The sequence below is a fragment of the Delftia acidovorans SPH-1 genome (assembly GCF_000018665.1).
Taxonomy (GTDB): Bacteria; Pseudomonadota; Gammaproteobacteria; order Burkholderiales; family Burkholderiaceae_C; genus Comamonas; species Comamonas acidovorans.
The window spans coordinates 2424837-2655522 of record NC_010002.1 but is presented as its reverse complement, the minus strand read 5'-3'; the positions used below and the strand labels follow the sequence as shown (position 1 = coordinate 2655522).

Annotated in this window: 195 protein-coding genes, 1 tRNA gene, 3 pseudogenes and 1 riboswitch (1 of these 200 running past the window's edge); of the genes and pseudogenes, 96 read left to right on the top strand and 103 right to left on the bottom strand. The window is 66.8% G+C overall.

Annotated elements, in window-relative coordinates; genetic code table 11:
* A protein-coding gene (locus DACI_RS12020; RefSeq protein WP_012204325.1) for a mandelate racemase/muconate lactonizing enzyme family protein crosses the window boundary here: on the bottom strand, positions 1-630 show its 5' portion. 495 nt of this gene lie to the left of the window's left edge; the window shows 630 of its 1125 coding nt (coding positions 1-630); it begins with the start codon at positions 628-630; its stop codon lies beyond the left edge, outside the window.
* A gap of 106 nt (positions 631-736) precedes the next feature.
* Between DACI_RS12020 and DACI_RS12015 the strand changes: the two genes are divergently transcribed.
* Entirely contained in the window at positions 737-1603 is an 867-nt protein-coding gene (locus tag DACI_RS12015; RefSeq protein ID WP_043781293.1) for a LysR family transcriptional regulator, read from the top strand.
* A 37-nt stretch (positions 1604-1640) separates the two neighbouring features.
* Here DACI_RS12015 and DACI_RS12010 read toward each other — a convergent pair whose 3' ends face one another.
* Positions 1641-2783, bottom strand: a complete 1143-nt coding sequence (locus tag DACI_RS12010) for a PA0069 family radical SAM protein (protein ID WP_050771834.1) — start codon at positions 2781-2783, stop codon at positions 1641-1643.
* Positions 2784-3077: 294 nt separating this feature from the next.
* Here DACI_RS12010 and rnk point away from each other — a divergent pair, with 294 nt between their 5' ends.
* Positions 3078-3482, top strand: a complete 405-nt coding sequence (gene rnk, locus DACI_RS12005) for a nucleoside diphosphate kinase regulator (RefSeq protein ID WP_012204322.1) — start codon at positions 3078-3080, stop codon at positions 3480-3482.
* Between the two features lie 73 nt (positions 3483-3555).
* Here rnk and DACI_RS12000 read toward each other — a convergent pair whose 3' ends face one another.
* Positions 3556-4713 carry an acyltransferase family protein gene (locus DACI_RS12000; protein ID WP_012204321.1) on the bottom strand — a complete coding sequence of 386 codons (1158 nt, stop codon included), beginning with the start codon at positions 4711-4713 and terminating at the stop codon, positions 3556-3558.
* A gap of 161 nt (positions 4714-4874) precedes the next feature.
* Between DACI_RS12000 and DACI_RS11995 the strand changes: the two genes are divergently transcribed.
* Positions 4875-5471 carry a GbsR/MarR family transcriptional regulator gene (locus tag DACI_RS11995; RefSeq protein WP_012204320.1) on the top strand — a complete coding sequence of 199 codons (597 nt, stop codon included), beginning with the start codon at positions 4875-4877 and terminating at the stop codon, positions 5469-5471.
* 199 nt (positions 5472-5670) lie between these two features.
* Here the strand turns inward: DACI_RS11995 and cydX are convergent, their stop codons facing one another.
* The 13 genes from cydX to DACI_RS11930 all read right to left on the bottom strand — a co-directional run bounded on the left by cydX (position 5671) and on the right by DACI_RS11930 (position 21484).
* Positions 5671-5796, bottom strand: a complete 126-nt coding sequence (gene cydX / locus DACI_RS11990) for a cytochrome bd-I oxidase subunit CydX (RefSeq protein WP_012204319.1) — start codon at positions 5794-5796, stop codon at positions 5671-5673.
* Positions 5797-5845: 49 nt separating this feature from the next.
* The gene (cydB, locus tag DACI_RS11985; protein WP_012204318.1) at positions 5846-6997 is read right to left on the bottom strand and encodes a cytochrome d ubiquinol oxidase subunit II; all 1152 of its coding nucleotides are present in this window, start codon (positions 6995-6997) and stop codon (positions 5846-5848) included.
* 18 nt (positions 6998-7015) lie between these two features.
* The gene (locus DACI_RS11980) at positions 7016-8602 is read right to left on the bottom strand and encodes a cytochrome ubiquinol oxidase subunit I (protein WP_012204317.1); all 1587 of its coding nucleotides are present in this window, start codon (positions 8600-8602) and stop codon (positions 7016-7018) included.
* 42 nt (positions 8603-8644) lie between these two features.
* Positions 8645-10330 (bottom strand): amino acid ABC transporter ATP-binding/permease protein, encoded by a 1686-nt coding sequence (locus DACI_RS11975; protein WP_012204316.1) that lies wholly within the window; start codon positions 10328-10330, stop codon positions 8645-8647.
* On the bottom strand, positions 10327-11967 hold the full coding sequence (gene cydD / locus DACI_RS11970; RefSeq protein WP_043781285.1) for a thiol reductant ABC exporter subunit CydD: 1641 nt from the start codon (positions 11965-11967) through the stop codon (positions 10327-10329). The genes DACI_RS11975 and cydD overlap by 4 nt, the downstream gene beginning before the upstream one ends.
* A gap of 292 nt (positions 11968-12259) precedes the next feature.
* On the bottom strand, positions 12260-13219 hold the full coding sequence (locus DACI_RS11965) for an NAD(P)H-dependent flavin oxidoreductase (protein WP_012204314.1): 960 nt from the start codon (positions 13217-13219) through the stop codon (positions 12260-12262).
* A 60-nt stretch (positions 13220-13279) separates the two neighbouring features.
* A complete protein-coding gene (locus DACI_RS11960) occupies positions 13280-15070 on the bottom strand; it encodes an acyl-CoA dehydrogenase (protein ID WP_012204313.1) in 1791 nt (596 codons plus the stop codon).
* 97 nt (positions 15071-15167) lie between these two features.
* Positions 15168-16310: an ABC transporter substrate-binding protein gene (locus DACI_RS11955; protein WP_012204312.1), complete on the bottom strand. Its 1143-nt coding sequence runs from the start codon at positions 16308-16310 to the stop codon at positions 15168-15170.
* Between the two features lie 154 nt (positions 16311-16464).
* Positions 16465-17397 carry an electron transfer flavoprotein subunit alpha/FixB family protein gene (locus tag DACI_RS11950; RefSeq protein WP_012204311.1) on the bottom strand — a complete coding sequence of 311 codons (933 nt, stop codon included), beginning with the start codon at positions 17395-17397 and terminating at the stop codon, positions 16465-16467.
* Positions 17398-17410: 13 nt separating this feature from the next.
* Positions 17411-18160 (bottom strand): electron transfer flavoprotein subunit beta/FixA family protein, encoded by a 750-nt coding sequence (locus DACI_RS11945; RefSeq protein ID WP_012204310.1) that lies wholly within the window; start codon positions 18158-18160, stop codon positions 17411-17413.
* Between the two features lie 209 nt (positions 18161-18369).
* A complete protein-coding gene (locus tag DACI_RS11940) occupies positions 18370-19659 on the bottom strand; it encodes a mechanosensitive ion channel family protein (RefSeq protein ID WP_012204309.1) in 1290 nt (429 codons plus the stop codon).
* Between the two features lie 92 nt (positions 19660-19751).
* Positions 19752-20561 (bottom strand): enoyl-CoA hydratase, encoded by an 810-nt coding sequence (locus tag DACI_RS11935; RefSeq protein WP_012204308.1) that lies wholly within the window; start codon positions 20559-20561, stop codon positions 19752-19754.
* Between the two features lie 17 nt (positions 20562-20578).
* A complete protein-coding gene (locus tag DACI_RS11930; RefSeq protein WP_049801441.1) occupies positions 20579-21484 on the bottom strand; it encodes a histone deacetylase family protein in 906 nt (301 codons plus the stop codon).
* A 90-nt stretch (positions 21485-21574) separates the two neighbouring features.
* Between DACI_RS11930 and DACI_RS11925 the strand changes: the two genes are divergently transcribed.
* Genes DACI_RS11925 through mltB form a run of 4 tightly spaced genes read left to right on the top strand, consistent with a single transcriptional unit; the run spans position 21575 to position 26881 of the window.
* The gene (locus DACI_RS11925) at positions 21575-22495 is read left to right on the top strand and encodes an AAA family ATPase (protein WP_012204306.1); all 921 of its coding nucleotides are present in this window, start codon (positions 21575-21577) and stop codon (positions 22493-22495) included.
* Positions 22495-23529, top strand: a complete 1035-nt coding sequence (locus tag DACI_RS11920; protein ID WP_012204305.1) for a DUF58 domain-containing protein — start codon at positions 22495-22497, stop codon at positions 23527-23529. The genes DACI_RS11925 and DACI_RS11920 overlap by 1 nt, the downstream gene beginning before the upstream one ends.
* Positions 23526-25706, top strand: coding sequence for a transglutaminase family protein (locus DACI_RS11915; protein WP_012204304.1), 2181 nt, complete (start codon positions 23526-23528; stop codon positions 25704-25706). The genes DACI_RS11920 and DACI_RS11915 overlap by 4 nt, the downstream gene beginning before the upstream one ends.
* Complete coding sequence (mltB, locus tag DACI_RS11910; RefSeq protein ID WP_012204303.1) at positions 25703-26881, top strand: lytic murein transglycosylase B; 1179 nt, start codon at positions 25703-25705, stop codon at positions 26879-26881. The genes DACI_RS11915 and mltB overlap by 4 nt, the downstream gene beginning before the upstream one ends.
* Before the next feature lie 27 nt (positions 26882-26908).
* On the opposite strand, the gene DACI_RS11905 is transcribed toward mltB, so the two are convergent.
* Positions 26909-28219, bottom strand: coding sequence for a branched-chain amino acid ABC transporter substrate-binding protein (locus tag DACI_RS11905; protein ID WP_012204302.1), 1311 nt, complete (start codon positions 28217-28219; stop codon positions 26909-26911).
* Positions 28220-28317: 98 nt separating this feature from the next.
* Between DACI_RS11905 and DACI_RS11900 the strand changes: the two genes are divergently transcribed.
* A complete protein-coding gene (locus DACI_RS11900) occupies positions 28318-28698 on the top strand; it encodes an Hsp20/alpha crystallin family protein (protein WP_012204301.1) in 381 nt (126 codons plus the stop codon).
* Between the two features lie 180 nt (positions 28699-28878).
* Here the strand turns inward: DACI_RS11900 and tsaD are convergent, their stop codons facing one another.
* Together tsaD and DACI_RS11890 are read right to left on the bottom strand one after the other, a co-directional pair.
* Positions 28879-29919 (bottom strand): tRNA (adenosine(37)-N6)-threonylcarbamoyltransferase complex transferase subunit TsaD, encoded by a 1041-nt coding sequence (tsaD, locus tag DACI_RS11895; RefSeq protein WP_012204300.1) that lies wholly within the window; start codon positions 29917-29919, stop codon positions 28879-28881.
* A gap of 90 nt (positions 29920-30009) precedes the next feature.
* The gene (locus DACI_RS11890) at positions 30010-31608 is read right to left on the bottom strand and encodes a putative bifunctional diguanylate cyclase/phosphodiesterase (RefSeq protein WP_225971079.1); all 1599 of its coding nucleotides are present in this window, start codon (positions 31606-31608) and stop codon (positions 30010-30012) included.
* A 455-nt stretch (positions 31609-32063) separates the two neighbouring features.
* Here DACI_RS11890 and DACI_RS11885 point away from each other — a divergent pair, with 455 nt between their 5' ends.
* The 4 genes from DACI_RS11885 to DACI_RS11870 all read left to right on the top strand — a co-directional run bounded on the left by DACI_RS11885 (position 32064) and on the right by DACI_RS11870 (position 36704).
* Entirely contained in the window at positions 32064-33329 is a 1266-nt protein-coding gene (locus DACI_RS11885) for a nitrate regulatory protein (RefSeq protein ID WP_012204298.1), read from the top strand.
* Positions 33330-33638: 309 nt separating this feature from the next.
* Positions 33639-34919 carry a CmpA/NrtA family ABC transporter substrate-binding protein gene (locus DACI_RS11880; protein ID WP_012204297.1) on the top strand — a complete coding sequence of 427 codons (1281 nt, stop codon included), beginning with the start codon at positions 33639-33641 and terminating at the stop codon, positions 34917-34919.
* 40 nt (positions 34920-34959) lie between these two features.
* Entirely contained in the window at positions 34960-35901 is a 942-nt protein-coding gene (gene ntrB / locus DACI_RS11875) for a nitrate ABC transporter permease (RefSeq protein ID WP_012204296.1), read from the top strand.
* Entirely contained in the window at positions 35898-36704 is an 807-nt protein-coding gene (locus tag DACI_RS11870) for an ABC transporter ATP-binding protein (RefSeq protein ID WP_012204295.1), read from the top strand. The genes ntrB and DACI_RS11870 overlap by 4 nt, the downstream gene beginning before the upstream one ends.
* A 60-nt stretch (positions 36705-36764) precedes the next feature.
* On the opposite strand, the gene DACI_RS11865 is transcribed toward DACI_RS11870, so the two are convergent.
* The 3 genes from DACI_RS11865 to DACI_RS11855 all read right to left on the bottom strand — a co-directional run bounded on the left by DACI_RS11865 (position 36765) and on the right by DACI_RS11855 (position 39851).
* On the bottom strand, positions 36765-37205 hold the full coding sequence (locus tag DACI_RS11865) for a CBS domain-containing protein (protein WP_012204294.1): 441 nt from the start codon (positions 37203-37205) through the stop codon (positions 36765-36767).
* A 122-nt stretch (positions 37206-37327) separates the two neighbouring features.
* Entirely contained in the window at positions 37328-37981 is a 654-nt protein-coding gene (locus DACI_RS11860) for a DUF937 domain-containing protein (protein ID WP_012204293.1), read from the bottom strand.
* A 130-nt stretch (positions 37982-38111) separates the two neighbouring features.
* Positions 38112-39851, bottom strand: coding sequence for a methyl-accepting chemotaxis protein (locus DACI_RS11855; protein ID WP_012204292.1), 1740 nt, complete (start codon positions 39849-39851; stop codon positions 38112-38114).
* A gap of 415 nt (positions 39852-40266) precedes the next feature.
* Here DACI_RS11855 and DACI_RS11850 point away from each other — a divergent pair, with 415 nt between their 5' ends.
* The 6 genes from DACI_RS11850 to DACI_RS11830 all read left to right on the top strand — a co-directional run bounded on the left by DACI_RS11850 (position 40267) and on the right by DACI_RS11830 (position 49493).
* On the top strand, positions 40267-41547 hold the full coding sequence (locus DACI_RS11850; RefSeq protein ID WP_012204291.1) for an NAD(P)/FAD-dependent oxidoreductase: 1281 nt from the start codon (positions 40267-40269) through the stop codon (positions 41545-41547).
* Positions 41548-41597: 50 nt separating this feature from the next.
* A complete protein-coding gene (locus tag DACI_RS11845) occupies positions 41598-44462 on the top strand; it encodes a nitrate reductase (protein WP_012204290.1) in 2865 nt (954 codons plus the stop codon).
* Between the two features lie 85 nt (positions 44463-44547).
* Positions 44548-45462: a DNA-binding protein YbiB gene (ybiB, locus tag DACI_RS11840; protein ID WP_043783336.1), complete on the top strand. Its 915-nt coding sequence runs from the start codon at positions 44548-44550 to the stop codon at positions 45460-45462.
* Positions 45463-45489: 27 nt separating this feature from the next.
* Positions 45490-46302: a uroporphyrinogen-III C-methyltransferase gene (gene cobA, locus DACI_RS11835; RefSeq protein WP_012204288.1), complete on the top strand. Its 813-nt coding sequence runs from the start codon at positions 45490-45492 to the stop codon at positions 46300-46302.
* A gap of 149 nt (positions 46303-46451) precedes the next feature.
* Positions 46452-47375 (top strand): transporter substrate-binding domain-containing protein, encoded by a 924-nt coding sequence (locus DACI_RS32510; protein ID WP_012204287.1) that lies wholly within the window; start codon positions 46452-46454, stop codon positions 47373-47375.
* A 27-nt stretch (positions 47376-47402) separates the two neighbouring features.
* Entirely contained in the window at positions 47403-49493 is a 2091-nt protein-coding gene (locus DACI_RS11830; RefSeq protein WP_225971078.1) for an ATP-binding protein, read from the top strand.
* Here DACI_RS11830 and DACI_RS11825 read toward each other — a convergent pair.
* Positions 49480-49983, bottom strand: coding sequence for an acyl-CoA thioesterase (locus DACI_RS11825; protein ID WP_013803479.1), 504 nt, complete (start codon positions 49981-49983; stop codon positions 49480-49482). The genes DACI_RS11830 and DACI_RS11825 overlap by 14 nt on opposite strands.
* Before the next feature lie 69 nt (positions 49984-50052).
* Between DACI_RS11825 and DACI_RS11820 the strand changes: the two genes are divergently transcribed.
* The 3 genes from DACI_RS11820 to DACI_RS11810 all read left to right on the top strand — a co-directional run bounded on the left by DACI_RS11820 (position 50053) and on the right by DACI_RS11810 (position 52220).
* Positions 50053-51273 carry a BaiN/RdsA family NAD(P)/FAD-dependent oxidoreductase gene (locus DACI_RS11820; protein ID WP_012204284.1) on the top strand — a complete coding sequence of 407 codons (1221 nt, stop codon included), beginning with the start codon at positions 50053-50055 and terminating at the stop codon, positions 51271-51273.
* 165 nt (positions 51274-51438) lie between these two features.
* Positions 51439-51651 (top strand): 30S ribosomal protein S21, encoded by a 213-nt coding sequence (rpsU, locus tag DACI_RS11815; protein ID WP_012204283.1) that lies wholly within the window; start codon positions 51439-51441, stop codon positions 51649-51651.
* Positions 51652-51773: 122 nt separating this feature from the next.
* On the top strand, positions 51774-52220 hold the full coding sequence (locus DACI_RS11810; protein WP_012204282.1) for a GatB/YqeY domain-containing protein: 447 nt from the start codon (positions 51774-51776) through the stop codon (positions 52218-52220).
* Between the two features lie 25 nt (positions 52221-52245).
* Here the strand turns inward: DACI_RS11810 and DACI_RS11805 are convergent, their stop codons facing one another.
* Entirely contained in the window at positions 52246-53160 is a 915-nt protein-coding gene (locus tag DACI_RS11805) for a LysR substrate-binding domain-containing protein (protein ID WP_170962064.1), read from the bottom strand.
* A gap of 130 nt (positions 53161-53290) precedes the next feature.
* Here DACI_RS11805 and DACI_RS11800 point away from each other — a divergent pair, with 130 nt between their 5' ends.
* A complete protein-coding gene (locus tag DACI_RS11800; protein WP_012204280.1) occupies positions 53291-54379 on the top strand; it encodes a tartrate dehydrogenase in 1089 nt (362 codons plus the stop codon).
* 3 nt (positions 54380-54382) lie between these two features.
* Here DACI_RS11800 and DACI_RS11795 read toward each other — a convergent pair whose 3' ends face one another.
* Positions 54383-55039: a Vgb family protein gene (locus DACI_RS11795; protein WP_012204279.1), complete on the bottom strand. Its 657-nt coding sequence runs from the start codon at positions 55037-55039 to the stop codon at positions 54383-54385.
* Between the two features lie 32 nt (positions 55040-55071).
* A complete protein-coding gene (locus tag DACI_RS11790; RefSeq protein WP_012204278.1) occupies positions 55072-56316 on the bottom strand; it encodes a hypothetical protein in 1245 nt (414 codons plus the stop codon).
* A 131-nt stretch (positions 56317-56447) separates the two neighbouring features.
* On the opposite strand from DACI_RS11790, the gene DACI_RS11785 reads away from it, so the two are divergent.
* The 5 genes from DACI_RS11785 to DACI_RS11765 all read left to right on the top strand — a co-directional run bounded on the left by DACI_RS11785 (position 56448) and on the right by DACI_RS11765 (position 63129).
* Complete coding sequence (locus DACI_RS11785) at positions 56448-58034, top strand: alkaline phosphatase D family protein (protein WP_012204277.1); 1587 nt, start codon at positions 56448-56450, stop codon at positions 58032-58034.
* Between the two features lie 112 nt (positions 58035-58146).
* Positions 58147-59496: a glutathione-disulfide reductase gene (gene gorA, locus DACI_RS11780; RefSeq protein ID WP_043781279.1), complete on the top strand. Its 1350-nt coding sequence runs from the start codon at positions 58147-58149 to the stop codon at positions 59494-59496.
* Between the two features lie 1031 nt (positions 59497-60527).
* Positions 60528-61580 carry a hypothetical protein gene (locus DACI_RS11775; protein WP_012204274.1) on the top strand — a complete coding sequence of 351 codons (1053 nt, stop codon included), beginning with the start codon at positions 60528-60530 and terminating at the stop codon, positions 61578-61580.
* On the top strand, positions 61577-62812 hold the full coding sequence (locus DACI_RS11770; RefSeq protein ID WP_012204273.1) for an NAD(P)/FAD-dependent oxidoreductase: 1236 nt from the start codon (positions 61577-61579) through the stop codon (positions 62810-62812). Before DACI_RS11775 ends, DACI_RS11770 begins: the two co-directional genes overlap by 4 nt.
* The gene (locus DACI_RS11765; RefSeq protein WP_012204272.1) at positions 62809-63129 is read left to right on the top strand and encodes a 2Fe-2S iron-sulfur cluster-binding protein; all 321 of its coding nucleotides are present in this window, start codon (positions 62809-62811) and stop codon (positions 63127-63129) included. Before DACI_RS11770 ends, DACI_RS11765 begins: the two co-directional genes overlap by 4 nt.
* A gap of 176 nt (positions 63130-63305) precedes the next feature.
* Here the strand turns inward: DACI_RS11765 and DACI_RS31960 are convergent, their stop codons facing one another.
* The 5 genes from DACI_RS31960 to DACI_RS11745 are packed head-to-tail and all read right to left on the bottom strand — an operon-like array spanning position 63306 to position 65909.
* Positions 63306-63773 (bottom strand): hypothetical protein, encoded by a 468-nt coding sequence (locus DACI_RS31960; RefSeq protein ID WP_157059648.1) that lies wholly within the window; start codon positions 63771-63773, stop codon positions 63306-63308.
* A 4-nt stretch (positions 63774-63777) separates the two neighbouring features.
* On the bottom strand, positions 63778-64185 hold the full coding sequence (locus DACI_RS11760) for a hypothetical protein (RefSeq protein WP_012204270.1): 408 nt from the start codon (positions 64183-64185) through the stop codon (positions 63778-63780).
* An 18-nt stretch (positions 64186-64203) separates the two neighbouring features.
* A complete protein-coding gene (locus DACI_RS11755) occupies positions 64204-64602 on the bottom strand; it encodes a hypothetical protein (RefSeq protein WP_157059647.1) in 399 nt (132 codons plus the stop codon).
* 8 nt (positions 64603-64610) lie between these two features.
* Complete coding sequence (locus DACI_RS11750; RefSeq protein WP_043781272.1) at positions 64611-64925, bottom strand: hypothetical protein; 315 nt, start codon at positions 64923-64925, stop codon at positions 64611-64613.
* A gap of 12 nt (positions 64926-64937) precedes the next feature.
* Positions 64938-65909: a LysR substrate-binding domain-containing protein gene (locus tag DACI_RS11745; RefSeq protein ID WP_012204269.1), complete on the bottom strand. Its 972-nt coding sequence runs from the start codon at positions 65907-65909 to the stop codon at positions 64938-64940.
* 137 nt (positions 65910-66046) lie between these two features.
* Here DACI_RS11745 and DACI_RS11740 point away from each other — a divergent pair, with 137 nt between their 5' ends.
* The 4 genes from DACI_RS11740 to hpaI are packed head-to-tail and all read left to right on the top strand — an operon-like array spanning position 66047 to position 70964.
* Positions 66047-67042, top strand: coding sequence for a Bug family tripartite tricarboxylate transporter substrate binding protein (locus tag DACI_RS11740; RefSeq protein WP_012204268.1), 996 nt, complete (start codon positions 66047-66049; stop codon positions 67040-67042).
* A 33-nt stretch (positions 67043-67075) separates the two neighbouring features.
* Positions 67076-68605, top strand: coding sequence for a UxaA family hydrolase (locus tag DACI_RS11735; RefSeq protein ID WP_012204267.1), 1530 nt, complete (start codon positions 67076-67078; stop codon positions 68603-68605).
* Positions 68606-68639: 34 nt separating this feature from the next.
* Positions 68640-70127, top strand: coding sequence for an NAD-dependent succinate-semialdehyde dehydrogenase (locus tag DACI_RS11730; protein WP_012204266.1), 1488 nt, complete (start codon positions 68640-68642; stop codon positions 70125-70127).
* A gap of 30 nt (positions 70128-70157) precedes the next feature.
* Entirely contained in the window at positions 70158-70964 is an 807-nt protein-coding gene (hpaI, locus tag DACI_RS11725) for a 4-hydroxy-2-oxoheptanedioate aldolase (protein WP_012204265.1), read from the top strand.
* Positions 70965-70989: 25 nt separating this feature from the next.
* Here the strand turns inward: hpaI and DACI_RS11720 are convergent, their stop codons facing one another.
* The 10 genes from DACI_RS11720 to DACI_RS11675 all read right to left on the bottom strand — a co-directional run bounded on the left by DACI_RS11720 (position 70990) and on the right by DACI_RS11675 (position 79881).
* A complete protein-coding gene (locus DACI_RS11720; protein WP_157059646.1) occupies positions 70990-71316 on the bottom strand; it encodes an EF-hand domain-containing protein in 327 nt (108 codons plus the stop codon).
* Between the two features lie 43 nt (positions 71317-71359).
* Positions 71360-72274: an HAF repeat-containing protein gene (locus DACI_RS11715; RefSeq protein WP_225971077.1), complete on the bottom strand. Its 915-nt coding sequence runs from the start codon at positions 72272-72274 to the stop codon at positions 71360-71362.
* A 562-nt stretch (positions 72275-72836) separates the two neighbouring features.
* Positions 72837-73169 carry a DUF3325 family protein gene (locus tag DACI_RS11710; RefSeq protein WP_012204263.1) on the bottom strand — a complete coding sequence of 111 codons (333 nt, stop codon included), beginning with the start codon at positions 73167-73169 and terminating at the stop codon, positions 72837-72839.
* Complete coding sequence (locus tag DACI_RS11705; RefSeq protein WP_012204262.1) at positions 73166-74818, bottom strand: PepSY-associated TM helix domain-containing protein; 1653 nt, start codon at positions 74816-74818, stop codon at positions 73166-73168. Before DACI_RS11705 ends, DACI_RS11710 begins: the two co-directional genes overlap by 4 nt.
* Positions 74815-75141, bottom strand: coding sequence for a DUF3649 domain-containing protein (locus DACI_RS11700; RefSeq protein ID WP_012204261.1), 327 nt, complete (start codon positions 75139-75141; stop codon positions 74815-74817). The genes DACI_RS11705 and DACI_RS11700 overlap by 4 nt, the downstream gene beginning before the upstream one ends.
* A 244-nt stretch (positions 75142-75385) precedes the next feature.
* Entirely contained in the window at positions 75386-76297 is a 912-nt protein-coding gene (locus DACI_RS11695) for an O-acetylserine/cysteine exporter (RefSeq protein WP_012204260.1), read from the bottom strand.
* 184 nt (positions 76298-76481) lie between these two features.
* On the bottom strand, positions 76482-76910 hold the full coding sequence (locus DACI_RS11690) for a DUF1641 domain-containing protein (protein WP_012204259.1): 429 nt from the start codon (positions 76908-76910) through the stop codon (positions 76482-76484).
* 51 nt (positions 76911-76961) lie between these two features.
* Positions 76962-78152 carry an NAD(P)/FAD-dependent oxidoreductase gene (locus tag DACI_RS11685; RefSeq protein ID WP_012204258.1) on the bottom strand — a complete coding sequence of 397 codons (1191 nt, stop codon included), beginning with the start codon at positions 78150-78152 and terminating at the stop codon, positions 76962-76964.
* Between the two features lie 78 nt (positions 78153-78230).
* Complete coding sequence (locus tag DACI_RS11680) at positions 78231-78830, bottom strand: TetR/AcrR family transcriptional regulator (protein ID WP_012204257.1); 600 nt, start codon at positions 78828-78830, stop codon at positions 78231-78233.
* 82 nt (positions 78831-78912) lie between these two features.
* Positions 78913-79881, bottom strand: coding sequence for a helix-turn-helix transcriptional regulator (locus DACI_RS11675; protein ID WP_012204256.1), 969 nt, complete (start codon positions 79879-79881; stop codon positions 78913-78915).
* A gap of 176 nt (positions 79882-80057) precedes the next feature.
* Between DACI_RS11675 and DACI_RS11670 the strand changes: the two genes are divergently transcribed.
* From DACI_RS11670 to DACI_RS11660, 3 genes are all read left to right on the top strand, one after another.
* Positions 80058-81722, top strand: coding sequence for a hypothetical protein (locus tag DACI_RS11670; RefSeq protein WP_012204255.1), 1665 nt, complete (start codon positions 80058-80060; stop codon positions 81720-81722).
* Positions 81723-81923: 201 nt separating this feature from the next.
* Positions 81924-82727: a PhzF family phenazine biosynthesis protein gene (locus DACI_RS11665; RefSeq protein WP_043781260.1), complete on the top strand. Its 804-nt coding sequence runs from the start codon at positions 81924-81926 to the stop codon at positions 82725-82727.
* Positions 82728-82796: 69 nt separating this feature from the next.
* Positions 82797-83537, top strand: a complete 741-nt coding sequence (locus tag DACI_RS11660; protein ID WP_012204253.1) for an SOS response-associated peptidase — start codon at positions 82797-82799, stop codon at positions 83535-83537.
* Between the two features lie 54 nt (positions 83538-83591).
* Here the strand turns inward: DACI_RS11660 and blaOXA are convergent, their stop codons facing one another.
* Positions 83592-84392, bottom strand: coding sequence for a class D beta-lactamase (gene blaOXA, locus DACI_RS11655; protein WP_012204252.1), 801 nt, complete (start codon positions 84390-84392; stop codon positions 83592-83594).
* A 229-nt stretch (positions 84393-84621) separates the two neighbouring features.
* Between blaOXA and DACI_RS11650 the strand changes: the two genes are divergently transcribed.
* On the top strand, positions 84622-85962 hold the full coding sequence (locus DACI_RS11650) for an ammonium transporter (protein ID WP_012204251.1): 1341 nt from the start codon (positions 84622-84624) through the stop codon (positions 85960-85962).
* 62 nt (positions 85963-86024) lie between these two features.
* Positions 86025-86333 (top strand): hypothetical protein, encoded by a 309-nt coding sequence (locus DACI_RS11645; protein WP_012204250.1) that lies wholly within the window; start codon positions 86025-86027, stop codon positions 86331-86333.
* A 12-nt stretch (positions 86334-86345) separates the two neighbouring features.
* Here the strand turns inward: DACI_RS11645 and DACI_RS11640 are convergent, their stop codons facing one another.
* Genes DACI_RS11640 through DACI_RS11630 form a run of 3 tightly spaced genes read right to left on the bottom strand, consistent with a single transcriptional unit; the run spans position 86346 to position 91208 of the window.
* Complete coding sequence (locus tag DACI_RS11640) at positions 86346-87974, bottom strand: SpoVR family protein (protein WP_012204249.1); 1629 nt, start codon at positions 87972-87974, stop codon at positions 86346-86348.
* Complete coding sequence (locus tag DACI_RS11635; protein ID WP_012204248.1) at positions 87971-89239, bottom strand: YeaH/YhbH family protein; 1269 nt, start codon at positions 89237-89239, stop codon at positions 87971-87973. The genes DACI_RS11640 and DACI_RS11635 overlap by 4 nt, the downstream gene beginning before the upstream one ends.
* Positions 89240-89285: 46 nt before the next feature.
* Positions 89286-91208: a PrkA family serine protein kinase gene (locus tag DACI_RS11630; protein ID WP_012204247.1), complete on the bottom strand. Its 1923-nt coding sequence runs from the start codon at positions 91206-91208 to the stop codon at positions 89286-89288.
* Positions 91209-91580: 372 nt separating this feature from the next.
* Here DACI_RS11630 and DACI_RS11625 point away from each other — a divergent pair, with 372 nt between their 5' ends.
* Entirely contained in the window at positions 91581-94964 is a 3384-nt protein-coding gene (locus tag DACI_RS11625) for a mechanosensitive ion channel domain-containing protein (protein WP_012204246.1), read from the top strand.
* 54 nt (positions 94965-95018) lie between these two features.
* Here DACI_RS11625 and DACI_RS11620 read toward each other — a convergent pair whose 3' ends face one another.
* Positions 95019-96746 (bottom strand): methyl-accepting chemotaxis protein, encoded by a 1728-nt coding sequence (locus DACI_RS11620; RefSeq protein ID WP_012204245.1) that lies wholly within the window; start codon positions 96744-96746, stop codon positions 95019-95021.
* A 358-nt stretch (positions 96747-97104) separates the two neighbouring features.
* Here DACI_RS11620 and DACI_RS11615 point away from each other — a divergent pair, with 358 nt between their 5' ends.
* The gene (locus DACI_RS11615; protein ID WP_012204244.1) at positions 97105-97944 is read left to right on the top strand and encodes a fumarylacetoacetate hydrolase family protein; all 840 of its coding nucleotides are present in this window, start codon (positions 97105-97107) and stop codon (positions 97942-97944) included.
* Positions 97945-97998: 54 nt separating this feature from the next.
* Here the strand turns inward: DACI_RS11615 and pmbA are convergent, their stop codons facing one another.
* Positions 97999-99408, bottom strand: coding sequence for a metalloprotease PmbA (gene pmbA, locus DACI_RS11610; RefSeq protein ID WP_012204243.1), 1410 nt, complete (start codon positions 99406-99408; stop codon positions 97999-98001).
* A 66-nt stretch (positions 99409-99474) separates the two neighbouring features.
* Between pmbA and yjgA the strand changes: the two genes are divergently transcribed.
* Positions 99475-100152: a ribosome biogenesis factor YjgA gene (yjgA, locus tag DACI_RS11605; RefSeq protein ID WP_012204242.1), complete on the top strand. Its 678-nt coding sequence runs from the start codon at positions 99475-99477 to the stop codon at positions 100150-100152.
* Positions 100145-100750 (top strand): molybdopterin adenylyltransferase, encoded by a 606-nt coding sequence (gene mog / locus DACI_RS11600; protein ID WP_012204241.1) that lies wholly within the window; start codon positions 100145-100147, stop codon positions 100748-100750. Before yjgA ends, mog begins: the two co-directional genes overlap by 8 nt.
* A gap of 43 nt (positions 100751-100793) precedes the next feature.
* On the opposite strand, the gene DACI_RS11595 is transcribed toward mog, so the two are convergent.
* Complete coding sequence (locus DACI_RS11595; protein WP_012204240.1) at positions 100794-101330, bottom strand: DUF6036 family nucleotidyltransferase; 537 nt, start codon at positions 101328-101330, stop codon at positions 100794-100796.
* Positions 101311-101997: a helix-turn-helix transcriptional regulator gene (locus tag DACI_RS11590; protein WP_012204239.1), complete on the bottom strand. Its 687-nt coding sequence runs from the start codon at positions 101995-101997 to the stop codon at positions 101311-101313. Before DACI_RS11590 ends, DACI_RS11595 begins: the two co-directional genes overlap by 20 nt.
* 322 nt (positions 101998-102319) lie before the next feature.
* Between DACI_RS11590 and DACI_RS11585 the strand changes: the two genes are divergently transcribed.
* From DACI_RS11585 to DACI_RS11570, 4 genes are all read left to right on the top strand, one after another.
* Positions 102320-103531 carry an ABC transporter substrate-binding protein gene (locus tag DACI_RS11585; protein WP_012204238.1) on the top strand — a complete coding sequence of 404 codons (1212 nt, stop codon included), beginning with the start codon at positions 102320-102322 and terminating at the stop codon, positions 103529-103531.
* Positions 103532-103720: 189 nt separating this feature from the next.
* Positions 103721-104902 (top strand): efflux RND transporter periplasmic adaptor subunit, encoded by a 1182-nt coding sequence (locus DACI_RS11580; RefSeq protein ID WP_012204237.1) that lies wholly within the window; start codon positions 103721-103723, stop codon positions 104900-104902.
* A gap of 2 nt (positions 104903-104904) precedes the next feature.
* The gene (locus tag DACI_RS11575; protein ID WP_012204236.1) at positions 104905-106851 is read left to right on the top strand and encodes a MacB family efflux pump subunit; all 1947 of its coding nucleotides are present in this window, start codon (positions 104905-104907) and stop codon (positions 106849-106851) included.
* A gap of 1 nt (position 106852) precedes the next feature.
* Positions 106853-108238 (top strand): efflux transporter outer membrane subunit, encoded by a 1386-nt coding sequence (locus DACI_RS11570; RefSeq protein ID WP_012204235.1) that lies wholly within the window; start codon positions 106853-106855, stop codon positions 108236-108238.
* A gap of 23 nt (positions 108239-108261) precedes the next feature.
* Here the strand turns inward: DACI_RS11570 and DACI_RS11565 are convergent, their stop codons facing one another.
* From DACI_RS11565 to DACI_RS11545, 5 genes are all read right to left on the bottom strand, one after another.
* A complete protein-coding gene (locus tag DACI_RS11565) occupies positions 108262-109314 on the bottom strand; it encodes a porin (protein ID WP_012204234.1) in 1053 nt (350 codons plus the stop codon).
* A gap of 335 nt (positions 109315-109649) precedes the next feature.
* Positions 109650-111593 carry a phosphomethylpyrimidine synthase ThiC gene (gene thiC, locus DACI_RS11560; protein WP_012204233.1) on the bottom strand — a complete coding sequence of 648 codons (1944 nt, stop codon included), beginning with the start codon at positions 111591-111593 and terminating at the stop codon, positions 109650-109652.
* 265 nt (positions 111594-111858) lie between these two features.
* Positions 111859-111984, bottom strand: a riboswitch (TPP riboswitch).
* A gap of 63 nt (positions 111985-112047) precedes the next feature.
* Positions 112048-112710 (bottom strand): nitroreductase, encoded by a 663-nt coding sequence (locus DACI_RS11555; RefSeq protein WP_012204232.1) that lies wholly within the window; start codon positions 112708-112710, stop codon positions 112048-112050.
* Between the two features lie 62 nt (positions 112711-112772).
* A complete protein-coding gene (gene cysE / locus DACI_RS11550) occupies positions 112773-113597 on the bottom strand; it encodes a serine O-acetyltransferase (protein ID WP_012204231.1) in 825 nt (274 codons plus the stop codon).
* Between the two features lie 35 nt (positions 113598-113632).
* Positions 113633-114460, bottom strand: coding sequence for an RNA methyltransferase (locus DACI_RS11545; protein WP_012204230.1), 828 nt, complete (start codon positions 114458-114460; stop codon positions 113633-113635).
* Positions 114461-114676: 216 nt separating this feature from the next.
* Here DACI_RS11545 and DACI_RS11540 point away from each other — a divergent pair, with 216 nt between their 5' ends.
* Positions 114677-115591 (top strand): inositol monophosphatase family protein, encoded by a 915-nt coding sequence (locus DACI_RS11540; protein WP_012204229.1) that lies wholly within the window; start codon positions 114677-114679, stop codon positions 115589-115591.
* Positions 115592-115868: 277 nt separating this feature from the next.
* Positions 115869-117056, top strand: a complete 1188-nt coding sequence (locus tag DACI_RS11535) for an IS481 family transposase (protein ID WP_012202886.1) — start codon at positions 115869-115871, stop codon at positions 117054-117056.
* 287 nt (positions 117057-117343) lie between these two features.
* Here DACI_RS11535 and fusA read toward each other — a convergent pair whose 3' ends face one another.
* A complete protein-coding gene (gene fusA / locus DACI_RS11530; protein WP_012204228.1) occupies positions 117344-119446 on the bottom strand; it encodes an elongation factor G in 2103 nt (700 codons plus the stop codon).
* 260 nt (positions 119447-119706) lie between these two features.
* Between fusA and DACI_RS11525 the strand changes: the two genes are divergently transcribed.
* Complete coding sequence (locus tag DACI_RS11525; RefSeq protein ID WP_012204227.1) at positions 119707-120057, top strand: ArsR/SmtB family transcription factor; 351 nt, start codon at positions 119707-119709, stop codon at positions 120055-120057.
* 32 nt (positions 120058-120089) lie between these two features.
* Here the strand turns inward: DACI_RS11525 and DACI_RS11520 are convergent, their stop codons facing one another.
* Positions 120090-120473 carry a hypothetical protein gene (locus DACI_RS11520; protein ID WP_012204226.1) on the bottom strand — a complete coding sequence of 128 codons (384 nt, stop codon included), beginning with the start codon at positions 120471-120473 and terminating at the stop codon, positions 120090-120092.
* Positions 120474-120614: 141 nt separating this feature from the next.
* On the opposite strand from DACI_RS11520, the gene DACI_RS11515 reads away from it, so the two are divergent.
* Positions 120615-120926, top strand: coding sequence for a helix-turn-helix domain-containing protein (locus DACI_RS11515; protein ID WP_043781242.1), 312 nt, complete (start codon positions 120615-120617; stop codon positions 120924-120926).
* A 413-nt stretch (positions 120927-121339) separates the two neighbouring features.
* On the opposite strand, the gene DACI_RS11510 is transcribed toward DACI_RS11515, so the two are convergent.
* The 4 genes from DACI_RS11510 to DACI_RS11495 all read right to left on the bottom strand — a co-directional run bounded on the left by DACI_RS11510 (position 121340) and on the right by DACI_RS11495 (position 125490).
* Entirely contained in the window at positions 121340-122128 is a 789-nt protein-coding gene (locus tag DACI_RS11510) for a hypothetical protein (RefSeq protein WP_157059644.1), read from the bottom strand.
* Between the two features lie 99 nt (positions 122129-122227).
* Positions 122228-123913, bottom strand: coding sequence for a serine/threonine protein kinase (locus tag DACI_RS11505; protein ID WP_012204223.1), 1686 nt, complete (start codon positions 123911-123913; stop codon positions 122228-122230).
* Positions 123894-124649 (bottom strand): hypothetical protein, encoded by a 756-nt coding sequence (locus tag DACI_RS11500; RefSeq protein WP_012204222.1) that lies wholly within the window; start codon positions 124647-124649, stop codon positions 123894-123896. Before DACI_RS11500 ends, DACI_RS11505 begins: the two co-directional genes overlap by 20 nt.
* Before the next feature lie 7 nt (positions 124650-124656).
* Complete coding sequence (locus DACI_RS11495; RefSeq protein ID WP_012204221.1) at positions 124657-125490, bottom strand: vWA domain-containing protein; 834 nt, start codon at positions 125488-125490, stop codon at positions 124657-124659.
* A 220-nt stretch (positions 125491-125710) separates the two neighbouring features.
* On the opposite strand from DACI_RS11495, the pseudogene DACI_RS11490 reads away from it, so the two are divergent.
* The 4 genes and pseudogenes from DACI_RS11490 to DACI_RS11475 form a co-directional block, all read left to right on the top strand.
* Positions 125711-126231 (top strand): annotated as a pseudogene (locus DACI_RS11490) (transposase); the annotation flags it as partial.
* Between the two features lie 326 nt (positions 126232-126557).
* The gene (locus DACI_RS11485; protein WP_043781238.1) at positions 126558-127670 is read left to right on the top strand and encodes an AAA family ATPase; all 1113 of its coding nucleotides are present in this window, start codon (positions 126558-126560) and stop codon (positions 127668-127670) included.
* On the top strand, positions 127663-129849 hold the full coding sequence (locus DACI_RS31160; protein WP_080518185.1) for a S8 family peptidase: 2187 nt from the start codon (positions 127663-127665) through the stop codon (positions 129847-129849). Before DACI_RS11485 ends, DACI_RS31160 begins: the two co-directional genes overlap by 8 nt.
* 323 nt (positions 129850-130172) lie before the next feature.
* Positions 130173-131297, top strand: a complete 1125-nt coding sequence (locus DACI_RS11475) for a sterol desaturase family protein (RefSeq protein ID WP_012204218.1) — start codon at positions 130173-130175, stop codon at positions 131295-131297.
* Here the strand turns inward: DACI_RS11475 and DACI_RS11470 are convergent.
* The 3 genes from DACI_RS11470 to DACI_RS11460 form a co-directional block, all read right to left on the bottom strand.
* Positions 131251-132183 (bottom strand): LysR family transcriptional regulator, encoded by a 933-nt coding sequence (locus tag DACI_RS11470; protein WP_043783328.1) that lies wholly within the window; start codon positions 132181-132183, stop codon positions 131251-131253. The genes DACI_RS11475 and DACI_RS11470 overlap by 47 nt on opposite strands.
* Before the next feature lie 57 nt (positions 132184-132240).
* Positions 132241-133014 carry an SDR family oxidoreductase gene (locus tag DACI_RS11465; protein WP_012204216.1) on the bottom strand — a complete coding sequence of 258 codons (774 nt, stop codon included), beginning with the start codon at positions 133012-133014 and terminating at the stop codon, positions 132241-132243.
* 487 nt (positions 133015-133501) lie between these two features.
* A complete protein-coding gene (locus DACI_RS11460; RefSeq protein WP_012204215.1) occupies positions 133502-134746 on the bottom strand; it encodes an SAM-dependent methyltransferase in 1245 nt (414 codons plus the stop codon).
* Between the two features lie 226 nt (positions 134747-134972).
* Here DACI_RS11460 and DACI_RS32715 point away from each other — a divergent pair, with 226 nt between their 5' ends.
* The 7 genes from DACI_RS32715 (at position 134973) to arsH (ending at position 139676) form a co-directional block, all read left to right on the top strand.
* Entirely contained in the window at positions 134973-135101 is a 129-nt protein-coding gene (locus DACI_RS32715) for a hypothetical protein (RefSeq protein ID WP_264080305.1), read from the top strand.
* Positions 135102-135105: 4 nt separating this feature from the next.
* Positions 135106-135933 carry a hypothetical protein gene (locus DACI_RS11455; protein WP_012204214.1) on the top strand — a complete coding sequence of 276 codons (828 nt, stop codon included), beginning with the start codon at positions 135106-135108 and terminating at the stop codon, positions 135931-135933.
* Positions 135934-135991: 58 nt separating this feature from the next.
* On the top strand, positions 135992-136924 hold the full coding sequence (locus DACI_RS11450) for a DUF4349 domain-containing protein (protein WP_012204213.1): 933 nt from the start codon (positions 135992-135994) through the stop codon (positions 136922-136924).
* A gap of 79 nt (positions 136925-137003) precedes the next feature.
* Positions 137004-138101, top strand: coding sequence for a DNA glycosylase AlkZ-like family protein (locus DACI_RS11445; protein WP_012204212.1), 1098 nt, complete (start codon positions 137004-137006; stop codon positions 138099-138101).
* An 85-nt stretch (positions 138102-138186) separates the two neighbouring features.
* Positions 138187-138516: an ArsR/SmtB family transcription factor gene (locus tag DACI_RS11440; protein WP_012204211.1), complete on the top strand. Its 330-nt coding sequence runs from the start codon at positions 138187-138189 to the stop codon at positions 138514-138516.
* A 25-nt stretch (positions 138517-138541) separates the two neighbouring features.
* Positions 138542-138973, top strand: a complete 432-nt coding sequence (gene arsC / locus DACI_RS11435) for an arsenate reductase (glutaredoxin) (RefSeq protein ID WP_012204210.1) — start codon at positions 138542-138544, stop codon at positions 138971-138973.
* Entirely contained in the window at positions 138960-139676 is a 717-nt protein-coding gene (gene arsH, locus DACI_RS11430) for an arsenical resistance protein ArsH (protein WP_012204209.1), read from the top strand. Before arsC ends, arsH begins: the two co-directional genes overlap by 14 nt.
* Before the next feature lie 131 nt (positions 139677-139807).
* On the opposite strand, the gene DACI_RS11425 is transcribed toward arsH, so the two are convergent.
* The 5 genes from DACI_RS11425 to DACI_RS11405 all read right to left on the bottom strand — a co-directional run bounded on the left by DACI_RS11425 (position 139808) and on the right by DACI_RS11405 (position 145540).
* A complete protein-coding gene (locus tag DACI_RS11425) occupies positions 139808-140800 on the bottom strand; it encodes a tripartite tricarboxylate transporter substrate binding protein (protein ID WP_012204208.1) in 993 nt (330 codons plus the stop codon).
* 199 nt (positions 140801-140999) lie between these two features.
* The gene (locus DACI_RS11420) at positions 141000-141767 is read right to left on the bottom strand and encodes an SDR family oxidoreductase (RefSeq protein WP_012204207.1); all 768 of its coding nucleotides are present in this window, start codon (positions 141765-141767) and stop codon (positions 141000-141002) included.
* The gene (locus tag DACI_RS11415; protein WP_012204206.1) at positions 141767-143494 is read right to left on the bottom strand and encodes an acetolactate synthase catalytic subunit; all 1728 of its coding nucleotides are present in this window, start codon (positions 143492-143494) and stop codon (positions 141767-141769) included. Before DACI_RS11415 ends, DACI_RS11420 begins: the two co-directional genes overlap by 1 nt.
* A gap of 90 nt (positions 143495-143584) precedes the next feature.
* Positions 143585-144538 (bottom strand): SMP-30/gluconolactonase/LRE family protein, encoded by a 954-nt coding sequence (locus tag DACI_RS11410; RefSeq protein WP_012204205.1) that lies wholly within the window; start codon positions 144536-144538, stop codon positions 143585-143587.
* Positions 144539-144553: 15 nt separating this feature from the next.
* Positions 144554-145540, bottom strand: a complete 987-nt coding sequence (locus DACI_RS11405; RefSeq protein WP_012204204.1) for a Bug family tripartite tricarboxylate transporter substrate binding protein — start codon at positions 145538-145540, stop codon at positions 144554-144556.
* Between the two features lie 147 nt (positions 145541-145687).
* Here DACI_RS11405 and DACI_RS11400 point away from each other — a divergent pair, with 147 nt between their 5' ends.
* Both DACI_RS11400 and DACI_RS31155 read left to right on the top strand, forming a co-directional pair.
* Positions 145688-146398 (top strand): GntR family transcriptional regulator, encoded by a 711-nt coding sequence (locus DACI_RS11400; RefSeq protein WP_012204203.1) that lies wholly within the window; start codon positions 145688-145690, stop codon positions 146396-146398.
* A gap of 181 nt (positions 146399-146579) precedes the next feature.
* Positions 146580-147389: pseudogene (locus DACI_RS31155) on the top strand (IS5 family transposase).
* Between the two features lie 6 nt (positions 147390-147395).
* Here the strand turns inward: DACI_RS31155 and DACI_RS31955 are convergent.
* From DACI_RS31955 to DACI_RS32505, 3 genes are all read right to left on the bottom strand, one after another.
* On the bottom strand, positions 147396-148274 hold the full coding sequence (locus DACI_RS31955; RefSeq protein ID WP_012204201.1) for a hypothetical protein: 879 nt from the start codon (positions 148272-148274) through the stop codon (positions 147396-147398).
* Positions 148271-149113 carry a hypothetical protein gene (locus tag DACI_RS31950; protein WP_012204200.1) on the bottom strand — a complete coding sequence of 281 codons (843 nt, stop codon included), beginning with the start codon at positions 149111-149113 and terminating at the stop codon, positions 148271-148273. The genes DACI_RS31955 and DACI_RS31950 overlap by 4 nt, the downstream gene beginning before the upstream one ends.
* 154 nt (positions 149114-149267) lie before the next feature.
* Positions 149268-150194, bottom strand: a complete 927-nt coding sequence (locus DACI_RS32505) for a helix-turn-helix domain-containing protein (protein ID WP_225971076.1) — start codon at positions 150192-150194, stop codon at positions 149268-149270.
* Between the two features lie 24 nt (positions 150195-150218).
* Here DACI_RS32505 and DACI_RS11385 point away from each other — a divergent pair, with 24 nt between their 5' ends.
* The 4 genes from DACI_RS11385 (at position 150219) to DACI_RS11370 (ending at position 155808) form a co-directional block, all read left to right on the top strand.
* Positions 150219-150929 carry a hypothetical protein gene (locus tag DACI_RS11385; protein ID WP_225971075.1) on the top strand — a complete coding sequence of 237 codons (711 nt, stop codon included), beginning with the start codon at positions 150219-150221 and terminating at the stop codon, positions 150927-150929.
* A gap of 319 nt (positions 150930-151248) precedes the next feature.
* The gene (mutS, locus tag DACI_RS11380; RefSeq protein ID WP_043783327.1) at positions 151249-153837 is read left to right on the top strand and encodes a DNA mismatch repair protein MutS; all 2589 of its coding nucleotides are present in this window, start codon (positions 151249-151251) and stop codon (positions 153835-153837) included.
* A 55-nt stretch (positions 153838-153892) separates the two neighbouring features.
* Positions 153893-154951: a proteasome-type protease gene (locus DACI_RS11375; RefSeq protein ID WP_012204196.1), complete on the top strand. Its 1059-nt coding sequence runs from the start codon at positions 153893-153895 to the stop codon at positions 154949-154951.
* The gene (locus tag DACI_RS11370; RefSeq protein ID WP_012204195.1) at positions 154948-155808 is read left to right on the top strand and encodes an alpha/beta fold hydrolase; all 861 of its coding nucleotides are present in this window, start codon (positions 154948-154950) and stop codon (positions 155806-155808) included. Before DACI_RS11375 ends, DACI_RS11370 begins: the two co-directional genes overlap by 4 nt.
* 139 nt (positions 155809-155947) lie before the next feature.
* Here DACI_RS11370 and DACI_RS11365 read toward each other — a convergent pair whose 3' ends face one another.
* The 3 genes from DACI_RS11365 to DACI_RS11355 form a co-directional block, all read right to left on the bottom strand.
* Positions 155948-156388, bottom strand: a complete 441-nt coding sequence (locus DACI_RS11365) for a MarR family winged helix-turn-helix transcriptional regulator (protein ID WP_012204194.1) — start codon at positions 156386-156388, stop codon at positions 155948-155950.
* Positions 156389-156516: 128 nt separating this feature from the next.
* A complete protein-coding gene (locus DACI_RS11360; protein ID WP_043781214.1) occupies positions 156517-158505 on the bottom strand; it encodes an acetoacetate--CoA ligase in 1989 nt (662 codons plus the stop codon).
* A gap of 184 nt (positions 158506-158689) precedes the next feature.
* Positions 158690-159517 (bottom strand): undecaprenyl-diphosphate phosphatase, encoded by an 828-nt coding sequence (locus DACI_RS11355; RefSeq protein ID WP_012204192.1) that lies wholly within the window; start codon positions 159515-159517, stop codon positions 158690-158692.
* 193 nt (positions 159518-159710) lie between these two features.
* Here DACI_RS11355 and DACI_RS11350 point away from each other — a divergent pair, with 193 nt between their 5' ends.
* A complete protein-coding gene (locus DACI_RS11350) occupies positions 159711-159989 on the top strand; it encodes a PsiF family protein (RefSeq protein ID WP_043781210.1) in 279 nt (92 codons plus the stop codon).
* Between the two features lie 349 nt (positions 159990-160338).
* Here the strand turns inward: DACI_RS11350 and DACI_RS11345 are convergent, their stop codons facing one another.
* Both DACI_RS11345 and DACI_RS11340 read right to left on the bottom strand, forming a co-directional pair.
* Positions 160339-161568: a PepSY-associated TM helix domain-containing protein gene (locus DACI_RS11345; protein WP_012204190.1), complete on the bottom strand. Its 1230-nt coding sequence runs from the start codon at positions 161566-161568 to the stop codon at positions 160339-160341.
* A gap of 18 nt (positions 161569-161586) precedes the next feature.
* Complete coding sequence (locus DACI_RS11340; protein ID WP_043783325.1) at positions 161587-163752, bottom strand: TonB-dependent receptor; 2166 nt, start codon at positions 163750-163752, stop codon at positions 161587-161589.
* A 322-nt stretch (positions 163753-164074) separates the two neighbouring features.
* Between DACI_RS11340 and DACI_RS11335 the strand changes: the two genes are divergently transcribed.
* The 4 genes from DACI_RS11335 to DACI_RS11320 all read left to right on the top strand — a co-directional run bounded on the left by DACI_RS11335 (position 164075) and on the right by DACI_RS11320 (position 166942).
* On the top strand, positions 164075-164485 hold the full coding sequence (locus DACI_RS11335; protein ID WP_043781207.1) for a DUF2306 domain-containing protein: 411 nt from the start codon (positions 164075-164077) through the stop codon (positions 164483-164485).
* 34 nt (positions 164486-164519) lie between these two features.
* Positions 164520-164855, top strand: a complete 336-nt coding sequence (locus DACI_RS11330) for a 2TM domain-containing protein (protein WP_012204187.1) — start codon at positions 164520-164522, stop codon at positions 164853-164855.
* Between the two features lie 29 nt (positions 164856-164884).
* Positions 164885-165973 carry a sensor histidine kinase gene (locus DACI_RS11325; protein WP_043781203.1) on the top strand — a complete coding sequence of 363 codons (1089 nt, stop codon included), beginning with the start codon at positions 164885-164887 and terminating at the stop codon, positions 165971-165973.
* A 159-nt stretch (positions 165974-166132) separates the two neighbouring features.
* A complete protein-coding gene (locus DACI_RS11320; protein WP_012204185.1) occupies positions 166133-166942 on the top strand; it encodes a LytR/AlgR family response regulator transcription factor in 810 nt (269 codons plus the stop codon).
* A gap of 37 nt (positions 166943-166979) precedes the next feature.
* Here DACI_RS11320 and DACI_RS11315 read toward each other — a convergent pair whose 3' ends face one another.
* The gene (locus tag DACI_RS11315; RefSeq protein ID WP_225971074.1) at positions 166980-167666 is read right to left on the bottom strand and encodes an ABC transporter ATP-binding protein; all 687 of its coding nucleotides are present in this window, start codon (positions 167664-167666) and stop codon (positions 166980-166982) included.
* Between the two features lie 99 nt (positions 167667-167765).
* Between DACI_RS11315 and DACI_RS11310 the strand changes: the two genes are divergently transcribed.
* Positions 167766-168131: a hypothetical protein gene (locus DACI_RS11310; RefSeq protein WP_012204183.1), complete on the top strand. Its 366-nt coding sequence runs from the start codon at positions 167766-167768 to the stop codon at positions 168129-168131.
* A 3-nt stretch (positions 168132-168134) separates the two neighbouring features.
* Here the strand turns inward: DACI_RS11310 and DACI_RS11305 are convergent, their stop codons facing one another.
* The 4 genes from DACI_RS11305 to DACI_RS11290 form a co-directional block, all read right to left on the bottom strand.
* Positions 168135-169634 carry an efflux transporter outer membrane subunit gene (locus tag DACI_RS11305; RefSeq protein WP_043781200.1) on the bottom strand — a complete coding sequence of 500 codons (1500 nt, stop codon included), beginning with the start codon at positions 169632-169634 and terminating at the stop codon, positions 168135-168137.
* A 23-nt stretch (positions 169635-169657) separates the two neighbouring features.
* Entirely contained in the window at positions 169658-172819 is a 3162-nt protein-coding gene (locus tag DACI_RS11300; RefSeq protein WP_012204181.1) for a multidrug efflux RND transporter permease subunit, read from the bottom strand.
* 348 nt (positions 172820-173167) lie between these two features.
* Complete coding sequence (locus DACI_RS11295) at positions 173168-176299, bottom strand: MdtB/MuxB family multidrug efflux RND transporter permease subunit (RefSeq protein ID WP_012204180.1); 3132 nt, start codon at positions 176297-176299, stop codon at positions 173168-173170.
* A gap of 46 nt (positions 176300-176345) precedes the next feature.
* Positions 176346-177962 carry an efflux RND transporter periplasmic adaptor subunit gene (locus DACI_RS11290; RefSeq protein ID WP_012204179.1) on the bottom strand — a complete coding sequence of 539 codons (1617 nt, stop codon included), beginning with the start codon at positions 177960-177962 and terminating at the stop codon, positions 176346-176348.
* Between the two features lie 421 nt (positions 177963-178383).
* Here DACI_RS11290 and DACI_RS11285 point away from each other — a divergent pair, with 421 nt between their 5' ends.
* On the top strand, positions 178384-178770 hold the full coding sequence (locus DACI_RS11285; RefSeq protein ID WP_012204178.1) for a nuclear transport factor 2 family protein: 387 nt from the start codon (positions 178384-178386) through the stop codon (positions 178768-178770).
* On the opposite strand, the gene DACI_RS11280 is transcribed toward DACI_RS11285, so the two are convergent.
* From DACI_RS11280 to DACI_RS11250, 7 genes are all read right to left on the bottom strand, one after another.
* Positions 178767-179837 (bottom strand): XdhC family protein, encoded by a 1071-nt coding sequence (locus DACI_RS11280; protein ID WP_012204177.1) that lies wholly within the window; start codon positions 179835-179837, stop codon positions 178767-178769. The two genes, DACI_RS11285 and DACI_RS11280, sit on opposite strands and share 4 nt — an antisense overlap.
* 284 nt (positions 179838-180121) lie before the next feature.
* Positions 180122-180853 carry a CoxG family protein gene (locus tag DACI_RS11275; protein WP_012204176.1) on the bottom strand — a complete coding sequence of 244 codons (732 nt, stop codon included), beginning with the start codon at positions 180851-180853 and terminating at the stop codon, positions 180122-180124.
* A 38-nt stretch (positions 180854-180891) separates the two neighbouring features.
* Positions 180892-182166, bottom strand: a complete 1275-nt coding sequence (locus DACI_RS11270; RefSeq protein ID WP_012204175.1) for a vWA domain-containing protein — start codon at positions 182164-182166, stop codon at positions 180892-180894.
* Complete coding sequence (locus DACI_RS11265) at positions 182163-183101, bottom strand: AAA family ATPase (protein ID WP_012204174.1); 939 nt, start codon at positions 183099-183101, stop codon at positions 182163-182165. Before DACI_RS11265 ends, DACI_RS11270 begins: the two co-directional genes overlap by 4 nt.
* Before the next feature lie 8 nt (positions 183102-183109).
* Positions 183110-183901, bottom strand: coding sequence for an FAD binding domain-containing protein (locus DACI_RS11260; RefSeq protein WP_012204173.1), 792 nt, complete (start codon positions 183899-183901; stop codon positions 183110-183112).
* Between the two features lie 10 nt (positions 183902-183911).
* Entirely contained in the window at positions 183912-186302 is a 2391-nt protein-coding gene (locus DACI_RS11255; protein ID WP_012204172.1) for a xanthine dehydrogenase family protein molybdopterin-binding subunit, read from the bottom strand.
* Between the two features lie 29 nt (positions 186303-186331).
* Positions 186332-186808, bottom strand: a complete 477-nt coding sequence (locus tag DACI_RS11250; protein ID WP_012204171.1) for a (2Fe-2S)-binding protein — start codon at positions 186806-186808, stop codon at positions 186332-186334.
* 268 nt (positions 186809-187076) lie between these two features.
* Here DACI_RS11250 and DACI_RS11245 point away from each other — a divergent pair, with 268 nt between their 5' ends.
* The 3 genes from DACI_RS11245 (at position 187077) to DACI_RS11235 (ending at position 190875) form a co-directional block, all read left to right on the top strand.
* A complete protein-coding gene (locus tag DACI_RS11245; protein WP_012204170.1) occupies positions 187077-188243 on the top strand; it encodes a helix-turn-helix domain-containing protein in 1167 nt (388 codons plus the stop codon).
* 176 nt (positions 188244-188419) lie between these two features.
* Complete coding sequence (locus DACI_RS11240) at positions 188420-189028, top strand: TRAP transporter small permease subunit (protein ID WP_012204169.1); 609 nt, start codon at positions 188420-188422, stop codon at positions 189026-189028.
* 17 nt (positions 189029-189045) lie between these two features.
* Positions 189046-190875 (top strand): TRAP transporter large permease, encoded by a 1830-nt coding sequence (locus DACI_RS11235; RefSeq protein ID WP_012204168.1) that lies wholly within the window; start codon positions 189046-189048, stop codon positions 190873-190875.
* 146 nt (positions 190876-191021) lie between these two features.
* On the opposite strand, the gene DACI_RS11230 is transcribed toward DACI_RS11235, so the two are convergent.
* The 5 genes from DACI_RS11230 to xseB form a co-directional block, all read right to left on the bottom strand.
* On the bottom strand, positions 191022-192101 hold the full coding sequence (locus tag DACI_RS11230) for a TRAP transporter substrate-binding protein (RefSeq protein ID WP_012204167.1): 1080 nt from the start codon (positions 192099-192101) through the stop codon (positions 191022-191024).
* 282 nt (positions 192102-192383) lie between these two features.
* Entirely contained in the window at positions 192384-193466 is a 1083-nt protein-coding gene (locus tag DACI_RS11225; protein WP_012204166.1) for a TRAP transporter substrate-binding protein, read from the bottom strand.
* A gap of 248 nt (positions 193467-193714) precedes the next feature.
* Complete coding sequence (dxs, locus tag DACI_RS11220; RefSeq protein WP_043783320.1) at positions 193715-195595, bottom strand: 1-deoxy-D-xylulose-5-phosphate synthase; 1881 nt, start codon at positions 195593-195595, stop codon at positions 193715-193717.
* Positions 195596-195798: 203 nt separating this feature from the next.
* Complete coding sequence (locus DACI_RS11215; RefSeq protein ID WP_012204164.1) at positions 195799-196749, bottom strand: polyprenyl synthetase family protein; 951 nt, start codon at positions 196747-196749, stop codon at positions 195799-195801.
* A gap of 8 nt (positions 196750-196757) precedes the next feature.
* On the bottom strand, positions 196758-196994 hold the full coding sequence (xseB, locus tag DACI_RS11210) for an exodeoxyribonuclease VII small subunit (RefSeq protein ID WP_012204163.1): 237 nt from the start codon (positions 196992-196994) through the stop codon (positions 196758-196760).
* 340 nt (positions 196995-197334) lie between these two features.
* Here xseB and DACI_RS11205 point away from each other — a divergent pair, with 340 nt between their 5' ends.
* From DACI_RS11205 to flhC, 5 genes are all read left to right on the top strand, one after another.
* The gene (locus tag DACI_RS11205; protein WP_012204162.1) at positions 197335-198474 is read left to right on the top strand and encodes an aromatic ring-hydroxylating oxygenase subunit alpha; all 1140 of its coding nucleotides are present in this window, start codon (positions 197335-197337) and stop codon (positions 198472-198474) included.
* Positions 198475-198797: 323 nt separating this feature from the next.
* Positions 198798-199703, top strand: a complete 906-nt coding sequence (locus tag DACI_RS11200) for a DMT family transporter (protein WP_012204161.1) — start codon at positions 198798-198800, stop codon at positions 199701-199703.
* Positions 199704-199796: 93 nt separating this feature from the next.
* Positions 199797-200711, top strand: a complete 915-nt coding sequence (locus DACI_RS11195) for a sulfurtransferase (RefSeq protein ID WP_012204160.1) — start codon at positions 199797-199799, stop codon at positions 200709-200711.
* A gap of 320 nt (positions 200712-201031) precedes the next feature.
* Complete coding sequence (flhD, locus tag DACI_RS11190) at positions 201032-201358, top strand: flagellar transcriptional regulator FlhD (RefSeq protein WP_012204159.1); 327 nt, start codon at positions 201032-201034, stop codon at positions 201356-201358.
* Positions 201359-201385: 27 nt separating this feature from the next.
* On the top strand, positions 201386-201928 hold the full coding sequence (gene flhC / locus DACI_RS11185; protein WP_012204158.1) for a flagellar transcriptional regulator FlhC: 543 nt from the start codon (positions 201386-201388) through the stop codon (positions 201926-201928).
* A gap of 51 nt (positions 201929-201979) precedes the next feature.
* On the opposite strand, the gene DACI_RS11180 is transcribed toward flhC, so the two are convergent.
* Together DACI_RS11180 and ppc are read right to left on the bottom strand one after the other, a co-directional pair.
* The gene (locus DACI_RS11180) at positions 201980-204088 is read right to left on the bottom strand and encodes a PTS sugar transporter subunit IIC/EAL domain-containing protein (protein ID WP_012204157.1); all 2109 of its coding nucleotides are present in this window, start codon (positions 204086-204088) and stop codon (positions 201980-201982) included.
* Between the two features lie 102 nt (positions 204089-204190).
* Positions 204191-207040 (bottom strand): phosphoenolpyruvate carboxylase, encoded by a 2850-nt coding sequence (gene ppc / locus DACI_RS11175; protein WP_012204156.1) that lies wholly within the window; start codon positions 207038-207040, stop codon positions 204191-204193.
* 112 nt (positions 207041-207152) lie between these two features.
* Here ppc and hemC point away from each other — a divergent pair, with 112 nt between their 5' ends.
* The 9 genes and pseudogenes from hemC (at position 207153) to DACI_RS11135 (ending at position 217999) form a co-directional block, all read left to right on the top strand.
* A complete protein-coding gene (gene hemC, locus DACI_RS11170) occupies positions 207153-208091 on the top strand; it encodes a hydroxymethylbilane synthase (protein ID WP_012204155.1) in 939 nt (312 codons plus the stop codon).
* A gap of 13 nt (positions 208092-208104) precedes the next feature.
* A complete protein-coding gene (locus DACI_RS11165; protein WP_012204154.1) occupies positions 208105-208914 on the top strand; it encodes a uroporphyrinogen-III synthase in 810 nt (269 codons plus the stop codon).
* Complete coding sequence (locus DACI_RS11160; protein WP_012204153.1) at positions 208911-210053, top strand: uroporphyrinogen-III C-methyltransferase; 1143 nt, start codon at positions 208911-208913, stop codon at positions 210051-210053. The genes DACI_RS11165 and DACI_RS11160 overlap by 4 nt, the downstream gene beginning before the upstream one ends.
* 19 nt (positions 210054-210072) lie before the next feature.
* Positions 210073-211380 (top strand): heme biosynthesis HemY N-terminal domain-containing protein, encoded by a 1308-nt coding sequence (locus DACI_RS11155; protein ID WP_012204152.1) that lies wholly within the window; start codon positions 210073-210075, stop codon positions 211378-211380.
* 210 nt (positions 211381-211590) lie between these two features.
* Positions 211591-212184, top strand: a complete 594-nt coding sequence (locus DACI_RS11150) for a cytochrome b (protein WP_012204151.1) — start codon at positions 211591-211593, stop codon at positions 212182-212184.
* Between the two features lie 92 nt (positions 212185-212276).
* Entirely contained in the window at positions 212277-212849 is a 573-nt protein-coding gene (locus tag DACI_RS11145; protein ID WP_012204150.1) for a YceI family protein, read from the top strand.
* Positions 212850-212918: 69 nt separating this feature from the next.
* Complete coding sequence (locus DACI_RS11140; RefSeq protein ID WP_012204149.1) at positions 212919-213497, top strand: YceI family protein; 579 nt, start codon at positions 212919-212921, stop codon at positions 213495-213497.
* 311 nt (positions 213498-213808) lie between these two features.
* Positions 213809-214312 (top strand): annotated as a pseudogene (locus tag DACI_RS32790) (midcut-by-XrtH protein); the annotation flags it as partial.
* Positions 214313-214369: 57 nt separating this feature from the next.
* Complete coding sequence (locus DACI_RS11135; RefSeq protein WP_232244044.1) at positions 214370-217999, top strand: beta strand repeat-containing protein; 3630 nt, start codon at positions 214370-214372, stop codon at positions 217997-217999.
* Between the two features lie 30 nt (positions 218000-218029).
* Here DACI_RS11135 and pdxR read toward each other — a convergent pair whose 3' ends face one another.
* Positions 218030-219550: a MocR-like pyridoxine biosynthesis transcription factor PdxR gene (gene pdxR, locus DACI_RS11130; RefSeq protein ID WP_043781193.1), complete on the bottom strand. Its 1521-nt coding sequence runs from the start codon at positions 219548-219550 to the stop codon at positions 218030-218032.
* 101 nt (positions 219551-219651) lie between these two features.
* On the opposite strand from pdxR, the gene DACI_RS11125 reads away from it, so the two are divergent.
* From DACI_RS11125 to DACI_RS11115, 3 genes are read left to right on the top strand one after another with little or no spacing between them, the layout of a single operon-like run.
* Positions 219652-220281, top strand: a complete 630-nt coding sequence (locus tag DACI_RS11125) for an FMN-binding negative transcriptional regulator (protein ID WP_043781191.1) — start codon at positions 219652-219654, stop codon at positions 220279-220281.
* A gap of 34 nt (positions 220282-220315) precedes the next feature.
* Positions 220316-220663 carry an antibiotic biosynthesis monooxygenase family protein gene (locus DACI_RS11120; RefSeq protein ID WP_012204145.1) on the top strand — a complete coding sequence of 116 codons (348 nt, stop codon included), beginning with the start codon at positions 220316-220318 and terminating at the stop codon, positions 220661-220663.
* 20 nt (positions 220664-220683) lie between these two features.
* Positions 220684-221091, top strand: coding sequence for a ribosomal maturation YjgA family protein (locus DACI_RS11115; RefSeq protein WP_012204144.1), 408 nt, complete (start codon positions 220684-220686; stop codon positions 221089-221091).
* Positions 221092-221106: 15 nt separating this feature from the next.
* Here DACI_RS11115 and DACI_RS11110 read toward each other — a convergent pair whose 3' ends face one another.
* From DACI_RS11110 to DACI_RS11105, 3 genes are read right to left on the bottom strand one after another with little or no spacing between them, the layout of a single operon-like run.
* A complete protein-coding gene (locus DACI_RS11110) occupies positions 221107-221460 on the bottom strand; it encodes a hypothetical protein (RefSeq protein WP_012204143.1) in 354 nt (117 codons plus the stop codon).
* A gap of 19 nt (positions 221461-221479) precedes the next feature.
* Positions 221480-221728 carry a DUF1272 domain-containing protein gene (locus DACI_RS31150; RefSeq protein WP_012204142.1) on the bottom strand — a complete coding sequence of 83 codons (249 nt, stop codon included), beginning with the start codon at positions 221726-221728 and terminating at the stop codon, positions 221480-221482.
* Between the two features lie 38 nt (positions 221729-221766).
* A complete protein-coding gene (locus DACI_RS11105) occupies positions 221767-222660 on the bottom strand; it encodes a cation diffusion facilitator family transporter (RefSeq protein WP_012204141.1) in 894 nt (297 codons plus the stop codon).
* A gap of 246 nt (positions 222661-222906) precedes the next feature.
* Here DACI_RS11105 and DACI_RS11100 point away from each other — a divergent pair, with 246 nt between their 5' ends.
* The 3 genes from DACI_RS11100 to galU all read left to right on the top strand — a co-directional run bounded on the left by DACI_RS11100 (position 222907) and on the right by galU (position 227721).
* A complete protein-coding gene (locus tag DACI_RS11100; protein ID WP_012204140.1) occupies positions 222907-223536 on the top strand; it encodes a VOC family protein in 630 nt (209 codons plus the stop codon).
* Between the two features lie 146 nt (positions 223537-223682).
* Positions 223683-226595: a valine--tRNA ligase gene (locus DACI_RS11095; protein WP_012204139.1), complete on the top strand. Its 2913-nt coding sequence runs from the start codon at positions 223683-223685 to the stop codon at positions 226593-226595.
* 238 nt (positions 226596-226833) lie between these two features.
* Positions 226834-227721: a UTP--glucose-1-phosphate uridylyltransferase GalU gene (galU, locus tag DACI_RS11090; protein ID WP_012204138.1), complete on the top strand. Its 888-nt coding sequence runs from the start codon at positions 226834-226836 to the stop codon at positions 227719-227721.
* Between the two features lie 85 nt (positions 227722-227806).
* Here galU and DACI_RS11085 read toward each other — a convergent pair whose 3' ends face one another.
* From DACI_RS11085 to cysM, 3 genes are all read right to left on the bottom strand, one after another.
* Positions 227807-228034, bottom strand: a complete 228-nt coding sequence (locus tag DACI_RS11085; protein WP_012204137.1) for a sulfurtransferase TusA family protein — start codon at positions 228032-228034, stop codon at positions 227807-227809.
* A 26-nt stretch (positions 228035-228060) separates the two neighbouring features.
* The gene (locus DACI_RS11080; protein ID WP_012204136.1) at positions 228061-228663 is read right to left on the bottom strand and encodes an NUDIX hydrolase; all 603 of its coding nucleotides are present in this window, start codon (positions 228661-228663) and stop codon (positions 228061-228063) included.
* A 77-nt stretch (positions 228664-228740) separates the two neighbouring features.
* On the bottom strand, positions 228741-229646 hold the full coding sequence (cysM, locus tag DACI_RS11075) for a cysteine synthase CysM (protein ID WP_017407070.1): 906 nt from the start codon (positions 229644-229646) through the stop codon (positions 228741-228743).
* A gap of 39 nt (positions 229647-229685) precedes the next feature.
* Here cysM and DACI_RS11070 point away from each other — a divergent pair.
* Positions 229686-229770: transfer RNA gene (locus DACI_RS11070), tRNA-Leu, on the top strand.
* 644 nt (positions 229771-230414) lie between these two features.
* Here the strand turns inward: DACI_RS11070 and DACI_RS11065 are convergent.
* Positions 230415-230636 carry a hypothetical protein gene (locus tag DACI_RS11065; RefSeq protein WP_012204134.1) on the bottom strand — a complete coding sequence of 74 codons (222 nt, stop codon included), beginning with the start codon at positions 230634-230636 and terminating at the stop codon, positions 230415-230417.
* Positions 230637-230686: the final 50 nt, after the last annotated feature.

Below are 230686 nucleotides of genomic sequence, written 5' to 3'. Positions count from 1 at the left end.
GGCCTGCACGGTGTCCACCCAGCCGTTGTTGCAGTCCAGCATGAGCTCCACGTCCGGGCCGATGGCCTCGCGCGCCGCCTTCACGCGCGACTCCTCGCCCTGGGGCGACCAGCGGCCGGTCTTCATCTTGACCGCCTTGAAACCCAGTTCGACATAGCCGGCCATCTCCTCGCCGACATGGCCGGCGGTCTTGCCGTCCACGTAGTAGCCGCCGCTGGCATAGGCCGGCACCGTGTCCAGCTCCACCGCGCCCAGGTACTTGTGCAACGGCAGCTGGGCGGTGCGGGCATTGAGATCCCACAGCGCGATGTCGAGTGCGCTCAGTGCGCGCATCACGGTGCCCATGCGGCCTTGCAGCAGCGCCTCCTGGTACATCTCCTTCCACAGCCCTTCGACGGCCAGGCAATCGCGGCCCAGCAGCACAGGACCGAGCAGTTGCTCGACCGCTACGCGGAACAGCTCGCCCGCCGCATTGCCGACATAGCAAAAGCCGATGCCTTCGACGCCGTCGCTGCTGCGGACCTTGACCAGCCCGTAGTGGCGGTCGACCACGGTGCGGTTCGACAGGTAGGTGACCTTGTCCAGCGGCACGCGGGCAACGCAGACTTCAATGGATTCGATGAGGGGCATGTGCTCTCCTGACATGGTTTGGAAGCGGGAACGAGCGAACTTTGCGCTTCAGGAGATCTGCAACAAAGATGGTGTCCCATGGTTCAGATGACGCAAAATGCGTCGCATGGATTCGCGCTTTCTCCAGAGCTTCATTGCCGTCGTGGACTGCGGCTCGATGGCCGACGCCGCGCGCAGGCTGGACCTGCCGCCCACCACCGTGGCCCAGCAGATGCGTGCGCTGGAGGCCGACGTGGGCTGCGCACTGCTCACGCGGGTGGGCCGGACGGTGCGGCCCACCGTCGTGGGCGCCCGGATCGTGGAGCATGCGCGGGAGGTGCTCAAATCCGTGGAGAACCTGAGGTCGGCCGCCTCGGCCACCGAGCTTCCCGCAGGCCCATTGAGGCTGGGGGCAACGCCCACGGCGCTGATGGGCCTCGTGCCCCCGCTGCTGCGCCGGTGGATGAGCGCCCATCCGGCCGTGCGCGTCTACATCGAACCCGGCACCTCCTCACTGCTGCTGGACCAGGTGCAGGCCGGCCATCTGGATGCGGCCATCCTTGTGCACCCGGCCTTCGCCATGCCCAAGACCTGCGAATGGCGGCTGATGCGCAGCGAGGCGCTGATTCTTCTCGCGCCCCGGGACATGAAGGTGCGCGATCCGGTGCTCACGGCCGCACGCGAGCCCTTCATCCAGTACGACCGCAAGGTGGTGGCAGGAAAAATGGCGGATGAATACCTGCGGGGCCACGGCATCAAGCCAAAGGTCCGCTTCGAGCTGGACGGCATCGAGCAGATCGCACAGCTGGTTGCGGAAGGCTTCGGTGTCTCCATCCTGCCGGACTGGCCCGTGCTGGGACCGCCGGATGCCAGGACGCGCCGATGGCCGCTGCCCCCTCCGAGCCCGTCCCGCGAAGTGGGCATCGTGTGGCTGCGATCGTCGGTGCGCTCCCCGCTGGCGGCCGCCTTGTCCGAGCTGATCGATTCCCGCTAGCGGACCATGCCCTGGCCTGTGCCTGGCACGCAGGCTCTCAGAAAAGGCTGCGTTGCGGCAGCAAAAGCGACGGGTGGTAGAGGCTGCAATCGAGCCGCAGCGGCTCGCGGTTGAAGCCGTGGCGGCGGCAGGCCAGGGCGAAGCGCTGGCGCAGCAGCTCGGCCCAGTGGCCCGTGCCTTTCATGCGCTGGCCGAACTCGGCGTTGTAGACGCGGCCGGCCTCGCGTTGCTCGCCCTGGATGCCGTGCAGGTCGCGCACGCGCTCCATCACGCGGCGGGCGCGGTCGGGGTAGTGCACCTGCAGCCATTGCTCGAACAGCGGTGCCACTTCCCAGGGCAGGCGCAGCACGGCATAGAAGGCGTGGCGCGCACCTGCGTCGGCGGCCGCCTCCAGCACCTTCTCCAGGTCTTCGTTGATGAAGGGAATCTGCGGTGCCAGGCTCACGCCCACGGGCACGCCCGCCTCGGTCAGCGCGCGGATGCTGCGCAGCCGGCGGTGCGGCGCGGCGGCGCGCGGCTCCAGGTGGCGTGCCAGGTCGGCGTCCAGCGTGGTCAGCGTGATGTGCACCGAGGCCAGGCCCTGGCGCGCCAGCGGGGCCAGCAGGTCCAGGTCACGCTCCACCCCGCTGCCCTTGGTGACGATGGAAAACGGGTGGCGCGCCTCGGCCAGCACTTCGATCAGGCGGCGCGTCAGCCCCAGCTCGCGCTCTATGGGCTGGTAGCAGTCGGTGACCGAGCCCAGCATCACGGGCGCGGCCACATGGCTGGCGCGCGACAGCTCGGCGCGCAGCAGCTCGGGCAGGTTCTGCTTGGCGATGAGCCGGGTCTCGAAGTCCAGCCCTGGCGACCAGCCCAGGTAGCTGTGCGTGGGCCGGGCATAGCAATAGATGCAGCCATGCTCGCACCCCCGGTAGGGATTGAGCCCCATGTGAAACGGCAGGTCGGGCGACTGGTGGCGGCTCAGCGCCGAGCGGGCCTGCTCCCAGCGCAGTTCGGTGCGCAGCGGCGCGGCTTCCTCGCCTTCGGCAGGCGCCTCAAGGCTGCCCCAGCCGTCGTCAAAGGCCTCGCGCGGATCGGTGGTGAAGCGGTGGGCCAGTTGGCTGGCTGCGCCCCGGCCCTTGATGGCGTGCAGGGGCACCCGGGCCGTGTCGTGATGAGGCGTGGGAGGACTGGGAAGCATGGAGTAACTGTATAAAAATACAGTCATACCGCCAAGCACTCCCCGCATGCCTGCAGTTGCGAAGTGGGTTTTGCCGGCTTGGCAAGTGCCCACGCCAATCCGCACCACACCGTGCGGGTTCGCTTGGCAGAACCCACACGGGCCTGCACAATGGGCCTATCGCACCAACTTGGTGCTTTTCTCTTTTCTGAAGATGCCTTGGCCCGGACAACCGCGTTGCCCGGGCTTTTGTCCGTTTGGGCGCCGCTGCCCTTCACTGCAGCCACGGCGCAAGCACACAAGGGAGCCAACACCATGGAGCGCAAGCCCCACATCATTCTTTCGTCCCTGGACCTGGAGCGCATCGAGGCCCTGCTGGACAAGCAACCCGCCTTCCCCGGCCGCGAGGCGCTGGAGGCCGAGCTGGACCGCGCCGACGTGCTCGAACCCAAGGAAATGCCGCCCAACGTGGTGACCATGAACTCCACCGTGCGCTTCACGCTGCTGGAGTCGGGCAAGTCCAATACGCTGACCCTGGTCTATCCCAAGGAGATGGATGGCAGCTCCGACAAGGTGTCGGTCTTCGCGCCCGTGGGCATTGCCCTGCTGGGCCTGAGCGTGGGCGACCAGTCGCGCATGGCCGGTCCCTCGGGCCAGGTCACCGTGCGCGTGGATGCCATCGAGTTCCAGCCGGAAAGCGCAGGCGAGCTGCACCGTTGAACGCCGACCGGCGTGAAGCGAAAAAGGCAGCCAACCGGCTGCCTTTGTTGTTTGTGGACTGAGGCACCGCGCCTCAGCGCAGGCCCGCCACAAATGCCGCGATCAGGCCGGTGCCCACCAGGCCCGCCTGCCAGCGCAGCGCCATGTGCCAGCTGGGAACGTGGCGCTCCACGCGCTCGTACAGCAGATGGCCGGCCGCAATCGACAGCACGAAGGCCGTGCACATGCCCAGCAGGGCAGCGGGAATGGACTGCGGCCAGAAATGGCTTTCCACGGCATTGACCAGCAGGCAGACCGAGAAGTGCACGAGAAACACCGAGTACGAAATCTTGCCCAGCCGACGCAGCGGCGCCCAGCCTTGTGCCTGCGCAAACGCGGGGCTGCGCATGGCCACGACCAGGGCCAGCGCCGTGGCACCGGCCAGCGCGATGCGGTCGCGCCACTCCAGTGCCAATGCCGCCACGACCAGGGCCACGATCAGCAAGGACCAGTTCCAGGCCGTCGAGGACTTGTCCGCATGCGCGGCCCAGTAGGCCAGCATGCCCAGGCCGTAGGCGCCAAAGAAGTACGGCGCCCACACATCCCATTGCGCATCCAGATTGAAGCCCAGCAGCGAAGCGGTCACGCCGATCACCACCAGCGCCTGCGCCACGCTCAGCGCCCAGGGCCAGCAGCGTGACAGGGCGTCGCCGCCAAAGCGGCGGCGCAGCAAGGCACCGCCCCAGCGCGTGCCGGCCAGCAGCAGCGCAGTCAGCGCGAACAGCTGAAAGTCGATGGACACATACCAGACGCCGGCGGACAGCGACTCCTCGCCCACGATGTTCTGCAGCAGCAGCGCATGCGCCACCAGTTGCCAGAGATCGGGCTCGCCCGACACCGAGGCATGGTCGAACCAGGGCCGCACGGCCGCCGAGACCACGATGGCCACGACCAGGGCCACCGCATAGGGCACGACCAGGCGCACGAAGCGGCGCCCGATGCGCGACCACGGATCGCTGTGCTGGCCGTGGCCTTGCGGCGCCATGCTGGCTGCAGCCAGGTAGCCGCCCAGCACCAGGAAGATCTGCACGGCCATGCGCGCATATTCATAGAGCCAGTCGATGAGGTCCGGCGCGGCCGGATGGGCGATATCGGACATGGGGCCGTAGAAGGCCAGGTGGTGCCAGATGATAGCGGCACAGGCCAGGCCCTTGGTGCAGTCGATCAGCGCACTGCGGCTAGCGTGGGACATGGGGCAATCTGTAGTCGGTACGGGGCGGGAAGGCGCAGGGCCCGGGCCGCCTGGCCGCAAGCCCGCAAAGGCGCCATTGTGCGCCTTTTGGGCGCGACTTGCAGAAAGCTGACACATCGCTTCCCAAGCCGCCCGGAGCGTGCCGCGCACGCGCAGGCACAATGCATGCCATGACGCAATCCAAACCTCTTCCGGCGTTGAACCGGCAGTTCGTCTCGCACTTCGGCGAGATGGGCAGCCGCTGGGGCATCAACCGCACGGTAGGCCAGATCTACGCACTGCTGTTTCTTTCGCCCGAGCCGCTCAATGCCGACCAGATCGCCGAGACGCTGGAGTTCTCGCGCTCCAACGTGAGCATGGGGCTCAAGGAATTGCAGGCCTGGCGCCTGGTGCAATTGCGCCACCAGCCCGGCGACCGGCGCGAGTATTTCGAGGCGCCGCAGGATGTCTGGGAAATCTTCCGCCGCCTGGCCGAGGAACGCCGCCGCCGCGAGATCGAGCCCACCCAGTCCATGCTGCGCGCCGCCATGCTGGAGGAAGTCACCACCGAAGAGGAACGCTACGCCCAGCAGCGCATGCGCGACATGTACGAGCTGATCGACCGGCTCATGAACTGGTTCGACGACGTGCAGCGCCTGTCACCCGAGACCGCCATGCAGCTCATGGGCATGGGCACGGCCGTGACGCGGCTGCTGGATCTGAAGGACCGCATCACGGGCGGCAAGGGCCGCGCCAAGGCGGATGACACCGACGATTGAACCTGGCAAGCCTGCGTACAAAAATGAGCTCCCCAGGGAGCTCATTGTGTTTACAGCAATGCTTCATTAGCGGTAAGCGCGTGCAAAAACTGGCGTAGCCCAAAGCGAGGGACACCGAGCAAGGGCCGCCCCCGCAGCGAGGGTGTCGTCCCCCTCCCGACGAGAGAGGGGGAAGGCGCGAAGCGCCTCAGGGGGAGCTTTATTTCTCCCGGGCCAGGAGTTCGCGGCGCGTGGCCTCGTCGTCCATCAGTTCGTACCACATCGCGTTGAGCACCGCGAAGGCGGCCGCCAGCGGCAGGCCGAGCAACCAGGCGAAGTACCACATGGTGTTGTGTCCTTTCTTGACGTTGACTGTCGTTTCTTGATTCGGTGGATCAGTACGAGTGGCCACGGCCCTCGATGATGGCCATCGGGTCGACCTTGCCGCGCAGCACGCTGTAGACCCAGCTGGTGTAGGCCACGATGAGGGGCACGAAGATAAGCGCGCACACCAGCATGATGAACAGCGTCACATGGCTGGACGAAGAGTCCCAGACCGTGAGGCTGTGCTGCGGGTTCAGCGACGAGGGCAGGATGAACGGGAACATGGACGCCCCCACGCTGGCGATGATGCCGGCAATGCCCAGGCCGCTGGACAGCAGGGCCAGCCACTCGCGGCGCAGCCACAGGCCCAGCGCCGCCAGCAGCGGCATCAGCAGCCCGATGGCCGGCACGGCCCAGAGCACGGGCCGGGCCTGGTAGTTGGCGAACCAGGCGCCCGCCTGCAGCGCAGCCGTCTTGAACAGCGGGTTGGACGGTCCGGTGGTGTTGATCTCGCTGGTGATGCGGTAGCCATTGAGCGCGGCCAGCCACACGCCAGCCGCCGCGAACAGCACCGTGGTGGCGACGGCCGCCACCATGCCGAAGCGGCGCGCGCGCGCGGCCACATCGCCCTCGGTCTTGAACACCAGCCAGGACGCACCATGCATAAGCAGCATGCACAACGAGACCAGGCCGGCCAACAGCGCAAACGGGTTGAGCAGGCCGAAGAACGTGCCCTCGTAGTAGATGCGCATGTCGGGCGCCAGGCGGAAGGGCACGCCCTGCAGCACATTGCCAAGGGCCACGCCGAAGATCAGCGCAGGCACCACGCCGGCCATGCACAGCACGGCATCCCAGCGCGCGCGCCAGGCCGGCTCCTCGCGCTTGCTGCGGAACTTGAAGGCCACGGGCCGCAGGATCAGCGCCACCAGGGCCGCGAACATGGCCAGGTAAAAGCCCGAGAACGACACGGCATACAGCTGCGGCCAGGCCGCAAAGATGGCACCGCCGCCCAGGATGAGCCAGACCTGGTTGCCTTCCCAGACCGGACCCAGAGAGTTGATGACGACGCGGCGCTCCACGTCGGTCCTGGCCGCCAGCGGCAGCAGCGCGGCAGCGCCCAGGTCAAAGCCATCGGTGACGGCAAAGGCGATGAGCAGCACGCCCAGCAGGCCCCACCACAGCAGGCGCAGGATGTCGTAGCTGATCAGTTCGTGAAGAATCATGGTGACAATCTCCCTTGGTCATTGCCCGCGGGCGAGTTTTTGCATCAGAGGGAAGTAGGTGGTCAGGTGCGGTGCGCTTTCCTCCTGCGGTCCCTTGCGGATGGCCTTCACCATGAGCTTCATCTCGATGACGAAGAGCACGGAGTAGATGGCGATGAAGCCTGCAATAGTCAGCAGCAGCGTGCCCGCGCCCAGGTTGGAGACGGCCAGCGCCGTGGGCAGCACGCCTTCGATGATCCAGGGCTGGCGGCCCACCTCGGCCACGATCCAGCCGCACTCGGCCGCGATCCAGGGCATGGGAATGGCGATCACGGCCAGCTTGAGCATCCACGGATGGGCGTCCAGCCTGCGCCGCACCGACAGCCAGAAGAACGCGGCCGTGAGCGCGATGAAGAACATGCCCAGCCCCACCATGATGCGGAAGGCCCAGAACAGCGGCCCCACGGCCGGCACGGTGTCCCAGGCGGCCTGGGCGATCTGCGCGTCCGTGGCCTGGCGCGGGTCGTCCACGTAGCGCTTGAGCAGCAGCGCGTAGCCCAGTTGCCCGCCCTTGTCCTCGAAGACGGCCTTGGCCTCGGCCGGCACCTGGCCCGTGGGGCCGGCGGCGCGGATGGCCTCCAGCGCGCCATAGGCCTCGATGCCGTTGCGGATGTACTGCTCGGTGCGCTGGACCAGGTCGTTGATGCCGGGGATCTCGCTGGTCAGCGAGCGCGTGCCGATCAGGCCCATGACCCAGGGAATGTGCACGGCGTAGTGCGTCTCGCGTGCGGCCTTGTCGGGGAAGCCGAAGGCCGTGAAGGCGGCCGGTGCGGGCTCGGTGTCCCACATGGCCTCGATGGCGGCCAGCTTCATCTTCTGGTGCTCCGAGGACAGGTAGCCGCTTTCATCGCCCAGCACCACCACCGACAGCGCGGCGGCCAGGCCGAACGAGGTGGCCACCGTCATGGAGCGGCGCGCCAGCTGGATGTGCCGGCCCTTGAGCAGATACCAGGCCGAGACGCCCAGCACGAAGATGGCCGCCGTCACGTAGCCGGCCGATACCGTGTGCACGAACTTGGCCTGGGCCACGGGGTTGGTCAGCACCGCGAAGAAGTCGGTGACCTCCATGCGCATGGTCTGCGGGTTGAACGCCGCGCCCACGGGGTTCTGCATCCAGCCATTGGCGATCAGGATCCACAGCGCCGAGAAGTTCGAGCCCAGGGCCACGCACCAGGTGGTCACCAGATGGCCGACCTTGCTCAGGCGGTCCCAGCCGAAGAAGAACAGGCCCACGAAGGTGGCTTCCAGGAAGAAGGCCATCAGCCCTTCGATGGCCAGCGGCGCGCCGAAGATGTCGCCCACGTAGTGGCTGTAGTAGCTCCAGTTCATGCCGAACTGGAACTCCATCACGATGCCCGTGGCCACGCCCATGGCGAAGTTGATGCCGAACAACGTGCCCCAGAACTTCGTCATGTCGCGCCAGATGGTGCGGCCCGTCATCACGTAGACGGTCTCCATGATGGCGATGATCACGGCCAGGCCGATGGTCAGCGGCACGAACAGGAAGTGGTAGAGCGCCGTTACCGCGAACTGCAGCCGCGATAGATCGACGATGTCGAGGTCCATGGTGAGATCCTTTCTCTCGGGGGTACTTGGTGAAATCCTTGATCAGCCGTCCTGCCGCAGGCGCGCCAGGGCCGCCTCGAACGGCGGTGTGCCGCGCAGCGCCTCGGACACCACGCGGCCCTGCTCCACCCACAGCAGCCGGTCGGCCAGTTGCGCCTCCCGCAGCTTGTGGGTGGCCAGCACCAGGGTGCGGCCCCGGGCTGCACTGTCCAGCCGCACCAGCAGGTCGGCGGCCGTGCGTGCATCCAGGCCTTCGGTCACTTCGTCCAGCAGCCAGCAGCGCGCGGGGCTCAGCAGCAGCCGTGCCAGCGCCAGGCGCCGTGCCTGGCCGCCGGACAGGCCCAGCCCGCCCTCGCCCAGCCGCGTGTCCAGACCCTGCGCCATGGCGCGCACATCGCCGGCCAGCCCGGCGACTTCGAGCGCCGCCCACAGCGTGTCCCCGGCGGCCTCGGGGCAAGCCAGCAAAAGGTTGTCGCGCAGGCTGTCCTCGAACAGTTCGGTGCGCTGCGTCATCCAGGTGCAGCGCCGGGCACGCACGGCGCCGGCCAGCGGCGGGAGCTCGCCGGCCATCAGGGACAGCAGCGTGGTCTTGCCCGCGCCGCTGGCGCCCAGCAGGGCGACACGCTCGCCTTCGGCGATACGGATGTCCTGGGCCAGCACGGCGGCACGGGGTGCCACGACCTGCTCCAGCTCAACCGCCAAGCCTTGCCTGGGCGCAGCCGGTTCGCAGGCGACTTGCGCAGCGCCATCGCGCAGGGCAGGCGCCAGCCGGCGCGCGGCCAGCCAGCTGCGGCCGGCCTCCAGCGCGCCACGGCGCAATGCGGCAAAGGGCTCCATGGCCGTCAGCGCCAGCAGCAGGGCCAGCGCGGCCACGGGGGCGCCCAGCAGGCCGGCCTCGGCCAGCCAGCCTACGCCCAGCAGCACACCGGCCAGGGCCAGGGCGCCACACAGGCCCTGCACGAAGGAGGTTCGGGCCTCCAGGCCGTGGAGCTCGGCGTCGGCCTCGGCCACGCGTGCGTCCAGGGCGGCAATGCGTTCGCAATGCGCGGCCAGGGTGCCGGCCATGGCCAGCTCCGCCTGCCCGGCCACCAGGTCGGCCGTGCGGGCGCGCAGGGACTCCAGCGCCAGCGCACGGCGCACGGCGGGCCGGCGCGCACTGCGCGCCAGCCACAGGGCGCTGCCCAGGCCCGTGGCCAGCAGCCACGCAGCCAAGGCCAGGCCCAGCCACCAGCGCATCAGGCCCAGTGCCAGGGCGGCCATCAGCGTGGCACCCGTGGCGGCCAGCAAGGGCACGAACAGGCGCAGGTACAGGCTGTCCAGCGCATCCACGTCGGCCGTCAGCCGCTGCAGCAGGCGTGCGGGCCGCAGGCGCAGGCTCAGGGCGGCGGCGGGCGTGGCCCAGCTGCGCAGCAGCCGCTCGCGCAGGGCGGCCAGCACGGCCAGGGTGGCGTCATGGGTGACCAGCCGTTCGGCATAGCGCGTGCCCGTGCGGCCCAGGGCCAGCAGGCGTATGCCGGCCGAGGGCATGAAGACGTCGAAAACGATGGCCGTGGCCGGCAGCAGCCCGGCCAGTGCCGTGGCCGTGATGAACCAGCCCGACAGACCCAGCAGCGCCATGCCCATGAGCACCGTGAGCAGGGCCAGCAGCGCGCCGCCCAGCCACAGGCGCCGGGGCGCCATGCGCGCCAGGGCGGCAAGCACGGGCCAGAGGGTGGAGCGGGGCTTCATGCGGCCAGCTCCTGTGGGGCGGCATGGCCCGCCAGATCCACCACGCGGTGCATGGCGGCGGCCAGTTCGGCATCGTGGGTGGCGACGATCAGCGTGCGACCGCGCGCCAGCTGCAGCAGGGCATCGGTGACCTGGGCGGCCGTGGCCGGGTCCAGGTGGGCCGTGGGTTCATCGACCAGCAGCAGGCCTGCATCGCGCGACAAGGCCAGGCGCGCCAGGGCCAGGCGCACGATTTCGCCGCCCGACAGGCCGGCTCCGCCCTCGCCCAGCGTGGCGCCGGGCCGGGTCTCGGCCAGCTTGCCCAGCCCGGCCAGCCGCAGGGCCTGGCGCAGTTCGCCGAAGGTGAATCCCGGGCGGCCCAGCCGGAGGTTTTCGGCCACCGAGCCGGCGAACACATGGGGGCTCTGTCCCATCCAGGCCATGCGCGCGCGCAGCCGGCCGGCCGATTCGCCGTCGAGCAGCTGGCCGTCGATATGGATGCGCCCAGGCTCGGCCACCGGCAGCAGGCCTGCAATCTGCGCCAGCAGCAGCGACTTGCCGCTGCCGCTGGGGCTCCACAGCGCCACATGCTCGCCAGGCCGCACGTCCACCGTGAGCGCCGGCAGCGTGACCGCGCCGCCTGGCGCCTGGGGCCGCACCTGCTCCAGGTGCAGGGCGCAGGCCTGGCCGGCCGCCCTGCCGGGCGCAGCCAGTGCGCCGGGCAGCGGCTGCGCATCGCGGCCCAGCTCGCCCAGGGCCTGCAGTGCGGCCTCGCCGCTGGCGCGGTCATGCCAGACGGCAGACAGCTCACGCAGGGGATCGAAGAAGCTGGGCGCCAGCAGCAGCACGAACAGCGCCTGGCCCAGGCTCAGTGTCTGGCCCCAGCTGCCAAAGGGCAGATGGCCCAGCAGGTGAAAGCCCACGTAGACGGCCACCATGGCCACGCCCAGGGCCGAGAACAGCTCCAGCACCGCAGAGGACAGAAAGGCGATGCGCAGCACGCGCATGCTGCGTTCGCGCAGGGATTCGGCATTGGCGCGCAGCCGCTGCGCCGTGGCATCCACCGCGCCCAGGGCGCGCAGGGTGGACAGGCCGCGCAAGCGGTCGAGCAGGAAGGCGTTCATGCCGCCCAGCTCCACCATCTGCGCCTGGCTGGCCGCCTTGGCGCGCCAGCCGACGATGGCCATGAACAGCGGGATCAGCGGCGCGGCCACCACCAGGATCAGCGCCACCACCCAGCTCTGGCTGGCCACGGCCAGCGCAATCACCAGCGGCACGGTGCGCACGCGCCACATGGCGGTCTGGTAGCGCGACAGCCAGGGCACGATGGCCTCGGCCTGCTCGGCCATGGCGCTGGCCGCCTGGCCCGAGGCCGCGCGCTGGCGGTCCAGCGGCGAGGTGCCCGCCAGCGTGCGCAGCACCTGCATTCGCAGCGCACTCACCAGGCTGCGCGCCTGCAGATTGGCGCGGCGCGTGCCGCTGGCATCGCACCAGGCGCGCAACCCGCCCAGCAGCGCAACGCCGGCCGCAAGCTGCCACAGTGGCCACAGCGGCTCCACGCCTGCGCCATCGGCCATGGACTGCACGGCCAGCGCCAGCAGCGCCGCCTGGGGCAGCCACAGCAGCGAGGCCAGCACCAGGCGCCCCGTACCCGCCATCGGACGACGCGCCAGCTGGTGGAACTCAGGCAATGACGGGGTACAAGGTTTGTTCATTTATTCTGTAATTTCAGTATTTACTGAAATTACGCAAAGAATTCTAAACAAACTTGCTCCAGGCAAGTCGCTCGTAGGGGGAAGCCGAGTGAAGCAGTCAAGCGTGCGCAAGGGGTTTTGCGCAAACAACTTCGAGAACCGGACCCGCACAGCGTGGGTAATACCCAAAGAAAACGGCGCCCGAAGGCGCCGTCTGGCGGGGTAGGAGAAGAGCCCGTCCTGGGCTCCCCGAGCCTTACGGGGTGGACAGCAGGCGGTCGCGCGCCTGGTTGTATTCGCGCTTGAGACGCTCGACCAGCTCGCCCGCACCCGTGACTTCGCGGATGGCGCCAATGCCCTGGCCGCAGCCCCAGATGTCCTTCCAGGCCTTCTTGGCGTCGCCGCCGAAGTTCATCTTGCTGGGGTCCGACTCGGGCAGGTTGTCGGGGTCCAGGCCAGCCGCGCGGATCGACGGCGCCAGGTAGTTGCCGTGCACGCCCGTGAACAGGTTGCTGTAGACGATGTCGTCGGAGGTGCCGTCCACGATGGCCTGCTTGTAGGCATCGTGCGCACGCGCCTCATGCGTGGCAATGAAGGCCGAGCCGATATAGGCGAAGTCCGCACCCATGGCCTGGGCCGCGAGGATGGCACCGCCCGAGGCGATGGAGCCCGACAGCGCCACGGGGCCGTCGAACCATTCGCGGATTTCCTGGATCAGCGCGAACGGGCTCTTGACGCCCGCATGGCCGCCCGCGCCCGCCGCCACGGCGATCAGGCCGTCGGCCCCCTTTTCGATGGCCTTGTGCGCGAACTTGTTGTTGATGATGTCGTGCAGCACCACGCCGCCCCAGCTGTGCACGGCCTGGTTCACGTCCTCGCGCGCACCCAGGCTGGTGATGACGATGGGCACCTTGTACTTGGCGCACATCTGCATGTCGTGCTCGAGCCGGTCATTGCTCTTGTGCACGATCTGGTTGATGGCGAACGGCGCCGAGGGCCGGTCCGGATGGGCCTTGTCCCAGGCGGCCAGGGTCTCGGTGATCTCGGCCAGCCAGTCTTCGAGCTGCTCGGCCGGGCGCGCGTTGAGCGCGGGCATGGAACCCACGATGCCGGCCTGGCACTGGGCGATCACGAGCTTGGGGTTGCTGATGATGAACAGCGGCGAGCCGATCACTGGCAGGGCCAGTTTCTTCAGCGCCGGGGGAAGCTTGGACATGCGTTGTCTCCGTTGGTTCTCGGTATCTCTGTCTGCGTTGTGCCGTGCGCAAGCGCCGGGTCAGAAGGCGTCCATGGGCAGTGCCATCACGCTGTCGCCGCCGTGCACGATGGCATCGCGCAGGCCCGCCGCCTTGACGAGGATGTGCTCGGCATAAAAGCGTGCCGTCGCAATCTTCGCGCGCATGAAGGCCGCGTCCTGTCCCTTGTGCAACAGCTGCTCGGCCGCCAGCAGGGCGCGGCCCATCTGCCAGCCTGCGACGAGGTTGCCCGCCAGCATCAGGTAGGGAACGCTGCCGGCGTACACGGCATTGGGCTCGGCCTTGGCCTGGCCCGAGACGAAGTGCACCGCCTCCACGAAGGCCTGGCGCGCAGCGGCCAGCTGGCGGGCCACGGCCAGTGCCTCGGGCGTGCCGCTGGCGGCCAGCTCGGCTTCGGTCTTCTCGATCTGGCCCGCAATGGCCAGCGCGGTCTGGCCGCCATCGCGCGCCGTCTTGCGGCCCACCAGGTCATTGGCCTGGATGGCGGTCGTGCCTTCGTAGATGGTCAGGATCTTGGCGTCGCGGTAGTACTGGGCGGCGCCCGTCTCCTCGATGAAGCCCATGCCGCCGTGCACCTGCACGCCCAGGCTGGTGACTTCCAGGCTCATCTCGGTGCTGTAGCCCTTGACCAGGGGCACCATGAATTCATAGAAGGCCGCATTGGCCTCGCGCACCTGGGCATCGGCATGGTGGTGGGACGCATCGTAGGCCGCGGCGGCCGTGGCCGCCATGGCGCGGCAGCCCTCGGTGTAGGCGCGCATGGTCATGAGCATGCGGCGCACATCGGGGTGGTGGATGATGGTGGCGCTGGCCTTCACGCTGCCGTCCACGGGGCGGCTTTGCACGCGCTCGCGGGCATAGGCCACGGCGTGCTGGTAGGAGCGCTCGGCCACGGCAATGCCCTGCACGCCCACGGCGTAGCGGGCCGCGTTCATCATGATGAACATGTATTCCAGGCCGCGGTTTTCCTCGCCAACCAGATAGCCGATGGCCCCGCCGTTGTCGCCGTACTGCAGCACGGCCGTGGGCGAGGCCTTGATCCCCATCTTGTGCTCGATGCTCACGCAGTGCACATCGTTGCGCGCGCCCAGCGATCCATCCTTGTTGACCAGGAACTTGGGCACCACGAACAGGCTGATGCCCTTGACGCCCTCGGGCGCCCCGGCCACGCGGGCCAGCACCAGATGGACGATGTTCTCGGCCATGTCGTGCTCGCCATAGGTGATGAAGATCTTGGTGCCGAAGACCTTGTAGCTGCCATCGGGCTGCGGATCGGCCTTGGTGCGCACCAGGGCCAGGTCGGAGCCGGCCTGGGGCTCGGTCAGGTTCATGGTGCCGGTCCACTCGCCGGTCACCAGCTTCTCGAGATAGGTGGCCTTGAGCTCATCGCTGCCCGCCGTCAGCAGGGCCTCGATGGCGCCGTCGGTCAGCAGCGGGCACAGCGCAAAGCTCAGGTTGGCGCTGTTGAGCATTTCCACACAGGCCGCGCCAATCGTCTTGGGCAGGCCCTGGCCGCCAAAATCCTGCGGATGCTGCAGGCCCTGCCAGCCGCCTTCGGCGTACTGGCGAAAGGCCTGCTTGAAGCCCGCCGTGGTGGTGACCACGCCGTCCTTGAGGCTGGAAGGCGCCACGTCGCCCGGCAGGTTCAGCGGTGCCACCACGCCTTCGCACAGCTTGGCGCATTCCTCCAGCACGGCCTGGGCCGTCTCCAGGCCAGCCTCCTCGAAACCGGGCAACTGCGCCACCTGGTCGATCTGCGCCAGATGCTCCATGGCGAACAGCATGTCTTTGAGGGGAGCCGAGTAAGTCATTGTTGAACCTTCCTGAACAGAGCCTGGACCGCCGGCGCGCAGCGCGCGGCGACCTGGGACAGCGGGCACGCCGCCACGGCACTACTGCATTGCTGCGTTATTGCGTGACGCGGCCCGATGCGTTGACGATGGACAAATCCACGAATTTCGAGCCCGCCTGCGAGCCCGGACGATAGGTAACCCAGTAGCCGCCCAGATCGAAGGCGTCCAGGCCGCGCAGCGAAGCGGCCAGCTTGTCGCGCGTCAGCGGCTGGGTGCGGCGCATGGCCTCCACGATGACGCGGGCGTTCACATAGCCTTCCATCATGGCGTAGCTGACCGGCACGGTCAGCGACTTGCCTGCAGCGGTGGCCGCGTCCCTGAACTCCTTGTTCAGGCGCATGGTCACCTTGTAGGGACTGGGCACGACCTGGGCAATGGACAGGCCGCTCATGAACTCCACGGGCAGGCGCTTGGCCAGTTGCTCGATATCGGCTTCGGACGTCGCGTAGATCTGGGCCGTGCCACCCGCCATGCGGTACGCTTCGACAAAGGCCGAGGTCACGGGGCTGGAGGCCACCACCATCACGGCCTGCGCCGAAGGCTGGGCCTTTTGCAACTGGGAAACGGCCTTGTCCATGGCGCCCTTGCCCGTGCTCAGCGAGGCGCTGACCACCAGCTTGGCCTTGGAGGGCGCAATCGCCTTGTTCACCAGCTCGGCCACGGCCTTGGCGTCGGGACGCTCGTCATGCAGCAGGGCCAGGCGCGTGATGCCCACGGTGGACAGGTGCGAGGCGATCTTGGCCATTTCCTCGGGCAGGTTGGCGCGCGTGCTGAAGATCTGGGGATGGCTCAGCACCCGCGTGTCCGTGCTCTGGTAACCCACCAGGGAGATCTGGGACTGGTCGAGCAGCTTGCTGTCCAGCAGCGCCGCCATGTTGCGGTTGCCGAAGTAGCCGGCCAGCACCACAGGCTTGGACTCGTCCAGCAGCTTGCGGGTCTTGTCCACGGTTTCCTCGGGATGGCCCACATCGTCCACGGTGACCAGTTGCACGGGCTGGCCCTGCACGCCGCCGGCCTTGTTGATCTGGTCGAAGTACAGGCGCATGCCCTGGGCATAGGCACGGCCCTGCGTCGCACCGGCTCCCGACATGGGTGCCACCTGCCCCACCACCCAGGCATTGGCCTCGGCGGCCAGCGCCATGGCGCCACAGACAAAGGCCACGGCCGTGCGGGCCAGGCGCAAGCGCATCATCTTCATTTCAATCTCCCTCTCGGTTCATGCCATCGCCAGCACCGGCTGGCGGCCAAGTCCGTTGTTGTAGTCGGTGGTGCGCGCCGTGACCAGCGGACCATCCCGGAATCCATGACGGAAAAAGAGGGGCCTGTGCCCCTCATTTTTCAGCTTCAGCCGCTTACAGCGCCTGCACCAGTTCCGGCACGGCCTGGAACAGGTCGGCCTCCAGGCCGTAGTCGGCCACCGAGAAGATCGGTGCCTCGGGGTCCTTGTTGATCGCCACGATCACCTTGGAGTCCTTCATGCCGGCCAAGTGCTGGATGGCGCCCGAGATGCCCAGGGCGATGTACAGCTGCGGCGCCACGATCTTGCCGGTCTGGCCAACCTGCAGGTCGTTGGGCGCATAGCCCGCATCCACCGCGGCGCGCGAAGCACCGATGGCGGCACCCAGCTTGTCGGCCAGGGGGGTGATGACTTCCTGGAACTTCTCGCTGCTGCCCAGCGCGCGGCCACCGGAGACGATGATCTTGGCGGCCGTCAGTTCCGGGCGGTCGTTCTTGGTGACCTCGCGGCCCACGAAGCTGCTCTTGCCGTTGTCGCCAGCGGCGGCCAGTTGCTCCACCTGGGCGCTGCCGCCCGTGGTGGCCGCTGCGTCAAAGCCCGTGCCGCGCACGGTGATGACCTTGATCTTGTCGCCGCTTTGCACCGTGGCAATGGCGTTGCCGGCGTAGATGGGGCGCTCGAAGGTGTCGGCGCTGTCCACCTTGGTGATGTCGCTGATCTGGGCCACGTCCAGCTTGGCTGCCACGCGCGGCGCGGCGTTCTTGCCGCTGGCGGTGGCGGGGAACAGGATGTGGCTGTAGTTCGAAGCAATCGCCAGCACTTGCGCCGCAATGTTCTCGGCCAGGCCGTCCTTCAGGCTGGCGCCGTCGGCGTGGATGACCTTGGACACGCCAGCGATCTGGGCCGCGGCCTGCGCAGCGGCGCCGGCATTCTCGCCCGCCACCAGCACATGCACGTCGCCGCCGCAGGCCAGGGCCGCAGTGACGGTGTTGAGCGTGGCGCTCTTGATGGAAGCGTTGTCGTGTTCTGCAATAACGAGGGATGTCATGTCGCTGTCTTCCTTAGATCACTTTGGCTTCGTTCTTGAGCTTGGACACCAGCGTGGCAACGTCCGGCACCTTGACACCGGCGCCGCGCTTGGCGGGCTCGGCCACCTTGAGCGTCTTCAGGCGCGGGGCGACATCGACGCCCAGCTCTTCAGGCTTGACGGTGTCCAGCTGCTTTTTCTTGGCCTTCATGATGTTGGGCAGCGTGACGTAGCGCGGCTCGTTCAGGCGCAGATCGGTGGTGATGACGGCCGGCAGGCTCAGGGCCAGGGTTTCCAGGCCGCCGTCCACTTCGCGGGTCACGTTGACCTTGTCGCCAGCGACTTCGACCTTGGAGGCGAAGGTGGCCTGCGGCAGGTCGGCCAGGGCCGCCAGCATCTGGCCGGTCTGGTTGGCGTCGTCGTCGATGGCCTGCTTGCCCAGGATGATCAGGCCGGGCTGCTCCTTGTCCACCAGGGCCTTGAGCAGCTTGGCGACGGCCAGGGGCTGCAGCTCCTCGGTGGTCTCCACCAGGATGCCGCGGTCGGCACCGATGGCCATGGCCGTGCGCAGGGTTTCCTGGCACTGGGCCACGCCGCAGGAGACGGCGATGACTTCGGTGGCCACGCCCTTTTCCTTGAGGCGAACGGCTTCTTCGACGGCGATTTCGTCAAAGGGGTTCATGCTCATCTTGACGTTGGCGATGTCCACGCCCGTGCCGTCCGACTTCACGCGGACCTTCACGTTGTAGTCCACCACGCGCTTGACCGGGACCAAAACCTTCATTGCAGCGGCTCCTGATTGATTGATAGATTGACGTTTACGTAAACCGAAATCATTGTATGCGGCGCTGCAGCAGCTGCGGCAGGTTTCCCTGACGGCCGAGGGCCGCATGCGCGCTCACAAAAAAGAACGATCGTGCCATTTTAAGCACGACCCTTGGGATTTCCTGCGGGGGAACAGCCTGAACTCAGGGTATGCACCTAGGAATAATCCTAGCTGCTTTTCTCTGCTGCCTGAGCCACCACGCCCCCGCGTTCGGTGATCTGTACCACCTGCTTGGGGACTGGCAGGCTCACGCCCGCAGCACGCAGGCCGCGCAGCACGGCGAGGTTCACCTCGGAGCGCACATTGCCCTGGCCATTTTGCGGGTCGTTGATGTAGTAGCTGAGACTGAACTGCAGACCCTGCTCGACGAAGTCGACCAGAGCCACCGAAGGCGCGGGCGTCTTGAGCACGCGCGGCTGGGCGGCTGCGGCTTCGAGCAGGATGCCGCGCACCTGCTCCACATCGCTGTCCATGCCCACGACGATGTTGGTGGACAGGCCGAACTTGACGTCGAATCCGGTGAGGTTTTCGACACGCTGGGTGATCAGCGTCTCGTTGGGTACGATGGATTCGCGGCCGTTGAGCGCGCGGATGATGGTGTAGCGCGTGCGGATGTCGGTGATGCGGCCCTCGAAGCCATCCACGCGCACGTTGTCGCCGATGCGCAGCGCGCGCTCGATCAGCACCAGAAAGCCGCTCACATAGTTGGAGGCGATCTTCTGCATGCCGAAACCCAGGCCCACGCCGATGGCGCCGCCCATGACGGACAGCGCCGTCAGGTCCACGCCCACCATGGACAGCGAGACCAGCAGGCCCACCAGGATCAGCACGCTGCGCGTGATGTTCATGGCCACCTTGCGCATGGACAGGTCGCTGACCCACTGGTTGATGACCTTCTGCTCGAACAGCGTGGACAGCCAGAGCACGGCCACCATCATCAGCCCCGCCGACAGCGTGCCCTCGATCAGGTTGAGCAGGCTGACCGGCGTCTTGCCGATGTTGAACTGCAAGGCCTCGAGCTCCTCCATGACCTGCGGCAGCAGGCCGATGCTGTGCAGCACGGCCGCGCCCCAGGCCAGCCAGGAGAAGATGCGTTCGATCAGGCGCACCACGGTGGAGTGGGGGAAGGTCCGGCTGAGCACCCGCGCCACGAAGCGGATCACCGACAGGGACACCAGCAGCGACACGGCCACGCGCAACCAGAACACCGTGGAAAACCGCGCCAGGATCTCCTGGCTGGTGAAGACCAGCACCAGCGCCAGCAGCGGGAACAGGGCGCCATCGAGCGCATGGCGGCCAATCCATACGGAGGGCTTTCCATCGTTCAGATGGCCGTAGCGCGCATGCAGGCCGCGCATGGCGCCGTAGGCCAGCAGCAGGCAGGCGATGAGCACGGAGAACTCCAGCCAGGCGCTGGAGCTTTGGAAGTCGTTGATGAGCTTGTCGAAGATGTCCATGGGTCAGGGCCGTTCCGCCGCAAGGGCGCAGGCCGCCATCATCGCGCAGATCCAGGACAGGCCGACCGGACCGGGGCCTACATGCAGGTCGGTCAGCGGCCCGTCTTCCAGGCCGGTTCGCGCTTGGCGGCGAAGGCCTGGGCGCCCTCCTGGGCGTCGGCATCCATCATGTTGGCGGCCATGGTCTGGCCGGCCAGTTGGTAGGCCGCCTCGATGCCCATCTCGCGCTGCCGGTAGACCAGCGCCTTGCCCATGGCCACGGCCGCACGGGGCTTGCTGACGATGGACTGCACGAAGTGCTCCACTGCATCGTCCAGCGCCTCCTCGGCCACCACGCGGTTGACCAGGCCCTGCTCCAGCGCCTGCTGGGCGTCGATGAAGTCGCCCGTGAGCAGCATCTCCATGGCCTGCTTGGCCGGCACGTTGCGCACCAGCGGCACGCTGGGGGTGGCGCAGAACAGGCCGTAGTGGATGCCGCTGGTGGCAAAGCGTGCCGCCTGCGCAGCAACGGCCAGATCGCACTGGGCCACGAGCTGGCAGCCTGCCGCCGTGGCAATGCCGTGCACGCGCGCGATCACGGGAACGGGCAGCCGGTGGATGGACAGCATCATGCGGCTGCACTGGGCGAACAGCTTCTGGTAGTAGTCCAGCTGCGGATGGGCCGCCATGTCCTTGAGGTTGTGCCCCGCGCAAAAGGCCTTGCCGGCCGCAGACAGCACGACCACGCGCACGGACTCGTCGCGCGCCACGTCGTCCAGCGCCTGCTGCAGCTGCGTGAGCATCTGCTCGCCCAGGGCATTGAAGCGCTGCGGGTCGTTGAGCGTGAGCCGCACGACGCCGCGCGCGTCGCGCTGCACGTCGAGCAGGGGGCTGGCTTCAGAAGGAGGGGTGCTCGCGTTCATGGTGCTCCAGATCCGGTTCAGAGGTCGGCCAGCACGCGCACGTGCGCTTCCACGCTGCGCGCAAGCGGCCCCATCACATAGCCGCCTTCCAGGCAGGAGACGATGCGCCCCTTGGAAAAGCGCCGCGCGATGTCCTTGATGCGCGAGGTGATCCAGGTGAAGTCCTGCTCGGTCATGCCCAGCTGGCCCATGTCGTCCTCGCGGTGGGCGTCGAAGCCGGCGCTGATGAAGATCAACTCGGGCTTGAAGGCCTCCAGGCGCGGAATCCACATCATCTCGACGATTTCGCGGATGTCCATGCCCTTGGTATAGGCGGCCACCGGCACGTTGACCATGTTGGCGGCCGGATGCTGGTCGCCGCTGAAGGGGTAGAACGGGTGCTGGAAGATGCCGCACATGAGCACGCGGTCGTCGCCGGAGAGGATGTCCTCCGTGCCGTTGCCGTGGTGCACGTCGAAATCGATCACGGCCACGCGCTTGAGGTGGTGGCGGCTGAGCGCGTACTTCACGCCCACAGCCACGTTGTTGAAGAAGCAAAAGCCCATGGCCTGGTGGCGCGTGGCATGGTGGCCCGGCGGGCGCACGGCGCAAAAGGCGTTCTCCAGCTCGCCGGCCATCACCGCATCGGTGGCCGCCAGCGCGGCGCCAGCCGCATGCAGGGCGGCCGAGAAGGTGTGGCTGTTGATGGAGGTGTCGGTGTCGATCTGGGAGTACTCGGGGCCGCCGGCCTGCTGCTCCTCAACCAGGCGCTGGGTCAGGCCCTGCAGCGCAGCCACATGCATGCGGTCATGGGCCAGTTCGATGTCGGCCAGCGAGGCCTGGGGAGCCTCGTGCCGCTCCAGCGCATCGGCCACGCCGGTCACCAGCAGCCGGTCCTCGATGGCGTCGAGCCGGGCCGGGCATTCCGGGTGCCCCGGCCCCATCTCATGCCGCCAGCACTCCCTATGGGTGAAATAACCCGTCTTGCCCACAGTGATGTCTCCGCGATGTTTTTTTTAGGATAACGTCGCGCCATGCAAGCAACACACAAGATCAAGGCGCTTCTGGATCAGCTTAACACGGTGGTTGTAGGGAAACCGGCTCAGGTCCGCGACAGTGTGGCCTGCCTGCTGGCCGGGGGACACCTGCTGCTGGAAGACGTTCCCGGCGTGGGCAAGACCACGCTGGCGCATGCGCTGGCACACAGCTTCGGGCTGCAGTTCTCACGCGTGCAGTTCACGGCCGACCTCATGCCCAGCGACCTCACCGGCGTGTCCATCTACGAGCGCGCCAGCGAGACCTTTGTCTTCCACCCGGGCCCCGTTTTCGCCCAGGTGCTGCTGGCCGACGAGATCAACCGCGCCAGCCCCAAGACGCAGAGCGCCCTGCTCGAAGCCATGGAGGAGCGACAGGTCTCGGCCGAGGGCCGCACGCACCGCCTGCCCGAACCCTTCTTCGTGATCGCCACCCAGAACCCGCAGGAACAGCTGGGCACCTTCCCGCTGCCCGAAAGCCAGCTGGACCGCTTCCTGATGCGCATCAGCCTGGGCTATCCCGACCGCGCGGCCGAGCGATCCCTGCTGTCCGGCAATGGCCGGCGCGCCCAGGCCGACGCGCTGGCACCGCTGCTGACCACGCAGGAGCTGCAGGACCTGCGGGCAGCCGTGCTGCAGGTGCATGCCAGCGATGCCCTGCTCGACTATGTGCAGGACCTGCTGGAAGCCACGCGCTCGGGCCAGTGGTTCGTGCAGGGCCTGTCGCCTCGCGCGGGCATTGCGCTGCTGCGCGCGGCACGGGCCGTGGCCCTGATGGAAGGGCGCGACTACGTGGCGCCCGACGATGTGCAGGCCATCCTGCCGCAGACGGCGGCCCACCGCCTGGTGCCCATAGGCTCCTCAGGCCGGGGCGCCGTGGAGCAGGTGCGCGCCATGCTGGACGCCGTGGCGCTGCGCTGATGCCGGCCGCTCCCGCGTCTTCGCCCGGCGCCGCCCGGCCGGGGGCATCGCTGCGCCAGCGCTGGTCTCCCGCGCGGCGCGTGCGCCAGTGGTGGCATGCCCGCCTGCCCCGCACGGACAGCCTGAAGCTGACCCAGCGCAATGTCTACATCATGCCGTCGCGTGCCGGCTGGGCCCTGGCGCTGACGCTGTGCGTGCTGCTGGTGGCCGCCATCAACTACCAGCTCAACCTGGGCTATCTGCTGACGTTCCTGCTGGCCGGCAGCGCGGCAGCGGGCATGGTGGTCGGCCACGGCAATCTGCGCGGCCTGGCGCTGCACCTGCTGCCGCCGGCCGGCAGCTTTGCCGGCCAGCCCTGCCGCTTCGACGTGGTGCTGCACAACACGCGCCGCAGCACGCGTTGGGGCATAGGCCTGGCCGTGCAGGGCGATACGGCGGCCATCGACTGGACCTGGATCGATGTCCCGGCACAGGGCAGCACCACGGCGCAACTGGCTTTCACGCCACTGCGCCGGGGCCTGCAATCGCTGCCCACGATCACGGCGGCCACACGCTACCCGCTGGGCACCTTCCGCGTCTGGGCGCTGTGGCGCGCGCAGACCCAGGCCTGGATCTACCCGGCGCCCGAACACAATCCTCCGCCCCTGCCTGCGGCCAGTGCCGATGCCGGCGGCCGCAGCGCGGCCTCCACGCGCCACGGCGACGAGTTCGATGGCGTGCGTGCCTACCGGCGCGGTGATGCGCTCAAGCTGGTGGTCTGGAAAAAGGCCGCCCAGGCCTTTGCCACGGGCAGCGACCAGCTGGTGAGCCGCGACCGCCCGCTGTCCCAGCAGCACCGCCTGTGGCTGGACGCCAAGGCCACCGGCCTGGCCGACCCCGAGGCCCGCCTCAGCCGCCTGACCGCCTGGGTTCTGGTCGCGCGCCAACAGGACCTGACCTGGGGCCTGCGCCTGCCCGACGGCCGCGAGATCGCCCCCGACCAGGGCGCGGCCCACGCCACGCTCTGCCTGGAAGCCCTGGCGGCCTGCCCATGAATCGCACGTCCATGCCCTCCTCCTTCCAAGCCATTGCGCAGCCCGCGGCCACCTGGCGCCAGCGCCTGGCCGCCCTGCCGCGCGATGCGCGCGACACCCTGTTCCTGCTGGCCGTGGTCGCCTGGGTGCTGATGCCCCAGGCCGCCCACACGCCCTGGTGGACCATGGTCTTCGTGGCCGGCCTGCTGCTGTGGCGCGGCCTGCTGGCCTGGCGCGGCCAGCCCCTGCCCGGCCGCTGGGTGCTGGGTGGATTGCTGCTGCTGGCCGTGGGCGCCACCTGGGTCTCGCACGGCACCTTTGTCGGGCGCGATGCGGGCGTGACCCTGATCGTGCTGCTGCTGGCGCTCAAGACGCTGGAGCTGCGCGCCCGGCGCGATGCCATGGTGGTGTTCTTCCTGGGCTTCTTCGCGCTGCTTGCCAACTTCTTCTACTCGCAGTCCCTGCTGCTGGCCCTGGCCATGGTGCTGGGCCTGCTGGGCCTGCTCACGGCCCTGGTCAATGCCCATATGACCGCAGGCCGCCCGCCGCTGACACAGGCGCTGCGCACGGCAGCCCTGCTGGCGCTATGGGGTACGCCGGTGATGGTGGCGCTGTTCCTGTTCTTCCCGCGCATGGCGCCGCTGTGGGGCGTGCCTGGCAACGACCTGGCCGGCCGCAGCGGCCTGTCGGAAAACATGCGCGTGGGCTCCATGGCCTCGCTGGTGCTGGACGAAAACGTGGCCCTGCGCCTGCGTTTCGATACGCCCGATGGTGCGCCTCCGCCTGCCAACACCCTGTATTTCCGGGGGCCCGTTCTGTCGCGCTTTGACGGACAGGAATGGCAGATGGACACGGAGGCCGTTCTGGAGGACGCGCAGTTGCGCGTCTCCGGCGAGGGCGTGAGCTACCAGATGACCATCGAGCCCAGCCGCCGCCCCTGGCTGCCCCTGCTGGACGCCGCGGCCAGGGCTCCCGAGCTGCCCCCGGGCATGGGCAGCGCCCGCATGACGCCGCAGCTGCAATGGCTGACCTGGCGCCCCATCACCGACGTGGTGCGCATCAGCGCCCAAAGCCATGTGCAGTTCAGCTACGGGCCGCTGCAGCCTACGCGCGCCCTGCGCCGCTACACCCAGCTGCCCGAAGGCAGCAACCCGCGCACGCTGGCGCTGGCCCGGCAGATGCGCGCCGACCCGCAACTGGCCGACGCCCCGCCCCGCGCCTGGGTACAGGCCGCGCTGGCGCGCCTGCGCACGGGCGGCTACACCTACACGCTGGAGCCCGGCGTGGTGGACAGCGTGCACACGGCCGATGATTTCTGGTTCGACAGCAAAGAGGGATTCTGCGAGCACATCGCCTCCGCCTTCGCCGTGCTGATGCGCGGCATGGGCGTGCCTGCCCGCATCGTTACCGGCTACCAGGGCGGCGAGCGCAACCCTGTCGATGGCTACTGGACCGTGCGCAACGCCGACGCCCACGCCTGGACCGAGGTCTGGCTGGCGGACGAGGGCTGGGTGCGCATCGACCCCACCGGCGCCGTGGCCCCGTCGCGCGTGGGCGAGTTCCAGCGCCTGCGCGCGCCCCAGGGTGCCATTGCGGGCGCCGTGGGCAACTTCGTGGGCGTGGGCATGCTGCAGCAGATGCGCGCCGTGTGGGAGGCCGTCAACAACGGCTGGAACCAGTGGGTGCTGAACTACACGCAAAGCCGCCAGCTGGACCTGCTCAAGAACCTGGGCGTGCAGTCGCCATCGTGGGTGGACATGCTGCGCCTGCTGGGCGCGCTGGCCGGCGTGGCCGCTCTGGCCTGGCTGGCCTGGATGGCCCGCGCCCAGCGCAGCAGCCGCGATGAATGGCTGCGCCTGATGGACAGGACCCGCGCCCGACTGCGCCGCATCGGCCTGGATGCCGATGCCAGCCTGCCCCCGCGCGCGCTGGCAGCCCAGGTCATGGACCGCTGGGGCCAGGACGACGCCACGGCCGCCAAGGCCCTGCACGACTGGCTTTTGGACATGGAGCGCCAGCGCTACGCACGCGCCCCCCAATCCGTCCCCCTATACGCACCCCAGTCCGCACCCAAATCCGCACCCGATACCCCCGGCCTGCCCGCCCTGCGACGCCAATGGCGGGCGCTGGACTGGCCACGCACTCCGCAGCCACGGCCACAAGCCGCCGCTGCCGGCCCCACGACAAGCACACCATGACCAAGCAACGACTGATCCCCTCCGCCCTGCTGCTGCTTGCGGCCGCCGCCCTGCCCTGCGGCGCGCTGGCCAGCAAGCCGGCGCCCGCCCAGACCGGCGCAGCCAAGACTGCCGCCAAGTCCACGGCCAAACCTTCCACGAAAAAGCGCACGACCGCTGCTGCCGCCGCCACGGCGGCAGGCGGCGCCGCCGTGGCCAGGACCGTGCAGGGCAGCACGCCCTACGGCGAACGGCCTGATGCCATGCAGATGGCCGCCGACATTGCGATGCGCCACGACCTGCCGGTGGACTGGGTGCGCGACACCATCGCCCAGGCGCGCTTTCTGCCCCAGGTTCCCCGCCTGATGACGCCGGCTGCCCAGGGCACGGCCAAGAACTGGGGCGTCTACCGCAGCCGCTTTGTCGAGCCCGTGCGCATACGCGCCGGAACCCGTTTCTGGCAGGACAATGCCGCCGCGCTGGCGCGTGCCGAAAAGCAGTACGGCGTGCCGGCCGAAATCATCGTCGGCATCATCGGCGTGGAGACCATCTACGGCCAGCAGATGGGCAACTTCCGCGTGATCGACGCCCTGGCCACGCTGAGCTTCGACTTCCCCGCAGCCCACCCCCGCGCGCAGGCACGCACCGAGTACTTCCGCGGTGAGCTGGAGCAGTTCCTGCGCTTCACGTACCGTGCGGGCACGGACCCGTTCTCGCTGCGCGGCAGCTACGCGGGCGCCATGGGCATGGGCCAGTTCATGCCCAGCAGCTGGGTGAAGTGGGCGGTGGACTTCGACGGCGACGACCGCATCGACCTGTTCGGCAGCGCGGCCGACGCCATCGGCTCGGTGGCCAACTACTTTGTCGCGCATGGCTGGAAAAGCGGCATGCCCACCCACTACCCTGTGATCATGCAGGCCCAGGGCGCCGACCTGGCCGCCCTGCTGGCGCCCGACATCCTGCCCCAGTTCACGGCCGACGAGATGGCTGCGCGCGGCGTGCAGCTGCCGGGCAGCGGCGCGGCGCATCAAGGGCCGCTGGCCCTGGTCAAGCTGGAAAACGGCGCGCAGGGCCAGCCGCTGTACATCGCGGGCACGGAGAACTTCTATGCCATCACGCGCTACAACTGGTCCAGCTACTACGCGCTGTCCGTGATCGAACTGGGCCAGGAAGTCGCTACGGCCATGGGCCGCTGATCCGGGCCATCCAAACCGTCGAGGCCGTCAGGGCCGGCGCATGCGGCACATCGCAGGCTGCTCGGCACGCGCCGCCTCGATCTCTCGCACCACGCGGAAGCCGTAGCCCGAGCCCTCCACATCGAAGGGCACGCCGGGCGCGCCCTGCCTGTCCATGACGCCGACCACCAGCGCCTGCTGGAACTGGTGGTCGGCCGCGCGCATGCGGCCCTTGCGCCCGGCCAGCGCCACCTCGGCGCCTTCCAGCGCCTGCGCCACGGCCACCGTGTCGGTGCTGCCCGCACGCGCCATGGACTGGGCCAGGGCCTCGATCATCAGTTGCATGCGCATGTGCACATAGTCATCGGCAGGCCTGGGAAAGCGCTCGCGGAATGACTTGTAGAAGGCCTGGCTGTCGGGGCCCGGCACGTTGGGCAGCCAGTCGGCCACGGCCAGCACCTTGCCCACCCCGGCCTCGCCCAGGGCGGCGGGTGCACCCAGCGCATTGCCGTAGAAGGTGTAGAAGCGGCCATCGAAGCCCGACTCCCGCGCGGCCTTGACCAGCAGCATCAGATCGTTGCCCCAGTTGCCCGTGATCACGGCCTGGGCGCCGCTGGCCTTGATCTTGGCGGCATAGGGCGCAAAGTCCTTGACGCGGCCCACGGGGTGCAGCTCGTCGCCCACGATGGCCACATCGGGCCGCTGCGCGGCCAGCTGGCGCCGTGCCTCGCGCAGCACGGCCTGGCCAAAGCTGTAGTCCTGCCCGATCAGGTAGGCGCTGCGCACGGCCGCGTCCTCGCGCAGCACCTGCATCAGCGCGGCCATGCGCATGTCGGCATGGGCGTCGAAGCGAAAGTGCCAGAAGCTGCAGCGCTCGTTGGTGAGCGCAGGATCGACGGCCGAGTAGTTCAGGTACAGCACGCGCCGGGCCGGATCGCGCTCGTTGTGCTTGGCAATGGCATCGACCAGCACGGCCGCCACGGCCGATGAATTGCCCTGCATGACCACGCGCGCACCGCCGTCGATGGCTGCGCGCAGCGCGGACAGCGCCTCCTCGTTCTGGCCCTTGCTGTCATGGCGTTCGATGGCCAGGGGCCGGGCGCCGCCCTGCGCGGCCGGCAGTGGCACACCGCCGCGCGCATTCACGCGCTCGGTGGCCCACAGCAGGTTGCGGAACACGGCCTCGCCCGTGTTGGCAAAGGGGCCGGACAGGCTTTCGATCAGCGCCAGCCGTATGGGCTCGCCGCGCGGCGGGGGCACGGGCTGTCCGCGTTCGTTTGCGGCCAGGGCCGCCAGCGCGGGCGCAGCAAATAGCGCCATGGCACCGCTTTTCAAGACCTTGCGGCGCAATTTATTCATGGCTTTTTCCCTCTTGAAATGCGTTCAACGCCGCTCAACTACGCTCCATGCGGCGACAACTTCGATGAAGCCGCGCAGTTTATAGGAGCCACTTCACCATGATCTTCTCGCCTGTTCTCCGCCGCAACGCCTTCAACCCCCAAGCCGCCGATCTGGCCCTGCAGCGCTTCCTGCAAGGCACCCTGGGCAACGCCGCCCCCTCCCCCTCGTCGGTGCAGGTGCAGCGCGATGAAAAGGCCACGACGCTGCAGCTGGATGTGCCCGGCCTGTCTCGCGAGCAGCTGCAGCTGAGCATCGAAGGCGCCGTGGTCCGTCTGTCCAGCGTCGAGGGTGCGCCCCGCCAGGTGCAGCGCGCCTGGGAGCTGGACCATGAGATCGACACTGCCGCCAGCAGCGCAAAGCTGGAAAACGGCGTGCTCACGCTGTCCCTGGCCCGCCTGGAGCCTCAGAGCAAGGCCACCACGCTGAGCATCCAGTAAATCCGGTCAGCGAGTTTGTGCACCCGGGCTGTCAACCAATCCTTTCTTCCCTCCTCTTAGCAAGGTGACAGCCCGTTTTCAAAGCCCGGCATATGCCGGGCTTTTTTTGTGCGCAGGCTGCGCATCACAGGTGGCCCGCCGCACAGCGCGGCGATGGGGAAGGCAGAGGCGGCCGAAGAATCAGGCCAGCGAATCGAGCGGCCAGCGCGGCTTGACGTCGAAGGCGTAGTGCCTGTTGGCCACTTCCCGGCCCGCCTGCAGGCGCATGGCGGCGGCCATGGCGATCATGGCGCCGTTGTCGGTGCACAGGTGCAGCTCGGGGTAGTGCACGCGCAGCTTGCGCTTGGCGCAGGCCGCATCCAGCTGCGAGCGCAGCAGCCGGTTGGCACCCACGCCGCCGGCCACGACCACGCGCTTCATGCCGGTCTGCTGCAGCGCGGCCAGGGTCTTCTTGACCAGCACCTCGACGATGGCCGCCTGCGTGCTGGCGGCCAGGTCGGCCTTGCGCGCCTCCAGGTCATCGCCCAGCTTCTTCGCCTGGGTCAGCACGGCCGTCTTCAGGCCGGCGAAGGAGAAGTCCAGGTCGCCCGAATGCAGCAGCGGCCGGGGCAGCTTGAAGGCCTGGGCATCGCCGCCTTCGGCCAGGCGCGAGAGCACGGGACCGCCCGGATAGGGCAGGCCCATGAGCTTGGCCGATTTGTCGAAGGCCTCGCCGGCAGCGTCATCGATGGTCTCGCCCAGGATGGCGTAGCTGCCCACGCCGTCCACGCGCATCAGCTGCGTGTGGCCGCCCGAGACCAGCAGGGCCACGAAGGGGAATTCGGGGGGATCGGCGCTCAGGAAGGGCGACAGCAGATGGCCTTCCAGGTGGTGCACGCCCAGCACGGGCTTGTTCAATGCCGCAGCCATGGCGCAGGCCACGCCCGCGCCCACCAACAGCGCGCCGGCCAGGCCGGGGCCGCGCGTGAAGGCGATCACATCGACCTGGTCCAGCGAGCGGCCGGACTCGCCCAGCACGTTTTCGGTCAGCGGCAGCACGCGGCGGATGTGGTCGCGGCTGGCCAGCTCGGGCACCACGCCGCCGTAGGCGCGGTGCATGTCGATCTGGCTGTGCAGCGCATGGGACAGCAGCGTGGGCACGCCCGTGCCATCGGGGGCCTCGACCAGGGCCACGCCGGTTTCATCGCAGGAGGATTCGATCCCCAGAATCAGCAAACTCATGGGGCTGAAGTGTAGAACCTGCGGGCGCGGCGCACGGCCACAGGCATCAATGGCCCCTGGCAGGCGGGCAGTTGCACGGCCGGCGCTCCGCTACAGGTTGTCTATGTAGGAAGAGCGCGAGAACCGCACGGGCTCGAAGCCGTCGGAGGTCCAGATTTCGCTGGCGATCAGCGCCTGGGCATCCATGGGGCGGGCGAAGTAAAAGCCCTGCAGCTCGTCGCAGCCCAGCGCCTGCAGCACTTCGCGCTGCTGCTGGTTGGTCACGCCTTCGGCCACCACGCGCAGCTCCAGCGCATGGGCCAGGCGCACGATGGCATCGACCACCGCCCGCGCATCGCTCTTGAGGGCCACGTCGCGCACAAAGCTGCGGTCGATCTTCACCTCGTCGGCGCACAGCTGGCGCAGCAGGGCCAGGCTGGAGTAGCCGGTGCCGAAGTCGTCGATGGAGATCTGCACGCCCATGCCCGTGAGTTCGGCAATCACGGCCATGGTGGTCTTGTCGTCCTCCATGGCCACGGACTCGGTGATCTCGAAGACCAGTTGCTCGGGCCGGATGTGGTGCCTTGCGATCGCCTCGGCGATGAACTGCGCCAGCCGCGTCTGAAAGAGCTGGTAGCCCGAGATATTGATGGACACCCGCATGAAGCGCCGCTCGCGCGCCCATTGCGCGGTCTGGCGGCAGGCCTCGTCGATGACCCAGTCGCCGATCTCGCTGATCAGGCCGAAGCGCTCGGCCAGCGGGATGAACACGCGGGGACTGATCAGGCCGAACTGCGGGTGGTTCCAGCGCGCCAGCGCCTCCACGCTGCGGATGCGGCCCGTGCGGGTATCGATCTTGGGCTGATAGAACAGCACCAGCTGCTGGCTGGCCACGGCGCGGCGCAGGGCCTGCTGCAGGTCGAACTGCGCGGCCACGCCCTGGCGCATGCTTTCCTTGAAGATGGCGTAGGTGTTCCCGCCGGCACGCTTGGCCGTGTACATGGCGGCATCGGCCGCCGCCATGAGCTTTTCCTTCTTGCCATGGTCGGGATAGATGGCCACGCCGATGGAGCTGCTGATGGAGACCGCTTTTCCTGGCAGGTCGAACGGCTGGCTCAAGGCCTTCTGCACGCGGCCTGCCATGGCCACGGCGTCGTCCACCGAAGCCAGGCAGCCCAGCAGCAGCACGAACTCGTCGCCACCCACGCGCGCCAGCGTGTCCGATTTGCGCGTCATATGGCCCAGGCGCACGGCCACCTGACACAGCAGCGCGTCGCCTGCGGCATGGCCTTCCACATCGTTGATGGGCTTGAATCCATCCAGGTCGATGTACAGCAGGCCCACGCGCACCGGCCCGCAGGGCCCCGGCTGCTCCACCGAGCTGTCGGCGCGCGCAATCGTGCGGCCCAGCCGGTACTCGAACAACGCCCGGTTGGCCGTACCGGTCAACGGGTCTCGGAAGGCGATGCGCTTGAGCTTCACATTGGCGCGCAGCAATTTCTCATTGCTCTGCTTGAGCGACTGCGTCAGGCGCTGCGCCTTGCAGCGCATGCGGATGTAGAGCACCGAGCACACCAGCAGGAACACCACGAACGCACCGGCACCCCACGGGCCGAGGGCATCCCATCCAGCGAACCAGACGCCCTCATCGGCCAATTGCGCCGACGCGACGCCATCCGGGGCAGCCGCAGGCACCTGACCCTGCGCCATGCAGGGCAGCAGCGAAGCCAGCCAGCACGCAAATGTCGGGCCGCGCCAGCACACAAATGTCGAGCCGCGCCAGTGCGCAGGTATCCACCGGGACACCCCCTCGGTCAGGAACAGCCAATGCATGGGGAAAAACCGATCTTCTCGTGATATTTCAAACTCATGCCGATTCAGCCTCACTGCCGCATTGCGCAGCCCAATGCCGTGGTCTGCGTTGCCATGTGCGCCGGATGAACGGGGCTTTTCTTGAAAAACCGCCCCATTCGCTTTGCAAACATTCGACACGCTTACACGTCAGTTTGTGTATCGAAAATTTCAAATCATTAAAAAAATTCTATCAAATCATCGATACCGTGCCCATGCAAGCACCGCGCGACGCCCCCGGCATGGGAATTGCATCCAGGTCCCTTGCACCAAGGCAAACTGCATCAAGGCAGGCAGACAGGACCAAGCCCCCCATGAAAACCGCTCTCAACTTTCTTGTGGCCGCGCGGCAGTGCGAAATCGGCGAGCTGGAGCAACTGCAGCGCACCAGCGCCCTGGTGGATCTGCTCAGCCGCCTCATCCATGCGCTGCAAAAGGAGCGCGGCCTGTCCAACGTGTTTCTGGCCAGCGCAGGCGCGCGCGGCGGCCCGGCCAGGCTGGCCCAGATGGCCGAGTGCGACCGCATGGCCGCTGCGGCGCGCGACGGCTTCGAGCGGGTGGACATGCAGCCCGGCGGTGCGGGACTCACCGGCCACCCCGGCCATGGCGCGCGGCTGTTCAGCCGCATCGCCCATGTGCTGCAGTGCCTGGACGCCCTGCCCGCGCTGCGCGAGCGCGTTGCCAGCCGCGCGCTGTCGCCGGAGGCGGCCACGGCCCTCTATATCGATCTGGTGGCCGGCCTGCTGGCCGTGGTCTTCGAGGCGGCGGACAGCGCGCCCGAGCCCGGCATCTCGCGCCTGCTGGTGGCCTTGTTCAACTTCATGCAGGGCAAGGAGTTCGCGGGCCAGGAGCGCGCCACGGGCGTGGCCGCCTTTGGTGCGGGCGTCAGCGATGCGCCGCGCCAGCAGCACTGGCTGCACCTGATCGCCTCGCAGGAGCGCTGCTTTCAGGTCTTTGCGGAGTTCGCGCCGCCCCATTCCCTGGCCCTGTGGCAAGAAAGCAGCGCGGCCGACGCCACGCTGGCCGTGATCGAGCGGCTGCGCCGCGTGGGCTGCACGGCCGCAGCGGGCGCGCCTTTGTCCGTGGAGATGGCCGAGCCCTGGTTCGACAACTGCTCGCAGCGCATGGACGCGCTGCAGACCGTCGAGGCCCGCCTGACCGCCGAGCTGCAGCAGCAATGCCAGCACCGCATTGCCGATGCCCGCGCCGCCCTGCAGACGCTGCTGCAGGCGCCGCAGGCATTGGCGACCACGCCGGTCTCGGCCACGCTGGCGCCGGGCGAGCTGCAGCCCCCGGCCGCACGGCTGGGGCCGCAGTTGGACCGTTCCGTGATGGACCTGGTGCAGGACCAGTCGCAGCGCCTGCAGGCCATGCAGGCCGAGCTGGAGACCGTGCGCGCCACGCTCACGGAGCGCAAGCTGCTGGAACGCGCCAAGGGCCTGCTGATGGCGCGGCGCCAGCTCAGCGAAGGGGAGGCCCACAAGCTGCTGCGCCAGACCGCCATGAACCAGAACCGCCGCCTGGCCGATGTGGCGCAGGCCGTGCTTTCCATGGCCGATCTCCTGCCGCCTGCGCCTTGAACGCCGGGCCGGTGCGAGCCATGCTGCAGTGCAGCACCGACTTGGTGCCATGGAACGCACCAGAAGGTGGCCCGGCGAGGCTGGCAAGGCCGATGGACGGCATGGTCCCCTGTGAACACGGCCTGGCACGCTTTCTGCATTGACTTTGGCAACTCCCGGCCAAAGGCGGCCGGGACCCCGGTCTTGATTCAAGGCCCCAGGACAACGGCGTCACTCTCCCCGCGCAGCGCGGCTGGAGAGGACGCCGTTTTGCTTGGAGCAGGGCCCGTTTGCAAGTGTTCCATTCCCGACGATCGAAGGAGTTCCGCCATGGCGTCAAGCCCCAAGCCCACCACAGGCCCTCTCACCGCCGGCCCGGCCCTGCCCCGGCGCGACTTTCTGCGCCAGGCCGGCACGCTGGCAGGCGGTGCGGCGCTCTACACCCAGCTGGGCCACCATGGCGCCTGGGCGGCCGGCTCGGATGCGCCAGAGAAGAAAGAGGTGCGCATCGGCTTCATCCCGCTGACCGACTGCGCCAGCGTGGTCATGGCCTCGGTGCTGGGGATCGATCAGAAGTACGGCGTCAAGATCATTCCTTCCAAGGAAGCGAGCTGGGCCAGCGTGCGCGACAAGCTGGTCAACGGCGAGCTGGACTTTGCCCACGTGCTCTACGGCCTGGTCTACGGCGTGCACCTGGGCGTGGGCGGCGCCAAGAAGGACATGGCCGTGCTGATGACGCTCAACCACAACGGCCAAGCCATATCGCTGTCGAAGAAGCTGGCCGACAAGGGTGCCGTCAATGGTGCGGGCCTGGCCAAGCTGATGGCCAGCGAAAAGCGCGAATACACCTTTGCCCAGACCTTTCCCACGGGCACGCATGCCATGTGGCTGTACTACTGGCTGGCGGCCAACGGCATCCACCCGCTCAAGGATGCCAAGGTCATCACCGTGCCGCCGCCGCAGATGGTGGCCAATATGCGCGTGGGCAACATGGACGGCTTTTGCGTGGGCGAGCCCTGGAACCACCGCGCCATCATGGACGGCATCGGCGTCACGGCCGCCACCACCCAGTCCATCTGGCAGGACCACCCCGAAAAGGTGCTGGGCACCACGGCCGAGTTCGCACGCCAGAACCCCAACACGGCACGCGCCGTGACGGCGGCCATCATCGAGGCCAGCCGCTGGATCGACGAGAGCCTGGCCAACAAGACCCGCATGGCCGAGACCATCGCCGGCAAGGCCTATGTGAACACCGGCGTGGACGCCATCAACCAGCGCATCCTGGGCCGCTACCAGGACGGCATGGGCAAGACCTGGGACGACCCCAACCACATGAAGTTCTACGGCGACGGCAGCGTGGGCTACCCCTACCTGTCCGACGGCATGTGGTTCCTGACCCAGCACAAGCGCTGGGGCCTGCTCAAGGACCACCCCGACTACCTGGGCGTGGCCCGCTCCATCAACCGCCTGGACATCTACCAGCAGGCCGCCACCGCCGCCAAGGCCCCGCTGCCCAAGGCGGAGATGCGCAGCAGCAAGCTCATGGATGGCACGGTCTGGGACGGCAAGGATCCGCGCAAGTACGCAGACAGCTTTGCCATCAAGGCCTGAGAGATCCCCTTTGAAGCCCCACCCCACAGAGGAACACACCATGGTCAGCGCCGTCTTCCACTTCCCGGCCGAATCCGCTGCCGCGCCGGCAGCCGCCTCCACACCGATCTCCGCGCAGGCTTCAGGGCCCGCCGCTCCAGCCGCGCCGGCCGCCCAGGCCCAGGCCCGGGCACCCGCCGCCCCGCGCGACTGGGCAGCGCTGTCGCGGGCCTTCTGGCTGGCCGTGCTGCCGCCGCTGTGCGGCTTGGGCTTGCTGGTGGGCGTGTGGTCCCTGGTGGCTGCAGGCTCGGGCCAGAGCATTCCGGGGCCACTGGCGACCTGGCACCAGGCGGTGGAGATTTTCAGCGACCCGTTCTACCGCAACGGCCCCAATGACCAGGGCGTGGGCTGGAATGTGCTGGCCTCGCTGCAGCGCGTGGCCGTGGGCTTTGGCCTGGCGGCGCTGGTCGGCATTCCGGCCGGCTTCGTGATCGGGCGCTTCAACTTCCTGTCGCGCATGTTCAACCCGCTGATCAGCCTGCTGCGCCCGGTGTCGCCGCTGGCCTGGCTGCCCATCGGCCTGCTGGTCTTCAAGGGCGCCAACCCGGCGGCCATCTGGACCATCTTCATCTGCTCGATCTGGCCCATGCTCATCAACACCGCCGTGGGCGTGCAGCGCGTGCCCCAGGACTACATGAACGTGGCGCGCGTGCTCAACCTCAGCGAATGGAAGATCGCCACCACCATCCTGTTCCCCGCCGTGCTGCCCTACATGCTGACCGGCGTGCGTCTGGCCGTGGGCACGGCCTGGCTGGTCATCGTCGCGGCCGAGATGCTCACCGGCGGCGTGGGCATCGGCTTCTGGGTCTGGGACGAGTGGAACAACCTCAACGTCAAGAACATCATCATCGCGATCTTCGTGATCGGCATCGTGGGCCTGCTGCTGGAGATGGCCCTGGTCAAGCTGGCAACGGCATTTACGTTCGAAGAGGTGAAGGCATGAATGCATCGTCCAAGTTCATCGAGGTCCAGGGCGTGGAGCAGAGCTTCAAGACCGCCAAGGGCCTGTTTCCGGCGCTGCGCAATATCGACCTGACCATTGCGCGGGGCGAGTTCGTCTCGCTGATCGGCCACTCGGGCTGCGGCAAGTCCACCCTGCTGAACCTGATCGCGGGCCTGACCACGCCCACCACGGGCGTGCTGCTGTGCGCCAACAAGGAGATCAAGGGCCCCGGGCCCGAGCGCGCCGTGGTCTTCCAGAACCACTCGCTGCTGCCCTGGCTGACCTGCGAGGGCAACATCCACCTGGCCGTGGAGCGCGTCTATGGCCGCACGGAAAGCCGCGCCCAGCTCAAGGCACGCACCCTGGCCGCGCTGGAGCTGGTGGGCCTGGCCCATGCCGCGCACAAGCGGCCCGGCGAAATCTCGGGCGGCATGAAGCAGCGCGTGGGCATTGCGCGCGCGCTGTCGATGGAGCCGCAGGTGCTGCTGATGGACGAGCCCTTCGGCGCGCTCGATGCACTCACGCGCGCAAAGCTCCAGGACGAGCTGCTGGAGATCGTGGCGCGCACGCAAAGCACCGTGGTCATGGTCACCCACGACGTGGACGAGGCCGTGCTGCTGTCCGACAAGATCGTGATGATGACCAACGGCCCGGCAGCCACCATCGGCGAGGTGCTGGAAGTCGGCATCGCCCGGCCGCGCAACCGCGTGGCACTGGCCGAGGACAACCGCTACCGCGAGTGCCGCAAGGCGGTGATCGACTTCCTGTACACGCGCCAGGGGCATGTGGAAAAGGCGGCCTGAACCTTCGCCGGTCCTGCCGCCTTCGAGACCCTGCCCATGGCGGGCAGGCCGCGCCCCGGCTCAGTGCCGGCCCGAGATGTAGTGCTCCAGCTGCTCGATGATGAACTTCTGCTCGGAGATGATGTCCTTGACCAGGTCTCCGATGGAGATCAGGCCCAGCAGCTTGCCGCCCTCGTCCACCACGGGCAGGTGGCGCAGCCGGTTCTCCGTCATCACCGCCATGCATTCCTGCGTGGTCTGGGTGGGGCCGACGAAGAGCACGTCGCGCGTCATCACGTCGCGCACCAGGGTGGCGCCCGAGGTGCGCCCCAGCAGCGCGATCTTGCGCGCGTAGTCGCGCTCGGTGACGATGCCTGCGATCTCGCTACCCTCCATCACCAGCAGGGCGCCAATGCCCTTGTCGGCCATGAGCCGCAGCGCGTCGAGCACGGAATCGGTAGGCGCGATGCTGTACACCGCGCCGCTGGCCTTGGACTTGAGAATGTCTGCAACTGCTGTCATGGGTGCCTTTCAGTCGTTCGCCAATTCGGTTCTAGTGTCATCCGAACTGCGCCCAAAAAGCAACAGGGCCAGCGCGTGTATGCACACGCACCGGCCCTGCCCGATTCAGTGAATGCGGCCCTTCAGCGGCGGCCGCCCAGCAGGCTGCCACCAATCTTCATCAGATCGCTGAGACCTACCTGGCCGTCGCCATCCTGATCGAGCAGGCTGCCCAGCAAACCACCACCCAGACCGCCCTGCTGCTGGGCCTGCGCATGCTCGCGGCCCAGCACCTGGCCCAGGCCGCCGGCGTCCATGCCGCCTGCGCTCACGCGCTGCGCAAGAAAGGACATGACGATGGGGGCCAGCAGCTGCAGCAGCTGGGCCGCGCCGCCGCTGCCCAGGCCCGTGGCCTGGCCCAGTCCGTCCTGCGCGCGCTGCTGGTTGCCGCCCAGGATGTGGCCCAGGATGGCCGCGCCATCGAGCCCGCCCCCTGCATTGCCGCCCGCGCCTGCGCCGCCGCCCAGCAGCGAGCCCAGCAGGCCGCCGAGGTCCAGGCCACCGGCACCGCCGCCGCTGGCCGCGCCATGGTCGCGCTGCAGCGCGCCGAAGAGATTGGCCGCGCCCTGCGGATCGGCCGCATTGCGGCCCAGCGAGGCCAGCAGCACGGGCAGGGCCGCGCCCACGGCGCTTTCGGTCTGAGCGGGGCTGGCGCCGATCTGGTCCGCCATCTGCTGCATGGGCGCGCCCTGCAGTTGGGCCATCAGTTCGGCGGCCAGGGAAGAGCTGGAGTTCATGGTCGTTCCTTCATCCGGTCGCCCGGTCAACACAAAACCACATGGTATGCGCAAGCCTGCGCAGCGCACATGACGGTGCCACGTCCAAGTGTCAACGATGTTTTCCAGCGGCCGCAGGAACCCGCAGGGGTCAGGTCGTGGTCAGCACCCTCTGCGGCTGCGCGCGCGCCTGCCGCATCTGTGGCGGGCTCTGCACCTGGTTGCGTGCCTGGCTGCGTGCCTGGCCGCCTGCCTGGCTCTGTGCCTGGGCCTTCATGGACCGGCGCAGGGCCACGGCATCGCCCACTGCGGCAGGCGAGCGGCCCGTGGCGTCCAGCCGGAACACCTGCACGGTTTCCGACACGGTCTGCGCCTGGGCCTGCAGGGCCATGGCCGATGCCGCGTTCTGCTCGACCAAGGCCGCGTTCTGCTGCGTGATGCTGTCCAGATGCGCCACGGCCGCGTTGACCTGCGAGATGCCGCTGAGCTGCTCGCTGGAGGCGCTGTGGATCTCGCCGATCAGCAGGCTCACGCGCCGCACCAGATCCAGCGATTCGATCATGGTCTTCTGCGCCACCTCGGTCCTCTGGTTGCCGTCCAGCACCTTGGCGGCGGAGTCGTCGATGAGCTCGCGGATCTCCTTGGCCGCCGCCAGCGTGCGCTGCGAGAGGCTGCGCACCTCGGCCGCCACGACCGCAAAGCCCCGGCCCTGGTCGCCTGCGCGCGCGGCCTCCACGGCAGCGTTCAGCGCCAGGATATTGGTCTGGAAGGCGATGGAGTCGATGAGCTGCGTGATCTCGCCGATGCGCCCCGACGCGGCCTGGATCTGCTTCATGGTGGCGGCCACGCCATCGACGGCGCCGCTGCTGCGTTCGGCCACCTCGCTGGCCTGGGCGGCCAGGTCCGTGGCCTGGCGGGCCGAGTCGGCCGTGTGCTTGACGGTGCCCGTGATCTCCTCCATGGAGGCCGCCGTCTGCTGCAGGTTGCCCGCCTGGGTTTCGGTGCGCGCGGACAGGTCATGGTTGCCCTGCGCGATTTCCCGGCTGGAGATCTGCATCTTGTCGCTTTCCTCGCGCGCATCGCGCACGATGGACAGCAGGTTCACGTTGAGCTGGCTCAGCGCCTTCTGCAGATCGCCCACCACGTCCTTGCGCGTGATGCGTATGGTCTGCGTCAGGTCGCCGGCCGCCAGGCGGTTGGCCAGCAGCACCATCTGCGCCAGCGGCGCCACGGTCAGCCGGTAGGCCCAGGCCCCGGCCAGGCCCGTGAAGATGCAGACCGCCAGCCAGGCCAGCGCAGACCATGCGTCCAGCGTATGCCCACCGGCCAGCGCCGCGCCAAAGGCCGCCGCCACCACCATGAAGAAGATCAGCACCAGCTTGCCGGCCAGGCCCAGGCTCAATGCGCTGGCCAGGCGGCCGCGCAGGTTGTTGCGCAACAGGTGGCCTGCACGCAGCACGTGGACCCGGCGCCCGGCGTCCTTCTCGGCGCGCATGGTGGCGTAGAGGCGCTCGGCCGCATCGGTCTGCTCGCGCGTAGCCTCGGTGCGCACCGACATGTAGCCCGAGGGCCGGTCGCCATCCATCAGCGGGGTGACATTGGCCATGACCCAGTAGAAGTCGCCGTTCTTGCGCCGGTTCTTCACGGGGGCGGACCAGGGCAGGCCCGCCGAGATGGTCTCCCACATGTCGCGGAAGGCTTCCTCGGGCATGTCGGGGTGGCGGATCATGTTGTGGGGCTGGCCCAGCAGGTCTTCGCGCTCGTAGCCGCTGACCTCGATGAACATCGGGTTGCAGTAGAGGATGCGGCCCTTCAGGTCCGTGGTGGAGACCAGGGTCTGGCCCTTGGGAAACGAGTACTCGCGCGTACTGACCGGCAGATTCACTCTCATAGGCATCCCTCCCTTGAAGAAGAAAAATCCTGCGTGCCCCATCCGGCCCAGCGAGCCGCTGGCCGGAGTTCAAAGTTTTTACCCCGAACCGCCACATTTGAAACAAATAAAAACAAAACCTCCATTGGATTCAGACATCTGATAGGACCGTATCGATAGCACGCGCACCGCTTTGATGCATGCGGCGCACCAGCCTGGCACGGCCGCGCGGGCTCGCGTCCCCCGCGCAATCAGTCGCCACAGGGCAGCAGGCCTGGCACGCAGCTTGCTAAATCCCGGGCGTGGCCATGGAGGGCCGCAGGGCCAGGCGCAACGACGTGCCACGGCCCGGGACAAAGGCGTCACCCCGCGCGCAGCCATCGGCCGCGCAGCGGGGGGACGCCTTTTTTGTTTTCCGAAACGCAACGGGGGCACGATGAAAAAATCCAGGCTGGTGATGGTGGGCAACGGCATGGCCGGCGTGCGCACGCTGGAGGAGCTGCTCAAGATCGCGCCCGACCTCTACGAGATCACGGTATTCGGGGCCGAGCCCCACCCCAACTACAACCGCATCATGCTGTCGCCCGTGCTGGCGGGCGAGCAGCAGCTGGACGAGATCATCCTCAACGACTGGTCCTGGTATGCGCAGCACGGCATCACCCTGCATGCGGGCTGCCGCGTGCACGCAGTCGACCGCGCGCGCCGCGTGGTGCACGCCGTGGACGCGGCCGGACAGCCGGTGAGCGCCGAGTACGACCGGCTGATCCTGGCCACGGGCTCGCGCCCCTTCATGCTGCCCGTGCCCGGGCGCGAGCTGGAAGGCGTGCTGGGCTACCGCGACATTGCCGACACCCAGGCCATGATCGCGGCGGCCGCCACCCACCGCCATGCCGTGGTCATCGGCGGCGGCCTGCTGGGCCTGGAGGCCGCCAACGGACTCATGAAGCGCGGCATGGACGTTACCGTGGTGCATGCGGGCGAGCGCCTGCTGGACCGCCAGCTGGACGAGACCGCAGCCGCCATGCTGCAGGCCTCGCTGGCCGAGCGCGGCATGCGCTTTCTGATGCAGGCCCAGACCCGGGCGCTGACGGGCGACGGCCAGGGCCGCGTGGCCTGCGTGCACCTGCAGGACGGGCGCGAGGCACCGGCCTCGCTGGTGGTCATGGCCGTGGGCATCCGGCCCGAGACCACGCTGGCCGAGCAGATGCACCTTCACGTGCAGCGCGGCATCGTGGTCAGCGACACGCTGCAGACCGTGACCGACCCGCGCATCTACGCCGTGGGCGAGTGCGCGGCGCACCGGGGCGTGGCCTACGGGCTGGTGGCGCCGCTGTTCGAGCAGGGCAAGGTGCTGGCCAACCACCTGGCGGAGATGGGCATCGGCCGCTATCCGGGCTCGCAGACCTCGGCCAAGCTCAAGGTCACGGGCATCCATCTGTTCAGCGCGGGCGACTTCCGCGGCGACGAGGGCACGGAGGAAATCGTGCTCAGCGACCCCGGCGCGGGCGTATACCGCAAGCTTGTGCTGCGCGGTGACAGGCTGGTCGGCGCCTGCCTGTATGGCGACACCGAGGACAGCGGCTGGTACTTCCGCCTGCTCCGCGATGGCGTGGCAGTGCAGGAACTGCGCGACCGCCTCATGTTCGGCGAAAGTCAAGCCAGCCTAGCCAGCCTAGCCAGCAAGGCCAGCCCGGCCGACCCGGCCAGCGGCCCGTGACGGCGCCCGCCCCCGTGCCCTGCCCTTCCCTCATCCACCCCAGGCCCACCATGCAAGAAACCCGATCCACCTGCCCCTATTGCGGCGTAGGCTGCGGCGTCCTCATCGAAAGCGATGGTGCGCGCATCACGGGCGTGCGCGGCGATCCGGCGCACCCCGCCAACCACGGCCGCCTGTGCACCAAGGGCAGCACCCTGCACCTGACGGCCTCGCCCGCCCTGGCACAGCAGACGCGGCGGCTGCAGCCCGCGCTGCGTGCCACGCGCGGCGCGGCGCCCCAGGATGTGGGCTGGGATGCCGCACTGGACCTGGCCGCCGGCAGGCTGGCCTCCATCGTGCAGGAGCACGGCCCCGACGCCGTGGGCCTGTATGTGAGCGGCCAGTTGCTGACCGAGGACTACTACGTCTTCAACAAGCTGGCCAAGGGCCTGATCGGCACCAACAACATCGACACCAATTCGCGCCTGTGCATGAGCAGCGCCGTGGCCGGCTACAAGCTCACGCTGGGCGCCGACGCGCCACCGGCCTGCTACGAGGATGTGGACCATGCGGACTGCCTTTTCATCGCGGGCAGCAACGCGGCCTGGGCGCATCCCGTGCTCACGCGGCGCATCGAGCAGGCGCGTGCCGCGCGGCCGCAGATGAAGATCATCGTGGCCGACCCGCGCCGCACCGACACGGCCGGCATGGCCGACCTCTTCCTGCCGCTGCGCCCGGGCAGCGACACCCTGCTGTTCCACGGCATGCTGCACATCATGGAACTGGAAGGCTGGCTGGACCAGGCCTACATCGCACGCCACACCAGCGGCTTTGCCGACCTGCAGGCCCTGGTGCGGGAGGCCACGCCCGAGCGCGTGGGCGAGCTCTGCGGCCTGCCCCGGCACGATCTGTTCCAGGCCGCGCAATGGTTTGCGCTGGGCGGGGATGCACGCGGCGGCGCCGCCCGTGGCGCCACGCTGAGCCTGTACTGCCAGGGCCTGAACCAGAGCAGCAACGGCACGGCCAAGAACGCCGCGCTGATCGGCCTGCACCTGGCCACGGGCCAGATCGGGCGCGCGGGCGCGGGGCCGTTCTCGCTCACGGGCCAGCCCAATGCCATGGGCGGGCGCGAGGTGGGCGGGCTGGCCAATCTGCTGTCGGCCCACCGCGACCTGGCCAACCCCGTCCACCGCGCCGAAGTGGCCGCACTGTGGGGCGTGGACGCCGTGCCGCACCGCCCCGGCAAGACCGCCGTGGAGATGTTCGAGGCCGCCGCCGAGGGCGAGATCCGCGCGCTTTGGATAGCCTGCACCAACCCTGCGCAAAGCATGCCCGACCAGGCCCTGGTGCGGCGCGCGCTGCAGCGGGCCGAATTCGTCATCGTGCAGGAGGCCTTTGCCACCACCGCCACCTGCGCCTACGCCGACCTGCTGCTGCCCGCCACCACCTGGGGCGAGAAGCTCGGCACGGTGACCAACAGCGAAAGGCGCATCTCGCGCGTGCGCCCCGCCGTGGCCGCACCCGGCGCCGCGCGCCATGACTGGCGCATTGCCGTGGACTGCGCGCGGCGCATGGAGGCACGGCTGCGCCCGGGCCGGCCCAGCCTCTTTCCCTACGACACCGAAGACGCCGCTGCCGGCGCCCAGGCCATCTGGAACGAGCACCGCGAGAGCACGCGCGGGCGTGACCTGGACATCACCGGCCTGTCCTGGGATCTGCTGGACGCGCAAGGCCCCCAGCAATGGCCGCTGCCCGAAGGCGCAGCCCAGGGCCGCGCACGGCTCTACGAAGACGGCCGCTTTCCCACGCCCGATGGCCGCGCACGCTTTGCCCTGCTGCCCTGGCAGCCGCTGGCCGAGCCGCCCGATGCGCACTATCCCTTCAGCCTGACCACAGGCCGGCTGCGCGACCAGTGGCACGGCATGAGCCGCACGGGCCAGCTGGGCCGCTTGTTCGGCCATGCGGCCGAGCCCTGCCTGCAAATGCACCCGCGGGACATGGCCGAGCGCGGCCTGCGCGCGGGCGACCTGGTGCAGATGAGCAGCCGGCGCGGCGCCCTGCTGGTGCCGGTGCAGCCCGATGACACGCTGACGCCCTCCCAGCTCTTCATGGCCATGCACTGGGGAGGCGAGTACCTGGGCGGCACCTCAATGGGCGGCACTTCAATGGGCGGCGTCAATGCCCTGACCACACCGGCCTTGTGCCCCGGCTCCAAGCAGCCCGAACTCAAGCACACGGCCGTGAAGCTGCAAAAGGCCGAACTGCCCTGGACCCTGCTGGCCATGGCCTGGCTGCCCGAGGACCGGGTGCTGGCCGTGCGCGAGCAGTTGTCCGCCCTCATGCCGCACTTCGGCTTTGCCAGCTGCGTGCCCTTCGGCAATGCCGTCCCGCTGCAGGACGCCGCCCGGGCCCGGCACGGCGTGCTGCTGCGCGCCGCCGCGCATGAGGCGCCGGGCGAGGCCGTCCTCGCACGGATCGAATCCCTGCTGGGCCTGGATGCCGCCGACACCCTGCGCTACACCGACCGCCGCCGCCAGCACAGCCGCGCGCTGCGGCTGGACCGCCACAGCCTGTCCACCACGGTCGAGGCCCTGCTGCTGGCGGGCGACACGCGCGCGGGCAGCTGGCTGTCCACCCTGCTGCAGGACCAGATGCCGGCACAGGACTATGGCCGCCTGCTGCTCATGCCCTCGGGTTCGGCGCCGCTGGCCATCCAGCCGCGTGCGCGCCAGGTCTGTACCTGCTTCGATGTGGACGAGACCGCCATCGCAGGCGCGCTTGCGCGCTGCGAGGGCAGCGACGACGCGCGCCTGGCCGCGCTGCAGGGCCGGTTGCGCTGCGGCACCAATTGCGGCTCCTGCCTGCCCGAGCTCAAGCGTCTGGTGCGCCACATCCCCCTGGCGAAGAGCCAGGAGACCGCTGAAAGAGGCGATTGAACAACGGGTTTGCATATATAGCGAAAAGTAATGAAACCTGCGGGAAAATATGCCCCCACAGGATTCCACCCACGATTGCAACGCCATGGGCATCAGCCAATACATCAAGGAAATAGGCCGCGGCGCACGCGGAGCCAAGGCGCTGGATCGCCCGCAGGCGGCCGACCTGTTCGGCCAGGTGCTGGACGGCGGCGTCAGCGACCTGGAGATCGGGGCCTTTTGCATCGCCATGCGCATCAAGGGCGAGACCGTCGAGGAGATGAGCGGCTTCCTGGACGCCGTGCATGCGCGCGTCGCCCGTTTTCCCGCCTCGGCCGATGGCCGCCCCGTGATCGTGCTGCCCAGCTACAACGGCGCGCGCCGCCTGCCCGTGCTCACCCCCCTGCTGGCCCTGCTGCTGGCACGCGAAGGCCTGCCCGTGCTGCTGCACGGCATGCGCACCGAGGCGCGCCGCATCCTGGCCAGCGATGTACTGCAGGCCCTGGGCATTGCGCCGCTGCCATCTCCCCAGGCCCTGGCCGGCGGCCAGGTGGCCCATATCCATACCGAGCATCTGCACCTGGCCCTGGCGCGCCTGCTGTCCGTGCGCGAGGTCATCGGCCTGCGCAACCCGGGCCACAGCGTGGTCAAGCTGCTGGCGCCCTGCGACGGCCCCTGCCTGCTGGTGACGGCCTACACCCATCCCGAGTACCTGCCCATGCTGCACGGCACCTTCGGGACACTGGGCATGAATGTCCTGCTCTCGCGCGGGCTGGAAGGCGAGGTCGCGGCCGACCCGCGCCGGCTGCCGCGCTACGACGGCTTTGTGGCAGGCGCCCACCAGCTGCTGGCCGAGCAGCAAAGCGGCACCGCCTCCGACGTGCCGGGCCTGCCCGCCGAGATCGACATGGACACCACGGCGCGCTACACCGAAGACGTGCTCGCGGGCCGGCTGCCCGTGCCGCCCGCGCTCACACGCCAGGTGGAACACATCGTCCACCTTGCCGATCAGATTCGCTGAATACCCCAGAAAAAACGGAGCCCCGCCATGACGTCCCCGTCCCACACCCCCGCGAACACCGCCCGGCGCGGCACCTGCACCCTGGTCGGCGCCGGCCCCGGCGACCCGGAGCTGCTGACCATCAAGGCCCTCAAGGCCATACAGGCTGCCACCGTGCTGCTGGTCGATGACCTGGTCAGCGACGCCATCGTGGCCCATGCCGCGCCCACGGCGCGCATCGTCTACGTGGGCAAGCGCGGCGGCTGCAAGAGCACGCCCCAGGCCTTCATCGAAAAGCTCATGCTGAGCGCCGTGCAGGAGGGCGAGACCGTGGTGCGCCTGAAGGGCGGCGACCCCTTCATCTTCGGGCGCGGCGGCGAAGAGGTGGAGCACATGCGCGAAGCGGGCGTCGAGGTCCAGGTCATCAACGGCATCACCGCCGGCCTGGCCGGGCTCACCAGCCTGGGCGCCCCGCTCACGCACCGCGACCGCGCGCACGGCGTGGTCTTCATCACGGGCCACGCCAAGCCCGGCGACAGCGGCACCGACTGGCGCCAGCTGGCCGCCACCGCGCGCGATGCGCGGCTCACCCTGGTGATCTACATGGGCGTGAGCAGCGTGGAGCACATCCGCGCCGAACTGCTCAATGGCCTGCCCGCAGCCACGCCCGTGGCCGTGATCCAGCACGCCAGCCTGCCACAACAGCGCCACGCGCTGACCACGCTGGGCGCGCTGGTGGAGTGCATTGCCGACACGGGCCTGGGCAGCCCCAGCGTCATCGTCGTTGGCGATGTGGTCCATGGCGTACGGGCAATGGCCGAACCTCAGACGCAGCTTACCGCTGCGGTTGCAGCCGCCTGAGTGCGAGATTGCTGCAATCAAAAATCTATCGATTCATAAAAATCATTAGTTTTCATTAAAAATCCCCTGTTGGCTGCCGAAACGGCGTTTAGACCGTTTTGGCAGACCGTCAGCTCCGCCAGGCGGCGGTAGCGCCATCGGGGGATTCCATGAAAACACCAGGCCTTACTTTCACTTCCACAGCTGCGCAGATACGGCTGTCCGCATGGCGGCGCAAGTGGTCGCCGCTGCTGGCCGGCTGCGCGCTTGGCATGGCCCTGCTCATGCCCGGCCTGGCTGCAGGCGCCGACATGGTGCTGGCCACGCGCGTCACGGCCGGTGCAAAACCCTGGCTCACGCCCGCGCACCGACAGTGGCTGCAGGCGCGCGGGCCGCTGACCGTGGGCATTTCCCTGCCCGACCATCCTCCCCTGGAGATGATCGATGGCGAGCGCTTCCAGGGCATCACGGCCGACCACCTGGGACTGCTGTTTCCCGCCCCGGTGCGCTTCAAGACCTATGGATCGCGCGTGGCCGTGCTCGATGCGCTGCGGCGCGGCGAGATCGACCTGGCCTGCGAGGGCACCGAGCTGGAGGCCGAACGCGCCGACCTGGCCCTGAGCGTGCCCTACCTGCCCAGCCAGCCAGTGCTGGTGTCGCTCTCGCATGCGCCCTTCGACGCGGAGCGCCGGGGCGCGCGGCTGGCCATGACGCCCGACCAGCTGCTGCGCTCCCAGGTTGCGGCCGCCTATCCTCTCAGCGAGCTGCTGACCTATGAAACACCCCGCCGCGCGCTGGAGGCGCTGAGCCTGGGCGAGATCGACGGCTTCGTCGGCGACACGGTCACGGTGCACTACCTGATCCACGCCAACTACCTGCTCAACCTGCGCGTGCAGGGCTTTGCCCCCATAGAAAGCCGGGGCTTCGGCATGCTGGTGCGGCATGACGATACGCAGCTGAAGGCCTATCTGGACCAGGCCCTGCCCGCCATCACCTTGCAGCATGGCGACGACATTCTGCACAGCTGGAGCGGCAGCCGCCGTCCGCTGCTGGGAAGCGACCGCGTGGCCCTGACACCCTCGGAAAAGCAGTAGCTGGATGCCCACCCCCGCATTCCCGTGGTGCTCAACAGCTCGCTGGGATCGCTGGGACAGCTGGATGCCGACCGCCAGGCCGAGGGCATAGGACCCGACTACCTGGACCTGATCAGCCACCGCGCCGGCCTGCAGTTCGACTACATGACCGCACGCAACTACACCGAACTCGAGGCCATTCTGGGCTCGGGCAAGGCCCTGCTCACGCCCGTCTACACCTCGCCGCCGATTGCATCGCCCAATATCAAGCTGCTGCCGCCCTACCTGCGCAGCGCGGTGGTGGTGATGGCCCGGCCCGAGGCGAATGCGGGCACACAGCGTGACAAGGGCATACACCACCTGCAGGGACTGGAGGGCAAGCGCGTGGCCATGGTGGCTGGCTTCTTCCTGGAAGACACGGTGCGCCGCGAGCATCCGCGCATACGGCTGCAGCTGTATCCCGACCTGGCCCAGGCCCTGGCCAGCGTGGCAGCCGATGACAGCGATGCCTTCGTCGGCAATGACTACGCAGCGCGCTATGCCAACGCCCAGCAATTGGGCAACCAGTTGCAGCTCACCGGCATCCTGGAGGACTACACCCGCCCCGTGAGCCTGGCCGTGCATGCCGCCGAGCCCGAGCTTCTGAGCATTCTGGAGAAGGCCCAGCTGTCCATCTCACCCGAAGAAATGGCCGAAATCGTGCGCCTGTGGGCGCCGCGCGATAGCGGCAGCGGCACGCGCTTTTGGCGCGAGCACCGCCAGCGCCTGCTGCTGCTGCTGGCAGCGCTGGCGCTGGCCACGGCCACCTCCCTGGTCTGGGGCTTTTACCTGAGCCGCCAGATGCGCCGGACGCGCCGTGCCGAGCGGCGCGCCGAGGCCGCCAACCGGGCCAAAAGCCTGTTCCTGTCCACCACCAGCCACGAGATACGCACGCCGCTGAGCGCCATCATCGGCCTGCTGGAGCTGGCGCAGGACCGCGAGAAACTCGGCCTGCCCCACCGCGATACGCTGGCCGCGGCCCACAAGGCCTCCCAGGGCATGCTGCTGCTGCTGGGCAATGTGCTGGACCTGCACCGCATCGAGTCGGGCCACATCGACTCCACGCCCCAGCCCGTGGCGCTGCGGCCGCTGATCGAAGACATGGCCCCGCTGCTGCAGGGCCTGGCGCACGGCAAGCGGCTGTCGCTGCGCACCCAGGTTGGCAAGGGCGTGAACCACAGCGTGACGGCCGACCCGCTGCACCTCAAACAGGTGCTGTTCAACCTGCTGAGCAATGCCATCAAATTCACCGAACGCGGCAGCGTCACCCTGCGCGCGCAAGGCACCCGCCGCCATGACCGCCTGCTGCTGCAGATGGAGGTGGAGGACACCGGCATCGGCATTGCCCCGCAGGACCAGGCCCGGCTGTTCAAGCCCTTTTCGCAGGTGCCGGGGGCCCATCAGGACCAGGCCTTCGGCAGCGGCCTGGGCCTGAGCATCACGCGCCGCCTGCTGGAGCACATGGGTGGGACCATCACCCTGGAGAGCGTGCCGGGCCGGGGCTCACGCTTCACGGTCAGGTTGAGCCTGCCACTGGTGGAGCCGGACGACAGGCCGTCGGCCGAAGAAGTATTGCCCCGGCTCATGCCCGCACCCCTGGAGCTGCGTGCAAAGGCCGATACAGGCACCGAGCCCCTGCCCGAAGTCCCGGCCGAGCCTGAACTCAGAATCCTGGCCGTGGAAGACTATATGTTCAATCGCGAGCTGCTCAAGAGCCAGCTCACCGCGCTGGGCCACGGCATCTCGCTGGCCGGCGATGGGCAGGAGGCCTGGGCGCGTTGCCTGGCCGAGTCCTTTGATCTCATCATCACCGACGGCCGCATGCCGATCATGGACGGCTTCGAGTTCATCCGGCGCCTGCGCCGGCGGGAAGCCGAAAACCAGCTGCGCCGCTGCCGCGTGATTGCGCTGACCGCCAGTCCCGAGGCCTCCGAGGCCCTGCGCTACCTGCAGGCCGGTGCCGACGAGGTTCTGTCCAAGCCGGCCTCCATGGAAGACCTCAGGCGCGTCATCGAACAGGTTCGGGACGAGTTGCAGGGCAGCGCGCCCGGCACCTGGCATCGGCCACCGGCTGCACCCTCCACGCTCAGCCCGGCTTGACCGAGCTGCTGGCCGTCACGCGGCTTTGCTCGAAGCGCTGGGCCAGCTCGCGGCGCAGGTCCTTGCGGATCAGCGCGGCCTGCCAGCGGCGCTTTTCCTCGTCGGTGGCCGGCACCAGCGTGGGCACGGGCGCAGGCTGCTTGTTCTCGTCCACCGCCACCATGGTGAAAAAGCAGCTGTTGACATGGCGCACCACCTGGGTGCGGATGTCCTCGGCCACCACCTTGATGCCGATCTCCATCGACGACTTGCCCGTGTGGTTGACGCTGGCCAGGAAGGTCACCAGCTCGCCCACGTGGATGGGCTGCAGGAACATCACCTGGTCCACGCTCAGCGTGACCACATAGCGGCCCGCGTAGCGGCTGGCGCAGGCATAGGCCACCTGGTCGAGCTGCTTGAGAACGGCGCCGCCATGGACGTTGCCCGAAAAGTTCGCCATGTCGGGCGACATGAGCACGGTCATGCTCAGCTGGTGCGATGGGAAATTCATCATTGGATTTTAGGAAAAAGCGCCATTGCGCGAGAATGGGCGCCCTTTTGCCCCCCGAGTGACGTTTTTGTGACCTCTTCCCTCTCTTTCGACGCCATCGTCATCGGCGCCGGCGCGGCCGGTCTGTTCTGTGCGGCCCAGGCCGGACAGCGGGGCCTGTCGGTGCTGCTCCTGGACCACGCGGAGAAGGTGGCCGAGAAGATCCGTATCTCGGGCGGCGGCCGTTGCAACTTCACCAACCGCGACCTGGACGTGCGTGCGCCGCACAAGCACTTCGTGGGCGGCAACCCGCAGTTCTGCCGCTCGGCCCTGTCGCGTTACACGCCGGCCGACTTCATCGCGCTGATGGACAGGCACGGCATTGCCCACCATGAAAAGCACAAGGGCCAGCTGTTCGCCGACCGCTCGGCCGAGGACATCATCGCCATGCTGCTGGCCGAATGCCAGGCCGGCGGCGTGCAGCGCTGGCAGCCCTGCAAGGTCGATTCCGTCGCGCATGCGGATGGCCAGTACCGCCTGCAGACCAGCCGTGGCGCCGTGCAGGCGCCCAGCCTGGTCATCGCCACGGGCGGCCTGTCCATTCCCAAGATCGGCGCCACCGACTTCGGCTACCGCCTGGCCCAGCAATTCGACCTGCCCCTGGTCGAGCGCACGCCGGGCCTGGTGCCGCTGACCTTCGACGGCGAGGCCTGGACACCCTACGCCCAGCTCGCCGGCCTGGCCCTTCCGGTCGAGATCAGCACCGGCAGCAAGAAGGAACGCATGGCCTTCATGGAAGACCTGCTGTTCACGCACCGCGGCCTGTCCGGCCCCGCCGTGCTGCAGATCTCTAGCTACTGGAAGCCCGGCACGCCCCTGTGCATCAACCTCGCCCCCGAGGTGGACCTGCAGGACGAATTGCTCAAGGCCAAGTCGCGCTCGCGCAAGCTCATCGCCAACGAACTGGCGCAGTGGCTGCCCTCGCGCCTGGCCGATGCCTGGGTGCAGCAGGACGCGGCCTGGCAGCGCCCCATTGCCGAAGCCTCGGACAAGGCCCTGAACCAGCTGGCCGAGCGCCTGTCGCGCTGGGAGATCGTGCCCACCGGCACCGAAGGCTACAAGAAGGCCGAAGTGACACTGGGCGGCGTGGACACGCGTGCGCTTTCGCAACAGACCATGGAATGCAAGACCCAGCCCGGCCTGTACTGCATCGGCGAAGTGGTGGACATCACCGGCTGGCTGGGCGGATACAACTTCCAATGGGCCTGGGCCAGCGGGTATGCCTGCGCGCAGGCCTTGCCTTGTGCGTGATTTGTCAGATCGCTTTCGTCTCGCGTATAATCGCCCGCTTTGCTGGCAATTGCCCCGTCGGCCAATACTAGTTAACTATTGACGGGGACCAACCGCTGAACATGGCTCTCAGGCCCGATCTTCCCGAGAACCCGCTGTCAGCACAGATATCTGGAAATCTAGCTAATGACCACCATCCGCGTAAAAGAAAACGAGCCCTATGAAGTTGCCCTGCGCCGCTTCAAGCGCACCATCGAAAAGCTCGGCCTGCTGACCGACCTGCGCGCTCGCGAGTTCTACGAGAAGCCCACATCCGAACGCAAGCGCAAGAAGGCTGCCGCCGTCAAGCGTCACTACAAGCGCGTTCGCAGCATGCAGCTGCCCAAGAAGCTGTACTGATCAGCCCTTGACCAGCCGGCTCTCGTCAGCCGCAAAACCCGCGCTCGGGACGCCAGGCGCGGGTTTTTTGTTTTTGTTTTTTGGTTTTTGTTTTCCGACGCCACTACCTCAGGAGAAATGCCATGAGCCTCAAGGCCCAGATCACCGAAGACATGAAGACCGCCATGCGCGCCAAGGACAGCGAACGCCTGGGCACCATCCGCCTGCTGCTGGCCGCGATGAAGCAAAAGGAAGTCGATGAGCGCGTCGAGCTCGACGACGCCGCCGTCATCGCCATCGTGGACAAGCTGATCAAGCAGCGCAAGGACAGCATTGCCGCCTTCGAGGGCGCGGGCCGCCAGGACCTGGCCGACAAGGAAAAGGCCGAAATGGCCGTGCTGACCGCCTACCTGCCCGCACGCATGTCGGCCGAGGAAGTGGCCACCGCCGTGAAGGCCATCGTGGCCGAGCTGGGCGCCTCCGGCCCCGGCGACATGGGCAAGGTCATGGGCGCGGTCAAGGCGCAACTGGCTGGCAAGGCCGACATGGGCCAGGTGTCCGCTGCCGTCAAGGCCGCCCTGGCAGGTTGAGCCTGCTGCGGCAGCCGCGCCCTTTTCAGGACGCTGCTGCCGCCCATTCCTGCTGAAAGTGCTCCTGCAGGAATTCGACACACACCCGCACCTTGGCCGACAGCTGCAGCCGCGTCGGATAGACCGCCCAGACATTGGCCTCCTGCCGCCATTCGGGCAGCAGCTGCACCAGGCGCCCGGCCTGCAGATGGGCGCCCACATCCCATAGCGAGCGCAGCGCGATGCCGCGCCCGTCCACGGCCCACTGCACCACCATCTCCCCGTTGTTGGCCGACAGCGGCCCCGTGACCTTCACCGATTGCTCGGCGGCGCCCGCGCGCAGCCGCCACACGCCAAAGGCCTGGTCGCGCTCCTTGATGGCCAGGCAGTCGTGGGCCGACAGCTCGGCCGGCGTGCGCGGCGTGCCACGGCGCGCCAGGTAGGCAGGCGCCGCGCACAGCACGCGGTGGTTGTCGGCCAGCCGCCGCGCAATCAGGTGGGGAGCGATCTCGTCGCCCACGCGCACATCCAGATCGAAGCCCTCCCCCGCCACATCCACCAGCCGGTCGAACACATCCAGCCGCACCTGCAGCCCCGGATGGCGCTCCACCAGCCGGGACAGCGCCGGCGCGATCACATGCCGCCCGAAGCCGAAGCTGCTGCTCACGCGCAGCAGGCCGCGCGGCTCGCTGCGCGTGATGGCCACCTCCTGCATCAGCTGGTCCATGTCGTCGAGGATGCGCTGCGCCCAGTGGAATACGCGCTCGCCTTCCTCGGTCACGGCCACGCGGCGCGTGGTGCGGTGCAGCAGCTTCACGCCCAACTCCTGCTCCAGCAGGCGGATGCGCTTGCTCACATAGGCGGGCGATGCACCCAATTCCTCGGCCGCAGCGGCAAAGCCGGATTTGCGGGCCACCACGGTGAAGACACGCAGGTCTTCGGGAGCCGGTTGTTTATTCACGATCTGTAAACAATGGAACCACAGTTGGCCGATTGTATTTAACCCTGGCGCAGCCAACAATGCCATGCATGCGGCCAGGCTGTCAGCGGCGCCGCTTCATATCCATCCATTCGATCCAAGGACAGACACCATGCAAGACACATTCAAGATCGCCGTCATCGCCGGTGACGGCATTGGCAAGGAAGTCATGCCCGAAGGCCTGCGCACGCTGGAGGCCGCCGCCAGCCGCTTTGCGATCAAGCTCGAATTCCACCATTTCGACTGGGCCCACTGCGACTACTACCTGGCCCACGGAAAAATGATGCCCGACGACTGGAAGGCGCAGCTCTGCGGCATGGACGCCATCTTCTTCGGCGCCGTGGGCTGGCCCGCCACCGTGCCCGACCATGTCTCGCTGTGGGGCTCGCTGCTCAAGTTCCGCCGCGAGTTCGACCAGTACATCAACCTGCGCCCCGTGCGCCTGTTCGAGGGCGTGCCCTGCCCGCTGGCCGGCCGCAAGCCCGGCGACATCGACTACTACGTGGTGCGCGAGAACACCGAAGGCGAATACACCTCGCTGGGCGGCATCATGTACGAGGGCACGGACCGCGAGATCGTGATCCAGGAATCGGTCTACTCGCGCAAGGGTGCCGAGCGCCTGCTCAAGTACGCCTTCGACCTGGCCCAAAGCCGCGAGCGCAAGCACGTCACCCTGGCCACCAAGAGCAACGGCATCGCCATCAGCATGCCCTGGTGGGACCGGCGCGCCGAGGACGTGGCCAAGGCCTACCCGGACGTCACGCTGGACAAGCAGCACATCGACATCCTGACCGCGCGCTTCGTGCTGCAGCCGGGCCGCTTCGACGTGGTGGCCGCCACCAACCTGTTCGGCGACATCCTCAGCGACCTGGGACCGGCCACCACGGGCACCATCGGCCTGGCCCCCTCGGCCAACCTCAATCCCGACCGCAGCTTCCCCAGCCTGTTCGAGCCCGTGCACGGCTCGGCGCCCGACATCTACGGCAAGAACATCGCCAACCCCATCGCCATGGTCTGGTCGGCAGCGCTGATGCTGGACTTCCTGACCCACGGCCAGGGCGCAGGCCGCGCGGCGCACGACGCCATCGTCTCGGCCATCGAGGAAGTCATCAAGAACGGCCCCCGCACGCCCGACCTGGGCGGCACGGCCAGCACCACCGAAGTGGGCCAGGCCATCGCGGCGCAGATCGCGGGCAAGTAGGCCTCAGGGCTGCTGCGTCTGCCGGGGCCGGCGCACGGCCCTGATGCGGCCGCTTTCTCCGCCGCCGCAGAAGAAGCGGTCGCCGCCGTCGGACTCCAGCCCCGACACGCCGGTGCCCGCCGGCATCTCCAGCCGCTGCAGCACGGCACCGCTGTCCGGGTCCAGGCGCCGCAGATCGCTCTGGCCCTCTTCCCAGGTGCCGTGCCACAACTGGCCGTCCACCCAGGTGACGCCGGTGACGAAGCGGTTGGACTGCAGGGTGCGCAGCACCGCCCCGGTGTCGGGATCGATCTGATGGATCTTGCGGCCGTGGTACTGCCCCACCCACAGCGAGCCCTCGGCCCAGGCCATTCCCGAATCGCCGGCATCACCACCGCCCCCGGGTGCAGGAATGGTGGCCAGCACATGGCCGGTGGACAGGTCGATCTTCTGGATACGGTCATTGGCGATCTGGAACAGATGCCGGCCATCGAAGGCCGTGCCGGCATCGCCCGGCACAGGGATGCTGCGCACGATCCGGCCGCTGTCGGGGTCCAGCGCCTGCAATTGGGTGCCGGTGGCGAACCATACCTGGCTGCCGTCGTAGGACACCCCGTGCACGCACGCTATGCCGGGAAAGGGACCGTACTCGCGGATGATTTCTGCAGCTTCTGTCTTCATGCGGAACTCCTGGTTGCGTTGGTCGGCCCATGCTAGCCAGCCGGCAGCACAGCGGGGAGTAACAAAGTCGTCGTGAATCCTGGTGCAGGCCGGGCCACCCAGCGGCGGGCGCGCCCCCGGCCCACGGGCTGCGCCAGCGCGTCGCGCTCCAGCGCCTCCAGGGTCCTCTGGACGCTGCGCTGGCTCGCGCCCAGTGCCAGGGCCAGCGCCGAACTGGCCCAGGCCTCGCCATCGGAGAGCAGCGCCAGCACCGGGCCGCACAGCACGCCCGGCGCACCTTCCACGGGCCGTGCCAGCACGGCCACCCGGGCCTGCCGGGGCGCCAGCACAAATCCCAGGGGCGTGGCGTGAACTTCGGCCAGCGGCCGCAGCAGGCGGCGCAGGCGGCCGATCTCGACACGCAGACGCGCACGGTACGAATCATCGGCCTGCCGGGCGCGAAATACCTGTGCCACCAGCGCCTCGCGTGAGACATCGCCGGGCCAGGCCTCGCCCAGCGCGCGCGCCAGCGCAAACAGCACCGGGCGCCCCGCCAGCGAGACCGCCACCGCTCCGGCGCGCACCGCATGGCGGCAGGCATCCACCACCAGCGCGCCCGAGGCCAGCAGGGTCCCGGCCTCATCCAGCGACAGCAGCTTCTGAGCCTGCGATCCGGCCGGCTCCCGCTCCAGCAGCACCGCAGCAGGCGCGTGCAGGGCCTGGGCGGCCTGCCCCACCTCGGCGGCCAGGGCTGCAATGCCGGCGGCGCCGGCCGCCTGCGCGGCATCGGCCAGCGCACTGTGCGCCGCACGGATGTCCAATCGGCGCATGGCGATACCCGCCAGGGCCAGGGCATGGAACGCCTGCAAGGCGGCAGGCAGCAGCGCGGGCCGCAGTCCGCCCAGCAGACCCTCGGCCTCGCCCAGGCGGCCCAGCAGCAGGCACCGGCGTACTTCCAGATAGCCCGCATGCGCGGCGTTCACGGGATCGCCATGCGCCTGCAGCACCGCCCGCGCCGCAACCAACCTGCGGGCCGGCCATGCCAGCTCGCGCAAGGCCAGTGCAATCTCGGCCTCGGCCACTACGCAGCGGGCGCGGGCCACAGCCTCATGGGAGCCGAAGGCGCGCGCAGCGCTGCGCAGCAAGGCCCGGGCCCGCACCAGATCGCCCAGTTGCGCCATGGCGATGCCACGCAGTGCCAGCGCGGGTGCATCGTCGCGCAGCGCCACCCGGTTCAGCGCGCCAAGGGGGTCGCCAACCGCGAGCGCACGGGCCGCCGCCGTGATCAGAGAATCCATGCCCATCCCATCCATCGTGTGCGGCACGGCTGTGCCTGCAATTCATCCCGGGCCAACGCACGGTCACGGCCCGGTCATCGGTGGGCGCTAGGCTGGGTCGCCAAACGCTTTGCCACACCCACTCCCCCGCCATGATGCTCCGCCGCCATCTTCTGCTGTCCGCCGCTGGCGGCTCGCTGCTGCCCTCCATCCTCCGGGCCCAGTCCGCACCCGCCGCCATCACGCGCGACGCGGCGCGGCCGCTGCTGCCCTCTGGCTTGCAAAGCGGCGATGTGCTGGCTGACCGCGCCATCGTCTGGGCGCGCGCCAGCCGCGATGCGCGCATGTGGATCGAATGGTCCACCACCTCCGGCTTTGCCAACCCCACGCGCGTGCGCGGGCCTGACCTGCTGATGGACAGCAGCGACGGCACGGGCCGCATCGACCTGCAGGGCCTGCCTGCGGGCCAGGACATCTTCTACCGCGTGGTGCTGGAGGACTTTGCCAGCGCCAATGTGCGCTCGCCCGCCGTGCAGGGGCACTTTCGCACGCCGCTGGCGGCGGGCATGCCCGCCACGCGGCCGCTGCGCCTGGTGTGGAGCGGAGACACCGCGGGCCAGGGCTTCGGCATCAACGAGGCCTTTGGCGGCATGCGCATCTACGAGGCCATGCGCAGGACCGACCCCGACGTGTTCCTGCACAGCGGCGACACCATCTATGCCGACGGCCCCATCGCCGCGCAGATGAAGCTGCGCGACGGCACGCTGTGGAAGAACCTGGTCACGCCCGAGGTCGCCAAGGTGGCCGAGACGCTGGACGAATTCCGGGGCCGCCACCGCTACAACCTCATGGACGCCAACGTGCGCGCGCTGGGCAGCGAGGTCGCCCAGATCTGGCAGTGGGACGACCACGAGGTCACCAACAACTACTCGGACAGCAAGAACGTGGCCAACGACGCGCGCTACACCGAAAAGAACGTGCAGCTGCTGGCGGCGCGCGGCCAGCGCGCCTTCATGGAATACGCGCCCATGCGTCCCTTCGGCGCGGCCATGCACCAGCGCCTGTACCGCCGCCTGCCCCAGGGCCCGCTGGCCGACATCTTCGTGATCGACATGCGCAGCCACCGCGGCCCCAACAGCCACAACCTGCAGGCGGCCGAAGGCCCGGACACCGACATGCTGGGGCGCCCCCAGGTGCAGTGGCTGCTGGACGGCCTCAAGCGCAGCCGCGCCACCTGGAAGCTGATCGCCAGCGACATGCCCATCAGCCTCTTCGTGCCCGATGGCAAGGATGCCGAGGGCCGCGCCCAGTGGGAGGCCGTGGCCAATGGCGAGCATGGCGCACCCCGGGGCCGCGAGCTGGAGATGGCGCGCCTGCTCAAGGGCATCAAGGACGCGGGCATCCACAACGTGGTCTGGCTCACGGCCGACGTGCACTACACGGCGGCCCACCATTTCAGCCCCGAGCGCGCCAGCTTCCAGGACTTCGACCCGTTCTGGGAATTCGTCTCCGGCCCGCTGAATGCGGGCGGCTTCGGCCCCAACGAGATGGACAAGACCTTTGGCGGCGAAGTCGTTTTCCAGAAAAGCGCGGGCCACGCCAACTCCGCGCCCAGCGAAGGCTTTCAGTTCTTCGGCCAGCTCGACATAGACCACCGCAGCCAGGCGCTGACCGTGGTGCTCAAGGACCTGGACGGCAAGGCGCTGTACACGAAGACGCTGCAGCCGCAGCGCACCTGAGACTGCCGCCTGGAGATCACGGCATTGCCCCCGCCGCAGGCCCCTGGCCGGCGAACAGGGCAAGATGGCCGGCTGCGGCATTCGGGCCGCTCAGACACAGCACGGAATCTCCATGAAGCACTACGACTACATCGTCATCGGCGGCGGCAGCGGTGGCATTGCATCGGCCAACCGCGCCGCCATGCACGGGCGCCACTGCGCGCTGATCGAAGCCGGCGAGATCGGCGGCACCTGCGTCAACGTGGGCTGCGTGCCCAAGAAGGTCATGTGGCATGCGGCCCAGATCGGCGAGGCCATGCACCGCTACGGCCCAGACTACGGCTGGGATGCCACCGTCAACCGCCTGGACTGGCAGCGCCTGCTGGACAGCCGCAGCGCCTACATCGACCGCATCCATGCCTCGTATGAAAGCGGCCTGGCGCGCAACAAGGTCGAGCTGATCCAGGGCTTCGGCCGCTTCGTGGATGCGCGCACCGTGGAGGTGGGCGGCCAGCGGCTCAGTGCCGATCACATCCTCATCGCCACGGGCACGCGCCCGGCACGGCCCGACATTCCGGGCGCCGAGCTGGGCATCGACTCCGACGGCTTCTTCGCCCTCAAGGCCCTGCCTGCGCGCACGGCCGTGGTGGGTGCCGGCTATATCGCCGTGGAGATTGCCGGCCTGCTGCACGCGCTGGGCTCGCAGACCCACCTGTTCCTGCGCCAGAACTCGGCACTGCGCGGGTTCGATCCGCTGCTGAGCCAGACCCTGATGGAGATCATGGAGGCCGAAGGCCCCGCCGTGCACCGCCAGGCCACCCCGAAGGCCGTGGTCCGCAACGCAGACGGCAGCCTGGACCTGCAACTGCAGGACGGCAGCAGCCACACCGTGGACTGCGTGGTCTGGGCCGTGGGCCGCCGGCCCGACACCTCGGGCCTGAACCTGGAGGCCGCAGGCGTGGCGCTGCAGGACAGCGGCCACATCGCGGTGGACAGGTTCCAGGACACCAATGTGCCCGGCATCCACGCCGTGGGCGACATCACGGGCCGCATCGAACTCACGCCCGTGGCCGTGGCCGCAGGCCGGCGCCTGTCCGAGCGCCTGTTCAACGGCAAGACCGGCGAGCACCTGGACTACGACAACGTACCCACTGTGGTCTTCAGCCACCCGCCCATCGGCACCGTGGGCCTGACCGAGCCGCAGGCGCGCGAGCGCTTTGGCGACGATCAGGTCAAGGTCTACCAATCGGCCTTCACCGCCATGTACACGGCCGTCACGCGCCACCGCCAGCCCGCGCGCATGAAGCTGGTCTGCGTGGGCCCCGAGGAGCGCATCGTGGGCATACACGGCATCGGCCTGGGGATGGACGAGATGCTGCAGGGCTTTGCCGTGGCCCTGAAGATGGGTGCCACCAAGCGCGACTTCGACGACACCGTGGCCATCCACCCCACGGCGGCCGAGGAGTTCGTGACCATGCGCTGAACAGCGCGCACCACCTGCCCTCGGCGGTTGACCACCGGCCTGGGCAGGACACGCGCCGGGCGAGTGCGTGAGCTCCTTGAGCCAGCCCGGCAAACAGGTGGCCGCCAGGCCGCCCAGGTTGGCCAAGGCATCGGAAATGGCCGTGAGCAGGCCGATCTGCGCCGTGCTCCTGCCGCCAGCCTCGCGGACGCTGGTGGGCAGCCAGAAGCTGCGCGCGATCCACAGCTGCCGCCGCTCCTTCTCCCTTCTCCGAAATGGACCTCCTGCCCTTGCATGCCGCCGATGCCTGCATGGCTGGAGGCTGACATTTCAAATCCTTGCGGTGTCGACCATTGCCACCGTCCTTGGATCCTGCGTCGCCACGCTGGCGCACTGCAGCCGGCCCTGCTGGAAACAGCCGTCCACGGTGGAAATTTCAAGCGCCTACGCTCAAATGCCCAAATCGATAGTCAAAAACAAATAAAGTATTTTCCCGATAGTCAAGGCAAATAGAAAAATTCACAATCCTTACAAGCAGGGAAAAAAGAGGCATCACTCCATGGAAAGCCTTGGTGTTCCTTTGTAGGCAATCCGACTTAATTGGAGTGCATACACCTTAATTTTTCGCATCAACCCAGAAGCCATGGGTCGAGATCCGCGATCGGAACCGAGGAGACATCCCATGCCCAGACTGCATTCGAAGACAGGGCATGGGCGAGCCCACGCCAGGCGGCATGCAGGCCAGCTTCCGGCCCCTGCGGCAAACGCAGGCGCCGGGCAGCAGGCTGAAAGCAGTGTTCGCGCTGCAGGCCTTCCATCGTGCGGCAGTGGCGCCGGGAGCCGCTTGGCCGATGACGCCTTCTTGGCCCACAGCGCCTATGGGGGCCGAGCAGCGGCCGGGGCGCAACACCACACTCAACCAGGAGACAGATCCATGACAACCGATGTACTCGATACCTGGTCCCCGTTGACCTGGTCGCGCAACGCGGTCCGCCATCTGTCGGCGGACCGCATGACCGTGCGCGCGCCCACGGGCGGCTGAGGAGCAGGTCATGCACGAAGCCCCCCGCCCCGCCCTCCCGCCCATCGGCTGCAACGGCAGTGGCGTGCAGCGTTCCTCGCGCCACCAGCCCATCGGCCTGCAGGAGCTGCCCATACGCGAGCAGTTCCGCCTCGTCAGCGAAACCGGCGTGTTCGACTGCTTCGACCGCCTGCCGCTGCGCCACCAGCTGGCCGACCACGAATCGGCCATCGCCGAATTCAAGCTGCCCGTGCACACCGCCAGCTGGTTCTACCGCCTGGGCGAGGACGAGGTCCTGCTGGCCGGCAACCTTCGCATCTGCCGCGAGATCGGCGTGCGCTGCCACAACATCATGACCTTCAAGCACCACCGCGACGGCCATGTGCTGTCCGATGTGGAAATCGCCGAACACTATCTGCGGGTCTATGACGACGCCATGGGCCTGGGCGTAGAGCCCAGCTTCGCGCTGCATGTGAACACGTGGACCGAAGACTTCCTGCGCGTGCGCAGCGTGGCCGGGCGCGTGCAAGCACGCGGCGTGCCCTTTCACTTCACGCTGGACTACAGCCATGTGAACTTCAAGATCGGCAACCCGGCCGAGCTGGACCGGTCGGGCGTGCGCAGGCTGCTCGAGCGGGGCGAGCTGGCGCTGGACCCGTTCGAGCCCGGCTCGCTGTGCGAACAATGGCTGGACATGGGCATCGTGCGCTGGGCCCAGCTGCGCGCGGCCGGCCCCAACCAGCCCCTGAACCTGTGGCACCGCAACGAGGACGGCAGCCCGGGCCGGGGCATCCAGTACCCCATGCTGCGGCCCGGCCCCGGCGAATGGCATTCGCCCTGGCATGCCTACCTGCTGGAGCCCTCCAAAGAGGCGATCCGCAAGGTGCTGGCCTGCCACCATGCGCAGCCGCACAGCCCGCTGCGCTACCTCACCACCGAATTCACCAACCTCCCCGACTACGGCCTGGGCGCAGGCTATGACCTGCTGGAGCAGAACGTGGCGGCCGCGCGCTTCATGCGGCAAGCCTGGGACGAGATCTGCACCCGCCCCGTACTCCGGGCCTCTTGCGAAGGTGCATCATGACCCCCGCACGACACCCCCAAGGCCATGCCGTCATCATCGGCGCCGGGCATGCCGGTGGCACCCTGGCCGCCCTGCTGCGCCAGTACGGCCACGCGGGCCCGATCACCCTGGTCGATGGAGAGGACCTGCCGCCTTACCAGTGCCCGCCGCTGTCCAGGGCGTGGCTGCAGCAGGCCATGGACCCGGAGGAGCTGTTGCCGCGGCCCGCCGGTGCCTATGCGGACCAGGCCATCACCCTGCGCCCGGGCATGCGCGCCATGGCCATAGAGCCCGGCTCGCGGCAGGTGGCGCTGAACGACGGGTCGGCACTTCACTACGACCACCTGGTCATTGCCACAGGCGCCGCACCGCGCTGGCTGGCCCTGCCCGGGGGTGATCGGCCCGGCGTCACCTGCCTGCGCACCATGGAAGACGCGCAGGCGCTGCGGGGCCACCTGCAGACCGCCCGCCGCCTGGCCATCATCGGCGGCGGCTATGTGGGTCTCGAAGTCGCGTCCACGGCCCGCAAGCTGGGGGTGCAGGTCCGGATCATCGAGCGCGAAGGCAGGCTGCTGTCTCGCAGCGCCTCGCCGCAGATGGCCGCGCATCTGCACGGCCTGCATGCAGGCCAGGGCGTGGAGGTGCATTTCAACACCTCGGTCACCGCCATCCGGGGCGACAGCCCCACCGGCATCACGGGCCTGAGGATGGCCGATGGCTCACGACTGGAGTGCGATGCCGTGCTCATCGGCGTGGGCGCGGCGCCCTGCGTGGAACTGGCGCAGCCCCTAGGCCTGGACTGTGCTGACGGCATTGCCGTGGATGGCGAAGGCCGTACCGCCATGGCCGGCATCTACGCCATAGGGCATGCCACGCGCCGCCCGCTGGCCGGCTACCCCGGGCTGCACCGGCTCGAAAGCGTGCCCAGCGCGCTTGAACAGGCCCGGCGCGCAGCCTGCGCCATCACGGGCCGCGCACTGCCCGCCCATGAAGCGCCCTGGTTCTGGTCCGACCAGTACGACACCAAGCTGCAGATCGCCGGCCTGCCCGGCCATGGCGACCAGACCGTGCTGCGCGGCAACCCGGCCAGCGGCAGGTTCGCCGTACTGCACCTGCGCGGTGGCCAGCTGTGCGCCGCCGAATGCGTGAATTCACCGGGCGAATTCATGGCAGCGCGCAAGGCCATCGCCGCCACGCACTGCGCCGACCCCGGTTTCCCGCCCCTCCCCCCAAAAGCCCCGCCCACGCCATGACCACCATCACCTTCATAGAACACAGCGGCCGCGAGCACGTGGTGCTGGCCACGGACGGCCAGAGCCTCATGCGCGCCGCCGTCTCCAACGGCGTGCCGGGCATCGATGCCGAATGCGGCGGCGCCTGTGCCTGCGCTACCTGCCATGTCTACATACATCTGGAGTGGCTGGACCGCTTGGGCCCGGCCCAGGGCGGCGAAAGGGAGATGCTGGACTTCGCCCTCGACGTGCGCGGAGACTCGCGGCTGGCCTGCCAGATCACGGTCTCGCCGCAGCTCGACGGGCTGGTGGTGGGCATGCCGGTGGCGCAGAGCTGAGGACTGTGCCGATGGGGATGCAACCCCGGACAGCCCGCCCTGCAATCGCGCACCACCCATGTCACCTAACGCAAGGCCGTGGGTTCCGGAACGCGTCAAGCGGCACCGCAAGCCATTGCCTGGAATCGAGAGGGCGAAGGGCTATCTCAGCCCACCACATTGGGTAATCAAATATCTCAAGAGAACCTGAGATCGTGGTCGGTAAATAGTACCTTGTATACCGGAGAAAAATCATCGTCTGAATTTATCAGCGTGAAATCCATATTCATCAAAAGAACACTCTTTTCCAGAATGACAAATCCAGCCGATACTATCTTTTCAATTATTTGATTCAACAAATGATCGCACCCTGCCCTTGAAATCACCTGCCTGCCTGATTCATCAGAATTTTCCAGGATCGCCACATAATTTCCGACCCAGGAAATAAAAATCTCATAACAACCAATACTGCCATTGATGTCAAGGCGATAGCACACATCATCGTTCACATCTGAATAGTCTTGTGCCTCAGCGATATGCTCAATCGATTCTTTCAGCGCACTGGCATCACAAGATGGAGCAGATAATTTAAAGTAATTGGGTTCACGCAATGAACCATATTTCACCAGAACCTGTTCCACAATATCCTGGATAATTGTACTCATTGAGTCAACTCCCCTGAAGGGTGACTTTCTTCATTCCACCCGTTTTATCCAGCAAAACAAGATCACGATAATATCCGGAATCTTCGTCAGGCAAATAAATATCAATCTTGAAATTCCTTGCCATAAAAGCAAAGATTGAATTCTCCACCACAACATCCTCTTCAAGATATACAGTGACCATTTTCATCCCTTGGAATTCATGAGAATCTTCAATCAGCAAAACAATTTTTGCCTTTTGCTCCACGAGCTGCTCGACTGAATCTATTGCACAAACATCACCAGGAGAAAGATCCAAAGAACTCGCAAGATAACCGAGCAGTTCTGCAGCCTCATGAACGCCGTCTACAAGAAAATCATTCCAGATCATGAATTGAATCTCATCCAGATGGACTCCTAAATCATCTTCAGCCAACAGAAACCCAAGACACTCCTACAGATTCAACTCCTTTTCAAACAGAGATATCGCTTTCAACATCAGACTATCTGGTGCATCTTGGCAAATCAACAATACAAATCTCACGCAATTGAGCCCGGGAAATGCGCCATGAGCGAAGAATTCAACGGCATCCTCCAAGCTCTCGTTCAGGGAGATAGTGACAGCATCCATATCGCCGGCGTCCAGAATCAAGTCATCAATGATCTCTTCCGCGTCGGAGTAGTCTCCCCACGTCGCAAAGAATTCACACCCGATCTCCAGCAACCTCGTTATTGCAAGATTGAATCCGTGGTCCTCACCCTTCCCCGTCACAACGAAACAGCCATGCGGAAGCGGACTGGATTGAATTCTGCCCGCATCGCAGGTTTTCGATACTACAAGCATGTTCTTCATGGGCGCATCTACATGTCCGACTGAACCCACTTCACCTCAGATGGGTGAATGGCAAAATTCGACATCAGCTTGTTGATGGCAAAAACCGTCTCAACACCTCTGTCCACATAGATCGCTGTGCCTTTGGCCGGCGAATTCACGTAGAAATGAAAGAGGATGGTACCAACATCCTTATCCAAGGCATAGCAATAATGGCAGACATCCAGATCGTCAACATCTCTCACAAAATGCAGTCCGTGCTTTCTGGACAGCTCCGAGGGACCATCAGACAACAGGATGACCGGCTTTGATTCGCCGCTGGGCCATGGATTATCTTCAGACATTGCTGCGTTTCCTTATCTGCCATGTTGCAATTGCTCGCCATGGCGTGCTGTAGCCAACGAATTGCCCACCACTCCCCGCAAACACTCCACCAGCAATCTCGTCGTCGCTGTCATCGGCTGGCCGCGCAGGGTGATCAGGCCCACGGCCGGCAGGTCGATGGGCACGGGCAGGTCCAGCACGGCGACCAGCCCCTGCTGCGCGAAATGCTCGGCCACTCCGCGCGCCATGAAGGCCACGGCGCCGCGCTGGTGCAGGAAGCTGATCTGCGACAGGAATGAGGCGGACTCGACCAGGTCGGCCGGCGGATGCAGGCCGTGGGCGAAGAACTGCTGCTCCAGCTTCACGCGCAGCGATGCCCAGGGCGGGGGCATGACGCAGGGCATGTCGGCCAGCGCCTGCCAGCTCGCAGGCTGCGCCAGCAACGCATGGCCGGGGCGCACGACGGCGACCATGGGCTCGTCGTACAGGGCTTCGGTTTCCAGGTCGGGCGAGGCATAGCCGGGTTCGAGCCGGCCCACGAACAGGTCCAGCTCGCCCATGCGCAGCTTGGGCAGCAGCCGCGTGAGATCGCCCTCCTCGACCAGCACCGTGGTCTGGGCCGATCGCGCCTTCAACTGCTCGACGGCCCGGGCCAGCAGCACGGGCGTGGCCACGACCATGGCGCCCACGCTGGTGCGCCCGCGCGTGCCGCTGGCCTCGGCCGCCATTTCATCGCGCGTGCGTTCGAAGCCCGCCAGCACCGAGCGCGCAAAGCGCACCATGCTGACGCCGGCCGCCGTGGGCTCGGTGCCTCGCGTGGAGCGCTCGAACAGCGTCATGTCCAGCATGCGCTCGATCTCGGCCAGGGTCTTGGAGACGGCGGGCTGGGTCACGGCCAGGAACTCGGCGGCGCGGCCCAGGTGGCGGAACTGGTCCAGCGCCACCAGCAGCTGCAGATGGCGCAGCTTGAGGTTGGAGCGCAGCACGCGGTCTATCTTGCTCATGGGGTCTTCATAGCTTTGAGGTTATGAAGCCAGTCTATCTTTTCATTGGATTGTCATGATCAGGCGCTGAACAATCGCGCCAGTCAGCCCAAGGCCCGGATCACAGGGCTGCAAAAAGCCAATACAGGAGACAAGCGATGAACACCCCACGCACACGCCATGCAAGCCGGCGCGAATTCGTGCTCGCCACCCTCGGCGCCAGCGCACTGGCCGCCACCGGCCCCCTCTTCGCCCAGAACTGGCCCGAACGCCCCATCACCTTCATCTGCCCCTGGCCGGCGGGCGGCACGGCCGACCAGTCCATGCGCGCGCTGTGCACGGTGGCCGGCAAGCTGCTGGGCCAGCCGATCGCGGTGGAGAACCGCGCGGGCGCATCGGGAATGATCGGCGCCAAGGTGCTGGCCTCGGCCAGGGCGGACGGCTACACCATCGGCCAGATTCCCATCTCGGTCACGCGCTTTTCGCAACTGGGCAGCCTGCAGGCCGATCCGCGCAAGGACTACACCTACATCGCGCGCACCTCGGGCCAGACCTTCGGCATTGCCGTGCCCGCCAATTCGCCGTTCAAGACGCTCAAGGACTTCGTGGCCGCCGCCAAGGCCCGGCCCGGCCAGGTGACCTATGCCCACGCGGGCGTGGGCGGTGCCACGCATGTGGGCATGGAGGAATTTGCGGGCGTGGCCGGCATACAGCTCAACCATGTGCCCTACAAGGGTGGCGCCGAGGCATTGCAGGGCGTGCTGGGCGGCCATGTGGATGCGCTGGCCGACTCCAGCTCCTGGGCTCCCCATGTGGAGGCCGGCAAGCTGCGCCTGCTGGCGACCTGGGGCGAGCAGCGCACGGCGCGCTTCAAGGACGTGCCCACGCTGCGCGAATGCGGCTACGACGTGGTGGTCGATGCGCCCAACGGCATTGGCGCGCCGCGTGGCCTGGACCCGGCCGTGGCGGCCAGGCTGCGCGAGGCCTTCCGCGCCGCCGTGGCCAGCCCCGAGTTCAAGTCCGTGGCCGAGAAGCTGGATGCGCCGCTGCTCTACCTGGACGGCCCGGACTACGAGAAGTACGTGAACACGGTCTACCAGAAGGAGACCGTGCTCATCGACAAGCTCAAGCTGCGCGAGTTGATGAAGGGCTGACAGCCCGCGAACCCACACCGATGAAAGCCACGCATGTCCCGCACCGATAGCCCCCTGCTGCACCTGCATCCCAACGACAACGTGCTGGTCGCCAGGACCGCTCTGTCGCTGGGCCAGGAGATTCCCGAACTGGGCGTGCGCGCCCGCGCCCAGGTGCCTGCGGGCCACAAGATCGCCGCGCGCCGCATCGCAGAGGGCGAGCAGGTGAAGAAGTACGACACCGTGATCGGCGTGGCCATGCGCGAGCTGGAGGCCGGCGACTATGTGCACAGCCACAACCTGCGCATCGTGGACTACTACCGCGACCCGGCCTTCGGCGCCGACGTGCGGTCCGTGGACTATGTGCCCGAGGCGCAGCGCGCCAGCTTCCAGGGCTTTGTGCGCGCCGGCGGCGGCGTGGGCACGCGCAACTTCATCGGCATCCTGTCGTCGGTGAACTGTTCGGCCACGGTGATCAAGCGCATTGCCGCGCATTTCACGGCCGAGCGCATGGCGGCCTTCCCCAACGTGGACGGCGTGGTGGCCTTCGCCCAGACCAGCGGCTGCGGCATGTCCTCGCCCAGCGAGCATTTCGACGTGCTGCGCCGCACGCTGGCCGGCTATGCGCGCCACCCGAACCTGGCCGGCGTGCTCATCGTGGGCCTGGGCTGCGAGCGCAACCAGGTCGATGCCCTGGTGCAGTCGCAGGGCCTGAGCGAAGGCCGGCTCATGCGCACCCTGGTGATGCAGGAGGTCGGCGGCACGCGCGTGACCATAGAGGCAGGCATACGCGCCATCGAAGAGATGCTGCCCGAGGCCGACGCTGCGCGGCGCAGCACGGTCAGCGCCAGCCACCTGAAGATCGGGCTGGAGTGCGGCGGCTCGGACGGGTTTTCGGGCATCACGGCCAACCCGGCCCTGGGCGCGGCCATGGACATCCTGGTGCGCCACGGCGGCACGGCCATCCTGTCGGAAACGCCCGAGATCCATGGCGTGGAATTCATGCTCACGCGCCGCGCCATCACGCCAGCCGTAGGGCAGAAGCTGCTGGACCGCTTGGCCTGGTGGGAGCGCTACGCGGCCGGCCAGAACGCGCAGTTCAACGGCGTGGTCGGCCACGGCAACCAGGCCGGGGGCCTGGCCAACATCTTCGAGAAATCGCTGGGCTCGGCCATGAAGGGCGGCACCACGCCGCTGCGCGCAGTCTACGAATATGCCGAGCCCATCACCGAGCCGGGCTTCGTCTTCATGGATTCTCCGGGCTACGACCCGGTGGCCTCCACGGGCCAGATTGCCAGCGGCGCGCACCTGATCTGCTTCACCACGGGGCGCGGCTCCATGTTCGGCAGCAAGCCCGCGCCCACCATCAAGCTGGCCAGCAACACGCCCATGTACCGGCGCCTGGAGGAAGACATGGACATCAACTGCGGCCTGATCGTGGACGGCGAATGCGGCGTGCCCGAGATGGGGCAGCGCATCTTCGCGCAGATCCTGCGGCACGCCAGCGGCGAGCCCACCAAGAGCGAGGCCCTGGGCCTGGGCGACCATGAGTTCGTGCCCTGGCACCTGGGCATCGTGAGCTGAGCCGCCCCTTACAACACCTGCATCCACCGATTCCATGCCACTGACCCTGACCCGCCCCGAGCTGCTGCGCAGCGCCAACTTCATCGCCGGCCAATGGACGACCGCGACGGCCACGCCCGCCGCACCCGCCACGCGCCTGGCCGTGACCGACCCCGCCACGGGCGCACTGATCACCGAGGTGCCCGACTCCGGCGCCGCCGAGGCCCGCGCCGCGCTGGACGCCGCGCATGCTGCCTTCCCCGCCTGGCGCAGGACGCCCGCCAAACAGCGCGCCGCCATCATCAAGCGCTGGAACGACCTGGTGCTGGCCCACCAGGACGACCTGGGCCGCCTCATCAGCCGCGAGCAGGGCAAGCCCCTGGCCGAGGGCAAGGGCGAGGTCGCCTACGCGGCCAGCTACATCGAATGGTTTGCCGAAGAGGCCACGCGCATGAACGGCGAGATCATTCCCGCGCCCGTGCCGGGCCGGCGCATGTTTGCGCTGCGCGAGCCTGTGGGCGTGGTGGCCGCCATCACGCCCTGGAACTTTCCTGCCGCCATGATCGCCCGCAAGATCGCGCCCGCGCTGGCCGCCGGCTGCACCGTGGTCTGCAAGCCCGCGGAAGACACGCCGCTGACCTCGCTGGCCCTGGTGCTGCTGGCCCAGGAGGCGGGCGTGCCGGCCGGTGTGCTCAACATCGTCACGGCCTCGCGCGAGAAGACGCCCGAGGTGGTGGATGTCTGGCTGGACGACGCGCGCGTGCGCAAGATCACCTTCACGGGCTCCACGCCCGTGGGCAAGCACCTGGCGCGGCGCAGCGCCGACACGCTCAAGAAGCTCTCGCTGGAGCTGGGCGGCAATGCGCCCTTCATCGTCTTCGAGGACGCCGACATCGATGCCGCCGTCGACGGCTTCATGGCCGCCAAGTTCCGCAATGGCGGCCAGACCTGCGTGTGTCCCAACCGCGTCTTCGTGCACCGCAGCGTGCACGACGTGTTTGCACAGAAGCTGGCCGCGCGCGTGGCCGCGCTGCACGTGGGCCCGGCCAGCGACCCGGCCTCGCAGATCGGCCCCATGATCAATGCGCGCGCCGTGGAAAAGATCGAGCGCCATGTGCAGGACGCCGTGGCGCGCGGCGCCAGGGTGCTCACGGGCGGCAGGCGCCTGGATGCCCTGGGCGCCAACTACTACGCGCCCACCGTGCTCACGGGCGCCGATGCCTCCATGGCCTGCGCCTGCGAGGAAACCTTCGGCCCCGTGGCGCCGCTCACCGTCTTCGACAGCGAGGACGAGGTCATCGCCGCCGCCAACGACACGCCCTTCGGCCTGGCCGCCTACTTCTACAGCAACGACGCACGCCGCATCTGGCGCATGGCCGATGCGTTGGAGACCGGCATCGTCGGCATCAACGAAGGCGCACTGGCCGCCGAGGCAGCGCCCTTCGGCGGTGTCAAGGAATCGGGCTACGGCCGCGAGGGCTCCACCCACGGCCTGGACGACTACCTGCACACCAAGTACGTCTGCCAGGGCCTGCTGGACTGAATCTTTCCCTCAACGAAATCACCGGACACCATGCCAGCCCACAACCCCTTCAAGACCGCCCTGGCCGCAGGCCAGCCCCGCATCGGCCTGTGGCTGTCCATGGCCGACCCCTACCTGGCCGAGGCGGCCGCCACCTGCGGCTATGACTGGCTGCTGATCGACGGCGAGCACGCGCCCAACGACGTGCGCAGCACCCTGGCCGCGCTGCAGGCCGTGGCCCCGCACCCGGCCCAGGCCGTGGTGCGCGTGGTCGAAGGCAGCACGGCCCTGATCAAACAGATGCTGGACATAGGCGCCACCACCTTGCTCGTGCCCATGGTGGACACGGCCGAACAGGCGCGCGCCGTGGTGGCCGCCACGCGCTACCCGCCACTGGGCGTGCGCGGCGTGGGCAGTGCCGTGGGCCGCGCATCGCAGTGGAGCGCGCGCGCCGACTACCTGCAGGTGGCCGACGACGAGGTCTGCCTGCTGGTGCAGGCCGAGACCGTGGCCGCGCTGCACAGCCTTGAAGCCATCTGCGCGGTGGACGGCGTGCACGGCGTCTTCATCGGCCCCGCCGACCTGGCCGCCTCCATGGGCCACCGCGGCAACCCCGGCCACCCCGAAGTGCAGGCCGCCATCGAAGCCGCCATGAAGACCATCATCGCCAGCGGCAAGGCGGCCGGCACCCTGACCTCGGACCCCGCCCTGGCCCGCCGCTACCTGGACCTGGGCTGCAGCTTCGTGGCCGTGGGCGTGGATGTGCTGCTGTTTGCGAACGCGGCGCGAAGGCTGCGGGGGCAGTTCGATGATTCGCCGGTGGCCGCGCCTGTGCAGCGCCTCGGGGCTGCGTATTGAGAACATGGGGCGGCACAGGCGCGGGTCACTCGCCTGTCATGATTTTCATGAATCCATCGTGATCCACGGGGCCTGAGCCATCCGAGTCAATCTCCGCAATCAGCTCGTCAAGCTCCTCCTCCGTGAGTTGGTCCCCTAAAACTTTCCTCAATTCTGTAATAGGAGTGAAGGCAACGCCATTTTGGTCATAAAGACGGTACGCTTCCCGAAGATCTTTGGCGTCACCAGGAACGGGCACCACCATCATTGCACAAGCAAAAGGCAGCAATACCGTATATCTGACCTGTGCAACGATGTTTATCTTCCGTATCAAGGCAACCCAGCCACCCATTGCTTTATTAAATTGATTCATGAAACACTCCATTCATTGAAAATATGAAAAGAGGCATATTCATTCAAGGCGCACACAGGTTCTGCACAAACGCATGCGTATCCTGCCCCGAGCCCGTCTCGCTGCCGCCCGTCAGATAGCAGCCGTCCTGGCTGAGCGCAATGGCACCGCTGTTCTTGCCGCCAGGCAGCGTGCCCAGGTCCACCGATCCTCCGGCCAGGGTCCACTTGAACGCATGGCGCGTGCCATCGCCCATCTCGCTGCTGCCCACCACATTGCCGTTGTCGCCTATGTCAGACACCGAGGCATGCATGCCACCGGTTGGCGCGGGGATGTCGGTGCGCACATTGGTCGTGGTGTCCCAGTGGAAGGGAACGGGATCGCCGTTGGTGTTGCTGTACTTGCCGATGACCCGGCCATTGGCGTTCAGCGTCTTGGCACTGCTGCGCTGGGCGCCCGTGGACAAAACCAGCGGCGCCGAAGCCGGATTGCTCCACAGCACGGCATGACCGCCCTGTGCACCAAAATCACAATGGCCCAGGATGCGCGAGTTCACCACCTGGGAAGCGCGGCAGTGCAGCGCATCGGCAGGCAGCGGCAGCGCGGCGGAGGCGTAGGTTCCCAGCAGCCCCGGGGACCACAGCACGGGCTGGGGCCGGCCGCTGGAGCCGGGACAGTTGCCGACGATATTGGGCATCGTCGGATTCACGGAATGGTCGTCCACATCGGCGGGCACGCAGTTCGTGGCAACCAGGCCCAGCAGGCCGGCCGGCAGCGTGCGTGCCGTGGTTTCGTTGTTGCGCCACATCACCGGCAAGGCCGTGTTGTCGGCATTGAGGCTGACACCCGCGACCGCGCCACTCTGGCTGAGCGCGGTCACCTTGGTGCGCACGCCGCCCACAAGGGCCTGCAGGGCCTGGACGGTGGTGGGCGCCGTGGCATTCCAGACCACGCCAGTGGGCAGCGAATTGCTGTTCATGCACCACCCGACCAGACGGCCCACGTTGGTGATGGCGCCTGCCACGCAATTGCGACCATCGACCAAATGTGCCAGATCCACCGCGCTGCCGGGCGCCAGGGCAACAAATCCCGAGGCAGATCCATTGGCCTCTGCACAGGCGCCCACCACATATCCGGAATTATTGACATCCAGGCCTGCGCACTGCGGACCCGAGGCAGTCCCTATATCCTGCATGGGTCCTGCCTGAGCCATACTGGAGGCAAGCATCAAGCCGCCAGTCAAAACCAGAGGGAAATAAAATGCCGGAACAGTCATACGCATTCTCCTGCCAAAGAACCACAGTTTGACAACACGAATCGAACTTGTTTCTGACTGATGGATTGAAATCAGATGCTGAATATTGATATTCAATCACGCAGCGATCTCTGCGCACAAATATGTGATTGTTATTGATAAATCACAATTAATAGGAGGTCCGCACCATTTGCATGCTCAGCAATGGGGCGAGGCCCGCAAGGGGCCCCGCCGTGTGATTCACTCAAAGGAAAACAGGAAAAAGCGAAGGGAAAGACCTGCCCGCTCAGCCCAGCAGCAGCCAAGTCCCCAATCCTGCGGCGGCAGCCACAATCGCCACACGCCGCGCGAACTTCGGCGCATAGGTCAGCAGCAGGCCCAGGGCCAGGGCCGCAAAGGTCAGCAGGCCCAGCCAGGCGGCCAAGGCCACCGAGGCATTCCAGCGCAGCAGGCAAGGCGCCAGCGATAGGGCCAGCAGCGCGTAGCCGGCCAGCCGCCAGGCCTTCAGGCGCGCGGGCGCCAGGCCTTCGGTGCCCAGCTGGTCCTGGTGCCGGTCCATGGAAGCGGCGATGACGGCAAAGCCTGCAAAGGCCAGAAAAAAGGCGCCAAGAATCATCATGACGCGCGCTCCAGCGTGGGGGCATGGCTGGCGGCGCGGGCTTGCGTGCGGGCGACTGCAGGCACTGCAGCCGCTGCCGGCTTGCCGCGCAGCAGCCACCAGGCCACCACGCCGTGGATGGCGGCCAGGCCCAGCATCAGCAGCTCGAAGCTGGCGATGCTCCACTGCCCGTTGGCCAGGGTCTGCACCAGCGATGCGCCGCCCGTCAGCAGGTTGAGCAGGGGCAGCAGCGCGTACAGCACGGCGGCCAGCGCCATCTGCTGCAGCCAGGCATTGCGGTGCGAGACCCGCAGCGGATGCAGCAGGCACAGCAGCCAGATGATGAAGAGGCCGTTGATTTCCCAGTCGGCACGCCCCTGCATGGGCACGGGCAGCAGGCGGTTGAGCCAGAAGAAGCCGGCCACGGCCACCGACAGGCCCGCAATGGAGCCCACGTTGAGCACCTCCACCAGACGGTGGCCGAAGGGCGTGCGGCCCAGCTTGCGGCGCTCGGGCATGCGCTTGACCACCCACAGCACCATGCCCGACGCGGCCATGAAGGTGCCGACCACGCCGCTGAGCAGCAGCAGCCAGCGCGTGGCGGGCTCTGCAAAGCGGCCCAGGTGCACGCCGGTGATCACGTTGCCGGTGGCGCGCACCCAGGAGATGGCGGGCGCCTCGGGGCTGGCCTGCAACTGGCCGGTCACGCCGTCGAAGCGCAGCGTCTCGGCCTGGCCGCGGTTGATGAGGCTCATGCCGCCGCCTTCGCGCAGTTCGACCACCGCGCGCGAGGTGCCGGGCGCGTTGACGGTGATACTGCCCACGCCGTGCTCGGGCCAGCGGCGCGCGCCCTCGGCCATCATGGGCGCGATATCGGCCAGCGCGGCGGCCTGCCGCTCCTGCCCGGCGCCACGCGCGCCAGGGCCCTGCCCGGTCGCCTGACCGCGCGCACCCCGCACATCGGCGAAGTAGGCATTGGTGTCGCCGTTGTAGGCCGCCTGTATGCCCCAGGGCATGAGCATGAACATCAGCAGCACCAGGCCGCTGAAGGTGATGACGATGTGAAACGGCAATGCCAGCACGGCCGTGGCGTTGTGCGCGTCCAGCCAGGAGCGCTGGCCCTTGCGCGGGCGGAAGGTGAAGAAGTCCGTGAAGATCTTCTTGTGCGTGATCACGCCCGTGATGATGGCCACGAACATCAGCATGGTGGCGAAGCCCACGATCCAGCGGCCCCAGATGCGCGGCATGGCGTGCAGCTCGAAGTGGAAGCGGTAGAAGAAGTTGCCGGCGCGTGTCTCGCGCGGCTCCAGCTTCTCGCCCGTGGCGGCGTCGATCTCGGCGCGCTTGGTGCCTGCGCGGCCCGTGGCGGCGCCGGGCTCGCGCCAGGATGCGGCCACCGCCACCTGGCGCGGGCCGGGCAGGCCCAGCGTCCAGGTCGTGGCCTCCGGCGCGATGCGCTGCATGGCGTTCAGTGCGCGCTGCGCGGTGTCGGCGTCCTGCACCGAGCCGTGCAGCTCGGGCCGCATCCAGTCGTTGATCTCGTCGCGGAAATAGCTCAGGGTGCCCGTGAAGAACACCGCGTAGAGCAGCCAGCCCAGCAGCAGGCCGCTCCAGGTGTGCAGCCAGGACATGGACTGGCGCAGTCCCTCGGGTTTGCCGTCTGCCCTCATGCGGCGGCTCCGTTCGACAGCATCCAGGCCAGAAGTCCCAGGCCCGCGCCCGGCAGGCCGATCACGGCCCAGGCGCGCCAGGCGCTGGCGCAGCCGAAGGCCCACATGGCCGCCACGGCGTAGATGATGAAGGCCAGCAGCGTCGAGCCCAGCGCCGCATCGGCCCGTTCCACGCCCAGCCAGACCATGGCGCGCGCGCCCGTGGCGGCGCAGGCGGCCGACAGCAGATAGCCGCCGCCAATCGCCGCCAAGGCGCGCGAGGCCACGGCCACGCGGTAGCGCAGCAAGGATGGAGAGGACCCTCCCGGGGTCGAGGCTTGCATGGGGATGACCTTTCTTGCGGATCGTTGCCCGTTCGGGACGCCGCGGCCGCAGCGCAGGCCCGGACGGACAAAGGCGCCACAACAGTTCAAGGTCTGTGCGGCGCCGGGCGTTGGCCGCGCGCCTGAAGCACGCCGCCTTTCAAAGAGCGGGAATGATAATGATTTTTATTACCCGAGTCATTCAAAGAAATGCAAAGCCGGCCTCCTGCCACCGGCCCCGGCCATCTCCCTGGCGCCTTTTCCCCTATCGCGCCCGCCCCGCCAGCCAGCGCCCGCCGAACTGGTTGATCACCATGCCCGCCAGCACGGCCAGCGTGCCCATCCACTGCATCAAGGTAGGCCGCTCGCCCAGCAGGAGCATGGCCGAGACCAGGCCCACCACGGGCACCATCAGAGACAGCGGCGCCACCGTGCCGGCCGCATAGCGCTGCAGCAGGCGCGTCCACAGGCCGTAGCCCAGCAGCGTGGCCAGCAGCGCCAGGTACAGGATGGAGGCCACGGCGGTCAGGTCGATCCCCGCCAGTTGCTGCACGACCGTATCCGCGCCATCCGTCCAGACGGCCAGGGCCATCAGCGGCGCAATGGGAAAGATGCTGCTCCAGACGATGAAGGGGAAGGGCTCGTAGGGGCCGCTGCGCGCCGCATAGCGCGTGATCATGTTGGACACGGCCCACATGCAGGCTGCGCCCACGGTCAGCAAAAAGCCGGCCAGCGTCATGGCGTTGTCGCCCTCGCCATGGGCGCTGCCGATGGCAACCAGCCCGCCCAGCGACACCACCAGGCCCAGCCAATGCCACAGGCGCGCGGGCTCGCCCAGCAGGAAGGCGGCCAGCAGCAGCGTGACGAAGGCCTGCGTCTGCAGCACCACCGAGGCCATGCCGGCCGGCATGCCCAGCTTCAGGCCCAGGAACAGCATGCCGAACTGGCCCACGCCCTGCACCAGCCCATAGGCGGCCAGATAGCGCCAGCCCACCGACTTGGGCGGACGCACGAACAGCAAAAAGGGCAGCGACGCCACCACGAAGCGCAGCGCGCTCAGCAGCATGGGCGACAGCGTCAGCAGGCCGAACTTCATGGCCACGAAGTTGGTGCCCCAGATCAGGATGACCAGCAGCGCACGCGCCCAGTCACCACGGCTCAGGTGCTGCGCGGTCATGCCCCGCCCTCGGTGCAGCGGGGCCTGCAACGGTCAGGAACAGCGGCCGGCAGCACCGGCAAGGAACAGGAAGAAGGCATGGCGGGCAATGGGCAAAAAGAAAAGGGGCGGATCACATCCGCCCCCGGCGTTTGTACCACCGCAGCCCGTGCGCTGCCGGGCGGCCGTGGCTCGGCCCTGCGTTTCAGTCCGCCGCGTAGTCGATGGGATCGTGGGCATGCTGGCGCCCCAGCGCGCCGGCCATGGCCAGCATGAAGGCCAGGCCGCGCCGCACATCGGGCTCGCGTGCCATGCGCATCAGGCCGATCAGGGTGGGCGTTTCCTCCATGGCCTGCACCTGGGCCGCCGCCATGCGCGCGGCATTGCCCGCGGCCCAGGCCCCGCCCACGCCATCCTCGAAGGCCTTGGCGACCTTCTCGACCATGTAGTCGTCTGCCATGTCCACCAGGTCCGCCGTGGCCGACAGCAGATCGACCACGCGGTTCAGACGCCGGCCCGCCAGCAGCGGCTCCAGCTTGCCCATCAGTTCGGCCAGCCCCTGCAGCGCGGCGTCGTCCTGCAGCAGGCCACCAGCGGCGGGCTGCGCCACGGGAATGTCGGAAGCGATGTTCATCTCGGTGCTCCTTGTCTTCGTGCTTGGAATGACAATGCAAAGGCCCTGGCCTCAGACCAGGGCGCGGGCCACGGCCCAGTACATGCCGCGGTTGAAGCCCTTGCGCATCATCGAGCCGACCTTGGTCGGCGGCGTGGGCTTGACGTCGACCTGGTAGTCGTACCAAAGCGGCATGCCGCCGTCCAGGCCCATCTGGGCGATGGCCACCACGCGCCCGTCGTAGGCATCGCTGGTGCGGCCGAAGCGGATCTGCGAGGCGATGTTGTTCACCACCACGGGCGACTGGTTGTGGCAGGCGCCGCCGGCCTTGCTCACCGGCAGGTCCACCGTATCGCCCAGCACATAGACATGGCTCTGGCCCAGCACCTGCATGGTCTCGTGGTCGGTGGGCAGCCAGCCCTCGCCGTCCTGCGCCTGCGACAGGCCGCAGTCGCGCACGGCCTGCACGGCGCGTATGGGCGGCGTGGCCATGAGGATGTCGAAGTCCTCGGACTGGCCCTCCTCCGAGTGGGCCACCTTGGCCTCGGGGTCCACGCGCGCCAGCGTGAAGCCGCGCTGGTGGCGAATGCCGCGCTGCTCGAACACCGTGGGCAGGATCTCGCAGGTGTCCTTCTGCAGGAACAGGCAGTTGCGCAGCAGCTGCGAGACCGTGGGATAGGTGTAGACGATCTCCACCTTGTCGCGCACGCCGCGCCGGCGCAGCAGGTCGTCCAGCATCAGCGTGGTCTCTATGGGCGCGATGCCGCACTGGTGCGGCACATTGGGCGTCTTGGGAAAGGTCACGGTGACGAAGATGCGGCCCTTTTCTATGCGCGCCAGCTTGTCGGCCAGCTGCCGCGCGGGCGCGTGCTGGTAGAAGTGGTCGCCGGCCTCGGCCAGGCCTTCGATGCGCTCGGGCGAGGGCACGCAGCCCGTGGAGATCACCAGGTGGTCGTAGCCGAAGCGCTTGCCGCTCCTGCAGTGCACGGCCTGCAGCGCAAAGTCGAAACGCTCCACCTCTTCCACCTGGAAGTCGATCTCGGGCCGCAGCAGGCCGCGCTGCCTGCGCCGCAGTTCGTCGCGGAAGAAGGCATTGAAGGCCACGTACATGAAGGCAGGCTTGTAGTAATGCCAGGGCGAGTTCGACAGCATGGTGATGCGCACCTTGCCCGTGACCACCTCCGGATACAGCTTGCTGACCAGGTGGTTGGCGGTCATGGTGCCGCCAATGCCCCCTCCGATGATCAAGATGTGATGCGCCATCCCTGCTACTCCTTGTGCTTTCGCCTCAGTGGAACAACCGCTGGCGCCGCACGGCACCAGCGCCGGAAAATGCGCCGCTCAGTCAGGCTTGAGCGATCGCCACACCCCGTCCCAGAGCGCGTCGAACAGGGGCTCTATGGGCGTGTCGATGATGCCGTCCAGCCGCAGGCAGATCATGCGGATCGCGCTGCCGTACATCAGGCTGGCCGCCACCATGGGCTCCATCTGGCGGATCTCGCCATCGGTCATGCCGGCGAACACGAAGCCGCGCATGCGCACGAAGGCCGAGGCCGAGCAGATGGCCTGCTCGTCGGGCAGAAACTCGCGGTGGCGCGCATTGACCACGAAGCCCATGGCCTCGGGCTCGGCCTCGGCCAGCCCGAACAGCATGCGCAGCACCTCGCGGCAGCGCTGGGCGCTGCCCGCGTGCCGCTCCTCGATATCGTCGAGCAGCACATTCATGCGCGCCAGCAAATGCCGGTACAGCTCGCGCGCAATGCCTTCCTTGTCGGCAAAGTGGTTGTAGAAGAAACCGATGGACACGCCGGCCTCGGCGCACAGGTCCTGTATCGAGGTATTGAAGAAGCCCCGCTCCACGAACAGCCTGAGCGCCACGCGCAGCGTCTGCACATGGCGCGATCCCGCATGGGGAAAGAAGGTCCAGGCCTCGTCTTGCATGGGAAATGATCGTAGAACGAATCTTCATTCTATTTTTGACCATGGCTTGCAAACCACAGCAGGGTTTTCCTGGACCTTGGCCTCAATCCATCAGCCGGAGTGCCTCGGCAAGCGACGCCACGTTGGCAATGCCCAGCTTTTCGTAGATGGAGCGGATCTGGTTGCGCACCGTGGCAGGAGCACGCTGGAGCTGGACTGCAATCTGCTTGTGCGTCAGGCCCCGGACCACAAGCCGGGCAACCGTGGCTTCGCGGGGGGACAGCCCGTCGGCTGCGCACCGGGGGCGCGCTCGCAACCACAGCAGGCCGTGCTGCGTGAACAGCGTGATGACCAGGGTGTGGGCCACCAGACGATGGGCGCCGCCCTGTGCCGCTGTCTGCACGGCCGCAGGCAGGCGAGGACCTTGCCGGCCCGGCCATTCGGCGCGCAAGGCGTGCTCGAAGACGACGTCCATGTGGTGGATGATGCCGCGCGGGTCTGCCAGTGCCGAGCCCAACGGATCACGGGCCAGGCCCTGCCGAAGCTGCCCCAGATGCGTGAGGCGGTTGAGTTCCAGCGCCTGCTGCACATGGGGCAGCAGCGCGGCCAGCAGTTGGCGCTCGCCCTCGGTGCAATGCGCATCCGTGCGGGCGCGAAACAGCGTGAGCCAGCGCGTGTAAAGAGTGGCCGGGTTCACCATCCCGCCGATGAAGAAGTGCGACTGCTCAAAGCGCCTGCCGTAGTCGCGCAGCGCCCCCTGGTGACTGCCACCGAACCAGGTCCTCGCTTCGAAGGCCAGCGTCTCGCTGGGGTGCCTGGCGATGGCCTGCGCCGCCGTGTCCAGGTGCTTGACCTCTTCATAGGCCTGCAGCATTTCGGGCGGCTGCAGGTGAAGGTGGATGGTGTGGATATCGATGCCGGCCGTCGTCATGGTGGCCGAGCCCCACATGGCCGAGTCGAAGGGCAGCACGGGTTTGAGCAGGTCCAGCGCCTGGTCCTGGAAATGCTCGACAGGCTGTTCGTGCGATAGCCGGTAGAGGTTCAGCAGCAGGTGGTTGTATGCAGCGTCCATGGCGGCTTGCCTGCCTCTCTTCGATACGTTGAGAACAACTGCACGGGCGGGTGTTGCGCGTGCCGTGCCCTCTTGTCCCACCCCGGCAGCGCTTCAGGATAGTGCAATTGCATCATTTTGTTTGTTGCGTGTCACAAATAGAGTTGGCTTGCCACACACATTCCTGTACCGACACCATGCAAATTCAATCCCGTGCATCCACTTCCCTTCCCGCCGTGCGCCCTTTGCTGCTGTGCGGCCTTGTTGCAAGCCTCTATGCCTGTGGAGGAGGCAGCGGCGGTACCGACAGCGGCGGGGGCACCGGCGGCGGCACCGTGACACAGCCGGCCATCACGCTGTCAGGCACCGTCGCCATCGACCAGGCCGTGCGCAACGCTGCAGTCTGCGTGGATCTGAACGCCAATGCAGCCTGCGACACGGGCGAGCCCAGCGCAGCGGCCACCGGCAGCGACGGCAAGTTCAGCCTGACCTATCAACCCGGCGATGCGGCAGCCACCGCTGCCTTCAACCAGGCTCCCTTGCTGGCTCGCATCACACCCGAATCCGTGGACGCTGCAGACCCCACCAGCACCGCCACAGCCAAGGCGTTCGTGCTGTCTGCACCGGCTGGCAAATCCGCGCAGATCAATCCACTGACCAGCCTGGTGCAACAGGCCATCGCGGCCGGCACCGCCAGGGAAGTGGCCGAGGCTGCAGTGGCCCGCCAGCTCGGCATCGACGCCGCCAGGATCTACGACTACCAGAGCGACGTGGCCTCCAGTACCGCCGTGCTTGCGGATACCGCGCGCACAGCCGCCAAGGTCACCGCCTACGCGCTTGAGTTGGGCGTGCCTCTCCAGGTGACGGCACCTGGCGCAGCGGCCGTGGCATCGAACCAACTGGCGTTCCTGAACTACGGCAACGCGCAGAACTACTCCGTGCGTGAACGCAGGTCCGACGGCGTCGTCCAGGCAGACGGCTTTGCCCACCAGTTCGAGACACGCAGCGGAAAAACCAACGGTGCGCCCAGTACGCAGGAAGCGCTGTTCCCGTCCGTCACGCTCACCAGCACCGGCTGGACGCGCTGCGACACCTCCTTGCCGCGCCTGACGACGCAGGGCGTTCCCTCGCGCACACTGCTGTGCAACCAGTCCACCGCCTATCTGGGCTTTACCACCGCTTCGCAGGACGTCAGCGGCAAGCCCATGGCCGAAGTCATCACGCAATTGCGTGCCGGAGACACAACGCTGCAGGCCGAGGGCATCCGCCATGACCGCTCCATCGAAATGGACCCCGCCACGCTGGGCTCGGCCGTCTTTCCGCAGGGCGCACAGATGCGCACCGCACTGTCGGTGCAGTTGAGCCGATCACCAGCTTTCATCAACAACACGGCCACGGACCGCTTCGGCTTCGCCACGCTGGAAGCCATGATTGCCGGCCGCCCGGCCAGCGCGGTGAACCTGTCGACCCCAGCCACCGTGCGCGCCTCGACAGTCGGTGCGGCGGGGCCGGTCGATGCCAACCATGTGTTGCGCGTAGCCTTCATCGATGCGGCCAACGCCCAGTTCTACAGCTGTGAGTCCACCCCTCCGGCCTACAGCGATCTGGGCGCCTGCACCGTGCATTCGCAAAGCGCCTACACCCTCTCCACCTCCCAGGGCGTGCGCCTGCTGAGCTTTGCCGACTTCCCTGGCAAGACCTTCATGCAAGGCGTGACGCGGGGCTATACGGAATTCGACGGCAGCGTATTCGGCTATCGACTGCCTGCCGCCATTGCCAGTGAAGATCAGGCACTCAGCTATTCCACCCGCCTGAACGGCGTGGCCTGGACTGCCATGAAAACGGTTCTGGGCATTGAGTGAGCCTTGCAGCCGGGAGCGGGCATTTCAAGCAAGGGATGGGGCGAGGCATTCCACGCGGCGCCCCGCAGCCGCGTGGGACGGCATGCCGGGCATGCGTGCCTCAGCTCTGTCCTGCGGGACCGTAGAATCCGCGCGCAGCCATTGGAGACAGAGACAACAATGACGGGCTGCACACGAATCCGACCCAAAGGCCTTTTGCAAATGCAACTCCCCATCCACGTCATCGACGCATTCACATCGGAACGATTCAAGGGCAATCAGGCCGCCGTCATTCCCCTGGATGCATGGCTTGCCGATTCCACGCTGCAGGCCATTGCGGCAGAGAACAATCTCTCGGAAACCTCGTTCCTGGTCTGGAGTGCCGATCGCGACGCCTTCGAGATCCGCTGGTTCTCCCCGCTCACGGAGATCGCGTTCTGCGGCCATGCCACGCTGGCAAGCGCATTCGTGCTGTTCGAGGCCGACCCGGCGCTGCGCAGCATCACGTTCTGGGCCGCTGCCGTGGGCAAGGTCACCGCCACGCAGGAGGATGGCGGACGCATCGTCATGACCTTCCCGCGCCGCGATGCCAAGCCGCTGGATGAGGCGCCTGCCGCGCTGCGCGAAGGCCTGACGCCCGCACCCACGGCCTATCTTGTGAACCAGCAGGCCTACGTGGCGGTCTACGCCGCCGAGGCCGACGTGCTGGCCGTCAAGCCGGATCTGGAACGCCTGAAATCGCTGGGGCCGCTGGATGTGGTGGTGACGGCGCCTGCGGATGCGGGCGCCTCGTATGACTTCGTCAGCCGCTACTTCTGGCCCGCCAATGGCGGCGAGGAAGATCCCGTCACGGGCTCCATCCATGCGGCGCTTGCGCCTTACTGGGCGGGCAGGCTGGGCAAGAACCGTCTGGTCGGCCACCAGGCATCTCGCCGCACGGGCACGCTGTTTTGCGAAGTGACGGACGCCAGCGTCGAGGTGGCCGGCCACTGTGCGCGTTACCTGACCGGAACGATCACCGTCTGATTGCGGGGGAAAGTTCGGCACCGCCCACGACTCCCCCATTTCGCCCCGGCACGCAGGTACCATCCGCGCATGAGTACCCACTACGAATCCCTGTCGCAAGCCGACGCCTACCGCGACGCCTTCGACGTGGAAGCGCCCGCGGCCAGCGAGCGCAACATGACGCCGCGCAAGTCCGGCTTTTTCATCCGCAGCGTCGCCGTGGCTGCAGAGGCAGCCGCTGAACAGGCAGAACCTGCAGCTCCCGACACACCGCCTGCAGCACCCACCCCTGCCGTACGCGAGCTGGTTGCCGCCCAATGGGGCCTGGTGCCGCACTGGGTGAAGTCGGCCTCCGACGGCCGGCTGCGCGCGCTCAAGCTGGTGAATGCGCGCTCCGAAACGGTGTCCACGGCCCAGGCCTTCCGCGATGCCTGGCTCAATGGCCAGCGCTGCATCGTGCCCATGGCCGCCTTTTTCGAGGATGACTACCGCAACGGCAAGGCCCTGCCCACGCGCATCTCGCGCATCGACGGCAAGCCCATGGGCGTGGCCGGCGTGTGGGCGCAGTGGACGGGCCCGGACGGCGAGGTGCTGCTGAGCTACGCCCTGCTCACCGTCAACGCCAACAGCCATGCGCTGCTGCACCGCTACCAGCAGCCCGGCGCGGAAAAGCGCATGCCGGCGATTCTCAACGAAGGCGCCTACGACGCCTGGCTCAACGCGCGCGTGGAAAAGGCGCGCGAGTTCATGCGCCAGTACCCCTCCAACTGGCTCACCGCCAATCCGGTGGAGCGCAAGGCCGACAAGCGGCCTCCAGCCCTGATGGGCTGACGGGCTGACGGGCTGACGGGCTGATGGGCTGGCGCATGGCCCTTGTCCCGCGCGCTACGGCGCCTTGGGCAACGCGTTGATGGAGCGCAGGATGTCGCGCGTGATGTCCTGGCGCTTGGGCAGGTCGGCCAGCCGGTGGGGCGTGTCCATGTTCATGGCGAAGAACACGGGGCCGGCCGGCCATTCCACCCAGCCCACCCACCAGCCGATACGGCCCGTCCAGCCGGTTTTGGCGCGCAGTATCCAGTCCGGGCCTGCCTCGTTGATCATCACGTCCTTCACCAGCCGCTGGTGCTCCACCGGCAATGGCAGCCGATTGCGGTACAGCCGCTGCAGGAAGGCCACCTGCTCCAGCGCCGAGATGGCCAGGTCGCCCTCCACCCAGAACGGCGCCTCGCCTGTGGCCAGCGCATTGCCGTAGTCGATCTTGCGCATGTAGGCAGCCTCACGCGCGCTGCCAAGCTCCCTGGCAAAGCCTTCGTACACCCAGACGGTGGAGTTGCGCATGGCCGAGCGCAGGTCCTGATCGGCATTCCAGGCCGGCAACTGGCGCTTCACGCCATCCCAGGGAATGCGCTGGAATTCATCGCGCAACAGCCCGGCATCCAGTGCGAACAGGCTGTGCGGGATCTTGAAGGTGGAGGCGGGCGAGTAGCGCCGCGCCGCCCGGTCACGGTTGTGGACGTAGACGGCTTCGGCCTGGCCTCTGGCATCGACCACGACGATGCTGCCATCGACCTTGGCATCGGCAAAGAAGCGGTCCCATTCGGGCTTGTCCTGCAGTTCGGCAGCCGCCAGGGCCGCCTGTGACAGAAAGGCGAGCAGCGCGGCGCACATCAGATTTCTTCGATTCATGCAGGCAGTTTAAGAGCTGCACCACCGCACGGCGATGGTGCACCGCCCGCCCGGCTGCCCTGTTTTGACTCGCGGTTTTCCCGTTTTGGTGTTCCGGTCGGATCGCGCGGGCCCCAAGGGCCCCGTATGCGCTGGCACGACTTGTGCAAGGCCGCTGCAGGCCGGCCAATGCAGCCATGGCGGCAACGGCAGACGGCCCCATGACCACAACAAACAAGGGAGTCATTGCATGCACAGGTGCGCACGGGCATTGAGAACATTGGTGGCGGGAGGATGGGTCGCGGTCCTGGGTGCGGCGCAGACGGCGCAGGCGGCCGAGCAGGCTATCACCCGGCCATCGCTGGTGGCGGTGGAATCCATCAGCGCCGTGGACACGGTCTGGCTGATGACGGCCACGGTGCTGGTGCTGCTGATGACGCTGCCCGGCATTGCGCTGTTCTATGCGGGCATGGTGCGCCGCAAGAACGTGCTCAACACCATGGCCAGCGTGGTGGCGATTGCCTGCCTGGTGAGCATTCTGTGGTTTGCACTCGGCTACTCGCTGGCCTTCACGCCCGGCAATGCGTGGATAGGCGGTGATTCTCGCGCCTGGTTTTCCGGCCTGGATTTCAACGCCGCCAAGGGCCTGGTGGCCGTGAGCCACCTGGCGCCGCATGTGCCCGAAGCGGCCTATGCCATGTTCCAGCTGGCCTTTGCCGTGATCACCGCCGCCTTGCTGGTGGGCGCCTGGGTGGAGCGCATGCGCTTCGGTGCCATGCTGATCTTCGTGGGGCTGTGGAGCCTGCTGGTGTATGCGCCGGTGGCGCACTGGGTGTGGGAGCCCGGGGGCTGGCTGGCGCGCATGGGCGCGCTGGACTTTGCCGGAGGCACCGTGGTGCATGTGAACGCGGGCGTGGCCGGCCTGGTCTGCGCCTGGTTCCTGCGGCCGCGCCGCGGCTACGGGCACGAGCCCTTCGAGCCCTACAACCTGGCCTTGACCATGATGGGCGCAGCCCTGCTGTGGATGGGGTGGTTCGGCTTCAACGCAGGCTCATCGCTGGCCGGGGACAGCCGCGCGGCGCTGGCGCTGGCCGTCACCCACATTGCCGCCAGCGCGGGCGCCCTGGCCTGGTCGCTGGCCGAGTACGTGGTGCGCGGCAAGGCCACGCTGCTGGGGCTGTGCTCGGGGCTGGTCGGCGGCCTGGTGGCGATCACGCCGGCAGCGGGTTTCGTGACGCCGCTGTCGGCGCTGTGCATCGGCCTGATCGCCGGTGTCGCCTGCTACTGGGGCGCCACGGGCCTCAAGCGGCTGCTGGGTGCGGACGATTCGCTGGATGTGTTTGGCGTGCATGGCGTGGGCGGCATCGTGGGCTCGCTGCTGACCGGCGTGTTTGCCAGTCCGCAGATCGGCGGCGTGCAGGGCAGCGTTCTCACCCAGGCCGTGAGCGTGCTGGCCGTGGCCTTGTTCACGCTGGTGGCCACGGCGGTGCTGCTGTGGCTGCTGGACATGCTGATCGGCCTGCGCGTGGATGAGGAAAGCGAGCTGCAGGGCCTGGACCTGGCGCTGCACCGCGAGCGCCTGAGTGGATGAACGGCCGGGCCGCAAAGCGGCCCGGCGCCCGATGATCGTCAAACCGAAGGAGTGCCCACTACATGCCCGAAAGCGAACTCCTGGCCATCGCCGCGCACCTGCATGTGCTGCTGCGCAGAAGCTGCGGCCGCGTGACCGATACCGAATGGCTGGCGGCCAATGCCGAATACGCCGCCGAAATCATCCGCTTCGCCCGTGAGCAGGAAGGGACGCGCAGCACGCCCGAACTGGTGGACTGGACCCACCGCTTCGAAGCGGCCTGGAACGCCGCGCTGGCCGGGCCCGCCGAGCGCTCGCCGCTCATGCAGCGCGCCGGCGAGCTGATGCGCCAGCGCGCGGAAAACCGCAAGTACGTGGGCACGCTGCGCTAGCGTCTTGCCTGATCAGGCCGGTGGAGCGGGCACGGAGTGCAGCAGCACGGGCGCGTCGCCATCGCCGTTGACGCTTTCCAGCTGCACGCCAAAGCCCCACAGGCGCGCTGCGTGCTTGAGCACTTCCAGCGCATCGTCGGACAGGGGGCGGCCCTGGTAGCGCGTGTGGCGCAGGGTCAGGCAGCGGTCGCCGCGCAGGTTCACGTTCCAGACCTGGATATTGGGCTCGCGCGCGCCCAGGTCGTACTGCTGCGACAGGGTCTGGCGCAGGGTGCGGTAGCCGTCGTCGTCGTGGATGGCGCTGACCAGCAGCTCGCGTTCGCTGGCATCGTCATGGATGGAGAACAGGCGCATGTCGCGCATCAGCTGCGGGCTCAGGTACTGGCCGACAAAGCTCTCGTCCTTGAAGTTCTGCATGGCATGGTGCAGCGCCGGCAGCCAGGGCGTGCCGGCCAGGTCGGGGAACCAGCGGCGGTCTTCCTCGGTGGGGTCCTGGCAGATGCGGCGGATGTCGCGGTACATGGCAAAGCCCAGCGCATAGGGATTGATGCCGCTGTAGGCGCGGTGTCCGGCGGGCGGCTGGTAGATCACGTTGGTGTGGGAGGACAGCCATTCGATCATCACGCCGTCGGTCAGCCAGCCTTCGTCGTACAGGGTGTTGAGCAGGGTGTAGTGCCAGAACGTGGCCCAGCCCTCGTTCATCACCTGGGTCTGGCGCTGCGGGTAGAAGTACTGGGCGATCTTGCGCACGATGCGCACGATCTCGCGCTGCCAGGGCTCCAGCAGCGGGGCGTTCTTCTCGATGAAGTACAGCAGGTTTTCCTCGGGCTCCTTGGGAAAGCGCTCGCTGTGCTGCGCCGCGCTGTCCTTGCCCGGGCGGGCCGGCAGGGTGCGCCACAGCTCGTTGACCTGCTGCTGGGCATAGGCCTCGCGCTGCTCGCGCTCGGCCCGCTCGCGCGCCAGGCTTTTCTTGGAGGGGCGGCGGTAACGGTCCACGCCCAGGTTGGACAGCGCGTGGCAGGAGTCCAGCCATTGCTCCACCGTCGTCAGGCCATGGCGCTCCTCGCACTGGGAGATGAAGTCGCGCGCATAGACCAGGTAGTCGATGATGCTGCCCGCATCCGTCCACATGCCGAACAGGTAGTTGTTCTTGAAGAAGCTGTTGTGGCCGTATGCCGCATGGGCGATCACCAGGGCCTGCATGGCGGTGGTGTTCTCCTCCATCAGATAGCTGATGCAGGGATTGGAGTTGATGACGATCTCGTAGGCCAGGCCCATGTGGCCGCGCCGGTAGCGCCGCTCCGTCGCCATGTATTCCTTGCCATAGCTCCAGTGGCGGTAGCCCACGGGCATGCCCACGCTGGCGTAGGCGTCCATCATCTGCTCGGCCGAGATCACTTCCAGCTGGTTGGGATAGGTGTCCAGGCCGTAGCGCTCTGCCGTGGCCGCAATCGCTGCGTGATAGCGTTCGATGAGCTCGAAGGTCCAGTCGCTGGGATCGGGCAGAGGCTCTGCCGGCCGCGCCCCTGCCGGCAGCGGAGCGGAGGGCACGATGCGCTGGGCCCGGTCGCTGGCCAGATGGGATTTCCACTGCGGCGTGGCATGGCGGGGCGCTAGCACGGGATAGTGAGAGAGGTTCATACCGATACCCCCTCTTTCTTGAACAGGTCGCGGAACACGGGATAGATCTCGCTGGCGTCCGACACCTTGCGCATGGCGAAATGCGAGAACAGCGGCAGCACCTGGCTGTACTCCTGCCACAGGCTCTGCTCTTCCTGCACCACCTGCACATAGGCGAAGTAGCGCACCAGCGGCAGGATTTTCTCGACCAGCAGGTTGCGGCAGTTGGAGCCGTCGTCGCCGAAGTTGTCGCCATCGCTGGCCTGGGCCACGTAGATGTTCCAGTCCCCGGACGGATAGCGCGCGCGGATGATCTGGTCCAGCAGCACCAGCGCACTGCTGACCACCGTGCCGCCGCTTTCCTGGGAGTGGAAGAACTCGTCCTCGCTGACCTCGGCCGCCTGCGTGTGGTGGCGGATGAAGACGATGTCGATCTTCTCGTAGTGCCGCGTCAGGAACAGGTACAGCAGGATGAAGAAGCGCTTGGCCAGGTCCTTGCGGTCCTGGTCCATGGAGCCGGACACATCCATCACGCAGAACATCACGGCCTGGCTGATGGGCGCAGGCACGCGCGTGCGGTTGCGAAACCGCAGGTCGATGGGGTCGAGAAAGGCCACCGTGCCCATGCGCAGCTTCAGCGCATCGATGCGCTGCTGCAGCTCGGCCGCCGCCTCGCTGGTGCCATCGTCCTGCGCCAGCAGCGCTTGCAGCTGCTCCTCCAGTGCCTTGAGTTCGCGGTGCGGCGCCTTGGTCAGCGCAATGCGACGGCCCAGGGCGCCGCGCATGGTGCGCAGCAGCGCCAGGTTGTGCGGCGTGCCGTCGTGGCTGTAGCCGGCGCGGCGCGTCTTGTACTGCATGGTGTTGCCGATGTGGGTGCGCAGCAGCCGCGGCAGGGCCAGGTCTTCAAAGAACAGTTCCATGAACTCTTCCTTGGTCAGGGTGAAGGTGAAGTCGTCCTCGCCCTCGCCGCTGTCGCTGGCCTGGGAGCCGCCGCCGCCTGCGCCGCCCTGCGGCCGGGCAATGCGGTCGCCGCGCACATGCTCGGTGTTGCCCGGGTGCACCGTGTCATGGACGCCGCCCTGCCCGTGGTGGAACACGGGCTCGCGGATGTCCTTGCGCGGGATGGAGACGCTCTCGGACTCCTCCATGTGGCGGATGCCGCGCTTGTCCACCGCGCGGCGCACCGCCTCGGCGATCTGCGCCTTGTAGCGGCGCACGAAGCGCTCGCGGTTGCCCACCGACTTGTTCTTGCCGGCCAGCCTGCGATCGATGATTTGCAATGCCATCTGTTCCCCCCAGCCCGGGCGCGCCGAAGGGCGGCGCAACCACCCGTCAGTTGCTCTTGCGAACGCGCAGGTACCACTCGCACAGCAGGCGCACCTGCTTGGACGTATAGCCCTTGGCCTCCATCCGGGTGACGAAGTCCTCGTGCTTGCGCGCGTCCTCGGCACTGGCCTTGGCATTGAAGCTGATCACGGGCAGCAGCTCCTCGGTATTGGAGAACATCTTCTTCTCGATCACCACGCGCAGCTTCTCGTAGCTGGTCCAGCTGGGGTTCTTGCCCTGGTTGTTGGCCCGCGCGCGCAGCACGAAGTTGACGATCTCGTTGCGGAAATCCTTGGCATTGGCAATGCCCGCGGGCTTCTCGACCTTCTCCATCTCGGCGTTGAGCGCGTTGCGGTCGAAGGCCTCGCCGGTATCGTTGTCGCGGTACTCGCTGTCCTGTATCCAGTAGTCGGCGTAGGTGACGTAGCGGTCGAAGATGTTCTGGCCGTACTCGCTGTAGCTTTCCAGATAGGCGGTCTGGATTTCCTTGCCGATGAACTCGGCATAGTGCGGCGACAGGTACTCCTTGATGTAGCTGGTGTACTTGGTCTCCAGCTCGGCAGGGAACTGCTCGCGCTCGATCTGCTGCTCCAGCACATACATCAGGTGCACCGGGTTGGCCGCCACCTCGGTGCTGTCGTAGTTGAAGACCTTGGACAGGATCTTGAACGCGAAGCGCGTGGAGATGCCTGACATGCCCTCGTCCACGCCCGCATAGTCGCGGTACTCCTGGAAGCTCTTGGCGCGCGGGTCCGTGTCCTTGAGGCTTTCGCCGTCATACACCTGCATCTTGCTGAAGATGCTGGAGTTCTCGGGCTCCTTCAGCCGCGTGAGCACGGCGAACTGGGCCATCATCTTGAGGGTGCCGGGCGCGCACACGGCGCTGGCCAGGGACGACTCGCGGATCAGCTTCTCGTAGATGCGCACCTCCTCCGACACGCGCAGGCAGTACGGCACCTTGACGATGTAGACGCGGTCCAGGAAGGCCTCGTTGTTGCGGTTGTTGCGGAAGGCCTTCCACTCGCTCTCGTTGCTGTGGGCCAGCACCATGCCGTCGAAGGGAATGGCGCCAAAGCCTTCCGTTCCCTTGTAGTTGCTCTCTTGCGTGGCCGTCAGCAGCGGGTGCAGCACCTTGATGGGCGCCTTGAACATTTCCACGAACTCCAGCAGGCCCTGGTTGGCCAGGCACAGGCCGCCCGAGTAGCTGTAGGCGTCGGTGTCGTCCTGGGCAAAGTTCTCCAGCTTGCGGATGTCCACCTTGCCCACCAGGCTGGAGATGTCCTGGTTGTTCTCGTCGCCGGGCTCGGTCTTGGCAATGCCCACCTGCCTGGAGATGCTGGGATAGCGCTTGACCACGCGGAACTGGCGGATATCGCCGCCCAGCTCCTCCAGGCGCTTGACGGCCCAGGGCGACAGCACATGGTTGAGGCAGCGCCGGGGAATGCCGAACTGCTCCTCCAGCAGCGGCCCGTCCTCCACGGGGTCGAACAGGCCCAGTGGCGACTCGTTCACGGGCGAGCCCTTGAGGGCGTAGAACGGCACCTTCTGCATCAGGTATTTGAGGCGCTCGGCGATGGAGCTCTTGCCACCGCCCACGGGGCCCAGCAGATAGAGGATCTGCTTGCGCTCTTCCAGGCCCTGGGCCGCATGGCGGAAGAAGCTCACCACCTGCTCGATGGAGTCTTCCATGCCGTAGAACTCGGCGAAGGCCGGATAGCGCCGGATGACCTTGTTGGCAAACAGCCGCGACTGGCGTGGATCATTGCGCGTGTCCACCATTTCAGGTTCGCCGATGGCTGCCAGCATGCGCTGGGCAGCACCTTCGTAAGCCATGGGATCGCGCTGGCACAGGGCGAGAAATTCGTCCAGCGACATCTCTTCTTCGCGAAGGCGAACGTAACGTGCAGCCGAGTTGCTGATGACATCCATACGACCTCTCCCGGCGGCACCCGAGGGCGAACAGTGCCGCGAAGTTGCAAGGCATTCGCTACCGTGTGGAACTGTTGTAGCACCTTGCATCGGCTTTGAATAGCTCATACGTCCCACATGTCTGCATTGCGCGCGAGGTCACAATGTCAGGTTCCTGGACTACCCCGCTTTTTGCGGCGCCGGGACAGGGGCTTGAGCCAGCCGGGCCTGCAGCAAGGCCCGTGAATACAGCGCCTGACGCTCCCACTTTTGACAAATGATAGTCCGCACTCACACAGCGGCACAGGCCCGAATTCAGAACCGATGTCTCCTGCCGACAACCCCCTACTTGCCGCCGGTCGCCCATCGCGCAAACTGGCTGCCGTGACGCCGATGCACCTGCTGCGGGCCATGTGCCTGGTGCTCGGCCTGCTGCTCGCCCTGCTGGCACCGGGCCTGGCCAAGGCCGCACCGGCAGCAGGCCCTTTGGGTGCCTTGCAGGGCACATTGGGGGGCGGATCGGCCTCCGACAAGGAACGAAGCAACGCCATTCAGGCCCAACTGGATGCCGCCGCATCGGCGACAAAGGAAGCCGATGCGCTGGCGCAGGAACTGGACCGCCTGCGCGCCAGGGCACGCACGCCCGTGCCGGCCCTGCCCGCGCCGCTGAGCGACGAGCAGCTGGGCAGCCTGTTCGATCGCTGGAAGGAACGCGTTCCCGCCAACGCCAGCCAGGAAGTGCTGGAGCGGCTGCTGGCCGATGAGCGCGATGCCATCGCCGCACTCAAGGTGGGCATCGAAAAATCCGCGGCCGACCAGGCCAATCTGGTGTCCCAGCCCGGCCCGGGGCGGATCGATCTGTCCATCCTCCAGCAACGCGCGCAGGAAAACGCCGAGCCCGTGACCGCCGAGCCCGGCGAAGCCCCCGACCTCACCCAGGCCCGCCAGGCAAGGCGCAGCGCAGAGCACCGCCGCGCCCTGCTGGAGCTGGCGCTGCGACAGGAAGAGCAGTCCACCATCGAAGCCCGCCAGCGCCTGCTGGCCGCCCAGCTGCAGGCCCAGCGCCGCGAGCTGCTGGAGCGCATGCCGCGCGCCGCTTGGCTGACCCAGCGCATTGCCGAGCGCAGCCGCCAGCAACTGGAGCAGCAGGTGCAGGAGATGGAGCTGGCCGCCCAGCACGCTTCCGCCGCCGATCCCGCCATACGCGACCTGGCCCAGCGCAATGCCGCGCTGGCCGCGCAGATCCTCAAGAACTCCAATGAACTGGCGCAGGAGCGCAAGACCCTGGCCAATGACGAATATGTCCGCGACCAATTGAGCGCCACGCTGCGCGACACCCAGGCACGCCTGCGGCTGGGCGGTGGCAGCGCGGCCGTGGGCCAGTGGCTGTGGCAGCAGCGCGTGGAGCTGTCCTCCGGCAACACCTTGCAGTCCAGGCACCGCGCCGTGCAGCGCCAGCTGGCCGAGCTGCGGCTGATGTTGTTCAACTCCAGCAAATGGCGCCAGAACCCGGGCGCGGACACGGCGGCACAGGCCCCGGCCGACACTGCGGATGCAGGCGGCGTGGCGGCACCTGAACCTGCCGCCAGCGTCACCACGGCCATCAATGCCTCCACCTCGGCACAGCAGACCGCCCTGCTGGCCCGGCAGGTGGCGCTCACCGATCAATTGCAGCCCGTTTTGCTGCGCCGCATTGCCGTGCTGGAGCAGACCGATGAAGCCCTGCGCGCCGCCCTGCGCAGCGGCAACGAACTGCGCCAGGTGCTGGACAAGGAACTGCTGTGGTTCCCCAGCCACCGCCCCATGGACCGCACCTGGCTCAGCGAGTGGCAGGCGCTGGAGCAGGACATCGAAGGCAGCAGCTCCCCCTGGAAAACCGCGCGCGCCCTGGCCGCCAGCATCTGGAACGATCCCTGGGCGTTTGGCGCCGTCGGCCTGATCGTGGCCCTGCTGCTGGGCCTGCGCCGCTATGCGCTGCGCCAGCTGCAGTCCATCGCCGTGCGCGTGGGCGACTTCATGCGCGACAACTTCGGGCTGAGCCTGCTCGCGCTGGGCTGGAGCCTGCTCTACACCCTGCCCTGGAGCTTTGCGGCCGCGGCGCTGGGCAGCCTGCTGCAAGGCCCCGAAACCGTGGGCACGGCGCTGGAGCCGCTGGGCGCCACCCTGGTCCAGCTCAGCGATTTCATCTTCGTGGCCACTTTGCTCAACGCCCTGTTCTGCCCGGGCGGGCTGGCACTGGCCCACTTCGGCTGGCCGGCCGCCCGCGTGCAGATGCTGCGCCAGATGGTGCGCCGCGCCGCCTGGCTCATCGTGCCTGCCGAACTGCTGGGCGGCCTGGCCTTCTACAGCCATGACAACCACGCCATCAGCACCTGGGGACGCATCTCCATCCTCATGCTGTCGCTGGGCCTGGCCTGGATGGCCTGGCTGTACTTTCGCCGTGTCATGCAGCAAAAGCGGCCCGGCATCCACTGGGGCCAGATCGTCAGCGTGGTGCTGATGCTCATGCTCAGCGCGCTGGCCGTGGGCATCGTGCTCGGCTATGTCTACACGGCCACCGAATTCATCCAGGCCCTGATGGCCAGCTTCGTGTTCCTGGGCGCGGTCGAGGTCGTGGTCAACCTGCTGCGGCGCTGGCTGCTGCTGGGCGAACGACGCCTGGCGCTGAACCGGCTGCGCGAAGCCGCCAGGCTGGCGCAGAGCGGCTCGGGCGTGGACACCGGCAAGGCACCCACCGACGAAGCCACCCAGATGGCCCTGGTCACCGTGGGCGCCCAGGCGCACCGGCTGCTGGGCCTGCTGCAGCAGGTGCTGGTCGTGCTGACCCTGGTCTACGCCTGGCTGCCCGTGCTGCCTGCGCTGCTGCGCTCCGAAGGCGTGGTGCTCTGGTACACCACCAACACCGGCGCCGACGGCATCGCGCATGCCGCCCCCGTGAGCCTGATGGACGCGCTGCTGGGCGTGATGATCCTGCTGCTCACCTTCAGCTTTGCACGCAACCTGCCGGGCCTGCTGGAAGTGACGCTGTCGGCCTCCAACCGCATCAGCAGCTCCGCGCGCTACACCCTGGCCACGCTGGCGCGCTACGCCATCACCATCGCGGGCACGGTCAGCGCCTTCACGCTGCTGGGCCTGCGCTGGGGACAGCTGCAGTGGATGGTGGCGGCGCTCACCGTGGGCCTGGGCTTTGGCCTGCAGGAGATCTTCGCCAACTTCGTCTCGGGCCTGATCCTGCTGGTGGAGCGGCCCTTCCGCGTGGGCGATGTCATCACCATCGACACCCTCACCGGCACCGTCACGCGCATCCGCACGCGGGCCACCACGGTGCTGGACTTCGACAACAAGGAAATCGTCATCCCCAACAAGACCTTCATCACCGGCCAGGTGACGAACTGGACCTTGAGCGACGACGTGACCCGCCTGGTGATCGACGTGCCCGTGGCCCACGGCAATGACCCCGAGCGAGTGCGCGACATGCTGCTGGGCATTGCCAGGGAACACCCCCAGGTGCTGCGCGAACCCGAGCCCAACTGCTGGTTCATGGCGCTGGAAGGCAACGGCCAGCGCTTCGAGCTGCGCGCCTACGTGGGCAAGGTCGAAGACCGCCTGCCCGTGCGCCACGACCTCAACCGCCGCGTCAATGACCGGCTCAAGGACGCTGGCATTGCCGTGGCCTTCCCGCAGCTGGACCTGCATGTGCGCAACATGCCGGCCCATGCACCGGGGCAGGCACCGGGGCAGGCATCTGTGCAGACCCCACCCCATCCGACGGCATGAGGCCGGCAAGTCCCCCGGTTCCGCGCGCACAGCGCGGCATTGCCCCGCTCGCGGTCAGAACACTTCCCAGTTCTCGTCCACACGCTCGCCCGCCTTGCGCAGCGGGGTGACCTTGGCAGGCGCTGCAGCAACCCTGGGTGCGGCTGCGGACGCCATCGTCCGCTGGACGCCCTTGCTGCCTGCGGCGGCCGGCGCTGGCGCCTGGGCCGGTGAGGACGCGGGCAGGGACACGGACGAGGACACCCCGTCCAGCTTGAACAGGCTGACCAGATCGACCAGCCTGGCAGCCTGCGCATTCAGGCTCGCGGCAGCCGCCGCCGATTCCTCGACCAGGGCCGCATTCTGCTGCGTGACCTGGTCAAGCTGTACGACGGCATCGCCCACCTGCGCCACACCGTCGGCCTGCTCGGCCGTGGCCGCGCCTATTTCGCCGATCAGGTCGGCAACGCGCTGCGCCTGCTGGACGATGTCCTTCATCGCGGAACCCGTCTCGCTCACCAGGCCCGAGCCCTCGTCCACCTTGGACACGCTCTCGCCTATCAGAGCCTTGATCTCCTTGGCTGCACCCGCGCTGCGCTGGGCCAGGCTGCGCACCTCGGATGCCACCACGGCAAAGCCGCGCCCCTGCTCGCCGGCCCGCGCCGCCTCCACGGCGGCATTGAGCGCCAGGATGTTGGTCTGGAAGGCAATGGAGTCGATCACGCCGATGATGTCCTCGATCTTCCGGGAACTCGCGGTGATCTGCTCCATGGTGGCTACAACGCGGTCCACGATCTTGCCGCCGCCGGTGGCGGCCTGGCTCGACGAAGCGGCCAGCTGGGTGGCGGTACGCACCGTATCGGCATTGAGCTTGACGGTGGCGTTCATCTCCTCCATGGAGGCGGCGGTCTGCTCCAGATTGCTGGCCTGCTCTTCCGTGCGCTGGCTCAGGTCCGCATTGCCCGAGGCAATCTGGCTGGCGCCGGTCGCAATCGATTCACTGCTTTGCCGCACATCGGCGACCACGCGCGCCAGGCCGGCCCGCATGTCCTCCATGGCGCGCAGCAGGCTGGAGGTGTCTCCGGGCGCCAGTTGCACCCGCACGGACAAATCGCCCTGCGCGATCTGGCGCGCCACCCCGGCGGCATAGGAGGGCTCTCCGCCCAACTGCTGCTTGACCGTCCTGGTGATCATCCAGGCCACCAGTCCGCCCAGCGCGGCGGCCAGCAGCGTCAGCACCAGCATGGCCACGCCGTCTTCGGCCACGCGGCGCAGGGAGCCGTCCACCGTAGCCTGCGTCTGTGCCTTCTGGTAGTCGACCAGCGCCTCGACCGCATCGAAATAGGTGGTCTGCAAGGAGCGCAGGCGCCCCATGATCAGATCCCTGGCGGCATCGCCCTGGTTGGCCAGGCCCAGGTCACCGGCCTGGCGCATGGTCTCCACGAAAGGCTGGCGCGCCTGCCGTATGTCGGCAAAGAGCCGGCGCGCCTGCTCGGTCTGCAGGCGCTGGTCCAACTCCTTCATGACCAGGCCGTTCCTGGCAACCACCTCATCCAGCCGGCGGCTCTCCTCGGCCATCTGCGCCGGATCGGTGATCAGCGCCAGATTGCGCACCACCCGTGCCGACGCATTGGCGTTGTCCTTGAGCGATTGCAGCCGGGCCAGATTGCCCATGCGGTCCTCGGCCAGCACACGCAGCTGCTCGCCCTGGTCACGCAACTTCATCCAGCCGAAGGCCGCCACGCATACGCAAACCACGATCACCGCGAAAAAACCCATGCCCAGCATGGTTCCCAACTTCATACGCCTCAGAAAACCCACGTCGCTCTCCCTCGAACCACCCACGCAAACCGGCCAGACTGCTGGCGCGGAAGAAACACATCCAGGAACAAATTTGACAATTTGAATCAGTCGCGTCGCCTTCCCAAACCCTGCATATCCAGTAGGACAGCGCCTTGCCGACATGCAGGGATCGGGCTGCCAGCCGCCGTGATCGGAGGCAGTGGGCGCATGGATATCCCGCGCACCGACAAGGCACTGTCATTCCCAGACTGTGCGAGACATTCCTCACAATGGGCGCCGGCATCTGCGCACCTGCAGCTGCTCAACAGCACCTGCAGCCGGCAGAGCGCCCCACTCCAGGAACTCAAGAGGAAACTTCATGAAACTGCTGAGATTTGGCCCCGAGGGCCAGGAAAAGCCCGGCCTGCTGGATGCCGAAGGCCAGATCCGCGATCTGTCCGCCCTGTTGGACGACTACACGCCCCGCCTGCTGGGCCGCAAGGCGCTGCGGGCCCTGGCCGCCATCGACCCCGCCAGGCTGCCCCTGGTGCAAGGCCCGGTGCGCATCGGCATGCCCTGGAGCGGTATGTCCAAGTTCGTTGCCATCGGCCTGAACTACCGCGACCATGCCGAGGAGGCCGGCATGCCCATTCCCAAGGAGCCCATCCTCTTCGCCAAATGGCCCAGCTGCGCCTGCGGCCCCGACGACGACATCCCCCTGCCCGAGGGCAGCACGCGCATGGACTGGGAGGTGGAACTGGGCATCGTCATCGGCGAGCGCGCGCGCAATGTGTCCGTGGCCGATGCGCTGGAGCATGTGGCCGGCTACTGCCTTGCCAACGATGTGTCCGAGCGCGAATACCAGATCGACCGCAGCGGTGGCCAATGGAGCAAGGGCAAGGGCTTCGACCGCTTCGGCCCCATCGGCCCCTGGCTGGTCACGCGCGACGAAGTGCCCGATCCGCAGGCCCTGCAGCTATGGCTGGATGTGAACGGGGAGCGCCGCCAGAGCGGCAGCACGCGCACCATGATCTTTGGCTGCGCCGAACTCATCAGCCACTGCAGCCGCGTGATGACGCTGGAGCCGGGCGACCTCATCATCACCGGCACGCCCCCGGGAGTCGGGATGGGCATGAAGCCGCCGCGCTATCTGAAGGCTGGCGATGTGATGGAGCTGGGGATCGAGGGGCTGGGCGTGCAGAGGCAGCGAGTGGTGTAGATCCACAAAAAAGCGGCTTCAAGAAGCCGCTTTATTCTTGAGCTGAACCAGCGCTCAGCTGCCCGCCACCTTCATCCGGTTGATCAGGATCGAGCCCACGGTCTTGGCGCCGTAGTTGTAGGCATCTGCGCCCACGGCCTCGATGCCCTTGAGCATGTCCTTGAGATTGCCGGCGATGGTGATCTCATGCACGGGGAAGGCGATTTCGCCGTTTTCCACCCAGAAGCCGCTGACACCGCGCGAGTAGTCGCCGGTCACGTAGTTCACGCCCTGGCCCATGAGTTCGATCACGAACAGGCCCGTGCCCAGTTTCTTGAGCATGGCGGGCAGGTCGTCGCCGGCCTTGGTGCGGCGCGAGGTCATGACCAGGTTGTGCGATCCGCCGGCATTGCCGGTGGTCTTCATGCCCAGCTTGCGGGCCGAGTAGCTGGACAGGAAGTAGCCCTCGACGCGGCCGGCATCCACCACCTTGCGGGCCTGCACGCGCACGCCTTCCTCGTCGAAGGGCGAGCTGCCCTTGCCGCCGAGGATGAAGGGGTCTTCCGTGATGTCGATGTGCTTGGGGAAGACGGGCTTGCCCAGCGAGTCGAGCAGGAAGGTGCTGCGGCGGTACAGCGCGCCGCCGCTGACGGCCTGCACGAAGCTGCCCAGCAGGCCTGCGGCCAGCGTGGACTCGAACAGCACCGGGCATTCGGTGGTCGGGATCTTGCGGCTGCCCAGGCGGCTCAGCGCGCGCTGGGCGGCGTAGCGGCCCACGGCCTCGGGCGAGGCCAGGTCGGCCGCGTTGCGCATGGAGCTGTACCAGGCGTCGCGCTGCATCTCGCCATTGCGCCCGGGCAGCGAGGCGATGGGCGCCACCGACAGGCTGTGGCGCGAGCTGGCGTAGCCGCCACGGAAACCATTGGTGTGGGCGCTGAAGAAATGGCTTTGCTGGGCCGAAACGCCCGCGCCTTCGCTGTTGGTGATGCGCTTGTGCGTGCGCAGCGCGGCTTCCTCGCATTGCAGCGCCAGTTCGGCCGCAGCCTCGCTGGTGAGGTCCCAGGGGTGGAACAGCTGCAGGTCGCGGTGGGTGCCGGGCTGGGCGATGTCGGCTGCATCGGGCAGGCCGGCCATGGGATCTTCGGCCGTGAAGCGTGCGATGTCGTAGGCGGCCTGCACGGTCTGCTGGATGGCGGCATCCGAGAAGTCGGAGGTGCTGGCGTTGCCACGGCGGTTGCCCAGGTAGACGGTCACGCCCAGCGACTTGTCGCGGTTGCGCTCCACGGTCTCCAAAGCCCCCTTGCGCACACTCACGCTCAGGCCGCAGCCCTCGGAAGCCTCGGCCCCGGCGTTGGTGGCGCCGAGCTTCTTGGCGTGGACCAGGGCACGGTCCACCAAGTCTTCAAAAAACGGTTGGCTGTAGCTGAAGCCGGAATCAGCCTGCGGTTTGGCGGTGCTTGCCGAGCGGGGACGGGGTTTTTTCATAGCGGCGGCTATGATAGCCGCCACTGCAGCGCTCTCCGCGCCGCCACTGCATTTGTCCCCTACCCCATGTCACGCAAACCCAAAAAAGGCTACTACGTCAAAGGTCACTTCGTTGCCGAAGGCAGCGAACTCGACCTGCAGCTCAAGGCCGAACTCAAAGGCACCCCCGACTCCAGCAAGACGGATCTCAAGCGCGAGTCCGACGCCTTGCAGGACCTCGGCAAGGATTTGCTGACGCTGCGCTCCGACCTGTTCAAGCGCCTGCAATTGCCCGACCAGCTGGCCGATGCCCTGGCCGAGGCCAAGCGCATCACCAATTTCGAAGGCAAGCGCCGCCAGATGCAATTCGTCGGCAAGCTCATGCGCAAGCTGGACGAGGCCGAAATCGCCGCCGTGCGCGCCGCACTGGACGAGCAGCACAACGGCTCGGCCGCCGAGAAGATGGTCCTGCATGCGGCCGAGCAATGGCGCGACCGCCTGATTGCCGAGGAATCGGCCCTGTCCATCTGGCTGGACCATTTCCCCGACACCGACACCCAGCAGCTGCGCGCCCTGATCCGCCAGGCCCGCAAGGACATGCCGGGCGCCCATGAGGCCAATGTGCAGGAATCCACCGGCCTGGCCCAGCGCAAGGGCCGCGCCTACCGCGACCTGTTCCAGCTGGTTCGCCAGCAGTTGGGCGGCACGGGCCGCGAGGCTGCCGAGGACGGTGACGGCGCTGGCGAGGAAGCTGACGATGAGTGAACCCGTCCATGACGCTGTGCGCATCGGCATCGTCTCGATCAGCGACCGTGCCAGCAGCGGCGTCTATGAGGACAAGGGCCTGCCGGCCCTGCAGGACTGGCTCACCCGCGCGCTCAGGAACCCCATCACGTTCGAGCCGCGCCTGATCCCCGACGAGCAGGCCGGCATCAGCGCCACGCTGATCGAACTGGTCGATGCAGGCTGCTCCCTGGTGCTGACCACGGGCGGCACCGGCCCCGCGCCGCGCGATGTCACACCCGAAGCCACGCTGGCCGTGGCCGACAAGGAAATGCCGGGCTTTGGCGAGCAGATGCGCCAGATCAGCCTGGCCTTTGTGCCCACGGCGATTCTGTCGCGCCAGGTGGCGGTGATCCGTGGCAAGAGCCTGATCATCAACCTGCCGGGCCAGCCCAAGGCGATTGCCGAAACCCTGGAAGGCCTGAAGAACCCCGATGGCAAGCAAAAGGTCAACGGCATCTTCGCGGCCGTGCCCTATTGCGTGGACCTGATCGGCGGGCCCTATCTGGAAACGGATGACAGCGTGTGCAAGGCGTTCCGCCCCAAGAGCGCAGTGCGCACCGCGCGACCTGCGGCCTGAGCGCGCGGACACGGCAACCGACAAGCAGCCTGCGGGCTGCTTTTTATTTTTTCAGCCCCTTGAACCAGCGCTGAATCCGGGCCCGCAATTGCCGTTTGCCGTCATCACCCAACGGCATGCTGCTTGCCAGTTTCAGTGCCGCATCGACCTGTACATGGCCATGCTCCATCAGTGCCATGCAAAACACCCGGTCCTTGTCTCGCCCCGCCTGGGCCTTGGAGAGGAAGAGATCCAGCACATCAAGGCAATAGCCGACGCGATCGTTGGTATTGCCGTTCTGGATACGGTGCAGCCGGTTTTGCCAGCCTGAGGCAAGCACTGCCGTGTCCGGGCCCACGCCCTGCGCGTAGTAGCCATTGGACTCGTGGAAGCGAGAGCCTTCGCCAATGGATCCATCGATCCGGTCCGCCAGATCCGGAGCGTTGAGCGGATAGATGTCCGCCTCTGCGGACATCTTGAAAACCGGCTCGGGATACGGGATGGAGCCCAGGATTGCCTGGCTTCCCACGATGACGAATTCATACTCATTCGTCACATCCCCGCTCGCACGAATGATGTGCTCAAGATCCTCTCGGTTCATAGGCCCGCCCTGTATCTCCCAATGCAACGCCCCGCTTGAGATCCCCCACCTGCGCCAGTATCTGCTGGCGCACCTGTTCGGGCAGCACCGATGTCAGGGGCGAGGCCTGGCGCAGTTCCTGGGCCCTTCGCGTGCGGGCCAGGATGGTGCGCCAGCGGCCATTTTGCAAGACATCCTGCCACTGCCTCCACAGGCTGGCGGAATGCGAATCCCCCTGGCTCAGCCACCTCTCCAACGTGTCCTGTGCCTGCTGCAGCAATGCCGGGTCAGATCGCACAAGGCGCACGGCTTCTTCATGCAATGCCAAGCTTTGCAGATCCTGCACTTCATGGCGCGCATCCTGCGCACGCACCAGAACCTGTACGACGGGCCTGGCATGGCGCGAACGGGCTGCGGCAGTTCCTGCGGGCGAGGGCTGCAGGGCGTCGCCCGCCAGCAATACCAATTCTCCCCCTATGCCCAGTTCCGACATGACTCGCAGGTACGTGCCCATGGATGGCCCGGGATCGCCGGACTCGACTGCAGCGAGCGTGCTGCGGGATATGCCTACGCGCGAGGCCATCTCGACCGTGCCCAGCCCCTGCTCCTTGCGCAGACGCTTGAGCCGGTCACCGAACTGCAAAAGCAGTTGGCGCTGAAGAAGGGTGGATTTTTCTGGCGTTTTCATTTGCCTATTATCTTAAGCAAAACCTGAATTTTTGATTGTTTTTCTAGACAAATCAATTCAAGACCAGTGCTTTCGCATCCCCAGGTCAAGGAACGGAAAAGCAGGTCCTGACGCGCCCACAAGCCACGGCCGGGATGCGCAGCGCATGGCAATCAATCAACGGGCCGGCCACGTTGCAAGGATGAGCGGCTGTACTGTCGCACCGGGGCCACCAAGCCCGTGCTTGCCCCAATGCGGCAGGCCCCTGTCCCTGCCAGCATGGAATCACCCCGGCCCCTGCGCAACAGCAGCGGGCTTTTTCCATCCAAAGCAAGGAGACTTCATGCAGCAACGCCCCAAGACATCGCTGATGACACCGCTGGCCCTGGCACTGTGCGCCGCCGCACTGGCAACGCCGGCCCTGGCGCAGCAGGACAAGGTTCGGATCGGCTTCATCACCGACATGTCCAGTCTCTATGCCGATGTCGAGGGCAAGAACGGCGCCGTGGCGATACAGATGGCCATCGACGACTACGGCGGCAAGCTGCTGGGCAAGCCCATCGAGCTGCTGACGGCCGACCACCAGAACAAGGCCGACATTGCCGCCAGCAAGGCGCGCGAGTGGATAGACACGCAGGGCATCAGCCTGGTGTTTGGCGGCACGAACTCGGCCACGGCCCTGTCCATGGCCAAGGTGGCGCAGGAGAAAAAGCGGGTCTTCATCGACAACGGCGCAGGCAGCTCGGCGCTGACCAACGAGCAGTGCAGCCCCTACACCGTGCACTACGCCTTCGACACCGTGGCCCTGGCCAAGGGTACGGGCGCGGCCGTGGTGGAGGCCGGCGGCAAGAGCTGGTACTTCGTGACGGCCGACTATGCCTTCGGCCATGCGCTGGAGGCGGACACCACCAAGATCATCGAGGCGCGCGGCGGCAAGGTGCTGGGCTCGGTCAAGACGCCGCTGAACGCCAGCGACTTCTCCAGCTTCATGCTGCAGGCGCAGAACTCCAAGGCCCAGATCCTGGGCCTGGCCAACGCAGGTGGCGACACCATCAACTCCATCAAGGCCGCGCGCGAGTTCGGCGTGACCAAGGACATGAAGCTGGCCGGCCTGCTGGTGTTCTTCACCGATGTGCACAGCCTGGGCCTGAAAAACACCCAGGGCATGCAGTTCACCACCAGCTGGTACTGGGACATGAACGATGCCTCGCGCAAGTTCGCCGATGCCTTCATGGCCAAGACCCAGCGCCGCCCCAGCGAGATCCAGGCGGCCGACTACTCGGCCACCATGAACTGGCTCAAGGCCGTGGAGAAGGCCGGTACGCTGGATGCCGACAAGGTCATGGCCACCTGGCGCGGCATGAAGATGGATGACTTCTTCGGCAGCGGCTACCTGCGCGAGGACGGCCGCTACGTGCACGACATGTACCTGATGGAAGTGAAATCCCCCGCCGAATCCAAGGGCACCTGGGACTACTACAAGCTGGTCAAGAAGCTGCCCGCCGAGCAAGTCTGGACCACCAAGGCCGAGAGCAAGTGCCAATATTGGCGCTGAACTGGCGCTGAACTGGTGGTGAGCCGGGGGAGCAGCCCGGCCGCTCCCGCCCCTCGCTTTCTCCACTGAATCTCCATGCCTTGGTCAATGCCGGGACATCGAACCGCGCCAGACTGGTAAGTTCGAGCATTGGGCGCGGCGCCGGGCAGGAACTTCTTCCCCTGCGGCCGACCGCGCGGCAGGGGAAGAATGAAGTTCAATCGCAAGTGGACCATTGGCGCCGTGGTGGGCGCCTGCATCATCGCCGGGGGCGCACTGTGGAAGGCCAGCGCCAAGCCCGCCACCCGGTACGCGACGGCCGCCGTCACCGTGGGCAACCTGGAGCAGACCGTGCTGGCCGTGGGCCGGCTGCATGCCAAGGAGCTGGTTGCCGTGGGCGCCCAGGTCTCCGGACAGGTCAAGCGCCTGCATGTGGAACTGGGCCAGCAGGTCAAGGCCGGCGACCTGATCGCCGAAGTCGATGCCCAGCCGCAGCGCATCAAGCTGCGCAATGCCGAGGCCTCGGTCACCGCGCTGCAGGCCCAGCTGGCCGCGCGGCGCGCGGCCCTCGTCCAGGCCCGGCTCACCTTCCAGCGCCAGCAGGAACTGCTGCTGGCCGACGCCACCTCGCGCGCCGACCATGAGGCCGCCAAGGCGGCGCTGGACACGGCCCAGGCCGAGGTCGGTGCCCTGCAGGCCCAGATCGAGCAGGCACGCACCCAGGTGGAGACCGAGCGCATCAACCTGGGCTACACCCGCATCGTCGCGCCCATGGACGGCGTGATCGTGGCCGTGGTCACCAAGCAGGGCCAGACACTGAACTCCTTCCAGACCACGCCCACCATCGTCATGCTGGCCAAGCTCGACGTGATGACCGTGCGTGCCGAGATTGCCGAGGCCGACGTGGACAAGATCCAGCTCGGCCAGACAGCATGGTTCACCACGCTGGGCAGCAACCGCCAAAAACACATGGCGAAGATAGAGCGCATCGAGCCCGCCCCCACCTCCATCGTCAATGACGCGGGCGGCGGCGCCTCGCCCGCTGCGGCCACGCCCGCCGCCAAGGCCATCTACTACAACGCCCAGTTCGACGTACCCAACCCGGATGGCAAGCTGCGCCCTTCCATGACCGCCCAGGTCACCGTGCGCGTGGCCCAGGCCGACAAGGCCGTGCTGGTGCCGACCGCCGCACTGGGCAGCCGGGCAGAGGACGACAGCTACACCGTGCGCGTGCGCGACGGCGAAGGCAAGGTCGCCGAGCGCAAGGTGCGCATCGGCCTGCGCACCAATGCCCAGGCCCAGGTGCTGTCGGGCCTGGAGGCGGGCGAGCAGGTGGTGATAGGCGAGGCGGGCCCGAACAACGCCCCCGCCGCCGACCCCATGGGAATATGAGCATGGACCAGCCATTGCTGCAGATGCGGGGACTGCGCAGGGAGTTCCCCGCCGGTGACACCACGGTCGCCGTGCTCAAGGACATCGACCTGACCATCGAGGCCGGCGAGATGGTGGCCATCGTCGGCGCCTCGGGCTCGGGCAAGTCCACGCTGATGAACATCCTCGGCTGCCTGGACCATCCGACCTCGGGCAGCTACCGCATCGCCGGCCGCGAGACCGGCGAGCTGGGCCCCGATGCGCTGGCCGCGCTGCGGCGCGAGCATTTCGGCTTCATCTTCCAGCGCTACCACCTGCTGGCCGACCTCACGGCCCAGGGCAATGTGGAGCTGCCATCGGTCTACGCCGGCACGGCGCCCACGGACCGCCATGCGCGCTCGGCCGCCCTGCTCGAACGCCTGGGCCTGGCCGACCGCATGCAGCACCGGCCGGGCCAGCTGTCGGGCGGGCAGCAGCAGCGCGTGTCCATCGCCCGCGCGCTGATGAACGGCGGCGCCGTCATCCTGGCCGACGAGCCCACGGGCGCGCTGGACAAGGCCAGCGGCGAGCAGGTCATGCGCATCCTGCAGGAGCTGCATGCCGACGGCCACACCATCATCCTGGTCACGCACGACATGGCCGTGGCGGCCCACGCCTCGCGCGTGATCGAGATCAGCGACGGCGCCATCATCGCGGACCGGCGCAGCGCCCCGCATGAAAGCAAGCCCCCGCTGGAGGCGACAGCCGCCCCGCGCGCCGCCTCCTGGCGCATGTTCGGCGACCGCTTCGGCGAAGCGCTGCGCATGGCGCTGCGGGCCATGAACGCGCACCGCCTGCGCACCTTCCTGACCATGCTGGGCATCATCATCGGCATCTCTGCCGTGGTCTCGGTGGTGGCGCTGGGGCGCGGCGCGCAGCAGCAGGTGATGAACCAGATCAGCGAGCTGGGCACGAACACGCTGGACATCTTCCCGGGCAAGGACTTCGGCGACACGCGCGCCGCCGCCATCGAGACCCTGGTTGCCGCCGATGCCCAGGCCCTGGCCGAGCAGCCCTACGTGGACAGCGCCACGCCCAACGTATCGGTCAGCGTCACGGCGCTGTACCGCGAGAACGCGGCCATGGCCCAGGTGACGGGCGTGGGCTTCGAGCACTTCCGCGTGAAGGGCCTGCGCCTGGCGTCTGGGCGGTTCTTCGACCAGCGCGACGTGGACCTGCACGCCCAGGTCGCGGTCATCGACCAGAAGGCCGCCACCGCGCTCTTCCCCGGCAACCCCAGCCCGCTGGGCGAGGTGGTGATGCTGGGCGAGATGCCCGTGGAGATCGTGGGCGTGCTGCGCCCCGCGCAAAACAGCTTCGGTGGCTCCACGCCCACCTTCTTCGTGCCCTACACGGCAGCCGCCACGCGCCTGGTCGGCAAGTACCACCTGGACAGCATCACGCTGCGCATCAAGGACGAGGTGCCGGCCGAGATCGCGCTGAAGGCGGCCACCAGCCTGCTCACGGAACGCCACGGCACCAAGGACTTCTTCGTCTGGAACTCCGACCAGATCCGCCAGGCCATCACGCGCACCAGCACCACGCTGACGCTGCTGGTCTCGGCCATCGCCATGATCGCGCTGCTGGTGGGCGGCATCGGCGTGATGAACATCATGCTGGTGTCGGTGACCGAGCGCACGCGCGAGATCGGCGTGCGCATGGCCATCGGCGCGCGCCAGTCGGACATCCTTCAGCAGTTCCTGATCGAGGCCGTGCTGGTCTGCATCGTGGGCGGCATCCTGGGTGTCTCTCTGGCGCTGAGCCTGGGCCTGGCAGTGAGCCTGTCGGGCTCCAGCTTCCAGCTGTCGTTCTCGGCCGCCTCCATCGTGCTGGCCGTCGCCTGCTCCTCGCTCATAGGCATCACCTTCGGCTTCCTGCCCGCGCGCAGCGCGGCGCGCCTGGACCCCGTCCAGGCCCTCTCCAGAGATTGACATGCATATGCTCAAGACCAGCGCGCTGGCATGCGCCGTGGCCCTTGCGGGCTGCGGCGCCATCACGCGCCCCCCCTACGAAGCGCCACAGGTGGCGCTGCCCGCGCAGTTCGAACATGCGCAGGCATCGTCCCCGGCAGCCACGCCCACGCCCATGACCGATGCCTGGTGGCACGGCTTCGGCGATCCACGGCTCGATGCCTGGATTGACCTGGCGCTGGCGCGCAACCCTGACATGGCCACGGCCGGCATCCGCGTGCGGCGTGCCGCGCTGCAGGCGCAACTGGCAGGCCATGCGCTGCTGCCCCAGCCCAGCGGCAGCGCAGGCACGGGCGCCAGCCGCCCGCTGTCGGGCAGCCAGCGCAGCACCCTGGAGAACGCCAGCGCCACACTGGGCGTGGCCTGGGAGCTGGACCTGTTCGACCGGCTGGGCGCGCAGCGCGATGCCGCCGTCTTCGAAGCACAGGCCAGCGTGCAGGACAGGAATGCCGTGGCGCTGTCGCTGACCACCACCACGGCCAGCCTGTACTGGCAACTGGCGCTGGCCAACGAGCGCCTGGACATGTCACGCCAAAGCCTGGAGTACGTGCGCCGCACCATCGACCTGGTGCAGGCCCAGTACCGCAGCGGCGCAGTGTCCGGCCTGGAGCTGCGCGAGGCCCGGCAGGCCCTGGCCGAGCAGCAGGCCCTGCTGAGCCAATACACCCAGGCCCGCGCCGAACTGCGCCAGGCATTGGCCGAATTGCTGCAGGGCGCCGAGCCGCCCGGTGGCGAGCCCCAGGCGCTGCCCGTGGCCGACCTGCCCGCCGTGCAGCCAGGCCTGCCCGCCGACCTGCTGGGGCGCCGCCCCGACCTGCGCGCCGCCGAACTGCGGCTGCGCGGCGCCCTGGCCGGCAGCGATGCCACGGCCGCCAGCTACTACCCGCGGCTATCGCTCACCGGCAGCCTGGGCACCTCCAGCAGCACCCTGCTCGATGTGCTGGCCAATCCCGTGGCGGCCCTGGGCGCCAACCTGGCCCTGCCGTTTCTCAATGTGCGCGAGATGCGGCTGAACACCGCCATTGCACGCAGCCAGTACGAAGAGGCGGTGGTCAACTTCCGCAAAACGCTGTACGCCGCGTTGGCCGAAACGGAAAAATCCCTGTCCGCCCGCACCGAACTGGCCCTCCAGGAAGAGGCCCAGCAGCGCGCCACGCAGGAATCCGTGGAAATCACGCGGCTGTACGAGGCGCGCTATCGCGCCGGCCAGGTGCCGCTGCGCACCTGGCTGGACGCCCAAGAGCGCCGCCGCGCAGCGCAGCTGGCCCTGTCCGCGCTGCACCTGGCACGCCTGCAGAACCAGCTCACGCTGCACAAGGCGCTAGGTGGAGGGTGGCCGGCTTCCTGAAGCCACCACCCGGGGTCCCAGAGTCAGAACGAATGCGCCATGCCCACGTAGAAGCCGGTCTGGCTGCCGCCCGGCGCCGGGTTGTTGTTGGTGGTCTCCACCGAGAAGTTCGCATTGCCGCCATTGCGCACATTGCCCACGCTGGCGTACAGCAGCGTGCGCTTGGACAGCGCGTAGTCGGCGCCCGCCATGAACAGGTTGGCGCTGCCGCCGCCGTTGTTGACCGTGGTGCGGTAGCCCGCCCCGATCAGCGTCAGCGGGCCTGACACCTTGTAGCGCGCGCCCATCCAGTACTGCCGCGCCTTGTTGGGCACGCCAGCTGCGCTGTCGGGCGCGGACAGCTGCTCATAGCCCGCGAACAGCTTGAACGCGGACAGCGTCACCGTGCCGCCCAGCGTCAGGTTGCGGGAGGTGGTGTAGAGATCGCTGAAGCGGCCATTGGCATCGCGGGCCACATCGTAGATGGCGCGCAACTCGAACGTGGGCGCGGTATAGGACACGGACAGCGCATCCTTGCGCAGCCGCGATGCGCCCTGCGGCTGCTCGCCCAGGCCGGTCAGCGCCAGCACGCCCAGGCCGCCCCAGCTGGGCGTTTCGTAGGAAATCATGTTGTCATGCCCGCCCCAGTTGCGCCCCCGCACCAGCGTGGCCGAGCCGATGAACTGCTGGCCCGTGGGGTCCAGCGCCCAGTGCGCATCCGAGATCGACAGGTCCTTGCCCAGCTTCAGCGTGCCCCAGCCGCTGCGCAGGCCCACGAAGGTGCGGCGGTTGAAGAAACCTGCGCCGTTGAACTTGGCATCGTCGATGCTGAAGCCCGACTCCAGCGTGAACAGCGCATGCAGCCCCCCGCCCAGGTCCTCCTCCCCCTTGAAACCCAGCATGCTCGTGCCCCACTGGTTGCCCACGGCCCGCCACAGATTGCCAGAGCCCCCCGTGGCCGGGTCGTACACATTGCTCTGGTAGTCCACCCCCGCGACCACACGCCCATAGAGCGTGACCGAACTCTGGGCCTGGGCCGCCAGGGCCGTGCCCAATGCAAGCGCCGTCCCCAGCCGTTGAATGGTTCTTCTAGCCATGTCGTCTCCTCCTCCCGATTGCCAGTTGGCGAAAGCCCTCGCCACGAGGGCCAGGGCGTACTGAAATCCTTGCCGGCCACGCGTGGAAACTGTGGCCGTACAGTCAGCGCGTTCTTGTTCTTGTGCCTGCGAAGCCTGCGGGGGCAACGCCGGTAACGGCTGGTCATGGAATTCTCGGAGGGAGAAGGTGGCTGGAGATAAACGATTCGGCGACGGACTGATCCTCAGCCATCACGGACCGCTAGGTGTTTTCCCAAGGAAAGGCCGCCGCGCCATCCACGGCGGCCACCGGGCCGCGCATTGCACGCAGCCCGGATCGGCCCGATGCCGCGCGATCAACGCGCCGTCGTATCGCTGCTGGCCGCCACGATGGGGATATAGAACTCCCCGCCCGCACGGTTGAATTCCTCGGCCTTGGCCTGCATTCCGGCGGCAATGCCTTCCTGCTCGGCCACGCCCTTGGCAGCGGCGAATTCGCGCACTTCCTGGGTGATCTTCATGGAGCAGAACTTGGGGCCGCACATGGAGCAGAAGTGCGCCACCTTGGCGCTGTCCTTGGGCAGGGTTTCGTCGTGGTAGGCCTGGGCGGTGTCGGGGTCCAGGCCCAGGTTGAACTGGTCCTGCCAGCGGAAGTCGAAGCGGGCCTGGCTCAGCGCGTCGTCGCGGGCGCGGGCGCCGGGGTGGCCCTTGGCGACGTCGGCCGCGTGGGCGGCGATCTTGTACGCGATGATGCCCTGCTTGACGTCGTCGCGGTCGGGCAGGCCCAGGTGTTCCTTGGGCGTGACGTAGCACAGCATGGCGGTGCCGAACCAGCCGATCATGGCCGCGCCGATGGCGCTGGCGATGTGGTCGTAGCCGGGGGCGATGTCGATGGTCAGCGGGCCCAGGGTGTAGAACGGCGCCTCGTGGCAGTGCTTGAGCTGCTCGGTCATGTTGGCCTGGATCATGTGCATGGGCACGTGGCCGGGGCCTTCGATCATGGTCTGCACGTCGTGCTTCCAGGCCAGCTGGGTCAGCTCGCCCAGGGTCTTGAGTTCGGCGAACTGGGCTTCGTCATTGGCGTCCGAGGCGCTGCCGGGGCGCAGTCCGTCGCCCAGCGAGAAGCTGACGTCGTACTGCTTCATGATGTCGCAGATGTCCTCGAAGTGCTCGTACAGGAAGCTCTCGCGGTGGTGGGCCATGCACCACTTGGCCATGATGGAGCCGCCGCGCGAGACGATGCCCGTGCGGCGCTGGGCCGTGAGGTGGATGTAGGCCAGGCGCACGCCGGCGTGGATGGTGAAGTAGTCCACGCCCTGCTCGGCCTGCTCGATCAGGGTGTCGCGGAAGATGGGCCAGGTCAGGTCCTCGGCAATGCCGCCCACTTTCTCCAGCGCCTGGTAGATGGGCACGGTGCCGATGGGCACGGGCGAGTTGCGGATGATCCAGTCGCGCGTGGTGTGGATGTTCTTGCCGGTGGACAGGTCCATCACGTTGTCCGCACCCCAGCGGATGGCCCAGACCAGCTTCTCGACCTCTTCCTCGATGCTGGAGGTGACGGCCGAGTTGCCGATGTTGGCGTTGATCTTGACCTTGAAGTTGCGCCCGATGGCCATGGGCTCGATCTCGGGGTGGTTGATGTTGGCCGGGATGATGGCGCGGCCGCGCGCCACTTCGTCGCGCACGAACTCGGGCGTGATGATCTTGGGGATGGCGGCGCCCAGGCCGTTGCCGGCCAGGCGCGCCTCGCGCGCGGCGTCCTGCTGGTACTCGGCCATCCATTCGCGGCGGCCGTTCTCGCGCAGGGCCACGTATTCCATCTCGGGCGTGATGATGCCCTTGCGCGCGTAGTGCATCTGGGTGACGTTGCCGCCGCTCTTGGCGCGGCGGGGTTGGCGCTGCAGCGATGCGGCCTCGGCCCGCAGGCGGGCCACGCGCTCATCTTCCTCGCCGCGCTTGCCGCCGTCGTCCAGGGCCTGGCGCAGGCGGCCGGCGTAGTACTCGCTGTCGCCGCGCGACTCGATCCAGGCATTGCGCACGCCAGGCAGGCCGCTGCGCACGTCGATGGCCACGGCCGGATCGGTGTAGGGGCCCGAGGTGTCATAGACGCTGACCTGCTCGCCATTGGTCAGCTGGATATCGCGCACGGGCACGTTGAGGCCGCTGTGCAGGCTGCCTTGCAGATAGCTCTTGGTGGAGGCCGGGAACGGCTTGCGCGACTGCGCCAGCAGGTCGGAAAAACGCTGTGCGTCTGGAGCTTCGCCGGCTGCGGGGGTGAAGATGGAATCGGGAGCGTTCATGTCGGGTTCCTTGCGTTCAAAGCGTCGATCAACAACGCTCCGGGAACCGGACACTCCTTGGGCTGTGCCAAAGGCCGCGCACCGGGCTATGCCAGTGTGGGCCTGCCAGGGCCGTATGGCCTTGGCCCCTGGTTGCCACGCACGCCAAGGCGCACGAGCAGCCTTGGTTGGCAAGGGTCGATGCGCATCGGATGGTGGCCTGCCTGGCCGTTGCGGCCCTGCGTGTATCCGCCGTGGCGGATTTCCATCCTCTGACTTCGGCCCCGCTTCAGGGTCCCGCTCTTCTTCCGCCGGTATCAACCGGATCAAGTTCGTCGGGTTCGCCGCCTGGCCCATGCAGCGCATGGACCGGTTGGCATCTCAGTGCATCAGCACACCCCGGAGCAGAGCGCAGTATAGGGGATGGCAAGGCGCCCTTGCCCTGCGGGTTTGCCCAGGGGCCTGAAAGCCCTGCTCAGTCGAAGCCGCGCATCTGTGCCCATTCGGCCACCGGTGCGCGCGTGGCGCGCCAGCCGTTGATGGGGGCATCCTTGTCCTCGTAGCCCAGCGCAATGCCGAAGGCCACGTGGTAGCCCTCGGGCAGCGCCAGCGCCTGGGTCACGGCATCGTTGTAGCGGCGCCAGAAGCCCTGGGCGCAGGTGGCCAGGCCATTGGCGCAGGCCAGCAGCATGAAGGACTGCAGGTAGATGCCCAGGTCCACCCATTGCGGCAGGCCCATGCGCTCGTCCACGGCCACGATCAGGCCCACGGGCGCGCCGAAGAACTGGCCGTTGCGCGCCAGCTGCTCCAGCCGCGCGGGCTTGTCATCACGCGGAATGCCCAGCGACTGGTACAGCTCCTCGCCATTGGCAAAGCGCCGGCTGCGGTAGGGCTCCCAGAGGTTGGGCGGGTAGGACAGGCCGGGCTGGGCGTCCTGGGGCTCGGCTTCGGCAACGGCGGTGAGCAGCTGCTGCAGCGGCTCGCCCGTCAGCGCCAGCACGCGCCAGGGCTGCAGGTTGCCGCCCGAGGCCGCTTGTGCCGACTGTTCCATCAGGGAGCGCACCAGCGCCGCATCGGGCGACTGGGGCAGGAAGGCGCGCACGGAGCGGCGCGCATGCAAGGCCTGTTCAACGTTCATGCTGGTCGGAGTCTCCGGTCTTCTTGGGGGATCTTGGGGATCTTTGGTGATCTTGTGCAGGCCTACTTGCCCATGATCTGGTCGATCTTGTCCTTCTGGAAGGCCTGCGGGCGCTCGGACTCGCAGGGCACGCAGTCGCCCACCTTGCTGCCGGCCGAGAGCTTGGCAATGGCCTCCCACAGCAGCGCGATCTGCTGCTCGTGCGCGGCCGCGCCATCGCTCAGGCCGCGCATGGCCTGGGCCACGGGGTCCATTTCCTGGGTGATGCCGTAGGCCGTGAACGGCTGGGGCGCGGCAGCCGACGGGACCTTGATGGCCTCGGACTTGGCAGATGCCAGGTCGTGCTCGGTCACATCGGCGCTGTGGCCGTTCTTGCTGGCGATGATGCGCGCCGGAATGCCCACGGCCGTGGCGCCTGCGGGCACGGGCTTGATGACCACGGCATTGCTGCCGATCTTGGCGCCGTCGCCCACCTCGAAGCCGCCCAGCACCTTGGCGCCCGCGCTGACCACCACATCGCGGCCCAGCGTGGGATGGCGCTTGGCGCCCTTGTACAGCGAGGTGCCGCCCAGGGTCACGCCGTGGTAGATGGTGCAGCCGTCGCCGACCACGGCCGTCTCGCCGATGACGACGCCCATGCCGTGGTCGATGAAGACGCGCTCGCCGATGACGGCGCCCGGGTGGATCTCGATGCCCGTGAGCCAGCGGCCGATGTGCGAGATGAAGCGCCCCAGCCACTTGAGGCCATGGTTCCAGCACCAGTGCGCCGGGCGTTGCAGCCAGATCGCATGCAGACCCGGATAACAGGTGATGACCTCCCAGGTGCTGCGTGCCGCAGGGTCGCGGTCGAGGATGCACTGGATATCGGAGCGCAGGCGGTCAAGCATCTAGGGGCTGGTTATTGTTGACAAGACCGCTCAGTCTAGCGTTTCGGTGGGGTGCTCTGCAGCATGGCCTTCGCAACACCGCGCAGGATGTGGATTTCCTCGGCGGTCAGTTGCGAGCGGTTGAAAAGCTGGTTGAGGCGCGGCATCAGCTTCTTGGGCGCGGCCGGATCGAGAAAGCCGATATGCGCCAGCGCCTGCTCCCAGTGGCCCAGCATGCCGGCCACCTGGGCCGCGTCGGCGCGCTGCGGCGCAGGCGTGTGCTCCACCACGGGAAAGCCGCCCAGCGCCTGGCGCCACTCATAGGCCACCACCTGGATGGCTGCCCCCAGGTTCAGCGAGCCGAACTGCGGATTGGACGGAATCGACAGCGCCACATCGCTGCGGTAGACATCGTCGTTGCTCATGCCGAAGCGCTCGCAGCCGAACAGGAAGGCCACGCCGGACTGGTTGCAGCGCGGCGCGGGAGCCGGTGCGGACACGGATGCATCGGTGGGCGGTGCCGCTTCATCGGCCGCATCGGACACATCGGGCGCAGCCAGCACATCCAGCGCCCCGCTGAGCAGCAGCTCGAAATGCTGGCGCGGCGTGCGCGTGGGCGGGCCGAAGTCGCGCGGCGTCATGGCCGTGGCGCACAGGTGGCTGATGCCGTCCAGCGCCTCCTCCAGCGTCTCGACCACGCGCGCATTGCCCAGCACGTCCAGCGCGCCGCTGGCCCGCTGGATGGTCTCTTCCTTGCGCAGCACGTTGGGCCAGCGCGGGCGCACCAGCACCAGGTCGTCAAAGCCCATGGTCTTCAGGGCGCGGGCGGCGGCGCCCACATTGCCGGCGTGGCTGGTTTCTATCAGTACGAATCGGGTTTTCATGGCGTCGCTGGCCTGCCGGCGCCGGCAGAGCCCCCAAGACGGGACAGGTTGCGCAGCACAAAACGGACAAGGCGGGTAAAATTGCGCGCTATTGTCGCCGCCCCGCATCGCCGGACGCGGCTTTTTCCGTTCTTACCCGCGTCAAACAGCCTGCTTTTGCCAGAGAGGACCGTCCTCTCCTTGCACAGCCGCTGCTCCGCCAACGCCTCACAATCTATGTCGACCAACCTGCATCCCATGCTCAACGTGGCCATCAAGGCCGCACGCGCCGCCGGCGCCATCATCAACCGCGCGGCTCTTGACGTGGAATCCGTGCGTGTCGCACAAAAGCAGGTCAACGACTTTGTGACCGAGGTGGACAAGGCGGCCGAGCAGGCCATCATCGAAACCTTGCTGGGCGCCTACCCGGGCCACGGCATCCTGGCCGAGGAATCGGGCAACGAGTTCGGCGCCAAGAACTCCGACTACGTCTGGATCATCGATCCGCTGGACGGCACCACCAACTTCATCCACGGCTTCCCCGTGTACTGCGTGAGCATTGCCCTGTCCTTCAAGGGCAAGGTGGAGCACGCCGTGGTGTACGACCCCTCGCGCAACGACCTGTTCACGGCCACGCGCGGCCGCGGCGCCTACCTGAATGACCGCCGCATCCGCGTGTCCAAGCGCATCCAGCTCAAGGACAGCCTGATCTCCACCGGCTTCCCCTTCCGCCGTGGCGACAACTTCAAGCAGTACATGAACATGCTGGGCGACGTGATGCAGGAAACCGCAGGCGTGCGCCGCCCCGGTGCCGCCGCACTGGACCTGGCCTACGTGGCAGCCGGCTTTGCCGATGGCTTCTTCGAAAGCGGCCTGCAGATCTGGGACGTGGCCGCCGGCAGCCTGCTGGTGACCGAGGCCGGTGGCCTGGTCGGCAACTTCACGGGCGAGGCTGATTTCCTGGAGCAGAAGGAATGCCTGGCGGGCAATCCGCGCATTTATGGTGCGCTGGTCGGCATCGTTGGCAAGTACAGCAAGTTTGCTTCTGCTGGGGAGAAGGCTGGTGTGCGGCAGGCTTTGGCGGATTCTGGTGAGGCGGCTCCCGTCGCTGATGCTGAAACTGCTGAGTCTGAGCAGCAGCCTGAGGCTTGATTCCGGCTTCTCCTCTCTTATGAAAAACAGCTCCTTCAAGGAGCTGTTTTTCGTTGGGCGTGGGTTCGGTGCGCTTTTTGCCCCTGCCGGGAGGTTGCTTTTCGGGGCCGGGTCTCGGCCCGGCGGCCGACTGCCCTTTCTTGATTCGCCAAGAAAGGTCAGGTCAAAGAAGGCGACCGGTACGACTCACACTCATAGGTGACACATCAGTACAAGGACATGGGTAACAGATCCAAGCTTGGCAGCTGGAGCCAACAGCAGCCAAGGAGCGATCACCATGCCCTGGAAGGAGTGCGCACCCATGGACGAGAAACTGCTCTTCATAGCCGACCACCTGCGCGGTGGTGCGCCGCTGAGCGAGCTGTGCAGGCGCTACGGCATCAGCCGCAAGACGGCCTACAAGTGGGTTGAGCGTTACCGCCAACTGGGCATGGATGGATTGCAAGAACGCAGTCGCAGGCCCCACGGGAACAATCAGGCGATCAGCTATGCACAGCGCCGGGCCATCATTGAGCTGCGCACGCAGCAAAGGTCACAGATGGGGCCCAAGAAGCTGCACGCTTTGCTCCTGCAGCGCTGGGGCCCACAGGAGACACCCAGCAAAACCACCATCTACAACGTGCTGAAGGCTGAGGGGCTTGTTTGCAGCAGGCGTGTACGCAGACGCTCGGTGCCTACGGCCCAGCCCTTGCGAACGAGCAAGCAGCCCAATGGGGTGTGGAGTGCAGACTACAAAGGCCAGTTCAAGACAGCCGATGGTCACTGGTGCTATCCATTGACCATCATGGACCACGCCAGCCGCTATTTGCTGGCCGTGCACGTCTACGACAGCCCCAACTACGAGGATGCCAAACGCAGCTTCGAACAGGTGTTTCGGCAATACGGACTGCCCGAGCGCATACGCAGTGACAACGGTCCGCCATTCGCGACTACTGGCGTGGCGGGCCTGTCACGCCTGGCGATATGGTGGATAAGGCTGGGCATCAGGCCGGAGCGCATCGAGAGGGGCAAGCCACAGCAAAACGGTCGCCACGAGCGGATGCACCGCACGCTCAAGCATGCCCTGGGCAAAGAGCCTGCGGCGGACAAAGCGGCATTGCAGATGCAGCTCGATGCCTTTGTGGAGCACTACAACCAGCAGCGCCCGCATGAGGCCTTGCAGCAAAGCATGCCGGCCCAGCATTACAGCGACTCGGCCAGGCCATACCCCTCAAAGCTACCGGAGCTGCAGTACCCGAAGCATTGGGAACGAGTTCGAGTCAGCCACAACGGCCTGATTTACTGGCGAGCGCTGCGGGTCTACATCGGCTACCTGCTGGCGGGGCAGTGGATCGGGATGCAGGAGGTGGCCGCTGGCCAGTGGGATGTGTATCTGGGGCCGGTGCGACTGGGCTGCTTCAACGAAGAGGATGTGCGAGGACCCCAGAAGGACTATGTGAGCTTGAAGTGTTACCCATGTCTGTGAGCTGAGTTGTTACCCATGTCCTTGACACGTACAACCCGAATGTCCGCGACCCTCCGCTTCGCTGCGGGCAACCTGCGTCGTGGCGGTTGCGGGGTTCGCCGTGAAACTCACTTCGCGCTGCGCGCTCCGTTCAGACAATCACGGCGAGTCAGATGACGAAGCAGTCCTGTCCTGCGGCAGGACTGCAACCCCGCAGGCGGCCCGACGCAGGCGCGGGCATACGGGAGGGGTGAGAGCGGGCCACGGTCAGGGGCAGCATGCTGCCCACTGCACGTTTACCGCCTCTTTTACCTCGCGCGTGCGTTGATCACGGCCTCAGCCACGTTGCGCGGTGCTTCGGCGTAGTGCTTGAACTCCATGGAGTAGGTGGCACGGCCTTGCGTTTGCGAGCGCAGGGAGGTGGCGTAGCCGAACATTTCGGACAGGGGCACTTCGGCCTTGATGGACTTGCCGCCGCCGGCCATGTCGTCCATGCCCTGCACCATGCCGCGCCGCGAGGACAGGTCGCCCATGACGGTGCCGGCGTAGTCTTCGGGCGTCTCGACTTCCACGGCCATCATGGGCTCCAGGATGACGGGGCTGGCCTTTCTCGCCGCTTCCTTGAAGCCGAAGATGGCCGCCATCTTGAACGCCATTTCGTTGGAATCCACGTCATGGTAGGAGCCGAAGGTCAGCGTGACCTTGACGTCCACCACGGGGTAGCCGGCCAGCACGCCGCTGGTCAGGGCCTCGACCACGCCCTTTTCCACCGCAGGGATGTACTCGCGCGGCACCACGCCGCCCTTGATGGCGTCGACGAACTCGAAGCCCTTGCCGGGTTCCTGCGGCTCCACCGTGAAGACCACGTGGCCGTACTGGCCCTTGCCGCCGGACTGGCGCACGAACTTGCCGTCCACATCGGTGACTTTCTTGCGGATGGTCTCGCGGTAGGCCACCTGGGGCTTGCCCACGTTGGCTTCCACGTTGAACTCGCGCTTCATGCGGTCAACGATGATTTCCAGGTGCAGCTCGCCCATGCCGGCAATGATGGTCTGGCCCGATTCCTCATCGGTGCGCACGCGGAAGGACGGGTCTTCGGCCGCCAGGCGCGACAGGGCAATGCCCATCTTTTCCTGGTCGGCCTTGGACTTGGGCTCCACGGCCTGGGCGATGACGGGCTCGGGGAAGACCATCTTCTCCAGCACGATGGGCGCGGACGGGTCGCACAGGGTCTCGCCCGTGGTCACGTCCTTCAGGCCCACGCAGGCGGCAATGTCGCCGGCGTGGATTTCATCGACCTCCAGGCGTTCATTGGCATGCATCTGCACGATGCGGCCAATGCGCTCCTTCTTGTCCTTGACGGAGTTGAGCACGCTGTCGCCCTTGTTCAGCACGCCCGAGTAGACGCGCACAAAGGTGAGCTGGCCCACGAAGGGGTCGGTCATCAGCTTGAAGGCCAGGGCAGAGAACTTCTCGCTGTCATCGGCATGGCGCACGATGATGGAGCCGTCTTCGGCATGGCCTTCCACGGGCGGGACTTCCAGCGGGGAAGGCATGAGCTCGACCACGGCGTCCAGCAGGCGCTGCACACCCTTGTTCTTGAAGGCCGAGCCGCACAGCATGGGCTGGATCTCGCCCGCAATGGTGCGCAGGCGCAGGCCGCGCAGGATGTCGGCCTCGGGCAGGTCGCCTTCTTCCAGGTAGCGGTTCATCAAGTCTTCGCTGGCCTCGGCAGCCGCCTCCACCATGGACTCGCGCCACTTCCTGGCGTCTGCCACCATGGCTGCGGGAATGTCCTGGTACTCGAACTTCATGCCCTGCGTGGCCTCGTCCCAGATGATGGCCTTCATCTTGAGCAGGTCCACCACGCCGGTGAACTGCTGCTCTGCGCCAATGGGCAGCACGATGGGCACGGGGTTGGCCTTGAGGCGGTCCACCATCATCTGCCGCACGCGCAGAAAATCCGCGCCCGTGCGGTCCATCTTGTTGACGAAGGCCAGACGCGGCACCTTGTACTTGTTGGCCTGGCGCCAGACCGTCTCGGACTGCGGCTGCACGCCGCCCACGGCGTCATAGACCATCACGGCGCCGTCGAGCACGCGCATGGAACGCTCCACTTCAATCGTGAAGTCCACGTGGCCCGGGGTGTCGATGATGTTGATGCGGTGCTGGTCAAAGCGGCCGTCCATGCCCTTCCAGAAGCAGGTGGTCGCCGCCGAGGTGATGGTGATGCCGCGCTCCTGCTCCTGCTCCATCCAGTCCATGATGGCGGCGCCCTCGTGCACCTCGCCCAGCTTGTGGCTCACCCCGGTGTAGAACAGGATGCGCTCGGTCGTGGTGGTCTTGCCGGCATCGATGTGCGCGGAGATACCAATGTTGCGATAGCGTTCTATGGGGGTATGGCGGGCCATGAAAGGACTCCTGGGTGCTGATGAAAGCGTTGATGCGTGGATCTGCCGTGGGCTGGGATTCTCGCGGGGGTTGAATGAGGGTTGATGACAATTGGAATGTACGAAGACAATCGTACTATCTTCCGCAACTTCTTGCAGAACGATCCATGTTTTCACCACGCCATGCCCCTGTCTGCCAGATAACTGCCCGCGCCACGCCGCATCAGCAACGTGCGGCATTGCTTCCATGGCACAGTGGCGCCCCATCGACTGGACGATTCATGCTTGCCAACCACCCCGACCGCGAACAGATACGCCTGGAAAACCTGCTCAACGCCCTGGGCAACCCCCTGCGCCTGGCCGTGGTGCGCGCGCTGGCCGCAGGCCATGAGCGCGCCTGCGGCTCGCTCTTGCAAGGCCAGTCCAAATCCACCATGACCCACCACTGGCGCGTGCTGCGCGACAGCGGCGTGATCTGGCAGCGCCCCGATGGCCGGGAAAACCTGCTCTCCCTGCGCCGCGAAGACCTGGATGCGCGCTTTCCCGGCCTGCTGGACGCGCTGCTGCAGGCCCTGGCCGAAGACCCGCTCACCGAACAGGCCACGGCCGCACACCTCAAACCCTGCCCTTGAAGCCCCTGCAACCCAGGCGGAAGCCCTGCGCCCTACCCCTTCACGGCAAGCCCCGCAGCAACGCCCTCATCCGCAAACCGCTTGGCCGCCTTGAGCAGATAGCTCACGGCATAGAGGATGGGGTCGTCGGCCTCGTCGCCATTCAGATGGTCCACCACCTCGACGGCATAGCCTAAATCCACCGCCGTGTCGTGCAGCAGGCCCAGCAGTTCCTTGTCCTGCGGTTCCAGCGACTGCGCCTGATCGGCCTTGGCGTAGTAGATGCGCAGCAGGTCGCGGCAGACGCAGTTGATGGCCGTGACCTTGTGGCGAGCGTGCAGCTCCAGCACTTCGAGGGCAGCGCCCAGGTGCAGGACGGCGTCGATGGCCAGGTCGTCGAGGTTGGGTTGAGAAACGGTGCGGATGTCTTGATCCATCGAAGCCTCCTCTGATGATTGAAGCCTGCGTCTCGGCCTCGTACCGAGCTGTGCCGGATGCAAGGCAGCAGCAGCCCAAGATCAACAAAAGAGTTAAATATAACGTGGTTTAAATTGCATCAAAAACTGACGCTCTTGCCCATGCAAAAGCGTCCTGTCAAACGCGGCCGTCCAGTCGGCGCCACTTCATTTGATGCAGACATTGCCCGGGCTTTCGGCGCGGCGGTGCGCTCCCTTCGCAACGAGCGCGGCATCTCCCAGGAGTCATTGGCCAACCTCGCCGATATCGAGCGTTCTCACATGGGCAAGGTGGAGCGCGGGGAGCACATGCCCACGCTGGTCATCGTGTTCAAGATTGCGCGGGGGTTGGGGTGTGGTACGGCGGAGGTGATGGGGAGGGCTGACGAGGTGTTGAGTGCAGGTACCACGCAAGCGAAACCAGCAGTTCAGTGATTTGCACTAACCGTCGAAGCGACGGCATTTCATCAATGCAGCAATGATCCCTAAGGTCAGCAAACGACAGTGAATTCAACTGGCCTCCAGCTAACCTTGGCTAGTCGGTTCAGGCTGGTTGCAGTCGCTCAATTTGAACATGTGATGAGACCGCTTCAAGTCGGAATGCTGCCAGTGGACTACGCCGAAGCCGGTTGAGATCAACCTCAGTCTCCATCTGCTCGGTTTGCTCGAACGCCCCCGTCAGAACCTCGCAAGCCGTCTTTGCGGTTCTACAACTCCGAGCCTGACCCATGCTTCTGCCTCGCGAACACCCCCCCCAAAACTAGCATGTGCTCTGAGGGCAGGGTCGATTCATTTATCCGACGCGGGGGCCGTGGTGCTCGCAGAAGTGCATAGAAGTACCGGAATGTCTATTCGCCTGTCGCGCAACTTCTGATCTCAGCATCCGCTTCCCGCCGTAGCCGCTCTTCCTTTTCCTTGCGAGCGAGAAGCTCGTCCGCCTGAGGACGCACCCGCCTCAGCACGTTCAATGTCGATTCGTGCGTTAACCAGCTAGCACCTGCATGACACTCCATCTCAGAGTTTTCCGCACGGAACACGCTGAGCTCTTGCTCATCCCTTGGCTCGCGGTTATGGATATGCAGGAATGCTAATTTCACCAGCTCCTCGAAGCTGCTTGAGCGGCCTCCAAAACTCCAGATGTCGGCTTCTAAAAGTTCGCCCACGTTCAGTACGATTTCTGACTGGTCGTTTTTGTACTTGCCAAGGCCTTCCGAGAAAAAGTTAATCTCGGCCTTGTGTGCCTCTACTGCCTGCTTGAACTCTTCGTCATCAAGCAGCATCTTCAAATTTACAACGACCTGATCGGGCTTTGGGAAGATTGCAAAAATCACCTCCTGATAGCCAGTAGCGACCTGCGGAACACCTCCCAAAAGCGCTTTCGCAAAACCCATGTCTAAAGTCCAAGACGACACCTGCTCGTCCAAAGACTGATGACCGAGTAGCTTCCATACCCCTTTCTTGTCCAAAGACATCTGGCGGTAGCAGGTGAGGCTTGTTTGGCGGTACTCGTTGGGGAGCTTGAAGCAATGCTCCTGAAGAGCAAGGGCACGCTTGTGCCGTTGCATTCGGTCCCTCGGTTTTCGTTGCCAGTCGCTGACTGCTTGGATCAACTCAGGGGTAAAGAGATTGTTCGTCATATGGATTGGAAAGGACACGCCGGCGTTCAACTGGGGTCAGTTGCGTATTGATCGGCCCGTCTTTCATTGGTGCGGGAGCGCACGTTAGCCAAAAACGGCCTACTTGAAGAGGAACTTGAACAGCTTGGACAGAAAGCCCTCTGGCTGCTGGTGGCTGCTGGGTCTCGACGGCATTGGCAGCCTTTGCGTATATCGAGGCTGGCCGGTTGGAGGAGTTGACGGTGCTCTGCGCGCAGTAGGCTGCGGTGTGGTCGGCGCGGGCGGCGCAGTTGCCCGAATCTTCGCGAGGATCGCCTCGTTCGGTGACAGCGGCGGCGCTGCAGGCCGGGGAGTCGGCGTCGAAGGCCTCGGTGATGGCGCGATCCTAGTCTGTGTTGCCTGTTGCTTGATACGCGCGAGGGCGTCTTGGTTGGATGCGATGGGTGCGCGCGAGCGGACGCCTGGTCCTGCTAAACGACGCTGAGCTTCGGCCTCGGAGATCAACGTCATCTGGCCGTTGGCGCTGATGCTGATCGAGAGGTGCTTGTAGCCAAACTTGGCGTTGGTATACGGCGGCTCCATCAGGCCCGTGATGGTGAGCCACTTGCCTTCCCACGACTTGTCAGGGTGGTTCTTCAAAATAGCCATGGCCTGTGGCCAGATGGCCACCTTGAAGATTTGGCCTCGCCAGTTTCCGAAGTTGACGAAGATGTAGGGCTTGTCGGACCGCCGGGTCTTGGCGAGATTGACCTCGATGATTTTGCCGATGACTTCGACCTTGTCGCCGACATGCCTCAAGCACAGGGAGAAATCGGCAGCCGACAGCACGTCATACGCGCCGACGTATCCGAGCGTCGGAGCGTTGGTGGCTGCCGCTTCATTGAACGCAATCGCCGAGAGGGTCTGGGGGATGCTGCGGCCGGCGATGAAATCGGCCAAGCTCGGCGCCTGGGAGATGGAGGCCATGCAAACTGCGGCGAAGTTCTTGGCATCTACGGCCAGCTCGCTGTTGGCCGCCAGCAGCGAGAAGACGGGCGATGAGCTCGGCGCTGCGAAGTCGTTGGCCCGAAACAGGATGGCATCGACTTCGGAGTTGGTCTTGCGCCAAAGGGACGGGTCGACACGCAGAGCCTTGAGTGCGAGGTACAGGCTTACTAGAGAGAAGCGGTCAAGCGTCGGCCCAAAGGGATTGGCCGACTTGCGCTGCGAGTGTTGGAAGTTGAGGTGTCCAGCCTCGGCGCTGCCCAAGTCCTTGATTTCATCAACATACATGCCGTCGTAGTCGATGAGTTGGACCGACGAGCCTCCGCAAGAAACCATCAGGTTGCCGGTCTGCAGGTCGCCGTGAGCGATGCGCTCTTTTTCCAGCATGGCCGCCATGGCCACAAGCGCATCGGAAAGCTTGCCCAGGGCCGTAGCGTTGGAGCAGTTGTCTTCAAGGAACTCGCCGAGGGTCTCGCCCTTGGCCCAGGCCATCTTGACGATAGGGTAAATGCCCCCGTCGACGCGAATGCCCTGCGGTTGGAACTGGAAGTCCAGGAAGTAGGGCGACCTCAGCGCAGCCAAGCGCTTGGAGATGGACTGATACCGGCGTTCGAGCTCGTTGGACTTGCGGTGGAAGCAGCGGACTGCGTATTTCCTCTGCCCGGCCGTGATGGTGTAAGTCAGCGCGAAGCCGCCGCTGATCACTAGCGGCAGGCCAAAGCTCGTGGTCGAGAGCGTACCGCCCTTGAGCTCGGCGTCCACTAGCAGCGTCGCATGGCGCTGGAAGGCATTGTTATATTGCTCAAGCGACGGGTAGGACATCGGTGTTGCTTGGTGTAGAGAAGGAAACGATGACCAGGGTCGAGTCGTCGACGCGCATACGCTTGGCCGCGCGCGCTTCCAGCACGAGCTCGACGAGCTCGGCCTCAGTCGTAAGGCTCAGTAGCCTGCCCAACGTGGACTCACCGTCCCTGACGCCACGTAAAGTCCACTCGGCCAGAGCATCGGTCATGCACACCAGGCGCGGGGCCGCCAGCGCGCCGAGGTGAAACGTCTTGAAGCTTTGCGTCCAAAAACCCAGTTCCGACACGAAGGCGTTGTGCTCAGACTTGGTCGCCAGCAAAGTAGGGGGGTCCTTGAACCGCTCGGCATCGGAGAAGGGCCAAGCCTCGACAAAGCGCTCACCATCGACCAAGACGGCCACGCAGTCGCCGATAGCCAACACGTCTACAGTTCGGCGCTCAGAGTCGAACTCGACGCCCAGCAGCGTCGAGAAGCTACCGCGGTCAAAGCCCGCGTGCTGCGACCAAGTCATCGCCTCGAAGTCGTGTCCCGCGATGTAGTCCCGCAGTGCCTCAGCGAGCCACTTCGGGCCAAACGCCGGGTTGGCCGCGAACTTCTCTGCGAGCATCTTGGCCCATAGGCGCGAGTTGTAAGACTCGCTGGCGCCATCGCATAGAGCGAAGCGCGAGCAGTCCTCGGCGAAAGCGCTCTGGTCCTCGTTCGATTCGGGCTCCTGCGACTCCTTTGGGCAGGTGCCCGCAAACTCTCGCTTCATCGGGGGCTCAGCGCAATTGCGACGCGCGGGTGCCGATGTCGAAGAAATCGACGATTTCAGCCGCCTCGGCGTTAAACATAAAGCCGCGCGACTCCGAGGTAACTGCGTGGCCCTTGTCCTTGGCGAAATCAACCAGATGTTTGGGCAGCAGGCTGGACATACGGAAGAGCATCCTCGCGTAGCTGTCGGGGAGCCCGGACTCAGAGGTCGGGAAGCGTATGGGCTCGGCGCCGAGCGCACTGACGTGGATATTGAGCACAACGACTTCGCCGTCGTTAGTTCGGATTTGGCCCAGGTGAGAGGCAATAGCCTCGGGATCACCGTCGCTGGACTCACCGTCGGTGACGTGCAGCACAGTCGGTGGATAGCTCTCCGGGTGGGCGTCGCACCAGGCGACAAGTTCTTCGGCAGCCTTGGTCAAGGCCGCGTGCATAGGAGTACCGCCATTGGCGCTGGGCTCGAACCACACGGGGAACTTGATGCTCGTTTCGATGATGCCGCCGGCTCCGTCATCCATCTTTCGCTTGCGGTCTTCCACGCGCAGCGGACTGCGCTCGATCTCGGAAATGGCGTTGAGAATCTTGCCGCTCAGCGGGCCGGTGAAGCCATTGCCGACGGTCGTGCCGCTATAGCCGATCACGCCGACATCAAAGTAGTCGCGTACACCCTCGGATTTCGAGCAGCGGGTGACCAAATTCACCAACGTGCGATTAAGAGCGTCGGCCACAAACTCGGCCTTTGAGCGGCCAGATGACATTTTGTCGGCCATGGAGCCGGATTGATCGACCACGAAAAGAAATGCGGTCGGGCTGGTCCGACTGATTTGTGCTTGGTATGACATTGAATCCTCCTGCTTTTTGATACGTTTATGCACGATTGACACAATTCTAAGCGGCCCGGCACTGCGCTCTACTTCATGGCCTTAGTGGAGACCGATTTGTGCCAGTGTGTTGCACCCTGAGGGTCTTTCGATGCCAAGCGACGGCTCAAGGAGACAGGACCCCTCGTGGGCCTGTCAGGATTTTTGCGTTCGAGGCATAACATGAAGAGCAGGAGCATGTATGCCAAGCAAATTGAAGAAGACGGGCAATCCCTTGCCGGCATTGCCAACAATCCCTAAAGAATTGATCGAGCAGTTTGTCCGGGGGCCCATGACCGCTGATGCGGTCAATGCCGCCTCGATGGCCTTCAGAAGGCCTTGATCGAACGCGCTCTCGCAGCCGAGATGGGTCAGCACCTGGGCTATCAGAGCCGCGATGCCAAGTCCCAGCAGACCAGCAATCAGCGCAATGGCAGGAGCGGCAAGACCGTCCTGACCGAGGATGGACCGCTGCGCATCGACGTGCCACGCGACCGCGATGCCAGCTTCGAGCCTTTGCTGATCCCCAAGCACGAACGCCGCTTCACCGGCCTAGACGACAAGATCGTCGCGATGTATGCCCGGGGCATGACCGTGCGCGAGATCCAGGGCTTCCTCGCCGAGCAATATGGCACCGAGGTCTCACCCGAGTTCATCAGCTCGGTCACCGAGGACGTCATGGCCGAGGTCACCGCTTGGCGGGGCCGGCCTCTGGAGCCCATGTAGACAGATTCTCCACCCGCTCCACGCCACGGCGGAGCACAGTTGCCCGCGCCAGTAGAGGCTTTGTGTATGGCGTCTTTCGACGGCTCCCACCGACAACGAGCAAAGATGGCGCTTGTGCTGCAAGACCCCTTGCCCGCCCACCGCCAAGAACCTCTTCAACCACGCAAATGTTCCAAAAATAACAAGGAGACAGAAAAAATTAAACTTATAAATCAACAACTTACAAAATAAAATCATCAAAAAACCTCGACTTGGAACATTTTTCTCAAACCATCCTATAGAATGCGTTCCAGAACCCGGCATACATTGCCACGAGGTAGACCGTGAACCCTAAAGCCCAAGAAGAACTACTCAAACTGCTGCAAGACGCCATCAAGGTCGGCGGTGCCGCTCTTGAAATGCGCACCCGCCGCTTCGCCAGCTTGGTACGTCCTTCTGATGAGTCCCTGGCCAGCGCTATTGCTCCTCTGGTTGCAGGCAATGCTCAGCACGCTTTGCGCCGTGCTCAGCCTCAACTAGCAGCCCCTGTCGACGCTGACTCTAAGCTCCCCCTTGTCCGCACAGACCCAGCGGACATGCTGCGCACAGAGCCCATGCTGACTGCAAAGCTCAAAGAGCAAGTAGATCAATTGCTTCGTGAACATCAATCTGCCGACCGTTTGATGGCTGCGGGCTTCACGCCAGTGAGATCCGTGTTACTAAGCGGCCCACCTGGTGTTGGAAAAACAATGACTGCAGGCTGGTTGGCATACAAGTTGGGCTTGCCACTGCTGACGCTGGACCTGGCTAGCGTGATGAGTAGCTATCTTGGTAAAACAGGCGCCAATGTGCGCGCTGTGCTGTCGCATGCGCAAGAGCAGCCATGTGTATTGCTTCTTGATGAGTTCGACGCGATCGCCAAGCGCCGCGATGATGACAGCGACGTGGGCGAACTCAAGCGCTTGGTAACGGTGATCTTGCAAACGATTGATGATTGGCAGCCCACATCCTTGCTGGTTGCCGCAACCAACCATAGCGATTTACTTGATCCTGCAGTTTGGCGCCGATTTGATGTGACTTTACAGTTTGATCTACCGAACCATAAACAGCGCACAGCGCTACTGGTTGCTGGGGGTGTTGATCCTGAGTTAGCCCAAGTTATTGCCCAACAGGGCGAAGGCAGAACTCTCGCAACTCTCAACCGAACGATTAATTCTGCGCACAAAAGTGCTCTACTTAATAACACTGAGTTTCATTACGAACTGTGCAATATGTTGTTACGTCACTTGGAAAGCCAAGAGCCTTCGACTAAGCAGCTGCGCGATCAGAGAGATTTAGAGAGATTTATCAAACACAAACAAGGCTTTACCTTACGAGAGATCGCAGATGAGCTGGATGTTTCTCATACCACGGTTAGGCGTTCGATCGAAAAGATCAAGGAGGGTTTGAATGGCTAAGACGAATCTGCTCATTGGCAATGGCACGGTGCTTACAGGATTACTTCCCAGGCCAGACATGGTGGTCGTAGATAAAACTGTGCTGCCTTACACCTTGGACGAAGCACGCAGCCATCTGTCGCCCGCCTTGCGTGACATTGCTGAGCAGATTGACAAGCTCCCTACAACCGCGAAACCCGCAGGTAAAGCGACCGCTGTTTTCACCATTCATCCTGCTTTTCTTTCTAAATGGAAGATGCCACACAAAGCATTTGAGAAGGCAGGCCTACGAGTGCTAGGTAGCAAATCCGCATGGGTAAAACCCAAAAAGGATGCTCGCAAGAAACCACCAGATGGAGATCAATTCACCGCCGACCTTTACGTATGTGGAGACCGTCGAGCCTTTGATAACTTGTTGGGACTGCTTTGGGCGGCAAAGATCACCAAAGAGCAAGACAAGGATCTGCGAAAGATTGAGGGCATTCGCTTTCTCTCCCCGCAGGAGCGCCTACTAAAAATGGACGGGCAGGAGGAGTTAGTCCCCATTGAAATTTTGGTCCACGCCGAAGAAACTGCCGACGAAGCTCTACTTGATGCTTTGGAAAAACATGCTAGTGCTTGCGGAACGAAACTGGCTCGAGACAAATTGTTAGCAGCACCTGGACTGATCTTTATGCCTGGCATAGCACAACGCAGCAAACTAGAGGAATTTGCTGCATTTACTGCCTTGCGGGCAATACGCCGACTACCAGCTCTGCGAATGCACCGCCCACCCCTCAAACAACACTTGACAACAGAGCAACCTACACTGCCAACAGAAGGAGCCCAGAATCCTGACTTGAAGGTGGCTGTATTCGATGGTGGCTTGGGAGTCTCGGATTTTTCCAAGTGGACCAATGAGGTTATCCCTGAAGCACTGCACGAAACAGATGCAGGATTTTTGGCGCATGGCACAACAGTGACCTCTGCATTGCTATTTGGTGCACTAAATCATGAAACAACCCAACTGCCTCGCCCCTTTTTCAATGTGACGCATTACCGCGTTCTCGGGAGCGCTGATAATGGAGACTTTGACCTCTATGACTGCATGCGTCGCATTGACGACGCCTTGGCTAGTAACGATATTGACTGCGCCAACCTGTCATTAGGCCCTGATTTTCCTATGGATGATGATCATCCGCATGCCTGGACCGTGATGTTGGACAAGCACTTAGCTTCTGGAAAAACATTGATGGCGGTGGCAACAGGAAATAATGGTCACCAAAAAGGTGAGATGGGCCGCTTGCAGCCGCCAGGTGATGCAGTAAACGCTCTGACAGTAGGTGCAGCCAATTCACAGGACTTTTTTATCGCCCGTGCCCCGTTTAGTGGATACGGACCAGGTCGTTCTCCTGGTGTTGTCAAACCTGATGGATTGGCATTCGGCGGAACAGTAGGCACACCATTGGTTCTTTTCAGCCCTATGGCCGGTGGACTGACTAGCTTGTATGGCACCAGCTATGCATCACCTCTCGCGCTCCGCACCGCAGCAGCGGCAATGGCCTTGAGCAAGACTCCACTATCTGCAACTGCAATGCGCGCACTGATGGTGCACAACGCAGACCACGCCCAGAAGGATTTGCGATCAGAGGTTGGATGGGGGCAGTTCCCAGAAAATCACGAAAATCTTCTAACCTATGGCGATAACCAGGTCAGCGTGCTTTATCAAGGATTTATTCCTGCTGGCGAAACGATGCGCATGCAACTGCCAATTCCGCCTGTTGCTATGGGCACCAAGATCACAATCACCGCAACCTTTTGCTTCGCATGCCCTGTGGAAGCGGCCAATCCTGTCAATTACACACAGCATGGACTCAGTGTAACCTTCAAGCCAAAGAGCGAAGGAGCATCAATGCAATTTTTTGGCAAATCATCGGACTACGAGCAGAACCTACGCAAGCATGGCAGCAAGTGGGAAACGATGATGCATGCAACTGAAACAGTAGATGCATCCTTGCTGCTAGATAGTTGCTTTGACGTGAAGCATGGTGCGCGCGAGGATGGACTGCCGGTGAAGAATGATGAAGCTCCATCACTGCCCTATGTACTAATCGTCACGGTCGCCAGCGAAATGGGTCAACCAATTTATCAGTCCATCATGAATAAGTACAAGATGCTGATCCCCATTGAACTACGCGGTCAGGTGCGCATCAGGAGCTGACTCACGGCAGATCTTCCTCAATGCGGGGAACATCTCGAATGCCGAGGCCATAGATGTGGGGCAACTCTCGGATATTTGAATTGATCAGATTTTCCTAGACGGTTTCAGACCTCGGACAATTACTTCATCATTTCACGAAATGGCTGCTCCTAGGCATCGAGCAGTCATTCATCTTGGGAGCCTGATTGGCCGCAACTGCGTGTGAATTCAACCGGTCGATTGCAGGCCCCTCTGTCTCCCCCACACACTCCCTCCACATCCCCACCCCATAATCCCGCCCGCAACCCCCAGCCCTCCCCCGGCCCTTCTTGCAGGCACAAGACATGACTTCACTGACCGAGCTGTGGCAGGCAGCCATCACCTGGCTCGCCACCCACGCCGTAACCCCCACCGTTCACTGGCTGGACATCGCCCAGGCGGCCGGCGATCCGCGTGAGATTGCCGAGGCGGTGCTGATTGCCGGGCTGCAGTTGTTCCTGATCGCAGGCGTGATGCGGCCGCTGGAGAGCCTGTTTCCGGCCGAGCGCTGGAGCGACCGGCGGCTGACCACGGTGGACCGCAACTACACGCTGCTGATGCTGCTGGGGCTGTTTCCGCTGTTCAGTTTTCTGGTGCTGATGCCGTTTGCCAGCATGCTGGGCGGCGGGCCTGCGGCCGAGGAGGCCACGGGGCTCAAGCACTGGGTGCCGTGGTTTGCGGACCATCCGGTGGCGCTGTTCCTGGTGTACTACGTGGTCTACGACCTGGTGTATTACTGGATGCACCGCGCCCAGCATGTGATTCCCTGGTGGTGGGCCATGCACAGCATGCACCACAGCCAGCGGCAGATGAGCTGCTGGAGCAATGACCGCAGCCACTACCTGGACGGCATGCTGCAGTCCTTCATCCTGGCCACGGTGGGGCTGGCGATGGGGGTGGAGCCTTCGGAGTTTGCGCTGCTGGGACTGCTGAGCGAGCTGGTGCAGAACTTCTCGCATGCCAATGTGCGGCTGCGCCTGGGCTGGCTGGGCCGCGTGGGTGAGCGCGTGCTGGTGGGCCCGCTGTTCCACCGCCACCACCACATGCTGCGCGACCCTGAACGGCCCACGCGCCACAACTGCAATTTTGGGCAGGTGCTGCCCTGGTGGGACATGCTGTTTGGCACCGCGCTGTACACCGACGAGCCCGTGCGTCCCACGGGCGTGAGCGACCCCGAGGTGGATGCCGACAACGAGCGCGGGCTGGTGGCCATGCAGTGGCATACGCTCAAGCGGTTCTGGGGGGCGTTTCGCCGGCGCGAGGGCTGGCGGCTGGGCGACGTGTCCTTCGGGCCCGGCTACCGGCCCATTCATGACGACGACGGGGCCCAGCCCCACCCTGCGGCCGGGGCGGCTGGAGCGACTGGGACGACCGAGGTTGCGTCTACGGCTCCAGGTTCGGCCGCATCAGCGCCTCGAACCAGTCGATGAAAACCGCCAGCCGGCGCGAGCGCTGGCGGCGGTGCGGGTACAGCAGCGCCACGGGCATGGGCGCTGCGCGGTGGGCAGGCAGCACTTCCACCAGCTCCCCCGTGTCCAGCAGGTGCTGCACGTCATAGCGCGGGATCTGGATCAGCCCCAGGCCGGCGCGGCAGCAGGCGATGTAGCTTTCTGCGTTGTTGGTGACCACGCGGCTGGGCACCGCCAGGGTCTGCGGCCCATCTACCCCATTCACCCCATCCACATCGCTCGCCCCACTCCATTCCCAGGGCAGTTCCCGCCCCGTGCGCGGCGAGGCATAGCCCACGCTCCAGTGGCCGTGCAGCAGGTCCCGCGGCTGCTCGGGCAGGCCGTGCTCGCGCAGGTAGGCGGGGCTGGCGCAGTTGATGAGGGCAATGCAGCCCAGCGGGCGCACGACCAGGCTGCTGTCATGCAAGGTGCCCACGCGCACGGCGCAGTCCACGCCTTCCTGCACCAGGTCGATGGCGCGGTCTGACGAACCCAGCACCAGTTGCAGCCCCGGGTGGCGGCGCATGAGCCCCGGCAGCGCAGGCGCCAGCAGGCGGCGCGCGATGCGGCTGGGCACGTCCACATGCAGCCGGCCCGTGGCCTGGCGCGTGCGGGCCTGGAACATCTGCTCCACGTCCTCGGCCTCTGACAGCAGCGGGCGCACACGCTCCAGTAACTGGGCACCATCGGCCGTCAGGCTGACCTGGCGCGTGGTGCGGTGCAGGAGCCTTGCGCCCACCTGCTCCTCCAGCTGCTGCACGGCGGCGGACACCGTGGCGCGTGGCAGGTCCAGCGCATGGGCGGCCTTGATGAAGCTGCCCATCTCGGCCACCTGCATGAAGATCCGGTATCGGTCGAGTCGGTCCATGGCGTGCAGCATAGTCCCGGCCGGGACCGGCCTACTGGGTGCTCCTACCTGGTGCTCCTACTTGGTGGTGTAGCCGCCGTTGATCAGGATGGTCTGCCCGGTGATCCACCAGCCGTCGCTGACCAGGTGGCGGATGAAGGGCACCACGTCTTCGATATGCGTCAGCCCCGAAGGCGAGAACGGCGACAGCGCCGCCGCGCTCTTGTGATAGGCCACGGCGTCCGCGCCTTCCTGGCCGTAGAAGAACGGCGTGTCCATGGGCCCCGGCCCCACGGCCGTGACCGAAATGCCCCGCGCCCCGAACTCCTTGGCCGCCGCCCGCGTGAAATGCTCCACCGGCGCCTTGGTGCCCGCGTAGGAGGAATAGAACGGCGTGAACGCGCCCAGCAGCGAGGTCACCAGGGTCACGATCTTGCCGTGGTCGTTGACATGGCGCCCCGCCTCCTTGAGGAAGAAAAACGCCGACTTGCCGTTGACGGCGGCCATCTCGTCGTACTCCGCCTCACTGATCTCCATCAGCGGCTTCTTGAGCACCTTGCCCACCGTGTTGATGGCAATGTCCGGCCGGCCCACGGCGTCCACAGCCTCTGCAAAAAGCCGCTCCACAGCGCCAGCGCGCGTCAGGTCACCCTGCAGCGCCACGGCCTCGGCCCCCAGCGCACGCACTGCGGCCACCGTGGTCTCCGCCTCGGCCCGTGAAGACTCGCTGTTGTAGTGCACCACCACGGCCCGCGCGCCGTGCCCCGCCAGATCACGGGCAATCAGCCCGCCCAGATTCTTGGCGCCGCCTGCAATCAGCGCCACCTTGCCGCGAATGGAATGGTCTGCCATGGAAACGCTCCTTGTGCTTGGATGAAGCACCCAGCTTAGGCAGCCAGCCCCCCGCGATAAACCCGCGCAGCCGGGATGGATCATCCAGAAAACCAGAACAATCAGCCGCGCCCAGCGGTTCCTGCCCCGGGGCAGTCCGCTCCGCTCCCCCCTCCCGTATGCCCGCGCCTGCGTCGGGCCGCCTGCGGGGTTGCAGTCCTGCCGCAGGACAGGACTGCTTCGTCATCTGACTCGCCGTGATTGTCTGAACGGAGCGCGCAGCGCGAAGTGAGTTTCACGGCGAACCCCGCAGGCGGCCCGACGCAGGTTGCCCCGCAGCGCAGCGAAGGGGTCGCGGGCATTCGGGTCGCCTTTGCTTTGCCTACTTTCCTTTGGCGAAACAAAGGAAAGTAGGTCGGCCGCCGGGCCGAGACCCGGCCTCGAAAAAACACCACCCGGCAGGGTAAAAAAGCCAAACCCGCGTCACGCCAGACGAACAAGACAAGCCTCACGACAAGGTCCGCTCGTACATATACCGCCTAGACCAAGGCAACGAAGCAGCCCCCTGCCCCGCCCTCCGACAAACAACCTGAAAAATAGACACATCGTCATGCTCAAACGCATAAGCACACCCCGCCAGATACACCCTCCAAATCCGAAACCTCTCCTCCTCCACCAACGCCCGAATCTCCGGCACACAAGCCTCAAACCGCTCCAGCCACAACTGCAACGTGCGCACGTAATGACGCCGCAACCCCTCCACATCCAGCACCTCCAGCCCCCCACGCTGCATGGCCTCCAGCGCCAGGCTCAGGTGCGGCAGCTCGCCATCAGGAAACACATAGCGGTCGATGAACGCGCCACCGCCCAGGGCCGTGGCGCCCACGTCGGCATCGGTGGAGGTGATGCCGTGGTTCAGCGCCAGGCCGTCATCGACCAGCAGCTCGCGCATGTGCGCAAAGTACATGGGCAGGTTGCGGCGGCCCACATGCTCGAACATGCCGACGCTGGTGATGCGGTCAAAGCGCCCCTGCACGTCGCGGTAGTCCTGAAGGCGGATCTCGATGCGGTCGGCCAGGCCTGCGGCGCGCACGCGCTCGGTGGCCGCTTCGAACTGGTTGCGCGACAGCGTCACGCCCACGCAGTGCGCGCCAAAGTGCTGGGCCGCGCGCAGCACCAGGGCGCCCCAGCCGCAGCCTATGTCCAGCAGGCGCTGGCCGGGCTGCAGGCGGATCTTGGTGAGGATGTGGTCCAGCTTCTTGCGCTGGGCGGTGGCCAGGTCCTCGTCGCCGTTCTCGAAGTAGGCGCAGGAATAGACCATGCCCTCGTCCAGCCAGAGGCGGTAGAAGTCATCGGACACGTCGTAGTGGTACTGGATGGATTCGCGGTCCGTGCTGCGGCTGTGCCGAAAGCGCCTGGCCGCGCGCGCCGCAAGCGCCAGCCGCCCCGGACCCTTGCCCGCGCCCTGGGTCTTGGACATGCGGCGCGCCAGCGCATAGCCGAAGTCGATGATGTCGGGCAAGCGGCCGTCGATATCGATCTGGCCCTTCACATAGGCCTGGCCCAGGTGGTCCAGGCTGGGGTCCAGCAGCAGCGGCAGGGCCGAGGCGCTGCGCACGGTGAGCGTGACGCGCGGCTGCTCGAAGCGGCCGAAGTCGAACTGCTCGCCATTCCACAGCACCAGCCGCGCCGGCAGATCGGCCCGCGCGCGCACAGCCTCGGCCCAGCGCCTGAGCTTCTTGTCCCAGAACATCTTGCATCTCCCCGGGGCTGGCGGCGCCCCCTTTTGACATGAACCGCATGAAAAAGAAATGACGAGTCTTGCCGGTTCATGTGACGGCAAGACGTCAGGGCGGCAGCCCGCGCCAGTAGCGGATCGATACAGACCCGATGGCGCCCACGCCCCGCCTGCGGCCCGGCTTGGGGCACACTGGCCGGCGTTCCAACGGCCCCGGCGCGACGGCGCCTGCGACAGACCCATGCAAGCCCATGACCTGAGCATCGAACACTGCATCGAACACTGCATCGAGCACCGCAACGAACAACGCAGCACCGGCGGCCACCGCCGGCCGGATTTCAGGAACCTGCCATCGAACTGGAGCCAGTGACGCCATGGCCATGACCCATACCCAGGCGCTGTCCAAGCTGGCCGCCGACACTCTTGTGCAGACCCTGGAGGAAGACGTGGCGCGCGTGATGGCACGCACGTTTGCGCTGGGCCGGCACGATGCCGCTATTGCGGCCAACTACGGCGGCCATGCGCTGCCGCCCCTGCTGCGGCGCTGGAGCTGCGTGCTGCAGGCCGGTGACGCCAAGGCAACGGCGCTGTACCGGCACAAGACGGCGCTGGCCCTGGCGATCGTGCTGCACAGGAACGGCCTGGCCGACGCGGGCCTGAACGCGGCTGCGCGCACGGCCATCGATGTGCTCAATGCCGAGGTGGCGCTCAGCGATGATTTCTTTCGCAAGTCGGCGCAGATTCGCCAGGACTTCCTGGACACGCCGCCCGCGCCGCCCAAACGCTCGCCGGGCCTGCCCGACAGCCTGACCTTCTACCGCGCGGCCGACGTGGTGGCCATGGAGCTGGACGGGCGCTTCCACGCCCTGTACGTGCACGGCTGCGCCCGGACCAACCAGAGCCCCATCGTCGAGTTCTACGACGCGGTGTTCGACCACGTGCCGCAGATGGCGGAGCTGGCCGACGTGCGCGCCCGGGGCCGGCGCTACAACGATGGCGTGGGACGGGTGGCGCGGTTTTCCATATCGGGCCTGAAGTTCCTGCCCGACCCGGCCGGCCAGTTCACCCTGGTCAAGGCCTGCGTGGAGACGCCGCCGGACCCCGGCCATCTGCAAAAGGGCGACTGGCTCTACACCGTGTCCGACATCTTCGAGCTGCAGTCCGAGGTGGACTCCATGTTCGGCCCCGGCGGCAAGCCCTGAGCCTTGAGCTTTGAGTCCTGACAGCGGCCTGTTCTTGCCTGTTTTCAAGAGGAAATTCATGACGCATCCCCGGCCTTCCACTCTGCCCTCCCGCATGGCCTTGCCGGCCGTGCTGGCACTGGCTGCCACGCTGGCCCTTGCGGGCTGCAACCAGCGGCATGACACGGCAGCCCTGGAATCTGCGCCCGCCCCCGCGCCCATGGCGGGCGGCGCCGGCATGAAGCAAGGCCGTGCCGCCACCGTGCAGGCCGAGGATGCGGCAGCAGCCGCACCAGAGACATCGGCGCAGGACGAGATGGCCCAGCGCTTCCTGGCCGTGCGCCAGGAGCTGAACGTGGAAGTGCCGCAGGCGCAGCTGGCCGATGCCTGGGGCCAGGTGCGCGACCTGTGTGCCACGCTGCGCTGCGAGCTGCTGTCGGCATCCCTTCTGCGCGAGACGCCCCAGCAGCCCGGCAACGCCATGCTGGAGATGCGCGTGGCGCCGGCCGATGTGCAGCGGCTGCTGGGCACGCTGGCCGGCGTGGCCACCATCGTGTCGCAGAACACCATCAGCGAGGACAAGACGGCCGAGGTGATCGACGTGGAGGCGCGCATCAGGAACCGCACCGAGTTCCGCGACAGCCTGCGCCTGATGCTGCGCGACACCACGACCAAGCGCACCATGTCCGACCTGCTGGAGATACAGCGCACGCTGTCGGACACGCAGGCCGAGCTGGACGCCATGACCGCCCAGCGCAAGGTGCTGGAGCAGCAGACCAGCAAGCAGCACATACAGATCCAGTTCACGCCCACCCGCGCCCTGGTGCAGGGCGGCACCAGCTACAGCCCCATAGGCCGCGCGCTGCGCGATGCCGGCCATGTGCTGGGCGAGAGCATGGCAGCCCTGATCACCTTCGTGGCGGCCGTGCTGCCCTGGCTGGTGCTGGTGCTGCTGCCGCTGGGCTGGGTGCTGCGCGCGCTGTGGCGGCGCAGGCGCGCCAGGAAGGCCTGAGCGGCACGGCAGGATCAGGAAGTACGGCGGGGCACGGAGACCGGCCCGCCCGGCGGCCCTGCCGTGCTCCAATCAAGCCATGCCCACCGAACCGAGCCTTGACGACCTGCGCCGCCATGCCGTGGCGCGTACCCTGTTCACGCCGACCACCCTGCCTGCGGCCATACAGCGCCTGGGTTTTGTGCAGGCAGACCCGATCCGCGCGCCGGCCCGGGCGCAGGACCTGACGCTGCGCCACCGCGTCAAGGACTACCGCGCCGGCGACCTGGAACGCCGCTACGCGCGCCTGCCGATCGACGAGGACTGCCTGGTCAACTACGGCTTTCTGCCCAGTGAGCACCTGGCGCTGATGCACCCGCGCCAGGCCCGCAAGGCCTGGGATGCCGAGACGCAGCGCAAGGCCGCCGAGGTGCTGGCGTTTGTGCGCGAGCGCGGCGCCGCGCATCCGCGCGAGGTGGAGCAGCATTTCTCGCACGGAAGCGTGAAGAACTACTGGGGCGGCTCGGGCAGCGCCAGCACGCAGTTGCTCGACGGCATGCACTACCGCGGCCTGCTGCGCGTCAAGCGCCGCGACAGCGGCACGCGCGTCTACGAGGCCATCGCCCACCCGCCGGCCGACGACAGCCCCGCCGCCAGCGCCCGGCGCGCCGCCGCGCTGATCGACCTGGTGGTGCGCAAGTACGCACCGCTGCCGGCCCCCAGCCTGACCTACCTGGTGCGCCTGCTGGGCTACGGCGCCCCCCATCTGGCGCAACAGACCCAGGCAGCGCTGCAGCTGGCGCGCGAGCAGCTGGCCAGTTGCCGCATAGACGGAACCACCTGGTACTGGCCCGCCGACGAGAACCCACGCTCGCGCCGCCATGCCTTCGACGAGCGGCTGCGCCTGCTCGCGCCCTTCGATCCCGTGGTCTGGGACCGGCGCCGCTTCACGCTGCTCTGGGGCTGGACCTACAAGTTCGAGGCCTATACGCCACCGGCCCGGCGCCAGCTCGGCTACTACGCCCTGCCCATGCTCTGGCAGGGCCATGTAATCGGCTGGGCCAACCTGCAGGCGCGCGACGGCCGGCTGGAGCCGTCATTCGGCTATGTGGCCGGCGCGGCGCCCGGCGATGCCACCTTTCGCAGTGCGCTGGATGAGGAGCTGCAGCGCATGGAGCTGTTCCTGGCGCCGCGCTGAGATGCCCTGCGCGCCCTTCGGCGCAGGGCCGGCGGGAATGCGCTCAATCAATTCAATATTTCAACATTTCTTGTATCATTGACATATGCAGGAAACCCAAGCCATCCGCTCCCTTTCCGCCCTCGCGCATGAAGCGCGGCTGCGCGTGTTCCGCGCACTGGTCGTTGCCGGCCCCGAGGGCCTGACGCCCAGCGCGCTGGCCGAGCAGCTGTGCATCGCGCCCAATGCGCTGTCGTTTCATCTGAAGGAGCTGTCCCATGCGCAACTGGTGAGCCAGGAGCGCCAGGGCCGCAATGTGCTGTACCGGGCGGCCTTTGCCGCCATGAACGACCTGCTCGCCTATCTCACCGAAAACTGCTGCCAGGGCGCCCCCTGCGCTGTGGCCGATGCGCCCGCCTGCGGCGCCGCCGCCTGACACCCACACGGTTACGGAGACCGCCATGAGCACCATCACCATCTATCACAACCCGGCCTGCGGCACGTCCCGCAACGTGCTGGCCCTGATCCGCAACAGCGGCGAAGAGCCCACCGTCATCGAGTACCTGAAGACACCGCCCGACCGCGCCACGCTGCAGCAGTTGCTTGTAGCCCTGGCCCTGCCCGTGCGCGATGTCCTGCGGCAAAAGGGCACGCCCTTCGACGAACTGGGCCTGGGCGAGCCGTCATGGACCGATGCCCAGCTGATCGACTTCATGCTCCAGCACCCCATCCTCATCAACCGCCCCATCGTGGTGACGCCGCTGGGCACGCGCCTGTGCCGTCCGTCCGAGACCGTGCTGGACATCCTGCCTGGCGCACAGCAAGGGGCTTTCTCCAAGGAAGACGGCCAGGCCGTCATCGACGCGAAAGGACAACGTGTTGCCAATCACTGAGCTGCCGAACCTGGACCCGCAATCGTTTGACGCCCCCAGCCTGCAGCGGCTGCTGCCGCAGGCACGGGCCACGCACGCGCCCCGCATCCTGCTGCTGTATGGCTCGGTGCGCGAGCGCTCCTACAGCCGCCTGCTCACCGAAGAAGCTGCCCGGCTGCTGCGCCACATGGGCGCCGAACCCCGCATCTTCGATCCGCACGGCCTGCCCCTTCCCGATGCGGCGCCCGACAGCGACCCCAAGGTCCGCGAACTGCACGGGCTGGCCCGCTGGGCCGAAGGCATGGTGTGGACCTCGCCTGAACGCCACGGCGCCATGACCAGCATCCTCAAGGCCCAGATCGACTGGATTCCCCTGTCCTTCGGCGCCGTGCGTCCCACCCAGGGCAAGACCCTGGCCGTGATGCAGGTCTCGGGCGGCTCGCAATCCTTCAACGCCGTCAACCAGATGCGCGTGCTGGGCCGCTGGATGCGCATGCTCACCATCCCCAACCAGTCGTCGGTGGCCAAGGCCTACCAGGAGTTCGACGACGCAGGCCGCATGAAGCCCTCGCCCTACTACGAGCGCGTGGTGGACGTGATGGAGGAACTGGTCAAGTTCACCCTGCTGACGCGCGACTGCACCGGCTACCTGGTAGACCGGTACAGCGAACGCAGGGAGAGCGCCGAGGCGCTGTCGCGGCGGGTCGACCAGGGCAGCATCTAGCAAAGCGCACGCGGGCGCGGGCACTGGCACGGGCACGGGTCCTCCCCAGCCGACGAGCGGCCCTTCATGATCTTTCGGCACATGCTGCAGCAGTACCCGTGCATCAAGGCTGGCAGGCAGCCGGACCGCCCTCAGTTCATGCGCGGCAGATTCGCCGCCTTGATGGCCGCGCCCATGGACTCATGGCCCTGGACCAGCTTTCTGCGGTATTCGGCGCCAGTGAGCGGCGCCGGGTCCACGCCGGCTGACTCGAAGATGCGCGCCACCTGGGGGCCCTCGGCAGCTGCCATGGCGACGCGCTCCAGCCTGTCGCGCAGGGCCGGGGGTACGCCCTTGGGGTAGGCCAGGCCGATCCAGGAGTCGATCTCCACGTCGTAGCCCTGCTCCCTGAGCGTGGGCACCTCGGGCAACTCCTTCCAGCGCATGGGGCTGGCGCTGGCCAGCAGGCGCATTTTTCCGGCCTTGACGTGCTGGACGATGTCCGAAGGGTTCTGCACGATGACGTCCACCTGACCGCCGATCAGGCCGGCCACGGTCTCGGCGCCGGACTTGTAGTTGATCTCCTCGAACCTGCCGCCCGTCTTGCGCCCCAGCTCGTACATGGCCAGGTTGTTGGGCGCGGACGGCGCGCCGAAGAAGATGCCCTTGCCCTGGCGGGACGCGGCCACCAGGTCGGCCATGGTCTTGTAGGGCGAGTCTGCGCGCACGGCCACGCCATAGCGGTAGCGGGCCACGCCTGCGATGAAGTCGAAGTCATCGACCTTGTAGTCCACCTTCATGAGGTGGGGCGTGATGGCGATGGTCGAAAACGTCACCACGCCCAGCGTATAGCCGTCGGGCTTTTGCCGGGCCAGCGACGAGACGCCCAGCGTGCCCTGCGCCCCCGCGCGGTTGTTGGGCACCACGGGCTTCTTGAGCAGGCCCTCCATGGCATTGCCGATGGCGCGCGAGGCCACGTCGGTATTGCCGCCTGCGCCGTAGTTGATGATCAGGGTCAGTTCCCGCTCGGGAAACGCGTCCGTGCCCTGGGCCAGCGCCGGGGCGCCGGCTGCGGCCGCCAGCGCTGCCGCGCAGAAGGCCGAAAGCAGGCATCTGCGAGATGCGGGTGATGGATATGCATGCATGGTTGTCTCTCGTTGCGATCTTGGGTTCTGTCGTCTTTGGAAGTCGTGCTTTCACGGTGCTGCGCACTACCCACTGACCGGGAAACAGGCACGCCCTGGAAGTGGGGGCACCGAGGAAGGGCCGCCCCGTACCGAGGGTGCCGCCCCTGCGAAGCAAGAGGGGGAAGCGGCGCAGCCGCTCAGGGGGTGCCGTCCATCTTCAATTCATGAAGAAGCCGCCGTTGACGTCGATCACGGCGCCATTGGTGAAGCCTGCGGACTCGCTGCACAGGTAGCGGATGGCGGCACCGACCTCGGCCGCCTCGCCCAGGCGCCGCACGGGGATCTGCTCGGCATAGCGGCGGTTGACCTCGTCGCCGGCCTGCTGCGCCATCGGCGTCAGGATGCGGCCCGGCGCCACGCAGTTGGTGGTGATGCCGTACTGGCCCATCTCCGAGGCGATGGAGCGGCTCAGGCCCAGCACGGCGGACTTGCTCAGCATGTAGGCGGGGCCGGCCACGATGGACTTGCCGCGCCCGGCCAGCGAGGACACGTTGACGATGCGCCCCCAGCCCCGCTGCTTCATGCCCGGCAGCGCCAGCTGGCACAGGCGCAGCATGGACAGCAGGTTGACGTCCAGGATCTGCTGCACCTCGCCCAGCCCCACTTCGAGGATGCCGTTGGACTGGCCGCTGGCGTTCTTGAGGCTGATGCCGGCGTTGTTGACCAGGATGTCCACGCCGCCGTGGCGCTGCACCATGTCCGCGACCACGCGCTGGCGGGCTGCCTCGTCGCAGACATCGAGCACCACGGCGCTGGCCCGGGCACGCAGTTCCTGCGGAACCAGATCCAGGTCGGGCGCGGCCAGGTCAGCCAGCACCACGCGGCGGCCGTCGCGCAGCAGTTCGATGGCGGTGGCCAGGCCAATGCCGCGTGCGGCGCCGGTCACCAGGGCCGTGCGGATGGGGAAGTTCTCAGGCGCGCTCATCAGTGGCTCTCCGGCGTGTAGAAGGTGATGGGGGGAAAGGCGTCTTCGGTGCACATGACCTCGATCAGCGTGGCCTCTTCGGCGGCCATGGCGGCGCGCAGCGCGGGGGCGATGGCATCGGCCGATTCCACGCGCACGCCGTGGATGCCGCAGGCCCGTGCGATGGCCGCGTGGTCCACGCCGCTGAAGTTCACGGCCGAGGTGTGCTCGCCGAACTTCACGTGCTCGGCATGCTTCTGGTAGCCCAGGATGCCGTTGTTGATGAGGACGGTGATGACCTTGATGCCCATGCGCCTGCAGGTCTCCATCTCCGACCACACATGGCCGAAGCCGCCGTCGCCCACCAGGCAGAACACCTGGCCGCCGTCCTGCGCCAGGCGCGCGCCCATGGCCATGGGCATGCCCCAGCCCAGGCCCGCCAGGCCGCGCGGCGTGAGGAAGCGCTGGCCGGCCCGGCGCGCGGTCAGGTAGTTGGTGACCCACAGCGTGGAGTAGCTGGCATCGGCCACCACGGTGTCCTCGGCGGTCAGCAGGGCGTCGAGCTCATGCATGATGCGTTCGGGCCGGATGGGTGCGGCGTTGGACAGGCGCACTTCGGCTGATTCCTGCCGGTGCCTTTCCCTGCCCTCGGCAATGCATGCGGCCAAGGCAGCGCGCTGGCCGGTACGGGCCGACAGATCCAGCGGCCCGGCGATGTCCAGCATGGCCTGCAGCGCCAGCCGTGCATCGCCCACCAGGCGCATGGCGTCGTAGTTGCGCCCTATCTCCTGGCCGTCGATATCGAGGTGGATGAATTGCGCATCGCGCGGGTACAGCGTCCAGCTGTCCGTGCCGTTCTGGTTGGTGCGGTTGCCGATCAGGAACACCACGTCGGCCCCGGCCACGAAATCCTTCAGGTAGCGGCCCGAGCCGTTGGGGCCCAGGCAGTTGGCGACCACGCCCAGCGACAGCTCATGCGTCTCGGCCACGGCACCCTTGCCCATGTTGGTGGTGGCCACGGGCAGGCTCAGCGCATCGGCAAAGGCGCTCAGTGCCTCGCTGGCACCCGAGATGTGCACGCCGCCACCGGCAACGATGACCGGCGCACGGGCCTGGAGCAGCGCGCCTACTGCCTGTTCCAGCAATTGCCGTTCGGGCACGGCGCGGTCCAGCGGAAAGCGGGCCAGTGCAGCGGGCCGGGGCACGCCGGACGGCTGGGCAGGCTCGGTGAGCAGGTCGGCCGGCAGCATCAGCGCCACGGGGCCAGGCCGGCCGCTGCAGGCGGCGATGATGGCCTGCTCCACATAGTCCTCCACGCGCGATGCCTGGTCCACGCGCCGCACCCACTTGGTCACGGGCTTGAACAGGCCCATGTGGTCCAGATCCTGGAAGGCGTTCCTGTCGGTCTGGTCGCGCGCCACGTCCTGCACGAGCGCGATGATGGGGATGGAGACCTTCAGCGCCTCGGCCAGCGGCGCCACCAGCAACGCTGCGGCCGGCCCGTTCTGCGCGGTGATCACGGCCGGCCTGCCGCTCATGCGGGCATGGGCATCGGCCATGTAGCCGCCCGCGTTCTCGGTGCGGTAGGCGATCTGGCGCAGGCCCAATTCCTCGGCGGCCAGCACGAACATGCTGGGCAGGCTCTGCCCGAAGAACTGCGTGATGCCGTGCCGCTTCAGGACCCGGGCCACCAGGTGGCCTACGGTGTCCTGCTTGTTCAATCCAGGGTTGCTCAGGGGTTTCGACATGGGTTGCGGTTTCCGTTCAACAAAAAAAGGCGTAGCGGCTCCCTCGCCATGACAATCGCCAGCGATACGGAAAGGGAAGCCAGGGGGAACTTATCTATTCAGGAAATTCAAAGGCAATCCAGGACACGGCCAGTCCAGCGCCACCAGCCGCCCCGTGGAAGACAGGGTGACAAAAGCCGTCTTCAGGTCCTTGCCACCAAAGCAGATGTTGGTGGTCATGGGGTCGGGCAACTCGACCCGGTGCAGCACCTGCCCGGCTGGCGAGACCACGGTGATGCCGCCCTCGCCCAGCGTGGCAAGGCAGATGTTCCCTTCGGCATCCACGGCCAGGGAGTCGATGTTCTGCATGCCCGGCAGGCGGCAGACCAGCCGTCCGCCATTGGGCGAATCGGGCCAGGGCCGGGCCAGGATGTGCCCGAGCTCGCCGATGTCGAAGGCCCACAGCCGCCCCGTGAAGGTCTCCGCCACATAGAGCGTCTTCTCATCGGGAGAAAGACCGATTCCGTTGGGCGACCACAGCGGGAAGACGGCCTCGCGGATGGCGCTGCCATCGGCCAGCGCGTAGCAGACGCCGCCCCGGTCCACCTCGCGCGGGCGCACCTTGCCGTGGTCGGTGAACCAGAACCCGCCATGCCGGTCGAAGACCAGGTCGTTGGGCCCCTTCAATGGTCCGCTGCCGCTTTGCGTGTACAGGCATTCGACCTGGCCCGAGGCGAGGTCCACGGCCTCTATGCGCCCGCCTGAATAGTCGTTGGCCTGGCCTATGGGCCGCAGTCCATGCTCCGCACTGCGGTGCCACTGGAAGCCACCGTTGTTGCAGATGAACAGCTTGCCGCCGGGGCCTATGGCGGCACCGTTCGGGCCTGCGCCCAGGTGGACGAGCTGCCGCCTTGTGCCATCGGCCGTCACCCGGGTCAGCCAGCCATTGGCGATCTCCACCAGCACGACCGATCCATCGGGCAGGGCCACCGGGCCTTCGGGAAACTCCAGGCCGTCGGCCAGTGCCCGGAGCGAGGGTTCTGTTTTTTGCAGCGTGTATGTCATGTGCGCCTCACTCCATCAATCGATGCTCAGGTTCAGGCGCCTGATCACGGCACCGTATTTCTCGGAGTCGTCCCTGACCATGGCCTGCAATTGCTGCGGGGTGGACGGCGAAACCTCCAGCGCCATTTCCGAGAAATTCTTCTGCAACCGGGGATCAGCCAGGGCCTTGTGCAGCACGGCGTTGAGCTGCTCCACCACAGCGGGCGGCGTGCCGCCAGCGACGAAGGCGCTGAAATGGTTGGCGATCTCCACGCCGCGCGCGCCCGCCTCCGCAAAGGTCGGCACATCGGGCAGATGCGGCGAGCGCCGGTCTCCCGTGACGGCGATGACCCGGACCTTGCCCGACCGGGCATAGGGCACGACGGTGGGCAGGTCGGACATGAAGACCGGCACCTGCCCCGCCAACAGGGCCTGCATGGCCGGGGCACTGCCCTTGTAGGGCACGTGCACCATCTGGATGGCGCTGCCGGCCAGGAACATCTCCATGGCGAGGTTGGTGCCGTTGCCATTGCCGGTGGAGGCATAGCTCAGGTCGCCATGCGACCTGGCATGGGCCACCAGCTCCCGGACACTGCCTGCGGGAAACGAAGGCAAGGCCACCAACGCGATCGGATTGCGCGCCAGCACCGATACCGGCGCCAGCGCACGCTCCGGGTCATAGGCCAGCTTCTTGAAGAGGAACGGGTTCATCGACGCCACCGAGGGATCGAAGACCGCAAAGGTATGGCCGTCGGCGGGTGCGGCCTGCAGGGCCTGCACGGCGATCACGCCCGAGCCGCCAGGGCGGTTGTCCACCACCACGGCCTGTCCGGTCTGCCCCGTGATGGCCGCCGCAATCTGGCGCGCGATGTTGTCCGAGGCCCCGCCTGCGGCATAGGGCACCAGAATTCGCAGCGGCTTGGATGGATAGGTGGTGGATGCAGCGGACGCCGCGCAAGAAAGGCTGATAAGGGCCGTGCCCATGGCAAGCCATTGGCGGCGGTTCGATGGTGATACGGGCATGTGTCCTCCCTGGGTTTTGATGCATGGTACTTGATGCATCAAACACCAAACATGGGGTTAGCCCGTGGACCAGTCACGCTCGGATGTGACGGCCATCCCACCATCCCCCGGGAGGTACCATTGCGCCCAAGCAGTTGCGGAGGCCCGATGTCCAGCGTTTTTTCACAGATCCGAACCAATCAGACCCTTGCCGAAAAAACCTATCTGCAGATCCGCGACGCCATCGTGAGAGGCCAGCTGCAACCCGCGCAGCGCCTCGTCTACCGCAGCCTGGCCGAAGAGTTCGGCATCAGCCCCACGCCCGTGCGTGATGCCATACAGCGCCTGGCCTCCGAAGGCGCCCTGGACCTGGACGACCGCGGCGTGGCCACCGTGCCCGTGCTCAGCGTTGAGCAGTACGTGGAAATCATCGCCCTGCGCATCGAACTGGAAGGCCGCGCCGCCGCAGCCGCCGCCAGCCGCCATCCGGGCCAGGACTTCATCGACACCCTCACCCGGCTGCACCAGGACCTGGAAAAATCCATTGCCGTGGACGACGACGCCACGCTGATCGCCAACGAGCGCTTCCACTTCTCCATCATCGAAGCCGCGCAGCAGCCCGTGCTGGCCAGCCTCATCGGCCTGCTGTGGCTCAAGTGCGGCCCCTCCGTGCGCTACCTGTACCGGGGCACCTACGCCCGCGCGGCCGAACATCCGCACATCCGGCTGATCCATGCGCTGGAGCAAAGGGACGGCCCCGCCGCCCGGCAGGCCGTGGTGCAGGACCTGCAAAGCGCCTGCCTGCATATCCTCAGGAAGATTGCCAAGGATGATGGGATGGAGTTTCCGCAGGAGTGGGTGGTGGCGGGACCGGGGTAGGAGCGTGGCCGCGCGCGCCTGTGCTTTCGTGGTTGCTCCGTGCCGTCCAGGCAAGTCTTGCCTAGCGCCTTCGTGCAGCTGTGCAACCCGTTGATTTCCAGGCCAATGAGCGATATCTCGCAAGAGTGGCTAACACCACTTCGTCACAGGCCCTCGCAGAGTAGTTATGCTCGCTGTCCTCATGGCACGACGACCCGTAAGCAAAGAGCTGTGGCGACAGCTACGACCCCTGATCCCAGCCTTCGTGCCTTCTACCAAAGGCGGTGCGCGCAAGCTCGCAGCCAGCGATGAAGCCGCCATCAACGGCATCCTGTTCGTGCTGCAAACAAGCATTCCATGGGAAGACCTTCCCCAATCCCTTGGGTACCGCAGCGGCATAACTTGCTGGCGGCGCCTGCGCGACTGGAATGCCGCTGGTGTCTGGGAGCAGTTGCACCAGGCAATGCTGACTCGCTTGCGTGAACATGACCAGATCGATTGGAGCCGAGCCAGCATTGATGGCTCCTCGGTGCCAAGCCCCCGGGGGATCAGGAAACGGGCCCAAACCCCACGGACAGAGGCAAGCTCGGCTCAAAGCGGCACATCGATGTAAATGCCAGAGGCATCCCGCTGGTGATCTTGATCAGCGGTGCGAACCGGCACGTCTCCAAGATGTTCGAGAGGTGCGTGGACGCGATTTCTGCGATTGCAGGCTTGGGAGGGCGCCCCCGCAAAAGACCATCGAAGTTGCACGCCGACAAGGACTATGACTACAAGCGTTGCCGTGCGCACTTGAGACAACGGGGCATCGCCAGCCGCATTGCCAGGCGAGGCGTTGAGAGTAGCGAGCGACTGGGTAAGCATCGCTGGGTGGTGGAGCGGACCCCATGGATGGTTTGCAGGCTTTGGCAAGCTGCGAATCTGCTTTGAAAGACGACTGGATATCCACGAAGCGCTGCTGAAACTGGCAGCGGCGATCATCTGTGCACGCTTCGTGGATCGGTGGTGTTAGCCACTCTTAGCAAATGTCACTCACGTACCAATCTTGCATAATTTCCGCCAAAATTTCCGGCTGATCTGCTTCAGCCAATAACATAAGCTCTGACTCCTTGAGCTTATAAGACATATTTTCCCACCATTTTTCCCAAGCATAGACACTGGCACTAGGCAGCGTATTTTTGGAAGGAACAAGTATTGCAAGGCCTAATTGCTCTCTTGGCCGGAGCTTGTTAAACATAAGCAAATCGCTCATGCTCGAGCTCAAATTCAATTGAGCCGTAGCCAAATTCACATAACTGGCAGATACAACGCTGCTAGCGACCTTGAGATTGTCATAGTTAACATCAAATGTGTGTACCGTAGAGCCATCTACCACACGATAGCAATCCTCATCTTGATGTATCACCTCAAACTGCGTACCTAGCCGCTGCTTTAGTAAGCCCGCCATCTGACTTCTCAAGTCCTGTTGAGCCATTCCGTAGACTCTTGGCTTTACCTCATTTGGAATAACCGTAACCACGCGCTGAAATGTACGTGCCAACACCGACAACCTGTCAGTTCCGCTTGCATAGTGACCAATGCCAAAGCTTATCTGCGGACTTGGACTCTCATACTTCGCGATGCCATTGCCTTTATTAGCTTTCAAATCCGCCAATAATTCATTGCGCAACCAACCCCAAGTCTCATTACTAAATCGCTTACCGTAAAAGCACTTTAATCGTGAAGCATCTTCAGCAACTCTGAAATCAACCAGTCGACCCTTTTCAGACAGTGCAACTCCAATAACAAAGGTTTGAGGCACATCCAGCTCAGGCTGAAAATCAATGGTATGCCATTTACCTTCAAAATTTGGAGCCTCACTGCTCACGGACTCTGCCAATGCTCTGAGGTTAATCATGTCAAAGCTCCAACTCGCTGCTGCATCCAATTATCTTGACAACGCAAATCAACAAATGACAGAATCCTATTTGCGTAAATTGACCCAGCTCCTTTAAACAAGGTAGTCAATAGCTCCAAAACTTGAACGCGGCATACGTCCAGCGCCCCCTTATGATGCTGCGAGCAAGCAACCATAGTATCTCTTACGCGTGTCCAATCGGAGGTAGACAATTTCTTCCCCGTATGCGCCCTATTTAGTGCGCGAAGCGAATCCCCGTTTCCAGCCAATTGTTGGATTTCTCCTGCGATCCAATTTTGAACTGCAAAAATCTGCTCATGATCAATTGGAATGCAACTTCCTTTTCCATGGAAAAGCACATTACCCAGATTACGATCAATATTGTGAAATAGCTCATCGAACGCAGCGATTGCGGCGCCAGTATCTGTCCGCAACACGTCCAGCCACTTCGCATCACCTTCACATCCCGAAAAGAGCGCACGAATACTGGAAAACGCAAGCTGCTGCGATGCCCAAGCCAGAACATAGCCGCCTGACACCAACTCAGTCGGTACAGCACTTCGCCCTAAGACAGCTTTTGCCTTTTTCTCTGTCATGATCAGAATTCCAGCATGCTGAGGCACTGGCAAGCCAATCGCTCGTAGAAAAAGCCAAGCAATCGCTTCATTGCACAAACCGATACCGTCGGGTCGCATGAGCTTGACCACACTGGTCACTCCTGCACGCTGCACCGGATAACGCACCTCGGCAACATGTGTGGACTCGTTGGCTCCACGATGGCGTATGGCACCTACAAAATTCAAGTAGTCATGGTCGCTCAGAACAGGGAAGCTGCTCATACTTGAACTCCCACCCCCAGGGAACGGACTTGGTGCTTAAACATCTGCGATCTCCTCCTTGTTCTTAGCCATGATGGGCCGTTCTTTACCTCCGAGCGATCATTTGATCGCGTGGCGGAGTCATCCACCAGGGCGCACTGCTTGAGTTCGTCCCTTACACGCGAGCTGCCTGTGCTGCCAGTGAGGCTACCGTTCTTATGGCAGCTTGGCCTTCTGCGGTGGCCTTGCCGTAATGTTGCATCAGCACCTCAATGTCAGCACTGACTGCGCCGGCCACGCCAACATCGCCGCCCGCCGCGCCTGCGCGCAGCGACAGCAGCACATAGCCAACATCCACGCCTACGGCATGCAGCTGCTGCAGTGCCTTGGCATCGGGCGCGAACTCGCCTTCTTCAAATTTCAGCAGGGCCAGGCGATCCACTCCCGACTTGGCGGCCAGTTGGCCCACGGTCAGCTCCAGCCGCTTGCGCTCTTGCACCAGGCGGGCCGCAAGCGTGGCAGCGGGCTGTGCATGCTCTATCGCGCTGGGGTCAAAAGTACGTATGCCCGTGAGCACATAGCCGGAGTCCACCCCGAACCCGCGAATGGTGTTGAGGTAGCCAACATCAGGCAGATTTGCCCCCGTCTCGTAGTTCGATTGAGTGTTCTTGGACACCCCGCCCAGGGATGCAAACGCCTCTTGGCTTAGGCCAAGCCGTTTGCGCTCCTCACGCAACCTTTGGGAAAATTCATCCATTTTTTTGGTAAATCTGTTGACTTTCCCAAAAAATTGGGCAAAATCCACCGCGTCTTGTAACAACCTATCTCCAGATACTACATGACCACCCCAGCGCACCACACCCGCCACCGCTCGGCCACGGTCGAGCCCCTGATGTACTCCAAACGCATTCCCTTGGGGATGACCGAAGAGCTGGAACGCGCATGGGACGGCGCCCAGCACGACGGCCGCGTCGTGCTGGGTCAACCCGACACCGCCGCCGAGCGGCGCTGAATCGAGTGCGGCCACACATTCAGCGCCACGATGAAAAATCACGCGCGCCCTGAGCCCCAGCGCCACGCCCAATGCATCGCCGATGCCCACCAAGCAGTCCTGTTCGCAGCAGGAGTGCTCAAGTACACGGTGAAAAGCATCCTGTACGACGGAGCACAGGAGCGCTACTCCTGCCCGCACCTCAGCCGGGCATTTGCAGCGCTCAACCAGCTTCCTGATCCCGGTTGCTGCCCGGCAACCAGTCCAAATGAGCCGGTGAGGGTGGATCTGCTTTCACTGCTTGCCCTCATCAGCTCGGAACTGGAGTTCGCTCGCGACACATTCCGACAGAACCGGCTCAGTGCAGCAGGTGAAGCAGCCTTTGTTCATGGACTGCTGGAACACGCCTTTGAATTTGCAGACCGGCTGTTCGGGGCCTACAACGAGCTTCCCAACTCCTTGGACGACCTGCGCTTCCTGGCCAGCTTTGCTGCAGCCAAGGAGGCTGGCAACGGTATCAATACATTCGGCAGCCAGGCAGATACAGCATCACCAGTCACAGCGGCATCGCCGTTGCTTGGAAGCGGCCACCGGGCCAGTGAGTTGCTCATTCGTTGCTCGTTCGACATCGAGGCAGCAGCCCACGCCGTGACAGCGCTGGGAGATCAGATCACGGAACCGGAGCAGATTCAGATCGCCTCGCTGATTCGCTGCTATGGCGCACGCATCGCGAAACTCAACAGTGTTCTGATGAGCTATCTCACCGGTGATGAAGTGATCACCCTGGCGGATGCGCAGCACGCCTTGTACCAAGGAGCCAGGCAGTTGCCAGAAGGAGCCCTGTGACGACGTACGGCGGAAATGATCCCTTGGATTGAGCGCAGCGCATTTGTGTGCCGCGATCTACGCCCCCTTGGCGCGGCGTCCAACCTCGGGTAGTCAATAATGTGACCTTTGCCCGCCACCACGCCCCACACGATGGATACGGCCCAAGGCGGGCAGCACGACACAAGAACATTTGCGCCTTCCTGCGGCCCCGCGCCATCCAGGCAGGCCTTGCCCGGCGCCTTCGCGCCGCCGCAACCTGTTGATTCCCAAGCCAATGAGCGACCTCTCGCAAAGCACACAGCCCTCTCCGGCCCCTGATCTGTCGGCGCACACGCCCATGATGCAGCAGTACCTGGGCATCAAGATCAACTACCCCGACACGCTGGTTTTCTACCGCATGGGGGATTTCTACGAGCTGTTCTTCGGGGATGCGGAGAAGGTGGCGCGGCTGCTGGACATTACGCTGACCACGCGCGGGCAGACGGCGGGGCAGCCGATTCCGATGGCGGGCGTGCCCTTCCATGCGCTGGAGAACTACCTGGGCCGGCTGATCAAGCTGGGCGAGTCGGTGGCGATCTGCGAGCAGGTGGGCGAGGTGGGCGCCGCCAAGGGCCCGGTGGAGCGCAAGGTGGTGCGCGTGGTGACGCCGGGGACGCTGACCGACAGTGAGCTGCTGTCGGACAAGAGCGAGGCGATCTTGCTGTCCCTGCACACGGCCGGGCGCCAGCGCTGCGGCCTGGCCTGGATGGCGGTGACGCAGGGGCGCATTCATCTGGCCGAATGCTCCCACGACGAGCTGGGCGCCTGGATTTCACGCATTGCGCCCAGCGAGCTGATCTACAGCGCGGGCGTGACCGAGCGTTTCGAGCAGAGCCTGTTCGCGCTGCGCCATGGCGGCTCCATCGCCTGCCCGCTATCGCCGCGGCCCGACTGGCAGTTCGACGGCGGCCTGGGCGAGCGCAAGCTGCTGGAGCTGCTGGGCGCCGCCAGCCTCAAGGCCTGGGAGGCCGAGGACCTGTCGCTGGCCCATGGCGCCAGCGCCGCGCTGCTGTCGTATGCCGAGCACACGCAGGGCCGCAGCCTGTCGCACATCCACGCTCTGCAGGTGCAGCGCGACGATGAGCTGATTGCGCTGCCGCTGGCCACGCGCCGCAACCTGGAGCTGGTCAAGACGCTGCGCGGCGAGGATTCGCCCACATTGTTCTCCCTGCTGGACACCTGCATGACGGGCATGGGCAGCCGCCTGCTCAAGGCCTGGCTGCTGGAGCCGCGCCGCGACCGCACGCAGGCCATGGCGCGGCTGGAGGCCACGCGGGCGCTGCAGGGCGCCAGCGCAGGCGGCATGGCCGCGCCCTGGCAGCAGTTGCGCGAGCAGCTCAAGGGCGTGAGCGATGTGGAGCGCATCACCGCGCGCACCGCGCTGCGCCAGGTGCGCCCGCGCGAGCTGGTGGGACTGGGCCGCACGCTGCACAAGGCGGCCGTGCTGGCCCAGGCCGGGCAGACACCCTCGGCCCACCTGACCCAGCTGTTTGCCGACCTGCAGCCACCCGAAGGCTGCGCCGAGCTGCTGGTGCGCGCCATCATGGAAGAGCCGGCCGCCCTGGTGCGCGACGGCGGCGTGTTTGCCACGGGCTACGACGCCGAGCTGGACGAGCTGCGCGCCATCCAGAACAACTGCGACGACTTCCTGCTGGAGCTGGAGGCCAAGGAAAAGCTGCTGACCGGCATTCCCAACCTGCGCGTGCAGTTCAACAAGGTGCACGGCTTCTATATAGAGATCACCAACAGCTACAAGGACGCGGTGCCCGAGCGCTACCGCCGCCGCCAGACGCTGAAGAACGCCGAGCGCTACATCACGCCCGAGCTCAAGGCCTTCGAGGACAAGGCCCTGTCGGCGCAGGAGCGGGCGCTGCAGCGCGAGAAATTCCTCTACGAGCAGCTGCTGGACCAGCTGCAGCCCCATGTGCCGGCGCTCACGCGCGTGGCCGGCGCCATTGCCGCCATCGACGTGCTGTGCACGCTGGCCGAGCGCTCGCTGACGCTGAACTGGTGCGCGCCCGAGTTCGTGAACCATCCCTGCATCGAGATCGAGGCCGGCCGCCACCCGGTGGTGGAAGCGCGCATGGCCGAGACCTCCAGCGGCAGCTTCATCGCCAACCACACGCGCATGAACGCCAACACGCGCATGCAGATCATCACCGGCCCCAACATGGGCGGCAAGTCGACCTATATGCGCCAAGTGGCGCTGATCGTGCTGCTGGCCAGCATGGGCTCGCATGTGCCGGCGTCCAGCTGCCGGCTGGGGCCCATCGATGCCATCCACACGCGCATCGGCGCGGCCGACGACCTGGCCAATGCCCAGTCCACCTTCATGATGGAGATGACCGAGGCCGCGCAGATCCTGCATTCGGCCACGCCCCACAGCCTGGTGCTGATGGACGAGATCGGCCGGGGCACCAGCACCTTCGACGGCCTGGCGCTGGCCAGCGGCATCGCCACCCAGCTGCACGACAGGACGCGCGCCTTCACGCTGTTTGCCACGCACTACTTCGAGCTGACCGAGCTGCCGGCCAAGGCACGCGCAGCCGTGAACATGCATGTGAGCGCGGCGGAGTCCGGCCAGGACATCGTCTTCCTGCACGAGATCCAGCCCGGCCCGGCCAGCCGCAGCTACGGTATCCAGGTGGCCAAGCTGGCGGGCATGCCGGCCGGCGTGCTGCACCACGCGCGCCATGCGCTGGAGGCACTGGAGGCCCATGCCGACGAGGGCCGCCTGCAGGTGGACCTGTTCGATGCGCCCGACATGCCCGAGCCCGAAAGCCGCCACGACCCGCTGGCCCAGGCGCTGGCCGCCATCAATCCCGACGCACTGAGCCCGCGCGAGGCGCTGGAAGCCCTTTACCAGCTCAAGAAGATCGCCGCCTGAACGCGGTCAATCGCCTCCCACTAAACTTGTCGATCCCGCAGTTTCGGATGTTCCCATGACTTATTGCGTTGCCATCAAGCTCAACGCCGGCCTGGTTTTCCTGGCCGACTCGCGCACCAATGCCGGCCTGGACCAGATCAGCTCTTTCCGCAAGCTCATGGTCTACGAGAACCCCGGCGACCGCTTCATGGTGCTGCTGTCGGCCGGCAACCTGTCCATCACCCAATCGGTGCGCGAGCTGCTGGAGAGCCAGCAGCTGCGCGACGAGGCCACGGGCGACATGCTGACCATCTGGAACGTGCGCAGCATGTTCGACGCGGCCCGCGTGCTGGGCGCGGCCGTGCGCCATGTGTACGAGCGCGACGGCGTGGCGCTGTCGCGCTCAGGCGTGGACTTCAATATCTCGCTGGTGCTGGGCGGCCAGATCCAGGGCGAGACCATGCGGCTGTTCCAGGTCTACTCGGCAGGCAACTTCATCGAGGCCACGAGCGAGACGCCCTACTTCCAGATCGGCGAGTCCAAGTACGGCAAGCCCGTGCTGGACCGCGTGATCACGCCGCGCACGCCGCTGGACGAGGCTGCCAAGTGCGCCCTGGTGTCCATGGACAGCACGCTCAAGTCCAACCTTTCGGTGGGCCTGCCGCTGGACCTGATCGTGTACGAGAAGGACCGCTTCGCCTCCGACAAGATCGTCAGCATCGACGAGAGCAATCCGTATTTCCGCATGCTGCACGACAGCTGGGGCGAGCGCCTGCGCCATGTCTTCGACAGCATCGAGGACCCGGCCTGGGATGGCGGCGCCTCAGAGGTGCCCATCCGCGTGCACAGCCGCCAGGCCCAGCCGCTGACCAAGGTCAACGCGCCGGCAGGGGCCCTGCGCTCGTCGGCGCGCAGCATGGGCCGCCTGCCGCCTGCGGCGCTGCGCCAGCCCTATCACAGCGGCACGGGCGCGGGCCTGGGCACCTCCACGGCCGACGGGCTGGCCACCTCGCCCATGACGCCCCTGCAGCCGGGCCCGGCATCGCCCATGCGGCCGGACGCCGGGCAACCCTCCGGCCACCAGCAAGGCATGCCGGATGCTCCGGACCGAACCGGCCAGGAGCCCCAGCCGTGAACGCGGCCCGGCCCGCGCTGCGGGCCGACAGCGACGCGGGCACGGAATCGGCACCGCTGCCCGTGGTCTTCTCGCATGCCAACAGCTTTGCGCTGCCCACATACCGGCTGCTGTTCTCGCTGCTGGCCGAGCGCGGCATCGCGGCGCAGGGCGTGGAGCGCTTCGGCCATGACCCGCGCTTTCCCGTCACCAACAACTGGCCGCACCTGGTCGAGCAACTGGCCGAGTTCACGCGCGCCGAGGTCGAGCGCGTGGGCGGCCCGGTCTTTCTGGTCGGGCATTCGCTGGGCGGTTTCCTGAGCGTGATGACGGCTGCGCGCTACCCCGAACTGGCGCGCGGCGTGCTGCTGATCGACTCGCCCCTGCTCAGCGGCTGGCGCGCCAACGCCGTGGGCGTGGCCAAGCGCACGCAGCTGGTGGGCTCGGTCTCGCCGGGCAAGATCAGCGCCCGCCGCCGCAATGCCTGGGACAGCGACGAGGAGGCGCTGGCCTACTTCCGCGCCAAGAAGGTGTTTGCGCAATGGCACCCGCAGGTGCTCCAGGACTATGTGCAGGGCGGCCTGACCGACCTGGACGGCCGGCGCACGCTGCACTTCACGCGCGAGGTGGAGACCGCCATCTACAACACCTTGCCGCACAACCTGGCCTCGCTGCTGCACCACCATCCGCTGCGCTGCCCGGCGGCCTTCATCGGCGGGCGTGCCTCCGTGGAGATGCGCCAGGTGGGCATGGACCTGACGCGCCGCATCACGCGCGGGCGCGTGATGATGCTGGATGGCAGCCACCTGTTCCCCATGGAGCGGCCCCACGCCACGGCCGCCGCCATCGAGGCCTCGCTGCTGAACATGCAAACCTGAGCGCCGTCCGGCTCGGTCCGAGATCCGGATGGAAACCCTGGACCATGCGGTGGTGCTTGAACCCCTTGGCGCCTTCCTCAGGGATCAGGCCCATCGGCGTTCACGGCAGCGGGCGAGGGTCTTGGCGATGGCGGGCCGGCTACCCGGCGCAATCGATCATCTTGTGAAGCAGGCGCAGCAGCTGCTGCTTGTCCTCAGCGCTCAGCATGCGGCTGGCCTCTTGCTCCAGAATTTCCACCTGCGCCGCCGCCTCCTCGTGCAGGCGTTCGCCCTCGGCCGTCAGATACAGCAGCGACAGGCGCCTGTCCGCAGGATCGGCCTCGCGCCTGAGCAAGCCGCGCACCTGCAGTCTTTCCATCAGCGCCGCCATATTGGGCTGGGAAATCATCACGGTCTCGGCGATCTGGCGCTGGGACGCCCCGGGATTGGCCGAGATCAGCGACAGCACGGCAAACTCCGACGGCTTGAGATCCAGCGCCAGCATGTGCTTCGCGTAGTGAGGCCTTACGGTGGCATGGGCCAGGCGCGTGCAGTGGCCCAACTGCTGCATCAGAAAATTCTGCTGGAGTGCTGACTTCATGGGCGATGGGGTGGCTCGGTCAAAGGTGGGGCCAGGCGCATCGAATGGGGCCTGGCGGACGTTTCGATAGAGACGGTCATGGGTTTGCCTCCTGCGTCATGGATGAAATCGGCCAGGGTCGCCGGACCTCAGGCCAGCGGGACCCGTGCCCGGTATTGCACGAAGAAATCGATGCTGCGCGGATTGGCCATGGCGTCGGGGCTGGCCACCTTGGCGGCCTCGGCGCCCAGCAGCAGCTTGCGCACGGGCAATTCCATCTTCTTGCCCGTGAGAGTGCGCGGAATCTCGGCGACCTGGATGACCGCATCGGGCATGTGGCGCGCAGAGGCCTGGGTCCTGATGGCATCCTTGATCCGGGCCACCAGCGCATCCGTCAGCACCAGGCCCGGGGCCAGCACCACGAACAAGGGCATGAAAGAGGGGCGCCCCAGGAACTCCAGGTCCACGACGAGGCTGTCCAAGACCTCGTCAACTTCCTCGACGACACGGTAGATCTCGGCCGTTCCCATGCGGATGCCGAAACGGTTGATCGTGGTGTCCGAGCGGCCGTAGATCACGGCCGACCCATGCTCGCTGAACGAGATCCAGTCGCCATGGCGCCAGTAGCCGGGAAAGACGTCGAAGTAGCTTTCACGGTAGCGCAGGCCATCGGCGTCGTTCCAGAAATACAAGGGCATGGAAGGCATGGGTTCGGTGATCACCAGTTCGCCCACCTCGCCAGTCACGCTGCGCCCTTGCTCGTCAAAGGCGTGCGCGGCGACACCCAGCTCACGGCACTGGATCTCGCCCGCACGCACGGGCAGCAGGGGCGCGCAGGCCACGAAGCCCGAGGCGATATCCGTTCCACCGCTGACCGAGGCCAGCCACAGATCGCGCTTGACGTTCTCGTAGACCCAGCCGTAGGCCTCCAGCGGCAGCGCCGACCCCGTGGAATTGATGGCGCGCAGTTTCTCGAAACGGCGGCCCCGGGCGGGCACCACGCCATCCTTCATGGTCTTGGCCAGAAAGGCCGCGCCGCAACCGAACAGCGTGACCTGCTGGCGATCGATGAAGTCCCACAATGCGCCATCGTCGGGCGAGGTCGGGTTGCCATCGGACAGCACCACGGTGGCGCCAGCCAGCAGGCTGCCCACCATGAGATTCCAGACGATCCAGCCCGTGCTGCCCAGGAACATGAAGCGGTCGCCGGGCCGCACGTCGTGCTGCAGCCCATGGGTCTTGAGGTGGGTGAGCACGATGCCGCCATGGCTGTGCACCATGGCCTTGGGCAGTCCCGTGGTGCCCGAGGAATAGACCACCCACAGCGGGTGCGAGAACGGCAAGCGCTCGAAGACCGGCTCTGCGGGCCGGGCCAGCGCGTCGGCCCAGGCCAGGACATTGCGCCAGGGCAGCTCGCATGCGGGGTCCCCGGGCCTGAACAGGGGGCCGGGCACGTGGATCACATGGCCTATCTCGGGCAATCCCCGCAGCACCTCGCCGAGTACGGCGCGCCGATCGAAACACCGTCCCCCGTAGACATAGCTATCGGTAGCGAAAATCAGCTTGGGACCGATCTGCTGGAAGCGGTCCAGCACCACGGAAACGCCCATCTCGGGCGCGCAGCTGGACCAGATGGCGCCTATGCTGGCACAGGCCAGGAAGGCCACGACCGCCTGGGGCACATTGGGCAGGTAGGCCACGACGCGATCGCCGCGGCCCAGGCCGAGCTCGCGCATCCGGGCCGCGAGCGCCGCCACGTCACGCTCCAGCTGCCGCCATGACAGCTCCACCGGCTCGGCGCCTTCGCAGCGCGCGATGATGGCCGGGTGCTCGTAGCTGGCGCGCCGGAACACATGCTCGGCATAGTTCAGGTGCGTGTCGGGAAACCACTGCGCGCCCGGCATGCCCCGCTCACCGAGCACGCGCGCCGGGTCACCGTCGGCCATGACCTGGAAGAAGTCCCAGATCGAGCGCCAGAAGCCATCAAGATCCGTGACCGACCACTGCCACAGCGCCTGGTAGCCATCGAAGCGCATATCCCTTGCCTCAGCCAGCCAGTCCATGTAGCGCGCCAGGCCGCTTTGCGCGACCTGCTGCGGGCTGGGACGCCACATCAACTGCCCTTGTTCGATGGCCATGGCAACCTTCAGAAAAAGTTATAAAAAAAACATATTTTTTATAACCATAGAACATCCTCATTTTCAGAAGTACAGGGGTTTTCACGGGGCAACCACGCGCCCGTCATGCGAGTGAGCCCCGAGGCCCAAGCCGAAAAAAAAGCCACCCGAAGGTGGCTTGTCCCCATCGATGGCACGGCCGTGCTCAGCCGCCGCTCCAGTTGACCAGGCCCGTGAAGGCCGTCACCAGCACGATGATGCCGAAGGCGATGCGGTACCAGGCAAACGGCACGAAGCTGTTGGTGGAGATGTAGCGCAGCAGCCAGCGCACGCACAGCCAGGCGCTGATGAAGGAAAACACCAGGCCCACGGCGAACATGGGGATGTCGGCCGCCGACAGCAGGGCGCGCTCCTTGTAGAGGCTGTAGACGCCGGCGCCGATCAGCGTGGGAATGGCCAGGAAGAACGAAAAGTCGGTGGCCGCCTTGCGCGACAGGCCCATGAGCATGCCGCCGATGATGGTGGCACCGCTGCGGCTGGTGCCGGGAATCATGGCCAGGCACTGCACCAGGCCGACCTTGAGGGCATCGAGCGGCGTCATCTCGTCCACGGTCTGCACGCGCGTGGCCGAGGCGGGCCGGCGCTCGGCCCACAGGATGACGAAGCCGCCCAGGATGAAGGTGGTGGCCACCACGGTGGGCGTGAACAGGTGCGCCTTGATGAACTTGCCGAAGATCAGCGCCAGCACCACGGCCGGCAGAAAGCCGATGATGACGTTCAGCGTGAGCCTTTGCGCCTGGCGGCTGGTGGGCAGGTCGACCACGGTGGAGCGGATCTTTTGCCAGTACACCAGCACCACGGCGAAGATGGCGCCGGTCTGGATGGCGATGTCGAAGACCTTGGCCTTGGCATCGTCGAAGCCCAGCAGCGAGCCTGCAAGGATGAGGTGCCCGGTGGAAGAGATGGGAAGGAACTCCGTCAGTCCCTCCACGATGCCCATGATGGCGGCCTTGACCAGCAAAAGAATGTCCACGGCAAGCGTCCTGTCGCAATGCAAAAGTGCGCCATTATCTGCGCTGGCCGAGGCCTGCCGGTGTCCACCTGCCCGCCTGTCAGCGGCAATCGCAAACTTTTACAACGCCGGGCCCGCAACGTTGCTGCGCGCCCGGCACTGTGCTGCAATGTGGGTGCGCTGGACTTCAGCGCGCCTTCAAAACCATTCCATCATGAAAAAAATCGTTGTTCTGGCAGTTGTCTCCCTGGCCTGCAGCATGGGCATGGCCGCAGGGGACAAGGCTCCCACGGCCCAGCAAAAGCTGATGGGCACCTGCAACACCGAAGCCACCGGCAAGAAAGGCGATGAACGCAAGGAGTTCATGAAGTCCTGCCTGTCCGACGGCAAGAAGCGCCAGCAGGAACGCATGAAGACCTGCAACGTGGACGCCACGGGCAAGAAGGGTGATGAGCGCAAGGCGTTCATGAGCGAGTGCTTGAAGAAGGACTGAAGCTCCCCCTGAGCGGCTGACGCCGCTTCCCCCTCTCTACCCGCTTCGCGGGGGAGGGGGACGACGCCCTCGCCGCGAGGCGGCTCTTGCTCGGCGTCTCTGGTGTCGGGCCGCGCCAGATTTGAAGGCTGCGCCCTATTTCTGCAGCAAGCCCTCATTGAAGCCACCGTTTTCGGTGGCTTTGCTGTTTAGGCGGATAGTTTTCTGATTTGGCTATCAATGGAGCCGTGCACTACCGACAGCCGTTCAAACTCGCAGGGCTCAAGCGCGGGCAGCCGAGCAAGGGCCGCCCCGCAGTGAGGGCTGCGTCCCCCTCCGCGAAGCGAGAAGGGGGAAGCGGCGCAGCCGCTCAGGGGGTCATCTTCCTGGCCCTTCGCTTGCGCCACCAGATGATGACGCCGGTGATCGACAGGACGGCGACGAGCACGCCGACGAAGGACATGAGCACGCGGCCGGGGGTGCCGAGGATGCGGCCGCTGTGCAGGGGCAGCTGCAGCTGGACGAAGACGTCGGCTGCGGTGCCGTGCCAGGGGCGGTAGGTGCCCAGGACTTCGCCGTTGTCCGAGCTGACGTAGATGTTGGACAGGCCCATGCCCATGGCGCCGGTTTCGTCGTGCGGGTCGAAGAAGGAGATGTTGTAGAACGGGAAGTCGCCACCCCACCAGATGCCGCCTGCGGGCTGGGCGAAGCCCAGGCGCTTGGCCTCACTCTGGGCGATGGCGATGGCCTGGGCGAACGAGACCTTGGGCACGAGGAGCGTGCCCTGGGGCGCGGGCTTGAGGGTTTCGTAGGGGCCGGGCGTGGTGGTGGAGACGGTGCTCATCACCGGGTAGAAGACTTCGCGGTACAGGTTCAGCGAGAACGAGGTGAAGGCCACGATGACGATGACGGCCCAGACCCACAGGCCGCCCGCACGGTGCAGGTCGAAGTTGAGCTTGTAGGCGCCGCCGCCCCAGCGCACGCGCCATGAGGGCAGCCAGCGGCGCCACCACGATCCCACGGCCGCCGTCAGGCGCGGGGCGCTTTTCCTGAGCTTGACGGGAAAGGTCAGCAGCAGCGCGACAAAGCTGTCGGCCACCCACAGCAGGGCCAGGCTGCCCATGAACCAGTAGCCCCAGCGGTCCGTGCCCCAAAAGCGCGGGGCCAGCAGGCTTTCGTGCAGGTGGCGCAGCCAGGGCATGAGGTTGCGCTGGCTGAGTGCGAAGCTGCGCCCGTTGCGCTGGCCGGTGATGTGGCCGCTGACAGGATCGACGAAGACCGTGTCATATCCCAGCGCAGGCGCCTGGCCCGTGGCCGGGTCGGGCCGGGGGCGCACCATGAACATGGCGGCTTCGCCCTCGACCAGGCCCAGGGTCATGTAGCTGATCTCGGCGCGCGGCTCGCTGGCCTCCACGACGGCGGCCAGCTCCAGCGGGGTCTTCAGCGGGCCGCGTGCCGGGGTCTCCAGCATGTCGGCGTTGAGCCATTCGTCGATTTCATGGTCCCAGGACAGCACGGCCCCCGTGAGGCCGGCCATGGTGAGGAAACCGGCCAGCACCAGGCCTATCCAGCGGTGCACCACCGTCCACAACGCGCGCATGCTTCAGATCGCTCCGGCTCAGAAATCCACCGATGCGCTCAGCGAGAAGGTGCGCGGCATGGACTGCACCAGGTAGTTGGCGCCCGGGTAGCCGCCCACGGACGACCAGTAGCCCTTGTCGAACAGGTTGTCGATGCGCGCGCGCAGGGTCAGCAGGCGGTTGTTGCCGATGTCCATGAGATAACGCGCGCCGATGTCGGTGCGCGTCCAGGAGGCCACTTTCAGCGTGTTGGCGCCGTTGGCGTACTGGCTGGAGGTGTGCATCACGCGCGCATTGAGGGCCAGGCCCGAGACGCCGGGCACATCCCAGTCCACGCCCAGGTTGAGCAGGCGCTTGGGCACGCCGATGGCGTAGTTGCCGATGGTGGTGGCATCGGCGGCCTCGCGGATCTTGGCCTCGCTGAAGGTCACGCCGCCCAGCACGCGCAGGCCCTTGACGGGTTCGCCGAAGACCGTGGCCTCCAGGCCGCTGTTGCGCTGCTTGCCGTACTGGCCGAAGACCTGGTTGGCCACATAGGCCGAAGGCATGTCCGTGGTGTACAGCGCCACCGTGGCGCCCAGCTGCCGGCCCTGCCACTTGAAGCCGATTTCCTTCTGGCGCGACTTGTAGGGCGCGAACACCTGGCCGCCGTTGGACACGGGCAGGTCGTTGGCCGTCTGCGGCGCCACGGCGCCCTTGGTCAGGCCTTCGATGTAGTTGGCGTAGACCGAGGTGTTCTCGCTGGTCTTGAACACCAGGCCCAGCATGGGCGTGGTGGCCGACTTCTTGTAGTTGTCGGTCTGCGCGCCCGTGTTGTAGTCGTAGCTGCTTTGCTCGATGCTCTGGCGGCGCACGCCCACGGTCAGGCGCAGGCGCTCGTCCAGCATCGTCAGCGTGTCGCCGATGGCGAAGCTGTTGAGTTGGGTTTCGCCCGCACGCGTGGGATCGGCCAGGTTGCCGCCGAACAGCGTCATCACCGGGCGCGCGCTGCTCCAGGGGTTGTAGATGTTGTTGACCACGCCAAAGCCCATGCCCCAGGCATTGCGCTCGGTGGCCGAGTAGGTGCTGGCCGTGGCCACCAGCTCGTGGCCCACGCTGCCCGTGGCCAGGCGCGTGCGGATACCGACCTCGCCCGTGCCCACGCTGTCCTTGCGCTTGTTGTCGAAGCGCGTGCCCGTGGTGTCGCCGGCCGCATTGCTCACGGTCACGCCGCTCAGGGAGTTGTCTTCCTTGCCGCGGCGCAGGCCGCCTGCGGCCCAGGCCGTGGTCGTGTCGTTGATGTCCCATTCGGCACGCAGCGTGGCGAACAGGTCGCGCTCGGTGGAGTACGACCAGTTCTGGCCGTAGTTGGTCTTGTTGTCGGGCACGGCCGGGATGAAGTTGCCGGGCGTCACGCTGGGGCGGCCGCCGTTGTAGCTGTTGCGCTGGTAGCCCACGTCGCCCGACAGGCGCACGTTGCGGCTGCGCCAGTCCAGGCCCACGCCCAGGGCGGTGAGCGAGCGGTCTTCGCCATCCACGCCCGTGCCGCCGTCGCGGCGCACGGCGTTCAGGCGGATGCCGGTGCTCTGGTCAGGGCCGAAGCGGCGCGAGATGTCGGTGGAGACAAAGGCCTGGCCGCCCGTCTGGATGCCGGCGCCCACGCGCGTCAGTGCATCGTTGCCGGCGCGCTTGGGCAGCAGGCTGATGGTGCCGCCAATGCCGCTGCCGCCCGGTGCCGCGCCATTGAGGAAGGCGTTGGCGCCGCGCAGCACCTCCACGCGCTCGAAGAACTCCGAGGCGATGTACTGGCGCGGCAGCAGGCCGTACAGGCCGTTGTAGGCGATGTCGTCCGAGTACACCGGGAAGCCGCGCAGCACATACAGCTCCTGGAAGTTGCCGAAGCCGCGCGCCTGGCGCACGCCCGGATCGTTGAGCAGCACGTCGCCCACGCTCTTGGACTGGGTGTCTTCGATCAGCTGCTGCGTATAGCTGGTGGTAGAGAACGAGGAGTTCTTCCAGTCCAGCGTGCCCAGCACGCCGTTGCGCGCGCCCGTGGCCACCTGGCCGCCTGCGAAGGGCTTGGACAGGCCCTGGGCCGATGCGTCGGCACTGGCCTCCACCGTCACGGCCTCCAGCACGGGCTCGCCGCCCCGGGTCTGGGCAATCAGGGCCTGCTGGCTGCACAGACAGAGAACGGCCAGGGAAATCGGGCGGATGGAGGGCATGAGGATCATACTGAGAATGATTTGCAGAATCCGTTAGCTTACCAACCACGTGAGGGCGCTGCTATGAATTTTCTCAATCTGTTGCATCGAAGCAATCCTCCAAGTGATTGAATTCAAAGGACCTTCGCAATAGTTTGTGCGCACTCCTCATAGCCGCAATCTTCCAACGACCATGGAGATTCCTGCAGCTCGCGGCGCCCCGATGCATCTGGCACCCTGCCGGCGCCCGTCCGTCGCATGGCGCTGGCCCGGCCCGCGTCCGGCAGCGACAGTCCTGTCCCATACAGGCCCGCCAACCCGGGCCGCACGCCAGGACACCGCCATGCAAATGACACCGCTGATCGCCATCCACATGAGTGCCGCCCTCGCCGCCACGGCCACGGGTGCCATCGCCCTGCTGGCGCGCCGACGGGCCGCCGTCCATCCCCGCCTGCACCGTGCGGCCGGCTACGCCTTCGTCACGCTCATGGTCTGCGCGGCGGTGTCCGCCTGCTTCATCCGCGACTACCGCCTGCCCAACTGGGCCGGCTACACGCCCGTCCACCTGCTGGTGCCGCTGACCTTTGCCGGCCTGGGCCGCTCGTTCTGGCACCTGTACCACGGCAACATCGCCGGCCACCGCAAGATCATGCGCAGCGTCTACATCGGCGCCTGCATCGTGGCGGGCCTGTTCACCCTGCTGCCCGGCCGCTACCTGGGCGACCTGCTGTGGCAGCAACTGGGCCTGGCCTGACGCCGCTTTCCTTCCCCCTGACGGAGAACTTCCCATGCGCACCCTCGATCCCCTTGATCCCCTTCATCCCCTCGATCCCTCTGCCCGCCACGACGACGATGCCCTGGAGCGCATGGCGCGCCGCCGCGCAGGCGCCAAGATGGGCTGGATGATCCACGCCAGCGTCTATGTGCTGGTCAACCTCGGGCTGGCGGCGCTGTCGCTGTCCCAGGGCAGGCACTGGGCCATCTTCCCGGCCCTGGGCTGGGGCCTGGGGCTGGCCATCCACGGGGCCGTGGTCTGGCTGGCCCTGCCGGGCAACGGCTGGCACGGGCGCATGGTGGAGCGCGAGCGGCAGACGCTGCAGTCACGCCAGGGCCGCACCCGCTGAACGACGCCATGGGACTACCATTGCTCTCCATGCCCGACCTCGCATCCAACGCCCCATCCCAGCGGGCCGCACAGGGCCACATCGTGGAACGGACCACGCTGCTGCGCCACGGCATCGCAACGACCTCGGCCTGCGCCCTGATTGCCGCCGCATTCAGCCTGAGCAACCATGGCCGCTGGGACGTGAACCTCATCTATTCGCTGTCGATCGGCCTGACCAGCTGGCTCACCATCGAACTGGGCCGCTGGCGCCTGACGCGGGGCCAGGACATTCCCTGGCCCGGCGGCTGGCGCGGCGCCGCGCTGGTGGTGGCGGGCATCGTGACGGGGTTCGTGATCGGGTCGCTGATCGGCACGGCCTACAGGCAGTGGGCCGATCCCGATGCCAGCACGGCCCTGATGCACCGGCTGTGGATACCGCTGGCCGTCACCATCGTCGCCAGCACGGTGATGTCGCTGGCCTTCTTCCTGCTGGGCTACTCGCGCCACCTGCAGATGCAGGCCGAGCAGGCCCGCCGCCAGGCGGCCGAGGCCAAACTCACCCTGCTGCAGGCCCAGCTGGAGCCGCACATGCTGTTCAACACCCTGGCCAACCTGCGCGTGCTGGTGGCCAGCGACCCGCAGCGCGCCCAGGCCATGCTGGACCATCTGATCGCCTACCTGCGCGCCACGCTGGGCGGCTCGCGCAACTCCGAGCATGCGCTGGGCGAAGAGTTCGCACGCCTGCGCGACTACCTGGCGCTGATGTCCATCCGCATGGGCCCGCGCCTGCAATACACGCTGGACCTGCCCGAGGACCTGGCCCAGGTGCCCGTGCCGCCGCTGCTGCTGCAGCCCCTGGTGGAAAACTGCATACGCCACGGACTGGAGCCCAAGCTGGAAGGCGGGCATATCGCGGTGCGTGCGCGCCACACCGCCGGTGGCCAGCTGGAGTTGACCGTGGCCGACAACGGCATGGGCCTGGATTCCGGAGCGCCCGCCCTGCCCGGCAGCCGCTTCGGCACGGCCCAGCTGCGCGAGCGCCTGGCCAGCCGCTATGGCGACGCCGCGCACTTCGAACTGGCCGCCCTGCCCGAAGGCGGCACGCTGGCCCGCATCACCCTCAAATGCACCCCCTGAGTCGCTTCGCGCCTTCCCCCGTGTGCACGGCGCCCTCTCTCGCTTCGCGGGAGGGGAACGACACCCTCGGTGCGGGGCTGCCCTTCCTCGGTGTCCCTGAGTTGGGCCGCGCCAGTTTCATACGCTGTCGGCAATGCGCAAGTGAAATAGAAGACTGAAATGACCTCCTCCCCCCGCGCCCTGATCGCCGAAGACGAACCCCTGCTGGCCGAGGACCTGCGCCAGGCCCTGGCCCGCGCCTGGCCCGAGCTGCAGATTGCCGCCATGGTGGGCGACGGCCTGAGTGCCGCCCGGCAGGCGCTGGCGCTGCAGCCCGATGTGCTGTTCTTTGACATCCGCATGCCGGGCCAGAGCGGCCTGGAGGCCGCTGCCGAACTGGCCGACGCCTGGCCCGAGGCGCAGCCGTTTCCCATCCTGGTCTTCGTGACCGCCTATGACCAGTACGCCATGGACGCCTTCGAGGCCCAGGCCGTGGACTACCTGCTCAAGCCCGTGCAGCCCGAGCGGCTGGCGCGCTGCGTGCAGCGCCTGCGCGAGCTGCTGGCCCAGCGCACGGCGGCCCCGGCCGGCGCTGCGCTGGCGCAGGCGCTGGAGCAATTGCGGCATCTGGCCGGCGCCACGGCCCCCGCCGCCGCCACCGAGCCGCCGCTGCAGATGATCCAGGCCGGCGTGGGCACGCAGATCCAGATGGTGCCCGTGCAGGACGTCGTCTACTTCGAGGCGGCCGACAAGTACGTGCGCGTGCTCACGGCCTCGCATGAGTACCTGGTGCGCACGCCGCTCAAGGAGCTGCTGCCCCGGCTGGATGCCGAGGAATTCTGGCAGGTGCACCGTGGCACCGTGGTGCGCGCAGCCGCCATTGCCAATGCCCAGCGCGACGAGGCCGGCCGGCTGTGGCTGCAACTGCGCGAGCGAGCGGAAAAACTGGCCGTGAGCCGCCTCTACGCGCAGCGGTTCAAGGCGATGTAGGGGGCGATGTAGGTGGCGATGTAGACGCCGGCTCCGGTCAGCGCAGCGGCGGCTGATCGGGCAGGTCCAGCACGTCGTCCCAGGCCACGCCCTGCATCTCGTCCCAGTGGGCGACGATCACGCAGCGGGGGCCATGCCCGGCCACGGGGGCCGATTGCTGGCCAGCACGGTTGAGCCCTGCCATCGTGCGCTGCACATGGTCCATCGATCCCCGGTCCAGCGCGGCCAGCGGCTCGTCGATCAGCAGCAGCGGCACGCCGCTGGCCCAGCCCGCCGCCATCCACAGCTTGCGCAGGCTGCCCGTGGACAGGGCCAGCAGGGGCTTGTGCAGGTGGGGCTCCAGGCCCAGGCCGTCGGCATGGGCCTGCCATGCCGCCTCGCTCCAGGCCGGGTACAACTGCCGCTGGGCCTGCACCCAATCCTGCGCGGGCCGGGCGCGCTCGGCATTCGACAGTTCGGCGCGCGGGTCGCGCCAGAACAGCGCGGGGCGCTGCGACGGGTCCGGCTGCTGCGGATACGCCAGGCGCCCGCCCTGCAAAGGCAACTGGCCGGCCAGCATTTGCAGCAGGCTGGTCTTGCCGCAGCCCTCGCCGCCGCGCACCAGGCACAGGCCCACGGGCCAGTCGTGCGAGGCGCCATCCCACAGCAGCAGGCCCGGCTGCCCGAAGCGCAGGGCCTGCGCGCTCACCATCGGCGGCTCCATCGATTGCTGTGCGGTGTCCATCTGAATGTCTTTCCGGTTCTGCGATGCGGGCGATTGTGCACGCGGCACAATGCCGGGCTTTCCCTTTTCCCACCACGCACTACGCAGGCGGACCCCACCATGACCCTCGACTACCTGGATTTCGACTACAGCGAAGACGACGAAGGCACGGGCTGCTGGGACGCCATGGCCAGCGTGCCCGCCACGCGCGTGCCGGCGCTGGCGGCCGAGGTGGAGCAATTGCTGGCCTGGGCGCACCGCCGCTTCAAGGGCCGGCGCGGCCCCATCGAGGAAGGTGGCGACTGGGACTACGAACTGCAGGCCCAGGACGACGGCGGCCAGCCGCTGGCCTGGCGCTTTGACGCAGCCACGGCGCGCCTGCAATCCGTGGCAGCAGGGGATGGCCGCACCACGGTGAACCTGTCGATCAGCGGCAGCGCGGCCTTCGGCGAAGCATTGCGCCAGGCCTTCGAGCTGCAGGACTGAACATCAGCGCGCGACAGCCTGCGGTCCCTGCACGGAGGCCGGCCCCAGCGGCTGCCAGCGCCCGGCCACGTTCTTGAGCAAGGTGTTGACGGCGGCCAGCCGCCGGTTGCGCACATCGATCAGGCTGCGCCGCGCCGACAGCACCGTGGTCTGAGCGCTGAGCACATTCAGATAGGCCACCGTGCCCGCGCGGTACTGGTTGTTGACGACATCCAGCGCCTTCTGCGCGGCGGCCACGGCCTCGATCTGCACCTGCTGCTCGCGCGCCAGGGCGGATGCGGTGACCAGGTTGTCCTCCACCTCCTGCAACGCCGTCAGCACGGTCTGGCGGTAGGTGGCGGCGGCCAGGTCCAGCGAGGCACGCGCCGATTCCACGGCCGCCGTGCGCGCGCCGCCGTCGAACAGCGCCAGCGCCAGCGACGGGCCCAGCGACCAGAACAGGTTGGGCGCACTCACCAGGTTGGACAGCGATGCACCCCGGTAGCCGGCCGTGGCCGACAGCGTGAGCGCCGGGAAGAAGGCCGCGCGCGCCACGCCCACCTGGGCATTGGCGGCGGCCACGCGGCGCTCGGCCGCTGCAATGTCGGGGCGCTGCTCCAGCAGTTGGGACGACAGCATGGCCGGCACCTCGGGCGGCGGCGGCAGCTCGGCGCCGGCCTCCAGGCTGAAGGCCGCCGGCGGCAGGCCCAGCAGCGCGGCCAGGGCGTGCTCCAGCTGGGCGCGGCTGGTCTGCGCCTCGATGAGCTGGGCCTGGGTGCTTTTGTACTGCGCCTCAGCCTGGGCCACATCGGCCGACGAGGCCACGCCCGCGCGATAGCGGTTGTTGGTGAGCTTGAGGCTTTGCTCGTAGCTCTGCAGCGTTTCCTGCAGCAGCCGCACGCTGGCATCGGCCGCGCGCAGCGAGAAATAGGTCTGCGTGATCGATGCCTGGGCCGAAAGGCGCGCGGCGGCCAGGTCGTCGCTGCTGGCCTGGGCGCTGGCCTGGCTGGCGCTGACCGTGCCCGACACGCGGCCCCACAGGTCCAGCTCCCAGCTGGCGTTCAGGCCAAGCGAGTAGTTGGTCGAGATGTTGCCGCTACTGCCGCTACTGCCGGTGTTGCCGCCCGTGCCTGATGCACCCGATGCCCCGCCGCTGCGCGAGCGCGTGGCGCCGGCCGTGCTGCCCAGCGTGGGGAACAGCCCGGCCTGGCTGCTGGCCACGGCCGCCTGCGCGGCACGCAGGCGCGCGGCGGCCTGGGCAATGCTCTGGTTGCCGGTGGCGGCCTGCTGCTGCAGGCGGTTGAGCTGCTCGTCGCCGAACAGCTCCCACCAGTTGTCGGGCACTTGCGCGCGCGACGGATCTGCGGGCCGCCAGATGCCGGCCTCGGCCGCCTCTGGCGTGGCTTCCTTGAACTGGGCCGGCACCTCGAGTGCGGGGCGCTGGTAGGCGCTCTGCGTGGAGCAACCGGCCAGCAGCGCGGCGGCCAGCCAGATCGCCGGGGAGTGAAGTGTCTTGAACTGCATCAGCTTGGGCTTTCGGATTCGGTTCACTGGGGTGATGCGGCGGGCACAGGGGTGCCGCGGTCCTTGCCCTGCACGCGGCCACGCAGGCCCATGACACGCTGGCGCAGCCTGTCCAGCAGCACATAGACCACGGGCGTGGTGTAGAGCGTGAGCAGTTGGCTCAGCATCAGGCCGCCCACGATGGCAATGCCCAGCGGCTGGCGCAGCTCGGCGCCGTCGCCCCGGCCCAGGGCCAGCGGCAGCGCGCCGCAGATGGCCGCCAGGCTGGTCATGAGGATGGGGCGCAGCCGCAGCTCGCAGGCGCGGTAGATGGCCTGGGCGGCCGTGGCATGGCCGGCGCGCTGCCGCTCCAGCGCGAAGTCGATCATCATGATGGCGTTCTTCTTGACGATGCCGATCAGCAAAATCACCCCGATCAGCGCGATCAGCGAGAACTCCGTCTTGAACAGCATCAGCGCCATCAGCGCGCCCACGCCGGCCGAGGGCAGCGTGGACAGAATGGTCAGCGGGTGCACCAGGCTTTCATAGAGCACGCCCAGCACCAGGTAGATGGTGATGATGGCCGCCAGGATCAGCAGCGGCTGCCCGGACAGCGCCTGCTGGAAGGCCCCGGCCGTGCCGCTGAAGCTGCCGCGCACCGACACGGGCACGCCCAGCTCGGCCACGGCCGCGCGGATGGCATCGCTGGCGTCCGACAGCGCCACGCCCTCGGCCAGGCTGAAGCTGATGGTGCTGGCCGGCGTGCCCCGGTCATGGTTCACGGCCAGCGGCGTGTTGGTGGTGGTGATGCGCGCAAACGAGGTCAGCGGCACCTGCACGCCCTGGTTGTTCACGAAGAAGAAGCCGCGCAGCGTCTCGGGGCTTTGCAGGTAGCGGGGCGCGGCCTCCATCACCACGCGGTATTGGTTGAGCGGGTTGTAGATCACGCCCACCTGGCGCTGGCCGAAGGCGTTGTTGAGCGTGCCGTCGATCTGAGACACCGTCAGCCCCAGGCGCGTGGCCGCGTCGCGGTCGATCACCAGCGAGGTCTGCAGGCCGAAGTCGGACACATCGCTGTTCACGTCCGTGAGCTGGGGCAGCTGCGACAGCACCTGGCGGATGCGCGGCTCCCAGGTGCGCAGGTCCTGGATGTCGTCGGCCTGCAGCGTGTAGTCGTACGAGCCCGAGCTTTGCCGCCCGCCGATGCGGATATCGCTTTGCGTGACCATGAACAGCCGCGCGCCGGGCTCGTTCTTGAGCTTGTCGCGCAGGCGGTTGATCACCTCGTCGGAAGACACCTTGCGCTCGGCCAGCGGCTTGAGCGACATGAACATGTTGGCCGCATTGCGCTGGCCGCCGCCCGTGAAGCCCGTCACGTACTCCACGGCCGGGTCTTCCTGCACGATGGACAGGAAGCGCTTGAGCCGCTGCTCCATGGCCTGGTAGGAGGTGGACTGGTCGGCCCGGATGAAGCCCATCACGCGGCCCGTGTCCTGGCTGGGCATGAAGCCCTTGTCGATGGCCATGTGCAGGTGCACGTTCAGCGCCACCACGCCGACCAGCACCAGCAGCACCAGCGGCTGGTGGCGCAGGCACCACGCCAGGCTGGCGCGGTAGCCGGACATGGCACGCCGCTCCACGCGCCCCATCCAGGCCGCGAAGCGGTCCCAGGCGCGGCCCAGGCGCCTGCGCGGCCGCTGCTTTGCAGGCAGCCGGTGCGAGCGCAGCAGCGCCGCGCACATCATGGGCGTGGTGGTCAGCGATACCACCATCGAGATCAGAATAGCCGCCGACATCACCACCGCGAACTCGCGGAAGAACCGCCCCACGATGCCGCCCATGAACAGAATGGGCACGAACACCGCGATCAGCGACAGGCTCATGGACACCACGGTGAACCCGATCTCGCGCGCCCCGTCCAGCGCCGCGCGCAGCGCGGTCTTGCCGCGCTCCATGTGGCGCATCACGTTCTCCAGCACCACGATGGCATCGTCCACCACAAAGCCCGTGGCCACGGTCAGCGCCATCAGCGACAGGTTGTCCAGCGTATAGCCGGCCAGGTACATCACGCCGAACGTGCCCGCCAGCGACACCGGCACGGCCACGGCCGGAATCAGCGTGGCCCGGCCATTGCGCAGGAACAGGAACACCACCAGGATCACCAGCGCCACGGCGATCACCAGCGCCCGCTCCACCTCCACCACGGAGGCACGCAGCGTGGGCGTGCGGTCGGACACGATGGTCAGATCGATGGCCTCGGGGATGGACGCCTTGAGCTGCGGCAGCAGCGCGCGCACGCGCTGCACGGCCTCCAGGATGTTGGCATCGGGCTGCTTGAAGATCTGCAGCAGGATGGCGGGCTTGCCATTGGCCACGCCGTAGTTGCGCACGTCCTGCACCGAATCCGTGACATCGGCCACGTCCTGCAGCCGGATCGCATTGCCATTGCTCCAGCGCAGCACCAGCGGCGCATAGTCGGCCGCCACGCGCGCCTGGTCATTGGCGGTCACCTGCCAGTAATGGTCCTCGCGCTCCACCGCGCCCAGCGGCCGGTTGGCATTCGTGGCCGAAATGGCGGTACGCACCTGGTCCAGCGACACGCCATTGGCCGCCAGCTTCACCGGGTCCAGCTCCACGCGCACGGCCGGCAGCGCCCCCCCGCTGATGGACGCCTGGCCCACGCCCTCCACCTGCGACAGCTTCTGCGCCAGCACGGTGGACGCCGCGTCATACATCTGCCCGCGCGTCAGCGCGCTGGACGTGAGCGCCAGGATCATGATCGGCGCATCGGCCGGATTCACCTTGCGATACGTAGGATTGCCCGGCATGCCCGAAGGCAGCAGCGTGCGCGCCGCATTGATGGCGGCCTGCACATCGCGCGCCGCGCTGTCCACCGTGCGCGACAGATCGAACTGCAGCGTGATGCGCGTACTGCCCAGGCTGGAGCTGGACGTGATCTCATTGACCCCCGCAATCGCCCCCAGCGCCCGCTCCAGCGGCGTCGCCACCGTGGCAGCCATGGTGTCCGGGCTTGCACCCGGCAGGCTGGCCGACACCGAAATCGTCGGATAGTCCACCTGCGGCAGCGGCGCCACCGGCAGCAGGAAATACGACACTGCCCCCGCCAGCGCCAGGCCGATGGTCATCAGCATGGTGGCAATGGGCCGGAAGATGAACGGCGCCGAAAGATTGGAAAGCTGGCTCATGACCAAGCCCCCACAGAACGAGGCCGAGCAAAGCGAAGGCACGTCCCCCAGCCTTTCCCCCTCTGCCCACGCCTGCGTTGGGCGCGATGCGGGGTGGCAAGCCTGCCGAAGGACAGGCTTGCTTCGTCATCTGACTTGCCGCAGTTGTCTGAGCGGCGCGCGAAGCGCAAAGCGAGTTCTGCGGCACACCCCGCATCGCGCCCAACGCAGGTTGCCCGCAGCGAAGCGAAGGGTCGTGGGCAGTGGGGGCGCGCTTCTTTGCCTACTTTCTTGTCGCGCGACAAGAAAGTAGGTCGGCCGCCGGGCCGAACCCCGGCCAGCGGCGCCAGCCAAAAGCGCAAGCCCAGTTCAAGCATGGACACCTCCACGCGAAGACCGATCCCGCCACCTCTGCGCCCACCCTTCAAAAGTCAGATAGATCACAGGCGTAGTGAACAGAGTCAACAACTGGCTCACCAGCAAGCCCCCTACCAACGTCACCCCCAACGGATGCCGCAACTCACTGCCCACCCCCGTCCCCAGCATCAACGGCAAGGCCCCCAGCAAAGCAGCCAAGGTCGTCATCAGGATAGGCCGGAACCGCAGCAGGCAGGCCTGGTAGATGGCCTCGCGCGGCGTGTGCCCCTCCTCGCGCTGCGCCTCCAGCGCGAAGTCGATCATCATGATCGCGTTCTTCTTGACGATGCCGATCAGCAGCACGATGCCGATGATGGCGATGATGTCCAGGTCCAGCCCCGCCAGCAGCAGGGCCAGCAGCGCGCCCACGCCGGCCGAGGGCAGCGTGGACAGGATGGTCACCGGGTGGATGGTGCTCTCATAGAGCACGCCCAGCACGATGTACATGGTGATCACCGCCGCCAGCACCAGCAGCAGCGTGTTGGACAGCGAGGCCTGGAAGGCCAGGGCTGCGCCCTGGAAGGCGGCATCCACCGACAGCGGCATCTGCCCGTCGGTGCGCAGCTGGGCCATCAGGTCCTGCACGGCCTGGACCGCATGGCCCAGCGACACGCCGGGCGCGGTGTTGAACGAGATGGTGGCGGCCGGCAGCTGGCCCACATGGTTCACGGCCAGGGCCATGGGCCGCTCGCTGACCGTGGCCACCGAGGACAGCGGCACGGGCGCGCCCGCGCTGGAGGCCACATAGATGGCCTGCAGCGACTCGGGCCCGATCTTGAACTGCGGCGCCACTTCCAGCACCACGCGGTACTGGTTGGACTGCGTGAAGATGGTGGAGATCAGCCGCTGGCCGAAGGCGTTGTACAGCGCCGTGTCGATGGCCGAGACCGTCACGCCCAGCCGGCTGGCCTGGGCCCGGTCGATCTGCACGAAGGCCTGCAGGCCCTGGTCCTGCAGGTCGCTGCCCACGTCCACCAGCTCGGGCAGGCCGTGCATGCGCTCGACCAGGGCCTGGGTGCTGGTGGTCAGCTGCGCCATGTCGGGCGAGGACATCAGCAACTGGTACTGGGTGCGCGCCACGCGGTCCTCGATGGTCAGGTCCTGCACGGGCTGTGCGTACAGGCGTATGCCCGGGATCTGCAGCGCATCGTCGGACAGGCGGCGCAGCACGGCGGGCACGCCATCGCGCTGGCCGTGGGGCTTGAGGTCGATCAGCAGCCGGCCCGTGTTCAGCGTGGTGTTGCTGCCATCGACGCCGATGAAGGACGAGATGCTCTGCACGGCCGGGTCCTTGAGCAGCAGCTCGGCCAGGGCCTGCTGGCGCTCGGCCATGGCGGCAAACGAGATGGACTGGTCGGCCTCGGTCGTGGCCTGGATGGTGCCCGTGTCCTGGTCGGGGAAGAAGCCCTTGGGCACGGCAAAGTACAGCAGCACGGTCACGGCCAGCGTGGCCAGGAAGACGATCCAGGTCAGGCCCCGGCGGTCCAGCACCCAGGTGAGGATGCGGCCGTAGCCGGCGATGGTGCGGTCGAAGAAGCGGCCCGTGGCGTGGTACAGGCGGCCGTGCTTTTCCTCCTCGGCCCCTTCGGGCTGGTGGCGCAGCAGCCGTGCGCACAGCATGGGCGTGAGCGTCAGCGAGACCACGGCCGAGATCAGGATGGCCACCGCCATGGTGATGGCGAACTCGTGGAACAGCCGCCCCACCACGTCGCCCATGAACAGCAGCGGGATCAGCACGGCGATCAGCGAAATCGTCAGCGAGATGATGGTGAAGCCGATCTGCTTGGCGCCCTTGAGCGCGGCCTGCATGGGCGGCTCGCCCTTTTCCACGAAGCGCGCGATGTTCTCGATCATCACGATGGCATCGTCCACCACGAAGCCGGTGGAGATCGTCAGCGCCATCAGCGTGAGGTTGTTGATGGAAAAACCGGCCAGGTACATCACGCCGAAGGTGCCGATCAGCGACAGCGGCACGGCAAAGCTCGGTATCAGCGTGGCCGAGGCGCTGCGCAGGAAGACGAAGATCACCGCCACCACCAGGGCGATGGCCAGCATCAGCTCCAGCTGCATGTCGTTGACCGAGGCGCGGATGGTCACCGTGCGGTCGGTCAGCACCTGCACGTCCAGCGAGGCCGGCAGCGTCTCCTTGAGCTGGGGCAGCAGCGCCTTGATGCGGTCCACCGTCTCGATCACGTTGGCGCCGGGCTGGCGCCGGATATTGAGGATCACGCCCGCGCGCGAACCGCCTTCGGGCGTGCCGGCCCAGGCGGCTAGGCGCGTGTTCTCGGCATCGTCCACGGTCTGGGCGATGTCGGACAGGCGCACGGGCAGGCCGTTCTTGAAGGCGATGATGAGGTTGCGGTACTCGGCCGCCGACTGCAGCTGGTCATTGGCATCGATGGTGGAGGCGCGCGCCGGGCCGTCGAAGCCGCCCTTGGCCTGCTTGACGTTGGCGGCGGCGATGGCGGTGCGCACATCGTCCAGCGTCATGCCCAGGCCGGCCAGCGCCGTCGGGTTGGCCTGGATGCGCACGGCAGGCCGGCGCCCGCCGGCGATCGCCACCAGGCCCACGCCGTTGACCTGCGAGAGCTTGGGCGCCAGGCGGTTTTCCACCAGGTCGTTGACGCGGATCACCGGCAGCGAGGGCGAGGTGATGGCCAGCGTGAGGATGGGCGCATCCGCCGGGTTGACCTTGCTGTACAGCGGGGGCATGGGCAGGTCGCTGGGCAGCAGGTTGGAGCCCGCGTTGATGGCGGCCTGCACCTGCTGCTCGGCCACGTCCATGGCCATGTCCAGCGCAAAGCGCAGCGTGATTACCGAGGCGCCGCCCGAACTGGTGGACGACATCTGCGACAGCCCCGGCATCTGGCCCAGCTGGCGCTCCAGCGGCGCGGTGACGTTGGAGGTCATCACGTCGGGGCTGGCACCGGGGTACAGCGTGGTGACCTGGATGGTGGGGTAGTCCACCTCGGGCAGGGCCGAAATCGGCAACAGCCGGTAGGCCAGCAGGCCGGCGATCAGCACCGCCACCATCAGCAGCGAGGTGGCGACGGGTCGCAGGATGAAGATGCGGGAAAGATTCATGGGGCCGCCTGGAAGGGCTTGCAGTCTTCAGGTGCCGGGGCGCTGCTCAGCGCCCGGCCGGAGCGGGAGCCGCCGGGGCAGCAGGCGCAGAGGGCGTGGCAGGCGCCGGGCCGGGCGAAGGCTGGGGCGATCCGGGCGACGGTGCCGGCGACTGGCCTGCGGATGCGGAGCCTTCGGCCGCCGGCGCAGTCACGTTGCCGCCGTTGCCGCCGTTGCCGCCGCTTCCACCGTTACCCCCATTGCGCTGCCCACCGCGCTCGGCACGCAGCTTCTGCAGGTAGGCCTTGCGCTCGTCGGGGTTCATGGTCGCCAGCTTGGCGCGCACATCGGGCGGCAGGTTGCGCATGCCGCGCGGCTGGCCGGAGGCATCCTGCACGGCCTGGTCCACCTTCTGCACCTTGTCGGGCTCGATCACCGTGACCTTGGCGCCTTCGCGCAGGCGGTCAATGCCGTCCACCACCACCTGCTCGCCAGGCTTGAGCTCGCCTTTGACGCTGACGCGGTCGCCATCGGTCACGCCCACGGCGATGCGCCGCTGCGTCACCGTGCCATCCTCCTGGACCAGGTAGACGTAGTTGTTCTGCACGGCCGTGGTCGGCACGGTCAGCGCCTGCTCCAGCCGGTCCACTTCCAGCTTGACGTTGACGAACTGGTTGGCGAACAGCCGGCCCTCGGCATTGTCGAAAGCGGCCTTGGCCTTGATGGTGCCGGTGGCGATGTCGATGCTGTTGTCCACCGCATTGAGGCGGCCGCGCCCCAGTTGCTGCTTGAGGTCCCGGTCCCACAGCTCCACGGGCAGCTCGCGCCCTTCGGCCAGGCGCCGCGCCAGCGTGCCCACATGGGCCTCGGGCACGGAGAACACCGCATCGATGGGCTTGACCTGGGTGATGGTGACGATGCCGTTGGCATCCGAAGGATTGACCACATTGCCCCGGTCGGCCTGGCGCAGGCCCAGCCGGCCCGCAATGGGCGCCGTGATGCGCGTGTAGCTCAGTTGCAGCTTGGCCGCATCGGCCTGGGCCTGGTCGGCGGCCACCGTGCCCTGGTACTGGCGCACCAGCGCAGCCTGGGTATCGACCTGCTGGCCGGCAATGGAATCCTGTGCCTGCAGCTCCTTGTAGCGCTGCAGGTCCAGCTGGGCGTTCTTGAGCAGCGCCTGGTCGCGCTGCAGCGTGCCCTGGATCTGGTTGAAGCTGGCCTGGAAGCTGCGCGGATCGATCTCGGCCAGCAGCTGGCCGGCCTTGACCTCGTCGCCTTCCTTGAAATGCAGGCGCAGCAACTCGCCCGACACCTTGGCGCGCACCACGGCCGTGGCGCGCGGGTTCATGGTGCCGATGGCGCTGATCAGCACGCGCATGTCGCGCCGCTCCACCACGCCCACGGACACCGGCTGCGCCTGGGCACCCATGGCGCCGGGGCCGCCAGGCCCACCCGGCCCGCCGGGGCCGCGCCGGCCGCCTCCCGCACGCCCGCCACCCGGGCCGGGCGCACCGGCCGAGGCCTGCTCGCCCTGGGCCGGCGCCCGCTTGTTCCACCACCACAGCCCGCCCCCCGCCACCAGGGCCAGTGCCACCACGCCCCACATCAGGGCGGGCCGTACCCGGCCGCGCTGGCGTACGCCGTGGGCATCTGCAACAAAGGGGCTGCTTGACAGGCGTTTCATGGTCACTGCGGGAAGTCGTGGGAGGAAACCGTGGGTCCGGCCCCGGAACGGGGAACGGCGGCGGATGCGGCTATGGTAGCCAGTCCCATGCTCTCCAAAACGAGGCAGAACGCCGTTTTACGCAGGCATTACCCCCGCTTTACCCCGGCTTTACCCGCTCTGACCAGAGCGTTTTCTGGCCCGCACGGGCACGCGCCGGCAGGCATGCAGACAGGGCATGGCGCTCAAAACACTGTTGACCCAGGCACGGCCAATGCGGGGCGCATCGGCCGAAAAGTCCATTGAAAACAAGGCATTGCACCGCACCCCGGCGCGGCCCGCGCCTCGCCCCCGGTTGGACTGCCCCCCGCGCTTGTGGCTACGATGCGCGGCCGCTGGCCTGCAAGCGCAGGCCGCCATCCATCCGTCCCAGGAGAACACCATGACGACTGCCAACCCACGCCTGACCGACCACCCCGAAGAAGCCGCCGTGCGCGTGCCGCTGGAGCTGTACATGCGCGGCCATGCCGAGGACAACAGCGCCCACATGCGCGCCGCCTTCATGCCCACCGCCCGCATCGAAAGCGTGCGCGAAGGCCCGCTGACCTCCTGGGACATCGAAACCTACTGCGCCCGCTTCAAGGGCCAGCCCGCCGCCGACGAGGCCACGCGCCGCCGCAGCATCGACGCCATCGACATCGGCGGCACGGCGGCCAGCGCCAAGATCACCCTGGTGCACGGTGCCATCACCTTCATCGACTACTTCGTGCTGCTCAAGACCGAGGCCGGCTGGAAGATTGCCAACAAGGCCTTCCATGCGGTGGTCTAACCCACCCCGCACACCAGGGGCGTGATGCCCTCGGGCCCGTCATCCTCCAGCGGCTGCGGGGGCTGGGCGGCGGCGAGCTTGCCTTCTTCCACGGTCATGCCGCGCGGCAGGGCCACGCCGTTCTTGGCGGCCAGGACCTCGGCCATGATGCTGACGGCGATTTCGGGAGGCGTCTTGCTGCCTATGTACAGGCCGATGGGGCCGCGCAGGCGCGCCAGTTGCGCGTCGCCCAGGCCGAAGTGCTCGCTCAGGCGCTGCAGGCGCAGGGCGGTGTTGCGGCGCGAGCCGATGGCGCCGACGTAGAAGGCCGGGGATTCCAGGGCTTCCATGAGGGCCAGGTCGTCGAGCTTGGGGTCGTGCGTGAGGCCGATGATGCAGGTGCGCGCATCGGCGCGCATGGTGCGCACGAGGTCGTCGGGCATCTCGCGCGACAGCTGCACGCCGGCCACGCTCCAGTGGCGGCTGTATTCCTCGCGCGGGTCGCAGACGGTGACCGCAAAACCGTTGAACAGCGCCATGGTGGCCAGGTATTCGGACAGCTGGCCTGCGCCGATGAGCAGCATGCGGTACTCGGGGCCGAAGCTGTTGGCGACCTGCTGCCCGTCATGCACCAGCGGCTCGGGCGCGTCGCTGACCTGCTGGACGACCTGGCCCGTGGCCTTGTCCACGGTGCGCCGCACCATGCGGCCTTCGTCCAGCCATTGCACGAGTTGCTGCAGCGCAGCAGCGTCGGGATTGAATTCGAGCAGCAGCTCCAGCGTGCCGCCGCAGGGCAGGCCGAAGCGGTGGGCCTCGTCGGCGCTGACGCCGTAGCGCAGCAGCCGGGGCGCGCCGTCGCTCAGGGCGTCGGCGTCCGAGGCGTGGCTGTAGCGGGCGATCAGGTCGTCCTCGATGCAGCCGCCGGACACGGAGCCGACCACGGCGCCCGAGGCCCCCAGCGCCATGATGGAGCCGATGGGCCGGGGCGACGAGCCCCAGGTACGCACCACCGTGGCCAGCAGCGCGCGCTCGCCCTGAGCGCGCCATTGCGCGAGGTGGCGCAGAACATGAACATCCAGGTTTTCCATTGCAAATCTCCACGCCGGCACCTGGCTTGCCTGTGCAGCTGGGCGCCTGGCGTTTTTCGGCGGCTATTGTCTCTCTGCATCAAGAAGGGTGCAGCAGCATGTAAAAAGGGCTTGGTAGCGCAGGGCGAAGCATAGAAGCCACAACAAATCTGAGGCCAGAGACGCCGAGCAAGAGCCGCCTCGCGGCGAGGGCGTCGCCGGCTGCCCGTATGCCCCCCTCCCGCGAAGCGAGAGAGGGCGCCGTGCACACGGGGGAAGCGGCGCAGCCGCTCAGGGGGAGCGCCCTAGTACCGCGAGAGCAGCCAGCCGGCCCCGAGAACGACGACGATGGCCAGCCCCCAGCACCACAGCGGGATGGCGCGGCGCGAGCGTTCCTCGGCCTCGGTGGCCGGTGCGGCATCCAGCGGCGTGGCCACGCCGGCTGCGGCGTCGTGCTCCCAGGCCTGGGCGTCCACGGTGGGCTCGATGTGGCCGGTTTCATCGGCCAGGCCGGCAGGCAGGTGGGACAGGTCGGCGGTGTCGCCTGCATCGGCAGGCGCTGCCGCCGCGCGCGGGTGGCGCTGCTGCATCAGCGTGTCGAAGCGCGCGAAGAAGTCGTCGGCCATGTTGCGGGCGGCGCCGTCGATCAGCCGCTGGCCCAGCTGGGCGATCTTGCCGCCGACCTGGGCCTGCACGCTGTAGCTGAGCAGGCAGCGCGGCTGGCCTGCGGCGTCAGCGGGCTCGGGAGTGAGGGTGACGTCGGCCTCGCCCTTGCCGAAGCCGGCCACGCCGCCCTGGCCTTCAAAGGCGATGCGGTAGCGCTCGGGCGGCGTGATGTCGGACAGCGTGACCTTGCCGCTGAACTTGGCCGATACCGGCCCCACCTTGACCGCCATGCCCACGGCGTACTGGTCATCGCCCAAGGGTTCGAAGCGGTCGCAGCCGGCCAGGCAGGCCTTGAGCGTTTCGGGATCGTTGAGCGCCTCCCAGGCCTGCTGCTGGCTGACGGCGAGGGAACGGCTGGCTTGCATTTCCATGGCAATTCCTTTCTGCGATGGGGGTGGCCGCAAGCGGCTCAGCGGCCTGGCGCCGCCAGCAGCCGCGCCAGGTGACCGGCCAGCTGCTGCAGCGATTCCAGGTTGTGTACCGCAAGCATGGCATGGGCATGACGATGCAGCACGGCCGCCCCCTGGGCCAGTGGGGCATACCCGTCAAAGCGCAGCAGCGGGTTGAGCCACAGCAGCCGCGCGCTGTGGCGGCGCAGCCAGGCCAGTTCGCGATCCAGCTCGGCGGCATCGCCGGTGTCCAGGCCGTCGCTGATGATGAGCACCAGGGTGCGCCGGCCCACCAGGCCTGAAACCCGGTGGCGCGCATGCAGGCGGCGCAGTTCGCCCAGGCTGCTGCCCAGGCGCGTGCCGCCGCCAAAGTCGGCAATGGCGGCGTTGGCGCGCTCGAGCATGGCGTCGGCATCGGCCTGGGCAAAGGCCGGGCCCAGGTTGCGCAGCTCGGTGCCGAAGCTGAAGACCTGGCGGCGCAGGCCCGCATGGCGCTGCGTGCTGGTGGCCGCGTGCAGGAAGGCCAGCAACAGCCGCGCATAGCGCTCCATGGAGCCCGAGACATCGACCAGGGCCAGCCAGGGCAGCGGCAGGCGCCGCCGTTCGCGCCGCAGCAGCTGCAGCATTTCGCCGCCATGGTGCGATGCCGCACGCAGGCTGGCAGCCCAGTCAGGCACCGCGCCGCGCTGGCCCGTGCGCGTGCGGCGGCTGCGGTAGCGGGGCAAGGGAAGGGCAATGTCCCTGGCCAGGCGCTGCACCAGCAGGTATTCGCTGGCGCTGAGCTGGTTGAAGTCGGCATGGCGCAGGCGGTGGCGCTCGCTGGCCGTCATGGCGGCGTCCAGCTTCAGCTCTTCATCGACGGCGGCCCTGCCCTCGCCTGCCTGGCGGGGCGACAAGGCTTCCTGCACGCGCGGGCGGTGGCGCGGCGCGGACGGCCGGGGCGCCTGCGGCAGCAACTGGGCCAGCAGTTGCCTGGCCACGTCGGGATTGCGGAAGTAGGCGTCGAACAGTTCGCGGAACACGGCGCGGTCCTGGGCGTTGCTCACAAATACGGCCTCCAGCGCGGCGGCCATGTCCTCGCGCGCCAGGCCGACCAGGGGCAGGGCCTGCTGGGCCAGCGCCATGCGCCCGCCATCCACGGGCACGCCCGCGCGGCGCAGCGCACGCGCAAAGCCGACCAGGTTGCCGGCGAGCTTGCCGCTGCGCGCATCGCCCAGCCAGCTGGTGCGCCCGCCCCCATCGGCGGCACCGGCGGCACCGGCGGCACCGGCTGTACCGGCTGCCCCAGCCGTCACGGCGCGGGCTCCGGCGCCAGCAGTTGCTGCAGCCGCTCGGGCGTGAGCGCGGCCACGTCCTCGCGCTGCTTGAAGAGGATGCCTGCCGTGTCGTGCACGACTTCGGGATCGACCACCAGGGTGTCCAGCGCCACCAGGGCCTTGGCCCATTCCACGCTTTCGGCAATGCCGGGCACCCGCTGGAAGGCGTCGGCAAAGGGCTGGCTGCGCAGCCGTCCCACGAAGCTCGCCACCTGGGCGGTCAGGGCCTGCCCGGCCCCGGGCACCAGGGCGCGCACGATGGCCAGCTCGCGCTCGCGCCCGGGATAGTCCAGCCAGTGGTAGAGGCAGCGGCGCTTGACGGCATCGTGCAGGTCGCGCGTGCGGTTGCTGGTGAGCACGGTCACGGGCGGCACGCGTGCCGCCACCGTGCCCAGCTCGGGAATGCTGACCTGGTACTCGCCCAGGTATTCGAGCAGGAAGGCCTCGAAGGGCTCGTCGGCACGGTCGATCTCGTCGATCAGCAGCACGGCGCCGGGTTCAGGCTGCTGCAGGGCCTGCAGCAGCGGGCGGCTTACCAGGTAGCGCTCCTGGTAGACCTCCTGCTCGGCGCGCTGCAGGCGGTCCTGATCCGGTGCGGCCGCGGGCTGCGCCGAGGCCAGCTCGGCCGCGCGCAGGTGCAGCAGCTGGGCCGCGTAGTTCCATTCATACAGCGCCTCGCGCTGCTCCATGCCGTCATAGCACTGCAGCCGGATCAGGCGGCGCGCCAGCACGCGTGCCAGCGCCTGGGCCAGCGCGGTCTTGCCCACGCCGGGCTCGCCCTCCAGCAGCAGCGGCCGCTGCAGCCGCAGGGCCAGGAAGACGGCCGTGGCCAGGCGCCGGTCGGCGAAATAGCCTTCGGCCTGCAGCGCGGCGGCCAGGGCGTCTATGGAGGCAATGGCTTGCTCGGAAGGCATCCGCCGTGTCACCCCAGCATCTGCGATACCGCACGCTGCGTCTGCACGCTGATCAACTGCGCCCGGTAGCGCGCGCTGGCATGCAGGTCGCTGTTGAGGTCGGCATGGTCGATCAGCACCTGGGCGGCCGCGTCGGGCGTGAAGCTCTGGTTGAGCGCGGCCTCCAGCCCCGCATGGCGGAACACGCTGAGCCCGGCGCCCGTGATGGCCACGCGCACGCCGCTGTCGGTCTGGGCGACGAAGACGCCCACCAGGGCGAAGCGCGAGGCGGGCTGCTTGAACTTGAGGTAGGCGGCCTTCTTCGGCACGGGAAAGCGCACGGCCGTGATCAGCTCGCCGCTGCCCAGCGCCGTGGTGTACATGCCCTGGAAGAAGTCGTCGGCCGCGATCTCGCGCCGGTCGGTGACGACGGTGGCGCCCAGGCCCAGCACGGCACTGGGGTAGCAGGCAGCGGGGTCGTTGTTGGCCAGCGAACCGCCGATGGTGCCGCGCGCGCGCACCTGGCGGTCGCCGATGCCGCCGGCCAGCTCGGCCAGGGCCGGGATGGCGGCCTGGACCTGCGGGTTGGCGGCCACGTCGGCATGGCGCGTCATGGCGCGGATTTCCACGGTCTGGCCGTCGACGGCAATGCCGGCCAGGCCCTGGACGCGGTTCAGGTCCACGATCTGTTCGGGCCGCGCCAGGCGCAGGCGCATCGATGGCAGCAGGCTCTGGCCGCCGGCCAGGTACTGGCCGCCCTGCGCGGCCAGCGCGGCGGCGTCGGCCGTGGTGCCTGGGGCTTCATAGGTGAATGCGTACATGGCGCTCTCCTCAGGAGGTGGCTGCGGCGTCGATGGCCGACCAGACACGGTGCGGGCTGGCCGGCATGTCCAGGTCCCTGACACCCAGGGGATGCAGTGCGTCGAGCACGGCATTGATGACGGCGGGCGGCGAGCCTATGGCCCCCGCCTCGCCGCAGCCCTTGGTGCCCAGCGGGTTGTGCGTGCAGGGCGTGCAGACGGTGCCGAGCTTGAATTCGGGGAAGTCGTCGGCGCGCGGCATGGCGTAGTCCATGAAGCTGCCGGTGAGCAGCTGGCCGGTCTCGCGGTCGTAGACGCAGTTTTCCAGCAGCGCCTGGCCTATGCCCTGGGCCACGCCGCCGTGCACCTGGCCCTCGACGATCATGGGATTGATGATGGTGCCGAAGTCGTCCACGGCGCTGAAGCGGTCCACGCGCACCACGCCCGTGGCCGGGTCCACCTCGACCTCGCAGATGTAGGTGCCTGCGGGGAAGGTGAAGTTGGTGGGGTCGTAGAAGGCGGTTTCGTTGAGGCCGGGCTCCAGCTTGTCCAGCGGGTAGTTGTGCGGCACATAGGCGGTGAGCGCGATCTGGGCGAAGGGGATTTTCTTGTCGGTGCCGCGCACCGTGAACTCGCCGTCCGCGAAGTCGATGTCGGCGTCGCTGGCCTCCATCAGGTGGGCCGCGATCTTCTTGGCCTTGGCCTCGATCTTGTCCAGCGCCTTCATGATGGCCGCGCCGCCCACGCTGATGGAGCGCGAGCCATAGGTGCCCATGCCGAAGGGCACACGGCCCGTGTCGCCGTGGACGATGTCCACGTTCTCCACGGGTATCCCCAGGCGCGCGGCCACCACCTGGGCGAAGGTGGTCTCGTGCCCCTGGCCGTGGCTGTGCGAGCCCGTGAACACGGTGACGCTGCCCGTGGGGTGCACGCGCACCTCGCCGCATTCGAACAGGCCGGCCCGCGCGCCCAGGGCGCCCGCGATGTTGCTGGGCGCCAGGCCGCAGGCCTCGATGTAGCTGCTGTAGCCCAGGCCGCGCCTGAGGCCCCGCGCCTCGCTGTCGGCACGGCGCGCGGCAAAGCCGGCCACGTCGGCCAGGGCCTCGGCCTTGTCCATGCATGCGCCGTAGTCGCCCACGTCGTACTGCAGGGCCACGGGCGTCTGGTAGGGAAAGCTGGTGACGAAGTTGCGCCGCCGTATCTCGGCCTGCGACAGGTTCAGTTGCCAGGCGCAGCGGCTGACCAGGCGCTCCAGCAGGTAGGTGGCCTCGGGCCGGCCCGCGCCCCGGTAGGCATCGACGGGGGCGGTGTGGGTGAACCAGGCATCGACCTCCACATAGACCTGGGGTGTGGCGTACTGGCCCGCCAGCAGGGTGGCATAGAGGATGGTGGGCACGGCGCTGGCGAAGGTGCTCAGGTAGGCGCCCAGGTTGGCATCCGTGTGCACGCGCATGGCCAGGAACTTGCCGCTGGCGTCCATGGCCATCTCGGCATGGCTGACGTGGTCACGGCCATGGGCGTCGGTGAGGAAGGACTCGCTGCGGTCGGCCGTCCACTTGATGTTGCGGTTGAGCTTTCGCGCACCCCAGGTCAGGCAGACATCCTCGGCATACAGGAAGATCTTGGAGCCGAAGCCGCCGCCCACGTCGGGCGCGATCACGCGCACCTTGTGCTCGGGCAGGCCCATGACGAAGGCCGTCATCAGCAGCCGCTCGACGTGCGGGTTCTGGTTGGCCACGTACAGCGTGTACTCGTCATTGGCGCGGCTGTAGCTGCCGATGGCCGCGCGCGGCTCCATGGCGTTGGGAATCAGCCGGTTGTTGACCAGGTCCAGCTGGGCGATGTGGGCGGCGCCCGCAAACACGGCATCCACGGCGGCCTTGTCGCCGATGGCCCATTTGTAGCAGTGGTTGTCGGGGGCGATGTCATGCACCACCGCGCCGGGCACGCTGCCGGCCGCCGCGTCGGCCACCAGCACCACGGCGGGCAGCGGGTCGTAGTCCACCTCCACCAGCTCGGCCGCGTCGCGCGCCTGCTCCAGCGTCTCGGCCACGACCATGGCGACCTGGTCGCCCACGTAGCGCACGGTGTCCAGCGCCAGGATGGGATGCGGCGGCTCCTTCATGGGCTCGCCGTTGGTGCTGGTGATCAGCCAACCGCAGGGCAGGCCGTTGATCTTGTCGGCCGCCACGTCGGCGCCCGTGAGCACGCCGATGACGCCGGGCGCGGCCTTGGCCGCATCGGTGGAAACGGAGCGCACGCGCGCATGCGCGTGCGGCGAGCGCACGAACACCGCATGGGCCTGGGCGGCCAGCGCGATGTCGTCGGTGTACTGGCCCGCGCCCGTGAGGAAGCGGTAGTCCTCCTTGCGCTTGACGGGCTCGCCGATGTGGGGGAGCTTGGAAAAGTCGGATGCACCCATGGCTGTCTCCTTGTGGTGGCCTGCGGCGCTCAGGTCGCAGGCCCTGCCATGGCCTGGCTGCCCTTTTTCACGGCGGCCACGATGTTCTGGTAGCCCGTGCAGCGGCACAGGTTGCCCTCCAGTGCCTCGCGGATCTCGCGATCGCTCGCGCACGGCTGGCGCTGGCACAGGTCCACGGCGCTCATGACCATGCCCGGCGTGCAAAAGCCGCATTGCAGGCCGTGGCACTCCTTGAAGGCCGCCTGCATGGGGTGCAGGCCGCCGTCGATATCCGCCAGCCCTTCGATGGTGCGCACCTCGCAGCCCTCGGCCTGCACGGCCAGCATGGCGCAGGACTTGACGGCGTGGCCGTCGACGATGACGGTGCAGGCCCCGCACTGGCTGGTGTCGCAGCCCACATGCGTGCCGGTCAGGCGCAGGTGCTCGCGCAGCGCATGCACGAGCAAGGTGTTGGGCGGAACGTCGATGCGCTGCGCGCGCCCGTTGACGGTGAGCTGGACATTCATCGTGCTGTCTCCTGCCTGTGATCGGCGGTGATCTGGAACGTGGGGGAACGCCGGGAACCTCGCCTGCCATGGTCGCCCTGCCCGCAGGCGCCCGTTCTAGGGTTGACCCGCAAGCCCGGGCCAGGCGGCGCGGATATTCTCAAAATGACACAGTCGTCACCGCAGCCGCAGCCCGCACCGCTTGCGCCTGCGCGCCCCGGCCTCGACCGTGCCAGCCTGCCAGCCCGTTCGCAATCCCTTGCCAGCCAGCCACAGGAGTTCCCGCCCCATGTTCGCCCTGAGCCCCGACGCCGCGCAGCCCTGCCCCGCCGATCCGCGCCACCAGCAGGTCGCCCGGGCCCGCAGCCTGGTTTTCGGCGATCAGGCGCTGGCCGGCTCACCGCCCGGCATCGCACCCTGGCTGTGGCGCTCCTGGCAGCGCTGCCTGGCGGCAGGCCGCCGCCCGGACGAACGCGTGGTCTACGAAGCATTGGGGCCGCATGCGCTGCGCCAGACCCGTGATGGCCATGAGGTGCTGCTGCAGGCCGCGCGCCCCGTGATGGCCCAGCTGGTGGGCGCCGTGGGCGCCATGCACTACTTCAGCCTGCTGACCGATGCACGCGGCACGGTGCTGGAGGTGCAGGGGCCGCTGGAGCGCAGCGACATCCGCGTGCAGGCCATCGCCCGCGTGGGCGTGGACCTGTCCGAGCAGGGCGTGGGCACCACGGCCATTGGCGCGGCCCTGGCCGAACACGGCCCCGTCTGGCTGCACCGGGCAGAGCATTTCTTCGAGGCCAACCGCCACTACAGCTGCGCGGGTGCGCCGCTGTCCGGCCCGGACGGCCGATGCCTGGGCATGCTGGACATCACGGGCGTGGACGTGCCGGAGCGGCCCGAACTCATGCACCTGGCGCTGCGCTGTGCCCGCGCCATCGAGGACCGGCTGCTGCGCGCCCTGCCCCATGCCCTGCTTCTGCACCTGAATTGGCCCGGCGGGCCGCTGGGCCAGGAGGGCGAAGGCCTGCTGGCCGTGGACGCCGAAGGGCATGTGGCGGGCAGCAATACCCTGGCCCGCCAGCTCGTGCCCCAGCCGCTGTCGCTGCCGGGCCAGCCGCTGCACTGCAGCGAACTGCTGGCCATGCCCTGGACGGCGCTGGTGGACCATGCGCGCCAGCGCCCCAACGAGCCGCTGCGCCTGCCGCTGTGGTCGGGCCTGCGGCTGCAGGCGCTGGTGCAGCCCGGCCCCCAGCTGCGCCAGCTGCTGCCTGCGCTGGGCACGGCGGCACTCGCTGCCGCCGCCCAGCCCAGCCCGCTGCGCGCCAGCGAGGGCGTGCTGATCGACCAGGCCCTGCAGGACGCCCAGGGCAATGTGACCCGGGCCGCCCGCGCGCTGGGCATCAGCCGCGCCACGCTGTACCGCAAACTGGGGGCCCGCAAGCCACACACCGCCACTTGAACGGGACGTTTCCTCGGGTTCACACGGATTTCTTTTAGGGGGAGCGGGCCGCCTGCGGCGTTCGGGTCTCCGTAGAATCGACGGCTTTGGTCCATGCGCCGACAAGAGCGCTGCGCGCCGGCCTACAGGCTGGCGTACGGCGACGGACCCAATACAGCCTACTTTTTGGAGACACCATGCAGGCTTTGCTCAAATTCTCAAGGGGGGTCGACTGGCTCAACAGCCTGGTCGGGCGATGGCTTATCTGGCTGATCCTGGCCTCCACGGTCATCAGCGGCATCAATGCCATCGTTCGCAAGGTGTTGCACACCAGCTCGAACGCCTACCTCGAAGTGCAGTGGTACCTGTTCGCGGCCTCCTTCCTGCTGGCCGCCGGCTACACGCTGCTGCAGGGCGAGCATGTGAAGGTGGATGTGATCGCCAGCCGCCTGTCCAAGCGCACGCAGATCTGGATCGACATCTTCGGCTTCGTCTTCTTCCTGACCCCCATGGCGCTGGCCATCCTGTGGTTCGGCACGCCCTTCGTGATCCAGGCCATGCAGACCGGCGAGATGTCGGGCAACGCAGGCGGCCTGGTGCGCTGGCCCGTCTACCTGATGATCCCCATCGGCTTCGGGCTGCTGCTGCTGCAGGGCATGTCGGAGCTGATCAAGCGCATCGCCTTCCTGAAGGGCCTGATCGACGATCCCACGGCCAAGAAGGGCGAGAAGACCGCCGAGGAAGACCTGGCCGAAGCACTGCGCGGGCTGGCAGGTGCCAAGGACAAAAGCGGGCAAAGCGCCTGATCGGGGAAACAGACATCATGGAATTCGTGATCCACAACCTGGCCCCGATCATGTTCGCGGGGCTGATACTTTTCCTGCTCGTGGGTTTTCCAGTGGCATTCAGCCTGGGCGCCTGCGGACTGTTCTTCGCCTTTGTCGGCATCGAACTGGGCGTGCTGCCCGAAGCCCTGCTGCAGGCCCTTCCGCTGCGCATCTTCGGCATCATGCAGAACGAGACGATGCTGGCCATACCGTTCTTCACCCTCATGGGGCTGATACTGGAGCGAAGCGGCATGGCCGAGGACCTGCTGGAGACCGTGGGCCAGCTCTTCGGCCCCGTGCGCGGCGGCGTGGCCTTCGCGGTGATCTTCGTAGGCGCGCTGCTGGCGGCGACCACGGGCGTGGTCGCGGCATCGGTGATCTCCATGGGCCTGATCTCCCTGCCCATCATGATGCGCTACGGCTATGACCGCCGGGTGGCCTCGGGCGTGATCGCGGCGTCGGGCACGCTGGCGCAGATCATTCCGCCGTCCCTGGTGCTGATCGTGCTGGCCGACCAGCTGGGCCGCAGCGTGGGCGACATGTACAAGGGCGCCTTCCTGCCGGGCCTGATGCTGACGGGCTTCTATGCGCTGTTCATCGTCGTGCTGGCCATCTTCAAGCCCGCCATGGTGCCCGCCCTGCCGCCCGAGGCGCGCACGCTGCGCGAGCCCAACGGCAACTCCGGCCTGCCTTCCACCCTGGTGCTGACCGTGCTGTGCGTGGCCGCCTCGATGGTGGTCGCCCAGTACATGCCCCAGCTGCACACCTGGTGGTCCGGCGATGTGGTGGAGAAGGTCGCTCTGGACGAGACCATCGTGGTGTCCATGTGCTTCGGCGTGGCCCTGGCCTTCATTGCCGCCATGTTCAACAAGCTCACGGGCCTGCACCTGCTCAGCCGCATGGCCGAGCGCGTGACCTTCGTGCTGATCCCGCCGCTGCTGCTGATCTTCCTGGTGCTGGGCACCATCTTCCTGGGCGTTGCAACGCCCACCGAAGGCGGCGCCATGGGCGCGCTGGGCGCGGCCATCATGGCCTTCGTGCGCGGCCGCCTGAGCATGGACCTGCTCAAGCAGGCGCTGATGTCCACCACCAAGCTGTCGTGCTTCGTGATGTTCATCCTGATCGGCGCGACCATGTTCGGCCTGACCTTCCAGGGCGTGGACGGCCCCAAGTGGGTGGAGGAGCTGCTGGTGTCCCTGCCAGGCGGCGAGATCGGCTTCCTGATCGTGGTCAACATCATGATCTTCGTGCTGGCCTTCTTCCTGGACTTCTTCGAGCTGTCCTTCATCGTCGTGCCGCTGCTGGCCCCCGTGGCCGACAAGCTGGGCATCGACCTGGTCTGGTTCGGCGTGCTGCTGGCCGTGAACATGCAGACCTCGTTCATGCACCCGCCCTTCGGCTTCGCGCTGTTCTTCCTGCGCAGCGTGGCCCCGGCCAAGGCCTACGTGGACAAGGTCACCAAGAAGATGACCGAGCCCGTGACCACCATGCAGATCTATGCGGGCGCCATCCCTTTCCTGCTGATCCAGCTGCTCATGGTGGCCCTGATCATCATCTTCCCCGGCATCGTCTCCAGCGGGCTGGACAAGAAGGTGGAGTACGACCTGGACAAGGTGCGTCAGGAGATGGAGGCATCCATGCCCGAGGCCATCGACTTCAACGACCCCATGTTCAACGGCGACGGCGCGAACCAGCCGCCTGCCCCCGGAGCAACGCCTGGCGAGCCTTCGGCCCCGGCCAGCGAGGACGATGCGCTCAAGGCGCTGCAGGACCAGTTGCAGCGCGAGCAACCGGCCACGCCGGGCGAGAGCAAGTCCGGCAGCTGATCGCAGGCTCCCTCAAGGACAGCAAAGGCCCCGCAACCGCGGGGCCTTTTTTCGTTCGGGCCCCGGCGTGCGCCGGTCCCCTGCGCCCATGAAAAAAGCCGGGCAGTGCCCGGCTTTCCCGCATGACGCCCGAGGGCGCCGCGACTTCACAGCTTTTGCGCCGACATGAAGGCGTCGTAGCGCGCCTCGGCAAAGCGGAACCACAGCACCTCGTCGCGCTGGAAGTTGCGGTAGTCGCCGTAGATCTTCTTCCACGCAGGATTTTTCTCGGCCAGCTCCGCATAGACCGCCATGGTGGTCTTGTAGGAGGCATCGAGCACGGTCTGCGGGAAGGCCAGCACCTTGGCCTTGCTGGCCACCAGTTGCTTGAGCGCGCCGGGATTGCGCGCGTCGTAGCGGGCCTGGGTGACCACGTGGGCCTCGTGCGATGCGGCCTGCACCATGGCGCGCTGCTCGGGCGTCAGCGCGGCCAGCGCCTTCTGGTTCACGTAGAACTCGAGGTTCAGGCTGCCTTCCCACCAGCCGGGGTAGTAGTAGAACGGAGCGACCTTGTTGAAGCCCAGCTTGAGGTCGTCATAGGGGCCGATCCATTCGGCCGCATCGATGGTGCCCTTTTCCAGCGCCTGGTAGATTTCGCCGCCCGGGATGTTCTGGGGCACGCCGCCCATGCGCTCGATGATCCGGCCCGCGAAGCCGCCGATGCGGAACTTCAGGCCCTTGATGTCCTCGGGTGTCTTGACCTCCTTGCGGAACCAGCCCCCCATCTGTGCGCCCGTGTTGCCGCCCAGGAAGTTGACGATGCCGTATTCGGCATAGAACTCGCGCATCAGCTTGCCGCCGTTGCCGTCCACGATCCACGCCGTGAGCTGGCGCGAGTTCATGCCGAACGGAATGGCGCCGCCAATGGCAAAGGCCTCGTTCTTGCCAAAGAAGTAGTAAGGCGCCGTGTGCGCGATCTCCACCGTGCCGTTCTGCACGCCATCGACCACGCCGAAGGCGGGCATCAGCTCGCCGGCCGCATGCACCGAGATCTCGAACTTGCCGCCCGACATCTCCTTGATCGCCTTGGAAAACACCTCGGCCGAGCCGTAGATGGTGTCCAGCGAGCGCGGGAAGCTCGACGCCAGGCGCCAGCGTATTGCCGCCTGCGCGTGAACGGCGGGTGCCGCTGCGGCAGTCAACACACCGGCCAGACCGGCGTGCTTGAGTGCTTTTCTTCTGTCCATCACTGTCTCCTCCTGGTTCGCTCTGCTTGAGAGCATTCAAAAAAGGCCGGACTGCTCTTGGCAGCCCGGCCCACATACATCATCGGAACAAAAAAGCCCCCACGCTACCCTTGCTGCGCAAGGTCCGCTGCCCCCCAGGGGGGCCGCTTTTTGCCTTGGGGCGGCCCGGCGGCAAAAAACCCCGCCGTCCCCGCTGCATTTCGCAGAGGGGACGCGGGCTTGGCCTGCAGGCGTGGAAGGCATGGACCGTCCTTGTGCGTGCTGCTGGCTGCAGACCTGGCCTTACAGCTTGGCCGTGGTCATGTAGCTGTTGTAGCGGAACTCCGAGAAGCGCTCCCACAGCAGCTGGTCGCGCTGGAAGGTGCGCAGGCTCTGGTTGATCTTCTTGAACATGGGCGACTTGGCGTCATGCTCGGCCATGATCTCCATGACGGCCTTGTAGCCGGCATCCATGAAGTCCTTGGGGAAGGCCTTGAGCTGGGTCTTGTCGGCCACCAGCTTCTTGAGCGCCACGGGGTTGTTGGCGTCGTACTTGGCCGTCATGTCGCGTGCCGCCACGTTGCAGGCTGCATCGACCATGGCCTTGTACTCGGGCGACAGGGCTGCATACGCCTTGGTGTTGATGAAGAACTCCAGCTCGGCGCCGCCTTCCCACCAGCCGGGGTAGTAGTAGTAGGGAGCGACCTTGTTGAAGCCCAGCTTCTGGTCGTCGTAGGGGCCCACGAATTCCACGGCATCCAGCGTGCCCTTTTCGAGCGCCTGGTAGACCTCGCCCACGGGCATGTTCTGCGCGACCACGCCGAGCTTGAGCATGGCGTCGCCGAACAGGCCGCCGCCCAGGCGCATCTTCAGGCCCTTGAGATCGGCCACCGACTTGATTTCCTTGCGGAACCAGCCGCCCATCTGGGTGCCCGTGTTGCCTGCGCTCTGGCTCTTGATGTTGTACTGGGCATAGAACTCGTCCATGAGCTTGCGGCCGCCGCCGTGCTCCATCCAGGCATCCATCTGGCGGGCGGTCAGGCCGAAGGGCACGGCGCAGCCGAAGGCGAAGATGTAGTCCTTGCCGGTGAAGTAATAGGGCGCCGTCAGCGCCATCTCGATGGTGCCGTTCTGGATGCCATCGACCACGCCGAAGGCGGGCATCAGCTCACCGGCCGCATGCACCGAGACTTCGAACTTGCCGCCCGACATCGCCTTGAGCGTCTTGGAGAACATTTCGGCCGAGCCGAAGATGGTGTCCAGCGACTTGGGAAAGCTCGCGGCCAGACGCCAGCGGATCGCCTCCTGGGCATGGACTGCGGGTGCGGCTCCCACAGCCAGCACGCCAGCGATTCCCGCATGTTTGATGATCGAACGACGGTCCATGAATGTCTCTCCGCGATGTGTTGTGTCAGTCAGAAAAAGCCCCCACGCCCCCTTGCTGCGCAAGGTCCGCGGCCACCCCGAGGGGGCCGCTTTCTGCCTTGGGGCGACCCGGCGGCAAAAAAAACGCACGTTCGCACGTGCATTCACACTGTATCAGGTGGTATCGATTCTAAAAACGCCGCAAAGCAAGCGCGGACGGGGTTTTCCCCCGCGTAGTTCTGCTCGGCTGGCCGGCTGCCCGGCGCCGCTCAGGCGACGGCGCGCTCGGGTGCCAGATGGGCGCGGACCGAGGCCTCGATGCCCGCCGCATCCAGGCCCTGCAGGGCCAGCAGCTTGGCGGGATCGCCGTGCTCGATGAACTCGTCGGGCAGGCCCAGCTGCAGCAGCTGGCGCGTGATGCCGGCGGCCTGCAGCGACTCGGCCACGGCGCTGCCAGCGCCGCCCATGATGCAGCCCTCTTCCACGGTGACGATGAGCTCGTGCGTGGAGGCCACCTGGCGCAGCAGTTCCTCGTCCAGCGGCTTGGCCCAGCGCATGTTGACCACGGTGGCGTCCAGCGCCTCGGCCGCGGCCAGGGCCGGGTACAGCAGGGTGCCGAAGGCCAGGATGGCGACCTGCTTCTTGGCAGACTCGCGGCGCACTTCGCCCTTGCCGAAGGGCAGGCCCTCCAGGCTCTCCAGCGGCGCCACACCCACGCCAGCGCCACGCGGGTAGCGCACGGCCACGGGATGGTCCTGCTCGTAGGCCGTGGTCAGCAGCTGGCGGCATTCGCGCTCGTCGGCCGGGCAGGCCATGCTCATGTGCGGAATGCAGCGCACGAAGGCGATGTCATACGCACCTGCGTGCGTGGCGCCATCGGCGCCGACCAGGCCTGCGCGGTCCAGCGCAAAGACCACGGGCAGCTTTTGCAGCGCCACGTCGTGGATCAGCTGGTCGTAGCCGCGCTGCAGGAAGGTGGAGTAGATGGCAACCACGGGCTTGAGGCCTTCGCAGGCCATGCCGGCCGCGAAGGTGACCGCATGCTGCTCGGCAATGCCCACGTCGTAGTAGCGGCCCGGAAAGCGCTTGTGGAACTCCACCATGCCCGAGCCCTCGCGCATGGCGGGGGTGATGCCCACCAGGCGCTGGTCCTTGTCCGCCATGTCGCACAGCCAATGGCCGAAGACCTGGGTGAAGGTCTGCTTCGGGGGCGTGGCCGGCTTGACCAGGCCCACGCTGGGATCGAACTTGCCGGGGCCGTGGTAGGCCACGGGATCGGCCTCGGCCAGCTTGTAGCCCTGGCCTTTCTTGGTGACCACATGCAGGAACTGCGGGCCCTTGAGGCTCTTGATGTTCTCCAGCGTGGGGATCAGCGAATCGAGGTCATGCCCGTCGATGGGGCCGATGTAGTTGAAGCCGAAGTTCTCGAACAGCGTGGCCGGCACGACCATGCCCTTGGCCTGCTGCTCCAGCCGCTTGGCCAGCTCCAGCAGCGGAGGCACCTGCTTGAGCACGCTCTTGCCCATGTCGCGCGCCTTGGCGTAGAACTGCCCGCTCATGAGCTGGGCCAGGTAGCGGTTGAGCGCGCCCACGGGCGGGCTGATGCTCATGTCGTTGTCGTTGAGAATGACCAGCAGGTTGGCATCGGTCACGCCGGCGTTGTTCAGCGCCTCGAAGGCCATGCCGGCCGTCATGGCGCCGTCGCCGATGACGGCGATGGCGCGGCGGTCCTCGCCCTTTTGCTTGGCGGCCAGGGCCATGCCCAGGGCGGCCGAGATGCTGGTGGAGGAGTGCGCCGTGCCGAAGGTGTCGTACGGGCTCTCGGCGCGCTGCGGAAAGCCCGACAGGCCGCCGAACTGGCGCAGCGAGGCCATGCGCTCGCGCCGGCCCGTGAGGATCTTGTGCGGATAGGTCTGGTGGCCCACGTCCCAGACCACGCGGTCGTAGGGCGTGTCGAACACCGCATGCAGCGCCACCGTCAGCTCCACCGTCCCCAGGTTGGAACTCAGATGCCCGCCGGTCTTGGAGACGCTGTCGAGCACATAGGCACGCAGTTGCTGGGCCAGGGTCTTGAGTTCGGCACGCGACAGACGCCTCAGATCCGAGGGATCGTCGATGGTCTGCAGCAGGGAGTAGGTGTTCGTGGTCATGCTAGATATCTTGATGGCCGCAAGACCATCGCCCATATTTTCGTATCAGTTGCCTGTGGCATCGAACGCCACCCTTGCAAGTAGCGCGCCCCCACCAAGGGACACCGAGCAAGGGCCGCCCCGCAGCGAGGGTGTCGTCCCCTTCCCCCGCGAAGCGGGTAGAGAGGGGGAAGGCGCGAAGCGACTCAGGGGGTGCTTCATTGTCAGTGGGTGCGGCTCACCACCATGTCGGCAAGCGCCGCCAACGCGCGGGTATCAGGCAGGCCGCTGCGCGCAAGCGCCGCGTGCGCCAGGGCGCATAGCTCGTCGGCATGGGCGCGGGCCTGGTCCAGGCCCAGCAGCGAGACGTAGGTCGGCTTGTCGTTGGCCGCGTCCTTGCCGGCCGTCTTGCCCAGGGTGGCCGAGTCGGCCACCACGTCGAGGATGTCATCCACCACCTGGAAGGCCACGCCCAGCGCCTGCCCGTAGTCGGACAGCGCCTGCCAGGCCTGGGCATCCACGCCCTCCTTGCAGGCCGCGCCCATGAGCACGCTGGCATGCAGCAGGGCGCCGGTCTTGAGGCGGTGCATCTCGCGCAGCTGGGCCTCGCTCAGTTGCAGGCCCACGCTGGCCAGGTCGATGGCCTGGCCACCGGCCATGCCCTGCGCGCCTGCGGCACGGCCCAGCAGCCGGCACAGCCGCGCCTGCAGGGCGTCCGGCATGCTGCCGGCCTGATCGGGCTCGGGAACGAGCAGCTCGAAGGCCAGCGCCTGCAGCGCATCGCCAGCCAGCAGGGCCGAGGCTTCGCCGAACTGCACATGCACCGTGGGCTTGCCACGGCGCAGCACGTCGTTGTCCATGCAGGGCATGTCGTCGTGCACCAGCGAATAGGCATGGATTAGCTCCACCGCGCAGCCGGCACGCACGGCGGCGGGCTGCAGGCCATCGACGGCCTCGGCGGCGGCCCAGACCAGCAGCGGGCGCAGGCGCTTGCCGCCATCGAGCACGGCGTAGCGCATGGCCTCGCCCAGGCCTGCGGGCGCATCCACGCCCACCCATTGCGACAGCGCGCTTTCGGTGCGCGCCAGGCGATCGGTCATCCAGCAGGGGAAATCCAGCGCGCCGGGGCCGGCCGGCTGGGAAACATCGGAAGCGCAAGTCATCACGGCACTCATGGCAATCTTCAATCCTGGCTCCACGGGGCCAGCGTCCCCTCGTCAAGCACCTTGACCTGCTCCTGCACCGCGTCGAGCTGGCCGCGGCAATAGCCGAGCAGCTGCGCCGCGCGCTGGTAGCCTGTCAGCATCTGCTCCAGAGGCAGCTGGCCCGACTCGATCTGCGCGATGAGCTGCTCCAGCTCCTGCAGCGCGGATTCGTAACTGGTGGGCTCGGCAAGAGCCTTGGGAGCAGCCTTGGGCATGGTGCGATGGCGGTGCGTTGTGGGGAACCGACGATTCTAGGCGCCCCTCCATGACCGTGCCGCCAATAACCGGACAGCCCTTGACAGTCGGCATCCGGCGCGCGCAATACACGTACCGGGCATCCGGAAATAACCCCACGGGCTATAATCCCATTCCCCGTCAAACCGGCCCCTTGCCTGGGCATACGGTCGGGCTCATCGACAAGACACAGCGCCTCGGGCGCCGCTTCTTTTCACGTCGTGAAGCCTGCCTCCATGTCCAGGAACGGCCGGTTTTGCTTTTTCCAATCCCGTGCGCACGCGCACCCTCCCTGTGGGGAGTCTTTAGGTCAGGTCACCCATGTCTGATTTAAGTCTTCAACTGCAGCAGGCCGCAAGCCAACTACCAGTTTCCAGTTACTTCGACCCTGCGTTGTTCCAGCGCGAGTTGGAGACCATCTTTCAACGCGGCCCGCGCTACGTGGGCCACCAACTGGCCGTTCCCGAGATAGGCGACTACTACGCCCTGCCCCAGGAAAAGGAAGGCCGCGCTCTGGTCCGCAATGCCAGGGGGCAGGTGGAGTTGATCTCCAACGTCTGCCGCCACCGCCAGGCCGTGATGCTCAAGGGCCGGGGCAATCTGATGACCGAAGGCAAGGGCCATGCGGGGGGCAACATCGTCTGCCCGCTGCACCGCTGGACCTACAGCACCAGCGGCGAGCTGCTGGGCGCACCGCACTTCAGCCACGATCCCTGCCTGAACCTGAACAACTACCGGCTGCGCGAGTGGAACGGCCTGCTGTTCGAGGACAACGGCCGCGACATCGAGTCCGACCTGGCCGGCATGAAGCTGCGCGAGCAGCTGAGCTTCGAGGGCTTCGTGCTCGACCATGTCGAGATGCACGAGTGCAACTACAACTGGAAGACCTTCATCGAGGTCTACCTCGAGGACTACCACGTGGGCCCCTTCCACCCGGGCCTGGGCAACTTCGTGACCTGCGACGACCTGCAGTGGGAGTTTGCCAAGGAGTACTCGGTGCAGACCGTGGGCGTGGCGCCCGGCTTTGCCCAGCCCGGCTCGGACACCTACAGGAAGTGGCACGACGTGCTGCTGGCCTACCGCAACGGCGAGCTGCCCGAACGCGGCGCGATCTGGCTGACCTACTACCCGCACATCATGGTGGAGTGGTATCCGCACGTGCTCACGGTCTCGACCCTGCACCCGCTGGCGGTGGACCGGACACTGAACGTGGTCGAGTTCTACTACCCCGAGGAGATCGCGGCCTTCGAGCCCGAATTCGTGCAGGCGCAAAAGGCCGCCTACATGGAGACCTGCATCGAGGACGACGAGATCGGCGAGCGCATGGACGCCGGCCGCAGGGCGCTGTACGAGCGCGGCGACAACGAGGTCGGACCCTACCAGAGCCCCATGGAAGACGGCATGCAGCACTTCCATGAGTGGTATCGCGGCGTGATGGGTGACGCAGTCCCCGCACGCTGATCTGCTCCGGCTCTCCCGACGGCCCGCATTCGTGCGGGCCGTCTGCATTGGGCCGCTTGCATAGGGCCGTCAGTATTGGGCGGCAGGCCTGCTGCCCAGCTCCTCTGAATGCAAGCGCCCTGATGTGCCCAATGGGCAGGGCTGTCGGCGGCAATGCATCCCGAGGCAAGTCCAATGTCTTGGCTTATGCAATACAGTTCCTTGCGCGTGTCCCTGCCACGGCCCTGGGCCGTACGCAGCCAGGCGGCATGCGCCAAAAACAAAAACCAACCCTTTTCTCGTCCAGCGCCGCGGCCCTTGTGCGGCTCTATCCGGTCATTTATATGCAAGCCCTGTGGATGGTGGCGGCCGCATTCGTTTTTGCGGTCATGAGTGTGTGTGTGAAGTTCGCCTCCCAGGATTTCAATGCGGCGGAAATCGTCTTCTACCGCGGGCTGGTCAGCATGGTGGCGCTGTGGTGGCTGGCGCGCCACCAGGGCATCTCGCTGGCCACGCGCTACCCGCGCGAGCATGCCTGGCGCAGCTTCGTGGGCGTGACGTCCATGGGCGCCTGGTTCTACTCCATCGGCCATCTGCCGCTGGCCACGGCCGCCACGTTCAACTCCATGAGCAGCATCTGGATGGCGGTCTTTCTGATCGGCCAGGGCCTGCTGCTGCGCCACCAGCTGCGCCGCCAGCCCGAATCGCATGCGCTGCGCGCGCTGCCGCCGTTTCCCTGGAGCCTGGTCGCCACCGTGGCCCTGGGCTTCGTGGGCGTGATCCTGGTGCTGCGCCCCAGCGCGGCGCCGCAGGAATTCGTGGCCAGCGCGGGCGGCCTGATCGGCGGGGTGTTCGCCGCCATGGCCTATATGCAGGTGGCCACGCTGTCGCGCATGGGCGAGCCCGAGGCGCGCGTGGTCTTCTACTTCGCACTGGGCTCGGCCGTGGCCGGTGCCCTGGCCATGTGCTTCACGGGCGTGTCCGCCTGGCCGGGCTGGCGCGCGCTGTGGCTGCTGCCCGTGGGCGTGCTGGCCGCCGTGGCCCAGGTCTGCATGACGGCGGCCTACGCCTCGGCCAGCAACAGCCGCAACACCCTGGTCGTGGCCAACCTGCAGTATTCGGGCATCGTCTTCGCGGCCCTGCTGAGCCTGGCGATGTTCGGCGAAAGCGTGCCGCTGATCGGCTGGGCCGGCATTGCCCTGATCGTGGCCAGCGGCGCCCTGGCCACGGCCCTGCGTTCGCGCGGCTGACGCCACCGGCCCGCCTGGGGCCGTCGCATAATGGATCGGATCTTTTGCCGCAGGCGCACCACCGCCTGCACAGGCCTTCGGAGTTCCGCATCCATGACTTCCAACACCCCCTACCAGACCCACCAGACCCTGATCTCCGTCCAGGAGCTGGCCGCGCTGCATGCCAGCGGCCGTCCGCTGATGGTCTTCGACTGCAGCTTCGACCTGACCCAGCCTGCGGCCGGCAAGGCCCAGTACCTGCAGGCGCATGTTCCAGGCGCCGTCTTCGCCGATCTGGACCATGACCTCAGTGCCAAGCATGGCGTGCCCGGCGCCCATGGCAGCGTGGCGGCCAGCGAGCAGGCCGCCTCGGGCGGCCGCCACCCGCTGCCCAACCGCGAACGCTTTGCCGTGTGGCTGTCCAGCATCGGTTTTTCCAACGACATGCAGGCCGTGGTCTATGACCGCAACGGCGCCAACTACTGCGGGCGCCTGTGGTGGATGCTGCAATGGGCCGGCCATGGCGATGTGGCCGTGCTCGACGGAGGTCTCCAGGCCTGGCAGGCCGCAGGCCAGCCCGTGGCATCGGGCGAGGAAAGCGCGCGCTTCCAGTCCAACTTCGAGCTGCGCGAGCCGCTGCAGCAACTGGCAACGGCGCAGCAGGTGCTCGATGCACTGGGCAGCGCAGGCCAGACCGTGGTCGATGCACGCGCCCCGGCCCGCTACCGCGGGGAGGTCGAGCCGCTGGACCCTGTGGCCGGCCACATCCCGGGCGCGCTCAACCGGCCCTTCACCGAGAACATCGCTGCCGACGGCCGCTTCAAGCCTGCCGCCCTGCTGCGCGCGGAGTTCGACCAGCTGCTGGCAGGCCGCGATCCGGCCAGTGTGGTGCACCAGTGCGGCAGCGGCGTGAGCGCGCTGCCCAACCTGCTGGCCATGCGCATTGCGGGGCTGCCGCCTGCAAGGCTGTTCGCGGGCAGCTGGAGCGAGTGGTGCAGTGACCCGAAGAGGCCGGTGGAGCGCGGCTAATTCGGCTTATGCCTCCCCTTGGGGAGGCTGCACAATGACAGCACTGTGTCAAAAGGCCGACATGCAACAACACCACTGCAGCGGCCTGCTCCCAAGCCCCCGGACGGCGGGGACAGAGCGAAATCGAGTCATCCAAACCTTGCTACAGGTGTAAGGTAAATCTTACAAACGCCGTCTCACAACCAGACATCCGGCGCAGACCTGCCCCGACTTCAACGGCGAAGGCCCCTCCTCCACAATCCATCTCAACAGATCGCAACAGGTTGAACATCTTGTTTCTACCCGGGCGTTGCGGCTGCCGAGATGCAAAGGATGGTCCTATGAACAATGAACAGCTGCTTGCCGAAATCCGCGAAGCCAACCTCACTTACCTGATGCTGGCCCAGACCCTGATCCGCCAGGACAAGGCCGAAGCGGTGTTCCGCCTGGGACTGAACGAAGAATCGTGCGACCTGCTGGCCGCACTGTCGGCAGCCCAGGTGCTGAAGCTGGCCTCGCGCAACACCTTGCTCGCCAGCTTCCGTGTCGACGACGAAATGGTCTGGAGCTTGCTGACCAACCACAGCAGCAACAAGATCGGCAACGGTGCGACCAACACGCTGCACGCCAACATCCTGATGGCCAGCCGCGTCTCCGAAGTCCTCTGATCCGCCTGAAGAACTCTGGAGCCCGCCATGTCCACCCCCGCCAAAAGTGTCCTGAACGAGTCCAAGCAGATCGAGCGCGCCGCCATGCTCATCGAGATGGGTGCACGCATGCAGGTGCTCGAATCCGAGACCACGCTGTCCTACGAGCGCCTGATCCGCCTGTACAAGGAGATCGCCGGCAAGTCGCCTTCCAAGGGCCAGCTGCCGTTCTCGACCGACTGGTTCCTGACCTGGCAGGAGAACATCCACAGTTCGCTGTTCCTCAATATCTACGAATACCTGTCCAAGGGCGCCGAGCTGGATGCCGTTGAACAATTGACCAAGGCCTACCGTCTCTATACCGAGCAGATCCAGGCCGCCGAGCTGGAAGCGCTGCTGTCCTTCACCCGCGCATGGCGCCTGGTGAAGTTCGTCGACGCGCAGATGCTGACCCGCACCCAGTGCACGGTGTGCAAGGGCCAGTTCGTGACCGAGCCCTACGAGAACGAGCGCCACTACCAGTGCGGCCTGTGCAATCCGCCCGCACGCGCCGGCAAGAGCAAGAGCGCCGGCTCGCTGATGCTGCACTGATGATCTGCACCGCGCATCGCACCCGCGATGCCGCCACAGGAATCCAGGAATCTAGACCGTCCCGCCGCCTGCCCTGGCGGCGCAGTCCCTGGCGAACTGCGGCAGTTTCTCGCCCGGCAGGGCGCGGCTGAAGTACCAGCCCTGCACCAGCAGCTCGCCCTCGAAGCCCAGGGCCTGCAACTGCGCCTCGGTCTCCACGCCCTCGGCCACCACGTTCAGCTGCAGCGCCTCGCAAAAGCGCAGCAGGCCGTCCAGCACCAGCTCGCCCTTGGCATGGCCGCTGGCCACGACGAAGCTGCGGTCGATCTTGATGGCATCCACGTCGAACTGGTGCAGGTAGCTCATGGACGAGAAGCCGGTGCCGAAGTCATCGATGGACACCTTGGCGCCCAGCGCATGGATCTGCCCTATGGCGCGGCGGATCGCCTCCACGTCGCCCACCATTTCTTCCTCCGTGATCTCCACGCCGACCTGCCCTCTGGCCTGGGCCAGCAGCAGCATCAGGCGCGAGCAGTATTCGGGCGATGTCAACGTCGCACCCGACACATTGATGCTGATCGGCATGGCAAAGCCCTCCTGGCGCCAGCGCCGGCTCTGGCGCACGGCAGCGCCCGCCACCCACAGGTCCACCTCGCGCATCAGCCCCGCATCGGCCAGCCAGCGCAGGAAACTGCCGGGCTGCTGCAAGCGGCCCTGCGCGTCCCGCGCGCGCAGCAGGGCCTCGCAGCCCAGGCACAGGCCGCTGCGGTGCGAGACCTGGGGCTGGAATTCCAGGTGGAACTCGTACTCGCTGATGCGACGGATATGCGCCAGCATGGTCTCGCGCCGGGCCTGCGCCTGGTGCGCCTGCACCAGCGGATCGCGCACGATCAGGCCAGCCTCTTCGGGCAGGCGCGAGAACGTGGTGTCCAGCGCGTGCAGCACGATGGCACCGTCGTCCTGGCCCAGCCGGTCGATGGCCCGCACGTAGGGCGCATAGATCAGCGCTCCCAGGGCCGTCAATGCCAGTTGCAGTACCACGGCTGCCATGTCCCCGCCCGTGCTCACATAGGCATTGAAGACCACGGGCGCAGTCAGCGGCAGCACCATGGAGGCCGGTGCCACCCAGCCGGCCTGCACCACCGTGACGGCCACGACCAGGTTGATGGCGGGTACCGCGAGAAACGGCACGAGCAGGCGCAGGTTCAGGATGATCGGCAGCCCGAACAGCAGGATCTCGTTGACGTTGAGCAAGGAGATGGGCAGCGCCGCCAGCGCCAGCACGCGCAGGCCCCGCCCCCGGCAAAACAGCAGCACGGCCAGCGCCAGCGACAGCGTTGCACCGGAGCCGCCGATGAAGACGAAGGAGCCCATCAGCCCGCCGCTGAGCGCCCAGGGCGCCTGCAGCCCCTGCGCCATCGCGGCGGCATTGGCCACCACCGCCTGGTCCAGCACCTGGAAGAAGGGCTGCATGGCGTAGTACCCCTGGACGCCGAAGAACCAGAGCACGGAATTGAGCAGTGCCAGCGTGAGCCCGCTGCGGTAGGGGTTCTCGGGGCCCGCGATGGCCAGCGGCAGTTCGGCCCGCGTGATATCCGGCAGCACCTGTTGCAGGCCCAGCAGCAGCAGCACGAGCAGCACGGCGACAAGGGCGCCGGGAACGACGAGGTTCATGACCTCGCGCACGTTCTCGCTCACGAAGCCGGTGCGCGCGATGCGCGTCCAGCGCAGCCGGCTCAGGCGCGCCATCAGGGGCACGGTGATCAGGGGGGAGGCGATGGAGATGAACAGCACCAGGGTGGCCGCCGCGCGCGGATGCTCGCTCAGCAGATAAATGGCCATCTGCACATGCGCGAAGCACAGAAAGGTCACCGGCAGGCGCGGCAGCCGGTGGCGTATTGAGAGCATGTAGCCGATGGACGCGGCCACCAGCAGCGGCAGGATGCTGCCGATCTCCGCGTGCAGGCCCGCAAGCACCCGCACCACGGGTTCGGGCTGGCCGGACATCTGCGCCAGCGCCGACAGGATGAGGAACAGGGCCGAGACCAGCAGACAGGGAACCAGCCAGAGCAGGCCCTCGCGTATGGCCCGCATGGAGTTGGCGCCGGCCAGCCTGGCCAGGCGCTGTGTCAGGAACAGTTGCACGCCCGGAAAGCCGGCCCGTGACGTCTTGTTGCCCATGGCTCCCACCCTTTTCTTCCCGGCAGAAGTCAGGCGCTCCTGTCCGGAGCACATCGTACAACGCCGGCCGCAAAGGGCTGTTGCGGCCTGCAGAGAGCAGGATCAGCCCGTGTTGCGCACCCCGGCCGCGATGCCGTTGATGGACAGGTGGATGCCGGTCTTGATGCGCTCATCGGTCTGGCCTGCGCGCCAGCGGCGCACCAGCTCCACCTGCAGATGGTGCAGCGGATCGATGTAGGGGAAACGATGGCGGATGGAGCGCGCCAGCGCTTCGTTGTGGGCCAGGCGCTGCTTGTCGCCCGTGATGCGCGCCAGCGCATCGACGGTGCTGTGCCACTCGGCCTCGATGGCGCTGAAGATACGGCGGCGCAGGCGCGCGTCCGGCACCAGGTCGGCATAGCGCGAGGCCAGGTTCAGGTCGCTCTTGGCCAGCACCATGTCCATGTTGGACAGCAGGGTACGGAAGAACGGCCACTGGCGGTACATCTTCTGCAGCAGGGCCAGCTGGGCCTTGCCATCCTTGCCCGGCTGGTCGATGAAGGCCTTGACCGCGGCGCCAAAGCCGTACCAGCCCGGCAGCGTGAGCCGGCACTGGCCCCAGCTGAAGCCCCAGGGAATGGCGCGCAGGTCCTCGATCTTCTGCGAGGGCTTGCGCGAGGCCGGGCGCGAGCCTATGTTCAGTTCGGCAATCTCGCGGATGGGCGTGCTGCTGAAGAAGTAGCTGGTGAAGCCGGGGGTCTCGTACACCAGGGCGCGGTAGGCGCCCATGCTGGCGTCGGACAGGAAGGCCGCCGCATCCAGGAAGGCGCGCGTGGCCGGCTTGGTCGGCTGCAGCAGCGTGGCCTCCAGCGTGGCGGCCACCAGGGTCTCCAGGTTGCGCCGGCCGATCTCGGGGTTGGCGTACTTGGAGGCGATGACCTCGCCCTGCTCGGTCAGCCGGATCTGGCCGCGCACCGTGCCCGGGGGCTGGGCCAGGATGGCCTGGTAGCTGGGGCCGCCGCCCCGGCCCACCGTGCCGCCGCGGCCATGGAACATGCGCAGGCTGATGCCATGGCTGTCGGCCAGCTCGTCGAACAGCTCGACCAGCGAGATCTCGGCGCGGTACAGCTCCCAGTTGCTGGTGAAGATGCCGCCGTCCTTGTTGCTGTCGCTGTAGCCCAGCATGATGTCCTGCTCGCCGCCGCTGCGCTGCACCATGGCCGCCACGCCGGGCAGCTGGAAGTAGCGGCGCATGATGGGCGAGGCGCTGCGCAGGTCGCCGATGGTCTCGAACAGCGGCACAACGATCACATCGCAGATGGCGCCGTCGTCCAGCGTGCCGCGCAGCAGCCCGGCCTCCTTTTGCAGCAGCAGCACCTCCAGCAGGTCGCTGACCGATTCGGTGTGGCTGATGATGCAGTGGCGTATGGCCTCGGCGCCCAGGGCCGCGCGCAGGCGGCGCGCGGTCTCGAAGATGGCCAGTTCGCCGCGCGCATGCTCGGAATAGTCGGCGCCCACCACGCGCAGCGGCCGCGCCTCTTCCAGCAGGCGTACCAGCAAGGCGCACTTGGCGTCTTCCTGCAGGCCCGAGTAGTCGGGCTCCAGGCGCGCGGCAGCCAGCAGCTCGGCCACCACTTCCTCATGCTTGTCCGAGCTTTGGCGCAGGTCCACCGTGGCCAGGTGGAAACCGAAGACCTGCACGGCGCGCATCAGCGGCCGCAGGCGCTGGGGCGCCAGCACTTCGCCGTGGTTGCGGCTCAGGGAATCATCGATGACGCGCAGGTCGGCCAGGAATTCCTCGGGCGAGGCATAGGCGTTCTGCGGCGCCACGGCATGGCGCGCGGCCTCGCCGCCGGTCAGCACCTTGAGCGTGGCGGCCAGGCGCGCGTAGATGCCGGTGAGCGCGCGGCGGTAGGGCTCGTCGGAGCGGTGCTCGTTGGTGTCGGGCGAGCGCTCTGCCAGGGCCTGCATCTCGGGCGTGACATCGGCCAGGCGCTGGGACAGCGACAGCTCGCCGCCCAGGTAGTGCACCTCGCGAAGATAGTGGCGCAGGGCCACGTCGGCCTGGCGCGACAGCGCCAGCTCCAGGCTCTGGGCCGTGACATTGGGGTTGCCGTCACGGTCGCCGCCGATCCAGTGGCCCATGCGCAGGAAGCTGTGCACGGGCAGGGTGTTGCCCAGCTCCTGCTCCAGTTGCGCATACAGCTTGGGGATCTCGCGCAGAAAGGTGGCTTCGTAGTAGGACAGCGCGTTTTCGATCTCGTCGGCCACGGTGAGCTTGGAGTAGCGCAGCAGGCGCGTCTGCCACAGCTGGCTGACGCGGGCACGCAGCTGGGCCTCGTTGCGTTCCAGCTCGCGCGGGGTGAGCGCGTCCTTGGCGCTGTTGTACAGCTGGGCGCGGGCCACGATGTCCTCGCGTGCGGCCAGCAGTTGGGAGATGTCGCGCTCGGCCACCAGAATGCTCTGGCGCTGCACTTCCGTGGGGTGGGCCGTGAGCACGGGCGCCACATAGCTCTTGGCCAGCGTCTGCGCCACGGTACCGGCCGAGATGCCGGCCCAGCGCAGGCGCGCCAGCGCCACTTCGATGCTGCCTTCCTGGGTGTTGCCCGCGCGCTCGTGCACGGCGCGGCGGCGGATGTGGTGGCGGTCCTCGGCCAGGTTGGCCAGATGGCTGAAATAGGTGAAGGCGCGGATCACGCTCACCGTCTGGTCCGTCGTCAGGCCCTTGAGCAGGCGCTTGAGCGCGCGGTCGGCGGTCTCGTCGGCATCGCGGCGGAAGGTCACCGACAGCTGGCGCACCTGCTCGATCAGCTCGAAGGCCGCCACGCCTTCCTGCTCGCGGATCACATCGCCCAGAATGCGCCCCAGCAGGCGTATGTCCTCGATCAGCGGCAGGTCCTTGTCCGTCTTGCGGACAGGCTTGTCATCACGCCTGTCATCTCGCGCATTGCTCTTGCGGGGGGCGGTGGCCATCAACGAATCTCCTGGAATCGGTCAGCGTATCGGTTTGCTTGGGCTTCGGTCCTGGTGCCGGGTTTACTGCGGCGCAGCATGCTAGCATCCCGCGCTCCCCCCGAGGCACCTGATGAACACCAAACCACTTCTCCCCCACTCCATCGTGATCGCCACGCGCGAGAGCCAGCTGGCACTGTGGCAGGCCGAGCATGTCCAGGCGCTGCTGCGCGCCCGGGGGCATGAAGTGGAATTGCTGGGCATGACCACCAAGGGCGACCAGATCCTGGACCGCACGCTGTCCAAGGTCGGCGGCAAGGGCCTGTTCGTCAAGGAGCTGGAAGTGGCGCTGGAAGAAGGACGCGCCCACATCGCCGTGCACTCGCTCAAGGACGTGCCCATGGAGCTGCCCGAAGGCTTTGTGCTGGCCTGCGTGATGGAGCGCGAAGACCCGCGCGACGCCTTTGTCTCCAATCGCTACGCCACGCTGGCCGAGCTGCCGCAGGGCGCCGTCGTCGGCACATCGAGCCTGCGCCGCCAGGCACTGCTGCAGGCCCTGCGCCCGGACCTGAAGATAGAGCCGCTGCGCGGCAACGTGAACACCCGCCTGCGCAAGCTGGACGAAGGCCACTACGACGCCATCGTGCTGGCCGCCGCAGGCCTGATGCGCCTGGGCCTGGCCGACCGCATCCGCGCCAGGTTCGAGCCCACCGGCATGCTGCCGGCCGCTGGCCAGGGCGCGCTGGGCATCGAGGTGCGCGCCGACCGCCAGGACCTGATCGACGCGCTGGCCCCGCTGGCCCACCAGACCACCTGGCTGACCGTGACCGCCGAGCGCGCCGTCAGCCGCTGCATGGGCGGCAGCTGCTCCATGCCGCTGGCGGCGCACGGCACATTCGACGGCCGGCAACTGCGCCTGGACGCAGCCTGGGGAGACCCGCAAGGCCGGCTGCCGCTGGTGCAGGTGCACGCCGATGCCACCGTCACCGACTTCGCCAGCGCCGACGCGCTGGGCCAGCACGTGGCTGCGCTGCTGCAGGCGGCGGGCGCCCAACCGGCCCCCAAGCTCTAGACGGCACGCCCGCATGCCACCGCGCATACTCGTCACCCGCCCGGCCCATGACGCAGCCGCGTGGGTGGATGCGCTGCAGGCCCGTGGCCTGCCGGCCCAGCCGCTGGCGCTGATGGCCATAGGCCCCTGCCGCGATGCGGCCACGCAACAGGCCTTGCAGGCCGCCCGCAACGCGCTGCGCGAAGGCCCGGGCTACCGCGCCGTGATGTTCGTCAGCGGCAATGCCGTCCAGCATTTCTTCGGCACCGACCCCGCACGGCTTCCGGCGTCCACCCGCGCCTGGACGCCCGGCCCCGGCACGGCCCAGGCGCTGCTGGCCCTGGGCATTGCGCCAGCACAGATCGACGGGCCGCCACCGGACGCCGCCCAGTTCGAATCCGAAACGCTATGGCAGCGCGTGCATGACCAGATCCATGCGGGCGACCGCGTGCTCATCGTGCGCGGCGACAGCCAGGCAGGAGCGCCCAGGACCGTGCCGGCCACGGCAGGCGCCGGCCGCGATTGGCTGGCCGCCCGACTGCGCGAGGCCGGTGCCCAGGTCGAAATGCTGGCCGTCTACCAGCGCGAACTGCCTGCCTGGGATGCAGCCCAGACGGCACTGGCACGCCAGGCGGCCGACGATGGCTCGCTCTGGCTGCTCAGCAGCGCCGAATCCGTTGCCAACCTGCAACAGCTCCTGCCGGGCCAATCGTGGCAAAAGGCGCGAGCGCTTGCTACGCACGAGCGAATCGCCGCCCAGGCCAGACAACTGGGATTCGGATATGTCAAGCAATGTCGGCCGGCTCTGGAGGACGTGGTTGCGTCGATAGAATCGACGCCATGAGTTCCGACGCAGCGCAAGACCGCCCCACCCCGCAGGACCTGACGCCCCCAGCCTCCGCCGCAGCATTCGCTGCCGGCTCCGCCCAAAGCAGCCCCGCTGCAGACCTGCGCAGCGGCTCCTCTGCCCTGGTCCTGGGCGTGGGCGCCGTGGCCGTGGCGGCGCTCATTGCCTGCGGCATGCTCTGGCAGCGCCTGGGCAATATCCAGGAACAATTGGCCCGGCAGTCCGCGCAGTCCGGCTCCCAGTCGGTCGAGGCCCGCACCCTGGCGCGCGACGCCCAGGACCTGGCCCGCGACAGCGCGGCGCGCACCTCGGTCATGGAAGCGCGCATTGCCGAGCTGTCGCTGCAGCGCACGCAGCTCGACGAACTCCTGCAAAGCATGTCGCGCTCGCGCGACGAGAACCTGGTGGTGGACATAGATTCCTCCATCCGCCTGGCCCAGCAGCAGGCCGAGCTGTCCGGCAGCCTGCAGCCGCTGGTGGCCACGCTCAAGAACGCCCGCCAGCGCATAGAGCGCGCCGCACAGCCCCGTCTGGCTCCCGTGATGCGGGCGCTGGACCGCGACCTGGAGCGGCTGGCCCGCATGAGCGTGACCGACACCGCCGGCCTGCTCACCCGCATCGAGGACCTGGTGCGCCTGGTCGACGAGATGCCCCTGCTCAACGCCGTGGCCCAGCCACGCGCCAGCCGCCATCGCGGCGTGGCCGGCCAGGCGGCCCGCCAGCCCGAGCCCGCCCCCATCGAGGGCAGCCCCACCGAGTGGAGCTGGTGGCAGTCCTGGGGCGAGCGCGGCTGGACGGCCGTGCGCGAAGAGGCCCAGGACCTGCTGCGCGTCAGCCGCATCGACCACCCGGACGCCATCTTGCTGGCGCCCGAGCAGGCCTATTTCCTGCGCGAGAACCTCAAGCTCAAGCTGCTGAACTCGCGCCTGGCCCTGCTGTCGCGCCAATGGGATGCGGCGCGTGCCGACCTGGCCGCCTCGGGCATGGCCGTGAACAAATACTTCGATCCTGCCGCGCGCCGCACCCAGATCGTGCAGGCCCAGCTGCAGCAGATCCAGGCCAATCTGCGCACCACCGAACAGCCGGCGCTGCAGGAAACCCTGGCGGCGCTGGCAACGGCCGCCGCAGGCCGCTGAGCAGCCGGGAGACAGACGAATGCGCGCTGCACTGTGGTTGATCGGTTTGTTCGGCATGGCCGTTGCGGCCGCCTTGTTCGCGGGCTCCAACCAGGGCACGGTGACCCTGTTCTGGGCGCCCTACCGGCTGGACCTGTCCCTGAACCTGGCCATTGCCATCATCGTGCTGGCCTTCGTGCTGCTGTATGCCGCGCTGCGCGCCCTGGCCGCGCTGCTGCAGATGCCGCACCAGGCGCGGCGCTGGCGCAGCCAGCAAAAAGAGCGCGCCATGCACCACAGCCTGCTGGAAGCCCTGTCGCACCAGCAGGCCGGCCGCTTCCTGCGCGCACGCAAGTCGGCACTGGCCGCCCTGGCGATGGAGGAATCCCTGGCCGAGGCACATGCCGCCGTGCCGCACGGCACGCGGCTGCGTGCGGCTGCCCACATGGTGGCCGCCGATGCCTCCCACGCCCTGCAGGACAGCCCGCAGCGCGACCACCACTGGCGCGAAGTCCTGGCCAATGCACCGGCCCAGGGCAATGCCCAGGAGCAGGAAATGCGCGAAGGCGCCCAGATGCGCGCCGCGCGCTGGGCCCTGGACGACCGCGACGCAGCTGACGCGCTGCGCCGCCTGGCCGAACTGCCGCAGGGCGCGGCACGCCGCACGATTGCGCTGCGCATCCGCCTGAAGGCCTCGCGCCTGGCCGGCCAGACATCGACGGCGCTGGACACGGCGCGCCTGCTGGCCAAGCACCGCGCCTTCTCGCCAGCGGCCGCCGCCAGCGTGGTGCGCGGCCTGGTGCTGGAGAGCATCAACGAGGCACGCGACACCACGCAGCTGCAGCACTTCTGGCTGTCGCTGGACGGTGAGGAACGTGCCATGCCCGAGATCGCGCTGCCGGCCGCATCGCGCCTCATGGCCCTGGGCGGCGAGGCCGCGCAGGCCCGCGCCTGGCTGCTGCCCGTGTGGGAACGCCTGCTGTCCCATGCCGGCCCGCGCAGCGAATCGCATCTGCCGCGCCTGGTCCAGGTGCTGGAGCCCTGCCTGGACGGCCTGGACGGCACCTGGCTGGCACGCATCGAGGCGGCCACCAACAGCCATCCGCGCGAACCCCGCCTGCAATACCTGGCCGGCATGGCCTGCGTGCAGCGCCAGCTCTGGGGCAAGGCCCAGCAACTGCTGCTGCGCGCTGCGCCCCATCTGCAGGAAAGCGCACTGCGCACCCGTGCCTGGCAGCGCCTGGCCCTGATGGCCGAGCACCGGGGCGATGCCGACGCAGCCGCCGCCGCCTGGAAGCAGGCGGCGCAGGCCGTGGTCATGCTGCCCGCCGATCCCGCCCGGCCCTGAACTCCTGCAGCCCGGGGGTACCACGGGTGCTGCGGCCTTCATCTTTTTTGAATTGAGCCGTCAATACCGCTGAACTCTTTTGGATTTGCCGCTTCCTACACTGCACGTTGTCCGCAGTGCACGAAGTTCTCGCAGAGCGCACCGCACCCTTTTTGCCATCCAGGGCCCCTTCACAGGGGCCCTGAACGGTTCCAAAGCCTGCCGCCATCCATGACAGAGTCCTCAGCCCGCGCCAACGCGCCAGCAAAATCGTCCTCCAGAGCCACGCGCTATACCGGCGTGGCCATGGCCGCCCACTGGGTGCTGGCACTGGGCCTGATCGCCGCCCTGGGCCTGGGCTGGTACATGACCGGCCTGCCGTTCTCCCCTTCGCGCCTGAAGCTGTACAACTGGCACAAGTGGCTGGGCGTCACGCTTTTGTCGCTGAGCCTGCTGCGCCTGCTCTGGCGCGTCACCCACCGCCCGCCCGAGCTGCCGCCCGCCGTGGCCCGCGCCATGCCGCAATGGCAGCACTGGACCCACAACGGCACCCACCACGCCATGTACCTGCTGTTCTTCGCCGTGCCCCTGCTGGGCTGGGCCTACAGCTCGGCGGCCGGCTTTCCCATCGTCTTCCTCGGCATCCTGCCCCTGCCTGACTTCGTGAGCGCCAGCCCCGAACTGGCGCAAACCCTCAAGCCCCTGCACGGCTGGGCGGCCTGGGCCCTGGTCGTGCTGATCGCCATGCATGTGGGCGCCGCCCTCAAGCACCAGTTCATCGACCGCGACGGCCTGATCTCCCGCATGCTGCCGGGCCGCGCCTGAACCTTTCGCCAACCTCTCGCCAGCCAGGGCCGGTGTCCATCCGGCCCCAGCCACCCCCTGACCGGACCTTCCCGACCCCTAGGAGTCTCGCCATGCGCTTTTCCTCCACGCTGACCTCCATCGCCCTGGCCGCTGCGGCCCTGGCTTCCCAAGCGGCACTGGCCGAGCAAAAGCTCGTGCCCGCCCAGAGCGCCGTGAACTTCACGGCCAAGCAGATGGGCGTGCCCCTGCAGGGCCACTTCAAGAAGTTCGATGCCCAGGTCCAGTTCGACACGGCCAAGCCCGACACCAGCAAGATCCGCTTCACCGTGGACACCGGCAGCGCCACCATGGGCGCCAAGGAAACCGATGCCGAACTGCCCAAGGCGGACTGGTTCAACGTCGCCAAATTCCCGCAGGCCGTGTTCGACTCCACCGCCGTCAAGGCACTGGGCGGCGGCAAGTACCAGGTGGACGGCAAGCTCAGCATCAAGGGCCAGGTCCAGAACGTGAGCATTCCCGTGCAACTGGCCCAGTCCGGCACCACGACCACGGCCACCGGCACGCTGCCGCTCAAGCGCCTGCAATTCAAGATCGGCGAAGGCGAATGGGGCGATACCTCCATGGTGGCCGACGAGGTGCAGGTGCAGTTCAAGCTGGCACTGACCGGCGTGGGCAAGCTGTAAGCCGCGTCCCTGCCCAAGATCGGCCATTTTCTTTCCCGTTTCGTGCAACCCCAACCTAGGAGTTCTTTCATGCGCACTTCCGTGTTTGCCCTGGCCATTGCCGGCCTGTTCGCCACCGCTGTCCAGGCTGCTCCCGCAACCTACGCCATCGACCCGACGCACACCTTCGCCACGTTCGAGATCGACCACAACGGCGCCTCGACCAACCGCGTGCGCTTCGACAAGAAGAGCGGCACCGTGGAATTCGACCGTGACGCCAAGGCCGGCAAGGTCGAAGTCGTGCTGGAAATGGAATCGCTGAGCTCGGGCACCGCCGCCTTCGACAAGCACCTCAAGAGCGCCGACATCTTCAACGTGGCCAAGTTCCCCCAGGCCAAGTTCGTCTCCGACAAGTTCGTCTTCGACGGCGACAAGCTCAAGGAAGTCACCGGTCACCTGACCATCCTGGACAAGACCCAGCCCGTGACCATCAAGGCCAACAAGTTCACCTGCTACCCCAACGCCATGCTGCAAAAGCGTGAGACCTGCGGCGGCGACTTCGAAGCCGTGATCGACCGCACCGCCTTCGGCGTGAACTACGGCGTGGACTATGGCTTCCCCAAGCAAGTGCGCCTGGTGATGTCCATCGAAGCGGTCAAGCAGCAGTAAAACCGCATTCGCCGCAGTGCCTTTCGGGGCGCTGCCGCCCAAAGCCCGTGATCCGCAAGCCGGTCACGGGCTTTTTTTTGCCTTTTCTGAATTCCCGGAAAAGATCTTGCCAATGCTCTCCATTCGCACCTGCTCCACAGAGGAATAGCGAGCACATTGGCGGCCTTTGCAAATGCATCAAATTGATAGCGATTTCACAGTCATTGAGAAGTCGCAGCATAACGATTCCTCGATATCGATAGATACAAATAGACATACTCCAAAAAACTTACTTTAAATTTCATTTTCCGATCACTCCCTGGCATTCACCCATGAAGCAGATCTCCATTGCCCCCGCCGTTGTCGCCGCCATTGCAGCCCATTCATTCCCAATGGCTGCCAATGCCCAGAGCATCACGGTCGCTCCGGCTGCCGCCGTCGCGGCAACCGCGATTCCGATGGACAACCCTTGGAGTCTCTTGGCCCTTGCCATAGGGCTGGCCATGGCCGCCTGGCTGGTGCTGCGCAACCGGCAGCACCGGGCGCTCTTCATGGCGCTGTGCACCAGCGCCATCGTGTGCGCCACGCTGTGGCACAGCCCCGATCTGCGTGCCCAATTGACGGGCAGCTTTACCAACCCGGCGGGTGAGACACGGCCATTGCTCGTTGCGCAAATTGTCAATGGCGGCAATATCAATGGATTTTCTGCAGAAGATTTCACCAATGATTCCGGTGTGGCACTCAAAATCACCGCCATTCAGCCACCGAATTTGAATCAGTGTTTTCCCTCGGGCTTCACCCATCTCATGCCGCCAGGGGCACCGCCCGCATCGCCCCCGCCTCTTTGCGCCGTGGGCAACACCATTGCGCCCAATGGCACATGCCGGGTGAATGTGGAAACCATTTGCCGCGCCGAGGCAGCCCAGGCCACGGCTGGCGCCAACCCCACCACGCTCAGCTTTCCCGGCGCGGGCCTGTCATTTGCCGCAGGCAGCACCGGCACGGTGAACGTCAGCAACAGCGGCGGTTCGGCAGCGCTCAATGTGCAGGCCACCATTCCCGCAGGCAGCGGCATCACCATCTCGTCCAACAGCTGCGCGGCAACGCTGCCTGCGGGCTCCAGCTGCGCCATCACCCTGACGGCACCTGCGGCGGAAGGCCCGACCACCGTCAGCATTGCCGGCAGCAACGCCGCAGCCACCACCACCCCGGTCACCGTGACAGGTGGCCCGGCCCCGACCACCACGCTGAGCATTCCCGCCACGCCGCTGTCGTTTGCGGCGGGCAGCACGGGATCGGTGACCATCACCAACAGCGGCGGCGCAAATGCGCTCAATGTGCAGGCCAGCATTCCTGCAGGCAGTGGCATCACGGTGTCCAACACCACCTGCCCTGCCGTCCTGGCACCCTCTGCCAACTGCACGATCACGTTGACCGCCCCCTCGGCGGAAGGCCCGACCGCCATCGGCTTCGGCGGCAGCAATACGGCGTCCACTCCCGTGCCGGTCACGGTGTCGGCAACCGGCACGCCCACCACGCTGAACATTCCTGCGACGTCCGTGTCCTTCGGAGCGGGCGGCGCCGGCTCGGTGACCATCACCAACAGCGGCAGCGCACCTGCGCTCAATGTGCAGGCCAGCATTCCAGGGGGCAGTGGCATCACGGTGTCCAACACCACCTGCTCCGCCATCCTGGCTCCCTCGGCCAGTTGCACGATCACGCTGACAGCCCCCTCGGCGGAAGGCCCGACCTCCATCGGCTTCGGCGGCAGCAACACGGCTTCCACGTCCGTGCCCGTCACGGTGACGACTGCCGTCCTGCCCGCCACGCTGACCATTCCCTCGGCGTCCCTGTCCTTCGGAGCGAACGGTGCTGGCTCGGTGACCATCACCAACAGCGGCAGCGCACCTGCGTTCAATGTGCAGGCCAGCATTCCGGCGGGCAGCGGCATCACGGTGTCCAACACCACCTGCGCCGCCATCCTGGCTCCCTCGGCCAATTGCACGATCACGTTGACTGCCCCTTCGGCCGAGGGCCCGACCAACATCGGCTTCGGCGGCAGCAATGCGCCCGCCGCTACCGCACAGGTCACGGTCACCGCACCCGTCGCGCCAACCGCGCCTGCCGTTCCCCCGGCACCGGTGCTGTTCGGCGCCTACGGCGCAGGCTCGGTGACCATCACCAACAACGGAACGGCGCCTGCGTTCAATCTGCGGGCCATCATTCCGGTCGGCAGCGGCATCACGGTGGCCTCCTCCACCTGCCCGGCGTCACTGCCGGTGGGCGCAAGCTGCACCATCACACTGACGGCGGCAGGACCGGAAGGCCCCACGAACATCGGCGTTGGCGGCAGCAACACGCCGGCCACGACGGTGCCTGTCACGGTGACGGTCCCTGTCACGCCGACTACGCTGAACATTCCCACTGCCCCCGTGTCCTTCGGCACCGGCGGCGCTGGTTCGGTGACCATCAACAACAGCGGAAGCGCACCCGCGTTCAACGTACAGGCCACCATTCCGGCCGGCAGCGGCATCACGGTGTCCAACTCCACCTGCGCCGCCATCCTGGCCCCCGCTGCCAGCTGCACGATCACGCTGACGGCCGCTGCGGCCGAAGGGCCGACCGCCATCAGCTTCGGCGGCAGCAACACGCCAGCCACGACCGTGCCTGTGACAGTGACAGCCCCCGTCGCGCCGACTACGCTGGACATTCCCACCGCCCCCGTGTCCTTCGGCACCGGCGGTGCAGGTTCGGTGACCATCACCAACAGCGGAAGCGCACCCGCGTTCAACGTACAGGCCACCATTCCGGCCGGCAGCGGCATCACGGTGTCCACCACCACCTGCCCCGCCATCCTGGCCCCCGCTGCCAGCTGCACGATCACGCTGACGGCCGCTGCGGCCGAAGGGCCGACCGCCATCAGCTTCGGCGGCACCAACACACCGGCGACGACGGTGCCGGTCACGGTGACGGTCCCCGTCACGCCGACCACGCTGGACATTCCCGCCGCACCCGTGTCGTTTGGCACCAGCGGAGCGGGCACGGTGACCATCACCAACAACGGGCCCGCACCGGCGTTCAACGTGCAAGCCACCATTCCGGTCGGCAGCGGCATCACGGTGGCGTCCAGCACCTGTCCCATCTCCCTGCCCCCCGGGGCCGACTGCACGATCACGCTGACGGCTGCGGCGGCAGAAGGCCCGACCGCGGTCAGCTTCGGCGGCAGCAATACGCCCACCACGACCGTGCAGGTCACGGTGACGGTGCCCGTTCCCACGGCCACGCTTTCGATACCCAGCGCTCCGCTGTCGTTCGCTGCGGGCGGTTCGACAACGGTCCTCATCAGCAACACCGGCGCTTCTGCAGCCTTCAACGTGACCGCCACGGCGCCGGCCGGTAGCGGAATCACCGTGCAGTCGAACACGTGCGGCGCCGCACTCGCCTCTTTGGCCAGCTGCGGCATCACCCTGACTGCGGCCGCCGCCGAAGGCCCCACGGCCATCAGCTTCGGCGGCAGCAATACGCTGGCCACGACCGTGCCGGTCACGGTGACGGCGCCCGTCATGCCGACCACGCTGGGCATGTCCACCACGCCCGTGTCGTTCAACACAGGCGCAACGGGCTCGGTGACCATCACCAACAACGGTGGGGCCCCTGCGCTCGACGTTCAGGCCACGATTCCGGCAGGCAGCGGCATCTCGGTGTCGGCCAACACCTGTGGTTCATCGCTGGCAGCGGGGGCCAATTGCATCATCACGCTGACCGCAAGCGCAGCGGAAGGTCCTACGCCGGTCAGCTTTGCGGGCAGCAACACGTCTGCCACGACCGTGCCATTCACGGTGACGGCGCCCAGCACCACGACCACGCTGGGAATCTCCGCATCGACCCTGACGATTGCTCCTGGCGGCACGGGCTTCGTGACCATCACCAACACGGGGTCGAATGCCGCCGCCAATATCGGCGCCACCGTCCCCGGCGTCAGTGGGCTGTCCGTTTCCGGCAACACCTGCGGGCTGTCGCTGCCGGCCGGAGGGACTTGCACGGTGACCTTCACCGCAGGTTCGGACGAGGGGCCGACCAATGTCACCATCCAGGGCAGCAACACCGACACCGCAGCCGTGTCGATCACGGTCTCGGGTTCCATCGACATTGGCGCCTACCACCTCGATGGCAGCTGTGGTGTGCTTGGCGTCCTTGGCCCCGGCTTCACCCTCACGGCAGGCTCTGCGCCGCTTCCCGTCGGCACCACGGTGACCATCATCGGTTCGGGAGTTGCCAACATCGGTGTGTTCAGTGTGACGGGAGGCACAGCCAGCGTGTCGGTACTTTCCGCAACCTCCCGCCAGATCACCCTGACCTCGGCACTGCCGGCTGGGGCCACGATCGCGTTCAGAACCACGCTGTCCATCAGCGTCGCCTTCACGCTGAACGCCACGACGACGCTGCCCAACGGCTATGCGGGCACAGGCGAGAAGCCCGCTGGCAGTGTGAGTTCCACGCTCGTTCTCTGCAGCGCCAGCTGATTGCAGGCGCTGCGGCAGTACCCGGAAACCTCAGCGTCGGCAAGGCGGGGCCTCGAAGGCCCCGCCTTTTTTCTGTCCATCCCGCACCACGCCCGCCAGCCTGCGCACCCCTTGCTCGATGGCCTGCGGCTGCAGGCTCGCATAGCCCAGGACCAGCCCGGCGCAGGACTGGCGGCGATGGGCATCGCCGGCCGCATAGAGCGGCGAGATGGGGCGAACGCCCACGCCACGCTCTCGCGCCAACCGCACCAGGGCAATCTCATCGCGCTGATGCACGGCAGGCACCCAGGCCACCACATGCAGGCCGGAGGCCGAGCCTTCGACCTGCACCGCACCCGGCAGGTGCCGCTCCAGCGCCTGCAGCAATGCCGCACGCCGGCCTTCGTTGCGGCGGCGGGCGGCGCGCACATGGCGCTCGTAGCTGCCGTCCTCGATCAGCGCGGCCAGCACCAGCTGGTCCAGGCGCGGTGCATGCCGGTCGGCCAGCCGCCGGGCTTCCCGGAACACGGGCACCAGGGACGGCGGCAGCACCAGGTAGCCCATGCGCATCTGCGGGGACAAGGCCTTGGAGAAAGTGCCGACATGGATGACGCAACCCACCTCGTCAATGGACTGCAGGGCGTCGATGGGGCGCAGCCCGTAGCGGAATTCGCCGTCGTAATCGTCCTCCAGAATCCAGGCACCCGTGGCGCGCGCCCAGGCCAGCAGCTGCTGCCTGCGGCCTATGGGCAGCACGCCGCCCAGCGGAAACTGGTGCGAGGGCGTGACATAGGCCAGCCGCGCCTGGCGCCCGGCCAGCGCCGAGGTATCCAGGCCCTGTTCATCGACGGCCATTTCCTGCAGGCATGCGCCCTGGGCCTCGAACACGCGGCGCGCCATCAGGTAGCAGGGCTCTTCCATCAGCACGGTCTCGCCCGGATCGACCAGCACGCGCGCGCACAGGTCGATGGCCTGCTGCGAGCCCTGCACCACCACGATCTGATCGGCCGAACAGACAAGCCCCCGCGCCCTGCGCAGATAGCCTTGCAGCGCCATGCGCAGCGCCGGCTCGCCTTCGGGCGCGTCGTAGGACAGGGAAGACTGGCGCTGCACGATGGCGCGGTTGTAGGCGCGCCGCCAGGCCAGCGTGGGAAAGTCGTCAAAGGCCAGGGCGCCGTAGAGAAAGTCGATCGGGGCCGGCCCACCATCGCCTGCTGCCGGTGGCAGGGCTGACGCCAGCGCATCCACCCGCTGCCCATAGGAAGACAGCCGGGGACGGCCATGCTGCTGGGCCGCTGCCGGCATGCTGCGCGCACGGCTGCGCTGCGCCGCGCCAGCCGCCACGCGCGCCCTGCTGCCTGGAGCGGTCTCCAGATAGCCTTCGGCCGCAAGCTGCTCGTAGGCGGCCGTGACGGTGGTGCGCGACACACCCAGGTCCAGCGCCAGGGCGCGGGTGGAGGGCAGGCGTGCGCCCACGGCCAGGCTGCCGTCGGCCACCTGTGATTTCAGCCATTCGTGCAGGGTGCGGGCGCCGGGCGCTGCGCCGGCATGGCGGGTGAAAGCGGATTTCAACTGGTCTGCCAAAAAATCACGAAACTGGATTTTTCATTGTGCCAGGGATGGTGGATAGTCCGGTTTCCCCCGATGCCGGCACACCAGCCCAGGAAGCTCCCATGTACACGCCCGCCCATTTTTCCCTCACCGATTCCGACAGCCTGCACGGTCTGATCCGCAGCCACCCCCTGGGCACGCTCGTCACCCAGGCCAACGGCGTGCTGGACGCCAACCACCTGCCGTTCCTGCTGGATGCGGACCCAGGGGAGATGGGCACGCTGAGCGCCCATGTGGCCCGCGCCAATCCGCTGTGGCAGCAGTGCCGCGACGGCGCCGAGGTGCTGGTCGTCTTCCGTGGCGCCGAAGGCTATATCTCGCCCAGCTGGTATCCAAGCAAGCACGAGACGCACCGCCTGGTGCCCACCTGGAACTACGAGGCCGTGCATGTGCACGGGCAAATCAGCATCCATGACGACGAGAAATTCGTGCGCGGCCTGGTCGGGCGGCTCACGCGGGTCCATGAGGCATCGCAGGCCCAGCCCTGGAAGATGTCCGACTCGCCGCGTGAATTCATCGACGGCATGCTGCAGGCCATCGTCGGCCTGCAGATCCGCATCACCCGCCTGGAGGGCAAGGCCAAGCTCAGCCAGAACCGGCAGGCCCGCGACCTGGAAGGCGCCATCGGCGCGCTGCGCGAGCGCGGACAGGAGCCGCTGGCCGGTGCCATGGATGCGGCGCCGCGCATCTAGCGCCAGCCACCCTCACACAGATTGCCAACCACCGATGTACACATCCACCTTCACCTTCGCGCCGGGCGAATACGACGCGCCATTCCATGCCCTTGACGGCCGGATCGCCGAGATCGCCCGCGCCATCCCCGGCTACCTGGGCGAAGAGGCCTGGGAGAACCCCGCCACAGGCCTGGTCTCCAACGTCTACTACTGGCAGACCTGGGAGGCGCTGCAGCAACTGATGCGCCACCCTGCGCACCTCGAAGCCAAGCAGCAACAGGCGCGCTGGCTCAAGGGCTACCAGGTGGTGATCGCCCAGGTGGTGGGCAGCTACGGCGATGGCGGGATAGCGCACCCGCTGGCCACCGCTGCGCAAGGCACTGCGCACCAGGCTCGCTGACCGGACCCGCTTTTGGCCCGATGATGGCGGCCATGCGATGGCGTTTTGATCCTGTTTCCCTGGCGTGGGCGGTGGCCCTGTTTGTCTTGCTCGTGCTGCTGGCCACCGTCGGCGCACGCTGGGGCTGGGTGCGCAGCTTCTTCGGCGACGTGATGGCCGTGGCCTGGGTCTATGCCGTGTTCAAGACCGTGATCGCCGCGCGCGTGCTGCCGCTGGCGTCGGCCGCGCTGGGCGTGGGCCTGCTGGTGGAGCTGGGCCAGTTCCTGGCATCGACCTTCCAGCTGCACATTCCCAACCGCGCTTTGCGCATCGTGCTGGGCAGCACGGCCGACTGGTGGGATGTGCTGGCCTATGTGATGGGTTTTGCAGCCGTGCTGGCGGTGGAGGCTGCGTTCCGTGGCCGCAGGCGCCCCGCCTTCACGGCATAAACCCGCAGCGGTCCGCTACGGCTCTGGAACAAGCTCCTCGACAACGGATTCGCAGTGGATTTTCAGCCGCCCATAGTGGGACAGCTGCAAGAACAGATGCTGCGCCCTTGCTGACGAAGGCCTCTTCGTATCCCGCTGCAGCACTTCGCAGCGGTCCAGGCAGTCATCCATCTCTGCGGCTGCGTCGCGCTGGACGTTGGCAAAGTACGCCTGCACGGCAGGAAAGTTGACGATCCGTTCAAAGCGGATGGCTACCCTGGCCTGCGGCCTGTCGAACACGGCATAGAGAAAGAAGCACAGTTCCACGCTCCGGGCCGCCACATCCAGGCGCACCTGCTCCAGCAATCCATCGTGGTACTGGTACTGCAATCGATGGCTCCGTGCCGGATCAGGCCCGTACAGCGCAACCGCCGGCCTTGAGCACCCGCTTCGTCGAGGCCGGATACCGCTCCAGCTTGTCCGCCGGCCGGCGCGGCCTGGCCACCAGCTCGCCACCGCAGTTGGGGCAGGCGCCGTGCAGCACATGATCCGCACAGCCGGCACAGAACGTGCACTCGAAGGTGCAGATGCGAGCCTCGGCAGACTCTGGCGGCAGGTCCTTGTCGCAGCATTCGCAGTTGGGTCGAAGCTCAAGCATCGGTGCACTCCGGGTGTGGTCCATGAAGACTGGGCATCCTAGTGGATGTGCTCTGACGGGGAGCGGTCCTCGCGCTCCATCTGCAGCGTCGTATGGTGCAGGTCGAAGCCGGCCTGCAGCCTGTCCTCGATATCGCGGCGCACCTGCTCGCCGTCCGCGCCGGGCAGCAACACCACATGGCCGGTCAGCATGGGCTTGCTCTGCGTGACCGCCCACAGGTGGACATCGTGGATCGCTGCCACGCCCGCCGTGCCCGAAATCGTCTCGCGCACCGCCTGCAGGCTCATCCCCGAGGGCACGCCTTCCAGCAGGATGTTGATGCACTCGCGCAACAGGGTCCAGGTCCGCGGGAACACCATGAAGCCGATGCCCACGGCCACCGCCGAGTCGATCCAGCGCCAGCCCGTCAGCCAGATCAGCGCGGCACCGGCGAGCACGCCGACCGAGCCCAGCATGTCCGCCCATACCTCCAGATACGCGCCCTTCACGTTCAGGCTCTCGTCCTTGCCGCCAGACAGCAGGCGCATGGAGAGCAGGTTGATCACCAGGCCCACGGCCGCCACCGCCATCATGCCCAAGGACTGGATTTCTGCAGGCGCCGACAGCCGGCGGTAGGCCTCATACAGGATGTAGAAGGCCACGCCCAGCAGCACCAGCGCATTGACGGCGGCGGCCAGGATCTCGAAGCGCGCATAGCCGTAGGTGCGCAGCAGGTCGGCTGCCTTGCGGCCGGCGCGTATGGCCACCAGGGCCAGCAGCAGCGCCATCGCATCGGTCAGCATGTGCATGGCGTCGGAGATCAGGGCCAGGCTGCCCGTGACCATGCCGCCGATGATTTCCACCACCATGAAGGTGCCGGTCAATCCGAAGGCAAACCAGAGGCGGGATTCCGGCAGGGCACGCACGTCGCCGTGCTGATGGCTGTCGCTCATGAGATTCCTTGACTTGAAAACGGTTGTGAACAGAGGGCCGCTGCACCGATGGCGTCCATGGCAGGCAGGGGCACGGACCTCCATGAGAAAGCGTGAAGTGACTTGAAGGTCAAGTACTGCCGGCAACTCGGCGCCGCAGGTGAACCAAACACCGCAGCGCGCATATCCCTGCATCCATCGCGACATTTCATTTAGGTAAATTGATTACGAATAGTAGAATCAAGACATCCACCAAGGAGACATTCGATGAACACAAGCGCCCGTCCCGACCTGTCCACGCTGCCACCGCCCGCCGCCGTGCAGCAGCTGCACCACTACGCCTACAAGGCCCGCGATGCCGAGGAGACCCGCCACTTCTACGAGGACATCCTGGGCCTGCCGCTCTATCACATCATCCAGAGCGACTACGTGCCCAGCACGGGCGAGTACTGCCCCTACACGCACTTCTTCTTCCGCCTGAAGGATGGGTCGTTCATCGCCTTCTTCGACATCGGCGACGACGAAAAGGCCCTGCCCTCGCCCAACACGCCGCTGTGGATCAACCACATCGCCTTCCGCGTGGACACCGTCGAGGAACTGGAGAACACCAAGGCCCGCCTGGTGGCGCATGGCATCGAGGTGCTGGGCGTGACCGACCACCACATCTTCAAGAGCATCTATTTCTTCGATCCCAACGGCATCCGCCTGGAGCTCTCAGCCCAGCTGGCCGACGAAGTGCAGATGGCGCGCGAAAGCACCACTGCCCACGCCCGCCTGAACGAGTGGACGGCACGCAAGGAGCAATGGCGCAAGGAACGCGCCGAAGGCAAGGCCGCCCAGCCGCTCAAGCCCCAGAGCAACGACCGGCCCGAGTTCGTCCCCGATGCGGCGGCCTGAATAAGACCCGGCGAACAGGCAGACGGACGGGGTCGGTAGAATCCCCGTCAAACCGTCATCCATTTCGCATATGCAGACGGCATCCCTTCAACGGATGCCGTTTTCATTTGCCAAACGCCATTCGCACAATTCCCCGCAAGCAAGCCATGAGCGACACCATTGCCCAGCCAGGCCTCGACAGCCTGTCCAAATCGTTTGAACCCGCAGCCATCGAGGCCCAATGGGGCCCTGAATGGGAAAAGCGCGGCTACGGCGCAGCCGGCGTGCGCGGCACGGGCCAGGCAGATGCATCCCAGCCATCGTTCTCCGTGCAGCTGCCGCCGCCCAATGTGACGGGAACGCTGCACATGGGCCATGCGTTCAACCAGACCATCATGGACAGCCTCACGCGCTACCACCGCATGAAGGGCCACAACACGGTCTGGGTGCCCGGCACCGACCACGCGGGCATCGCCACCCAGATCGTGGTGGAGCGCCAACTGCAGGAGCAGGGCATCGCCAGCCGCCACGACATGGGCGCGACGCCTCCCGAGGCGCGCAAGAACTTCGTGAGCAAGGTCTGGGAGTGGAAGAACCAGAGCGGCAACACCATCACCGGCCAGATGCGCCGCATGGGCGACAGCGTGGACTGGAGCCGCGAGTACTTCACCATGGACGACAAGCTGTCGTCCATCGTCAACGAGACCTTCGTGCGCCTGTACCAGCAGGGCCTGATCTACCGTGGCAAGCGCCTGGTGAACTGGGACCCCAAGCTGATGTCCGCCGTCTCCGACCTCGAGGTCGAGAACGAGGAAAAGGACGGCTCGCTGTGGCACATCGCCTATCCGCTGGCCGACGGCTCGGGCCAGCTCGTGGTGGCCACCACGCGCCCGGAAACCATGCTGGGCGACGCGGCCCTGATGGTGCACCCCGAGGACGAGCGCTACCAGGCGCTGATCGGCAAGACCGTGATCCTGCCCCTGGTGGGCCGCGAGATCCCCATCATTGCCGACGACTACGTGGACCGCGAGTTCGGCACGGGCGTGGTCAAGGTCACGCCTGCGCATGACAACAACGACTACGCCGTGGGCCAGCGCCACGGCCTGCCGATGATCTGCGTGCTGACGCTGACGGCCACCATCAACGACGAGGCGCCCGAGAAGTACCGCGGCATGGACCGCTTCGTGGCGCGCAAGGCCATCGTGGCCGACCTGGACGCGGCCGGCCTGCTGGTCGAGACCAAGAAGCACAAGCTCATGGTGCCCATCTGCACGCGCACGGGCCAGGTGATCGAGCCCATGCTGACCGACCAGTGGTTCGTGGCCATGAACAAGGTGGGCGAAGGCGATGCCACGGGCAAGTCCATCGCGCAGAAGGCCATCGATGCCGTCTCCAGCGGCCAGGTGCAGTTCGTGCCCGAGAACTGGGTCAACACCTACAACCAGTGGATGAACAACATCCAGGACTGGTGCATCTCGCGCCAGCTGTGGTGGGGCCACCAGATTCCCGCCTGGTACGACGAGGACGGCAAGGTCTACGTGGCCCGCACCGAGGAAGAAGCCCGCGCCCAGGCCCCCGGCAAGACGCTCACGCGCGACGAGGACGTGCTGGACACCTGGTACTCCTCGGCCCTGGTGCCGTTCTCCACCATGGGCTGGCCGAACCAGACCGAGGCGGCCGACGATGACTACAACCTCTACCTGCCCAGCTCGGTGCTGGTCACGGGCTACGACATCATCTTCTTCTGGGTCGCCCGGATGATCATGATGACCACGCACTTCACGGGCCGCGTGCCCTTCCGCCATGTCTACATGCATGGCCTGGTGCGTGACGCCCAGGGCAAGAAGATGAGCAAGTCCGAGGGCAACGTGCTCGACCCCGTGGACCTGATCGACGGCATCGACCTGGACACCCTGCTGGACAAGCGCACGCAGGGCCTGCGCCGCCCCGAGACCGCGCCCCAGGTGCGCAAGAACACGCAAAAGGAATTCCCCGAGGGCATTCCCGCCTACGGCGCCGACGCGCTGCGCTTCACCTTCGCGGCCCTGGCCTCGCTGGGCCGCTCCATCAACTTCGACAGCAAGCGCTGCGAGGGCTACCGCAACTTCTGCAACAAGCTGTGGAACGCCAGCCGCTTCGTGCTGATGAACTGCGAAGGCCATGACTGCGGCCTGCTGCCCCACACCAAGGAGCAATGCCAGGCCGGCGGCGAGTTCGCGGGCTACATGCAGTTCAGCCAGCCCGACCGCTGGATCGCCTCGCAGCTGCAGAAGGTCGAGGCCGAAGTGGCCAAGGGCTTTGCCGAATTCCGTCTGGACAACGTGGCCAACGCGCTGTACGACTTCGTCTGGAACGAGTTCTGCGACTGGTACCTGGAAATCGCCAAGGTGCAGATCCAGACCGGCAACGAGGCCCAGCAGCGCGCCACGCGCCGCACGCTGATCCGCACGCTGGAAGCCATCCTGCGCCTGGCCCACCCCATCATCCCGTTCGTGACCGAAGCCCTGTGGCAGAAGGTCGCCCCGGTCGCCGGCCTGCCCGGCGAGTCCGTGGCCGTGGCCCGCTACCCCGAGGCCCAGCCCGAGAAGATCGACGAGGCCGCCATCGCCTACGTGGGCCGCATCAAGCAGATGATCGACGCCTGCCGCACGCTGCGCGGCGAGATGGGCGTGTCGCCGGCCCAGCGCCTGCCGCTGCTGGCCGTGGCCAGCTCGGCCGACGAGGCACAGTTCCTGCGCACCAATGCCGCCGTGCTGCAAAACCTGGCCAAGCTCAGCGAGGTCAAGGTGTTCGACGACGAAGCCGCCTGGGCCGAGGCCGCCCAGGCCGCCCCGGTCTGCGTGGTGGGCGAGGCGCGCCTGGCGCTGTTCGTGGAGATCGACGTGGCCGCCGAAAAGGCCCGCCTGTCCAAGGAAGCCGCACGCCTGGAAGGCGAGATCACCAAGGCCAATGCCAAGCTGGGCAACGAGGCCTTCGTGGCCAAGGCGCCCCCGGCCGTCATCGACCAGGAAAAGAAGCGCGTGGCCGACTTCGGCGCCACACTGATCCGCATCCAGGAACAACTCGCCCGCCTGGGTTGACATGGAATCTCCCCCTGAGCGGCTGTGCCGCTTCCCCCTCTCTCGCTTCGCGGGAGGGGGACGACACCCTCGGCGCGGGGCGGCGCGGCCGGCTCAGGCCCTTCCTCGGTGTCCCTGATCTTGGGCTGCGCCAGTTTCATCGTCCGAGGGCATCAAGTCGCACAATGAAAGCTGAGACACTTAGCGAAGAAGACGCAAAGCCGCACGCTTTTTCCATCACCTGAATCCCAAGATTTTCATGAGTAATCAGACCCGTGTCCGCAAAGCCGTGTTTCCCGTTGCCGGGCTCGGCACGCGCTTTCTGCCCGCCACCAAGGCCTCTCCCAAGGAGATGCTGCCCGTGGTGGACAAGCCGCTGATCCAGTACGCCGTGGAAGAGGCCTACGAGGCCGGCATCCGCGACATGATCTTCGTCACCGGCCGCAGCAAGCGCGCCATCGAGGACCATTTCGACACCGCCTACGAGCTGGAAAACGAACTGGAGAACGCCGGCAAGCAGGCCATGCTGGAGCTGGTGCGCAGCATCAGCCCGGCCGACATGAACTGCCTGTTCGTGCGCCAGCCGCGCTCGCTGGGCCTGGGCCATGCCGTGCTGTGCGCCGAGCCGCTGGTGGGCAACGAGCCCTTTGCCGTGCTGCTGGCCGACGACCTGATGGTGGGCGAGCCTGGCGGCCCCGGCGTGATGGCGCAGATGACATCGGCCTTCCACAAGCAGGGCCGCTCCCTGCTGGCCGTGCAGGAAGTGCCGCTGGAGCAGACCAAGCGCTACGGCATCGTGGCTGGCGAGCCGGCCGGCGGTTCGCTGATGCGCATCGAGAAGATCGTGGAAAAGCCCGCGCCCGAGAAGGCCCCCTCGCGCATGGGCGTGGCTGGCCGCTACGTGCTGACACCGGCCATCTTCGAGGAGATCCGCAACCAGCCCAAGGGCGTGGGCGGCGAGATCCAGCTGACGGACGCCATCGAACGCCTGATGGCCCATGAAGCCGTCTACGCCTTCCAGTACCAGGGCAAGCGCTACGACTGCGGCAGCAAGGAAGGCTTTTTGCAGGCCACGGTGGAACTGGCGCTGCAGCACGAGGATGTGGGCGCGAGCTTCCGCGAATACCTGCAGGGCCTGAGCATCTGAGGCCGGGCCTCAGAGCCGCCCCTGCCCCATGCAAAAGGCCTGCGAAAGCAGGCCTTTTTCTTTGGAGCGAACCGCGTGCAGCCGCTCAGCGTCGGCGCAGGATATGGATGAACTCCGCACCCACGGTCTGCTGCTCCACCAGTTCATTGCCGGTCTGCTTGGCAAAGGCCTGGAAGTCGCGCAGCGAGCCCGTGTCGGTGGCCACCACCTTGAGCAGCTGGCCGCTGTCCAGTTCGGCCAGCGCCTTCTTGGCCTTGAGAATGGGCAGCGGGCAGTTGAGCCCGCGCGTGTCGATTTCCTTGTGAATTTCCATCGGATGCACCTCTTGAGCCTGGGATTCTAGGCGGCATCGCGGCTGAGGCCAGCAGCAGTGTCTTGATCGGCGCGACTCGCTTCAGCCTCCTGGGCCTGCTCGGCACGCTTCCAGAAGTCACGGATCACAGGATCATGCCCCTGGCTGCGCAGCCACTTGGCCAGCGCCATGCCCGTGCCCGAAGGCCAGGCCTGGACTTTCTCGGGCTCCAGCAGGCGGTACTCGAGCAGCTCGGGCGACAGCCGCACCTGGCCGCTGGCGCGCACATGGAAGGCGATGATCACCTGGTTCATGCGCAGGAACTCATGCACGCTGATCAGCTCCAGCGACTCGGCCTGCAGGCCGGTTTCCTCCGCCACCTCGCGTGCCACGCCCTCCTCGGGCGACTCGCCGGCTTCCATGAAGCCCGTGATCAGGCCGAAGACCTTCTCGGGCCAGGCCGCATTGCGCGCCAGCAGCACCTTGCCGTCCAGCTCCACGATGGCGGCCAGCACCGGCGTGGGATTGTTCCAGTGCGTCCAGCCGCACTCGGGGCAGCGCAGGCGCGATACATCGCCGCCGTCCTCGGCCTGGATCACCCACTGCAGGGGCGTTGCGCAGTGCGTGCAATAGCGGGTTTCATAGTGCATGGGGCTGTTCCTGGTTTTTTGCTGTCCTGGCTCTATGCAAGCAAGAAGGCCCGCCAGGTGGCGGGCCTGTCGCTGTGTCAGGCGGGGAAGACGCCCGTGGACAGATAGCGGTCGCCGCGGTCGCAGACCACGAAGACGATGGTGGCGTTGTTCTCGCGCTCGGCAATCTGCTGGGCCACCCAGCAGGCGCCCGCCGCCGAGATGCCGGCAAAGATGCCTTCCTCGCGCGCCAGGCGGCGCGCCATGTCCTCGGCATCGTCCTGGCCCACGAGCACGGTCTCGTCGATCAGCGAGGCGTCGTAGATCTTGGGCATGTACTCCTCGGGCCACTTGCGGATGCCGGGGATGCGCGAGCCCTCGGCCGGCTGGGCGCCCACGATGCGGATGGCCGGGTTCTTTTCCTTGAGAAACTTCGCCACGCCGGTGATCGTGCCCGTGGTGCCCATGGCGCTCACGAAATGCGTGATCTCGCCGCCGGTCTGCTCCCACAGCTCGGGACCGGTGGTCTCGTAGTGGATGCGCGGGTTGTCGGGGTTGCCGAACTGGTCGAGCACCACGCCCTTGCCCTGGGCCACCATCTGGTCGGCCAGGTCGCGTGCATATTCCATGCCGCCGCTCTTGGGCGTGAGGATCAGCTCGGCGCCATAGGCCTTCATCGTCTGGGCACGCTCGATGGACAGGTCCTCGGGCATGATCAGCACCATCCGGTAGCCCTTGATCGTGGCGGCCATGGCCAGCGCAATGCCGGTATTGCCCGAGGTGGCCTCGATCAGCGTGTCGCCGGGCTTGATGTCGCCGCGCTCTTCGGCGCGGCGGATCATCGACAGGGCCGGCCTGTCCTTGACCGAACCGGCCGGGTTGTTGCCTTCCAGCTTGCCCAGCACCACGTTGCCACGTTCCTGGCGAGACTGCGCACCGATGCGCTGCAATGCCACCAGGGGCGTGCGGCCGATGGCGTCTTCGATGGTCGGATAAATTTTCATAGCCTCACACTGTGCCATAATTCGCCCCTGCGCTAAGTAGCCCGGGTGGTGAAATTGGTAGACGCAGGGGACTCAAAATCCCCCGCCGCAAGGCGTGCCGGTTCGATTCCGGCCCCGGGCACCAGAGATTACGTAGCCGAAAAAGCAGTCCCCTGCTTTTTCGGCTATTTCTTTTCCGGCCGCTGTCTTCACAGCGTCCGCACAAACCTCAAGCCCCTTTGCATCCAGCCGTGTTCAACGGCTGCACTGCATTTCAAGGCCCTCCAGCCTGCACCGATCCTGCGTCCTCATGCCTTGGGCGGGATGACGCCTGCGCGCTTTTCGCCGCATAGGGCCCAACCTGTGCACAACTTTGGCATCAACCGCCTCTCAAGGCCTGCCAGGCCTGGACCTTGGCCCATGCTGAAGCCTGCTTGAAGCAGCACCATCCCAGCCCGCAGGCAGAGCTGCAGCCCTGCGTCAAATTCAGCACTTTCCCTCTGAAAAGCGGCACTTGCACCACCGTCATGCAGCCCTTTCCCAGCGCGGGCACCAGCCCGGTGCGCCCACGGCCTGGGCCTGTGAAAGCCAATGAAAAAAGCCACCCTGAGGTGGCTTTCTTTCTCCACAGATCCATTGAACAACCCTGTGGATAATCAGTGAACAGCAAGTGAACGAGGCGTCCAAGTGCTTGCATTCACTGGCCGCAGGCTAAGCTGCCTGCAAATCAGGCAACCTCCAGATCCAAGGGAAAACCCTCGATTCGGAAGGCGCCTGACACACCTCGCCTCAGGCATCCGTGCGGCGGATCTGCGCGCGCCCTGCTGCCGTGATGTGCCATTGATGGCTGCTGTCCACTTCGACCAGTCCACGCTCGCGCAGCCTCTTGGACAGATGCTCGCGCGCCGCGCTTTCCAGCGACACGGGCTCGCCCATCTCCAGCTTCTTGAGCACTTCGAGTTCATCCACCGTCGGCTCGTACACGGGTGCGTGATATGTGGTTTCGGCCATCGCTACTCCTTCGCAATTCAAAGTCTCATGCCCCAGGACTCTCGGGGGCA

Coding starts and splice junctions, on each gene's coding strand:
- DACI_RS11100 (WP_012204140.1), top strand. CDS start 222,907: ATGAACACAAGCGCCCGTCCCGACCTGTCCACGCTGCCACCGCCCGCC.
- DACI_RS11250 (WP_012204171.1), bottom strand. CDS start 186,808: ATGAATGTCCAGCTCACCGTCAACGGGCGCGCGCAGCGCATCGACGTT.
- DACI_RS11155 (WP_012204152.1), top strand. CDS start 210,073: ATGCGCGCTGCACTGTGGTTGATCGGTTTGTTCGGCATGGCCGTTGCG.
- DACI_RS11890 (WP_225971079.1), bottom strand. CDS start 31,608: ATGGCGCAGGGTCAGGTGCCTGCGGCTGCCCCGGATGGCGTCGCGTCG.
- DACI_RS11825 (WP_013803479.1), bottom strand. CDS start 49,983: ATGAATTTCCCATCGCACCAGCTGAGCATGACCGTGCTCATGTCGCCC.
- DACI_RS11335 (WP_043781207.1), top strand. CDS start 164,075: ATGCAAATGACACCGCTGATCGCCATCCACATGAGTGCCGCCCTCGCC.
- DACI_RS11775 (WP_012204274.1), top strand. CDS start 60,528: ATGCACGAAGCCCCCCGCCCCGCCCTCCCGCCCATCGGCTGCAACGGC.
- DACI_RS11095 (WP_012204139.1), top strand. CDS start 223,683: ATGAGCGACACCATTGCCCAGCCAGGCCTCGACAGCCTGTCCAAATCG.
- DACI_RS11215 (WP_012204164.1), bottom strand. CDS start 196,749: ATGAGTGCCGTGATGACTTGCGCTTCCGATGTTTCCCAGCCGGCCGGC.
- DACI_RS11785 (WP_012204277.1), top strand. CDS start 56,448: ATGATGCTCCGCCGCCATCTTCTGCTGTCCGCCGCTGGCGGCTCGCTG.
- DACI_RS11730 (WP_012204266.1), top strand. CDS start 68,640: ATGCCACTGACCCTGACCCGCCCCGAGCTGCTGCGCAGCGCCAACTTC.
- DACI_RS11065 (WP_012204134.1), bottom strand. CDS start 230,636: ATGGCCGAAACCACATATCACGCACCCGTGTACGAGCCGACGGTGGAT.
- DACI_RS11680 (WP_012204257.1), bottom strand. CDS start 78,830: ATGCAAGACGAGGCCTGGACCTTCTTTCCCCATGCGGGATCGCGCCAT.
- DACI_RS11195 (WP_012204160.1), top strand. CDS start 199,797: ATGACTTCCAACACCCCCTACCAGACCCACCAGACCCTGATCTCCGTC.
- DACI_RS11300 (WP_012204181.1), bottom strand. CDS start 172,819: ATGAGCCAGCTTTCCAATCTTTCGGCGCCGTTCATCTTCCGGCCCATT.
- DACI_RS11495 (WP_012204221.1), bottom strand. CDS start 125,490: ATGTCATACCAAGCACAAATCAGTCGGACCAGCCCGACCGCATTTCTT.
- DACI_RS11180 (WP_012204157.1), bottom strand. CDS start 204,088: ATGGGCAACAAGACGTCACGGGCCGGCTTTCCGGGCGTGCAACTGTTC.
- DACI_RS11865 (WP_012204294.1), bottom strand. CDS start 37,205: ATGACAGCAGTTGCAGACATTCTCAAGTCCAAGGCCAGCGGCGCGGTG.
- DACI_RS11465 (WP_012204216.1), bottom strand. CDS start 133,014: ATGGCAGACCATTCCATTCGCGGCAAGGTGGCGCTGATTGCAGGCGGC.
- thiC (WP_012204233.1), bottom strand. CDS start 111,593: ATGAACGCTCCCGATTCCATCTTCACCCCCGCAGCCGGCGAAGCTCCA.
- DACI_RS11950 (WP_012204311.1), bottom strand. CDS start 17,397: ATGACATCCCTCGTTATTGCAGAACACGACAACGCTTCCATCAAGAGC.
- DACI_RS11525 (WP_012204227.1), top strand. CDS start 119,707: ATGCTTGCCAACCACCCCGACCGCGAACAGATACGCCTGGAAAACCTG.
- DACI_RS11415 (WP_012204206.1), bottom strand. CDS start 143,494: ATGTCGAAACCCCTGAGCAACCCTGGATTGAACAAGCAGGACACCGTA.
- DACI_RS31950 (WP_012204200.1), bottom strand. CDS start 149,113: ATGAGCAGCTTCCCTGTTCTGAGCGACCATGACTACTTGAATTTTGTA.
- cysE (WP_012204231.1), bottom strand. CDS start 113,597: ATGCTTGACCGCCTGCGCTCCGATATCCAGTGCATCCTCGACCGCGAC.
- DACI_RS11445 (WP_012204212.1), top strand. CDS start 137,004: ATGCCCACCGAACCGAGCCTTGACGACCTGCGCCGCCATGCCGTGGCG.
- DACI_RS11400 (WP_012204203.1), top strand. CDS start 145,688: ATGTCCAGCGTTTTTTCACAGATCCGAACCAATCAGACCCTTGCCGAA.
- DACI_RS11595 (WP_012204240.1), bottom strand. CDS start 101,330: ATGAACCGAGAGGATCTTGAGCACATCATTCGTGCGAGCGGGGATGTG.
- DACI_RS11255 (WP_012204172.1), bottom strand. CDS start 186,302: ATGGGTGCATCCGACTTTTCCAAGCTCCCCCACATCGGCGAGCCCGTC.
- DACI_RS11505 (WP_012204223.1), bottom strand. CDS start 123,913: ATGTCCTACCCGTCGCTTGAGCAATATAACAATGCCTTCCAGCGCCAT.
- DACI_RS11225 (WP_012204166.1), bottom strand. CDS start 193,466: ATGGACCGTCGTTCGATCATCAAACATGCGGGAATCGCTGGCGTGCTG.
- DACI_RS11740 (WP_012204268.1), top strand. CDS start 66,047: ATGAACACCCCACGCACACGCCATGCAAGCCGGCGCGAATTCGTGCTC.
- ntrB (WP_012204296.1), top strand. CDS start 34,960: ATGGTCAGCGCCGTCTTCCACTTCCCGGCCGAATCCGCTGCCGCGCCG.
- DACI_RS11275 (WP_012204176.1), bottom strand. CDS start 180,853: ATGGAAATGCAAGCCAGCCGTTCCCTCGCCGTCAGCCAGCAGCAGGCC.
- DACI_RS11755 (WP_157059647.1), bottom strand. CDS start 64,602: ATGAAGAACATGCTTGTAGTATCGAAAACCTGCGATGCGGGCAGAATT.
- DACI_RS11930 (WP_049801441.1), bottom strand. CDS start 21,484: ATGGGGCCGGGGCACCCGGAATGCCCGGCCCGGCTCGACGCCATCGAG.
- DACI_RS11375 (WP_012204196.1), top strand. CDS start 153,893: ATGACTTATTGCGTTGCCATCAAGCTCAACGCCGGCCTGGTTTTCCTG.
- mog (WP_012204241.1), top strand. CDS start 100,145: ATGAGTGAACCCGTCCATGACGCTGTGCGCATCGGCATCGTCTCGATC.
- DACI_RS11515 (WP_043781242.1), top strand. CDS start 120,615: ATGCAAAAGCGTCCTGTCAAACGCGGCCGTCCAGTCGGCGCCACTTCA.
- DACI_RS11995 (WP_012204320.1), top strand. CDS start 4,875: ATGCATGCCATGACGCAATCCAAACCTCTTCCGGCGTTGAACCGGCAG.
- DACI_RS12010 (WP_050771834.1), bottom strand. CDS start 2,783: ATGCTTCCCAGTCCTCCCACGCCTCATCACGACACGGCCCGGGTGCCC.
- DACI_RS11935 (WP_012204308.1), bottom strand. CDS start 20,561: ATGAACGCGAGCACCCCTCCTTCTGAAGCCAGCCCCCTGCTCGACGTG.
- DACI_RS11640 (WP_012204249.1), bottom strand. CDS start 87,974: ATGAACCTCTCTCACTATCCCGTGCTAGCGCCCCGCCATGCCACGCCG.
- DACI_RS11450 (WP_012204213.1), top strand. CDS start 135,992: ATGACGCATCCCCGGCCTTCCACTCTGCCCTCCCGCATGGCCTTGCCG.
- DACI_RS11925 (WP_012204306.1), top strand. CDS start 21,575: ATGCAAGCAACACACAAGATCAAGGCGCTTCTGGATCAGCTTAACACG.
- DACI_RS11855 (WP_012204292.1), bottom strand. CDS start 39,851: ATGAGAGTGAATCTGCCGGTCAGTACGCGCGAGTACTCGTTTCCCAAG.
- DACI_RS11965 (WP_012204314.1), bottom strand. CDS start 13,219: ATGTCCAAGCTTCCCCCGGCGCTGAAGAAACTGGCCCTGCCAGTGATC.
- DACI_RS11340 (WP_043783325.1), bottom strand. CDS start 163,752: ATGCCCTCCATCCGCCCGATTTCCCTGGCCGTTCTCTGTCTGTGCAGC.
- DACI_RS11670 (WP_012204255.1), top strand. CDS start 80,058: ATGCAAATTCAATCCCGTGCATCCACTTCCCTTCCCGCCGTGCGCCCT.
- DACI_RS11885 (WP_012204298.1), top strand. CDS start 32,064: ATGAAAACCGCTCTCAACTTTCTTGTGGCCGCGCGGCAGTGCGAAATC.
- DACI_RS11165 (WP_012204154.1), top strand. CDS start 208,105: ATGCCACCGCGCATACTCGTCACCCGCCCGGCCCATGACGCAGCCGCG.
- DACI_RS11235 (WP_012204168.1), top strand. CDS start 189,046: ATGGAATTCGTGATCCACAACCTGGCCCCGATCATGTTCGCGGGGCTG.
- DACI_RS11590 (WP_012204239.1), bottom strand. CDS start 101,997: ATGAAAACGCCAGAAAAATCCACCCTTCTTCAGCGCCAACTGCTTTTG.
- DACI_RS11690 (WP_012204259.1), bottom strand. CDS start 76,910: ATGAACATCGCTTCCGACATTCCCGTGGCGCAGCCCGCCGCTGGTGGC.
- DACI_RS32510 (WP_012204287.1), top strand. CDS start 46,452: ATGAAAACACCAGGCCTTACTTTCACTTCCACAGCTGCGCAGATACGG.
- DACI_RS11750 (WP_043781272.1), bottom strand. CDS start 64,925: ATGTCTGAAGATAATCCATGGCCCAGCGGCGAATCAAAGCCGGTCATC.
- DACI_RS11975 (WP_012204316.1), bottom strand. CDS start 10,330: ATGAAGCCCCGCTCCACCCTCTGGCCCGTGCTTGCCGCCCTGGCGCGC.
- DACI_RS11870 (WP_012204295.1), top strand. CDS start 35,898: ATGAATGCATCGTCCAAGTTCATCGAGGTCCAGGGCGTGGAGCAGAGC.
- DACI_RS11860 (WP_012204293.1), bottom strand. CDS start 37,981: ATGAACTCCAGCTCTTCCCTGGCCGCCGAACTGATGGCCCAACTGCAG.
- DACI_RS11675 (WP_012204256.1), bottom strand. CDS start 79,881: ATGGACGCTGCATACAACCACCTGCTGCTGAACCTCTACCGGCTATCG.
- DACI_RS11765 (WP_012204272.1), top strand. CDS start 62,809: ATGACCACCATCACCTTCATAGAACACAGCGGCCGCGAGCACGTGGTG.
- flhC (WP_012204158.1), top strand. CDS start 201,386: ATGTCCACCCCCGCCAAAAGTGTCCTGAACGAGTCCAAGCAGATCGAG.
- flhD (WP_012204159.1), top strand. CDS start 201,032: ATGAACAATGAACAGCTGCTTGCCGAAATCCGCGAAGCCAACCTCACT.
- DACI_RS11845 (WP_012204290.1), top strand. CDS start 41,598: ATGCAAGAAACCCGATCCACCTGCCCCTATTGCGGCGTAGGCTGCGGC.
- DACI_RS11150 (WP_012204151.1), top strand. CDS start 211,591: ATGACAGAGTCCTCAGCCCGCGCCAACGCGCCAGCAAAATCGTCCTCC.
- DACI_RS11635 (WP_012204248.1), bottom strand. CDS start 89,239: ATGGCATTGCAAATCATCGATCGCAGGCTGGCCGGCAAGAACAAGTCG.
- DACI_RS11315 (WP_225971074.1), bottom strand. CDS start 167,666: ATGGACACCGCACAGCAATCGATGGAGCCGCCGATGGTGAGCGCGCAG.
- DACI_RS11285 (WP_012204178.1), top strand. CDS start 178,384: ATGACGACTGCCAACCCACGCCTGACCGACCACCCCGAAGAAGCCGCC.
- DACI_RS11410 (WP_012204205.1), bottom strand. CDS start 144,538: ATGACATACACGCTGCAAAAAACAGAACCCTCGCTCCGGGCACTGGCC.
- DACI_RS11900 (WP_012204301.1), top strand. CDS start 28,318: ATGATCTTCTCGCCTGTTCTCCGCCGCAACGCCTTCAACCCCCAAGCC.
- DACI_RS11230 (WP_012204167.1), bottom strand. CDS start 192,101: ATGGACAGAAGAAAAGCACTCAAGCACGCCGGTCTGGCCGGTGTGTTG.
- DACI_RS11460 (WP_012204215.1), bottom strand. CDS start 134,746: ATGTTCTGGGACAAGAAGCTCAGGCGCTGGGCCGAGGCTGTGCGCGCG.
- DACI_RS11710 (WP_012204263.1), bottom strand. CDS start 73,169: ATGATGATTCTTGGCGCCTTTTTTCTGGCCTTTGCAGGCTTTGCCGTC.
- DACI_RS11405 (WP_012204204.1), bottom strand. CDS start 145,540: ATGCCCGTATCACCATCGAACCGCCGCCAATGGCTTGCCATGGGCACG.
- DACI_RS11880 (WP_012204297.1), top strand. CDS start 33,639: ATGGCGTCAAGCCCCAAGCCCACCACAGGCCCTCTCACCGCCGGCCCG.
- DACI_RS11260 (WP_012204173.1), bottom strand. CDS start 183,901: ATGTACGCATTCACCTATGAAGCCCCAGGCACCACGGCCGACGCCGCC.
- DACI_RS11320 (WP_012204185.1), top strand. CDS start 166,133: ATGACCTCCTCCCCCCGCGCCCTGATCGCCGAAGACGAACCCCTGCTG.
- DACI_RS11240 (WP_012204169.1), top strand. CDS start 188,420: ATGCAGGCTTTGCTCAAATTCTCAAGGGGGGTCGACTGGCTCAACAGC.
- DACI_RS11290 (WP_012204179.1), bottom strand. CDS start 177,962: ATGAAACGCCTGTCAAGCAGCCCCTTTGTTGCAGATGCCCACGGCGTA.
- DACI_RS11625 (WP_012204246.1), top strand. CDS start 91,581: ATGCACCTGCTGCGGGCCATGTGCCTGGTGCTCGGCCTGCTGCTCGCC.
- DACI_RS11650 (WP_012204251.1), top strand. CDS start 84,622: ATGCACAGGTGCGCACGGGCATTGAGAACATTGGTGGCGGGAGGATGG.
- DACI_RS11310 (WP_012204183.1), top strand. CDS start 167,766: ATGACCCTCGACTACCTGGATTTCGACTACAGCGAAGACGACGAAGGC.
- tsaD (WP_012204300.1), bottom strand. CDS start 29,919: ATGAGTTTGCTGATTCTGGGGATCGAATCCTCCTGCGATGAAACCGGC.
- DACI_RS11790 (WP_012204278.1), bottom strand. CDS start 56,316: ATGGATTCTCTGATCACGGCGGCGGCCCGTGCGCTCGCGGTTGGCGAC.
- ppc (WP_012204156.1), bottom strand. CDS start 207,040: ATGGCCACCGCCCCCCGCAAGAGCAATGCGCGAGATGACAGGCGTGAT.
- DACI_RS11665 (WP_043781260.1), top strand. CDS start 81,924: ATGCAACTCCCCATCCACGTCATCGACGCATTCACATCGGAACGATTC.
- DACI_RS11125 (WP_043781191.1), top strand. CDS start 219,652: ATGTACACGCCCGCCCATTTTTCCCTCACCGATTCCGACAGCCTGCAC.
- DACI_RS11345 (WP_012204190.1), bottom strand. CDS start 161,568: ATGCGCGCGTTGTGGACGGTGGTGCACCGCTGGATAGGCCTGGTGCTG.
- DACI_RS11105 (WP_012204141.1), bottom strand. CDS start 222,660: ATGAGCGACAGCCATCAGCACGGCGACGTGCGTGCCCTGCCGGAATCC.
- cydB (WP_012204318.1), bottom strand. CDS start 6,997: ATGATTCTTCACGAACTGATCAGCTACGACATCCTGCGCCTGCTGTGG.
- DACI_RS11660 (WP_012204253.1), top strand. CDS start 82,797: ATGAGTACCCACTACGAATCCCTGTCGCAAGCCGACGCCTACCGCGAC.
- DACI_RS11800 (WP_012204280.1), top strand. CDS start 53,291: ATGCAAGACACATTCAAGATCGCCGTCATCGCCGGTGACGGCATTGGC.
- rpsU (WP_012204283.1), top strand. CDS start 51,439: ATGACCACCATCCGCGTAAAAGAAAACGAGCCCTATGAAGTTGCCCTG.
- DACI_RS11575 (WP_012204236.1), top strand. CDS start 104,905: ATGGACCAGCCATTGCTGCAGATGCGGGGACTGCGCAGGGAGTTCCCC.
- DACI_RS12000 (WP_012204321.1), bottom strand. CDS start 4,713: ATGTCCCACGCTAGCCGCAGTGCGCTGATCGACTGCACCAAGGGCCTG.
- DACI_RS11280 (WP_012204177.1), bottom strand. CDS start 179,837: ATGGAAAACCTGGATGTTCATGTTCTGCGCCACCTCGCGCAATGGCGC.
- DACI_RS31960 (WP_157059648.1), bottom strand. CDS start 63,773: ATGAGTACAATTATCCAGGATATTGTGGAACAGGTTCTGGTGAAATAT.
- DACI_RS11085 (WP_012204137.1), bottom strand. CDS start 228,034: ATGGAAATTCACAAGGAAATCGACACGCGCGGGCTCAACTGCCCGCTG.
- DACI_RS11305 (WP_043781200.1), bottom strand. CDS start 169,634: ATGCAGTTCAAGACACTTCACTCCCCGGCGATCTGGCTGGCCGCCGCG.
- DACI_RS11425 (WP_012204208.1), bottom strand. CDS start 140,800: ATGCATGCATATCCATCACCCGCATCTCGCAGATGCCTGCTTTCGGCC.
- DACI_RS11615 (WP_012204244.1), top strand. CDS start 97,105: ATGAAACTGCTGAGATTTGGCCCCGAGGGCCAGGAAAAGCCCGGCCTG.
- ybiB (WP_043783336.1), top strand. CDS start 44,548: ATGGGCATCAGCCAATACATCAAGGAAATAGGCCGCGGCGCACGCGGA.
- DACI_RS11535 (WP_012202886.1), top strand. CDS start 115,869: ATGCCCTGGAAGGAGTGCGCACCCATGGACGAGAAACTGCTCTTCATA.
- DACI_RS11365 (WP_012204194.1), bottom strand. CDS start 156,388: ATGAAGTCAGCACTCCAGCAGAATTTTCTGATGCAGCAGTTGGGCCAC.
- dxs (WP_043783320.1), bottom strand. CDS start 195,595: ATGACCACGAACACCTACTCCCTGCTGCAGACCATCGACGATCCCTCG.
- DACI_RS11720 (WP_157059646.1), bottom strand. CDS start 71,316: ATGAATCAATTTAATAAAGCAATGGGTGGCTGGGTTGCCTTGATACGG.
- gorA (WP_043781279.1), top strand. CDS start 58,147: ATGAAGCACTACGACTACATCGTCATCGGCGGCGGCAGCGGTGGCATT.
- DACI_RS11715 (WP_225971077.1), bottom strand. CDS start 72,274: ATGAACAGCAATTCGCTGCCCACTGGCGTGGTCTGGAATGCCACGGCG.
- DACI_RS11555 (WP_012204232.1), bottom strand. CDS start 112,710: ATGAACGTTGAACAGGCCTTGCATGCGCGCCGCTCCGTGCGCGCCTTC.
- DACI_RS11565 (WP_012204234.1), bottom strand. CDS start 109,314: ATGGCTAGAAGAACCATTCAACGGCTGGGGACGGCGCTTGCATTGGGC.
- DACI_RS11810 (WP_012204282.1), top strand. CDS start 51,774: ATGAGCCTCAAGGCCCAGATCACCGAAGACATGAAGACCGCCATGCGC.
- DACI_RS11705 (WP_012204262.1), bottom strand. CDS start 74,818: ATGAGGGCAGACGGCAAACCCGAGGGACTGCGCCAGTCCATGTCCTGG.
- DACI_RS11080 (WP_012204136.1), bottom strand. CDS start 228,663: ATGCACTATGAAACCCGCTATTGCACGCACTGCGCAACGCCCCTGCAG.
- arsC (WP_012204210.1), top strand. CDS start 138,542: ATGAGCACCATCACCATCTATCACAACCCGGCCTGCGGCACGTCCCGC.
- hemC (WP_012204155.1), top strand. CDS start 207,153: ATGAACACCAAACCACTTCTCCCCCACTCCATCGTGATCGCCACGCGC.
- fusA (WP_012204228.1), bottom strand. CDS start 119,446: ATGGCCCGCCATACCCCCATAGAACGCTATCGCAACATTGGTATCTCC.
- DACI_RS11420 (WP_012204207.1), bottom strand. CDS start 141,767: ATGAGCGCGCCTGAGAACTTCCCCATCCGCACGGCCCTGGTGACCGGC.
- pmbA (WP_012204243.1), bottom strand. CDS start 99,408: ATGAAAAAACCCCGTCCCCGCTCGGCAAGCACCGCCAAACCGCAGGCT.
- cydX (WP_012204319.1), bottom strand. CDS start 5,796: ATGTGGTACTTCGCCTGGTTGCTCGGCCTGCCGCTGGCGGCCGCCTTC.
- DACI_RS12015 (WP_043781293.1), top strand. CDS start 737: ATGGATTCGCGCTTTCTCCAGAGCTTCATTGCCGTCGTGGACTGCGGC.
- DACI_RS11350 (WP_043781210.1), top strand. CDS start 159,711: ATGAAAAAAATCGTTGTTCTGGCAGTTGTCTCCCTGGCCTGCAGCATG.
- DACI_RS11475 (WP_012204218.1), top strand. CDS start 130,173: ATGACTTCACTGACCGAGCTGTGGCAGGCAGCCATCACCTGGCTCGCC.
- DACI_RS31150 (WP_012204142.1), bottom strand. CDS start 221,728: ATGCTTGAGCTTCGACCCAACTGCGAATGCTGCGACAAGGACCTGCCG.
- DACI_RS11570 (WP_012204235.1), top strand. CDS start 106,853: ATGCATATGCTCAAGACCAGCGCGCTGGCATGCGCCGTGGCCCTTGCG.
- DACI_RS11620 (WP_012204245.1), bottom strand. CDS start 96,746: ATGAAGTTGGGAACCATGCTGGGCATGGGTTTTTTCGCGGTGATCGTG.
- DACI_RS11500 (WP_012204222.1), bottom strand. CDS start 124,649: ATGAAGCGAGAGTTTGCGGGCACCTGCCCAAAGGAGTCGCAGGAGCCC.
- DACI_RS11440 (WP_012204211.1), top strand. CDS start 138,187: ATGCAGGAAACCCAAGCCATCCGCTCCCTTTCCGCCCTCGCGCATGAA.
- DACI_RS11540 (WP_012204229.1), top strand. CDS start 114,677: ATGTCGACCAACCTGCATCCCATGCTCAACGTGGCCATCAAGGCCGCA.
- DACI_RS31955 (WP_012204201.1), bottom strand. CDS start 148,274: ATGATTAACCTCAGAGCATTGGCAGAGTCCGTGAGCAGTGAGGCTCCA.
- DACI_RS11115 (WP_012204144.1), top strand. CDS start 220,684: ATGATGGCGGCCATGCGATGGCGTTTTGATCCTGTTTCCCTGGCGTGG.
- DACI_RS32715 (WP_264080305.1), top strand. CDS start 134,973: ATGCAAGCCCATGACCTGAGCATCGAACACTGCATCGAACACTGCATC.
- DACI_RS11455 (WP_012204214.1), top strand. CDS start 135,106: ATGGCCATGACCCATACCCAGGCGCTGTCCAAGCTGGCCGCCGACACT.
- DACI_RS11735 (WP_012204267.1), top strand. CDS start 67,076: ATGTCCCGCACCGATAGCCCCCTGCTGCACCTGCATCCCAACGACAAC.
- DACI_RS11145 (WP_012204150.1), top strand. CDS start 212,277: ATGCGCTTTTCCTCCACGCTGACCTCCATCGCCCTGGCCGCTGCGGCC.
- DACI_RS11205 (WP_012204162.1), top strand. CDS start 197,335: ATGTCTGATTTAAGTCTTCAACTGCAGCAGGCCGCAAGCCAACTACCA.
- DACI_RS11160 (WP_012204153.1), top strand. CDS start 208,911: ATGAGTTCCGACGCAGCGCAAGACCGCCCCACCCCGCAGGACCTGACG.
- DACI_RS11795 (WP_012204279.1), bottom strand. CDS start 55,039: ATGAAGACAGAAGCTGCAGAAATCATCCGCGAGTACGGTCCCTTTCCC.
- cobA (WP_012204288.1), top strand. CDS start 45,490: ATGACGTCCCCGTCCCACACCCCCGCGAACACCGCCCGGCGCGGCACC.
- cysM (WP_017407070.1), bottom strand. CDS start 229,646: ATGAAAATTTATCCGACCATCGAAGACGCCATCGGCCGCACGCCCCTG.
- mutS (WP_043783327.1), top strand. CDS start 151,249: ATGATGCAGCAGTACCTGGGCATCAAGATCAACTACCCCGACACGCTG.
- cydD (WP_043781285.1), bottom strand. CDS start 11,967: ATGGCGGGTACGGGGCGCCTGGTGCTGGCCTCGCTGCTGTGGCTGCCC.
- DACI_RS11945 (WP_012204310.1), bottom strand. CDS start 18,160: ATGAAGGTTTTGGTCCCGGTCAAGCGCGTGGTGGACTACAACGTGAAG.
- yjgA (WP_012204242.1), top strand. CDS start 99,475: ATGTCACGCAAACCCAAAAAAGGCTACTACGTCAAAGGTCACTTCGTT.
- DACI_RS11630 (WP_012204247.1), bottom strand. CDS start 91,208: ATGGATGTCATCAGCAACTCGGCTGCACGTTACGTTCGCCTTCGCGAA.
- DACI_RS11520 (WP_012204226.1), bottom strand. CDS start 120,473: ATGGATCAAGACATCCGCACCGTTTCTCAACCCAACCTCGACGACCTG.
- xseB (WP_012204163.1), bottom strand. CDS start 196,994: ATGCCCAAGGCTGCTCCCAAGGCTCTTGCCGAGCCCACCAGTTACGAA.
- DACI_RS11245 (WP_012204170.1), top strand. CDS start 187,077: ATGTTCGCCCTGAGCCCCGACGCCGCGCAGCCCTGCCCCGCCGATCCG.
- DACI_RS11920 (WP_012204305.1), top strand. CDS start 22,495: ATGCCGGCCGCTCCCGCGTCTTCGCCCGGCGCCGCCCGGCCGGGGGCA.
- DACI_RS11330 (WP_012204187.1), top strand. CDS start 164,520: ATGCGCACCCTCGATCCCCTTGATCCCCTTCATCCCCTCGATCCCTCT.
- DACI_RS11770 (WP_012204273.1), top strand. CDS start 61,577: ATGACCCCCGCACGACACCCCCAAGGCCATGCCGTCATCATCGGCGCC.
- hpaI (WP_012204265.1), top strand. CDS start 70,158: ATGCCAGCCCACAACCCCTTCAAGACCGCCCTGGCCGCAGGCCAGCCC.
- DACI_RS11580 (WP_012204237.1), top strand. CDS start 103,721: ATGAAGTTCAATCGCAAGTGGACCATTGGCGCCGTGGTGGGCGCCTGC.
- mltB (WP_012204303.1), top strand. CDS start 25,703: ATGACCAAGCAACGACTGATCCCCTCCGCCCTGCTGCTGCTTGCGGCC.
- DACI_RS11745 (WP_012204269.1), bottom strand. CDS start 65,909: ATGAGCAAGATAGACCGCGTGCTGCGCTCCAACCTCAAGCTGCGCCAT.
- DACI_RS11200 (WP_012204161.1), top strand. CDS start 198,798: ATGCAAGCCCTGTGGATGGTGGCGGCCGCATTCGTTTTTGCGGTCATG.
- DACI_RS11685 (WP_012204258.1), bottom strand. CDS start 78,152: ATGGCGCATCACATCTTGATCATCGGAGGGGGCATTGGCGGCACCATG.
- DACI_RS11980 (WP_012204317.1), bottom strand. CDS start 8,602: ATGGACCTCGACATCGTCGATCTATCGCGGCTGCAGTTCGCGGTAACG.
- DACI_RS11510 (WP_157059644.1), bottom strand. CDS start 122,128: ATGACGAACAATCTCTTTACCCCTGAGTTGATCCAAGCAGTCAGCGAC.
- DACI_RS11940 (WP_012204309.1), bottom strand. CDS start 19,659: ATGGACATCTTCGACAAGCTCATCAACGACTTCCAAAGCTCCAGCGCC.
- rnk (WP_012204322.1), top strand. CDS start 3,078: ATGGAGCGCAAGCCCCACATCATTCTTTCGTCCCTGGACCTGGAGCGC.
- DACI_RS11915 (WP_012204304.1), top strand. CDS start 23,526: ATGAATCGCACGTCCATGCCCTCCTCCTTCCAAGCCATTGCGCAGCCC.
- galU (WP_012204138.1), top strand. CDS start 226,834: ATGAGTAATCAGACCCGTGTCCGCAAAGCCGTGTTTCCCGTTGCCGGG.
- DACI_RS11905 (WP_012204302.1), bottom strand. CDS start 28,219: ATGAATAAATTGCGCCGCAAGGTCTTGAAAAGCGGTGCCATGGCGCTA.
- blaOXA (WP_012204252.1), bottom strand. CDS start 84,392: ATGAATCGAAGAAATCTGATGTGCGCCGCGCTGCTCGCCTTTCTGTCA.
- DACI_RS11960 (WP_012204313.1), bottom strand. CDS start 15,070: ATGACTTACTCGGCTCCCCTCAAAGACATGCTGTTCGCCATGGAGCAT.
- DACI_RS11120 (WP_012204145.1), top strand. CDS start 220,316: ATGTACACATCCACCTTCACCTTCGCGCCGGGCGAATACGACGCGCCA.
- DACI_RS11325 (WP_043781203.1), top strand. CDS start 164,885: ATGCCCGACCTCGCATCCAACGCCCCATCCCAGCGGGCCGCACAGGGC.
- DACI_RS11700 (WP_012204261.1), bottom strand. CDS start 75,141: ATGCAAGCCTCGACCCCGGGAGGGTCCTCTCCATCCTTGCTGCGCTAC.
- DACI_RS11850 (WP_012204291.1), top strand. CDS start 40,267: ATGAAAAAATCCAGGCTGGTGATGGTGGGCAACGGCATGGCCGGCGTG.
- DACI_RS11955 (WP_012204312.1), bottom strand. CDS start 16,310: ATGAAGATGATGCGCTTGCGCCTGGCCCGCACGGCCGTGGCCTTTGTC.
- DACI_RS11140 (WP_012204149.1), top strand. CDS start 212,919: ATGCGCACTTCCGTGTTTGCCCTGGCCATTGCCGGCCTGTTCGCCACC.
- DACI_RS11470 (WP_043783328.1), bottom strand. CDS start 132,183: ATGGACCGACTCGACCGATACCGGATCTTCATGCAGGTGGCCGAGATG.
- DACI_RS11265 (WP_012204174.1), bottom strand. CDS start 183,101: ATGCCTTCCGAGCAAGCCATTGCCTCCATAGACGCCCTGGCCGCCGCG.
- DACI_RS11645 (WP_012204250.1), top strand. CDS start 86,025: ATGCCCGAAAGCGAACTCCTGGCCATCGCCGCGCACCTGCATGTGCTG.
- DACI_RS11545 (WP_012204230.1), bottom strand. CDS start 114,460: ATGAAAACCCGATTCGTACTGATAGAAACCAGCCACGCCGGCAATGTG.
- DACI_RS11585 (WP_012204238.1), top strand. CDS start 102,320: ATGCAGCAACGCCCCAAGACATCGCTGATGACACCGCTGGCCCTGGCA.
- DACI_RS11695 (WP_012204260.1), bottom strand. CDS start 76,297: ATGACCGCGCAGCACCTGAGCCGTGGTGACTGGGCGCGTGCGCTGCTG.
- DACI_RS11295 (WP_012204180.1), bottom strand. CDS start 176,299: ATGAATCTTTCCCGCATCTTCATCCTGCGACCCGTCGCCACCTCGCTG.
- DACI_RS11360 (WP_043781214.1), bottom strand. CDS start 158,505: ATGGCCATCGAACAAGGGCAGTTGATGTGGCGTCCCAGCCCGCAGCAG.
- DACI_RS31160 (WP_080518185.1), top strand. CDS start 127,663: ATGGCTAAGACGAATCTGCTCATTGGCAATGGCACGGTGCTTACAGGA.